Origin of the sequence: Acinetobacter sp. 10FS3-1, assembly GCF_013343215.1 — a bacterium.
GTDB lineage: Bacteria > Pseudomonadota > Gammaproteobacteria > Pseudomonadales > Moraxellaceae > Acinetobacter > Acinetobacter lwoffii_C.
Genome location: NZ_CP039143.1, coordinates 1,152,422 through 1,383,107 on the forward strand (window position 1 = coordinate 1,152,422; position 230,686 = coordinate 1,383,107).

General features: G+C 42.8%; 218 protein-coding genes, 1 other RNA gene and 3 pseudogenes (1 of these 222 only partly in view). 114 read left to right on the top strand and 108 right to left on the bottom strand.

Annotated features, from left to right (window positions below; genetic code table 11):
• Positions 1 to 530: 530 nt before the first annotated feature.
• On the top strand, positions 531 to 2,057 hold the full coding sequence (locus tag E5Y90_RS05405) for a TerC family protein (RefSeq protein ID WP_174659618.1): 1,527 nt from the start codon (positions 531 to 533) through the stop codon (positions 2,055 to 2,057).
• 281 nt (positions 2,058 to 2,338) lie between these two features.
• Here E5Y90_RS05405 and thiM read toward each other — a convergent pair whose 3' ends face one another.
• Positions 2,339 to 3,172 carry a hydroxyethylthiazole kinase gene (thiM, locus tag E5Y90_RS05410; protein ID WP_174659619.1) on the bottom strand — a complete coding sequence of 278 codons (834 nt, stop codon included), beginning with the start codon at positions 3,170 to 3,172 and terminating at the stop codon, positions 2,339 to 2,341.
• 41 nt (positions 3,173 to 3,213) lie between these two features.
• On the bottom strand, positions 3,214 to 4,374 hold the full coding sequence (locus E5Y90_RS05415; protein ID WP_174659620.1) for a hypothetical protein: 1,161 nt from the start codon (positions 4,372 to 4,374) through the stop codon (positions 3,214 to 3,216).
• Positions 4,375 to 4,802: 428 nt separating this feature from the next.
• Between E5Y90_RS05415 and pepN the strand changes: the two genes are divergently transcribed.
• Together pepN and E5Y90_RS05425 are read left to right on the top strand one after the other, a co-directional pair.
• Entirely contained in the window at positions 4,803 to 7,412 is a 2,610-nt protein-coding gene (pepN, locus tag E5Y90_RS05420) for an aminopeptidase N (RefSeq protein WP_174659621.1), read from the top strand.
• A gap of 204 nt (positions 7,413 to 7,616) precedes the next feature.
• Positions 7,617 to 7,826, top strand: a complete 210-nt coding sequence (locus E5Y90_RS05425; protein ID WP_174659622.1) for a hypothetical protein — start codon at positions 7,617 to 7,619, stop codon at positions 7,824 to 7,826.
• A 46-nt stretch (positions 7,827 to 7,872) separates the two neighbouring features.
• Here E5Y90_RS05425 and E5Y90_RS05430 read toward each other — a convergent pair whose 3' ends face one another.
• Complete coding sequence (locus E5Y90_RS05430) at positions 7,873 to 8,319, bottom strand: universal stress protein (RefSeq protein ID WP_151203263.1); 447 nt, start codon at positions 8,317 to 8,319, stop codon at positions 7,873 to 7,875.
• A 154-nt stretch (positions 8,320 to 8,473) separates the two neighbouring features.
• Positions 8,474 to 8,917, bottom strand: coding sequence for a universal stress protein (locus E5Y90_RS05435; protein ID WP_174659623.1), 444 nt, complete (start codon positions 8,915 to 8,917; stop codon positions 8,474 to 8,476).
• A 262-nt stretch (positions 8,918 to 9,179) separates the two neighbouring features.
• Here E5Y90_RS05435 and E5Y90_RS05440 point away from each other — a divergent pair, with 262 nt between their 5' ends.
• Complete coding sequence (locus E5Y90_RS05440; RefSeq protein ID WP_373688394.1) at positions 9,180 to 10,178, top strand: alpha/beta hydrolase; 999 nt, start codon at positions 9,180 to 9,182, stop codon at positions 10,176 to 10,178.
• A 90-nt stretch (positions 10,179 to 10,268) separates the two neighbouring features.
• Here the strand turns inward: E5Y90_RS05440 and E5Y90_RS05445 are convergent, their stop codons facing one another.
• The 4 genes from E5Y90_RS05445 to E5Y90_RS05460 all read right to left on the bottom strand — a co-directional run bounded on the left by E5Y90_RS05445 (position 10,269) and on the right by E5Y90_RS05460 (position 14,250).
• Positions 10,269 to 11,444, bottom strand: coding sequence for a benzoate/H(+) symporter BenE family transporter (locus E5Y90_RS05445; RefSeq protein WP_174659624.1), 1,176 nt, complete (start codon positions 11,442 to 11,444; stop codon positions 10,269 to 10,271).
• Between the two features lie 117 nt (positions 11,445 to 11,561).
• The gene (gene leuE, locus E5Y90_RS05450; protein ID WP_174659625.1) at positions 11,562 to 12,221 is read right to left on the bottom strand and encodes a leucine efflux protein LeuE; all 660 of its coding nucleotides are present in this window, start codon (positions 12,219 to 12,221) and stop codon (positions 11,562 to 11,564) included.
• 71 nt (positions 12,222 to 12,292) lie between these two features.
• Positions 12,293 to 13,270: a transaldolase gene (gene tal / locus E5Y90_RS05455; protein ID WP_174659626.1), complete on the bottom strand. Its 978-nt coding sequence runs from the start codon at positions 13,268 to 13,270 to the stop codon at positions 12,293 to 12,295.
• An 86-nt stretch (positions 13,271 to 13,356) separates the two neighbouring features.
• Positions 13,357 to 14,250, bottom strand: coding sequence for a LysR family transcriptional regulator (locus E5Y90_RS05460; protein WP_151203258.1), 894 nt, complete (start codon positions 14,248 to 14,250; stop codon positions 13,357 to 13,359).
• Positions 14,251 to 14,350: 100 nt separating this feature from the next.
• Here E5Y90_RS05460 and aceI point away from each other — a divergent pair, with 100 nt between their 5' ends.
• Together aceI and E5Y90_RS05470 are read left to right on the top strand one after the other, a co-directional pair.
• On the top strand, positions 14,351 to 14,776 hold the full coding sequence (aceI, locus tag E5Y90_RS05465; RefSeq protein WP_151203268.1) for a chlorhexidine efflux PACE transporter AceI: 426 nt from the start codon (positions 14,351 to 14,353) through the stop codon (positions 14,774 to 14,776).
• Between the two features lie 204 nt (positions 14,777 to 14,980).
• Positions 14,981 to 16,084 (top strand): OmpW/AlkL family protein, encoded by a 1,104-nt coding sequence (locus E5Y90_RS05470; RefSeq protein ID WP_174659627.1) that lies wholly within the window; start codon positions 14,981 to 14,983, stop codon positions 16,082 to 16,084.
• Positions 16,085 to 16,147: 63 nt separating this feature from the next.
• Here E5Y90_RS05470 and E5Y90_RS05475 read toward each other — a convergent pair whose 3' ends face one another.
• The gene (locus E5Y90_RS05475) at positions 16,148 to 17,665 is read right to left on the bottom strand and encodes an acetyl-CoA C-acetyltransferase (protein ID WP_174659628.1); all 1,518 of its coding nucleotides are present in this window, start codon (positions 17,663 to 17,665) and stop codon (positions 16,148 to 16,150) included.
• A gap of 242 nt (positions 17,666 to 17,907) precedes the next feature.
• On the opposite strand from E5Y90_RS05475, the gene E5Y90_RS05480 reads away from it, so the two are divergent.
• The 6 genes from E5Y90_RS05480 (at position 17,908) to tnpC (ending at position 24,167) form a co-directional block, all read left to right on the top strand.
• The gene (locus E5Y90_RS05480) at positions 17,908 to 19,299 is read left to right on the top strand and encodes a 3-oxoacyl-ACP reductase (RefSeq protein ID WP_174659629.1); all 1,392 of its coding nucleotides are present in this window, start codon (positions 17,908 to 17,910) and stop codon (positions 19,297 to 19,299) included.
• 154 nt (positions 19,300 to 19,453) lie between these two features.
• Positions 19,454 to 20,308 carry a MaoC family dehydratase gene (locus tag E5Y90_RS05485; protein ID WP_174659630.1) on the top strand — a complete coding sequence of 285 codons (855 nt, stop codon included), beginning with the start codon at positions 19,454 to 19,456 and terminating at the stop codon, positions 20,306 to 20,308.
• Between the two features lie 56 nt (positions 20,309 to 20,364).
• A complete protein-coding gene (locus tag E5Y90_RS05490; RefSeq protein ID WP_174659631.1) occupies positions 20,365 to 21,624 on the top strand; it encodes a serine hydrolase domain-containing protein in 1,260 nt (419 codons plus the stop codon).
• Between the two features lie 85 nt (positions 21,625 to 21,709).
• Complete coding sequence (locus E5Y90_RS05495) at positions 21,710 to 22,093, top strand: transposase (RefSeq protein ID WP_019836977.1); 384 nt, start codon at positions 21,710 to 21,712, stop codon at positions 22,091 to 22,093.
• Positions 22,090 to 22,425 (top strand): IS66 family insertion sequence element accessory protein TnpB, encoded by a 336-nt coding sequence (gene tnpB, locus E5Y90_RS05500; RefSeq protein ID WP_174659632.1) that lies wholly within the window; start codon positions 22,090 to 22,092, stop codon positions 22,423 to 22,425. Before E5Y90_RS05495 ends, tnpB begins: the two co-directional genes overlap by 4 nt.
• Before the next feature lie 74 nt (positions 22,426 to 22,499).
• A complete protein-coding gene (gene tnpC / locus E5Y90_RS05505; protein WP_174659633.1) occupies positions 22,500 to 24,167 on the top strand; it encodes an IS66 family transposase in 1,668 nt (555 codons plus the stop codon).
• A gap of 139 nt (positions 24,168 to 24,306) precedes the next feature.
• Here tnpC and arsH read toward each other — a convergent pair whose 3' ends face one another.
• The 3 genes from arsH to E5Y90_RS05520 are packed head-to-tail and all read right to left on the bottom strand — an operon-like array spanning position 24,307 to position 26,376.
• On the bottom strand, positions 24,307 to 25,011 hold the full coding sequence (gene arsH / locus E5Y90_RS05510) for an arsenical resistance protein ArsH (protein ID WP_174659634.1): 705 nt from the start codon (positions 25,009 to 25,011) through the stop codon (positions 24,307 to 24,309).
• 5 nt (positions 25,012 to 25,016) lie between these two features.
• Positions 25,017 to 26,057: an ACR3 family arsenite efflux transporter gene (gene arsB, locus E5Y90_RS05515; protein ID WP_151206833.1), complete on the bottom strand. Its 1,041-nt coding sequence runs from the start codon at positions 26,055 to 26,057 to the stop codon at positions 25,017 to 25,019.
• 4 nt (positions 26,058 to 26,061) lie between these two features.
• A complete protein-coding gene (locus E5Y90_RS05520; RefSeq protein ID WP_151206834.1) occupies positions 26,062 to 26,376 on the bottom strand; it encodes an ArsR/SmtB family transcription factor in 315 nt (104 codons plus the stop codon).
• Between the two features lie 82 nt (positions 26,377 to 26,458).
• On the opposite strand from E5Y90_RS05520, the gene arsC reads away from it, so the two are divergent.
• From arsC to E5Y90_RS05555, 7 genes are all read left to right on the top strand, one after another.
• On the top strand, positions 26,459 to 26,887 hold the full coding sequence (gene arsC / locus E5Y90_RS05525; RefSeq protein ID WP_151203250.1) for an arsenate reductase (glutaredoxin): 429 nt from the start codon (positions 26,459 to 26,461) through the stop codon (positions 26,885 to 26,887).
• Between the two features lie 168 nt (positions 26,888 to 27,055).
• Positions 27,056 to 27,964: a polysaccharide deacetylase family protein gene (locus tag E5Y90_RS05530; protein ID WP_174659635.1), complete on the top strand. Its 909-nt coding sequence runs from the start codon at positions 27,056 to 27,058 to the stop codon at positions 27,962 to 27,964.
• Between the two features lie 335 nt (positions 27,965 to 28,299).
• A complete protein-coding gene (locus tag E5Y90_RS05535) occupies positions 28,300 to 29,010 on the top strand; it encodes a phosphopantetheine-binding protein (RefSeq protein ID WP_174659636.1) in 711 nt (236 codons plus the stop codon).
• A 130-nt stretch (positions 29,011 to 29,140) separates the two neighbouring features.
• Positions 29,141 to 29,785, top strand: a complete 645-nt coding sequence (locus E5Y90_RS05540) for an RluA family pseudouridine synthase (RefSeq protein WP_151203247.1) — start codon at positions 29,141 to 29,143, stop codon at positions 29,783 to 29,785.
• Positions 29,786 to 29,928: 143 nt separating this feature from the next.
• Complete coding sequence (rapA, locus tag E5Y90_RS05545) at positions 29,929 to 32,766, top strand: RNA polymerase-associated protein RapA (RefSeq protein ID WP_151206839.1); 2,838 nt, start codon at positions 29,929 to 29,931, stop codon at positions 32,764 to 32,766.
• Between the two features lie 156 nt (positions 32,767 to 32,922).
• Complete coding sequence (locus E5Y90_RS05550; protein WP_151206840.1) at positions 32,923 to 33,189, top strand: PAAR domain-containing protein; 267 nt, start codon at positions 32,923 to 32,925, stop codon at positions 33,187 to 33,189.
• A gap of 137 nt (positions 33,190 to 33,326) precedes the next feature.
• The gene (locus tag E5Y90_RS05555; RefSeq protein ID WP_174659637.1) at positions 33,327 to 34,124 is read left to right on the top strand and encodes an alpha/beta fold hydrolase; all 798 of its coding nucleotides are present in this window, start codon (positions 33,327 to 33,329) and stop codon (positions 34,122 to 34,124) included.
• A 55-nt stretch (positions 34,125 to 34,179) separates the two neighbouring features.
• Here the strand turns inward: E5Y90_RS05555 and fabR are convergent, their stop codons facing one another.
• Positions 34,180 to 34,857, bottom strand: a complete 678-nt coding sequence (gene fabR / locus E5Y90_RS05560) for an HTH-type transcriptional repressor FabR (protein WP_174659638.1) — start codon at positions 34,855 to 34,857, stop codon at positions 34,180 to 34,182.
• 153 nt (positions 34,858 to 35,010) lie between these two features.
• Here fabR and E5Y90_RS05565 point away from each other — a divergent pair, with 153 nt between their 5' ends.
• From E5Y90_RS05565 to E5Y90_RS05600, 8 genes are all read left to right on the top strand, one after another.
• The gene (locus tag E5Y90_RS05565) at positions 35,011 to 36,075 is read left to right on the top strand and encodes a flavin reductase family protein (protein WP_174659639.1); all 1,065 of its coding nucleotides are present in this window, start codon (positions 35,011 to 35,013) and stop codon (positions 36,073 to 36,075) included.
• A 14-nt stretch (positions 36,076 to 36,089) separates the two neighbouring features.
• Positions 36,090 to 37,184: a fatty acid desaturase family protein gene (locus E5Y90_RS05570; protein ID WP_151203242.1), complete on the top strand. Its 1,095-nt coding sequence runs from the start codon at positions 36,090 to 36,092 to the stop codon at positions 37,182 to 37,184.
• Between the two features lie 221 nt (positions 37,185 to 37,405).
• Positions 37,406 to 37,852 (top strand): I78 family peptidase inhibitor, encoded by a 447-nt coding sequence (locus E5Y90_RS05575; RefSeq protein WP_151206844.1) that lies wholly within the window; start codon positions 37,406 to 37,408, stop codon positions 37,850 to 37,852.
• Positions 37,853 to 37,974: 122 nt separating this feature from the next.
• Entirely contained in the window at positions 37,975 to 38,334 is a 360-nt protein-coding gene (locus E5Y90_RS05580) for a hypothetical protein (protein WP_151203240.1), read from the top strand.
• Between the two features lie 200 nt (positions 38,335 to 38,534).
• Entirely contained in the window at positions 38,535 to 38,804 is a 270-nt protein-coding gene (locus E5Y90_RS05585) for a hypothetical protein (RefSeq protein WP_174659640.1), read from the top strand.
• A 296-nt stretch (positions 38,805 to 39,100) separates the two neighbouring features.
• Positions 39,101 to 41,740, top strand: coding sequence for a bifunctional aconitate hydratase 2/2-methylisocitrate dehydratase (locus tag E5Y90_RS05590; RefSeq protein ID WP_174659641.1), 2,640 nt, complete (start codon positions 39,101 to 39,103; stop codon positions 41,738 to 41,740).
• 80 nt (positions 41,741 to 41,820) lie between these two features.
• Positions 41,821 to 42,798: a restriction endonuclease gene (locus E5Y90_RS05595; protein WP_174659642.1), complete on the top strand. Its 978-nt coding sequence runs from the start codon at positions 41,821 to 41,823 to the stop codon at positions 42,796 to 42,798.
• 182 nt (positions 42,799 to 42,980) lie between these two features.
• Positions 42,981 to 43,202 (top strand): hypothetical protein, encoded by a 222-nt coding sequence (locus tag E5Y90_RS05600; protein ID WP_151207775.1) that lies wholly within the window; start codon positions 42,981 to 42,983, stop codon positions 43,200 to 43,202.
• Positions 43,203 to 43,410: 208 nt separating this feature from the next.
• On the opposite strand, the gene E5Y90_RS05605 is transcribed toward E5Y90_RS05600, so the two are convergent.
• A complete protein-coding gene (locus E5Y90_RS05605; RefSeq protein WP_174659643.1) occupies positions 43,411 to 43,896 on the bottom strand; it encodes an Lrp/AsnC family transcriptional regulator in 486 nt (161 codons plus the stop codon).
• 382 nt (positions 43,897 to 44,278) lie between these two features.
• Positions 44,279 to 45,145, bottom strand: a complete 867-nt coding sequence (locus E5Y90_RS05610) for an alpha/beta fold hydrolase (protein WP_174659644.1) — start codon at positions 45,143 to 45,145, stop codon at positions 44,279 to 44,281.
• 115 nt (positions 45,146 to 45,260) lie between these two features.
• On the opposite strand from E5Y90_RS05610, the gene E5Y90_RS05615 reads away from it, so the two are divergent.
• Positions 45,261 to 45,719: a hypothetical protein gene (locus E5Y90_RS05615; protein ID WP_174659645.1), complete on the top strand. Its 459-nt coding sequence runs from the start codon at positions 45,261 to 45,263 to the stop codon at positions 45,717 to 45,719.
• Between the two features lie 85 nt (positions 45,720 to 45,804).
• Here the strand turns inward: E5Y90_RS05615 and E5Y90_RS05620 are convergent, their stop codons facing one another.
• Together E5Y90_RS05620 and brnQ are read right to left on the bottom strand one after the other, a co-directional pair.
• Positions 45,805 to 46,020, bottom strand: a complete 216-nt coding sequence (locus tag E5Y90_RS05620; protein ID WP_151203232.1) for a hypothetical protein — start codon at positions 46,018 to 46,020, stop codon at positions 45,805 to 45,807.
• Positions 46,021 to 46,617: 597 nt separating this feature from the next.
• On the bottom strand, positions 46,618 to 47,904 hold the full coding sequence (gene brnQ, locus E5Y90_RS05625; protein ID WP_151207780.1) for a branched-chain amino acid transport system II carrier protein: 1,287 nt from the start codon (positions 47,902 to 47,904) through the stop codon (positions 46,618 to 46,620).
• Positions 47,905 to 48,250: 346 nt separating this feature from the next.
• Between brnQ and map the strand changes: the two genes are divergently transcribed.
• A complete protein-coding gene (gene map, locus E5Y90_RS05630; protein ID WP_174659646.1) occupies positions 48,251 to 49,045 on the top strand; it encodes a type I methionyl aminopeptidase in 795 nt (264 codons plus the stop codon).
• Positions 49,046 to 49,309: 264 nt separating this feature from the next.
• Here map and E5Y90_RS05635 read toward each other — a convergent pair whose 3' ends face one another.
• From E5Y90_RS05635 to E5Y90_RS05650, 4 genes are all read right to left on the bottom strand, one after another.
• Positions 49,310 to 50,206: a LysR substrate-binding domain-containing protein gene (locus tag E5Y90_RS05635; RefSeq protein WP_174660567.1), complete on the bottom strand. Its 897-nt coding sequence runs from the start codon at positions 50,204 to 50,206 to the stop codon at positions 49,310 to 49,312.
• 957 nt (positions 50,207 to 51,163) lie between these two features.
• A complete protein-coding gene (locus tag E5Y90_RS05640; RefSeq protein WP_174659647.1) occupies positions 51,164 to 51,862 on the bottom strand; it encodes an SIR2 family NAD-dependent protein deacylase in 699 nt (232 codons plus the stop codon).
• Between the two features lie 15 nt (positions 51,863 to 51,877).
• Complete coding sequence (locus E5Y90_RS05645; protein WP_174659648.1) at positions 51,878 to 52,828, bottom strand: alpha/beta fold hydrolase; 951 nt, start codon at positions 52,826 to 52,828, stop codon at positions 51,878 to 51,880.
• 35 nt (positions 52,829 to 52,863) lie between these two features.
• Positions 52,864 to 53,397: a PadR family transcriptional regulator gene (locus E5Y90_RS05650; protein ID WP_174659649.1), complete on the bottom strand. Its 534-nt coding sequence runs from the start codon at positions 53,395 to 53,397 to the stop codon at positions 52,864 to 52,866.
• 164 nt (positions 53,398 to 53,561) lie between these two features.
• Between E5Y90_RS05650 and E5Y90_RS05655 the strand changes: the two genes are divergently transcribed.
• The 3 genes from E5Y90_RS05655 (at position 53,562) to E5Y90_RS05665 (ending at position 57,387) form a co-directional block, all read left to right on the top strand.
• The gene (locus E5Y90_RS05655; protein WP_151207789.1) at positions 53,562 to 55,586 is read left to right on the top strand and encodes an NADPH-dependent 2,4-dienoyl-CoA reductase; all 2,025 of its coding nucleotides are present in this window, start codon (positions 53,562 to 53,564) and stop codon (positions 55,584 to 55,586) included.
• A gap of 220 nt (positions 55,587 to 55,806) precedes the next feature.
• Positions 55,807 to 56,217, top strand: a complete 411-nt coding sequence (locus E5Y90_RS05660) for a nuclear transport factor 2 family protein (RefSeq protein WP_174659650.1) — start codon at positions 55,807 to 55,809, stop codon at positions 56,215 to 56,217.
• Positions 56,218 to 56,286: 69 nt separating this feature from the next.
• Positions 56,287 to 57,387 (top strand): YheT family hydrolase, encoded by a 1,101-nt coding sequence (locus E5Y90_RS05665; RefSeq protein ID WP_174659651.1) that lies wholly within the window; start codon positions 56,287 to 56,289, stop codon positions 57,385 to 57,387.
• Positions 57,388 to 57,446: 59 nt separating this feature from the next.
• On the opposite strand, the gene E5Y90_RS05670 is transcribed toward E5Y90_RS05665, so the two are convergent.
• The gene (locus E5Y90_RS05670) at positions 57,447 to 57,884 is read right to left on the bottom strand and encodes a hypothetical protein (protein WP_201798535.1); all 438 of its coding nucleotides are present in this window, start codon (positions 57,882 to 57,884) and stop codon (positions 57,447 to 57,449) included.
• Positions 57,885 to 58,110: 226 nt separating this feature from the next.
• Here E5Y90_RS05670 and E5Y90_RS05675 point away from each other — a divergent pair, with 226 nt between their 5' ends.
• The 6 genes from E5Y90_RS05675 to rodA all read left to right on the top strand — a co-directional run bounded on the left by E5Y90_RS05675 (position 58,111) and on the right by rodA (position 64,330).
• Positions 58,111 to 59,751, top strand: coding sequence for a CTP synthase (locus E5Y90_RS05675; protein WP_151203222.1), 1,641 nt, complete (start codon positions 58,111 to 58,113; stop codon positions 59,749 to 59,751).
• 31 nt (positions 59,752 to 59,782) lie between these two features.
• Positions 59,783 to 60,640: a 3-deoxy-8-phosphooctulonate synthase gene (gene kdsA / locus E5Y90_RS05680; RefSeq protein ID WP_151203221.1), complete on the top strand. Its 858-nt coding sequence runs from the start codon at positions 59,783 to 59,785 to the stop codon at positions 60,638 to 60,640.
• A gap of 60 nt (positions 60,641 to 60,700) precedes the next feature.
• Positions 60,701 to 61,990, top strand: coding sequence for a phosphopyruvate hydratase (gene eno / locus E5Y90_RS05685; RefSeq protein WP_151203220.1), 1,290 nt, complete (start codon positions 60,701 to 60,703; stop codon positions 61,988 to 61,990).
• Between the two features lie 17 nt (positions 61,991 to 62,007).
• Positions 62,008 to 62,391, top strand: a complete 384-nt coding sequence (locus E5Y90_RS05690) for a septum formation initiator family protein (RefSeq protein WP_151203219.1) — start codon at positions 62,008 to 62,010, stop codon at positions 62,389 to 62,391.
• On the top strand, positions 62,363 to 63,073 hold the full coding sequence (gene ispD / locus E5Y90_RS05695) for a 2-C-methyl-D-erythritol 4-phosphate cytidylyltransferase (protein ID WP_174659652.1): 711 nt from the start codon (positions 62,363 to 62,365) through the stop codon (positions 63,071 to 63,073). Before E5Y90_RS05690 ends, ispD begins: the two co-directional genes overlap by 29 nt.
• Positions 63,074 to 63,190: 117 nt before the next feature.
• Positions 63,191 to 64,330, top strand: coding sequence for a rod shape-determining protein RodA (gene rodA, locus E5Y90_RS05700; RefSeq protein WP_151203217.1), 1,140 nt, complete (start codon positions 63,191 to 63,193; stop codon positions 64,328 to 64,330).
• A 100-nt stretch (positions 64,331 to 64,430) separates the two neighbouring features.
• On the opposite strand, the gene E5Y90_RS05705 is transcribed toward rodA, so the two are convergent.
• From E5Y90_RS05705 to E5Y90_RS05745, 9 genes are all read right to left on the bottom strand, one after another.
• Positions 64,431 to 64,730: a cyd operon YbgE family protein gene (locus E5Y90_RS05705; protein WP_174659653.1), complete on the bottom strand. Its 300-nt coding sequence runs from the start codon at positions 64,728 to 64,730 to the stop codon at positions 64,431 to 64,433.
• Positions 64,731 to 64,733: 3 nt separating this feature from the next.
• Positions 64,734 to 64,835, bottom strand: coding sequence for a cytochrome bd-I oxidase subunit CydX (cydX, locus tag E5Y90_RS05710; RefSeq protein WP_002120988.1), 102 nt, complete (start codon positions 64,833 to 64,835; stop codon positions 64,734 to 64,736).
• A gap of 25 nt (positions 64,836 to 64,860) precedes the next feature.
• Positions 64,861 to 66,006, bottom strand: a complete 1,146-nt coding sequence (gene cydB, locus E5Y90_RS05715) for a cytochrome d ubiquinol oxidase subunit II (RefSeq protein WP_151203215.1) — start codon at positions 66,004 to 66,006, stop codon at positions 64,861 to 64,863.
• The gene (locus tag E5Y90_RS05720; protein WP_174660568.1) at positions 66,003 to 67,589 is read right to left on the bottom strand and encodes a cytochrome ubiquinol oxidase subunit I; all 1,587 of its coding nucleotides are present in this window, start codon (positions 67,587 to 67,589) and stop codon (positions 66,003 to 66,005) included. The genes cydB and E5Y90_RS05720 overlap by 4 nt, the downstream gene beginning before the upstream one ends.
• Positions 67,589 to 67,780 (bottom strand): cytochrome oxidase putative small subunit CydP, encoded by a 192-nt coding sequence (gene cydP, locus E5Y90_RS05725; protein WP_151203213.1) that lies wholly within the window; start codon positions 67,778 to 67,780, stop codon positions 67,589 to 67,591. The genes E5Y90_RS05720 and cydP overlap by 1 nt, the downstream gene beginning before the upstream one ends.
• A gap of 490 nt (positions 67,781 to 68,270) precedes the next feature.
• Entirely contained in the window at positions 68,271 to 69,329 is a 1,059-nt protein-coding gene (locus E5Y90_RS05730; protein WP_151207805.1) for a porin, read from the bottom strand.
• A 691-nt stretch (positions 69,330 to 70,020) separates the two neighbouring features.
• The gene (locus E5Y90_RS05735; RefSeq protein ID WP_174659654.1) at positions 70,021 to 70,671 is read right to left on the bottom strand and encodes a 3-oxoacid CoA-transferase subunit B; all 651 of its coding nucleotides are present in this window, start codon (positions 70,669 to 70,671) and stop codon (positions 70,021 to 70,023) included.
• A 3-nt stretch (positions 70,672 to 70,674) separates the two neighbouring features.
• Positions 70,675 to 71,379 carry a CoA transferase subunit A gene (locus E5Y90_RS05740; protein ID WP_174659655.1) on the bottom strand — a complete coding sequence of 235 codons (705 nt, stop codon included), beginning with the start codon at positions 71,377 to 71,379 and terminating at the stop codon, positions 70,675 to 70,677.
• Positions 71,380 to 71,603: 224 nt separating this feature from the next.
• Positions 71,604 to 72,485, bottom strand: coding sequence for a LysR family transcriptional regulator (locus E5Y90_RS05745; RefSeq protein WP_174659656.1), 882 nt, complete (start codon positions 72,483 to 72,485; stop codon positions 71,604 to 71,606).
• A 294-nt stretch (positions 72,486 to 72,779) separates the two neighbouring features.
• Here E5Y90_RS05745 and E5Y90_RS05750 point away from each other — a divergent pair, with 294 nt between their 5' ends.
• Both E5Y90_RS05750 and E5Y90_RS05755 read left to right on the top strand, forming a co-directional pair.
• The gene (locus E5Y90_RS05750; RefSeq protein ID WP_174659657.1) at positions 72,780 to 73,766 is read left to right on the top strand and encodes a quinone oxidoreductase family protein; all 987 of its coding nucleotides are present in this window, start codon (positions 72,780 to 72,782) and stop codon (positions 73,764 to 73,766) included.
• 24 nt (positions 73,767 to 73,790) lie between these two features.
• Positions 73,791 to 74,408 (top strand): annotated as a pseudogene (locus E5Y90_RS05755) (TauD/TfdA dioxygenase family protein); the annotation flags it as partial.
• Between the two features lie 53 nt (positions 74,409 to 74,461).
• Here the strand turns inward: E5Y90_RS05755 and E5Y90_RS05760 are convergent.
• The gene (locus E5Y90_RS05760) at positions 74,462 to 75,394 is read right to left on the bottom strand and encodes an IS5 family transposase (protein ID WP_174659137.1); all 933 of its coding nucleotides are present in this window, start codon (positions 75,392 to 75,394) and stop codon (positions 74,462 to 74,464) included.
• Positions 75,395 to 75,435: 41 nt separating this feature from the next.
• Here E5Y90_RS05760 and E5Y90_RS05765 point away from each other — a divergent pair, with 41 nt between their 5' ends.
• Entirely contained in the window at positions 75,436 to 76,437 is a 1,002-nt protein-coding gene (locus E5Y90_RS05765; protein WP_228723977.1) for a biotin/lipoyl-containing protein, read from the top strand.
• Between the two features lie 184 nt (positions 76,438 to 76,621).
• Here the strand turns inward: E5Y90_RS05765 and E5Y90_RS05770 are convergent, their stop codons facing one another.
• From E5Y90_RS05770 to E5Y90_RS05845, 16 genes are all read right to left on the bottom strand, one after another.
• Positions 76,622 to 78,631: an esterase/lipase family protein gene (locus tag E5Y90_RS05770; RefSeq protein ID WP_174659658.1), complete on the bottom strand. Its 2,010-nt coding sequence runs from the start codon at positions 78,629 to 78,631 to the stop codon at positions 76,622 to 76,624.
• Between the two features lie 120 nt (positions 78,632 to 78,751).
• Positions 78,752 to 79,684: an ABUW_2363 family tetratricopeptide repeat lipoprotein gene (locus E5Y90_RS05775; protein ID WP_151205434.1), complete on the bottom strand. Its 933-nt coding sequence runs from the start codon at positions 79,682 to 79,684 to the stop codon at positions 78,752 to 78,754.
• 119 nt (positions 79,685 to 79,803) lie between these two features.
• A complete protein-coding gene (gene cysE, locus E5Y90_RS05780; RefSeq protein WP_151207941.1) occupies positions 79,804 to 80,610 on the bottom strand; it encodes a serine O-acetyltransferase in 807 nt (268 codons plus the stop codon).
• Positions 80,610 to 81,458, bottom strand: coding sequence for an RNA methyltransferase (locus E5Y90_RS05785; RefSeq protein ID WP_174659659.1), 849 nt, complete (start codon positions 81,456 to 81,458; stop codon positions 80,610 to 80,612). Before E5Y90_RS05785 ends, cysE begins: the two co-directional genes overlap by 1 nt.
• 33 nt (positions 81,459 to 81,491) lie before the next feature.
• Entirely contained in the window at positions 81,492 to 85,064 is a 3,573-nt protein-coding gene (gene dnaE, locus E5Y90_RS05790; protein ID WP_174659660.1) for a DNA polymerase III subunit alpha, read from the bottom strand.
• Between the two features lie 298 nt (positions 85,065 to 85,362).
• On the bottom strand, positions 85,363 to 86,058 hold the full coding sequence (locus E5Y90_RS05795; RefSeq protein WP_151205134.1) for a methionine ABC transporter permease: 696 nt from the start codon (positions 86,056 to 86,058) through the stop codon (positions 85,363 to 85,365).
• Positions 86,055 to 87,080 (bottom strand): methionine ABC transporter ATP-binding protein, encoded by a 1,026-nt coding sequence (locus tag E5Y90_RS05800; RefSeq protein ID WP_151205135.1) that lies wholly within the window; start codon positions 87,078 to 87,080, stop codon positions 86,055 to 86,057. Before E5Y90_RS05800 ends, E5Y90_RS05795 begins: the two co-directional genes overlap by 4 nt.
• A gap of 71 nt (positions 87,081 to 87,151) precedes the next feature.
• Complete coding sequence (locus E5Y90_RS05805; protein WP_174659661.1) at positions 87,152 to 88,027, bottom strand: MetQ/NlpA family ABC transporter substrate-binding protein; 876 nt, start codon at positions 88,025 to 88,027, stop codon at positions 87,152 to 87,154.
• A 760-nt stretch (positions 88,028 to 88,787) separates the two neighbouring features.
• Positions 88,788 to 90,071 carry a phosphoribosylamine--glycine ligase gene (purD, locus tag E5Y90_RS05810; protein WP_174659662.1) on the bottom strand — a complete coding sequence of 428 codons (1,284 nt, stop codon included), beginning with the start codon at positions 90,069 to 90,071 and terminating at the stop codon, positions 88,788 to 88,790.
• 127 nt (positions 90,072 to 90,198) lie between these two features.
• Entirely contained in the window at positions 90,199 to 91,773 is a 1,575-nt protein-coding gene (gene purH / locus E5Y90_RS05815) for a bifunctional phosphoribosylaminoimidazolecarboxamide formyltransferase/IMP cyclohydrolase (RefSeq protein ID WP_151205138.1), read from the bottom strand.
• A gap of 89 nt (positions 91,774 to 91,862) precedes the next feature.
• Positions 91,863 to 92,132 carry a DNA-binding transcriptional regulator Fis gene (gene fis, locus E5Y90_RS05820; protein WP_001086304.1) on the bottom strand — a complete coding sequence of 90 codons (270 nt, stop codon included), beginning with the start codon at positions 92,130 to 92,132 and terminating at the stop codon, positions 91,863 to 91,865.
• A 399-nt stretch (positions 92,133 to 92,531) separates the two neighbouring features.
• Entirely contained in the window at positions 92,532 to 93,407 is an 876-nt protein-coding gene (locus tag E5Y90_RS05825) for a DUF3426 domain-containing protein (protein ID WP_174659663.1), read from the bottom strand.
• Between the two features lie 18 nt (positions 93,408 to 93,425).
• Complete coding sequence (prmA, locus tag E5Y90_RS05830; protein WP_174659664.1) at positions 93,426 to 94,328, bottom strand: 50S ribosomal protein L11 methyltransferase; 903 nt, start codon at positions 94,326 to 94,328, stop codon at positions 93,426 to 93,428.
• A 174-nt stretch (positions 94,329 to 94,502) separates the two neighbouring features.
• A complete protein-coding gene (locus E5Y90_RS05835; RefSeq protein WP_174659665.1) occupies positions 94,503 to 95,390 on the bottom strand; it encodes a bile acid:sodium symporter family protein in 888 nt (295 codons plus the stop codon).
• A gap of 86 nt (positions 95,391 to 95,476) precedes the next feature.
• The gene (locus E5Y90_RS05840) at positions 95,477 to 96,364 is read right to left on the bottom strand and encodes a bile acid:sodium symporter family protein (protein ID WP_174659666.1); all 888 of its coding nucleotides are present in this window, start codon (positions 96,362 to 96,364) and stop codon (positions 95,477 to 95,479) included.
• Positions 96,365 to 96,510: 146 nt separating this feature from the next.
• Positions 96,511 to 96,912 carry a hypothetical protein gene (locus E5Y90_RS05845; RefSeq protein WP_174659667.1) on the bottom strand — a complete coding sequence of 134 codons (402 nt, stop codon included), beginning with the start codon at positions 96,910 to 96,912 and terminating at the stop codon, positions 96,511 to 96,513.
• A gap of 252 nt (positions 96,913 to 97,164) precedes the next feature.
• Here E5Y90_RS05845 and mnmG point away from each other — a divergent pair, with 252 nt between their 5' ends.
• From mnmG to E5Y90_RS05860, 3 genes are all read left to right on the top strand, one after another.
• Complete coding sequence (gene mnmG, locus E5Y90_RS05850) at positions 97,165 to 99,045, top strand: tRNA uridine-5-carboxymethylaminomethyl(34) synthesis enzyme MnmG (RefSeq protein WP_174659668.1); 1,881 nt, start codon at positions 97,165 to 97,167, stop codon at positions 99,043 to 99,045.
• A 310-nt stretch (positions 99,046 to 99,355) separates the two neighbouring features.
• The gene (mhpT, locus tag E5Y90_RS05855; protein WP_174660569.1) at positions 99,356 to 100,567 is read left to right on the top strand and encodes a 3-(3-hydroxy-phenyl)propionate transporter MhpT; all 1,212 of its coding nucleotides are present in this window, start codon (positions 99,356 to 99,358) and stop codon (positions 100,565 to 100,567) included.
• 205 nt (positions 100,568 to 100,772) lie between these two features.
• Positions 100,773 to 101,099, top strand: coding sequence for a hypothetical protein (locus tag E5Y90_RS05860; RefSeq protein ID WP_174659669.1), 327 nt, complete (start codon positions 100,773 to 100,775; stop codon positions 101,097 to 101,099).
• A 376-nt stretch (positions 101,100 to 101,475) separates the two neighbouring features.
• On the opposite strand, the gene glnG is transcribed toward E5Y90_RS05860, so the two are convergent.
• Positions 101,476 to 102,951 (bottom strand): nitrogen regulation protein NR(I), encoded by a 1,476-nt coding sequence (gene glnG / locus E5Y90_RS05865; RefSeq protein WP_174659670.1) that lies wholly within the window; start codon positions 102,949 to 102,951, stop codon positions 101,476 to 101,478.
• Positions 102,938 to 104,047, bottom strand: coding sequence for a nitrogen regulation protein NR(II) (gene glnL / locus E5Y90_RS05870; protein WP_174659671.1), 1,110 nt, complete (start codon positions 104,045 to 104,047; stop codon positions 102,938 to 102,940). The genes glnG and glnL overlap by 14 nt, the downstream gene beginning before the upstream one ends.
• Before the next feature lie 348 nt (positions 104,048 to 104,395).
• On the opposite strand from glnL, the gene rimO reads away from it, so the two are divergent.
• The 12 genes from rimO to lpxA all read left to right on the top strand — a co-directional run bounded on the left by rimO (position 104,396) and on the right by lpxA (position 116,843).
• A complete protein-coding gene (gene rimO, locus E5Y90_RS05875; protein WP_151203819.1) occupies positions 104,396 to 105,739 on the top strand; it encodes a 30S ribosomal protein S12 methylthiotransferase RimO in 1,344 nt (447 codons plus the stop codon).
• Positions 105,740 to 105,786: 47 nt separating this feature from the next.
• Positions 105,787 to 106,515 carry a UMP kinase gene (gene pyrH / locus E5Y90_RS05880; RefSeq protein ID WP_151203817.1) on the top strand — a complete coding sequence of 243 codons (729 nt, stop codon included), beginning with the start codon at positions 105,787 to 105,789 and terminating at the stop codon, positions 106,513 to 106,515.
• Between the two features lie 77 nt (positions 106,516 to 106,592).
• Positions 106,593 to 107,147, top strand: a complete 555-nt coding sequence (gene frr / locus E5Y90_RS05885; RefSeq protein ID WP_151203815.1) for a ribosome recycling factor — start codon at positions 106,593 to 106,595, stop codon at positions 107,145 to 107,147.
• 7 nt (positions 107,148 to 107,154) lie between these two features.
• On the top strand, positions 107,155 to 107,907 hold the full coding sequence (gene uppS / locus E5Y90_RS05890) for a polyprenyl diphosphate synthase (protein WP_151203813.1): 753 nt from the start codon (positions 107,155 to 107,157) through the stop codon (positions 107,905 to 107,907).
• A gap of 2 nt (positions 107,908 to 107,909) precedes the next feature.
• The gene (locus E5Y90_RS05895; protein ID WP_151203811.1) at positions 107,910 to 108,734 is read left to right on the top strand and encodes a phosphatidate cytidylyltransferase; all 825 of its coding nucleotides are present in this window, start codon (positions 107,910 to 107,912) and stop codon (positions 108,732 to 108,734) included.
• A complete protein-coding gene (ispC, locus tag E5Y90_RS05900; RefSeq protein WP_174659672.1) occupies positions 108,735 to 109,931 on the top strand; it encodes a 1-deoxy-D-xylulose-5-phosphate reductoisomerase in 1,197 nt (398 codons plus the stop codon).
• 3 nt (positions 109,932 to 109,934) lie between these two features.
• A complete protein-coding gene (gene rseP / locus E5Y90_RS05905; RefSeq protein WP_174659673.1) occupies positions 109,935 to 111,290 on the top strand; it encodes an RIP metalloprotease RseP in 1,356 nt (451 codons plus the stop codon).
• Positions 111,291 to 111,329: 39 nt separating this feature from the next.
• Entirely contained in the window at positions 111,330 to 113,915 is a 2,586-nt protein-coding gene (gene bamA / locus E5Y90_RS05910) for an outer membrane protein assembly factor BamA (protein ID WP_174659674.1), read from the top strand.
• Positions 113,916 to 113,994: 79 nt separating this feature from the next.
• A complete protein-coding gene (locus E5Y90_RS05915) occupies positions 113,995 to 114,492 on the top strand; it encodes an OmpH family outer membrane protein (protein ID WP_174659675.1) in 498 nt (165 codons plus the stop codon).
• 4 nt (positions 114,493 to 114,496) lie between these two features.
• Positions 114,497 to 115,567 carry a UDP-3-O-(3-hydroxymyristoyl)glucosamine N-acyltransferase gene (gene lpxD / locus E5Y90_RS05920; RefSeq protein ID WP_174659676.1) on the top strand — a complete coding sequence of 357 codons (1,071 nt, stop codon included), beginning with the start codon at positions 114,497 to 114,499 and terminating at the stop codon, positions 115,565 to 115,567.
• 5 nt (positions 115,568 to 115,572) lie between these two features.
• Entirely contained in the window at positions 115,573 to 116,058 is a 486-nt protein-coding gene (gene fabZ, locus E5Y90_RS05925; protein ID WP_373688392.1) for a 3-hydroxyacyl-ACP dehydratase FabZ, read from the top strand.
• The gene (lpxA, locus tag E5Y90_RS05930; protein WP_174659677.1) at positions 116,055 to 116,843 is read left to right on the top strand and encodes an acyl-ACP--UDP-N-acetylglucosamine O-acyltransferase; all 789 of its coding nucleotides are present in this window, start codon (positions 116,055 to 116,057) and stop codon (positions 116,841 to 116,843) included. Before fabZ ends, lpxA begins: the two co-directional genes overlap by 4 nt.
• Before the next feature lie 61 nt (positions 116,844 to 116,904).
• On the opposite strand, the gene E5Y90_RS05935 is transcribed toward lpxA, so the two are convergent.
• Complete coding sequence (locus tag E5Y90_RS05935) at positions 116,905 to 117,690, bottom strand: YbgF trimerization domain-containing protein (protein ID WP_174659678.1); 786 nt, start codon at positions 117,688 to 117,690, stop codon at positions 116,905 to 116,907.
• Positions 117,691 to 117,988: 298 nt separating this feature from the next.
• Here E5Y90_RS05935 and ffs point away from each other — a divergent pair.
• Positions 117,989 to 118,085: signal recognition particle sRNA small type (gene ffs / locus E5Y90_RS05940), an RNA gene on the top strand.
• A 239-nt stretch (positions 118,086 to 118,324) separates the two neighbouring features.
• Here ffs and E5Y90_RS05945 read toward each other — a convergent pair.
• The 4 genes from E5Y90_RS05945 to E5Y90_RS05960 form a co-directional block, all read right to left on the bottom strand.
• Entirely contained in the window at positions 118,325 to 118,939 is a 615-nt protein-coding gene (locus E5Y90_RS05945; RefSeq protein ID WP_174660570.1) for a regulatory protein RecX, read from the bottom strand.
• A gap of 90 nt (positions 118,940 to 119,029) precedes the next feature.
• Positions 119,030 to 120,070, bottom strand: a complete 1,041-nt coding sequence (gene recA, locus E5Y90_RS05950; protein WP_151203792.1) for a recombinase RecA — start codon at positions 120,068 to 120,070, stop codon at positions 119,030 to 119,032.
• Positions 120,071 to 120,215: 145 nt separating this feature from the next.
• A complete protein-coding gene (locus E5Y90_RS05955; protein ID WP_151203790.1) occupies positions 120,216 to 120,656 on the bottom strand; it encodes an RNA-binding S4 domain-containing protein in 441 nt (146 codons plus the stop codon).
• Positions 120,649 to 121,335, bottom strand: coding sequence for an HAD-IA family hydrolase (locus E5Y90_RS05960; RefSeq protein ID WP_174659679.1), 687 nt, complete (start codon positions 121,333 to 121,335; stop codon positions 120,649 to 120,651). Before E5Y90_RS05960 ends, E5Y90_RS05955 begins: the two co-directional genes overlap by 8 nt.
• A gap of 13 nt (positions 121,336 to 121,348) precedes the next feature.
• Here E5Y90_RS05960 and E5Y90_RS05965 point away from each other — a divergent pair, with 13 nt between their 5' ends.
• From E5Y90_RS05965 to E5Y90_RS05975, 3 genes are all read left to right on the top strand, one after another.
• A complete protein-coding gene (locus E5Y90_RS05965; protein WP_174659680.1) occupies positions 121,349 to 122,200 on the top strand; it encodes a 3'(2'),5'-bisphosphate nucleotidase CysQ family protein in 852 nt (283 codons plus the stop codon).
• Between the two features lie 60 nt (positions 122,201 to 122,260).
• The gene (locus E5Y90_RS05970) at positions 122,261 to 122,998 is read left to right on the top strand and encodes a histidine phosphatase family protein (RefSeq protein ID WP_174659681.1); all 738 of its coding nucleotides are present in this window, start codon (positions 122,261 to 122,263) and stop codon (positions 122,996 to 122,998) included.
• 373 nt (positions 122,999 to 123,371) lie between these two features.
• Positions 123,372 to 126,104: a M66 family metalloprotease gene (locus E5Y90_RS05975; RefSeq protein ID WP_174659682.1), complete on the top strand. Its 2,733-nt coding sequence runs from the start codon at positions 123,372 to 123,374 to the stop codon at positions 126,102 to 126,104.
• Positions 126,105 to 126,602: 498 nt separating this feature from the next.
• Here E5Y90_RS05975 and rpsT read toward each other — a convergent pair whose 3' ends face one another.
• The gene (gene rpsT / locus E5Y90_RS05980; RefSeq protein ID WP_151203782.1) at positions 126,603 to 126,872 is read right to left on the bottom strand and encodes a 30S ribosomal protein S20; all 270 of its coding nucleotides are present in this window, start codon (positions 126,870 to 126,872) and stop codon (positions 126,603 to 126,605) included.
• Positions 126,873 to 127,086: 214 nt separating this feature from the next.
• Here rpsT and E5Y90_RS05985 point away from each other — a divergent pair, with 214 nt between their 5' ends.
• The 3 genes from E5Y90_RS05985 (at position 127,087) to E5Y90_RS05995 (ending at position 129,175) form a co-directional block, all read left to right on the top strand.
• On the top strand, positions 127,087 to 127,758 hold the full coding sequence (locus E5Y90_RS05985) for a nucleoside-diphosphate sugar epimerase (protein WP_174659683.1): 672 nt from the start codon (positions 127,087 to 127,089) through the stop codon (positions 127,756 to 127,758).
• A gap of 5 nt (positions 127,759 to 127,763) precedes the next feature.
• A complete protein-coding gene (gene rraA, locus E5Y90_RS05990; RefSeq protein WP_151203778.1) occupies positions 127,764 to 128,273 on the top strand; it encodes a ribonuclease E activity regulator RraA in 510 nt (169 codons plus the stop codon).
• A gap of 116 nt (positions 128,274 to 128,389) precedes the next feature.
• Entirely contained in the window at positions 128,390 to 129,175 is a 786-nt protein-coding gene (locus tag E5Y90_RS05995; protein ID WP_174659684.1) for a glutathione S-transferase N-terminal domain-containing protein, read from the top strand.
• A gap of 328 nt (positions 129,176 to 129,503) precedes the next feature.
• On the opposite strand, the gene E5Y90_RS06000 is transcribed toward E5Y90_RS05995, so the two are convergent.
• The 4 genes from E5Y90_RS06000 to E5Y90_RS06015 all read right to left on the bottom strand — a co-directional run bounded on the left by E5Y90_RS06000 (position 129,504) and on the right by E5Y90_RS06015 (position 132,880).
• On the bottom strand, positions 129,504 to 130,673 hold the full coding sequence (locus tag E5Y90_RS06000; RefSeq protein ID WP_174659685.1) for a cupin domain-containing protein: 1,170 nt from the start codon (positions 130,671 to 130,673) through the stop codon (positions 129,504 to 129,506).
• A 298-nt stretch (positions 130,674 to 130,971) separates the two neighbouring features.
• On the bottom strand, positions 130,972 to 131,826 hold the full coding sequence (locus tag E5Y90_RS06005; protein WP_174659686.1) for an exodeoxyribonuclease VII large subunit: 855 nt from the start codon (positions 131,824 to 131,826) through the stop codon (positions 130,972 to 130,974).
• A 77-nt stretch (positions 131,827 to 131,903) separates the two neighbouring features.
• Positions 131,904 to 132,497, bottom strand: a complete 594-nt coding sequence (locus E5Y90_RS06010; RefSeq protein WP_151203771.1) for a Maf family protein — start codon at positions 132,495 to 132,497, stop codon at positions 131,904 to 131,906.
• Positions 132,497 to 132,880: a DUF2237 family protein gene (locus E5Y90_RS06015; RefSeq protein WP_151203769.1), complete on the bottom strand. Its 384-nt coding sequence runs from the start codon at positions 132,878 to 132,880 to the stop codon at positions 132,497 to 132,499. The genes E5Y90_RS06010 and E5Y90_RS06015 overlap by 1 nt, the downstream gene beginning before the upstream one ends.
• Positions 132,881 to 133,019: 139 nt before the next feature.
• Between E5Y90_RS06015 and E5Y90_RS06020 the strand changes: the two genes are divergently transcribed.
• From E5Y90_RS06020 to E5Y90_RS06035, 4 genes are all read left to right on the top strand, one after another.
• Positions 133,020 to 134,207, top strand: a complete 1,188-nt coding sequence (locus E5Y90_RS06020; RefSeq protein WP_174659687.1) for a phosphoglycerate kinase — start codon at positions 133,020 to 133,022, stop codon at positions 134,205 to 134,207.
• Between the two features lie 151 nt (positions 134,208 to 134,358).
• Positions 134,359 to 134,640: a hypothetical protein gene (locus E5Y90_RS06025; RefSeq protein ID WP_151207875.1), complete on the top strand. Its 282-nt coding sequence runs from the start codon at positions 134,359 to 134,361 to the stop codon at positions 134,638 to 134,640.
• A 120-nt stretch (positions 134,641 to 134,760) separates the two neighbouring features.
• Positions 134,761 to 135,798, top strand: coding sequence for a class II fructose-bisphosphate aldolase (gene fba, locus E5Y90_RS06030; protein WP_174659688.1), 1,038 nt, complete (start codon positions 134,761 to 134,763; stop codon positions 135,796 to 135,798).
• Positions 135,799 to 135,883: 85 nt separating this feature from the next.
• Positions 135,884 to 136,738, top strand: a complete 855-nt coding sequence (locus E5Y90_RS06035) for a DMT family transporter (protein WP_174659689.1) — start codon at positions 135,884 to 135,886, stop codon at positions 136,736 to 136,738.
• Here the strand turns inward: E5Y90_RS06035 and E5Y90_RS06040 are convergent.
• Both E5Y90_RS06040 and nfsB read right to left on the bottom strand, forming a co-directional pair.
• Positions 136,701 to 136,928: a hypothetical protein gene (locus E5Y90_RS06040; RefSeq protein ID WP_151203759.1), complete on the bottom strand. Its 228-nt coding sequence runs from the start codon at positions 136,926 to 136,928 to the stop codon at positions 136,701 to 136,703. The two genes, E5Y90_RS06035 and E5Y90_RS06040, sit on opposite strands and share 38 nt — an antisense overlap.
• Before the next feature lie 102 nt (positions 136,929 to 137,030).
• Positions 137,031 to 137,684 carry an oxygen-insensitive NAD(P)H nitroreductase gene (nfsB, locus tag E5Y90_RS06045; protein ID WP_174659690.1) on the bottom strand — a complete coding sequence of 218 codons (654 nt, stop codon included), beginning with the start codon at positions 137,682 to 137,684 and terminating at the stop codon, positions 137,031 to 137,033.
• Between the two features lie 666 nt (positions 137,685 to 138,350).
• On the opposite strand from nfsB, the gene E5Y90_RS06050 reads away from it, so the two are divergent.
• Complete coding sequence (locus E5Y90_RS06050) at positions 138,351 to 138,569, top strand: transposase (protein ID WP_151203936.1); 219 nt, start codon at positions 138,351 to 138,353, stop codon at positions 138,567 to 138,569.
• A 33-nt stretch (positions 138,570 to 138,602) separates the two neighbouring features.
• On the opposite strand, the gene E5Y90_RS06055 is transcribed toward E5Y90_RS06050, so the two are convergent.
• Both E5Y90_RS06055 and E5Y90_RS06060 read right to left on the bottom strand, forming a co-directional pair.
• A complete protein-coding gene (locus E5Y90_RS06055) occupies positions 138,603 to 139,322 on the bottom strand; it encodes a UDP-2,3-diacylglucosamine diphosphatase (protein WP_174659691.1) in 720 nt (239 codons plus the stop codon).
• A gap of 111 nt (positions 139,323 to 139,433) precedes the next feature.
• Complete coding sequence (locus E5Y90_RS06060; protein WP_151203938.1) at positions 139,434 to 139,943, bottom strand: peptidylprolyl isomerase; 510 nt, start codon at positions 139,941 to 139,943, stop codon at positions 139,434 to 139,436.
• Between the two features lie 433 nt (positions 139,944 to 140,376).
• Between E5Y90_RS06060 and E5Y90_RS06065 the strand changes: the two genes are divergently transcribed.
• Together E5Y90_RS06065 and E5Y90_RS06070 are read left to right on the top strand one after the other, a co-directional pair.
• The gene (locus E5Y90_RS06065) at positions 140,377 to 142,101 is read left to right on the top strand and encodes a glutamine--tRNA ligase/YqeY domain fusion protein (protein WP_174659692.1); all 1,725 of its coding nucleotides are present in this window, start codon (positions 140,377 to 140,379) and stop codon (positions 142,099 to 142,101) included.
• 66 nt (positions 142,102 to 142,167) lie between these two features.
• The gene (locus tag E5Y90_RS06070; RefSeq protein WP_174659693.1) at positions 142,168 to 143,079 is read left to right on the top strand and encodes a bestrophin family protein; all 912 of its coding nucleotides are present in this window, start codon (positions 142,168 to 142,170) and stop codon (positions 143,077 to 143,079) included.
• A 138-nt stretch (positions 143,080 to 143,217) separates the two neighbouring features.
• Here E5Y90_RS06070 and E5Y90_RS06075 read toward each other — a convergent pair whose 3' ends face one another.
• A complete protein-coding gene (locus E5Y90_RS06075; protein ID WP_151203941.1) occupies positions 143,218 to 143,778 on the bottom strand; it encodes a lecithin retinol acyltransferase family protein in 561 nt (186 codons plus the stop codon).
• Between the two features lie 160 nt (positions 143,779 to 143,938).
• On the opposite strand from E5Y90_RS06075, the gene E5Y90_RS06080 reads away from it, so the two are divergent.
• Positions 143,939 to 144,690, top strand: a protein-coding gene (locus E5Y90_RS06080; RefSeq protein ID WP_416377165.1) for an IS5 family transposase whose coding sequence is annotated in 2 segments (ribosomal slippage) — positions 143,939 to 144,173 and positions 144,173 to 144,690 — 753 coding nt in all. Because the reading frame shifts where the segments join, the coding sequence is not laid out codon by codon here.
• Between the two features lie 108 nt (positions 144,691 to 144,798).
• Here E5Y90_RS06080 and E5Y90_RS06085 read toward each other — a convergent pair.
• Together E5Y90_RS06085 and E5Y90_RS06090 are read right to left on the bottom strand one after the other, a co-directional pair.
• Positions 144,799 to 146,085, bottom strand: a complete 1,287-nt coding sequence (locus tag E5Y90_RS06085) for an ABC transporter ATP-binding protein (protein ID WP_174659694.1) — start codon at positions 146,083 to 146,085, stop codon at positions 144,799 to 144,801.
• Between the two features lie 96 nt (positions 146,086 to 146,181).
• Positions 146,182 to 147,257, bottom strand: a protein-coding gene (locus tag E5Y90_RS06090; RefSeq protein ID WP_101494812.1) for an IS3 family transposase whose coding sequence is annotated in 2 segments (ribosomal slippage) — positions 146,182 to 147,005 and positions 147,005 to 147,257 — 1,077 coding nt in all. Because the reading frame shifts where the segments join, the coding sequence is not laid out codon by codon here.
• Positions 147,258 to 148,083: 826 nt separating this feature from the next.
• Between E5Y90_RS06090 and dnaX the strand changes: the two genes are divergently transcribed.
• Positions 148,084 to 150,180 (top strand): DNA polymerase III subunit gamma/tau, encoded by a 2,097-nt coding sequence (gene dnaX, locus E5Y90_RS06095; RefSeq protein WP_174659695.1) that lies wholly within the window; start codon positions 148,084 to 148,086, stop codon positions 150,178 to 150,180.
• Positions 150,181 to 150,188: 8 nt separating this feature from the next.
• Here the strand turns inward: dnaX and E5Y90_RS06100 are convergent, their stop codons facing one another.
• Together E5Y90_RS06100 and E5Y90_RS06105 are read right to left on the bottom strand one after the other, a co-directional pair.
• A complete protein-coding gene (locus E5Y90_RS06100; protein WP_174659696.1) occupies positions 150,189 to 150,623 on the bottom strand; it encodes an acyl-CoA thioesterase in 435 nt (144 codons plus the stop codon).
• A 59-nt stretch (positions 150,624 to 150,682) separates the two neighbouring features.
• A complete protein-coding gene (locus tag E5Y90_RS06105; protein WP_174659697.1) occupies positions 150,683 to 151,840 on the bottom strand; it encodes an iron-containing alcohol dehydrogenase in 1,158 nt (385 codons plus the stop codon).
• A gap of 117 nt (positions 151,841 to 151,957) precedes the next feature.
• On the opposite strand from E5Y90_RS06105, the gene E5Y90_RS06110 reads away from it, so the two are divergent.
• From E5Y90_RS06110 to E5Y90_RS06125, 4 genes are read left to right on the top strand one after another with little or no spacing between them, the layout of a single operon-like run.
• Positions 151,958 to 152,467 (top strand): low molecular weight protein-tyrosine-phosphatase, encoded by a 510-nt coding sequence (locus E5Y90_RS06110; protein WP_174659698.1) that lies wholly within the window; start codon positions 151,958 to 151,960, stop codon positions 152,465 to 152,467.
• 3 nt (positions 152,468 to 152,470) lie between these two features.
• Positions 152,471 to 153,505 carry a UDP-N-acetylmuramate dehydrogenase gene (murB, locus tag E5Y90_RS06115; protein ID WP_174659699.1) on the top strand — a complete coding sequence of 345 codons (1,035 nt, stop codon included), beginning with the start codon at positions 152,471 to 152,473 and terminating at the stop codon, positions 153,503 to 153,505.
• 8 nt (positions 153,506 to 153,513) lie between these two features.
• On the top strand, positions 153,514 to 154,653 hold the full coding sequence (locus tag E5Y90_RS06120) for a YdcF family protein (RefSeq protein ID WP_174659700.1): 1,140 nt from the start codon (positions 153,514 to 153,516) through the stop codon (positions 154,651 to 154,653).
• The gene (locus E5Y90_RS06125; RefSeq protein WP_151204416.1) at positions 154,653 to 155,699 is read left to right on the top strand and encodes an alpha/beta hydrolase; all 1,047 of its coding nucleotides are present in this window, start codon (positions 154,653 to 154,655) and stop codon (positions 155,697 to 155,699) included. Before E5Y90_RS06120 ends, E5Y90_RS06125 begins: the two co-directional genes overlap by 1 nt.
• 72 nt (positions 155,700 to 155,771) lie before the next feature.
• On the opposite strand, the gene E5Y90_RS06130 is transcribed toward E5Y90_RS06125, so the two are convergent.
• Positions 155,772 to 157,442, bottom strand: a complete 1,671-nt coding sequence (locus E5Y90_RS06130) for an FMN-binding glutamate synthase family protein (RefSeq protein ID WP_151204415.1) — start codon at positions 157,440 to 157,442, stop codon at positions 155,772 to 155,774.
• A 670-nt stretch (positions 157,443 to 158,112) separates the two neighbouring features.
• Positions 158,113 to 159,123, bottom strand: coding sequence for a helix-turn-helix transcriptional regulator (locus E5Y90_RS06135; protein ID WP_174659701.1), 1,011 nt, complete (start codon positions 159,121 to 159,123; stop codon positions 158,113 to 158,115).
• A 1,227-nt stretch (positions 159,124 to 160,350) separates the two neighbouring features.
• On the opposite strand from E5Y90_RS06135, the gene E5Y90_RS06145 reads away from it, so the two are divergent.
• The gene (locus tag E5Y90_RS06145) at positions 160,351 to 160,953 is read left to right on the top strand and encodes an alpha-E domain-containing protein (protein ID WP_151208106.1); all 603 of its coding nucleotides are present in this window, start codon (positions 160,351 to 160,353) and stop codon (positions 160,951 to 160,953) included.
• Positions 160,954 to 161,282: 329 nt separating this feature from the next.
• Positions 161,283 to 162,017 carry a proteasome-type protease gene (locus E5Y90_RS06150; RefSeq protein WP_151204412.1) on the top strand — a complete coding sequence of 245 codons (735 nt, stop codon included), beginning with the start codon at positions 161,283 to 161,285 and terminating at the stop codon, positions 162,015 to 162,017.
• Between the two features lie 75 nt (positions 162,018 to 162,092).
• On the opposite strand, the gene alr is transcribed toward E5Y90_RS06150, so the two are convergent.
• The 12 genes from alr to ppsA all read right to left on the bottom strand — a co-directional run bounded on the left by alr (position 162,093) and on the right by ppsA (position 175,575).
• Positions 162,093 to 163,163: an alanine racemase gene (gene alr, locus E5Y90_RS06155; protein WP_174659702.1), complete on the bottom strand. Its 1,071-nt coding sequence runs from the start codon at positions 163,161 to 163,163 to the stop codon at positions 162,093 to 162,095.
• A gap of 41 nt (positions 163,164 to 163,204) precedes the next feature.
• The gene (gene dnaB / locus E5Y90_RS06160) at positions 163,205 to 164,647 is read right to left on the bottom strand and encodes a replicative DNA helicase (protein ID WP_151204410.1); all 1,443 of its coding nucleotides are present in this window, start codon (positions 164,645 to 164,647) and stop codon (positions 163,205 to 163,207) included.
• 221 nt (positions 164,648 to 164,868) lie between these two features.
• On the bottom strand, positions 164,869 to 165,315 hold the full coding sequence (gene rplI, locus E5Y90_RS06165) for a 50S ribosomal protein L9 (protein ID WP_151204409.1): 447 nt from the start codon (positions 165,313 to 165,315) through the stop codon (positions 164,869 to 164,871).
• 9 nt (positions 165,316 to 165,324) lie between these two features.
• A complete protein-coding gene (gene rpsR, locus E5Y90_RS06170) occupies positions 165,325 to 165,552 on the bottom strand; it encodes a 30S ribosomal protein S18 (RefSeq protein ID WP_004278792.1) in 228 nt (75 codons plus the stop codon).
• Between the two features lie 12 nt (positions 165,553 to 165,564).
• Entirely contained in the window at positions 165,565 to 165,951 is a 387-nt protein-coding gene (rpsF, locus tag E5Y90_RS06175) for a 30S ribosomal protein S6 (RefSeq protein WP_004696436.1), read from the bottom strand.
• 811 nt (positions 165,952 to 166,762) lie between these two features.
• Positions 166,763 to 167,641, bottom strand: coding sequence for a heme o synthase (gene cyoE / locus E5Y90_RS06180; protein WP_174659703.1), 879 nt, complete (start codon positions 167,639 to 167,641; stop codon positions 166,763 to 166,765).
• A gap of 10 nt (positions 167,642 to 167,651) precedes the next feature.
• On the bottom strand, positions 167,652 to 167,978 hold the full coding sequence (locus E5Y90_RS06185; protein WP_151204407.1) for a cytochrome o ubiquinol oxidase subunit IV: 327 nt from the start codon (positions 167,976 to 167,978) through the stop codon (positions 167,652 to 167,654).
• Positions 167,978 to 168,595 carry a cytochrome o ubiquinol oxidase subunit III gene (gene cyoC, locus E5Y90_RS06190; protein ID WP_151204406.1) on the bottom strand — a complete coding sequence of 206 codons (618 nt, stop codon included), beginning with the start codon at positions 168,593 to 168,595 and terminating at the stop codon, positions 167,978 to 167,980. The genes E5Y90_RS06185 and cyoC overlap by 1 nt, the downstream gene beginning before the upstream one ends.
• A gap of 4 nt (positions 168,596 to 168,599) precedes the next feature.
• Complete coding sequence (gene cyoB / locus E5Y90_RS06195; RefSeq protein WP_151204405.1) at positions 168,600 to 170,588, bottom strand: cytochrome o ubiquinol oxidase subunit I; 1,989 nt, start codon at positions 170,586 to 170,588, stop codon at positions 168,600 to 168,602.
• Positions 170,589 to 170,590: 2 nt separating this feature from the next.
• Positions 170,591 to 171,700 carry a ubiquinol oxidase subunit II gene (gene cyoA / locus E5Y90_RS06200; RefSeq protein ID WP_151204404.1) on the bottom strand — a complete coding sequence of 370 codons (1,110 nt, stop codon included), beginning with the start codon at positions 171,698 to 171,700 and terminating at the stop codon, positions 170,591 to 170,593.
• A 301-nt stretch (positions 171,701 to 172,001) separates the two neighbouring features.
• Positions 172,002 to 172,799 (bottom strand): RDD family protein, encoded by a 798-nt coding sequence (locus E5Y90_RS06205; protein ID WP_174659704.1) that lies wholly within the window; start codon positions 172,797 to 172,799, stop codon positions 172,002 to 172,004.
• 397 nt (positions 172,800 to 173,196) lie between these two features.
• Entirely contained in the window at positions 173,197 to 175,575 is a 2,379-nt protein-coding gene (gene ppsA / locus E5Y90_RS06210) for a phosphoenolpyruvate synthase (RefSeq protein ID WP_174659705.1), read from the bottom strand.
• A 154-nt stretch (positions 175,576 to 175,729) separates the two neighbouring features.
• Between ppsA and E5Y90_RS06215 the strand changes: the two genes are divergently transcribed.
• The gene (locus E5Y90_RS06215) at positions 175,730 to 176,566 is read left to right on the top strand and encodes a pyruvate, water dikinase regulatory protein (RefSeq protein ID WP_151204401.1); all 837 of its coding nucleotides are present in this window, start codon (positions 175,730 to 175,732) and stop codon (positions 176,564 to 176,566) included.
• 231 nt (positions 176,567 to 176,797) lie between these two features.
• On the opposite strand, the gene E5Y90_RS06220 is transcribed toward E5Y90_RS06215, so the two are convergent.
• The 4 genes from E5Y90_RS06220 to E5Y90_RS06235 form a co-directional block, all read right to left on the bottom strand.
• Positions 176,798 to 177,370, bottom strand: a complete 573-nt coding sequence (locus E5Y90_RS06220) for a flavoprotein (protein ID WP_151208113.1) — start codon at positions 177,368 to 177,370, stop codon at positions 176,798 to 176,800.
• 261 nt (positions 177,371 to 177,631) lie between these two features.
• Positions 177,632 to 178,636, bottom strand: a complete 1,005-nt coding sequence (locus tag E5Y90_RS06225; protein ID WP_174659706.1) for an LLM class flavin-dependent oxidoreductase — start codon at positions 178,634 to 178,636, stop codon at positions 177,632 to 177,634.
• Between the two features lie 141 nt (positions 178,637 to 178,777).
• Positions 178,778 to 179,272 (bottom strand): glycine zipper domain-containing protein, encoded by a 495-nt coding sequence (locus tag E5Y90_RS06230; RefSeq protein ID WP_151208115.1) that lies wholly within the window; start codon positions 179,270 to 179,272, stop codon positions 178,778 to 178,780.
• Between the two features lie 193 nt (positions 179,273 to 179,465).
• Entirely contained in the window at positions 179,466 to 179,900 is a 435-nt protein-coding gene (locus tag E5Y90_RS06235; RefSeq protein WP_151208116.1) for a glycine zipper domain-containing protein, read from the bottom strand.
• A gap of 341 nt (positions 179,901 to 180,241) precedes the next feature.
• On the opposite strand from E5Y90_RS06235, the gene prfA reads away from it, so the two are divergent.
• Positions 180,242 to 181,330 carry a peptide chain release factor 1 gene (prfA, locus tag E5Y90_RS06240; protein ID WP_151208117.1) on the top strand — a complete coding sequence of 363 codons (1,089 nt, stop codon included), beginning with the start codon at positions 180,242 to 180,244 and terminating at the stop codon, positions 181,328 to 181,330.
• Entirely contained in the window at positions 181,330 to 182,148 is an 819-nt protein-coding gene (gene prmC, locus E5Y90_RS06245; protein WP_174659707.1) for a peptide chain release factor N(5)-glutamine methyltransferase, read from the top strand. Before prfA ends, prmC begins: the two co-directional genes overlap by 1 nt.
• Before the next feature lie 321 nt (positions 182,149 to 182,469).
• Here prmC and E5Y90_RS06250 read toward each other — a convergent pair whose 3' ends face one another.
• Complete coding sequence (locus E5Y90_RS06250; protein WP_174659708.1) at positions 182,470 to 182,823, bottom strand: hypothetical protein; 354 nt, start codon at positions 182,821 to 182,823, stop codon at positions 182,470 to 182,472.
• A gap of 226 nt (positions 182,824 to 183,049) precedes the next feature.
• Complete coding sequence (locus E5Y90_RS06255) at positions 183,050 to 184,072, bottom strand: AraC family transcriptional regulator (protein ID WP_174659709.1); 1,023 nt, start codon at positions 184,070 to 184,072, stop codon at positions 183,050 to 183,052.
• A 137-nt stretch (positions 184,073 to 184,209) separates the two neighbouring features.
• On the opposite strand from E5Y90_RS06255, the gene E5Y90_RS06260 reads away from it, so the two are divergent.
• The 4 genes from E5Y90_RS06260 (at position 184,210) to E5Y90_RS06275 (ending at position 189,081) form a co-directional block, all read left to right on the top strand.
• Positions 184,210 to 184,980, top strand: a complete 771-nt coding sequence (locus E5Y90_RS06260) for a 3-hydroxyacyl-CoA dehydrogenase (RefSeq protein WP_151204123.1) — start codon at positions 184,210 to 184,212, stop codon at positions 184,978 to 184,980.
• Between the two features lie 98 nt (positions 184,981 to 185,078).
• The gene (locus E5Y90_RS06265; protein ID WP_151204124.1) at positions 185,079 to 186,215 is read left to right on the top strand and encodes an acyl-CoA dehydrogenase family protein; all 1,137 of its coding nucleotides are present in this window, start codon (positions 185,079 to 185,081) and stop codon (positions 186,213 to 186,215) included.
• Positions 186,216 to 186,468: 253 nt separating this feature from the next.
• A complete protein-coding gene (locus E5Y90_RS06270) occupies positions 186,469 to 188,115 on the top strand; it encodes an AMP-binding protein (protein ID WP_174659710.1) in 1,647 nt (548 codons plus the stop codon).
• 102 nt (positions 188,116 to 188,217) lie between these two features.
• Positions 188,218 to 189,081 carry an IS982 family transposase gene (locus E5Y90_RS06275; RefSeq protein ID WP_174659411.1) on the top strand — a complete coding sequence of 288 codons (864 nt, stop codon included), beginning with the start codon at positions 188,218 to 188,220 and terminating at the stop codon, positions 189,079 to 189,081.
• Between the two features lie 213 nt (positions 189,082 to 189,294).
• Here the strand turns inward: E5Y90_RS06275 and E5Y90_RS06280 are convergent, their stop codons facing one another.
• Complete coding sequence (locus tag E5Y90_RS06280) at positions 189,295 to 189,807, bottom strand: pyridoxamine 5'-phosphate oxidase family protein (protein ID WP_174659711.1); 513 nt, start codon at positions 189,805 to 189,807, stop codon at positions 189,295 to 189,297.
• Between the two features lie 418 nt (positions 189,808 to 190,225).
• Between E5Y90_RS06280 and E5Y90_RS06285 the strand changes: the two genes are divergently transcribed.
• From E5Y90_RS06285 to E5Y90_RS06300, 4 genes are all read left to right on the top strand, one after another.
• Positions 190,226 to 190,996 carry a HesA/MoeB/ThiF family protein gene (locus tag E5Y90_RS06285; protein WP_174660571.1) on the top strand — a complete coding sequence of 257 codons (771 nt, stop codon included), beginning with the start codon at positions 190,226 to 190,228 and terminating at the stop codon, positions 190,994 to 190,996.
• A 58-nt stretch (positions 190,997 to 191,054) separates the two neighbouring features.
• Positions 191,055 to 192,353: an ABC1 kinase family protein gene (locus E5Y90_RS06290; protein WP_151207713.1), complete on the top strand. Its 1,299-nt coding sequence runs from the start codon at positions 191,055 to 191,057 to the stop codon at positions 192,351 to 192,353.
• A gap of 120 nt (positions 192,354 to 192,473) precedes the next feature.
• Positions 192,474 to 192,854, top strand: coding sequence for a dihydroneopterin aldolase (gene folB, locus E5Y90_RS06295; protein WP_174659712.1), 381 nt, complete (start codon positions 192,474 to 192,476; stop codon positions 192,852 to 192,854).
• Entirely contained in the window at positions 192,811 to 193,242 is a 432-nt protein-coding gene (locus tag E5Y90_RS06300) for a 2-amino-4-hydroxy-6-hydroxymethyldihydropteridine diphosphokinase (protein WP_174659713.1), read from the top strand. The genes folB and E5Y90_RS06300 overlap by 44 nt, the downstream gene beginning before the upstream one ends.
• Positions 193,243 to 193,676: 434 nt before the next feature.
• Here E5Y90_RS06300 and coq7 read toward each other — a convergent pair whose 3' ends face one another.
• Both coq7 and E5Y90_RS06310 read right to left on the bottom strand, forming a co-directional pair.
• Positions 193,677 to 194,312 (bottom strand): 2-polyprenyl-3-methyl-6-methoxy-1,4-benzoquinone monooxygenase, encoded by a 636-nt coding sequence (gene coq7 / locus E5Y90_RS06305; RefSeq protein ID WP_151204130.1) that lies wholly within the window; start codon positions 194,310 to 194,312, stop codon positions 193,677 to 193,679.
• Between the two features lie 3 nt (positions 194,313 to 194,315).
• The gene (locus E5Y90_RS06310) at positions 194,316 to 195,632 is read right to left on the bottom strand and encodes an MFS transporter (protein WP_174659714.1); all 1,317 of its coding nucleotides are present in this window, start codon (positions 195,630 to 195,632) and stop codon (positions 194,316 to 194,318) included.
• Between the two features lie 173 nt (positions 195,633 to 195,805).
• On the opposite strand from E5Y90_RS06310, the gene E5Y90_RS06315 reads away from it, so the two are divergent.
• Complete coding sequence (locus tag E5Y90_RS06315; protein ID WP_174659715.1) at positions 195,806 to 198,559, top strand: autotransporter assembly complex protein TamA; 2,754 nt, start codon at positions 195,806 to 195,808, stop codon at positions 198,557 to 198,559.
• Positions 198,560 to 198,596: 37 nt separating this feature from the next.
• Positions 198,597 to 203,117, top strand: coding sequence for a translocation/assembly module TamB domain-containing protein (locus tag E5Y90_RS06320; protein ID WP_174659716.1), 4,521 nt, complete (start codon positions 198,597 to 198,599; stop codon positions 203,115 to 203,117).
• Positions 203,118 to 203,800: 683 nt separating this feature from the next.
• Here E5Y90_RS06320 and E5Y90_RS06325 read toward each other — a convergent pair.
• Positions 203,801 to 204,007: a hypothetical protein gene (locus tag E5Y90_RS06325; RefSeq protein WP_174659717.1), complete on the bottom strand. Its 207-nt coding sequence runs from the start codon at positions 204,005 to 204,007 to the stop codon at positions 203,801 to 203,803.
• A 439-nt stretch (positions 204,008 to 204,446) separates the two neighbouring features.
• Here E5Y90_RS06325 and E5Y90_RS06330 point away from each other — a divergent pair, with 439 nt between their 5' ends.
• On the top strand, positions 204,447 to 204,587 hold the full coding sequence (locus tag E5Y90_RS06330; RefSeq protein ID WP_162850572.1) for a hypothetical protein: 141 nt from the start codon (positions 204,447 to 204,449) through the stop codon (positions 204,585 to 204,587).
• A gap of 222 nt (positions 204,588 to 204,809) precedes the next feature.
• On the opposite strand, the gene xseB is transcribed toward E5Y90_RS06330, so the two are convergent.
• The 4 genes and pseudogenes from xseB to E5Y90_RS06350 all read right to left on the bottom strand — a co-directional run bounded on the left by xseB (position 204,810) and on the right by E5Y90_RS06350 (position 208,491).
• A complete protein-coding gene (xseB, locus tag E5Y90_RS06335; RefSeq protein ID WP_151207725.1) occupies positions 204,810 to 205,004 on the bottom strand; it encodes an exodeoxyribonuclease VII small subunit in 195 nt (64 codons plus the stop codon).
• A 10-nt stretch (positions 205,005 to 205,014) separates the two neighbouring features.
• Positions 205,015 to 206,265 (bottom strand): annotated as a pseudogene (gene xseA, locus E5Y90_RS06340) (exodeoxyribonuclease VII large subunit).
• A gap of 385 nt (positions 206,266 to 206,650) precedes the next feature.
• A complete protein-coding gene (locus E5Y90_RS06345) occupies positions 206,651 to 207,316 on the bottom strand; it encodes an HAD family hydrolase (RefSeq protein WP_174659718.1) in 666 nt (221 codons plus the stop codon).
• On the bottom strand, positions 207,283 to 208,491 hold the full coding sequence (locus E5Y90_RS06350) for a DUF1615 domain-containing protein (protein WP_174659719.1): 1,209 nt from the start codon (positions 208,489 to 208,491) through the stop codon (positions 207,283 to 207,285). Before E5Y90_RS06350 ends, E5Y90_RS06345 begins: the two co-directional genes overlap by 34 nt.
• Positions 208,492 to 208,571: 80 nt before the next feature.
• On the opposite strand from E5Y90_RS06350, the pseudogene E5Y90_RS17675 reads away from it, so the two are divergent.
• Positions 208,572 to 208,637, top strand: a pseudogene (locus E5Y90_RS17675) (hypothetical protein); the annotation flags it as partial.
• A gap of 87 nt (positions 208,638 to 208,724) precedes the next feature.
• Here E5Y90_RS17675 and E5Y90_RS06355 read toward each other — a convergent pair.
• From E5Y90_RS06355 to E5Y90_RS06385, 7 genes are all read right to left on the bottom strand, one after another.
• Positions 208,725 to 209,006: a pyocin activator PrtN family protein gene (locus E5Y90_RS06355; RefSeq protein ID WP_174659720.1), complete on the bottom strand. Its 282-nt coding sequence runs from the start codon at positions 209,004 to 209,006 to the stop codon at positions 208,725 to 208,727.
• A complete protein-coding gene (locus tag E5Y90_RS06360) occupies positions 209,007 to 209,210 on the bottom strand; it encodes a hypothetical protein (protein WP_174659721.1) in 204 nt (67 codons plus the stop codon). It abuts the gene before it with no gap.
• Complete coding sequence (locus tag E5Y90_RS06365; RefSeq protein ID WP_174659722.1) at positions 209,203 to 209,571, bottom strand: DUF551 domain-containing protein; 369 nt, start codon at positions 209,569 to 209,571, stop codon at positions 209,203 to 209,205. The genes E5Y90_RS06360 and E5Y90_RS06365 overlap by 8 nt, the downstream gene beginning before the upstream one ends.
• Before the next feature lie 139 nt (positions 209,572 to 209,710).
• Entirely contained in the window at positions 209,711 to 210,952 is a 1,242-nt protein-coding gene (locus E5Y90_RS17465; RefSeq protein ID WP_228723978.1) for a hypothetical protein, read from the bottom strand.
• Positions 210,949 to 212,070, bottom strand: a complete 1,122-nt coding sequence (locus E5Y90_RS06375) for an ATP-binding protein (RefSeq protein WP_174659723.1) — start codon at positions 212,068 to 212,070, stop codon at positions 210,949 to 210,951. The genes E5Y90_RS17465 and E5Y90_RS06375 overlap by 4 nt, the downstream gene beginning before the upstream one ends.
• A 1-nt stretch (position 212,071) precedes the next feature.
• A complete protein-coding gene (locus E5Y90_RS06380) occupies positions 212,072 to 212,608 on the bottom strand; it encodes a hypothetical protein (RefSeq protein ID WP_174659724.1) in 537 nt (178 codons plus the stop codon).
• Positions 212,609 to 212,610: 2 nt separating this feature from the next.
• The gene (locus E5Y90_RS06385; protein ID WP_174659725.1) at positions 212,611 to 213,033 is read right to left on the bottom strand and encodes a hypothetical protein; all 423 of its coding nucleotides are present in this window, start codon (positions 213,031 to 213,033) and stop codon (positions 212,611 to 212,613) included.
• Between the two features lie 279 nt (positions 213,034 to 213,312).
• Here E5Y90_RS06385 and E5Y90_RS06390 point away from each other — a divergent pair, with 279 nt between their 5' ends.
• On the top strand, positions 213,313 to 214,419 hold the full coding sequence (locus E5Y90_RS06390) for an exodeoxyribonuclease VII large subunit (protein WP_174659726.1): 1,107 nt from the start codon (positions 213,313 to 213,315) through the stop codon (positions 214,417 to 214,419).
• Between the two features lie 65 nt (positions 214,420 to 214,484).
• On the opposite strand, the gene E5Y90_RS06395 is transcribed toward E5Y90_RS06390, so the two are convergent.
• On the bottom strand, positions 214,485 to 214,811 hold the full coding sequence (locus E5Y90_RS06395; protein WP_174659727.1) for a hypothetical protein: 327 nt from the start codon (positions 214,809 to 214,811) through the stop codon (positions 214,485 to 214,487).
• Positions 214,812 to 214,961: 150 nt separating this feature from the next.
• Between E5Y90_RS06395 and E5Y90_RS06400 the strand changes: the two genes are divergently transcribed.
• Positions 214,962 to 216,002: a DNA cytosine methyltransferase gene (locus tag E5Y90_RS06400; protein ID WP_174660572.1), complete on the top strand. Its 1,041-nt coding sequence runs from the start codon at positions 214,962 to 214,964 to the stop codon at positions 216,000 to 216,002.
• Here the strand turns inward: E5Y90_RS06400 and E5Y90_RS06405 are convergent.
• The 3 genes from E5Y90_RS06405 to E5Y90_RS06415 all read right to left on the bottom strand — a co-directional run bounded on the left by E5Y90_RS06405 (position 215,987) and on the right by E5Y90_RS06415 (position 218,680).
• A complete protein-coding gene (locus tag E5Y90_RS06405; RefSeq protein WP_174659728.1) occupies positions 215,987 to 216,724 on the bottom strand; it encodes an MAE_28990/MAE_18760 family HEPN-like nuclease in 738 nt (245 codons plus the stop codon). The genes E5Y90_RS06400 and E5Y90_RS06405 overlap by 16 nt on opposite strands.
• A 2-nt stretch (positions 216,725 to 216,726) precedes the next feature.
• On the bottom strand, positions 216,727 to 217,779 hold the full coding sequence (locus E5Y90_RS06410; RefSeq protein ID WP_174659729.1) for a DUF262 domain-containing protein: 1,053 nt from the start codon (positions 217,777 to 217,779) through the stop codon (positions 216,727 to 216,729).
• Between the two features lie 202 nt (positions 217,780 to 217,981).
• Positions 217,982 to 218,680, bottom strand: coding sequence for a LexA family protein (locus E5Y90_RS06415; RefSeq protein WP_151206193.1), 699 nt, complete (start codon positions 218,678 to 218,680; stop codon positions 217,982 to 217,984).
• 116 nt (positions 218,681 to 218,796) lie between these two features.
• Between E5Y90_RS06415 and E5Y90_RS06420 the strand changes: the two genes are divergently transcribed.
• The 19 genes from E5Y90_RS06420 to E5Y90_RS06510 all read left to right on the top strand — a co-directional run.
• The gene (locus E5Y90_RS06420) at positions 218,797 to 219,051 is read left to right on the top strand and encodes a helix-turn-helix domain-containing protein (protein ID WP_151206194.1); all 255 of its coding nucleotides are present in this window, start codon (positions 218,797 to 218,799) and stop codon (positions 219,049 to 219,051) included.
• A 58-nt stretch (positions 219,052 to 219,109) separates the two neighbouring features.
• Positions 219,110 to 219,598 carry a phage regulatory CII family protein gene (locus tag E5Y90_RS06425; RefSeq protein WP_151206195.1) on the top strand — a complete coding sequence of 163 codons (489 nt, stop codon included), beginning with the start codon at positions 219,110 to 219,112 and terminating at the stop codon, positions 219,596 to 219,598.
• 50 nt (positions 219,599 to 219,648) lie between these two features.
• A complete protein-coding gene (locus E5Y90_RS06430) occupies positions 219,649 to 220,425 on the top strand; it encodes an HNH endonuclease (RefSeq protein WP_201798530.1) in 777 nt (258 codons plus the stop codon).
• Positions 220,418 to 221,269 (top strand): hypothetical protein, encoded by an 852-nt coding sequence (locus E5Y90_RS06435; RefSeq protein WP_151206196.1) that lies wholly within the window; start codon positions 220,418 to 220,420, stop codon positions 221,267 to 221,269. The genes E5Y90_RS06430 and E5Y90_RS06435 overlap by 8 nt, the downstream gene beginning before the upstream one ends.
• Entirely contained in the window at positions 221,262 to 221,969 is a 708-nt protein-coding gene (locus E5Y90_RS06440; protein ID WP_151206197.1) for a hypothetical protein, read from the top strand. The genes E5Y90_RS06435 and E5Y90_RS06440 overlap by 8 nt, the downstream gene beginning before the upstream one ends.
• Entirely contained in the window at positions 221,966 to 222,301 is a 336-nt protein-coding gene (locus E5Y90_RS06445) for a hypothetical protein (protein WP_174659730.1), read from the top strand. The genes E5Y90_RS06440 and E5Y90_RS06445 overlap by 4 nt, the downstream gene beginning before the upstream one ends.
• Positions 222,298 to 222,663, top strand: a complete 366-nt coding sequence (locus tag E5Y90_RS06450; protein WP_174659731.1) for a hypothetical protein — start codon at positions 222,298 to 222,300, stop codon at positions 222,661 to 222,663. Before E5Y90_RS06445 ends, E5Y90_RS06450 begins: the two co-directional genes overlap by 4 nt.
• On the top strand, positions 222,660 to 222,935 hold the full coding sequence (locus E5Y90_RS06455; RefSeq protein ID WP_174659732.1) for a hypothetical protein: 276 nt from the start codon (positions 222,660 to 222,662) through the stop codon (positions 222,933 to 222,935). Before E5Y90_RS06450 ends, E5Y90_RS06455 begins: the two co-directional genes overlap by 4 nt.
• Positions 222,932 to 223,342, top strand: coding sequence for a DUF559 domain-containing protein (locus tag E5Y90_RS06460; protein ID WP_174659733.1), 411 nt, complete (start codon positions 222,932 to 222,934; stop codon positions 223,340 to 223,342). The genes E5Y90_RS06455 and E5Y90_RS06460 overlap by 4 nt, the downstream gene beginning before the upstream one ends.
• Complete coding sequence (locus E5Y90_RS06465; protein WP_174659734.1) at positions 223,339 to 223,893, top strand: hypothetical protein; 555 nt, start codon at positions 223,339 to 223,341, stop codon at positions 223,891 to 223,893. Before E5Y90_RS06460 ends, E5Y90_RS06465 begins: the two co-directional genes overlap by 4 nt.
• A gap of 228 nt (positions 223,894 to 224,121) precedes the next feature.
• Complete coding sequence (locus E5Y90_RS06470; RefSeq protein ID WP_174659735.1) at positions 224,122 to 224,265, top strand: hypothetical protein; 144 nt, start codon at positions 224,122 to 224,124, stop codon at positions 224,263 to 224,265.
• A gap of 97 nt (positions 224,266 to 224,362) precedes the next feature.
• A complete protein-coding gene (locus E5Y90_RS06475; RefSeq protein ID WP_174659736.1) occupies positions 224,363 to 224,587 on the top strand; it encodes a hypothetical protein in 225 nt (74 codons plus the stop codon).
• Positions 224,588 to 225,654: 1,067 nt separating this feature from the next.
• Positions 225,655 to 226,092: a hypothetical protein gene (locus E5Y90_RS06480; RefSeq protein WP_174659737.1), complete on the top strand. Its 438-nt coding sequence runs from the start codon at positions 225,655 to 225,657 to the stop codon at positions 226,090 to 226,092.
• Entirely contained in the window at positions 226,052 to 226,693 is a 642-nt protein-coding gene (locus tag E5Y90_RS06485; RefSeq protein WP_174659738.1) for a putative metallopeptidase, read from the top strand. Before E5Y90_RS06480 ends, E5Y90_RS06485 begins: the two co-directional genes overlap by 41 nt.
• 67 nt (positions 226,694 to 226,760) lie before the next feature.
• Positions 226,761 to 226,970 (top strand): hypothetical protein, encoded by a 210-nt coding sequence (locus E5Y90_RS06490; RefSeq protein WP_174659739.1) that lies wholly within the window; start codon positions 226,761 to 226,763, stop codon positions 226,968 to 226,970.
• A gap of 70 nt (positions 226,971 to 227,040) precedes the next feature.
• On the top strand, positions 227,041 to 227,505 hold the full coding sequence (locus E5Y90_RS06495) for a DUF2280 domain-containing protein (RefSeq protein ID WP_174659740.1): 465 nt from the start codon (positions 227,041 to 227,043) through the stop codon (positions 227,503 to 227,505).
• Positions 227,506 to 229,041: a phage terminase large subunit gene (terL, locus tag E5Y90_RS06500; RefSeq protein WP_174659741.1), complete on the top strand. Its 1,536-nt coding sequence runs from the start codon at positions 227,506 to 227,508 to the stop codon at positions 229,039 to 229,041. It abuts the gene before it with no gap.
• A gap of 9 nt (positions 229,042 to 229,050) precedes the next feature.
• Entirely contained in the window at positions 229,051 to 230,535 is a 1,485-nt protein-coding gene (locus E5Y90_RS06505; protein WP_174659742.1) for a phage portal protein family protein, read from the top strand.
• A 3-nt stretch (positions 230,536 to 230,538) separates the two neighbouring features.
• Positions 230,539 to 230,686 carry the beginning of a phage minor head protein gene (locus E5Y90_RS06510; protein ID WP_174659743.1) on the top strand. 1,058 nt of this gene lie beyond the right edge of the window, so the window shows 148 of its 1,206 coding nt (coding positions 1–148); its start codon is at positions 230,539 to 230,541; its stop codon lies beyond the right edge, outside the window.

Consider the following 230,686-nt stretch of genomic DNA (forward strand, 5'->3'; position numbering starts at 1 on the left):
AATTAGACGTTATCTTAATCAATAATATGTGCAAATTTCAAGCTTTTTGATATAAGAAAAATATATTAAATCAGTATTCTAGCCTGTATATAAAGCCTCTATTCTTTAAAAAAAATAATGTTATTCATGTAAATAGGAATGGAAGTATGACTTCGTCGGAATTTTTTCTTTGCTGAAAAGATTGAACTGATGAGTCAGTAATTTTTTTACGAGCATAGAAAAATCCGTTCTTAATAAGATCTTTTATCGAACACACCCGATCAGTTTGGTACTTTATTCAATAGATAAAAGCTTTTAAAAAAAATTGTAATAAGTTATTTAGAAAATAAATTTGTCGGTTAAAAAGCAGCTTAAAGAGGGCTGGAGGAGAAAATTTCTGGTAAATCTTGTGTAAATTAATTGGTCATAGAATTCTGATTTTATGCATAATGTGGGAATCTAAGTTAAAAAGGTTAAAATTGAATGGATCCTTCGCCGTGTGCTCATCTTCCATCTTGTTCTCTGAATGACTCAAATGGGGTGGGTGTCTAATGGAGTTTTTATTAGATCCCGGAATTTGGGTAGGTTTAATAACACTTGTTATTCTTGAAATAGTTTTAGGTATTGATAACCTGGTCTTTGTTGCGATTCTGGCGGAAAAATTACCTCCTGAGCAGCGAGACAAGGCACGTGTGATAGGCCTGTCTCTGGCCTTGTTTATGCGTTTGGGGCTGTTATTTGCAATTTCATGGCTGGTCACCCTGACCCGGCCATTAATTCAAATATCTGATTTAACATTTTCTGGACGTGATCTGATTTTACTTTTCGGTGGTTTATTCCTGGTCTATAAAGCTGTGGGGGAACTGCATGAAAAAGTTGAAGGAAAGCCTGAGCTTAAAGTTACAACAAATGTAGCCTACGCAAGTTTTAGTGCTGTTGTGGTTCAGATTGTGATTCTCGATGCTGTATTCTCTCTGGACTCGGTGATTACTGCCATCGGCATGGTTGATAATATCTACATCATGATGGCCGCGATGGTGATTGCGATGGGCGTCATGCTATTTGCATCTAAGCCATTAACTACTTTCGTGAACCAGCATCCGACTGTGGTTATTCTGTGTCTCAGCTTCCTGCTATTAATTGGAATCAGCTTGATTGCCGAAGGTTTTGGCTTCCATATTCCGAAAGGTTATATCTATTCTGGTATTGGCGTGGCAATTGCTATTGAAGCATTCAATCAGTTTAGCCAGCGTAATGTTGCTAAACATGAAGCTAAAATTCCCTTACGTCACCGTACTGCAGACTCTATTCTCAAGTTGATGGGCGGGCGTATTGAAACTACGGGAACTGAAAAAAATGAGGCACAAGAAGCCTTTGCAGATGAAGAACGCTATATGATTGGAGGTGTTTTAACACTTGCCGAGCGTTCTGTGGCCTCAATTATGACACCGCGCAACCAGATTTCCTGGGTCAACCTAGATGACAGTCCTGAAGAAATCCGGGAAAAAATTCTGTCGGTGCCACATAGTCTCTTTCCGGTATGCCGTGGTGGGCTGGATAAAGTCCTGAGCGTAGTACGCGCCAAAGAGCTGTTAGATGTTCTGGATGAGCCGGAGGAGTTCAAAGCCTTAATCAAGCGTCATCGTCCGATCTATATTTTTGAACGCATGAAAGTGATTGATGCAATCAATACCTTACGTGCCTCGAAAGGCTCTCTGGTACTGGTCAGTGATGAATTTGGACATGTACAGGGGTTGATTTCACCGCTGGATGTCTTTGAGGCAATTGCTGGTGAATTCCCGGATGCTGATGAGCAGCTAGATCTGGTAAAAATTGATGAGAATCACTGGAAAGCTTCAGGCATGCTGGATCTTTATCAGCTTGAACTTGAGCTGGGCCTGATGGATCTGATTGAGGAAGATTCGGGCTATATCAGTGTTGCAGGTCTGATTCTGGACAAAACCCATACTGCGGTTGAAGTAGGGACGGAATTGAACTATCAGGGTATCCAGTTCAAGGTGACTGACGTCGAAAATAACCGGATTAAGACGGTGAGTATTCATTACCCGGTTGGATAGGCTGCTAAATAGCTACTATCAATAAGTCAAACCAGCCAGTTGTCGTCATGACAGCTGGTTTTTTTATATCCAGGTATTTAAAGAAGACCGTCCTATCAGGAAAGATAAACTGGAGTATGGGTTTAAAAGATAGATAATCCTTATTTCAGTATTTTACAGAATCCACTTAGAACTATTTGGCCTGAATTGGCCATTAAGTTTTAGGGATTGCTTGATAGGAAGTGACTTGCTATACAGCATGAACTTGCCTGAGAGCAGCCAACCTCCTGGCTAATCTGGTTTTAAGGATGCAAAATTTTAAAATTGGCCTGCTGGCTCATGCTATCGATATTAAGCTGATGAATTTCATTCAGAAAAGCGACATTGAAGTGTCCAAGCTGCCGGGATGTTTGAAAAGCCCGTTGACCTGCAATCGAAAAATGTACATGGGCAGCCAAGGCAGCAATCACCGGCGCCGCCACGGCGCTATATGCGGCAATCAAGGCACCCAGCGCACATCCTGTCGCCGTCACGCGGGGTTGCAAGTATGAGCCACCAAGTACCTGAAGCACCGGATAGTCTCTGGAAATAATATAATCTGACTCACCTGAAATCGCGATACATGGGGTTTGTTCAAGCAGACATTGGGCTTGTAAATAAACCTCGGCACTATCTACGGTGCTGCCTACGCCTTTGGATTCAGTCTTCTTGCCAGCCATGCTGCCAATTTCTGAAGCATTGCCGCGTAGAATCGTCGGCTGATCGTTGATAAGCTGATCCACGACTGCCGAACGCCAATGTAATACTGATCCATAACCGACCGGGTCCAGTACCCAGGGCTTGCCTAAGCTATGGGCTGTACGCGCAGCGATTTGCATGGCCTCGACCTGTTCGCTGGTCGGTGTCCCCAGATTCAGACTAAGTGCAGCTGCAATGTTGATAAAACTTTCAGCCTCATAGGGATTGTCAATCATGGCCGGTGAAGCATTTGCTGCGAGCAGGACGTTAGCCACATAATTACTGGCCACCACATTGGTCATAATATGAACCAGAGGCTGCTCTTGCTGAAGTTGATGCCAGGCTTCACAGATCTGCTCAAGAAGCATGTGCTCTAAGTGGGATGAAGACGTATTCATAATGATCAATTCTAAAAATAGAAAACTGTGGAGGAAGCCGGTCAGCGCGTAAAATAGTGATCCTGATGCTTGCAATTACGGCAGAACAAACTTACATAGTCGCTGGCATCATAGTCAACAGACAGTTCTTGTGAGCCACAGTGCATACAGCGTTTTTGCGAGTAAAATTTTAGCCGCGGTTCGATTTTATGCCATGAACGCCAGATCGGCTGAAAAAAGATATTTTCATCATAACCCAGCAGACGGTAAAACAGGATGCCGCTCATCTTGCTTAAAGGAAGCTGAGTGGGGCGTGGCAGGGTAAAGGTTTCCCATTTCTCATTGAGAGCGCGTTCGCGGTATTGCTGCAAGGTTTTCTTTAACAGATTGGTATTGATGAAATTTTCATTACATGGTTGTAGGGCTTTTTGCTTATAGAGATATTCCAGCGCATTCTGAACCAGATAATAAATCTGCCCAACGGCCAGTACATCCAGCAAGCGATAACAGAAGGCTTGAAAGCTTTTGTTTCCTGCAATCTGGATACCCCAAGTCCGACAATAGAACTGGGCAAACTGAATAATTTCCTGATACAGTAAGGTATACAGGGCATCTTTGACTTCATCTGAACTTTTAAAAGGTACGCCTTTGCTTAGGTTTTCATAAAACCAGGCGCGCAGTTGCTGGGCAATACTAAACAGGCTGGGTTCAGAATAACCGTCCAGACGGACATTGATATAATAGTGCTGATTTTCCGAAGCAATATCTTTAGGAATCAAAATCTGGTCTCTCAGCAGATTTTTGATCAGCCCTTGCTGGAACAAATAGTTAGGGCTAATCATGTGATATTTGATCTGTTGCCAGTCAATATATTCGTGATGATGAATATGTTCCTGAACCTGATCATCCAGAATAGCCAGCAAGAACAGTTTATGCAGGAAACTGAGCTGAGTCAGTTCATATTCACGTTGATCCTGTTTCTTGTGATGCTGATGACTTTCCTGTAGTCGGGTTTCTTTGAGCAGCCGTTTACGCTGTGCTAGACAATGCTCACAATAACAGTTGTGCTTTTGCTCAGGATAAAGCTGATGCTGGCAATGACTGCATTCATGAAAGTTAATATCCTGATCATATTGTTCTGCTTCAATCCAATACATCGACGCCCTGCAAAGCGGGCATTGTGTACTTTCATCAAGCTGTTTTTGCAGAACATTAAAGACCATAAGGCATATATAAACTCAAAAAGGAAAGATGATTATACACAGCTGGCAAGAGGATGACAGGGCCGATAAGTAGGCAGTCTGAACAGAACAGGAAGCGCTGGGACAAAAGAGCTCAATGGGAAAAGATAAAGTGCTAAGCTCTGATGAGCTTCAATGTCACCCTGATTCAGCTTTCAGCTTTCAGCTCAGCATTCACTTATCTTAATTTTCAAAGCATCGGCTTATAAAAAATATCAAATCTTCTCCTCATTTGGCAGGGAGACTTTTTCGTGGGATACAATTGCTCTCTGATTATACAAAATGCATTGAAAGTGCTGCACTAAGCGCCCATATTAGAGCTAGGAAAAGAAAAGCACCCACAGTGTTTATCATTTGACAGATGCTTTTGACATCGAATATGTCAGAACGATAAAAGATTAGGACAGGATATGAATATTGCGGCGAATCCGGTGATCGAAGCTGATCAAACCATTTATTTAAAAGACTATCAAAAACCTGTTTTCGTGGTTGATTCGATTGATCTGAATATTCAGGTTTATGAGGATCATACTCTGGTGAGTAGCAAACTGGTTATGCAACGTCGGACTGAGGGTCCTCTGGTTTTGCTGGGCCGTGACCTGGAGCTACAATCGATCAGGTTAAATGGTCAGCAGTTGACTGAAAAGGATTATCAGCTCGACAGTGAACAACTGGTAATTACTCAGGCGCCTGATCAGGCCGTGATTGAAACAGTTGTGAAAATTCATCCTGAAACCAATACCATGCTGGAAGGTCTGTATCAGGCCAGTTCGGATCTGTTTGTTACCCAAAATGAACCAGAAGGTTTTCGCAAGATCAGTTTCTATCCTGACCGTCCGGATGTATTGTCAGTATTTACGACGCGTGTCGAAGCAGATAAAAAATATCCTGTGCTATTGGCGAATGGTAACCTGCTGGAAACCGGTGAAGCCGGCGAGGGCCGGCATTATGCCATTTGGGAAGACCCCACCAAAAAGCCGAGCTATTTATTTGCCTGCGTGATTGGTGATCTGGCCGTTATGAAAGATTCCTATGTCACTTCGGAAGGCCGAAATGTGGCGCTGGAAATTTATGCTGAAGAAAAAGATATTCCAAAATGCAAGATTGCCATGGAAGCACTTAAACATTCTATGCGTTGGGATGAAGAGCATTATGGCCTGCCATATGACCTTGATAACTATATGATTGTGGCGACCAGTGCCTTTAATATGGGTGCTATGGAAAACAAAGGCCTGAATATCTTTAATACCTCATGTGTACTGGCCGATGAGGAATATACGACTGATGCCGCGATCATGCGGGTACAATCTGTAATTGCCCATGAATATTTCCATAACTGGACCGGCAACCGGATTACCTGTCGTGACTGGTTCCAGCTGTGTTTAAAAGAAGGTTTAACGGTGTTTCGTGACCAGTCTTTCTCGGAAGATTTGCAATCGGCCGCCGTACAGCGGATTGATGATGTGGCCGTTCTTAAAGCCCATCAGTTCCCGGAAGATTCAGGCCCTTTATCACATCCGCCACGCCCCGATCATTTTGTCGAAATCAATAACTTCTATACCGCAACTGTGTATGAAAAAGGCGCGGAAATTAACCGCATGATGGCAACCCTGCTGGGTAAGGAAAAATTCCGTCAGGGCACAGATGAGTATTTCCGCCGTCATGATGGTCAGGCCGTTACCGTAGAGGATTGGATTGCGGCTTTAACGGCAGGTTCTGGTGTTGATCTTTCTAACTTCCTGACTTGGTATAACCAGCCAGGTACACCAAAACTGGTCGCAGAAGGACACTATGATGCGGCATCGCAAACCTATCGCCTGAGCTTAAAACAAAGCCTGAAAGTGCATCCGAAATATCCGAATCTGAAAGCCGTGCCAATTCCAGTGGCTCTGGCCCTGTTTGATGCAGCAAGCGGCGAACAACTGGTCCTGAATTCTGAAGCCTTGTTTGAAAATTCGGTCAAAGACGGGGTATACCTGTTTGATCAGAATGAGGCAACGATCGAATTTAACGGTGTAAGCAGTAAACCCGTGGTGTCTTTACTGCGTAATTTCTCTGCACCGGTGGATCTGGAATTTAACTATTCAGATGAGGAGCTGGCGTTCTTGCTGCAATATGAAACCAATGGTTTTAACCAGTGGCAGGCGGCACAAACCCTGTTAGAACGTATTTTACTGGACAATCATCCTTCAGATATTTATATCGAAACCATGCTGAAGACACTGCCTGAGGTTATCCAGAAAGATCCATTACTGGCATCACGCCTGTTTGATGTGCTATCTGAAGGCTATTTAGGCAGCCGTATTGATCAGGATTATAGCCCGGCCACGATTCAGGAACAGCGTGATGCCTTATTGCATACTTTGGCACGTGCGTTTGGTGCGACAGCCAAAGATATCTATCTGAGCCTTGACCCTGATCTGCAAGCTGATTTCTCTCAAGCGATGGGTACACGTGCGCTGAAAAATATCCTGCTGATGATGATGGCACGTCAGGGAGATGAATCAGCGTTTGAACTGGCAGAGCAGCAATATCAAAATACCCGCAATATGTCTGAGCGCTTAGGGGCATTGCGTGTACTGGTCTGGAATGATGCACCGCAAGCAAAAGCACTGCTCGATGACTTTTATACCCGCTTTAAAGATGAGGCGCTGGCACTCGACCAATGGTTTATGCTGCAAGCAGCTCATCCGCAAGTAACAGCAGAAGAGATTCAGGCGCTAACTGCACATCCGGATTATGACCTGAAGACACCAAACCGTATCCGTGCGGTGAGTGGTGGCTTGAATGCCAACCCGGTCAATAGCTGGAGTTTTGGTGTAGAGCATTATATTGGTCTGGCGAAATATCTGGATGAGAAAAACCCGATTGTGGGTTCACGTTTACTGCAGGCATTATCTCGCTGGTATACGCTGATTGAACCACAGCGTAGCGAAGTCAAAGCCCAACTCGAAGCTTTAAAGCCGGTGGTGAAATCTAAAAACGTTTCAGAAACGTTGAATAGTATGCTGAACGTGTAAAAAGTATGATTAGAGAAGCCGGATCAGATGATCCGGCTTTGTCATTTCTGCTAAAAGGGGGGAAGGCGTATTTGAAAGCAGATTTTACCTAATTTATCACATACAGGTGTACAGATGGTTTGCAGCAGAGCGTCACTTGCTTGTTCTGCTAAGCATCGAAATTATGAAAATGTCTTTCAATTAAATGATGAGGGGGGATTCAAGATGTTAGTGAAAATCGAAGATGGTTTTTATCTAAACACTCAACATATTATTGCGCTGCAGGTTAGTAAAAAACCGGCCAATGATCTATTTGAAATTTCTATCCAATATACGCCTTATTCTGCTCATCAGGCGGCTGAACATAAAAAGGTGTTTGCCAGTCAACAGGATGCAGAAAGATTTCTGAATGAGCTAAACCAAAAAATGCGTTAAAAGAAAAGCCTGTCGAGTACAGGCTTTTTATTTTAATAGGAGAAATTTACTGCTTTACAATCAGGACCGGAATTTCAGATTGTGCTAGCACATTTTGTGCGACACTGCCGAGCATCAGCTTCTGCAAACCTTTGCGGCCATGCGAACCCATAATAATTAGGTCAGTCGGTGAATCTAGAGAAGCCTGCAAGATACCTTCCGAGGGCGCCATGCCATGAATAATTTTAGTAATCACCGGAACGCCGTCACGAATAAAACTTTCCTTTAGTTCAGTTAGACGATCTAAGGCATGTTGCTCTGCCTGCAGAAAATAATCAGTTACTGCCGGCGCGACTTTATAAAAATCGACGCCTTTAAATGGATCGACAGCAATAACACTTAATAAGGTAACTTTGCTATGAAAAACCTTTGCCATTTCCAAGGCATGCTCTGCCGCGGCATAGGAAATCGAGGATTCATCGAGTGCGACCAGAAGATTATCGTAATTTTGCATGGTGTTTCCTCATCATTGTTATAACAGTTATGGGCAGTACAAGAGGGACAAATCCAAATTTTATTTGAAGGAATAGAAACTTAGTTTTTAAGGGCAGTCTTTAAAGTTTTTTGCGCATTGTTCAGGTGCGCAAAAAACCAGAAGATTGTTCAGATTATTTTTTTACAACCATGACAGGTACTTGTGTTGCGCTGAGTACATCCTGTGCGAAACTGCCCAGAATCATTTTCTGGAATCCTTTACGGCCATGTGAACCCATGACAATTAAATCAGCTTGAACTTCTTGGGCTGTATTTACAATATGTTCCGCATTCACCAGACCCGTCACAATGCGCGTATCGGCCTCAATACCTTCTGCTTCTGCAAGAGCAGCCGCCTGTTTTAAAGAGTTTTTAGCATTGGCATGCGCCTGGGCAAAATATTCTTTCATAATTGTAGAGCTATAATAAAAATCTGCCTCAGTAAAAGGATCTTCTGCAATCAGGCTGATCAAGTAAAGTCGGCTGCCAAAAGCTTTGGCAATTTTTGCAGCATGCTGAACAGCAGAAAAAGAAATTTCTGAGCCATCTACTGGAACTAAAATATTTTGATAGGCCATCGTTTTTCTCCGGATGTCATGTGTTTTTTAGGCTTTGATTTATTGATAACACAGTGCTGTAACAGGTGCAATTGCAAAAAGCTGAAAGGGCATAAAAACTCATTTAATTACAAATATATTTCACATAAGTAGTATGAAATTTAAGCGAATAAAATTGAGGAAAATACTCGGATTTTAGTTTTTATTGCCTAAGCCTATCGCCTTCATCATTTAATTTTTATATGCTTCTGCTGGGACTGCTGTTGGTCAGGATTGAAATATTATGGGGGCTATTTTGAGGTATTCAGGAATCTGTCTGGCATTGCTTGGAGGATTGAGCCTGGCAGGCTGTCAAAGCGCGGTACAAAATAACCGGATTATTGCGAGCGCCTTTAATTTAACTACCGGCATGCAGCAAAAGTTGATGGACCGTTATGCGCCTGAAACGGTGCGGGTACACTCCAATATTGTCTATGCGACTGAGCAGAATTTAAATCTGGATTTATATCAACCACAAAATGTTCAGGAGCTTGGCCCTCGACCAACCGTTATCTGGATACATGGAGGTGGCTGGATTTCTGGCTCTAAAGAGCATGCGCGTGGTTATTTCAAACTGCTAGCAGCGCAAGGGTATAATGTGGTCGCTGTACAGTATCAGTTTGCACCCCAAGTGGTTTATCCTGCGCAATTACATCAGATTAATCAGGCGCTCGAATTTATTAAAACATATGCAGAGCGCTATCAGATTGATGCAAGACAGCTGTATCTGGCTGGAGATTCTGCGGGTGCCAATTTGGCGAGCCATTATGCTGCACTGTTAACTAATCCTGAATTTGCACGGCAGTCTGGTTTTCGTCCGAGTATTCAGCCGGAGCAGCTTAGAGGGCTGATTCTGCATTGTGGGATCTATGATCTGGAAAGCTTTATTCATCAGGCACCTGAACTCAAAATCATGGAGTGGGGTGTAGATAATCTGTTACAAGCCTATATCGGGGATCAAAAAGAGAATACACAATTTCTTCAGCAGATTTCCCCCATTCATCAGCTCTCGACTACGTATCCACCTGTTTTTATTAGTGGGGGAAATAAGGACTTTTTGACCGATACCCAGTCCATTCCGTTTGTACGCGCACTCGAAGCCAAAAATATTCCTGTGATGCCCGTCTTTTATCCAGAATCTAAGGCTTGGCTGATTCATGAATATCAGTTTTTTATGGCCAAGAAAGAAAGCCAGCAGACTTTTTTCAAGACCATTGAGTTTTTACATCAGTATTCTTTGTGAGTTTTGATTCATTTTTATTTGATTTTAGCCTCTTTTTGATTCAGGAAATTTACCTGAACGGGCTTAAGCCGAATGTGCTTAAGCCAATATTCAGGCTGTTTTAGGTTTGGATTTGAATAACAGATACACCAGGATACCCAGTAACAGTCCCCAGAATGCTGACCCAATACCTAAAAACTGGATATTTGAGGCACTGAATAAAAAAGTCATTAGGGCGGCCTCACGCTCATGACTGTCCTGAAAAGCCAGCGCAATGTTATGACCGATTGTACCAAACAGGGCAATGCCGGCTAGTACAGTGATCAGAATACTGGGAAAAGCCATCAACAAATTACTCAGGGTGGCTGCAAAAAGACCCATCAGCATATAACAAAGCCCGCCACTCATACCGGCAATATAGCGTTTTTGTGGATCTGGATGTGCTTGGGCATCTAGGCTAACGGCAGCACTAATAGCGGCCAGATTGATACTAAAGCAGCCAAAAGGTGCCAGAACTGCCTGGGTCATACCGGTCCAGCCGAGAATCGGATTCACTTTAGGCGGATAACCATAGCTTTTAATCACGGCCAGGCCAGGCAGGTATTGGGATGCCAGATTAATAACCAGCAAAGGTAAAGCCAAACCTAAAATAGCAGACAGGCTAAACTCAGGCGTGGTCCAGACCGGTTGAGCGATAGCCCAGTTCAAGTCAGGCGGGTGAAATTCAATAAAAAAAGGACATAGAAAGATCGCTGCAAATACTGTGATAACAATACTATAGCGTGTGCTGAGCTTTTTAGAGATAAGATAAATGGCCAGTACACTCAGTACAAATGTCCAGGATTGTTGCAGGCTGCCAAAAACTGAAATTCCGAATTTAAGCAAGACACCCGCTAGCATGGCAGACGTCAAGCTTTGTGGAATAAACTGGAAAATTCGCTCAAAAACTCCAAAAAATCCGAGACCCGCCACCAATAGCCCGCAGACCAAAAAGGCGCCTATCGCTTCGGCCAGACTATAATGTCCATTAGAGGCAATAATCAGGGCCAGTCCTGCCGTCGACCAGGCTGTTGAAATGGGGTATTTATACTTCCAGGACAGTAAAAATCCTGAAAGGCCTATCCCAATCCCAAGTGCCCATAACCAGGAGCTGATTTGTGCCGGACTTGCTCCCAGACTTTGAGCGGCTTCAATCACCAGTACTGCAGAGACACTGATGCCAATCATGCAGGTCATAAAACCCGCTATGACGGCCGGCAGGGAGAAATCTTGTAATAGTTTTGACATCGTCCATAATACAATTTTTTAATGCGCCTAAATCATACGCTTTTCATCTATAAACACAATCTATGAGGGAGTTTTTTATCTCATTTCAAACTTGAAAATGATTACATATAGGCAGTTTTAGAGGGTTGAAGTTGCCAGTTTAAAACCAAAGCCGCAGAATAATAATCCTACCAGCGCGACTGCAGTAGCCGTCAACTTATAGTTTTCATTGAAATAAGTAGCCAGTTTAATCCCGGAAAAAATCAGGATAGACAGATAGCTCATGCTGATAATTTGCAAAATGAGGGCCAGCAAGATAAAGGTGAGTGCAGGATAAGAATAGGCCGGATCTACGAATTGCACAAAAAATGACAGATAAAACAAAATCGCTTTGGGATTTAAAATACTGATGGTCAAGGCTGTTCTAAAAGGCCGAATTGTCTCCGGGCTTTTAGAGGCTGTTGAATCTATTGAATGGAGTTGAACCAATTTTCGTGGAAAAAAGGTCTTATAAGCCGAAATAATCAGTTTTATACCTAAATAGCTTAAATACAGTGCGCCAACAACCTTTAAGCCGATAAACAAAAGGGGAAAGGCATGTAAAAGTGAGGCAGCTCCCAAGGCTGTACACAGAATCAGGATCGTATCGCCGGTATAGACGCCGAGTGCTCCCATATAACCGGTTTTAATACCAAAACGGGAAGCAATTGACATGACATACAGGGAGTTCGGGCCGGGAAGTATCACAATTAAAATTGTTCCGATAATATAGGTCGTCAGATCTGTGATACCAAACACGAAGAGCTCGCAAAAGAAAAAGCCGATGCAGTATTATAACCCCATCGACTTAAAGAGATTTATAAAATTCCTTAGATTTCAGTCGGGCTTAGAAAGGTTTCACGTAATAAGGCAGCCAGTTGTTCACGTGCTTTAATAAAGCCCTGAATTCCGCCTTGCAGCAATTCACTGGTCATTTGATCTTGTTCTAGCTGCTCCTGGAATTCGGCATAGCTGATCGGCTGAAGATCGGCCTGTACAGGAATTGCGGCGGCTGAAAGCTGTGGCTGTACTTCACGGAAGTCATTTTCCAGCTCAGCCAGCAAATTAGGTGCAACTGTCAGTAAATCGCAGCCACTGAGTCCTAACACCTGATCAATACTGCGGAAACTGGCTCCCATGATTTCAGTTTGAATTCTATGGGCTTTATAAAATGTATAAATATTTTTAACCGATAATACGCCCGGATCTTTTTCAATCGGATAGGCATCCACCGCTTCAGCCTTTTTGTACCAGTCCAGAATACGCCCCACGAAAGGAGAAATGAGAGTGACTTTGGCATCTGCACAGGCATGGGCCTGATGCTGGCCGAATAGCAAGGTCAGGTTGGTGTGAATACCTTCTCGTTCCAGTACCTTGGCGGCCTGAATTCCTTCCCAGGTCGAAGCAATCTTGATCAGCAGGCGATCCGAAGAAATACCATATTGCGCATACAGTTCGAGCAATTCTTTGGCTTTTGCAATGGTCGCTTCAGTATCATAAGACAGGGCAGCATCGACTTCAGTCGAGACACGCCCTTCAATGAGCTTTAAAATTTCTACCCCAAACTTGACCGTTAAAATGTCAATACTTCGTTCAATCAATGCATCTTCTGAATAGCCTTCCTGCTGTGCCTGCTGAAAAGCAGCTTCGATTAAGCTTTTATTCTCCGCCTGATTGGCTGCAGCAGTAATAAGGGAAGGATTGGTTGTTGCATCTAATGGACGAAATTTTTCAATAGCAGTTAAATCACTGCTGTCAGCAACAATAGTAGTTAAGTTTTTTAATTGGTTTAACGCAGAGTGAGTCATTGATATCTAATTCTTGAAGTTATTACTTGTACAATTAGTTATATCACAAAGTCGTTTTAACCCAAGTGAAAATACAGCGGAACACGTCATGAAACTGATTTTTTACGCTGATTTCTGATGTGATTAATCAAAAAACGAGCAGCAGCGCCAAGTTGATTTTCGCGGCTCCAGACTAAATCTACAAAATATTCAAATTTTGGCGTGAAATCGAGCAGATCCAGTACTTTTAAATGTTTTTTAAGGATCGGATTTTCATTGAGCATTTCTAAAGGCAGCACACCCCAGCCAAAATTTTGCATGATCAATGCGCAAGCCGAGTGATGATTGTCGGTACGCCAGTATTGTTTTGAATATAATAATTCCGGCTTGATGCTCTTATCCCGACTGGCGACAACAATCTGGCGGCTTTGCAGGATTTGTTCAAAACTGACCTGTGGATATTGGGCTAAATCAAAGGCTTTGTTGGCGACCGGAACTAAAGTTTCTCGTTTTAATTCCACAAATTGTTCACGGTTTTCGAGCTGTTCACGTTCAAACATCAGCGCGAGTTGAGCAGTTTGATTCATCAACATTTTCAAGGCATCTTCTTGGGGGGCTGAGAATACATTAATTTGTAAGCTTGGAAACTCGGCTTCAAGTAAAGCAATATAATCGGTCCACCGGGTATGGAGAAGTTCGGACACTACCACAATATTTAAGGCTGATTCCAAGCCTGTGCTTAATGCATGCGCCTGCTGTTTCCATTGATTTATTTCAATCAGTAGCTGTTCGGTTTTTTCATAGAGTGTAAGTGCCTGGGCGGTAGGCAAAGGCTCGCGACCTTTGCGTAGAAAAAGTGTTAAATTGAGATCAATCTCTAAATTGGCAATAGACATGCTCACTGCCGAGGGTACTTTACCCAGTTTTCTTGCAGCAGCAGAAAACGACCCTGTTTCAATGACGGTTTTAAAAATGATCAATTGTTCTTGATTGATATTCATTGACTTCAACCTTTCAATAATATTGAAAGATTCTAACTCGATTAATCAATATTATGAAAATAGAATATCTGCTATTGTAAATTGGAAGAGTATTGAAAACATGTTGATTTCCAAAAGAAGGATTGTTCATGCGCTCAGTTATGAAATCATCCTGTTGGTGATCATTGCGATAGCATTAAGTTTTATTTTTGAAGTTCCGCTGGAAGTCACAGGTACTTTGGGTGTAGCCATGGCGGTGACTTCTGTGATTTGGAATATGATTTTCAATCATTTTTTTGAAAAATTTGAAGCCAAAAGAAAATTAAAAAGAACAGTCGGTGTACGGATCTTACATGCGATTGGTTTTGAAGGTGGTCTGCTGCTAGTGACTATTCCGATGGTGGCGTATGCCATGAATATGTCACTCTGGCAGGCGATTCTACTGGATTTTAGTATGACGATGTGTATTTTGGTCTATACCTTTATTTTCCAATGGTGCTTTGATCAGATAGAAGCCCGTTTAGGTTATCAGCCAGAATATCGTTAAACTTCAATGCGAAAGCTCAAAAAGGCCTGTAATGATAAATACAGGCCTTTTTTGCTGTCTAAAAAGGTTTTTTTAACAAAAAGTAAAATTTTAAAACATAAAACAAGTATAAAAAACAATACTTATTACATAAGTTTTAATATGAAAGCGATAATAATTTTTTCTTAAGGATGGAAAAGAACAAACAACACAAGGAGTTAGTTGATGAAATTAATTAAATTAATCACACCTGTAATTTTATTAGGGATGACACAAGTAGCGAGTGCTGAGCAAAAATTTAAACGTTTTTCGGTCTCTGCAGGTTGGCTACATGTGATGCCACAAGGAAAAGCTAACCCTTTTAATATTAATACTGCAGTGGCAAATGGAACGGTTGCTAAAGTAGGCACAATTACAGAAGAAGGCTTTTTAAAAGCCATTGATCCGAATGCAACAATTCAAGATGGCGCTAATACGGCAAATCTACAAGAGTATCTTGGGACTTTACTTGAAAATAGCTTGATTAATGGAATGATGACGGATGGCCAGGGCAATATTAAAGAGTCAATTGCCGGTAAGGCGACCTTAAACGGGTTGGAGAGCTGGTCGGCAGAAGGAACAGGGCTGGAAGCAGATGATGTCGACACTTTGGGTTTAATGGTCAATTATCATCTTAATGATCATGTTTCTTTACAGGTAATTGGAGGGATTCCCCCTAAAGTTGATATTAAAGGAAAAGGCATGATTACGGCTCCATTAACAGGTAATGCACAACCCGGGGGCTTAGCCGGCTTGTTATTTCCAGAAGGATTGCCTTTGGATTATGCGGTTCCGATTACGGACTTAGATAAATATAGTAAAGCTGCTACTGCAAGAGCTTGGACCCCGGCATTACAGGTACAGTACCAATTTGGAAAATCAGGGGTGAATAAGTTCAGACCCTATGTGGGAGCAGGTTTGATGTATGCTTATTTTAATGATATTGAATTAGATAAAGGCGTTAAGTCAGATCTGGTGGCGGCGGGCCACATGATTCAAAATATTAAGGATGATAAAGCGGGTGCAGCACTCGATGGCAAAGTATCTTCTGGAGAGATGCGTGTGGATGTCGATGCGGACGATGCTATTGCACCGATCGTAACCGCCGGTTTTACTTATGACTTTAGCCCTAACTGGTTTACGGCAGCTTCCGTTTCCTATGCGAAACTGAATAACAAAACCAAGATTAGCGTGATTAATCAAACCAGCGATGAGCAATTGATTCACGCAACCACAAAGATTGATATAGATCCCATTATTACCTATCTAGGGGTAGGTTATCGTTTTTAAGTGGAATCATCTGTAATAAAAAAACCGCTCTTTTGAGCGGTTTTTTATTAGGCCAGTACTGAATTATTTTTCAATAATCGCAGTTACACCCTGACCACCCGCAGCACAGATTGACACCAGGACACGACCTGAATCTTTCTGGTTCAGCAGTTTTGCAGCAGTGGCAATAATACGGCCACCAGTTGCAGCAAATGGATGGCCTGCAGCAAGTGAAGAGCCTTTTACATTCAGTTTTGCACGGTCAATTGCACCTAATGGCGCATCCAGACCTAAGCGCTCTTTACAGAAGGTAGGATCTTCCCAAGCTTTTAGGGTAGACAGAACTTGTGATGCAAATGCTTCATGAATTTCATAATAGTCGAAATCTTGAAGTTTCAAGCCTGCACGTTCCAGCATGCGTGGAACTGCGTAGGCAGGTGCCATCAGTAAGCCTTCTTTTTTCTCCACAAAATCAACTGCTGCTGTTTCTTGGAAAGTTAAGTAAGCCAGGACTTCATGACCATTGGCTTTCGCCCATTCTTCAGAGGCCAAAAGTACACAAGATGCACCATCAGTCAGTGGAGTCGAGTTACCTGCAGTCATGGTACGCGCATCACCCTTACCAAAAGCAGGCTTTAATTTTGCCAGTTTTTCGACAGATGAGTCAGGACGCAGGTTATTGTCACGCTCCAGACCTAGGAATGGCGTGATCAGGTCATCAAAGAAACCTTCTTCATAAGCTGCTGCCATTTTCTGGTGTGAGGAGGCAGCCAGTTCATCTTGTGCTTCGCGTGAAATGCCCCATTCCAGAGTAGTGATAGCCTGATGATCACCCATAGATAGGCCGGTACGTGGCTCACCATTTTTAGGGGCGTCCATCAGATCTTTGACATTAATTTTTGTTAGAGCCTTTAAGCGGTCTTTAGCTGTTTTGGCAATGTTCAGCTCAAGTAGGGCTTTGCGTAAGCCATCACCAAATGCAATTGGCGCATCAGAAGTGGTATCTACACCACCGGCAACACCGACTTCAATTTGACCCAGAGCAATTTTGTTTGCCACCAGAAAAGCGGCCTGTAAACCGGTACCACAAGCTTGCTGTATGTCATACGCCGGTGTTTCAGGAGCAAGTGCGGTATTCAGTACACACTCACGCGTCATATTGAAATCACGGCTATGTTTTAGCACTGCACCTGCAACGACCTCACCCAGACGTTGACCTTGCAGATTAAAACGTTCAACTAGTCCATTCAGTGCGGCAGTAAACATGTCTGTATTAGACGCGGTAAAATAAGCACCATTAGAACGTGCAAATGGAATACGGTTACCACCAATAATAGCGACGCGGCGAACTGTGTTTTGGCTCATATTATTATCCTGTTGAACAGAAGGCTGTGTTTTTGAAACGGAAGCGGTTTTAGTTGAAGTCGAGTTTTTAGTACGCGTAGACATCTGGCGTGTACGCGTGGTTTTAGTCGAATTTTTTTCTGTAGCAGAATTTGTGTGCGTACTTTTGCTGGCCGCTTTAGTACGAGTTGATGGTTTTGACACAACTTTTTCTACAGGACTCTCGACTGCTGGATTTTCTTGAGTTGTTTTGCTCATAAGGCTTTACCAGGCAAATTGATCATCTTTATGCTGCTTACATTAGCATAGATGAGCATAGGCTGTATTGACTGCAATGACATTACAGACTGCGCTCAGGTCAAGTCATCTATTGGGTATCTCAAGTATTATTGGGCAAAACCTGGTAGATCTATTGAAATAGATGTGTTTGGCATCATATTGATGTTAAAAGGATAACTTTAGACCGATCAAAAAACTAATTTTTATGAGAGATAATAAGCATGACTGATCAGTATCAAACTTTCGCAAAATCTCCTATTGGTAAATTTGTCATTAAAAATTTGGGGCTGCCATCCCCAACTTCTTTAGAGCGTTTTGAATCTGCAACCCCGGTAGTCAAAGGGGCGGTTTTATTTGGTGCGGCGCCTAAAAGTCCTTTAACCAGCTCAATTGCACAAGTTCTTGCCAATATTCATGCCAACAGTTATGCGGGTAATAATTCTGAACTTCAACATGCAGCGGCACAGTCAGGTTTGAATTTGAGTGCTTTTAATTCAGGCGATAAAGAATCTAAATTTAAAGTGGTAATTTTTGATGCCTCAGGAATTGAAAACTCCGAGCAATTAAAATCGCTTTATGAGTTTTTTAATCCGATTGCCCGTCAAATTCAAAGCTCTGGCCGAGTGCTGGTCATCGGTACTAGCCCTGAAACTGCAACCTCGGTGAGTCAGGCGATTGCTCAACGTGCACTGGAAGGTTTTGTCAAATCAGTCGCTAAAGAGTTTAAAAAAGGGATTGCGGCAAACCTGATCTATGTGGATACCGGTGCTGAAGATAATCTTGAATCAGCTGTACGTTTTACGATTTCTCCGCGCTCAGCTTATGTATCAGGTCAGGTGATTCGGGTATCCAAAGCTGAAAAGGTCGATGTGGACTGGGCGAAGCCGCTGGCAGGGAAAACTGCTGTGGTGACAGGTGCAAGTCGTGGTATCGGTGAAGCCATTGCACACATACTGGCACGTGATGGCGCACATGTCATTTGTCTGGATGTTCCGCAGCAGCAAGCTGATCTGGATCGTGTTGCAGGGGAAATTGGTGGTTCTACATTAGCACTTGACATTACCGCAGCTGATGCAGGCGAGAAAATCAAGGCAGCTGCCGCAGCACAGGGCGGTCTGGATATTATTGTGCATAATGCAGGCATTACGCGTGACAAGACACTAGCCAATATGAAGCCTGAACTTTGGGATCTGGTAATTAATATCAACTTGTCTGCAATTGAACGTGTGAATGACTATCTGCTTTCCAATGATGGCCTGAATGCAAATGGCCGCATTATCTGTGTATCTTCTATTTCAGGTATTGCAGGTAACCTGGGTCAAACCAACTATGCAGCGTCTAAAGCCGGCGTGATCGGGGTGGTAAAATTCACAGCACCGACATTAAAAAATGGTATAACTATTAATGCCGTGGCACCGGGTTTCATTGAAACGCAAATGACTGCTGCAATTCCATTTGCGATTCGTGAAGCGGGACGCCGTATGAACTCCATGAGTCAGGGTGGCCATCCAGTGGATGTGGCAGAAGCTATTGCTATGTTTGCATCGACCGCATCTTCTGGTTTAAATGGCAATGTGATTCGTGTATGTGGCCAGAGCCTGTTAGGGGCTTAAAGTATTCAAGTCCTCTCCTGCGCTTTAATTTAAAGATCAGGAGAGGATTTAGAAGAGGGAAAGTGAAAGGAAATATTCCTCATCAACCCTCTCTAAATCTCCCTAAAGGGAGAAAGCACTTTATAAATGAAAAAAAATATTTTGAAGGTTTAGTATGAATACGCGCCATTTTAGTCAACTTCCAAAACCTTATTTAGCTTATCCAAAAGTGATTCGAGGTTTGGTTTTCAAAAAGCCAAAAGCTGAAAAAGTTCTGCCGCAAGTTGAATATGTGGTGGATTCATTTAAGGTGGATCAGAAACATCTGAAAATCTATAATGAAGTTTGTGGCTTTAAAAATAATGGTTATATCCCAGCGATTTATTTGACTGTACTTTCTCAAAGCCTACAAATGCACATGATGACTTCGGAAGCATTTCCATTTCCGATTCTGGGTCTGGTGCATATTCGTAATCAGGTCAAGCAGTATCGTAAAATCGGGGTCAATGAATCTCTCATGCTATCCTGCAAATTTGGTGAATTGCAGCCGCATGACAAAGGTATGCAATTTGATTTCATTACTACGGTGAAAGCAGGTGATCAGGTTGTAGTTGAAGCGTTGACGACTTATTTATGCCGTCAAAAGAATAGTGTTAAAGCTGCCGCCAAAGTAGCAGAAAATAAGACACCCGCGTATCAGCTGAATGGCGAATGGGAGGTTTCTGAAAATACTGGCCGCCGTTATGCTATGACTTCAGGGGACTTTAACCTGATTCATATTCATGCGCTCACTGCAAAAGCATTTGGTTTTAAACAGGCGATTGCCCACGGAATGTGGAGTAAAGCCAAAGCTTTGGCTAATTTATCATTGCCTGATGCATATGAGGCAGATGTCTGGTTTAAGTTGCCAGTGTATTTGCCTTCCAAAGTGGAATTCCTGACTGCACAAGCCGTCAATGAAACCGACTTCCTGATTCGAAACAGTAAAAATCAGAAACCGCATGTGAGTGGTAGCGTAAAAGCAATTTAATTTAAAAAAAGCCTAAACTCGATTTAGGCTTTTTATTTTTATGAGATCAAGATTCTATGGACAGAATATTACAGCCTTTAAAAGACTATGTGCTTGCTGACAAAGAAAACTACCAGGGAGTGGTAGATGAACGTTTTAAAGCTCTGGCAGAGCAGTTTAGCCGCTTGCAGCATGCCCGTACTGAACAGGGTGGGGCTGCGCTGGTGATTTATTTTCAGGGACAAAAAGTCTTGGATATTTACACTGGTAAAAAGTCGGAAAACGAAGCTTGGCAAGAAGATACCATGTCACTGTGCTATTCCACTGGTAAGGGAGTGCTGGCGACATTGGCGCATATTCTGGCAAGTCAAGGCCTGATTGATTACGATCGACCAGTTGCTGACTATTGGCCTGAGTTTGCCCAGCAGGCTAAAGATAAAATTACATTAGCACATATGCTCAGTCATCAAAGTGGACTGTTTGATATTCGTAATATCATTGATGATGCAGCCGAAATGGCCAACTGGCCTCAAATGCTGGAACGAATAGCAGCAGCAAAACCGCGTTTTAAGGTGGCAGCGGATGCTGCTTATCAGCCTTTGACCTTTGGCTGGCAGGTGGGTGGCGCACTGGAAAAAGCCACCGGCCAGAGTCTGCAATCATTGATGCAGCAGTATCTGGTGCAGCCTTTGGAGCTCGATGGTGCCTATTTTGGTGTGCCAGCGCAAGAACTAACACGAGTTGCACGACCAATTTTTCCGACCCAGTCATCTTCACAAGTCAAAGTTAAAAAAACCGCAGCTCGAAAGCCTAATTTGATGGAGCGGGCATTGATATGGAGTGGTCAAAGTCCACAAGATTTTCAGGACGGAATGATTCCTAAAGGTATGAAGAATTTTAATTTCTTTAGTAATCAAGGTTTACAGGCGGTTATTCCTTCAGCCAATGGAGTATTTACTGCACGGAGTCTGGCAAAAATCTATGCCATGCTTGCCAATCATGGCCTTTGGCAGGGGGAAACCTATATTTCAACTGAAAATTTTCAGCGTCTGAGCCAAGTGCAATATACCTGCCGTGACCGGATTATGCCTTTGCCAATGCATTGGCGTTTAGGCTATCACCGGATATTAAGCTTAGGTAAAGCTTCTCAAGGATTTGGGCATATGGGGTTTAATGGGTCCGGAGCTTGGTGTGATCCGGAGCGTAATTTAAGTTTTGCGTATACACATAACTTTCCTACAGGTTCATTAACAGGAGATTACCGGTTATGGGGATTGACGCAGGAAGCTTTACGCTGTGCTGATGTAGTGCTTAGAGGTCGAAAAGGCTGGTGGTAAGTAAGCGTCCGCTGAACACACCTTCTGAATTCATCCTATAAGCCTTAATTTAGTTCCCACCTAAAAACAAGTGGGGACTTAATCCATGAACATGGATATATATTCAGCAACACCTCCTGTTGCTAAAAAACGCAGAACGTACAGCAAAGAATTCAAACTCAGTATTGTCAATGCCTGTAAAAATCCTAATACCTCGATCGCTTCGGTCGCACTGCAACATAGTATTAATGCCAACCTTGTCAGTCGTTGGATCAGGATCTTCAGCCATCATGATGGTGCCGTGCAGGATCCTACTCATGTGAATCCAGCATTTATTGCTTTGCCTTACACTGCTGCAATCAGCCAACCTATTGATGAGAGGATCACGTTGTGTATCACCGTGCCTCATACGAATAATGATATTCAGCTAAAATGGCAGACATCAGAAATACCTGCCTTGGCAGAATTACTCAAGGCACTGGCAACATGATCCGCATTGATGAAATCTGGCTCTCCACCCAACCTCTGGATATGCGAGCAGGGATGGATACGGTCATGGCGCAGATTATGAAAGCCTTTGGCTCAATCAAACCGCATTGCGCCTACCTGTTCTGTAATAAACGTGGCCATCGTATGAAAGTGCTGGTACATGATGGACTGGGCATCTGGCTGTGTGCCAGGCGTTTGGAACAGGGAAAATTCCACTGGGCTAAAGTTCACCAGGGTGAAAGCGTAGCTCTCAACCCGGAACAGTTACAGGCATTAATCCCGGGTTTGCCTTGGCAGCGCATTGGACGACAGCAGGTGGTCACGATGCTCTAAACCAAGCTCGGCTATTCTGCCATCCTCCAAACGTTCTATTTCATTCTTCTCATGACCTCAGGCATACTGCGGTCATGAATACGCTGCCAGATTTAAGCCAACTGACCCATGAACAACTGCTGGAATTCACCCGGCAGTTGGCGATGCAGCATCAACAACTCGCAGAAGATAAACAACAATTAGATGCTCAAGTTCAACATCTGGAAGTATCAAATCAACAATTAGATGCCAAAGTTCAACATCTTGAAGTCACCAATCAGCAATTAGATTCTAAAGTTCAGCATCTTTCTATTCTCAATCAAAAATACGAGCATGAACTGGCGCTGTTTAAACAGCATAAATTCGGCAGTAAAAACGAACATCTCACCGCAAAACAAATCCATCTGTGGGATGAGGCGGTCGAAGAAGATATCGCAGCCGTTGATCTGGAATTAGAACGATTAAATGCAGATAAAACCCATGCAGCGACACAGAAAGCCACAGTCAACAAACCTAAACGTCGACTGCTGCCAGATCATCTACACACCATCCGTATTGAGCATGAACCTGCATCAACCCAATGCAGTTGTGGCTGCCAGTTACGTCGTATCGGCGAAGATATCAGTGAAAAACTGCATTTCAGACCGGCACAGTTCTATAAGGAACAGCATGTACGTGGCAAATGGGTCTGTGATCAGTGCGACACCCTGACTCAGCAAGCGATGCCCGCCTATGTGATTGATAAAGGTATTGCCAGTCCTGAACTGCTCAGCCATGTGCTGGTATCGAAGTATGCCGATCATTTACCGCTGTACCGTCAACGTCTGATCTATCAGCGGGCTGGCATTGATCTGTCCAGATCCACTTTATCTGACTGGATTGGTCGCTGCGGTGTGGAACTGGAACCTCTGGCCAATGCCTTAAAACAGGTGGTGCTGCAACAGCGGGTGCTGCATGCCGATGAAACGCCGGTCACCATCATGCGGATGGGTGAGAATGATAAAAAACCGAAGAAAGGTTATGTCTGGGCCTATGCCACTACACAGTACAATCCAGTTCAAGCCGTGATCTATGACTTTCAGGATAGTCGTTCAGGTCAGCATGCTGAAGCGTTCCTGAAAGACTGGCAGGGCCATCTGGTCTGTGATGATTACAGCGGTTATAAAGCACGCTTTAAATCAGGCCAGGTCATTGAGGTGGGCTGCATGGCGCATGCGCGTCGTAAATTCCATGAACTGCATGTGACCAAAAAAAGTCAGGTCGCTGAACAGGCATTAGTGCTGATTCAGAAACTGTATGCCATAGAAGCAGAACTCAGGAAAAAGACCGATGGTACAGCGGAAGACCGCCGCGAATACCGACAACAGCATAGTCAACCAGTGATGCAACAACTATATGAATGGCTCAACCAACATCATCTGACAGTGCCATCGAGTTCACCTACCGCCAAGGCCATCAATTACACTCTGAAGCGTTGGCCAGCTTTAAGCCGCTATCTGGATGATGGCAATCTACCTATTTGCAATAATTGGGTCGAGAATCAGATGCGTCCCTGGGCGTTGGGGCGCAAGAACTGGCTGTTTGCAGGTTCGCTGCGCAGTGGTCAGCGAGCGGCAAACATCATGACGTTAATCCAGTCAGCAAAGCTGAATGGGCTGGATCCGTATGCCTATTTAAGTGATGTGCTGAAAAGGCTGCCGACGCATAAAGCGACCCAAATAGAAGAATTACTGCCACATCGCTGGAAATCCAACTCAAATTAAAAAATAGGCATGGGGTTCAGCGGACGCTTACGGTGGTAATTCTATTTTTGGGTTTGGTCAGGGAGCTGAAATAAAAATAGGAACTTTAAGTTCCTATTTTTCAGCTTGGCATAATGTGTATTATTTAATGTTGGAAAACTTAAATATTTTTTTGATTTACGCGTTGTGAAAGTTCTTCCGCACTTTCTACACGTTCAGAATAACGGTCAGTCAGATACGCAGACTGACCCCGGGTTAAAAGCGTAAATTTATAAAGTTCTTCCATCACATCTACGATCCTCCGGTAATAAGAAGAAGGTTTCATACGGCCATCTTCTTCAAACTCAAGAAATGCTTTAGGCACTGAGGACTGATTCGGGATGGTGATCATACGCATCCAGCGTCCTAAAATCCGCAATTGATTTACCGCATTAAAGGACTGTGAGCCACCACATACTTGCATTACCGCTAAAGTTTTACCTTGCGTTGCACGTATTGCACCTGCAGCTAATGGAATCCAGTCAATTTGCGCTTTTAAAATTGAGCTCATTGAACCATGACGCTCAGGAGAGCACCAAACCATGCCCTCTGACCATGCTAAAAGCTCATGCAATTCTTTTACCTTTGGATGTTGCATATCACCATCTTCAGGGAGGGGTAGCCCTTTTGGATGGAAGATTTTCACTTCTGCACCGAAGTATTCCAAAATTCGACCTGCTTCCTGAACTGCTAAACGGCTATATGATCTCTCACGATTTGAGCCATACAGGAGCAATATTCTTGGTGGATGATCAAGGTGCTGTGCCTGAACTTTTTCTAAAGTTGGTTTTTCTAAAAGACTAAGATCAATATTTGGTAAGTTCATTCGACTCATACCTCTTTAAACACTTTTTTTCTAAGCCATAGCGAAACTGTCACCAAGGCAATCAATACAGGAACTTCAACAAGTGGTCCGATCACGGTTGTGAAGGCTACAGGTGAGGCTAATCCAAAAGTGGCAATGGCTACAGCCAGTGCTAATTCAAAATTGTTGCCTGCCGCAGTAAAGGAAATAGCAGTGGTTTTAGGATAGTCGTTACCCATCCATTTACTCATAAAGAAGCTGATGAAGAACATCGCAACAAAGTAGATTGTCAAAGGAATAGCAATTCTAAGCACATCTAGAGGAAGGCTAACCACTTCACCACCTTTAAGGCTAAACATGGCTACAATCGTAAATAAAAGCGCAATAAGGCTGATAGGGCTAATCTTTGGGATAAATCTGGTTTGATACCAATCTAAGCCTTTCTGTTTGACTAAGATCAAGCGGGTTAAAAAGCCAAGTAAGAAGGGGATGCCCAGATAAACAAGAACAGCATGGGTAATCGTCCAAAAGCTCACATTAATGATTTGTGCCTCTACTCCAAAGAAGGGCGGTAAGAAGGTCAAGAATAACCAGGCATAAGTACTAAAGAACAAGATTTGGAAGATACTGTTAAATGCAACTAAGGCTGCAACATACTGATTATCGCCACATGCCAGGCCATTCCACACCAGGACCATAGCAATACATCGGGCTAAACCAATCAGAATGAGACCTGTCATGTATTCAGGATAGGCGTGCAAAAAAATGATTGCCAAACCAAACATTAAGCAAGGTGCTATGAGCCAGTTTTGAATGAGAGATAATGCAAGGGTACGCTTATCTTCAAAGACTTTAGGCAAGGTCGCATAGTCTACCTTGGCAAGTGGCGGATACATCATCAAAATAAGCCCTATTGCGATAGGGATATTTACTGAGTTAATGCTTAATTGATCGAGTACTACAGATGTTTGAGGGAAAAATACCCCAATACCTACGCCTAATGCCATGGCAATGAAAATCCATAGGGTGAGGTTTCGGTCTAAGAAGGAGAGCTTTGAGGCGGACATTGAATTACTCGCATTGCATAGAGATAGATAGATTGCTCGCAGCTGTATTCACTACTTCATTACTTAACACATTGAGAACTGCATTTACCCATTCTGGTAAATCGGGATTTAATCGGTAGTACACCCATTGTCCTTTGCGCTCATCTAGCAAAATTGAGAGGTTGCGAAGTAAAGCCAAGTGACGAGAAATCTTAGGTTGGCTCAGTTGTAATATCTCTGTGATTTCACACACACATACATTTTGTCTTTCTAAAATAATTTTTAAAATATCTAGACGTGTCGGGTCAGATAGGCACTTAAAGAAATCTGCTTGATCCATAATCGATACTCACATATATGCTATTGCGAATATACGTATATCCATATATAAATGCAATATTATGAATGCCTGAGTAAATCCAATGTCATCAAAAGTTAAGATCTATCATAACCCTGCTTGTGGAACATCCAGAAATACACTGGCGCTAATTCGAAATGCAGGCGTAGAACCTGAAATTATTGAGTATCTTCTTAACCCTCCAAGCAAGAACGAACTCATGAATCTAATTGAAAAATCAGGCCTTTCTGTACGTGAAGCTATTCGTAAAAATGTAGAACCTTTTGCAACTCTTCAATTAGATCAGCAACACTGGACAGATGAACAGCTCATTCATTTTATGCTTGAGTATCCAATTTTAATTAATCGTCCATTTGTGGTGACAGAGGTCGGTGTAAAACTTTGTAGACCCTCTGAACTCGTTTTAGATATTTTGTCTGCGCCTCAATTGGGAGCTTTTACCAAAGAGGATGGTGAAATGATTATTGATGAAAATGGTGAACGGATTAAGTAAATCCACTGCATTTAATATAGAGGTGGTTACCCGAACATTAAAAAGCCCCAATCTAAGATTGGGGCTGCGTCTAATCTGTATTATATTAATTTTAGGGAATTTTTACTATAAAATAAAATGTTAAGCTTGTATTTTACTATCAGTAATTTCAAATAATAGAGTCACTCGATGCTTAAAAAAATTATCCTAAGTCTTTGCTTGGGTTTATCTAATGTAGCTATCGCAAAAAGCGTAGCTTTGAGTTTTGATGATGGTTTAGACCCATCAATTAATGCAGATGCTCAACACATCAATGAAGATATTTTAAGTACATTAAAACAAAATAAAATCCAGGCAATCGTTTATCCGAGTATAAGTAAAATTGGAGGAACAAACGGATTAAATATAATTTCTAATTGGGGCAAACAAGGACATCGTATTGGTAATCATGGAAATTTACATCTAAATCTTAATAAAGATGAAGTAAATTTATCTACTTATTTACAAGATATGCAACAAGGTCATGAAATGTTTTCCTCATTAGCAGGATTTATACCACGTTACCGCTTTCCATTTCTTAAAGAGGGAAATACTCTAGAAAAAAGGGATAATGTGCGTAAATGGCTGAGTAGCCATAGCTATAAATCTGGCGCTGTTAGCATCGATGCGAGTGATTGGTATTACAATCAATTGTTTCTGAAATATCATCAAGAAAAAGATCAAACAAGCCTGGCTAAATTAAAACAAGCTTACATTGTCCATTTACTTGATCGAGCGAAATATTATGATGATTTAGCCATACAAACATTAGGACGATCTCCAAACCATGTACTTTTACTGAATATAAGAGCTATTAATGCCGCTTGGCTAGAAGACATAATTGCTTCCTTCAAGAGGGAAGGCTGGAAATTTATTGATAGTGATACCGCCTATCAAGACGCTATTTATAAAATTCAGCCAAATTTATTGCCTGCTGGTGAAAGTATCATCTGGAATATTGCGCAAATTTATGGTGTGAATAATTTACGTTATCCAGCAGAAGATGCTCCATATGAATATCTAAATTTGGCAAACCATGGTTTGGAAGTTGAAAAGTAAATCCTTCATTTAACATAAAAGCCATTGCTTTAAGCTATTCTTCATGTCAACTATCTTCTACATTTAAGAAAAAATAATTTTCCATCCTTTGATAGACTCAGACCCATCCCATGTTCCACTTGCCCACAATATTTACAACCAAGTAAATAAATGCCGACAACCCTGTCTATATAAACTACCTTATGATTTTTAATCACTTATTGAATCATAATAGCTTGTTTATCAGATTTTTTGATACCTATTTAACTTGCAGCTCTTATGGGCTTATTTCGATTTAAACCCAATTTAACTCATCTGCGCTAAAATATCCGGCAAATGTCGCTTTAGAGTTTCCCATGCTATATCCCATGCCTAAAAAAATCCAATTCACTCCATCGCCAGCTAAATGGCAACTTGCTGCCAATGAATCGGTTTTGGTCTTGGTGGGATTACATAACCTGCGCATGCAGACTGGAATCCAAGATATGGAACTCATGAAAAATCTTATTCAGATTAGCAATAAAGCCAAAGCACTGGATATTCCGATTGTTGATTTATATGGTGATGACCTGATGCAGGGCATGCAACAACTCGGTGAATATGCTTCAACCCATCCCCAACTGATTTTTGCAGGACAGGTGACGCCGATGCTGAAACAGATTTTACCGCATCTGCAAAGCGTGACAGAGCACATCTGTGTGGTGGATGATGCAGTTTTGCTGGCCAATCAGGAGCAGCATATCCAGTGGATTGAAAATATCTCGCAGCAGGGTTTACATCACATGAGCAGTTATAGCCTGACACGTTTATGGAGTTTAAGTGCGCCGTCAAACTATGTACTGTCGATCAAAGGCATTATGTTAGCTGTGGCTGAACAGCTGGATATGGATGCTCTGGAAATTGATCCTTATATCGACTTAAAACAGTATGGACTGGACTCTGTAGCAATGGTCAGCCTGGTGGGAGTATGGCGCGCACATGGTGCAGAGCTGCGTTATGAAGATGTGCTTGAACATGCTTCCTTGCATGAATTGGCAAGTTTTGTGCTGCAATCTGTACGCCGCTAGAGAGTGATTGAGTAATTTACTCCACATAATCGGAAATTTCTTCGGCATTTATATAAAAGCGCATTGTAATTATTCGCCAAGCTTTCTATTATGGCCGCCTTATTTTTCGCGATCAGCCTGGGATTGAACTTTGAGTAATTTTCTAACCGAACATCTGATACATCGTGATAAGGATTTTATGGTCATCCATAAAGCGGCTGGTTTGCTTACAGTTCCAGGGAAGACAGAAGATTTACAAGACTGTCTCATTAGCCGTCTCATGAAAATAGAGCCCAAAACCTTGCTCATCCATCGTCTGGATCGGGACACCTCCGGCATTTTAGTGTTTGCCTTGAGCCGGGAAGGGCAAAAATCTATTTCTCGCCAATTTCAGGAACGCCAGACGGATAAAACCTATCAGGCAATTGTGGCGGGAACTCTGGACGGCGAAGGAATGGTGGATGTTCCCGTGATTTATGATCCGGACCATCCGCCATTACATATTGCAGAACCAAATCATAATAAGCCTGCACTCACCCATTGGCAGGCCATTGAACATTTTGAAATTCAGGGACAAGCTGTCACTCGTGTAAAATTGACTCCGATTACGGGGCGCTCACATCAGCTGCGTGTGCATATGCAGTATCTTGGACATCCTATTATTGGAGATACCTTGTATGCTACACCTGAGCAGCAACAGCTGAGCGTACGCTTATGTTTGCATGCCGAACGTTTAAGTTTCTCTCATCCTCACACACAACAACCGGTTGAATTTTATTGTCCGGCGCCATTCTAGGGGTGAGTTTTTTAATCGGCGTGAATTATACTCACTTTTTAGTGGGCTTTATGTCAAAATACATTGCTTGAAGGTGTGAAGTTTTGCTCCAATGACATTTCGTGATGGAGCCTGATATTCATAATCTTGTACTTAAGATAAAGGTGGAAAAATTGCAGCAATTTGCTATTGGTCAACGTTGGTTATCAGATACTGAAACAGAACTCGGCTTAGGAGTTCTCATTGATGTTGATGAACGATCGGTCAGCATTTTATTCCCAAAAAGCGATGAAACGCGTGTCTATGCACGTAGCAATGCACCTTTGTCCCGCATCATTTTTAATGCCAATGACGAGCTGCAAGATCAGGAAGGTATTTACTGGACCGTGGAATCGGTCGAAGACCGTCATGGCGTGGTCCGTTACCACGTAGTACGCACGCTTGAAGATGGCAGCGAAGAGCGTAAAGCCCTCAATGAAACCCGTGTGGGTGCAAGTATTCAGCTATCCAAGCCGCTGGATCGTTTGCTGGCCAGCCAGATTGATTATAAAGAATGGTATGACCTGCGTATTGAAGCCTTGCTGATGCAAGCCAATATGCAAAGCAGCCCCTTACGCGGCCTGATTGGTTCACGTGTTGGTCTGATTCCCCATCAGCTGTATATTGCCCATGAAGTTGGTCAGCGTTTTGCGCCGCGTGTATTACTGGCCGATGAAGTTGGCTTGGGTAAAACCATTGAAGCCGGCCTGATCATGCACCAGCAACTTAAAACAGGACGTTCTGAACGTATCCTGATTCTGGTTCCAGATTCATTACAATATCAGTGGATGATTGAAATGCGCCGCCGTTTCAATCTGGAATTCTCCCTGTTTGATCTGACCCGTACCGCTTCGATCAAGGAACATGATCCGGATCTTAACCCGTTCCTGACCGAGCAGCGCATCATTGCATCTGTCGATTTGATGATTGACCATGAAGATTTACGTGAACAGGCTTTAGAAGCAGGTTTCGATTTGCTGGTGGTCGACGAAGCGCACCATTTAATGTGGAGCGAAGAAGAAGGCGGTAATGACCGTTATGACCTGGTTGAAGAGCTGGCAGAGCACACAGCAGGCGTTTTACTGCTTACCGCAACACCAGAACAGCTGGGCGTAGAAAGTCACTTTGCGCGTCTGCGCTTACTTGATCCGCAGCGTTTTAGCTCACTGGACCGTTTCCTGGATGAAGAAGAACAATATCAGCATACTGCTAAAATTGCTGAAGCCTTGATGTCAGATATGCCACTTGAAGCCGAACATCTGACTGCAATTGAAGACTTGTTAGGTCATGCGATTGAAGATACAGCAGAACAACGCTTCCGTGCGATTCATGAACTGCTGGACCGTCATGGTACAGGTCGTATTCTGTTTCGTAACACGCGTGAAGCCATTCAGGGCTTCCCGGGCCGTGACTGTCAGCCTGTACCACTGCCAGCACCAGAAAACTGGTCTAAAGATGGCAAGCTACGTGAACAGATGTGGCCGGAAGAAGCCCAGCTCGATGGCTCATGGATGGAGACTGATCCACGTGTCATGTGGCTGATGGAAAAATTGCGTACCGATCTGAAACACAAGAAGGTATTGCTGATTGCACGCAGCGGTCCGGTGGTAGAAGCGCTAGAAAATGTACTTCGCTTACATGCCGGTATCCGTACCGCGATGTTCCATGAGGGGATGAGCCTGCTGGAACGTGACCAGGCAGCGGCTTATTTTGCTGAAGACTCTTATGGTGCACAGATTCTGCTCTGTTCAGAAATTGGTTCTGAAGGGCGTAACTTCCAGTTTGCTTCTGATCTGATTCTGTTTGACTTGCCGGCGAATCCTGATGTGCTGGAACAGCGTATTGGCCGTCTGGACCGGATCGGCCAGGAAAACCGTATTCAGATTCATGTGCCTTATTTAGTGGGTACAGCGCAAGAGCGGATGTTCCGCTGGTATAACGAAGCCCTGAATATTTTTAGTAATATTTCTCCTACAGCGCAAACTTTGCAAGAAAACTTCATTGTGGCATTAAAAGATTGCCTGCTGGCGGACAAAGGCCAGGAATTTGAAGATCTGCTGGAAGAAGTCAGCGTACAACGTGAAGCACTGGAAGCCGAGTTGCAGGCTGGCCGTGACCGACTGCTTGAGTATAATTCTTGTCGTCCTGTTGTGGCGCAGGAAATTGTCAAGGCACTCGAAGACTATGATGACAACACAAATCTGCCTGTGTTTATGAAACGCTTTATGGCATCGACCAATATTGATTTTGATGAGCAAAGCAATGGAACCGTAATTATCAAGCCCACAGATCAGATGCAGGTACAAGGTTTGACGCTGGACGAAGATGGTATGACGGCGACGTTCTACCGTGATCAGGCGCAAATCAGGGAAGATGCACAGTACCTGACCCTTGAGCATCCATTTACCGAAAGTGTGATGGAAATGATCAATACTCAAGGCTTTGGCAGTACCAACGTTGCTGTGTTAAAGTCAGCCGCTTTACCGCAAGGTTCTGTATTGCTGGAAGTCTGGTTTAAAGTTGATGTTATTGCACCTAAAGCGCTGAACCTGCCATCTAGCTTGCCACAGCAATTGATTCGCGTCTTGCTGAGTGAAAAAGGTCAGGATCTGTCACAGAAGATTGCCCCAGAAATCCTGAAACCGTATTTACATCATCTAGATGGTAATAGCTGCCGTCAGGTGGTCAAAGCCCGTCGTGATATTATTGAGGCACGTTACCAGCAAGCTCTTGAACTGGCACGTGCGAATTTACCAAACTTCAAGCAGCAGGCCAAAGAAGTGTATGGTAATAAATGGCAATATGAAATTGACCGTTTGACTTATCTGAAGCAGTTCAACCCAAGTATCCGTGAAGATGAAATTGCCCGTTTACAGAAGTTGCAAAAAGAAGGCTTAAGCCTGCTGGATGGATTATCGGTGACGCCTGAAGGTATTCAGGTAATGGTGGTAGTAAAACCATAAACGCTCATTGAGCAAAAAGATATTTCTTAAAAGCAGTCTTCGGGCTGCTTTTATTTTTAAACTTTTAGCAAGCCAGACCTTTAATCGGGCCATTTTGTGTATGGGTCTATTTTTGGTTAAAATTTTGACTTCCTTAAAATTATAAAGAAAAATAATATGTCTAAAGCCTTAATTACCATCGGAGCCAAAACTTCACATGGTGGGGTGGTCGTTGAAGAAGAAGCTTCTTTTCTGGTCAATGGCGTTGCAGTTCATTTACATGCAATGAAACATTATTGTCCAAAATGCCAGCTTGTCGTCATGGCGATTGCTGCTGATCCGTCGTTTCAGGTTCATGGCCGGGCAGTGGTCCTGGCTGGAGATAAAACCACCTGTGGAGCAATTTTTCTACCGATGCAAAGTCTGGTGGTTGCACAAAAATAATGCTGAGTCCAGTTATAAAGTGCCTGTTATCAAAGGCCTGTGACTTTAAAGTCATAGATTGATGATTTCTGCCCTATAGCATTCAAGTTTGAATGATTAAGCTGAGGCAATATCTCAGAAGATAAGCAAAGATAAAAATGAAACCCGTATTATATTTTACCCATGCGAATGGTATTCCCTCTGCGAGTTATCGAAAGTTTTTAGATCATTTTCAGGATGAATATACGGTCAAATCCATTCCGTTGATTGGAATGAATCCACACTACCCGATCACCAAAGACTGGCGTTATCTGGTGGATGAAGTCATTGATGATATTCAGCAGCAGGCGCCGTGCCAGAAAGTGGTGGGGTTAGGGCACTCTTTTGGCGGCTTAATTACGCTCATGGCGGCATATCGCCGGCCAGAACTTTTTTCCAGACTGGTGATTATGGACCCGCCGTTTGTTATTGGAAAAAAAAGTGCGCTTTTTGAGCTGGTAAAAAAACTGAATCTGAAAAGTATTGACCGTTTTACCCCGGCAGGTATTACCTTAAAGCGTAAAGATTACTGGCCATCGCGCCAGGCCGCGGCTGAAGCGCTCAGGATGAATCGCCTGTTTAAGCATTTTGATGAGCAGTGTTTTGATGATTATATTGCAAGTGGAATAGTGGCCAATCCACAGGGTGGAGTCACGTTGCGTATCCCGAAACAGATTGAAGCTGAAATTTTTCGGACAGTGCCGGCCTGGTGGTGGAGAACGCCACGTAAACCACCGCAAGTCCCCGTACATCTGATTACTGCTGAACATAGCCAGTTTTATCAGCAAGGACTACCACAAGGAATACAGAAGTTTTACCAGATAGAATATTCGGTGGTGCAGGGCGGTCATATGTTTCCGCTTGAACATCCTGAAGCAACAGCAAATCACGTCAATGCCCAGCTGCAGTTGCTTTAAACCATAAAGCAAGAGGCTTGATCTGAGTCTCTTGTTGTATTGACTTAACTTTCAGTTAATTCAGTTGGGATTGTTCCAGATGACGGGAACCTTCCAGAATCATTCGAATCATAATCATCGTTTGTTCTGCGATTTCCTGACGTTCTGCAGCTGGCATATCAATTACATTGGCCCCCATATTAAATACCAATTGGGTAATCGCCTTAGACACAATATCCGGATGAAATAATTTTTTATTATTCAGACGCTCGAAGCGGATCAAATCTTCCTGCAACTCCTGCTGGAAATAATTCAGTTGACGCTCTACGGCCTCCTTATAAGACTTGGAACCGGTATAGCCTTCACGTAATAACAGGCTCAGATTGCCTTCATCTGCATCGAGCTGGGCAATAAATACTTCTACTGAGCTGCGAATGATGCTGCTCTGGCGTGATGCCTGCAGGCGTGCTTCATGCAAAATCTGACGCAATACAATCCCGGCGCGATCAATCAGCTCGATTGCCAGTTCATCAATATCCTTAAAATGGCGATAAAAGCTGTTTGGTGCAATGCCAGCTTCACGTGCAACTTCACGCAAACTTAAGGACGAGATACTCTTTTCTGGCCCAATCAGGTTTAAGGCTGCCTGAAAAAGTTCTTCTTTGGTAATAGTCGCTTTACGGCCCACACTACGTACCACAATTGGCTCATCAATGTTGTTTGATTGTAAGGAGGCGTCACTACTCATTTTCATTGAAAGCTCTTTCAGGAGAAGGGGTTAATTAAAGCATTATTACATTATAACCAAGGGGAATCGGCTTGTGAAATAATTAGAAACAATACATCTGTATATACAAATATATATACATATGTATAATAATTGAAAATCCACGGTGGTGTCTTTACGATGCAGGTACTCGAAAAACTTAAAATGCCTTTAACTACGCTCGGCGAGAGTGTAATCGACCAGCATGCGATCAACTTCTGGGCGCAAAAACTGAATCCTTTATGGTCATTCAATCAGGCTTTAGGCAAAATTGTGCATATAGAAACTGCTGCACGGGATATGCTGAGTTTCAAAATTCGGGTCAATCGTTTATTCAAATTTGGTGAAGCCGGCCAGCATCACCCTGTATTTGTAGTGATCAAAGGAATTCGCTATGAACGCAGCTATAGCCTGACACGTGTAGATCAGCAGCATGTTTTACTTACCGTAAAGCAAGTCAATGCCGGCAAGGTGAGTAGCTGGTTGGCTGAACAGGCCAAAGTCGGCGACATTATTGAGTTTGGTCAGCCTTTTGGTGATATGACCTTGCCTGAACAAGCGCATCCGATGATTCTGCTGGCCGCAGGAAGTGGTATTACACCGATGCTCAGCATACTGGAAGCCTTGGATCAGAAAACTGAGTTTTCCGTGCCTGTGACTCTATGGTATTGGGTCAAGCACAATCAGGAGGCTGCTTTTATTACACGCTTTGAAGCATTGGCACGTAAATATCCTAACTTCAGTTATCAGGTATTTGCCACTCAGGAACAGCAGGCTGCGCCACGTTTAGATGCAAGTTATCTGACACAGTTACAAAACCTTGAGCAAAGCGTGGTATATGCCTGTGGGCCTTCCGGCTTTGTATCGACCGCAGAACCGCTGTTTAGTTCGGTCAAACTGTTCAAAAGCGAAGCCTTTAGTATGAGTTTGGGCGATATGTCTGATACTGGTTTTGTGAATGTCACGCTGACCCGGTCAAAAAAGACCGTCAGTATTCCTAAAGGCCATTCAATTCTGGTAAGTCTGGAACATCAAAATATTAAACCTGCACATGGCTGCCGTATGGGGATTTGCAATAAATGTGTCTGTAATAAAGTTGAAGGTGCAACCAAAAATCTGGTCAATGGCGCACAAAGTACCGAACCCGGTAATGCCTTGAAAATTTGTGTTAACTCGGCACAGACCGATCTAGTCATTGACCTATAAGCGAGTCTTATCTTATGAATATGCCAGTCAAAGTAGAATATTTTAAAAATCCTAAAAACCGTGAATTGAGCCAGTTTGAGCTGGATGAGCTCGCAGCTGAGCTGGATGCAATCAAGCAGGAAGTGCTGAATGATCTGGGCGAAAAAGATGCCAAGTATATCCACAAGGTGTATTCTGCAATTCGATATTCCTCAATTGCAGGTCGTGCCTTGTTGTTTGCAGGCTGGTTTCCGCCAGCCTGGGTTTTGGGGACAGGTCTATTAAGCTTTGCCAAAATCATGGAAAATATGGAATTGGGTCATAATGTTATGCATGGCCAGTATGACTGGATGAATGATCCTAAGCTGAAGGGTCAAACTTATGAGTGGGATATTGTCGGTACTTCTGATAACTGGCGTCAGACGCATAACTTTAAACACCATACTTATACCAATATCAAAGGGATGGATGATGATATCGGTTATGGCCTGCTGCGCCTGTTCCCTGAGCAGCGCTGGAAGCCGGGCTTTTTATTACAACCGATTTATGCCGTGCCATTCTGTTTGCTGTTCCAGTGGGGCGTCGCAATTCAAAATCTTGAGCTGGGTAAATACTTGAAAGGCCGCAAAACCAAGCAGAAAATGCAAGAAGAGTGGGCCCCGATGCAGCGCAAAATTGGCAAGCAGTTGTTTAAGGATTATGTTTTCTTTCCGGTCATTGCTGGTCCGGCGGCGCTGCCGGTATTTACGGGGAATCTGGTGGCCAATGGCATTCGTAATATCTGGACTTTTAGTGTGATTTTCTGTGGTCACTTTACTAAAGATGTAGAAGTATTCCCGAAATCCGTCATGCAAAATGAAAGTCGTGGTCACTGGTACATGCGTCAGATACGTGGATCTTCTAATCTGACAGGTTCAGAAGCCTTTCATATCCTGACTGGACATTTAAGCCATCAGATTGAGCATCACTTATATCCGGATATCCCTGCACGCCGTTATCGTCAGATGGCGCCAAAAGTGGAAGCGGTATGTAAAAAATATGGCTTGCACTACAACAATGCCAGTCTGGTGAAACAATATGGCAGTGTACTCAAACGTATTGTGAAATATGCTTTTCCGTTTAAAAAGTAAATTGTCTTGAAAAAAAACCGCTTTTAAATCAAGCGGTTTTTTAATGCTGATCTAAGAATTAAAACATTTAGTAGAAGACCTATTTAAAAATCAGAAAAGTTATTTAATAAAGATAAAACTACAACTTGTACATAAATATAAGGAGCAGACTCAGCACATCGCTGGAGCTGTGAAGTGAATATGCTAAATTAAGCGTCAATAATTTCAGAAGAAGGCTGAATATGCAAAAAATAATCTTATCTGGTTTATCTGGCATGTTGGCCACCCTTTTGCTCGCCGGCTGTACCAGCGTTACGCAGAATCATGACTACCAGCCCGTATTAGGCATGGTCAATCCGGCAAGTCAATATTGTGTCAGCCAAGGTGGAAAACTGGAATTACGTACCGAAGCGCAGGGGCAAGTTGGTTACTGTCATCTAAAGAATCAACAGGTCATTGAAGAATGGGAATATTACAATATGAGTCAGCCCAAATGTGTACCTGAACAGGCCATGGCCTTGGTTGGACAGGCAGATTTGACCGAAGCACAGATCAAGCAGAAAACTCAAGCCCAGCTGGTAAGGGTCATTCATCCGGGGGATGTCGTTACCATGGATTATAATGACGCACGTATCACTGTAACTGTAGATGCAACCAGCAAAAAAGTTTTACAGGCGACTTGCGGTTAATTTCTTCCGAAGCTTCGCCTGTTAAAGACCGGATTAGACTCTTCTACTTAAGGCACAGGATTTGCATTTTAAATGACAAATCCTGCCTGATCTTTTATATTGCCTTGTGGAAGGAGAAGTTCATGAAAAAATTATTGGTCTTATCGTTTATGGTGGCGCTGGTGGGTTGTGCCGAGAAGAAACCTTTAACCCCGGAAGAGCAATGGCAAGGTTACTGCCGTAGTGTGGGGAATGCCGCGCGTACCATTATGCTGGACCGTCAGAACGCGATTGAAAAAGACAAGGCAATTGAACATGCTAACAAGATTGATGATGATACAACTCGGACATTTATCCTGGGCATCATTGATGAAATTTATGCACTTCCAAAAGAAGAAATTAATCAGGATGTAGCTGCGGCACGTGAAAAAGTGCGGGCTGAGTTTACGCAAAAGTGTATTGCTACACCGCATGATGAAATGCCAGATTATAAACCGTTCTAAGAAACGGTTTTTTTATTCCTGATGAAGTCAGTTTGCTCTCATAAAATTGTAAAACCTTAATTCAGCCACCTGTTTTTAATGGCTATTAAATAGCCTAAGTAAATATATAATTTGTGACAATTGCTAAATCTAAAATATAGAAAAGCTTATCTGAATATTGAATAATAAATTTAACTCCAGAACTTCAGGAGCAACATAAGATGAAAGTCGTTAAGTATTTGCATCACTGTGATTTGCTGTTAGAAGATGAACATGGTTTTGCAATAATTAGTGGTGGTCACTATGTATTGAGTGTGGGTGACCGGGTGGTTTTTAAAAGAATTATAGAACAGGATAAGCAGTTGTATCAGGTGGACATTTCCTTTGCCAGCAGCAACCATAGCACTACCTATGAAGATCAATGGTTTCTTAAGTTTGAAGGCTGTCGAGATTCATTCCAGCAATATTTAAATTCAACCACAGTCCACTAAGGTGGAGTATCTTTTTTTATATAAATCAGGCAACATCAGTGTTGCCTTTTTTATGCATCAAATTCAGTTAAAAGGGTTCATAACCGTCGTTAATTTATGCAAGCAGATGGCTCTTGATTATTGAATGATCATTATGGGCATCATTTATTTATAAAATAACGAGCATCACAAAGAAACACTTTACTTGCATTAACTTTTAACTGGAAGTTTAGTAAAATTTTGGAGTCCATATTATTTATGAAGCTTTATATAAGCAGGAAATCATAAATAATTTTTTAAAAAAGAGGAATAACACCGTGCTAGAAGCTTACCGCCAACACGTTGCAGAACGTGCCGCACTCGGAGTCCCACCGAAGCCACTTGATGATACTCAAACTGCTGCATTAGTTGAATTATTCAAAAATCCACCAGCTGGCGAAGAAGCATTCTTAGTTGATTTGCTTGAAAACCGTGTTCCAGCGGGTGTTGACCAAGCTGCTTATGTTAAAGCTGCATTTTTAGCTGCTGTGGCTAAAGGCGAAGCAACTTCTCCACTGGTTTCTAAAGAACGTGCGGTTTACTTACTGGGCACTATGCTTGGTGGTTATAACGTTGCTCCTTTAGTTGAACTTTTAGATGAAGCTGCTCTAGGTGAACTTGCTGCTGAAGCGCTGAAAAAAACGCTGCTAGTATTTGATGCGTTCCATGACGTTGCTGACAAAGCAAAAGCGGGCAATGCAAACGCGAAAGCAGTTCTTCAATCTTGGGCTGACGCTGAATGGTTCACTAGCCGTAAAGACGTTCCTGAAGAAATTAAACTAACCGTTTTCAAAGTAACTGGCGAAACCAACACGGATGACCTGTCTCCAGCTCAAGATGCTTGGAGCCGTCCAGACATTCCATTGCACGCAAATGCAATGCTGAAAAACGAACGTGATGGCATCAACCCTGAAAAACCTGGTGAAGTTGGTCCATTAAGTCAAATTAAAGAACTTATCGCGAAAGGCAACCAAGTTGCTTACGTGGGTGACGTTGTTGGTACAGGTTCATCTCGTAAATCTGCAACGAACTCGGTTCTTTGGTTCTTCGGTGACGAGATTGCTCATATCCCGAACAAAAAAGACGGTGGTTACTGCTTAGGTGGTAAAATTGCTCCGATTTTCTTCAACACGATGGAAGATGCGGGTGCATTACCAGTTGAGATCGATGTTTCTAACATGAACATGGGTGATGAAATCACTCTGAAAATTGATCATGCTGCTGCAAAAGTAACAGCGTTCAAAGATGGCGCACAAATCGCTGAAGCTGAACTGAAAACTCCAGTACTTCTAGATGAAGTACGTGCTGGTGGTCGTATTAACCTGATTATTGGTCGTGGTTTAACGACTAAAGCACGTGAAGAGTTAGGTCTTGCTCCATCTACTTTATTCCGTACTCCAGTTCAGCCTGAGAATACAGGTAAAGGCTTCACTCAAGCTCAAAAAATGGTAGGTCGCGCTTGTGGTCTTCCTGAAGGTCAGGGTGTTCGTCCAGGTACTTACTGTGAACCACGTATGACAACTGTTGGTTCGCAAGATACTACAGGTCCGATGACTCGTGATGAATTGAAAGACTTGGCTTGCTTAGGTTTCTCTGCTGACCTGGTAATGCAATCTTTCTGTCACACAGCTGCATATCCGAAACCAGTTGACGTTCAAATGCAACACACGCTTCCTGATTTCATCATGAATCGTGGTGGTGTATCTTTACGTCCAGGCGATGGTATTATCCACTCGTGGTTAAACCGTATGCTTCTTCCAGATACAGTAGGTACTGGTGGTGACTCGCATACTCGTTTCCCAATCGGTATTTCATTCCCGGCAGGTTCTGGTCTTGTAGCGTTTGCTGCTGCAACTGGTGTTATGCCACTAGATATGCCTGAATCTGTACTGGTGAAATTCAAAGGTAAAATGCAACCTGGTATCACGCTACGTGACCTGGTACATGCAATTCCTTACTATGCAATTAAAGAAGGTGACCTGACTGTAGAGAAGAAAGGTAAGAAGAACATCTTCTCTGGCCGTATCCTTGAGATCGACCTAACAGAAATGGAAACTGACCTGACTGTTGAGCAGGCATTCGAACTTTCTGATGCTTCTGCTGAACGTTCAGCAGCGGGCTGTTCTATCACTCTTTCTGAAGAGAAAGTTGCTGAATACCTGCGCTCAAACATCACTATGCTGAAGTGGATGATTTCTCAAGGTTATGGCGATGCGCGTACTATGGCTCGTCGTGTTGAGAACATGGAAAAATGGTTGGCGAACCCATCACTTCTTAAAGCTGACGCTGATGCTGAATACACGAAAGTGTATGAAATCGACCTTGCTGACATCAAAGAACCTATCCTTTGCTGCCCGAACGATCCAGATGATGCAAAACTTCTTTCTGACGTTCAAGGCGACAAAATTGATGAAGTATTCATCGGTTCTTGTATGACAAACATCGGTCACTTCCGTGCAGCTGGTAAACTTCTAGAAAAAGTACCAGGTGGTTCTTTGTCTACTCGTCTATGGTTAGCTCCTCCAACTCGTATGGATGAACACCAGTTGATGGAAGAAGGTTTCTATAACACTTATGGTAAAGCTGGCGCTCGTACAGAAATGCCAGGTTGTTCACTGTGTATGGGTAACCAGGCACGTGTAGCGCCGAACACCACTTGTGTATCGACTTCTACCCGTAACTTCCCGAACCGTTTAGGTCAAGGTGCGAACGTTTACCTGGCTTCTGCTGAACTTGCTGCTGTTGCTGCTGTACTTGGTAAATTACCAACTCCAGAAGAATATCAACAGTATGCAGCTCAAATTGACAGCATGTCTGCTGACATCTATCAATACTTGAACTTCGACAAGATGAGCGAGTATACAGATGCTGCGAAAAACGTGGACACTAAGAAAATTGCTGCTGCTCAATTGGCTTAATTTTTTGAAAATTAAAGTATTTTGAGTTAAAAATAAGGGCTGAGTAATCAGCCCTTATTTTTGTGTAGAAAAAATATTTAATGGTAAGATGCCCAGAATCCTTAATAAAGGATAATAAAATTGGCTATGGTTGGAAACAAATAAATTTTGCAAGCCATGACAATATAAATTCTTTAATAAAAGAAATAATTGATAAAAATGGTTCTGTTGGACGAATGACTAATCAAGTTAAAAATTACTTCAATTTAAGAAAAGACGATATTGTTATTGTTCCTTTGGGGAGAAGTATTGCTATAGCCAAGGTAATAGGTGAAAAACTTTTTGAGCCTTCATTTACTGGAGGGCATGGAGCCAATCAGGTGCGCGTAGAGTTTTTTAGAAAAGATAATAAAATTATTCGTATTCCACGTTCAGCTTTAAAACAAAATTTAGAAAGTAGATTAAAACTTCGAACTACGATTGGAGATTTATCTCGATTCTCTGAAGAAATAGAGCATTTAATACAAAATCTGAATAACTATGGAAGTTTTGAAATAAATAATAGTTTTCTGGAAAAAGCAGATTTTTATGAACAGGAATTTAAAAAGGACTTATTAAATGCAATATGTAAAGGTAATACAAGATTAAAAGCTGGGGGGAGAGGTTTAGAGGATTTCGTCAAAGAACTATTAGAAATTGAAGGATATTCTCAAGTAGATATTTTAGATAAGAAAAATGGCGAAGGTATAGCTGATGTGGATATTCAAGCAACATCTGAAAATAACCCTTTCTTAAAAGATATTTTAATTCAGGTGAAGCACCATAACGGTGAAACCGGTAAACATGCTATTAATCAGTTGATTGCCTATGAGGCTGAAGCAATTTCTAATGCATATAAGTGGGTAATAACGACTGGTCATATTTCAGATGAATCTAAGCTTCATGCTGAAGAAAATCAAATTAATATTATGGAGGGCGAGCAGTTTGTAGATTGGATATATACAAATTTAAATAAGCTCTCTAGAGAAACGAAAGCAAACTTAGGAATTGTCGAGGTTCCAAAATTAAGTTGGTCTTAAACATAAAGCGATTTTATTTTTTAAAATTAATTCATTAGTATTGCCAATGATTTTAATCTTTCAGATCAAGGTTCACTTGATCTGATCACTAGTTGATGTATATCGTGCGCTATACTTTACAGCTTACTGAATAAATCGTTTAATCATCGCATATTTGAGTGATGTATAAGTTGATCCAAAAAATGCCCAAACAATCCCGATTCCTTTGTATTGGCGGTTTCCTCAACGGAACGCAAGTCAAAGACCAAGGTGACAGCTTTATCTGCGTCGAAAAAGGCAAAAATGTCACCTATACTAAAAAGGAAATATTCCATCCTGATTCATGGGATCACGATTACTACGTTTGTGAAACGACCACAGACAAACAGGCACGAAATTGGGTCTATGACATTGAGTCAAAATAATATTTAATTCGATAAAGAAAAAACATGGGTTGGCGTTATCGTCAGCCCATTTTTATATATGTTTTAAAATATTCAGACAATAAAAAGCCCCATGGTTAGGGGCTAGTCGTATAACTCACGTTATACTCATATAAGGCTCATCTCATACTGAGCGTATTAAAACATAAATAGATCCGCTTGTGTGAGATAACTGATCCTTCTTTTCAGATTATTCAATCATCAACAAATCCGTATTATTGGCCAGCTTTAAAGGACGCAGGGCAAAAATCGAACGGGTGTGACGAATTCCCTTCATGGAATATAGGTTTTTACGCAAAAAACGTTCGTAGTGTTCAGAGTTTTTCACTGCGACTTTGACCAGATAATCATAATCACCCGTGACCAGATGAGCTTCCACCACTTCAGGCATATTGGCCAAGGCTTCACTGAACTCATTTAAAATTTCATCATCATGACGTTCAAGCGTGATTTCAATAAAGAACAGCTCATTAATCCCTAAGGCTTTGGCATTAATATTGGCAGTATAACCCTCAATAATATTATTATTTTCCAGGCGTTTTAAACGCGTCCAGCAAGGAGATGTGGACAGGCTTACTTTCTCCGCCAGTTCGGTCACACTTAGGCGACCATCCTTGCGAAGTTCTCGGAGAATTTTGCGATCAATGCGATCCAATATGTAGTCATTATCAGTCATGTTGAAAGAAAGCAAATTAAAACATAGAAATAAGTTATACCATTGATAACCAGGAAGTGAACATACATTGTGTATATCAGTGTGCGCTTGCACTAAAAGTAGTCAAGCTTAAAAAAGATCATACCAAAAAATTGAAAAATACCACTTTGCATTGAGGTTTAGTGACAGCAATGGTAAATGCAGCTTTTATCTTATTTAACAAATCGGATGTCATGGTTAATCTTGAAGTGATTCTCTCAAGCAGTGCTTGCCTAAAATAGCAGGATATAAAAAAGAGGGTCTACTTTAAAGTTTTGGCTTTGTAGTAGACCATTCGAACAGTTTAAAGTCGAGCTTCTATTAAAGGGCCGAGGCTTACTTGAATTGTTGAGCTAAAAATAGCCTAAGCTGCAATTTCTTTTTCAATAATAGGCCATAAGTTTTCATGTGAAGATTTGAACATTGACATATGCCCAATCGCCTTGTGTCCTAGAGTGGAAGGATTCAACTCAATGGCTTTTGTTGCAGCATTTGGATACAGGCGTAACAGGTCTTTTACATTGGCTTCGGTAGCAATTTCATCATCTGTAGACCAGATGGCCGTAATAGAACACTGAATCTGTGCATGATAATCCTGCTGTCGGGTCACGGTTTTACCAATGGCATTGATTACATAACCTGGCTTGCTGCAAAATTGTGCCCATTCACGTGCTACATCTTTGGGCAGGTTTTCTCCCATCCCAATGGCACGGGTGGGTCCATAGCCAAGAGTGAAGCGTGATAAGGGAAAAATCACATCAAACATGAGAGGTGCCAGTAATTTGGTTCGCCCTTTTAAGCCTTTGATATGGCCTGTGGAGCCAGAAATGGCAATTACCTTAGCCACTTTTGCATGGTTTGGCACAAGGCCGAGTAGCTGTCCACCTGCACTATGACCCAGCAAGATGAGCCGTTCAGCCTTAGTTTTATCTAAAAGAGCATCAATTGCCGCAGGAATATCCTGCTGTCCCCATTGCACGATGCTGGCTGTCGACTGTTTTAAAGGTCCATATAAAGATTGACCAATTCCCCGAAAGTCAAAGACCAAGACGGCATAGCCTTGTGCCTGTAGCCAGCAGCTAAAACGATGATAAAACTGTTTGGTAATTCCCGTCGCTGGACAGATTAAAATGGGATAGGGTTGTTGTTTGGATGCAGATGCTTCATAAAAACATGCGCTTAATTGGTAGCCATCTTGGCAGTTTAGGGTCAATGTTTCAAATTTAGACATAAGCTACACTATATTTTTAAATCAGAATGATTAATTTAATGTACACCAGTTCTAAAAAGAAACTCGTTCAAATAATGACTAAAAAGTCAGTAGGATGACGACAGGGAATAAAACTATGGAAGTAGCAGCACTTGATCTGGCAGTCAAAATTGCCATCATTTTTAGTGGAATTTTCTTATGGGTGGGCATGCTGACCGGCGTGTGGAAATATTGGCAGATCCGGAACTCTGCACAATCTCGGGCGCATTATTATGTCGATATTGCACATCGCAGTAGTTTGCTCTATGCACCTGCATCCTTGATTTTGGCGGTACTCGCTCATGTATCGGCATTTTCCGCAGCGCTTAACTTGATCTGTGTCATCGTGAATATAGTCTTTTTCAGCTTTTCAATCGGGGCTTATATTCTGCACGGCTATTTGAGAGATACCACGAATCAGTTTAAGACACCACATCAATTGGGCAGGTGGAATTTCCCTGGTATTTTGATGACAGTCGCGATGCTAGGATTAATTATTGCAGAAGTGGGAGGGACAGGAGTTTTGCTGTATGGTGCAGTTTTAGGGTTATTTTAGGTTCTGTCTTGTATTATTTTTTTCTGTCCAGATGGATGAGGGGGCAGCTCATCCATCTGGGGCAATCTAAAAATTGAGGAAGTGATTAGCGGTATTTCTGGTCAACGAGGGCCCAGAGGAAAAAGACCATCGAGACAATCATCGCATAACCGAAATATTCAAGTTTTAAATTGCCTTGAATTAAACAATGAACAAATAAAGTCAGCATGAGCGCGATGCTAGTGCTTAAAAAGGTCACCAAGTCGGTATTGGTTTTAAGAGCATCAATGAAGACTTGCTTGTTGAAATGTACTGATAACATCTCCATTTCTCCTATAGTTATTGGTCTTATTAAATGACTAAAATAGAGTAACTTAGTCAGAATTGAATATACAGTTGTACTGTTTAATTTCAGCTTTTGCAACTGTTCCAGAAAGCTTTCACAGTGAAAAAGCTTGACTTTAGTCAAGTATCTTTATAAACAATTGATTTAAAATGAATTATAGTTGCATGCCAAAGGCCAGAACGGTCAATTGCAAAAGTTTGCAACTTTTTAGATTCATCTTAGGTGAAAGAGAAAAATTTTACGCTTAAATGATGGAGAAATAATCAATTTTGTGTAAGTGTTTGTATAAGTAGGAGGTGATTTTGGTTTAAGTCAAAAACCTTAAGTATTTAAAACGCATAAATATATTTTTATTTGAGCCAGATTATAAATCTTATTGTGCCAAGCTATCCAGTAAAAAAAATCGTTTTTTGCTATTTTTATATCAATTTTTGACTTATTTGCGCTAACAGGGCTTTGCAGGGTGTAAACAATAAATGTCCGTTTGGGTAAAACCTGACAATTATTGATCACGCTAAAAAACGGATTTTGGGTAAAAATTCGCTTTTTTATGACCTCAACATGCTAGAAAGATTAGTTTCTAATACGGTCAATCACAGCTGCAATCAGTAGAACAATCATGGAGGGGATAAACCAGGCCATATTTTGTTCAGAAAGTGGCAAGCTCTCTAAGCTAGCAGGTAAACTGAAACCGGCAACTTTTAAGCCATCAAAGATACCAAAGATCAAGGCAACCAAGGTCACTGGAGCAATGACATGCGATGGTTTCTTAAAGAAGCCTGTCAAGAAGCTCAGCATAATAACTGTAATGGCGGGTGGATAGATCGCACTTAATACCGGGACTGAAACTGCAATCAGTTTGGTTAAACCGAGGTTAGATATCAGCAGCGAAAAACCAATCAGGATCAGGACAAGAACTTTATACGGAATTTTGGTCAGGCTGGAGAAGTACTCTGCACAGGCACAGGTCAGGCCGATTGCAGTCACCATACAGGCAATAAAAATCATGCCGGACAGGAAGTACGCGCCCATGTCACCAAAGGCATATTGCACATATGCATGCAGAATAACCGCCCCATTGGCCGCATTTGGAGCAACTTCATGACTACCCAGACCCAGTTTAAACAGGCTCAGATAAACCAGGGTTAAACCGATCCCCGAAATAATCGCAGCATTCACTGCATATTTGGTAATCAGCTTCTTGTCCGTTACGCCACGCGATGTAATTGCTTTTACAATCACAATACCGAAAACCAGAGCACCCAAGGTGTCCATGGTCAGATAACCATTCACAATCCCTTCAGAAACCGGGCTGTCAATATAGCTGTTGATCGGTGCAGGTGGTGCCTGGGCCGGAATCATGACAGCGGCCACTCCTAAGATAATCAGGGAGATAATCTTAAGCGGAGAGAGAAAATAGCCGACAGTATCCAGAATCTTGTTCGGATACAGAGAAACGAGCATCACGACAGCAAAATAAATACTGCTATAAATTAGCAGGCTACTGGATTCATTGCCGAAATAGGAAGAAAATCCGATTTCATAAGAAACGGTGGCGGTACGCGGAGTTGCAAATAAAGGACCGACGGCCAGATAACAGATCACAGTCAGCAAAATACTGGCCGCTTTGCCCAAAGGCGAGCTTAAAATCTGGATAGAACCTTCAACACGAGATAATGCAACAATGGTGATAACTGGTAAGCCGACAGCAGTAATCAGAAAACCGAAAGCAGCTAACCATACGTGTTCACCGGCCTGTTGCGCCACAATCGGTGGAAAGATAATGTTACCTGCACCAATAAATAGTGCAAAGGTCATAAAACCCAAGGCAACAATATCCCGAGTACGGAGACTTGTCATAAAGGGAGAGTAGTAAAAGGAAAAATAGATTTTAGAATATCTGTACGGGTTTTTGGAGTTTATTTTAGCTGGAAAGGCGCTGATTGTATTGCTCTTGCTCATTAAATTAACAAATATTCTAAATTTGGTGGAAATATATTATTGATATTTTTAAAGAAAAATAAAATCTATATTTTTCTGACAAATTATTCAGAATTTACAATAAATTGAAAACTTTATTGTTTGTATAAATAGTCAGCATTAAAAAATTGTTTTGCCTAGCGTTAAATACCTGTCTAGCCCAAGAACCTCGGCATTCTCAGCTAAAAAGGACTATAATTGAGTGATTCAGATTGAGGATAAATTGATGCGAGCGCCAGCCATTAGTCTTAAAACCGAGCAGGATATTGAAAAACTGCGCATATCCGGGCGCTTGGCCGCGCAGGTTCTGGCGATGATTGGAGCGCACGTGAAAGCAGGGGTGACCACTGAATATCTGGATGATCTGTGCCATGATTTTATTGTCAATACTTTGAAAGTGACACCTGCCAATATTGGCTATTATGGCTATACCAAAACCACCTGTATTTCTCCCAATGAAGTGGTGTGTCATGGTATTCCTTCTGCCAAAACCATCTTGCAAGACGGCGATATTATTAATATTGATGTCGCTATTATTAAAGATGGTTATTTTGGTGATACCAGCCGTATGTATTATGTCGGTACGCCATCAGCTGAAGCGAAGCGTCTGGTTAATACGACTTATGAGGCGATGGTGGCCGGTATTCATGCCGTGAAACCGGGGGCAACACTGGGCGATATTGGCTATGCCATTCAGACTGTGGCAACACGGGAGGGGTATAGCATCGTCAGAGAATATTGTGGTCATGGAATTGGCAAGGTGTATCATGAACAGCCGAATATTCTCCATTATGGACAACCGGGGCAGGGCATTAAGCTGGTGCCGGGTATGGTCTTTACGATTGAGCCGATGGTGAATATGGGCAAAGCACGAGTCAAAGAACTTAAAGATGGCTGGACGGTAGTCACCGCAGACAAATCCTGGTCTGCGCAATGGGAACATATGGTTGCTGTGACTGAAACAGGCTTTGAACTGTTATCGCCATGGCCTGAAGGCACTGGGGAATATCCGGAAATTTAAATTCTGCTATAGCCAATGAAAATACAGTAACCCATTACACCGGCTCACATAACTTACATTAGCCGGTATTCTGTGGACGAAAGCCTACAAAAGACTACAGCAAGAAGTGGTTTCGAGCTTTGACAGAGCTTATATTCATCTTGTTTAGCCTAGATGTTTCCTCTTTTCACTCAAGTGCTGTCCTGTAGTTTCCAGCTCATTTTCTAATGAAAATGAGCTTTTTTTATGTGAGCGAAAATTCTTTCAAAGTCTTTTATCTCAACTTTAATCCTGTTGTAGCTGCTCTACCAGATAGTCAATAAATACCCGCACCGCAGGCAACAGGCCGCGACGTGATGGATAAACAACATGGGAAATCCCATGGGCTGCTTTCCATTCAGGTAAGATCTGTACCAACTCACCGCGTTGTAGATGGTGTTCGACGACGTGATCCGGCAATAAGGCCACGCCACATCCCGAGGCGGCCAGCTGGGTCAACATGTTTAGGTCTGAACCGCATACGGTTGGGCTAACCTGGATTTTCTTTTGCTGCTGTCCATTTTGCAAGACCAGAAATTGCTCACTATGTTCTTCAACCATACTGAGAATTTTGTGGTCGGCCAGTTGCTCAGGGCTTTTAAGATCACCGAATTGATTTAGATAGCCCTGACTTGCAAACAGATGCTGCTCCAGTTTGGCAAGCTGGCGAATCACCAGGTTTGGATCATCATTCAGACTGGATCGAACCCTTAAGGCCAGATCAAATCCTTCATTGATAATATCGACACGACGATTGGTCACCAGCATCTGAATCTTGATTTCTGGATATTTTTTGAGAAAGTCTGGAAGGATTTTGGCCATTTCATTTTGAGCCATTGAAACTGGCAGACTGACTTTAATTACGCCACGTGGTTCGGTACTTAAATGATCCACCAGATCATGTGCAGCCTGTGCGGCATTTAGCATGACCTGGGCATGCCGGTAGATATTCATGCCGATGTCGGTCACGGCAAAATGGCGTGAACTGCGTTGAATCAGACGGACGCCCAAACGTTCTTCCAGATTATAAACGCGTCGACTTAGTTTGGACTTGGGAATATTCGTAGCACGTTCAGCAGCACTGAAGCCGCCATATTCGACCACTTGGGCAAAGCAATAAAAGTCATCCAGATCCGTCAGCATTTTCTTTGATTCCATATATGCAACAATATGCTGATTAAAGTCTGATTGTTGCATAGTGTCAATTGCAGCTGATTAAAAAAATTTGGACAAGGCAATTATTCAACATGACGCGATTCATCGTTGCTCATAGGAAAAGCCCATTCGGTATGAATAGGTTTTTTGAAAATATTAATCCTCTTGTTCTTAAAGGGCTTTTATAGAGAGTATTGGGTTCATTTTAGAAACTATTAAATTAGCTTAATCAAAATAAACTGCTAGCCCACTCCAACTGGGTCACTCTAAGGAGGCCAAGTCTAGTTGTATTGCAGGTGACCAATTACCCTTTGGATGAAGACAGAATGCCCATCTTTTCTTAATTACTGGCATTTCTTTTAATCATCCAGGTGGAATCCATATGAATGAGCTATCTCTAACTTTTTAGGAACTGGAGAACCACAGCCTGTAAAAAAGCAAGAAGTAAAACCTGAGTCTTGTCTAAATATTCCAATAGAATCTATACCAGAAACCCAATCAAATAATCTTTCATTCAGCAAAGTAGATGAGTCTGCTCCTGTACCACTTTATTGACGACATCAGCTGCAATGACAGAGATACCTTGTATAACTGTCTTCATTGATGAAGAATTTAACCGTTCCGTATAAGCAGCTACCACTAATTTTTCATTTATCACTCTTAGATAAGTCACATGTATCATAAAAACGGGATGATACATTTATCCTTATTGATGCTTATAAATGTAGTTGGGTGTAGCAAACTATAACTAAAATTTTTTAAATAATTAATTGTTTAACATATTGTTTGCTGCATAAAAAGAGCTTGTTATCGATCCTGCATCTAAAAAATATTTATCCAAAAATGCCATAAGTTGGGTCGCAACATGGGCTAATGAGGGTAGGTTAAAAACTAAGAGACTGTTTTGATGATTATATCAATAACCAACTATGTACCGTTTGATGTTCAGGACTGCAACTGCTTCACTAAAATCGACAGGCCTTCGGTTGCTGTCTTGGCAATTTTCTGAAACTGGGCAGGAAGATGCTGTTGCTCTGCTTTGGGGTCAATATAGTAGGCGGTGCAACTGGCAGGAATGTCATGAATTAACCCGGCCACTGGGTAGACCTGTAAGCTGGTACCAATCACGATAAAAATATCTGCATCTGCGACACACAGCTGGGCATCTGTATAAGCCGGCACCGCTTCGCCAAACCAGACCACATGGGGGCGTAATGGATAACCTTGCCTGCAAAAATGCTTGTTCAGATTCAGCTCGGCGCCTTCCACGGAATAGAATTCCCGGGTATTTTCTGCGTCCGGACCAGAGCTTTTGGCCAGTCGGATGTTGCCATGTAAATGGATGACTTTGGAGCTGCCCGCACGTTCATGTAAGTCATCAATATTCTGGGTGATGACGTAGACATCATAATTTTTTTCTAAGCGGGCAATGTGCTGATGGGCAATATTGGGCTGTGCCTCCAGAATATTTTTACGCCGTGCATTATAAAAACGTTGTACCAACTCTGGATTTTTAGCCCAGGCCTCAGGGGTGGCGACCTCTTCAATGCGATATTGTTCCCAAAGCCCATCACTGTCACGAAAAGTATTAATTCCGCTTTCGGCGCTTATGCCTGCACCGGAAAAGACCACCAGTTTTTTCATCGCCATTCTCCTGGGTTAAATTGCTGTTCCGAACGAGTTTACTGTCGAGGGTGCTAGGTGATGTTCTTTCAGAAATCTGGACAGTTCTTTGGCAAATTTGACCGGTTCAGTCAATAAAGGAGTATGACCAGATTTGTTAAATAGTACCTGTTTGGCCTGTGGCAGGCTTTCTGCAATCAAACGTTGACCTTCAAAGGGATAGAGTCTGGACTGAACGCCGCTAAAGAAGGTCACCGGACAAGAGAGTTGGCTAAGAGCTGTGCGGTAGTCTTCTCGGTGATATAGATAGTTGTTGATATACCACAGCATATAGTCTAGGCGCTGAGAGGGAAGCAGTAGACCCTGCAAACGCGGCTGACTCAGAATGAATTCACAGGATTTTAAGCTGAGCTTATGTCTATTTTGCAGTTGTATAAAGCGCAGCCATAGAGCAGCCAGCGCTGCACGTACTGAGCTTTCCAGCTTCTGGATGGAGCCAAGATGGACATGCTGAGCCAGAAGCAGGGAAATCTCTTGCAAAATCCCGATAAATTCTTGATGGCGCGAACCAAAAAGTCCAAATGCCCAAGCATCGTCTACCGATATTTTAGGGGATTGATCAATATGTAAATAGGCGGAAATATGTTGGGCAAAGTGATCATAATGCAGGCCATGCATCGCCGTCGTGGCACCCATGGAATAAGCAATTACCATGAGTTTGTCCAGATTTAACTGGGCTAGAACCGAACGTACATCTTGCCAGTGACTGGAAATGGCATCCAGATCGGACGGGATTTTGCAGTTGCCGGATGCGCCAAAGCCACGCCATTCAGGAATAATAAAACGGAAATTTTTTCGATGCGGATAGAGAAAAGCAGCCCATTGCCAGCTCAGCATGCCCAGACCGGATAATACCAGCACCGGTTGTCCCTGACCGTATTCGCGGACAAACAGTTGTTCAGCATCGGGCATGGTATAAAAAGGCATGGCTATACTCCAGGGTGTATTTTATTGTAATTACCTTAAAATTGTTTAAGACGCGGAATGAGCTGTTCTAACCAGTGAATCCAGCCCGTTTCCTGATCAATACCCAGTTGCAGAATCATTTTGTGAATATACAAGGTACGGTCATTTTCATCGGCTTGGGCAAAATCCTTGGCAAAAATCTGCTGATAGGTCTTTAATTTTTCTTTATGCAGTTTCAGGTGGCGTTCCAGTTCAGGCAAGGTGCTATTGCCTCCAAGCTGCGCTTCGGCCCGTAAACGTACCATTAATTCTTCACGCAATTGTGCTGGCGGACTTTGCTCAAGCATCCAGCTGGTCAGCTCTTCACGGCCCAGACGTTCGACCTGATAGGTTTTTTTACGTGACTGGGCATTTTCTTCTTTCAGGGTGGAAATCCAGCCTTTGCCTAACATGGCATTTAATTCACGATAAATTTGCTGATGGGTGGCATTCCAGAAAAATCCCATGGAACGGTCAAAACGGCGTGCCAGTTCAATACCGGTACTGGGTTTTTCAATCAGGCTGGTCAGCAGAACGTGGGCTAAAGACATAGACGTCTCAAAAAATGACTCAGGATTATTATGCAACATGTTGCATAAAAATCAATTCTGACATATAAAATAGTGCAACAAGTTGCATTAAAGCTGATGGTTGAGGGAGAAAATGGTCAGCTTGTAAAACAATAGCCAGCATAAACGCACGCTCAGGAGTAGAAATGTCTAAATATCCCAACTTACTTGCCCCACTGGATTTGGGCTTTACCACTTTAAAAAACCGGGTATTGATGGGGTCAATGCACGTAGGTCTTGAAGAAGTACCAGGTGGCTATGAGCGGATGGCAGCCTTTTATGCGGAGCGTGCCAAAGGTGGTGTGGCTTTAATCGTTACAGGCGGGATTTCCCCCAATGATCATGGTGTGACCTTTCAAGGTGGCTCCAAGCTCGACACAATTGAAGAAGCAGAAAAGCATAAAGTGATTACCCGGGCCGTCCATGAGGCGGGAGGTAAGATTGCCATGCAGATTCTGCATACCGGGCGTTATTCCTACCAGGCTGAAAATGTGGCACCGTCACCTATTCAGGCCCCTATTAATCCGGTAAAACCGCATGCTTTAACTTCTGCAGAAGTGCAGCAAACCATTGATGATTTTACTAACTGCGCCGGACTGGCTCAGTATGCCGGTTATGATGGCGTAGAAATCATGGGTTCAGAAGGCTATCTGATCAATGAGTTTATTGCCGCACGTACCAATCACCGTGATGATGAGTGGGGGGGGAGCTATGAAAACCGCATTCGTTTCCCGATCGAGATTGTTCGCCGTACCCGTGAAAAAGTCGGTGAGAACTTTATTATTATTTATCGTCTTTCTATGCTGGACTTGGTCGAGGGTGGCTCAACGCTGGAAGAAGTGGTTCAGCTGGCAAAAGAAATTGAAAAAGCTGGTGCAACGATTATCAATACCGGAATTGGCTGGCATGAAGCACGTATCCCTACGATTGCCACCAAAGTGCCACGAGCAGCCTTTACTTGGGTAACACGCAAGCTGAAAGGTCTGGTTAATATTCCGCTGATCACCTCTAACCGGATCAATACGCCTGAAATGGCCGAATATGTACTGGCCTCGGGTGATGCCGACATGATTTCCATGGCACGTCCGATGCTGGCTGACTCTGAATTTGTCCTCAAGGCAGAGCAGGGGCGCAGTGATGAAATTAATACCTGTATCGGCTGTAATCAGGCTTGTCTGGACCATATTTTCTCGATGAAAGTTGCCACCTGTCTGGTCAATCCGCGAGCTTGCTATGAAACTGAATTAATTTTTAAAGAAGTTAATGACGCAAAAAATATTGCCGTAATTGGCGCTGGCCCGGCCGGTCTGAGTTTCGCAGTCTATGCTGCCAATCGTGGGCATAACGTGACCATATTTGAGGCAGCGGCGCAGATTGGTGGACAGTTTAATATAGCCAAAACCATTCCGGGCAAGGAAGAGTTTTATGAAACCTTACGTTATTTCAAACGACAGATTGAACTTCAGCCGCGTATTAAATTAAAGCTGAATCATAGCGCCAGTTTTGAAGAACTTGTCAGCTCAAGTTTTGATGACATTGTAGTGGCAACTGGAGTAACACCACGCCAGTTGTCGATTCCGGGTATTGACCATCCTAAAGTACTGTCTTATCTGGACGTGCTGAAAGAGCGTAAGCCGGTAGGTCAGCGGGTCGCGATTATCGGTGCCGGAGGAATTGGCTTCGATACCGCAGAATACTTGAGTCACGAAGGTGAAAGCGGCAGTGTTAACCCGCAAAAATTCTATGATGAATGGGGGATTGATACCGAATATAACCAGGTAGGCGGCCTGAAAGCGCCAGAACTGGAAAAATCAAATCGTGATATTTATTTATTACAGCGTAAAGCCGTTTCAGTTGGTGCAGGTCTGGGTAAAACTACCGGCTGGATTCACCGCACCGGCTTAAAACATCGTGATGTAAAAATGATCGCGGGCGCCAGTTATAACCAGATTGATGATCAGGGACTGCATATCACGGTGAATGACAAACCTATGCTGCTGGAAGTGGATCATGTGGTGATTTGTGCAGGTCAGGAGTCATATACCGCTATGTTTGATGAACTGAAGGCTGCAGGCAAAAATGTGCATCTGATTGGAGGAGCCAAAGAGGCGGGTGAACTGGATGCCAAGCGTGCTATTCGTCAGGGTGCTGAACTGGCTGCGGCGATTTAATCGCCTTCCAGCCCTCTTTTAAAGGGCAAGAAATCCCCCCCCTTTACCAATAAGCAGTTGGGAGGGGGCCTTAGCTAATATTCAGGGATGGGGGCTGGAAACAATTCTCTCCCTGAGTCCTCTCTTGAAAGGAAAGAGGCACTGGATAGAAGGAAGTATGAGTTCTTTTTCCTTCAGCTAGAGGAAGCCTAATTTTTCAATAACAAAAAAGGAAGCCAAAATGGGCACCGGACATATAAAAAAATCTATTACGCGTTGGCATGAAATGTTAGAAAGCCGCGATATGTCAATCTTGAATGAACTGCTTGTAGAGGAGGTGGTATTTCGCTCACCTGTGGCATTTACACCTTATTCCGGCAAGCAGGTGGTGTTTTTTATTTTGACCAACGTCATACAGGTCTTTGAAAACTTTCGCTATCATCGAGAGTTTCTCAGTGAGGATGGTAACAATGTTGTACTTGAGTTTTCAGCCAATGTCGGCGATAAAAAACTTAAAGGAATCGACATGATTCAGTTCAATGATGAAGGGAAGATTATTGATTTTGAAGTGATGATCCGACCAAAATCTGGACTTGAAGCTTTAGCCTTAGATATGGGCCAGCGGATTCTGGCTTTTCAGGCTAATACTTAATTTCTGGCATTGACTCAAGTCGACATAAAGTTTGTAGCAACTGATAGTAAAACTAGAAGGGGAAGACAGATGAAAATGTTGCTTAAAAAACTGGGCCAGCTTTCAAGTGAATATTTGGATCGTTTTAGCGGCGCAGATCTTCCTACCTTGTATTACAACCCCAATGGGGTGTTCTCGGGTGTTGTTGAACGCTTACCCTTATTGAAACAAAAATACCGTCCGACACCCTGGTTATCCAATGCACATGCGCATATTTTATATTTAGACCTAATTAAAAAACGAACTATCAAGCTGCAATATGATGTGCTTGAGCAATTGACCATGTCAGATGGTGGCATTACGGGCATTGCCTGGTATGGACTCAAATTGCCGCCAACAACGCCCACTATTGTTCTGCTCCACACCATTACAGGCTCTCCTGAGTCCATGCGGGAGCTGGTACGTGACTTGCATCAATATACCGGCTGGCGCGTGGCGCTGTGTTTACGTCGCGGGCATGCGGACTTGCCGATGCCAGTGCCTAAAATGAACCTGTTTGGTTCTACTCAGGATTTACGTGAACAGTTGCTTTATATTCAGGATAAATTTCCGAAATCTGAGCTGTATGGCGTCGGTTCTTCGGCAGGTACCGGTTTGTTGGTGCGTTACCTGGGAGAAGAAGGAGAGCAAACACCACTCAAAGCCGCGTTTGCTTTGTGCCCGGGCTATAACACTGAAACCGGATTTGCGTATGTACATCCGTTTTATAGTAAGGTGATGGCGAAAAAACTGATTAAGCGCTTTATTCAACCTTATCAGGAAGTCTGGCAGGTATATCCGACCTGGAAGCAACTGCTTGAGGTAAAAGACCTGTCTGAATTTGAAAAAATGTATTATTGTCTGGCTGGATTTGAGGATTATGAAAGTTATAGCAAAGCCACAAATCCAATTTATGTTTTTGAAAATATTAAAATTCCCTTAATGATTTTGAATGCTGAAGATGATCCGGTCTGTCATATCCAGAATCTGGAACCTTATAAAGAAGTCATTCAGTCAATGCCAAATATTGTGGTGGTCACCACACGTAAAGGCAGTCATTGCGGGTTTTATCAAGGCTTAATGCAGACCGACTCTTGGGCGACCCGTTTAATGGCGGATTATCTGCTGCAATTATCTAAAGCACCCGCCTGATGCTTAAACCATAAAAAACCCAGTTTTCACTGGGTTTTTTTAAAATCAGTCAATCCCGATTAATTTTCAAGTGCTGGCATTGCCGCAGCAATCGCATCTGCTACAGCATCATCTTCAGACTTGCTGGTCTCTGAGCCAGACTTTGGTGTTGCTACAGGAGCGCGCTCTGGAGCTGGAGCCGGTTCTACTTGTTTCTCTGCAGGTGCAGCGGGAGCAGGTTCAACAGGCGCAGGCTGTTTGATCTCACGACGGATTTCGGTAGTTGTATTTTCAGTCTCCTCACGGTGAACTTCAACAGCTGGTGGAATTTCTTCAACTGCCGGTTCTTCTACCACAGGCTCAAGTGGTTCAAACTGAGCCGGCTCAGAGGTTGTAACTTCTGATGCTGGAGTAACTTCAACTTGTTCTTCTTCTTTCGGAGCTTCTTTTTTTACACAGGCGGTCAATGTAAGACCTGTCAGGATTGCGGTACAGATTAAAAGTTTCTTCATCATCATTACATCAAACAGAAAAGGGTGGAGAGAATTGCACTATTATAGCAGCAAAATACCAGATAAAAATCATATGAACTTACGGTAATTTTTTATTTGAATTGCTGTTAAAATAATCAATTGTTTATTGTTCTATGAATTGATGCGGATTGACTTTGCTTTATTGGTACAGAGTAAAGTAAAATTGCGCAACATTGCAGGCCGATTTAGGCTCGATTGTACGAGAAACCCAATGACCCATTTTATTTTCGTGACTGGTGGTGTTGTATCATCACTAGGTAAAGGTATTTCAGCTGCTTCTGTTGCTGCACTTTTAGAAGCTCGTGGTTTAAAAGTGACCATGGTAAAAATGGATCCATACATTAATGTCGATCCAGGGACAATGAGCCCATTCCAGCATGGTGAAGTTTTTGTTACAGAAGATGGTGCTGAAACAGATTTAGACTTGGGTTACTACGAACGTTTCTTGCGTCGTGCGAAAATGACCAAACTGAATAACTTCACCTCAGGCCGTGTTTACCAGGATGTTCTGAATAAAGAACGCCGTGGTGATTACCTGGGCGGTACAGTACAAGTTATTCCACACATTACTGACAATATTAAAGAACGTGTCCTTCGCGCAGGCGAGGGTTATGATGTTGCGATCGTAGAGATCGGCGGTACAGTCGGTGACATTGAATCTCTCCCATTCATGGAATCCGTACGTCAGTTAATGGTTGAACTTGGTCACAAGCGTACGATGCTGATGCACTTAACGTTACTCCCATACATTAAGTCTGCAGCTGAACTAAAAACTAAACCAACCCAGCACTCAGTTAAAGAACTTCTGTCCATCGGTATTCAGCCGGATATCCTTATTTGCCGTACAGAACATGATGTCGATGCAGATACCAAACGCAAAATCGCCTTGTTCACCAATGTGGAAGCACGTGCAGTTGTGGTGTGTAAAGACGCCCGTACGATTTATGAAATTCCGCGTACTTTTTATGAACAAGACGTTGATGATTTGATCTGTGAACGTTTTGGCTACACCGATCTTCCAGAAGCAGATCTCACTGACTGGGACAATGTGGTAGAAACTTTACTGAACCCTGAATACGTTGTCCGTGTTGCGATGGTCGGTAAATATGTTGAACTTCCAGATGCTTATAAGTCTGTGAACGAAGCACTGTTACATGCTGGCATTCAAAATCGTGTAAAAGTTCAGATTGACTATGTCAACGCTGAAGAACTGGAAAGTCAGGACGTCAATGTCGTATTGAAAGATACAGATGCAGTTCTGGTTCCAGGTGGTTTTGGTGAGCGCGGTACAGAAGGGAAAATGCAAGCGATTCAGTTCGCACGTGAAAATGGCATTCCATTCTTGGGTATTTGTTTGGGTATGCAACTGGCTGTAATTGAATACGCGCGGAATGTTGCGGGTATTAAAGATGCCACGTCTACGGAATTTAACCGCTCGACTAAATCTCCATTGATTGGCTTGATCACTGAATGGTTGGATGAGCGCGGTGAAGTTCAGCAGCGTAATGCCGATTCTGATCTGGGTGGTACGATGCGACTTGGTGCTCAAAAGTCTGAACTGGTTGCGGGCACAAAGACATGTGAAGTGTATGGTTCGGAAGAAATTATCGAACGTCATCGTCACCGTTATGAAATGAATAACCGTTATATCCCGGTGCTTGAAGAAAAAGGCCTGAAGGTTTCAGGTTATTCTCCGATACAGCGCTTGGTGGAAACTGTTGAAATTCCTGCACATCCTTGGTTTATTGCAGTACAATTCCACCCGGAATTTACAAGTTCACCACGTGATGGTCACCCATTATTTGCTAGCTTTATTGATGCTGCGAAAAAACAGCACCAAAAAAGCCAATAATAATTGCAGGACAGGGCACTAGGAAGTTTAAATGTCATCATTAAAACCACAAGAAATTGTACGTTTAGGCGATATACAAATGGCAAACCATTTGCCATTTGTATTATTCGGCGGAATGAACGTACTTGAGTCAAAAGATTTGGCTTTTGAAATTGCAGAGACTTATGTCGATATCTGTAAACGTCTGGATATTCCTTACGTATTTAAAGCCAGCTTTGATAAAGCCAACCGTTCTAGCTTGAACTCTTTTCGTGGTCCAGGTCTGGAAAAAGGTATCGAGTGGTTAGCGGACATTAAAAAACATTTCAATGTGCCCATTATTACCGACGTACATGAGCCGTATCAGGCTGAGCCAGTGGCGGAAGTTGCTGACATTATCCAGTTGCCTGCATTCTTAAGTCGTCAGACCGATCTGGTTGAAGCGATGGCAAAAACAGATGCCATTATTAATATCAAAAAAGCACAATTCCTGGCACCTCATGAAATGCGTCATATTCTGCATAAGTGTCTGGAGGCCGGGAATGACAAGCTGATTCTGTGTGAGCGTGGTTCAGCATTTGGCTATAACAACCTGGTTGTAGATATGCTGGGCTTTGACATCATGAAGGAAATGAATGTTCCGGTATTCTTCGATGTCACTCATGCGTTGCAAACTCCGGGTGGTCGTGCAGACTCTGCTGGTGGCCGTCGTGCTCAAATTAGTACCTTGGCGCGTGCGGGTATGGCCACTGGCTTGGCGGGCTTATTTCTGGAAGCACATCCAGATCCGGAAAAAGCCAAGTGTGATGGTCCGTGCGCATTGCGTATGTCTCAACTTGAGCCGTTCCTGGCGCAGCTGAAAGAACTGGATACCTTGGTCAAAGGCTTCCAAAAACTAGATACACATTAAATTATAGACTTATTGATGCCATCTAAAGCATCTCGTTATTAATCAACTGAGGAATTGTTCATGAGTCAAATCGTTGACATCCGTGCACGTGAAATTTTGGACTCTCGTGGTAATCCAACCATCGAAGCAGACGTAATCTTAGCATCTGGCGTAGTTGGCCGTGCATGTGCACCTTCTGGTGCTTCAACTGGTTCTCGTGAAGCTTTAGAACTTCGTGATGGCGACAAAGCACGTTATTTGGGCAAAGGTGTTAAAACTGCGGTTAATAATGTCAACACCGTAATCCGTGATGCTTTGGTTGGTAAATCAGTATTCGAGCAAAAAGATATCGATAACACGATGATTGCGCTTGATGGTACTGAAAACAAAGAAAAATTAGGTGCTAACGCGACACTTGCCGTTTCTCTTGCTGCTGCGCGTGCTGCTGCCGATGAAAAGAAAATTCCTCTTTTCCAATATATCGCGGATTTACGTGGTCAAACCACTTTAACTATGCCTGTACCAATGATGAACATCATCAATGGTGGTTCTCATGCGGATAATAACGTTGATATTCAGGAATTTATGATTGAGCCTGTAGGCTTCACTTCATTCTCTGAAGCATTACGTGCAGGTGCTGAAATCTTCCATTCCCTCAAATCAGTATTAAACAAAAAAGGTTTAAACACTGCTGTAGGTGATGAGGGTGGTTTTGCGCCGAACTTACGTTCTAACGAAGAAGCAATCACTGTGATTCTTGAAGCAATTGGTCAAACTGGCTATAAAGCAGGTTCTGACATTATGCTTGCGCTAGACTGTGCATCTTCAGAATTCTACAAAAATGGTCAGTACATTCTTGCAGGTGAAGGCAATAAGGCATTTACCAGCAATCAATTCTCTGACTATTTGGCAGGTCTTGTCAACCAATACCCAATCATCTCAATTGAAGATGGTCTGGATGAATCGGACTGGGAAGGCTGGTCTTACCTGACTTCTATTCTGGGTGACAAAATTCAATTGGTCGGTGATGACTTGTTTGTGACCAACCCTAAAATCTTGCAACGTGGTATCAATGAAAAAGTGGGTAACTCAATTCTGATTAAATATAACCAGATTGGCACCTTGACTGAAACTCTAGATGCGATCTATCTTGCAAAAGAAAATGGTTACACAACGGTAATTTCACACCGTTCAGGTGAAACTGAAGACTCAACCATTGCGGATCTTGCGGTGGGTACAGCAGCAGGTCAAATCAAGACCGGTTCACTTTGCCGCTCTGACCGTGTAGCGAAGTATAACCAATTGCTTCGTATTGAAGAATTGACAAATGCTGCGTACCGCGGTAAAGCTGAGTTCAAAGGTTTGAACTAAGCGATTGAATGCTATTTATGTTAAATGTATTCGACTCTACGATGAGTAAAATATTATTGGGCCTTGCGATCATTTTGATCGCAGGGTTTCAGTATTTATACTGGTTTGGTGAGGGTGGTTATAAAGATCACCAGCAGCTTACTCAAAAAATCCAGCAACAAATGGAATTGAATGAAGACCTGAAAGAACGTAATCGTGTTCTTGCAGCAGAAGTGTATGATTTGAAGAATGGTATTGAAGCCATCGAGGAACATGCACGACTAGATTTGGGCTTGATCAAGCCGCATGAAACATTTATACAAATGAGTACGATCAGTACTCAATATCAACCGATTTATTTACATCCAAATACTAAGGTAGACCTGAAAACCAATGAGTCAGCTGATACAGTCACACCATAAATTGTGGGTTATTCTTCCAGCTGCAGGTTCAGGTAGCCGTTTTTCCAAAACAGAACTGAAACAATATCAAATGATTCACGGGCAGACGGTGCTTGAGCATACGGTCGCGCGTCTGAACCATTTACCATTGGCTGGCTATGTACTGGCGATTGGCGCCAATGATCATGTGGCCAAAACGTTACCACTGGCCCATCGGGACAGAGCCCACTTTTGTCTGGGGGGTGCCGAGCGGGTGCATTCGGTGCTTAATGCACTGGATTATTTATCTGCTATTGCCTCTGAGCATGATTGGGTCTTGGTGCATGATGCAGCACGTCCATGTGTCAGCCTGGGGTCTTTGGAAATGCTGGTTCATACCGCTATAGAAAAAGATCAGGCGGCCATTTTGGCCATTCCAGTAAGAGATACTCTAAAACGTGTGGCCAAAGATCAGGCGATTGAACATACCGTTGACCGTTTGATGCTGTGGCAGGCACAGACCCCGCAAATGGCCAGACTGGGCAGCTTAAAGCGAGCCATTCAGCAGACTTTGAAAGATGGTGCTGCTATTACAGATGAAGCCAGTGCGCTGGAGCATGTAGGTGAGCCAGTATGTGTGGTGCAAGGGCGCTCAGATAATCTCAAAATTACCTATCCGGATGATCTGGAGCTGGCTAAACTGATTTTGGCGGCACAAAGCTAAAATACTCTGTCATTAAAATATATTCTCAGAAAAGCTGAATAATTCCGGTTATGAGGCTTTATTCTGGGCTGCTTTAACTTATAATTTTGCCATCCTTTATTTTCTGTTTTTAGGCCAATGATACCTTCCCAGCAGTATCGGTTTTTGCGTCATGCTTTACGCGATGGACGCAGCATAAATAAGCATAATTCCTCTCGATGGGCAAAATTGCATCTTGATCCCTGGTTGCTGAGCTTCCTAGTCTTAAATGCCATTTTGGGTTTGATGGTGGTGTATAGCGCGACCGCCCAAGATTCAGGAATGGTGGTACGTCAGGCGATCAGTTTCGGGATTGGTTTTGTGCTGCTCTTTATTTGTGCGCAGATTCCTCCAAAAGTCTATCAGGCGGCCAGTCCCTATTTTTATGTCTTTGGGATTTTTATGCTATTGCTGGTTTTGGTGATTGGTGAAAAACGTTTAGGGGCAACACGTTGGATTAGCTTACCTGGTGTTGGCAGTATGCAGCCCAGTGAGCTGATGAAATTTGCCATGCCTTTGATGATGGCCTGGTACTTCTCTTTGCGGCCGTTCCCACCGAAACTGGTACATATCATCGGTGCCTTGATTTTGCTGATGATTCCGTTTGTGCTGGTTGCATTGCAGCCAGATTTAAACATCGGGCTGATTATTCCGGGCATTTTTGTGCTGTTTTTAAGTGGGATATCCTGGCGCTTGATTTTTGCGGCATTCGCTGCATTAGCGGTCGTAGCGCCATTACTGTGGATGTTCTTTTTACAGGAATATCAAAAGAAACGTGTGCTGACTTTATTTGATCCAGAATCTGATGCACTGGGCGCAGGCTGGAATATTATCCAGTCCAAAATTGCCATCGGGTCTGGAGGGATGACCGGCAAGGGTTATTCTGAAGGCACACAGTCGCACTTAGGGTATCTGCCGGAACATCACACCGATTTCATCATGTCGACTTATGCCGAGGAATTTGGTTTTATTGGGGTATTTTTATTATTTAGTCTCTTTAGCGCTATTATTATTCGCTGTTTGATGATCGGTCTGCAAAGTTTTCATAATTTTGGCCGACTTTATGCGGGTGCAACAGGGCTGACTTTTTTCTTTTTTGTATTTTTAAACTCGGGCATGGTCAGCGGAATTTTACCTGTAACGGGTGACCCTCTACCGCTCATGAGTTATGGCGGAACCGCTGTAATTTCTTTGCTGGCCGGGATGGGTATTGTCATGTCAATTCATACGCATCGTTAACTGTTAAAATTAGACAGCAAGCAGCTTTAAGCGCATAGGATATAGAACTCTAAAAATAGAAAAGCCCTCAATTGAGGGCTTTGTTTTTGCAGTTAAACATTTAACTCAGGAACCAGGTGTAATAACCCCAGATCATTAAAGGCCAGGCCAGAAACGGGCTAAATAGCCATTTCCAGAACCAGTGGCGGGGCATAAAACCCACACCATGAACAAAGCCGCCTGAAATGCCAATCATGATGTACATCATGGCACTGTGGCTATATTCACCATTGGCATCCAGCATTGCTGCAGGATGCACCAGTAGGACCGCTGCGAGAGGAAAGGCCAATAGGCAGGAAATCATCATCGCAAACTTGTTCGGTTTCTTGTCTGCCTGATTTTCTATCGCAGTTTGAGTCATGTTTTATTCCTCATCCAGATCTTGATGATGTTCGATATAAAGTGCACTGAGTACACCAGCGAAACATGCCATCAAAATACCGAGAATCCATGCAAAGTACCACATAATTTCGTCTCCTTAAGACACAGCCTTAGTACAGGCTGTGTGAATTCTCTTGAATATGTTTGCTGGTTACCACGCCCCACATCTTGTAATAACACCAGGTGGTGTAAAGCAGGATCAATGGAACGAAGATACAGGCTGCCACAGTCATGACAGTTAAGGTATTTTGACTGGAAACAGCATCCCACATGGTCAGGCTGACCATCGGATTAATGCTTGAAGGCATCAGGAATGGGAATAAGGCAAAACCGGCAGTCAAGATCGCACCTATTACGGCCAGACTTGAGCCGAGGAAGCTTAAACCTGCTTTATTTTTACCTGCTGCAAGCACGATGATCAGACCACCCAGAATGCCGGCAATTGGAGCAGCCATGGTGATTGGATAGGTTGAGTAGTTGTTCATCCAGCCAGGGTTGGCATTGGTAAGAACTTCTTTGGCAAGTGGGTTAGCAACACCGTTGGTATCAAATGGTTCAACCAGTGTATAGCCCTGAATGTCGCCGAAGTATAACCACGCACCTGCACCCAGGAAGCATATTAAGAATACGACCCCCATAATTTGAGTGGCTTTGGCAGAGCGAGTACGCAAATCGCCATCGGTACGTAGCATTAACCAGGCACCCCCATGCGCACATAACATGGATAAGCTGACCAGACCACACACCAGCGCAAATGGGTTCAACAGGGCAAAGAAACTGCCAGTGTAGGTTGAACGTACAGTTTCATCCAAGGTGAATGGTACACCTAGGAACATGTTGCCGAAAGCCACACCAAATACCAATGCTGGTACTGCGCCGCCGATGGCCAGACCCCAGTCCCAAGAAGTACGCCATTTGGTATTCTCTAGTTTGGAACGATAGTCAAAACCGACAGGACGCAGGAACAGGGCAAACAGCACCAGAAGGAGCGCCCAGTACATGCCTGAGAAGGCAGTGGCATAGACCATTGGCCAAGCTGCAAATAGTGCACCACCTGCGGTGATGAACCAGACCTGGTTACCGTCCCAGTGCGGAGCAATCGTATTAATGGCCGCACGGCGTTCATCATCGTTTTTACCCACGAATGGCATGATCGCCATCGAACCCATATCGAAACCATCCGTCAGGGCGAAGCCGATCAATAACACACCGACTAGAACCCACCAGATAATTTTCAGTAATTCATATTCGATCATGCTTGAGTCTCCTCATTTGACTTTTTTGCTGCTTCAAGTTTCTCGAAATGATATTTACCTGTATGTAAAGAACTTGGACCAAGACGGGAGAATTTGATCATCAGGTACATTTCAATAATCAGCAGTACAGTGTAGAACGCAGCCAGAGCTAGGATAGAACCCCATACATCGCCTGTGCTTAAGCTGGAGGTTGACAGGTGGGTAGGGAGAACTTCACCAATCGTCCAAGGCTGACGACCAACTTCTGCCACGTACCAGCCAGTTTGGGCGGCAATCCATGGGAGTGGTAGCGCAAATAAAGCGAACTTTAATAACCAAGGTTTATTTTCAGCATTACGTTTTGCTACAGCAAAAGTGGCCAGTGCAAACAGAATCAGCATGAGGAAGCCAGAACCGACCATGGCACGGAATGCCCAGAACAGGCTTGGTACATGTGGAATCGTATCTTTGGCAGCAGCCTTGATTTGCTCATCAGAAGCATCTACGACATTCGGGGTATATTTCTTCAGAAGCAGACCATAACCCAAGTCTTTTTGAGACTCGGCAAATGCAGCTTTTAATTCTGGAGACTGGTCACCCGCACGTAATTTTTCAAGCTGTGAATAAGCTACCATACCATTACGGATACGCTCTTCATGCTGTACCAGCAGGTCTTTAATACCGGTCACCTGTTCAGTGGTTGAGCGTGTCGCAATCAGGCCCATGACATACGGGATTTTTACCGCATAATCGGTAGTCATGGTTTCTTTGTTTGGAATACCAAACAGAGTAAATGCGGCAGGCGCAGGGTGGGTATCCCATTCTGCTTCAATCGCTGCAAGTTTGGTTTTTTGCACATCACCCAGTTCATAACCCGATTCATCCCCCAGTAAGATTACTGAAAGCGTAGAGGCCAGGCCGAAAATGGCTGCAATGGCAAAAGAACGGCGTGCAAATGGCAGGTCGCGTTTTTTCAGCATGTAATAACTTGAAATCGCGAGGACAAAGATTGCACCGGTTACATAACCTGCGGAAACAGTATGGACAAATTTAACCTGAGCTACCGGGTTAAAAATCAGTGCGCTAAAATCAATCAGCTCCATACGCATGGTTTCGTAATTGAATGTAGAACCGACCGGGTTTTGCATCCATCCATTGGCCACCAGAATCCACAAGGCTGACATATTCGAGCCGAGGGCAACCAGCCAGGTAACGCATAAGTGCTGGATTTTGGAAAGTCGATCCCAGCCAAAGAAGAATAAACCGATAAAGGTTGATTCGAGGAAGAATGCCATTAGTCCTTCAATGGCCAGTGGAGCACCAAAAATATCACCTACATAGTGCGAATAGTAAGCCCAGTTGGTCCCGAACTGGAACTCCATTGTCAGACCGGTGGTTACCCCTAGGGCAAAGTTAATACCAAACAGTTTTCCCCAAAATTTAGTCATGTCCTTATAGATTTCTTTGCCAGAAATCACATATGTGGTTTCCATGATGGCAAGAAGAAAAGCCAAGCCTAAGGTAAGTGGAACAAAAATAAAGTGATACATCGCGGTCATAGCGAACTGGAACCGCGAAAGATCGACCACGCTTTCAGATATCATCAACGTGTCTCCTTGATTTGGGAAGGATTGCCGGCAATACGCTCGGCGACTTGATTGTCAAAATCTTTGGGAATAGTAGGTGCATCAAACCAGATGTTTTTAATTATCATTAATAAAATAATTTTGATAATTAAAATAAAAGAAAGCTCTCTTACTGTTTTCTGGTTGAGATTTTTAGGAACTAAGCTCATGCGCACAAGCCCGTTATAAAACTTAAGGTATATTATTAATACATTGTAAGTGAAAAATAAATAGTCTAAACAGTTTTAATAAATATATATTTTACAAGCTACTGTTTTTTAATGTAATATAAAAATAGTAGATTGCATGTTATTCTAAATTTTTTTTGATTATTTTGTGTAATTTAAGCTATTTTTTAAACCCGACTAAAATGCTTATATTTATTTTTTTAAAGTATATTATTTTGCTTGGTTTAGAGTTTCTTAAATAATGAGTTAAAGCAGATTAAAATGCTCGGTTTTGTATTTATAAAATAATACGCACTTTTGCAGAATTTTATGAATTTTCAGTATATTCATTGGTTTAGCTGATAAAAAACCTTTTATTGCGCTATTGGCATCAGTCGGGTGCAGTCTTGAGTGATGAGAGCTTTAAAGCGCATTTCCACAAATAAAAAAAACACGCCTAAGCGTGTTTTTTTGAATAACTTTATAGAAGGACTTAGAAGTCGTAACGGAAGCCCAAAGATAAGCCAGTTGCATCTTTACCTTTTACACCGCCAATGTTATTGGTGCGAGCTTGAGACCAAGGCGTCAGACTTGAGTTATCATCATTTAGTACTGTTGCCAGGTTGGCATAAACACGTACCGTTTTGTCCAGGCGGTGTTCAACACCCAATGCTAATAAAGTGGCATTTGCATCATCAGCATCTACATCACGGTGGAACACTTGACCGCGTACAGAAGTTTTTGGCGCAATTTTATAGTCTGCTGCTACACCCAGTACTTGTGCATCTGCATATTTATCCGCGGTACCTTCTAGATCATGGGTGAGGTATTGATAAAGTGCGCCCAAGTTAAATTCAGGTGTAATTTTATAAGCAGCAGCTACACGGAAGCCATCACGTTCGCCTTTGCTAGCATCTTCTTCATAATGCTCATAAGCAGCAGCGAAATCTACCGGACCTTCTTTATAAGTCAAAGCCAGATCATAAGCTTTGTCTTTATTCTTGCCATCTTTTTCGGTATCTGGGCTGTTCGCTTCATGCAGGGAAAGTGCGCCCAGTACATTGAAACCACCACCAAGTTTTGGGGATTTATATTCAATGGTATTGGCATTACGCTCATCGAAACGAAGTTCACCAGCGCGTGTTAAGTTACGGATGTCACCAACCATGTCACCAAAGAAGTTAACTGGACCACGAGCGACTTTAAATGGACTGTCAAAACGACCTGCACGTACCTGACCAAAATCACCTTTTAAACCGACAAAAGTATCACGTGTAGCAAACTCAACATCGTCGTTAGCTGCACCGCTTGCGAAGTTGATTTCCTGTTCAATTTGACCGAAAACAGTCATGCCATTTTCTAGTTTTTGTTCAGCTTTAAAGCCTAAGCGAGAAGAGTTAGAAGAGAGCCCCACTTCATTATAATCTTTGCCGTCATCTAGATAGTCTAAAGAAACATGTGCACGGCCATACACCTTAACATCAGCAGCGGCTGCCATGATAGGAGTAAAAATAGTTGCCCCAATTGCTAATGCGCAAAGTGTTTTTTTCATATATAGCTCCAATAAGACTTTTTGGTGTCTTAACAAGGTGGTTGTAGTAGCTTTGTTAATTTTTGCTACCGTCCTGTATTGGTGCTAAGTATTCATTACAAATAAGTCAGTATGATTAAGGAAATATTGCAGAAATATGAAAGCCAATCAGCCACTTATTTTTATTGACATATCTTGGAAAAACAGTCTCTTTGTTTATTTTAATCTATTAAAAATGAATTGTTTATAAGCAGGTTTTTTGGATGAGACAGGGGTTTTTATTAAAAGTCGTCAAAAGAAACAAAAAACCTGGTTATGAGATACATTAGTTTGAACTATAGAATTTCATTGAAAGATACATCCTCGATTATTGAGAAACTGTCTTTAATAACGGTTTTTATTCGGCTAGGCATTTATTTTAGAACAAGAAGCTTACATAGTGTCTGATCGGCTGTAACTTTTAAAAAGGGCAAGGTGGTTAAAGCATTCAAACCTGAGCATTAATCGAATGATCAATACAAATGGAAAAAAGTAAGAAAGTTGCCATTCTTTGCCTGCAGATTCAGAACGGTGCTATTTCAATACTGGCAGCCATGATCAACTTTTTATTATCTTTATGTGCAAAAGGCAGAGCTTCAAATTGCTCATGAACTCCTGTGTGAACAGAAAACAATAAGTCGACCGCAGCTGCTTGATGAGAAAAATTAGCGTGCTATCCAGACACATTCAGGTGATTTGTAATGAGGGTTACTCCGGTCGCAGCCTTTATCTGTTCCAGGGAAACATCTTTTGCCAGCTCAATTAATTTAATTCCATCTGCTGTAATATCCAGCACCCCTAAATCTGAAATAATTCGGTTGACTACCGCTTTGCCTGTTAGCGGAAGAGAGCAGTGTTTTAAAATTTTAGGGCTGCCATCTTTTGCGGTATGTTCCATCAAGACAACAATTTTTTGCACGCCGGCAACCAGATCCATTGCGCCGCCCATGCCCTTAACTTTCTTGCCGGGAATCATCCAGTTAGCTAAATCACCGCTTTCAGAAACTTCCATTGCCCCTAAAATTGCAATATTAACATGACCGCCACGAATCATTGCAAAAGATTCTGAGCTGGAAAAGAAAGAAGCACCAGAGCGTGCTGTGACTGTCTGTTTTCCGGCATTAATTAAATCGGCATCTAGCGTTTCTTCAGTCGGAAACTCGCCAATACCCAACAGGCCATTTTCCGATTGTAGCCATACATTCATATTTTGAGGGATGTAGTTGGCTACAAGGGTTGGCAGGCCAATCCCTAAATTGACATAAAAACCATCTTCAAGTTCCAGTGCAGCGCGCTGCGCCATTTCATTGCGTGTCCAAGCCATGGTTTAAGCCTCCGCTGCTTTCAGGGTCATTTGTTCTATGTGCTTTTCCGGGGCCGGATTTAAGACAATTCGATTGACATAAATCCCCGGCAGATGAATCTCGTCAGGATCAAGTTCACCAATTTCGATAAGCTGTTCCACTTCTGCAATGGTGATTTTGCCTGCCATCGCGCATTCAGGATTAAAATTTCTGGCTGTTTTACGGAAAACTAAATTTCCTGCTTTATCTGCCTTATAGGCTTTGACGAGGGCAATATCTGTGGTGATGGTTGGCTCTAAAATATAATCCTTGCCATTAAAGTTACGGACTTCTTTGCCTTCAGCAATCAGGGTTCCGACCCCGGTTTGAGTATAAAAAGCGGGAATGCCGGCTCCGCCAGAACGTAGCTTTTCGGCTAAAGTGCCTTGTGGTGTCAGTTCAACCTCAAGCTCACCATTGAGAAATTGACGTTCAAACTCTTTGTTTTCACCGACATAGGATGAAATCATTTTTTTAATCTGCTTGCTGAGCAACAGCTTGCCTAAACCAATGCCATCTGTACCTGCATTATTTGAAATACAGGTGAGTCCTGTGGCGCCTGTATCTTTTAAGGCATCAATCAGCATTTCAGGAATACCGCATACACCAAAACCGCCTACAGCGATGCTCTGATTGTTTTTAATAATATCCGCTAATGCATGCTGTGCATTGGCAAAAACTTTATTCATCCGATGAATCCTTTTTTCCTAGATAGATGTATTACTAGCATTTGGCTGCCCGTTTGAGAAATTGATTATTTTGAATGTGTAATGAAAAAAATTAAATAATGGCGAGCAGTCAAAATGAACTGCCCAAAAATCAAAAAGTGGGTTTAGACGAGGCGACGGATGTCAAAAAAATTTATAATTTTAAAAGATGATGTTTAGGAATTAAGTTATTTGTAAATAAAAATCTAAAATTGATGTGCCATGACGATTTCGATAAATTGGGCAGAAATATTTGAAAGTTCGAGATCTTTTTTATACAAAATACCCAATTCCAATTGAATATTGACATCAGAAATTTCAACTAAAGTGCTGTGCTCTGTATCAATAAACTTGCCAAATTGGCGTGGAATGGCGCTCACCCCTAAACCATAAGCAACAAAATGAGCCAAGGAACTTACCTGATGGCATTCGAGTTTTAAATTCAGCTGCAGATTATTTTCGATACACTTTTTTTCTATAATATGCCGCACGATTGAGGGGTTTTGTAAGCCAATAAATGGAAAAGACAGCAGCTCTTTCCAGCTGACACGGGACTGATGTGCTAAAGCGTGGTCTTTGGGCAAGACGGCTAAAAAGTCCTCATGAGAGAGGGGATGAAAGCTCATCTGTCCGCATGTTTCAGGTTTGAAGCAAATCCCAATTTCAAATATACCGTCTTGAATTTTTTCAATAATTTTTTCATTCGGAACATCATGAATCGAAAAGTTGATATTGGGATGAAGTTTGGAAAAATGATGCAGGAGTTCCGGTAAAACTGCATGCGTTGCATAGGGCATGGAAGCGATATTTAATGTGCCGCGCTTTAATTGAAAGCGCTGTTTTAGGTCTTTTTCCATATCTTCCCAGTTGGCTAACAGCTTTTTGGCATAAGGAATTAGGGATTGACCTTCGGGGGTGATATTAACACGGCGGGTATTACGTCTGAACAGCTTGCCGCCTAACTCCTCTTCCAGGGTTTTGATGCTGATACTGAGCGCGGATTGACTCAGGCAAAGTTCATCGGCTGCGCTGGCATAGTTTAGTGTCCGCGCCAAGACTAAAAATGCTTTTAATTGTTTTAAGGTCATTGCGTAGCCTCATCATCTTTTATTGTGCGATTACACAAAAAAATTGAAATGAAAAAGTGGAGAGAGCGCCATTAAAAGGTGTTTTTAACAAAATGATTATACTGATAAAGCATTTAATTTTAATAAGGAAATTCTGGGTATTTATTGCATTTCAACGGACCAACTCAACTTTAAAAGCCTGCTGTCGCAAAATGACAACTCTGTGTCGTGATATGTAAAGTGCTCATTTGCGCGAGTGTTGTAGCTTTGCTAAAGGAATTGTTGACACTGAATAATTATCAGCAGGGAAAGGAAATGAGTTTAAATCAAGCAGTCAAGTTCGATGAAACAGGTGCTCCAGATGTCATGTATCTGGAAGATATTCATGTAGGAGAACCTGAAGCAGGTCAAGTTCGTGTTCGACACGTTGCTGTTGGTCTAAATTATGCCGATACCTACTTTCGCGATGGCACCTATAAGATTCCGCTACCAAACGGGATGGGAGTTGAAGCAGCTGGTGTAGTAGAGGCTGTTGGTGAAGGCGTTAGCAATGTTCAGGTAGGCGATAAAGTTACTTATACCGGTTTTATTAATACACTGGGCGCATACAGTACTGCAAGACTGGTCGATGCGAATGTATTAATCAAGCTACCTGAAGGCATTTCTTGCGAAACCGCAGCGGCAATGACCATGCGTGGACTGACTTCTGCCTATTTGATGCGCCGTATTTATGACTTTAAAAAAGGCGATACCATTTTACTGCATGCTGCAGCGGGCGGTGTGGGTCTGATTGTTGCGCAATGGGCAAAACTGCTGGGCTTGACTGTGATCGGTACCACATCTTCAGAAGAAAAAGCAGCAATTGCTCGCGCACACGGCTGTGATCATGTCATTAACTATAGTCATGAAAATGTTGCTGAACGTGTACATGAACTGACTGATGGGGTCGGTGTAAACGTTGTATTTGACAGTGTAGGCAAGGATACGTTTATGGCTTCCCTTGACTCACTGAAACGCCGTGGTCTGTTGGTTTGCGTAGGTACTGCATCTGGCCCAATTCCAGACTTCAATCCGGTTTTACTGGCAATGAAAGGTTCATTGTTTATTACTCGTCCGGCATTGGCAGATTACATTGCCGATCCGGTTGAAAAACAGGAACTGGCAGATGAGTTATTCGATCATGTGGCCAGTGGCCGTATCAAAATTGAAATCAATCAGCGTTATGAACTCAAGGATGCTGTTCAGGCACACCGTGATCTTGAAGCACGTAAAACCACAGGTTCATCTATTTTCGTAATTTAAGAATTTTGCTGGAAAGGATTTCTTATGCAAATTGAAAAATTAAGCTGCCATATCGGGGCAGAAATCAGCGGCATCAATGTGGCCGATGCGATTCATGATGATGACTTGTTTTCAGAGATTCGCAGTAATTTATTGCAGCACCGTGTTTTATTTTTAAGAGATCAAGATATTACACGTGCAGAGCATGTGGCCTTTGCTGAGCGTTTTGGTCAACTGGAAGATCACCCGGCTTTGGGGAGTCACCCTGAACATCCGGGTCTGGTGCAAATTTATAAAAACCCGGACAGTCCAATCGACCGTTATGAAAATTCCTGGCATAGCGATGCCAGCTGGCGAAAAATTCCGCCGATGGGCTGTGTGCTGCGCTGTATTGAATGCCCACCGGTCGGTGGTGACACTATGTGGACCAACATGGTGCTGGCTTATGAAAATCTGCCAGAAAATATTAAAGAAAAAATAGCCGATTTACGGGCTTATCATAGTATTGAGGCGAGTTTCGGTGCTGCTATGCCGATCGAAAAGCGGCTGGCATTAAAAGCCCAGTATCCAGATGCAGAGCATCCTGTAGTACGCACCCATCCGGAAACCAGTGAAAAAATTTTATATGTAAATGCATTCACGACACATTTAAGTAATTTTCATAGGCTTTGTTGCATAAAGGTTTGAAAGGCTGAGTTCCCTTAAGCTACTCAAATTTAAGAGACAACTTGGGTATGAGGGCGACCTAATTCTGTGAATTTATTCAAGACTGCTATGCGTGCATGGATCTCATTCACCTGACTTGGAAAACTCCGCGCTGTTAATTTATCGCCTAATAATTTGATGCAATGCATCTTGGTTTCAACCAAACTTCGACGGTGATAACCAGACCACTTTTTCCAAAGCGATCTGCCTAGCCGTTTGACTGTCTTTAATAATTCGTTCCGCTCTATAGACCTCGCTTGCTGATCCTTCCAAGGCTTTGCATTCTTTCTAGGTGGAATGATCGCATGTGCATCTCGATCTAAAATGACTTGTCGGCAGTGCTTTGTGTCATAAGCACCATCTGTATAAACAGAATCAATTGGTTCATCCAAGGGAATTTGAGCAAGTAAATCTTCGAGTACTTGAGAATCACTGACATTATTTGTGGTGAGTTGTACTGCACGTATTTGCAGGGTTTTAGCATCTATAGCAATGTGAAGCTTACGCCATTGGCGACGATATTCAGCCCCATGTTTCTTGCGTTTCCATTCACCTTCACCAAGAAACTTCAAACCAGTAGAGTCTACGAGTAGATGCAGTCCATCACTACTTTTTTGATAGCTAATCGCAATATCAATATGCTTTTGTCTACGACAAAGGGTGGAATAATCCGGAGCTGTCCAATCTAATCCAGAGAGTTTAATCAGACTTTGAACAAAACCTGTGACCATACGTAAAGAGAGTCGGAATAGTAATTTGATCATTAAGCAGCATTGAATCGCTGTATCGGAGTAGGTTTGATTTCGACCTTGCTTGCCTTGTGATTGTGCATACCACTGAGTCTTTGGATCAAACCAAATGGAAATATTACCTCGGTTAATTAAGGCTCGGTTATAGGATGACCAATTGGTTGTACGGTAGATTTTAGAGGCAGGCTTATTCATTTTGAAATTATATTGCTGAATAAGCTTTTGATGCTAGGTTTGTGCAACAAAGCCCACCCTTTGAAGCAGATATGCGAGCCGGTACAGCCGATGTCTATCATCATGAAATGCCGGGTGGTCAGTATACCAATCTGCGTGAACAGGCGCGTTCGCTGGGCATTGAAGAACGCTGGTCGGAAGTCTCGGATGCCTATGCACAAGTTAACTTGCTGTTTGGTGACATTATTAAAGTTACCCCAACTTCTAAAGTGGTCGGGGATATGGCTTTGTATATGGTGTCCAACAATCTCAAGCCTGAAGACATTCATAATCCGGAGCTTGAGATTAATTTCCCTGAATCCGTAGTTTCACTGTTTAAAGGGGAACTAGGGACACCGGCATCCGGTTTTCCGCAAGCATTACAGCATAAGGTCTTAAAAGGTACAGCGCCTTTAAGTGATCGTCCGGGTGCTGTTATGCCCTCTGTTCAGCTGGAGAGTGAAAAAGTCAGGCTTGAAAATCTCTTTGGTCAGGTGATCACCGAACAGGAACTGGCATCCTATCTCATGTATCCGAAAGTCTTTAGCGACTTTATGCAGCACAAACAGAAATATGGGACGACTTCAAGCATTCCCTCTTCAGCCTTCTTTTATGGCTTGAAAGAGCAGACTCCGGTTGAAATAGAAATTGAACATGGTAAAACACTTGAAATTAAACTGTTGGGACGGTCGGAAGCGAAAGAGGGAATCATTGATCTGTTTGTGGAGCTGAACGGACAATTGCGTCTGATTCAGGTGAGACAGGCGAATCAGAAAGAAACCAGCGCTCATCCACAAGCAGACCAGTTGAACCCGAAACATATCGGTGCTTCGATGTCGGGGATGATCAGTACGGTTCCTGTAAAGTCCGGTCAGTCTGTGAAAAAAGGCGATACATTATTTACCATTGAAGCTATGAAAATGGAGCTTGCGATTAAGGCTGAACAAGATTGTCAGATTGAGCAAGTTTTAATGAACCCTGGTAAACAGGTGAGAAATATGGATTTAGTCCTGGTGGTCCATTAAAAAGCCAAAAGTATAGGGGAATCAGCTATCCCCCTATACTCCCTCTCTTTCATACATCGTTTTGCCCAAGTTCACATGATCAACTTTATAGTTTGGTTGAAGCTCAAACCAGATTTATCATTCTATTAGGTGAATATTAACCCAAAAAAGAGCCGCCTATAGGCAGCTCTTTTAATTCAACCGATCATTGATCAGGATGGTACAGACCTAAATCGACCAGATGTAATCTGAGCAGTCGGCGTAGCTCAAGCACTGCTTCCGGAGTCTCCTGAATCGAATGGCCGCCCTTGATCGTTTTACTGGAAGCCGCCCCTTCAAGATAGGCACTTTGATAAGACACAATACCATCAGACATGTGATTCACATCCTCACTGTCCGTTGTATTACCGATGATGGAGTGAAATTTAAAACCCGGAGGAGGTTGAATGCCTTTGGTCAGAGTCATAAATCTTGAATTTTCACTCAAATCGCTAGGCCCATTCTGAATCAGCTCATGGCCCATTTCATGGACAAAATCACTTAAACCAACTTCACCTTGGACTGTATCAGCAAAAGCCCCTAGAAAAGCACTTGGAATCCGGATAATCTTACGGGCCAGCTTGGTATGCCAACGGTCTGCATATTCGGTTCCTTCATGCGGGGTCGCCAAGAAAATGGCACGACTGAAATTTGGAATAGGCCGCATTTCTAAACGTGCTTTAAATAGAGGATTATTGCGGAACTTGATCAGCTGAGTGTTTTTCACAGTGTTAAATGTAGACTGACTGATATCTGCCTGGCTGACCAATAAGCGGGAAATAACACCGCCCATACTATGTCCGACCAGCACCGCTTCCTTCTTGGCGGGTGCATGATTGTTGAGACGGGAAAAACTTTGCTGGAGCAGGGCATAAATCTGATAACGGCTTTCCAGAATTGGCATATTTGTGGAGTAAAACACCTGCCAGACCTGAAAATTTTCTCTTAAAACCGGATCACCCATAATGTCGTTAGTCAGACGAATCCAGGCTTCCGGACTGCTGGCCAAGCCATGAATTAAGACCAGGACTTTCTTGTTGGGATTATAAGGCTCCAGCATATACAGATGCGGCATCATCAGATTGTCATCACGATCAATCAGCGTCAGATAGGCCATACGCCCGAGATTGTTTTCCGCCAGCCAGAGACCATAAGGAGCAGAAAAATTTGCAGCTAAGGCATATTCTTTGTTTGCGACCTTAATTTTTTCATATTTATAAGGATCATAAAGATTCAAGTTAAAATGAGAGCTATTTAAAATCTGCTCAACAGAGTGGGCGAATTGCGGAATAGCAGTAATGGTTGTCGCCAGATAGCGTGCCGAATGAATGTTCGGGTTAAAACCATTGCGGTATTGATGTTTTAGCGGATCAGCCAGATACTTTTTGTCTTCTTGCGAGGTTTTTTCTTCCGGCAAGACTGCGAGAAATTCGGAACCAAAACCATCACGGCGGGTAATCGAACGTAAGCCGGAAAAGTTCATGTTATAGGTGGACATCAACTTTTCAATCGACTGATTTTTCAGCTGTGGGAAATTGTCCAGATTAAGGGTATAGATACTCTTGCCCACTTGCAGGCGCTGGCCGGCTTCTTTACTTTCATGCCGCTCGGCATAAATATGAATCAGATGTGCGATTGCGAGGTTATAAAAATCCCGGATCTGGACCTGCCGGTTATCAAAAATCCGTTCCTGTGGTGCACGCTCGGTCTGAAATAGGTAGGCATAGCTGTAGCGAATGCTTTTATCCAGCATCAACAATTGCTGTTCCTGACATTGTTGCTGGTTCTGCTTATGGAGTTGCTGTTTTTCTTCAGAACGGGTTTTCGCCAGGGCGCTGGTGGTACATTCTGCCGATTTGCCAAGTTGCAAAGATTTAGCCAGATACAATTCACTCGAAGTAGAAAGTAATTGCTCATCCAGAATCTGCGGGATTTTTTTCAGCTCTGCCACACATTCATCAGGTTGATCCATACAGACTTGTGCCTCTCGTCCGGTCATGGACAAAACATTCAGACTGGCTTCACTGAGTTTATCTCGGGTCAGAATGCTGTCACGCTCATTGCTAATCGAGACATTAATTGCCTGCTCCTTAACACTGACGACCTGACAGCCACTGAGTAGGCTACTCATGACCAGGGTGCACAGCAGAAGCTTTTTAGTTATTTTTTTATGCATACCGTTTGCAGACTCATTCAAATTCTTGAAACCATAATATTCTGTATTCTACTGATTTTTCCATAAAAATAGACTGCCGTAGCAGTCTATTTTTATGAGAGGTTTAAAAGAACAAGCCAATCATTGCGTCTTGGCAGCTGGTGCAGGCGTTGCAGTTTGCATCACTTGCCAAACGTTCCAGCGGCCGTTTTTCTCCACCTCCATGATCAGGCGGTCTGCAACTTCAGCTTCTTGCGGATATTTGATTTTGTAATTTTTCAACGTTTGGATCGCGTTTTTCTTCTGCTCCAGAGCAATATAATTATTTGCTGCCGACAGATAGGCTTCCTGCACACCAGCCTTCATGGCCTTGTCCAGATATGGAATTGCTTCACGGTGACCACCCCCTTCAGACAAGCCAAAGCCAAACCAGAAATTCACTTCAGGATCATCCTGATTGAGGCGAAGAATACGCTGTGCATAGGTCAGCGATTTCGTGGTATAGACAGAACCCAGATCCAGGTTACGCGCCATCACACTGGCTTTAAAGGCACGCATCAATACATCGAAAGAGGCATTTTCACGTGCGGCGAGCGTATCCAGGTGTTGGGAAACTTCGCGTAATTTTGCTTCAAAACCACGACGTTCCTGACGGTCCGTAAAGCGAGGCGGATAATGGCGAGCCTTGCCTTCGACCATTTGCAGAAAATCATCCACCTCTGTAATGTCGATCTCATTGTCTTGTGCAAGAGTGGCATAATGCAGGGAAGAGGCCTTGCTGTCGACTAATGGAATGATCAGCTTATTGACATCTAACGTGATCTTTTTAGAGGGATCATTCGGGTCGCTCACAACCATTTTGGTCACAGGTTGGGCTGCAGCTTTTTGCAGATGGACTTCAAATGGAGGTGGCTCGTTATAGTTGAAAGGATTTAAAGCATAAAATGGTGGTGTAAGTGCTGGTTCTACAAATACAATTGCATCTGTCGCTTTCTGTGCTGGTTTCTGTGACATGGTTGAACATGCAGTTAAAGTCAGGGTTAAGCAAGCAAGCGCCAAGGGCTTAAGAGTCATAATATCCGTCCATTTGTGTTATTTTTTAAAATAGCTGGTTTAAAAATCACATGATCGCCAGTCTATGAAAACTGTTAGAATCATGCAAGTCATTGCATGTTACAAAGTTAAGCGTATGGTCAGGCTTTGGACTGACTGCTTTGTGCTTCACATTCCCGTCGTGCTTCTTCCAGAATTGCAAGCTCTTCCTTGCTCAAAGGTGATTCATCAAGTGGCTTTTTAAATGATGGATCAAGCAGAGACAGGCGGTTGCATAAGTTATTCATGCGTTTTTCATTTTGCTGAATTCGATCCAGCAGTACACGCATTCCTTCCAGAATCGGATCAGACTGCTCTTCAGTGGCTGCATAAGGCAGAAAGCCAATACTCTCTGCATAGTCACGTCGGCGACTTTCGCTATCATTTTTTGGTTTGTCTTTGGTAATGAAACGTGCCGGGTTACCGACTGCCGTGGTATTGGCTGGTACCGGCTTGGTCACTACGGCATTAGAACCGACCTTGGCATTTTTACCGACAGTGAAAGGGCCCAGAATTTTTGCTCCGGCCCCCACCACCACACCATCTTCCAGGGTAGGGTGACGTTTTCCTTTATTCCAGGTCGTACCCCCCAGTGTTACCCCATGATAAAGCGTGACATCATCACCAATTTCTGCAGTTTCCCCAATGACCACGCCCATGCCATGATCAATAAAAAAGCGGCGGCCAATTTTTGCCCCCGGATGAATTTCAATTCCGGTGACAAAGCGGCTAAATGAAGACAGGGCACGCGCCGTTCCTTTACAGTCTTTGTTCCACAGTTCATGTGCCATGCGATGCATGATCAGGGCATGAATACCAGGGTAGGTGGTTAAGACTTCGAGTGTATTGCGTGCTGCAGGATCGCGCGCAAAGACAGCTTTTATATCTTCTTTGAGCTGTTTTAGCATTAGTTTTGATCCTCATTCTGTTGTAATGTCTTTGAAGATTTTTTCCAAGTCCCGTTATTTAGAGCCTGAACACGACTAAAAATACCACGAAGTAAATGATATTCCATACGATCTAATTGTATACGTCCAAAAAGGCGACGCAAGCGTAAAGGCAATAATCTCGGATTTTTTGGATCCATAAATTCAATTTCTGCCAACATTTTTTCCAAATGCGGATAGAACTGCTCCATGTGCTGATGTGTCACCAGCGGCTCGTCCCATTGCATTTCAATACCATCAATCACTTGCATGGTGGCTTTAGGATCTTGTGGATGTTCAACCTGTTCCATGGCTGCCATACGAAGTTCATAGCAAATAATTTGAATCGCCTGAGCGACGTTCAAAACACCATAATCCTTATTCACAGGAATGGTTAAGTGATAATTGGCCATCGCCAATTCTTCATTGGTCAGCCCCCGATCTTCACGACCGAAGATAATCGCAACCTCATTCTGCTCTTGTGTAACCGCAGTGAGGGCTTTGCTTGCAGCGGGCCGGACATCCAGTAAGGGCCAGGGAATGGTGCGGCTGCGTGCGCTGGTACCGAATACAATCTGGCAGTCTTTAATGGCATCTTCAAGGGTTTCTACAATCTCGATCTGCTCGATCAGGTCAGTTGCACCCGCAGCCAGCGCGGCAATATCCGGATGCGGATAGGTTTTCGGTGCCACCAGAACCAGCTTGGACAGGCCCATGGTTTTCATGGCGCGTAAGGCACTGCCAATGTTGGCAGGTAAGGTGGTATTGACCATGACAATACGCACATGGGAGAGATGTGCTGAAACGGTAGCATTGTCAATTTGACTCATGAACTTTCCAATTGTGAATGTTTTTAAATGAAATTACGAATATTGGGCCTGATTTTCCGCCTGATACAGGTCCATAGCATCCTCGATGCTCATATCGGCAGGTGGTGGCGGCACTTCGACAGGCTTGGCTTCTTCATAAGAGACGGCTCTGGCCGCTTTGGACTTAACTTGATATTCAATATGAATGGCCGATTTACCAAAGTAATCACGCAGCTTTATGAGCAGTTCATCCAGCGGCGCAACTTTCCAGTTGAGGCCCAAATGCAGTTCAGTACTGGCATAGTCATAATCCAGATATAAAATCACCGGAATATGCGTGCTCATATCTACATCCGTATAAAGCTGTAAGATCTGCTGTAAGTCACGTGCCAGTGTTTTGCTCTGGTGCTCGGCAGTCAGGGTGATTTTAATACTGTTAGCACGTTTTTGACGGATTTCATTTAAGCTAAAAGCCTTGGTCAAGCGGCCCAGTGGGCGGTCAAAACCTTCACGCTCATAAATTTCACCTTCAATGACTACCACTTTGTCGACCTGGACAATCTCTTTAAAGCGCTGGAAACGTTCATGGTTGGTAGAAATTTCAATACGTGACGTACCATCATCCAGCGTAACCATCATCCGGTTCGGGAAGTTCGCCACATCTACCACCAGCCCGGCAAACACCGTGGTTACGCCACGGCGTGTGGGGGTTAATTCATTAATTTGTGCAGGCACAAAGGCTTTCAGTTCATTGCGGTAGACATCAATCGGATGACCGGTCAGATACAGGCCGAGCGTGTCTTTTTCACCTTTAAGACGGACTTCATCTGACCAGGGTCTGACCGGTTTAGATGGCTTGCGCTGAACTTCTTCAACTTCACCAAACAGGTCCATAATGCCGGTTTCACGGTTTGAACGTGCCTGTTCTGCCGCCTGAACGGCCTGAGGCAGTTGGACCATCAAATCTGCACGTTCAATTCCCAGACAGTCCAGTGCGCCCGCACGGATCAAGGCTTCCAGAGTACGCTTATTGATTTTCTTCAAGTCGATCCGGTGACAGAAATCAAACAGGTCTTTATAAGGGCCTTGCTCGTTACGTGAGTTGATCACCGATTGCATTGCCGCTTCGCCCACGCCTTTAATCGCACCTAGACCATACACAATAGTTTTTTCATCAATGGCGTGGAACTGGTAAATCGACATATTGACTGAAGGTGGTAACACTTCCAGATTGTTTTTACGGCAGTCGTCAATCAGGAAGACCACGTTATCGGTGTTCTGCATTTCCGAGGACATGACTGCTGCCAGAAACTCAGCCGGATAATGGGCTTTTAACCAGGCAGTCTGATAGGCCACCAAAGCATAGGCAGCCGCATGTGATTTGTTAAAACCATAGCCGGCAAACTTTTCCATATAGTCAAAGATATGGTTGGCGGTGGCTTCATCAATATCTTTTTTTGCAGCGCCTTCAATGAAGATTTTACGCTGTTTGACCATTTCTTCAGGCTTTTTCTTACCCATGGCCCGGCGCAGCAAGTCCGCACCGCCCAAGGTATAACCGGCACAGTACTGCGCAGCCTGCATCACCTGTTCCTGATACACCATAATTCCGTAGGTCGGTTCCAAGACACCTTCCAACAGGGGATGCAGATATTCAAAATCGCCACCATGCATCCGGTGAATAAAGTCAGGAATCAGGTCCATCGGACCGGGACGGTATAAAGATACAAAGGCAATAATTTCTTCGAACTTACTAGGACGCGCCTCTTTCAGCATCTTTTTCATGCCCACAGATTCAAACTGGAAGACGGCGGTGGTGTTGGCATTAGCAAATACGAGGTAGGCGTCTTTGTCATCTAGCGGGATATAGGCAATATCCAGCGGTTTTTCACTCTGAATGCGTTTATTGATGTTCTTGACCGCATCTTCAATCACGGTCAGGTTACGCAAGCCTAAGAAGTCAAACTTCACCAGACCGGCAGACTCAACATCGTCCTTATCGAACTGTGCCACGCGTCCGGTACCATCAGCATCACACATGACCGCAGAGAAATCGGTAATCTTGGTCGGTGAAATGACCACACCACCAGCGTGTTTACCGGTATTTCGGGTAATGCCTTCAAGTTTGAGAGCCATTTCCCAGATCTCAGAAGCATCATCATAGTCGGGATTCGAGGGATTGGTCACCACATCCTTGAGTTGCGGTTCGGCTTCCAGCGACTCTTCCAATGTTAGACCCAACGGTTTGGTTGGAATCAGTTTAGAGATCCGATCTGCCAGACCATAAGATTTGCCTAGTACCCGTGCGACGTCACGAATTGCCCCTTTGGCAGCCATGGTACCGAAGGTTGCAATCTGGGACACCGCGTCACGGCCATAAGTGCGTGCAACATAGTCAATCACCCGGTCACGACCAGTAATACAGAAGTCTACGTCAAAATCGGGCATTGACACACGTTCCGGATTCAGGAAGCGTTCAAACAGCAGTTCATAGCGTAACGGATCCAGGTCGGTAATTTTTAAACTATAGGCCACCAGTGAACCCGCACCTGAACCACGACCCGGGCCTACCGGTACGCCGTTGCTCTTGGACCATTGAATAAAGTCCATGACGATCAGGAAGTAGCCAGGGAAACCCATCGAGTTAATGATGTTGATTTCATATTCAATCCGCTCATCATAAGGCTTACGGATTTCTGCCCAGTGCTCGTCACGCTCTGCAGGCGGATAAAGGAAGTCCAGACGCTCTTCGAGACCTTCTTTAGATAAATGCGCAAAGTAAGTATCAATGGTATGACCTTCAGGGATCGGATAATCCGGCAGAAAGTATTTACCCAGTTGCAAGGTTACATTACAGCGCTTGGCAATATGGTAGGTGTTTTCAATTGCTGCAGGAATATCCGAGAAAAGCTCGGTCATTTCCTCGGCAGATTTAAAGTACTGTTCAGGTGAATAAGTTTTGGGACGGCGGTTATCGCCCAGAACATAGCCATCTGCAATACATACACGCGCTTCATGTGCTTCAAAGTCATTGCGGGTCATAAAATGCACATCATTATGTGCCACGACCCCAATATTGTACTTTTTGGCCAGCTTAACCGCCTCAAGAATGAAGTTATCTTCATCTGGACGATTGGTACGGCTAAGTGCTAAATAGACACGATTCCCAAATTTTTCAATCCATTCTTCTAATAGTGGTTCAGCTTTTTGTGGATTGGAAGTAATAAGCATTTTTCCAACATCGGACTGTATGCCAAGCAGGGCAATCATGTCGTCGGACTGCTCCAGAATCCATTCTTTTTGTATGCAAGGAACGTCCAGTTGCTGTCCGCGAATAAAGCCTTCGGAGACCAGCTCAGTCAGGTTACGCCAACCTTTATTGGTCATGGCCAGTAAGGTCATACGATGTTCGGCATCATTCAGGCGAATTTCTGAACCTAAAATCGGTTTAATGCCTTTGCCTAGGCATTTTCCATAAAATTTTACTGCGGCATGCAGGTTGGACAAGTCGGTGAGAGCAAGGGCAGGCATTTGCTCTTTCTCAGCAGCTTTGACTAAATCAGGTATACGTACGATGGATTCAGTAATCGAAAATTCTGTATGAATACCAAGATGAACAAAGTGCATAAATGAGTCCCTGCAAAAACCGCTCGATAGTTTAACATGGGATTTATTGTTGCAGTTTGAAATTGATGGGAAATGCTGAACTTTTAATTTAATTGAGCGGCTTATTTTTCTTTAGTCTTGAAAAACGAGCAGCACTGCTGGGTGCACTCATAAAAAACTTTTCTTAGTTTGCTGAAATATTGTTAGATTACCCGCCAACGAGCCATGATCCATATATGAACTGTTAACCGAGCTGAATATGTCCTGCATCGTTATAGAGGAAAAATAAAACCCTCCGAAGAGGGCTGAACTATAATTTTTATCTTAACCGCGACAGCCAGTCACCGATACTTTGAACAATCTGGACCAGAATCAATAAGACAATCACTGTCATGATCACCACAGACGTGTCAAAACGCTGATAACCATAAGAAATAGCTAAATCACCAATACCACCAGCACCAACGGCCCCGGCCATCGCTGTCGCACCAATCAGGCTAATGGTTGCAGTGGTCAGATTGAGAATCAGGGAGCTACGGGCTTCGGGCAGGACAAATTTGAAAATAATCTGCATTGGAGTTGCACCCATCGCCTGTGCAGACTCAATAATGCCTGCATTTACTTCCAGCAACGAGGTTTCAATCAGGCGGCCAATATAAGGCCCGACATAAATGGTTAGCGGTACAATCGCCGCCCAAGTACCAATAGATGTTCCTACAATCCACTTGGTCAGCGGGATGACTGCAATCAGCAGAATAATAAACGGCAAGGAGCGAAGCGCATTCACAATTGGATTTAAACCGTGATAAATCACGCGATTTGGCAGAATGCCGTCCGGACGGGTTAGCAGTAAAATAATGGCTTGAACAAAGCCCCAGATACAGCCAAACAGCATGGCGAAAAATACCATGTGAAAGGTTTCCTGCAAGGCTGTGACGAACTGGTCCATGGACAGGGAGCTTTTCCAGAAAGGTGCAGTCAGCGTCGTCAACCACTGTACAATGAAATCTCTCATGCTTGTATTCCTGCTTGTGATACCTGCACACCTTGATCTTCCAGATATTGCAGGGCAGCGTTAATTTCAGTGCCATCGCCGGAGAGTTGAATAAACATCTGTCCAATCACGGAGCCATTAATTTCGGTCATGTTGGCAAACAGAATATTCAGGTTAATATTGAACTGTCTGATCACCGCTTGAATCACGGTTTCCTGCGCTGAACTGCCGAGAAATTTTAAACAATAAATACTCTGCTGATTCTGATTTTCCAGATTGTTTAAAATATTCACAGGCAAATGCTGCTGTAAAACGGTCTGGATAAAACTTCGGGTGGTTGGATGCTGCGGTTGACTGAAGATCTGCAAGGTAGAGCCGGTTTCAATCACATCACCTTTTTCCATTACGGCCACATAATCACAGATTGATTCAATCACATCCATTTCATGCGTTACCATCACAATCGTGATGCCTTGCTCTTCATTGATTTTTTTCAGGAGTTGTAATACGGATTTGGTGGTTTGTGGATCAAGTGCGGAAGTCGCTTCATCACAGAGTAAAATTTTAGGATGATTGGCAAGGGCGCGTGCAATACCGACACGCTGTTTTTGACCCCCGGAAAGCTCATCAGGATAGGTATTACGCTTATGTTTTAGATCAATAAAATCCAGTAATTCTTCCAGACGTTTTTCACGCTCAGCCTTGTTCCAGCCCAGAAGTTTCATCGGCATTTCAATATTGGCCGCCACGGTTTGGGTTTGCAGTAAATTAAAATGCTGGAAAATCATCCCGATACCTGCACGTTCTTGACGCAATGCTTTCGCATCCAAGGCCGTAAAATCTGTACCATTGATAATAACTTGTCCCGAGCTTGGACGTTCTAGCAGGTTAATCAGGCGAATTAATGTACTCTTGCCTGCGCCACTATATCCAATAATGCCAAAAATACTGCCTGTCGGGATCTGCAGATTGATCTGATTCAGGGCATGCAAGGTTTGACCTTTCAGCTCATACTGTTTGGAAATATTTTTAAATTCAATCATAGTGTCAAAAACTGCATTACCAGCAAAAAACAGGCAAGAAAAGCTTGCCTGTTTTTATATTGGGTAAAATATTACTGAGCTTCGGTCAAATAAGTAACGGGTTTGTTGACCGCGACTTTTGTGCCACCAAAGTGTTCATCAACATAGGCTTTCACAGCAGGAGTATGATACAGTGCGCCCACTTTTTGAAGTGCCGGGTCGTTCTGACGGTCTGCTGCCACCGCTAAAACATTCACATTCATTTTAGTGCTTTGGTCAATTGGCTCATAGTAAATCGCATCTTTTAAGACGTTTAAACCGCCTTCCATCGCCAGAGTATTACCTAAAACAATCGCATCTACTTCGTCTTTTACGCGAACTGCAGTCGCCATTTGAATCGGCTTGATGATAATTTGTTTGGCATTTTCAGTCACATCGGCCGTGGTGCCTTTGACATAGTCAAATTCAGGTTTAAGTTTCACCAGACCGGCAGACTGTAATAGCAAGAGGGCGCGTGACTCATTTGCACCATCATTTGGAATGGCAATGGTGGCACCGGTTTTAAACTCATCCAAGGATTTTACCTTGCTGGAGTAAATCCCCATAGGCTCTAAATAAGTGGTCGCGAGCGGGGCGATTTTTTGTGTATTGGCATCATTATACGCCACCATATAGGCATAGGACTGGAATGCGTTTAGGTCAATTTCTTTATTGGCGACCGCAGTATTCATGGCAACATAGTCGGTAAAATTTTTTACATCCAGCTTGAGACCTGCTTGCTTGGTTTCCGGCAATGTTGCAATGTAGCGCCAGATGTCGGCATCTGAACCGGTAGATGCCAGCGTTACTGTTTGCAGTTCACCGGAGTTTTTAGCTTGAGCAGCATCACTGTCAGGAGCTTGCTGTTTGCTACACGCAGTTAAAGTGAATACAGATGCACTCAATAAGACACCCAGTAACTTTTTCATAAAAAATATCCTAATTTTTTGTTGCCTAAAGTATAAGCACTTTTAAGTCGTATTAAAGCAGCGTTTTATCGCGATCCTGCTTGAAAGTAAATCAGAATACGCACGGTATTTGCCTAAAGCATACATCTAAAGTTTCCAGTATCTACCCGATGAGCATCAAGCAATCGTGTACCTTCTTTTGTATTAAAACTGGAGAGAGCCGCCTTTCAATGGTCGCCATCATAACAATAAAGCTATATTCAGAATAGTGAAGTGAAAATGCGATCTTATCTATTTAGTAGAATAAGGATTAGAGGTTTCAACTAAAAAATCAATAAATACAAAGTATTATTTTTATCAAAAATCGGCAGGCGAAGTGATGGTTTAATTTATGATCTTTATAAGATTTTATCCAATCTAAATCATAAAAACGGATATAAGAGGCTTGGAACCACCTGTTTTTATTGTTTTTATCTGCAAAATATATTTTATGTTTATGACGCTGTAGGAAGCATGCTGCTAATAAAGCAATTCTATAGGTGGTGTGAAAATATATTTAAGAAATGCTGGAGGCGTAAACGTCGACAGTGATCAAATTTTTTAACTGTATAGACTAGACGCCAGTTTTTGTCATCAACGCTTTGGATCAAAGGTGGAAGAGGGAGGACTGATAAAATTTATAGTGATAAAAATATAAAAAATAATGCACAAAATCCAAATCTGGAACGATAAAAAGCCCTATATAAAATAGGGCTTTTACAATTAACGATTCTGGAAAATATTAAGTATTTTCACGCGCAATCGCACGGTAGCCAATATCCTTACGGTATTGAACACCGTCAAAAGTGACTTTTTCACACAGTTCCAAAGCTTTGGCTTGTGCTTCACCGATGGTATTGCCCAGTGCAGTTACACAAAGTACACGGCCACCAGCTGTCACAATTTCACCTTTCTCATTGGCTTTAGTACCTGCATGGAAGACTTTGGCATCGGCCATTTCAGTGTCTAGGCCTGAAATCACATCACCATTGCTTGAAGTTTCCGGGTAGCCACGTGACGCAAGTACGATACCGACAGTTTTACGCTCATCCCAGTCAGCTTCTGCTGGCAGCTTGCCTGCAAGACCTGCTTCCACCAGTTCCACCAAAGAAGATTTTAAGCGCATCATGATTGGCTGGGTTTCAGGGTCACCAAAACGGCAGTTGAATTCAATCACTTTAGGTTGGCCTTGCTCGTCAATCATCAGACCCGCATACAGGAAGCCTGTGTACGCATGTCCATCCGCTTTCATACCATCAACGGTTGGGCGCATGACTTCTTTCATGGTTTTTTCGAAAACGTCAGCTGTCACCACTGGCGCAGGAGAGTAAGCGCCCATACCGCCCGTGTTGGGACCCTGGTCACCTTCAAAAATGCGTTTGTGATCTTGTGAGGTTGCCATTGGCAGGATGTTGTCACCATCAATCATACAAATGAAAGAGGCTTCTTCACCCGCAAGGAATTCTTCAATAACTACACGTGAACCGGCATCGCCAAACTTGTTGCCCGACAGCATGTCATCAATTGCAGCATATGCTTCTTGATTGGTCATCGCCACGATTACGCCTTTACCGGCTGCCAAGCCATCTGCCTTGATCACAATTGGCGCACCATTTTTTTCAACAAAGGCTTTGGCAGCATCGACTTCTGTAAATACGTCATAGAAAGCAGTTGGAATGTTGTGGCGTTTTAAGAAGTGCTTCGCAAATGCTTTAGAGCCTTCCAGCTGTGCTGCAAATTGCGTTGGACCCCAAATTTTAAGATCAGCAGCGCGGCACGCATCTACGACACCATTCACAAGTGGTGCTTCTGGACCCACGATAATCAGATCAACCGCATTATTTTTAGCAAAGTCGATAATTGCAGCATTGTCTAAAATGTTTAACACAACATTTTCGCATTTTGATTCGGTTGCAGTCCCGGCATTACCTGGCGCAACAAAAACTTTAGCAACTTTTTTATCTTGTGCGATTTTCCATGCTAAAGCATGTTCACGACCGCCGTTACCCAAAACTAAAATATTCATCGGTTCATACTCCATGAATCGAAAATGACATAAAGCCCTCAACTTAAAAAGGAGAGGACTTTATGCAAGATTAAAAATCTAGATTGTTCAGCATGTAAGACATTGTCATTACATTGGCACTACATAATTAGTGGCGGAAGTGACGCATGCCAGTGAAGACCATGGCAATACCAGCTTCGTCAGCTGCTGCAATGGTTTCTTCATCACGCATAGAACCACCCGGTTGGATAATGCATTTGATGCCAGCTTTTGCAGCGTTATCAATACCATCACGGAATGGGAAGAATGCGTCAGATGCCATTACTGCACCTTCAACTACGAGACCTGCATGTTCAGCTTTAATTGCAGCAATACGCGCAGAGTTGACACGGCTCATTTGACCTGCACCTACACCAATCGTTTGACGATTTTTCGCATACACAATCGCATTTGATTTTACATATTTCGCAACTTTCCAGGCGAAGATCATGTCATCAATTTCCTGTTCAGTTGGCGCACGTTTAGTCACAACTTTAAGGTCATCTTTAGTGATCATGCCCAAGTCCTGGTCTTGAACCAGTAAACCACCGTTGACACGCTTGTAGTCGAGTTGAGATTGACGCGCATCGATTGCTGGAAGTTCGCCACATACCAGAACGCGTACGTTTTTCTTCGCGCCTGTTACTTCAAGAACGCCTTCAGCAACGCTAGGTGCAATGATCACTTCAACGAATTGACGATCCACAATTGCTTGTGCAGTTGCGACATCTAGTTCACGGTTGAATGCAATGATGCCACCGAATGCAGATTCAGGGTCAGTTGCATATGCCAGGTCATAAGCCGCCTGGATGCCATCTAAAGACACCGCAACGCCACATGGATTGGCATGTTTTACAATCACACACGCAGGTTTAGCGAATGATTTCACACATTCAAGTGCTGCATCTGTATCTGCGATATTGTTATAAGAGAGCTCTTTACCTTGTAACTGTTTAGCTGTTGAAACAGACGCTTCAGTCGCTGTGTCTTCTACATAGAAGGCAGCAGATTGATGCGGGTTTTCACCATAACGAAGGTCTTGAACTTTATTTAATTGCGTATTGAAAGTACGTGCAAATTTGTCTGCCTGACCTTCTTCTTTACCTACGCGAGCACCCAGATAAGAAGCGATCATGCCATCGTATTGCGCTGTATGTTCAAACGCTTTAACCGCTAGGTCAAAACGAGTAGCATAAGACAAAGCACCTTCTGCTTTTAACTCAGCAATAACGGTTGAGTAGTCAGAAGCGTTTACTACAATACCGACAGAAGCATGGTTTTTTGCAGCAGCACGAACCATAGTTGGGCCACCGATGTCGATGTTTTCAATCGCATCTGCAAGTGAACAGTTTGGTTTTGCTACAGTGGCTGCAAATGGATATAAGTTCACAACAACAAGGTCGATGGCATCGATGCTGTGTTCTGCCATTACAGCTTCATCCAGTCCGCGACGTGCCAAGATACCGCCATGAATTTTTGGATGCAAAGTTTTTACACGGCCGTCCATCATCTCTGGGAAACCAGTGTGCTCTGAAACTTCAACTACGGCAATATTATTGTCTTTCAATAATTTGTATGTACCACCAGTAGATAAAATTTCTACCCCAAGAGCAGCAAGGTTTTGGGCAAACTCAACAATACCAGTCTTGTCGGAAACAGAGATTAAAGCGCGTTTAATAGTCATGATCTTCGTCACAGTTTTCAAGAATTAAAACAAATTAGCTAAATACAGGTCGAAAAAAATGCCTGCGGAAGCCGCAAGCATTTTATCATTTATTCACTCATTAAACCGTGAGCTTTTAACTTTTTACGTAAAGTACCGCGGTTAAGTCCGAGAATCTCAGCAGCACGTGTCTGGTTGCCACGTGTGTACTCTAGAACTACAGATAAAAGAGGCTTCTCCATTTCTGCTAGCACCATGTCATACACCTGAGAAGGTTGCTCGCCCTGCAGTTGTGCAAAGTAGTGGCGAACTGCGCGATCTACATGAATACGTAGAGCGACATCAGATTGTGCAGTAAAAATAGGAGACTTGCTATTCATGCGAATTAATCCGAAAAATAAATATCACTTGGGTAAAGTGATATATAAAAGTGGTCTAGAAATTTAAATGAACTCCAATTTTAGATCCTAAAACTAGAGTTCTAAAACTTGGTCATTACATTGAGCTTGTAGCTTGACATATCTCTGCGATTTGGTCGAAAAATAAGCGTAACAATAATTAAAGTTTTGTTACTGACCAAAATCCAAACAAAAAATCTGCTCAATACGCAATAAATTTTATAGCGCATTAGTTAAGACTGTATTTGTTGTGGAAAAGTAGCGAGGAGTTTGCAGCACATAGCTTTTGTGGCGCGTATAATACCATTTTCTAGGAAAAAGTGAGCAAGAAAACTGCATTTTTTTAAACTTTTTTCGATTTTTTAATAGTTTTTACCCATATTAAGGCCGAATTATTTCTAAACTATAATTATCGAAGTCTTTGCGGTCTACCGGAAGGCTAAATTTAAACTTGAAGGGACTGTTCTGAGGAATTCGCTCTACCTTTACCAGACTTTCAATCAGATACTCCTGTGAAGTCAGGTTGTAGGTCACGGTCTGCTTGCCATGTTTTTTCAGGTTTATTCTTAAAATAGGCAGGCTGAGACTGCGGTCATGGAGATTGACCAGTTCACCACTAAATTGTGTCTCGTTTTTAGCTACAGATCTGATCTTGACTTTATTAATATGAATTAGGTTGTAATGCTCATTAATATGCGAACAGTTAAACATTTCGCAGATCTGGGTGAATGCCATACTCATGACATGGCTATTTTGCAGATATTTCGGATTAAACCAGAAAAACTGGAATAACAGCAGTCCAAGTAGGGACAGGTTTAACAGACTCCAGCCGGCATAATAAAGTAAGCTTTTTTCCTGTTCCTTGTCCGACTCATCCCAGTTCATGCTGGGTAAGACACTGATCGGGGTGGTGCTAAAATAGTTCAGGTTGTTTAGGTAAGTATGCAAGTCGATGTTCGAGTTTTCGACTTTCTCATCAAAAATATTCAGAAAACTGTGCCGAGGCCGCTGAACTTGGTTGTTATGCTGCCCAGATGTGTCGGTCTGAGTAGGATAACGACTGTTATGATTGATAGTATCAAAAGCAGAGTCAGAAGCAGTGACCGAGTTCTGGTTCTCAGTCACCAGATGTGATAAAGCATTAAAAGTCGTGGTGCATTTGGGACAGCAAACCATACCTTGCGCTATGGTTAATTGTGCAACGCTAACCTTATAAGTTGTAGAACATGTAGGGCAATGGGTTTGCTTGTCACTCATATAGACTTTATATACTCTTTAATTTTTATGGCGTTTCCCCGAAATTCGGCACCAGTTTTCATCACGTTTTTCGACTTCTAATATATCAAAATGTTTTGAGTAAATGCTAGTAACTTCAGTCACTTGCTCTTCAATTACACCTGCAAGTGCGAACTCTGCCTCAGGTTTGACTAAATTTGCAAACTCAGGCTCAAGCATCATTAGTGGCCCCGCCAGAATGTTGGCTACAAACACATCTGCTTTCTGCTCGCCCAGCTCTGTATTGAACTCTTCCGGCAGGCCTACATAGAGTTTATCGAGTACGCCATTCAGTTCTGCATTTTGTTGGGTTGCCAGAACAGCTTGTGGATCGATATCAGTGGCATATGCTTTTTTCGCACCTAGTAATAGGGCGGCGACTGCTAAAATTCCTGAACCGCAACCATAGTCAATGACGATCTTGTCTTTAACATCAGTTTTTCCGAGCCATTGCAAGCAAAGGAAAGTCGAGGCATGGTTTCCGGTACCAAAGGCCAGACCTGGGTCAAGTTTGATATTGACAGCATCAGCTTCGGGGGCTTGCATCCATTCCGGTACAATCCAGAATTTTTCTGCAATCTGAATCGGTGCATAGGCATCCATCCAGGTTCTTTCCCAGGCTTGGTCTTCTAAGAACTCATGCCGCATTGGAACATCTGGGATTTGCAGGCGAATAAATGTTTCAAGAGCGCTGACATCAATTTCTTCATCATCTTCCTGTGCATAGATGCCAGTTACAATGACTTTATTCCAAAGTGGGGTTTCACCTGGAAGTGGTTCCAGTAAATCTTGGTTTTCGGCATCATCCAGTGTCACACTGACTGCACCCAAAGAGCTGAGTAAGGTTTCAGTAAAATCAACTTGAGCCTGATCAACCGTAATATGAATTTGTAACCACTTCACAGAAATTAACCTTTTCTACATGTTTTAAAAAGCTATTGTAACGGAACTTGGGAATGAGCGCTGCTATCTTGTGAGGCTATCACTAAAATAAAAGAGCGCCATAGCTAGGACTGCATCCCAAAAACTTGACAGCTTAAGCCGGGTTTAAAGGATGCATTTTTAAAACGTGGAGTGCTATTGTGCGCTAGACAAGGCCGGTCGAGGGCTAATCGGTGCAAAGCGATTAAGCAAGAAACCAAAGATGGCAGCAAAAATATACATAAAGATCGAGTACACGGCAGCTGGCATGGCGACTGCCGTACTGGACATGACTGTCAACGCAATGGTCATGGCTAAAGTACTATTATGAATGCCAATCTCAAATGCACTGGCCCGAGCCTGAGCTGTATTGATATTCATCAGACGCGGAACAAAATAGCCAATGCTCAGGCTGAAAATGCAGAACAGTACGGCGGCAAGACCTACTTGAGCCAAGTATTCAGCAATATTGCTACGTTCACTATAAATGGCACCTGCGATAATCAGGATCAGGAAAATGACTGCAAAAATACGCAGGGGTTTATTCAGTTTCTCGGTCAGTTTTGGAGAGTAGCGGCGAATCAGCATGCCAATTCCCACGGGAAGCAGAATAATGCCAAAGACCTGCAGGATTTTTGCAAACTGTAAGCTGATTTGCTGGCTGTCCTGCATGAAGTGCATAATTGAAAAGTTAACAATCAATGGTAAGGTCAGCGCCGCAATCACTGAGTTAATGGCGGTCAAAGTAATATTTAGGGCCAGGTCTCCCTTAAACAGATAGCTAAACAGGTTGGCGGTACTCCCACCGGGAGAAGCAGCCAGGAGCATTAGGCCAACAGCAAGTAGAGGTGGAAGCGCCAGTACCTTACACAGTACAAAGGCAATACCAACCAGCAGTACGAGCTGACAGAACAGGGCGACCAGCACGGCTTTGGGGTGCTGGGTCACGCGTGCAAAATCTTTGAGCGTCAGCTCCAGCCCCAAACCCACCATAATAATCGCCAGAGCGAGGGGTAAAAATATAGTAATAATGCCAGAATCCATCTGCATACTCCTTGGTAAAATTATTCTAATCGTTTTGATTTACTTTGGAAAAAGCATACAGCTTAAATCTGGTCATGCCAAGAAAATTACAAATTGGGTAAGTGACGGTTAGGTCTATAATTTACTTTTTGACGGCTGATCATCCAGCCAAAAAACGTGGCAAAAACATACATTACAATACTGTAAATTCCAGCCGGGATAGCAATCGTGACATTGTCTAAAACCGAAATAGCAATGGTCATGGCAATGGCCGTGTTATGAATGCCGATTTCAAAAGTGCAGGCCCGCACCATTCTTTCCGGAATCTTCATCATTAAGGGAAGGCAATAACCGATAAACAGGCTGGAAAAACAGAGTAATACTGTCGCGGTACCGACGCTGGCAAAATATTCAACCAGATTGAAACGTTCCCTAAAAATGGCAAAGGTAAATAAAATGCATAAAAAACTCACAGAGAGCAGGCGCATCGTGTGGTGCGCACTGATCGACAGTTGAGGGAGCTTGGCCCGTACCAGCATGCCGATCATGACCGGAATAATTGTAATCAGAAAAACCTGCATAATTTTTTCAGGCGGTAAGTTGACGCTGCTTTGATCAGCAAGAAAATAATGCAATGACAGATTAATAATAAAGGGTAAGGTAAAGAGGGAAATAACAGTATTGAAAGCAGTTAAAGTGATATTAAGTGCAACATCCCCCTTATATAAATAACTGAACAAATTCGCTGTAGGGCCGCCAGGGGACGCTGACAGGAGCATCAACCCGACTGCCAGCAGAGGAGGCAAGTTTAAAACCAGACAAATCAGAAATGCCAGGCTGGTCAAAATCACCAGTTGAGAAAACAAGGCAATAAAAATTACTTTTGGATAGCGAAGTACCTTGAGAAAGTCTTTGAAGGTCAGTTCCAGTCCCAGCCCCATCATCATAATTGCCAGAGTGATTGGCAAAAATAAACTAAAAAACCCCGAGTCCATGAAGTTTCCTTCTTATTATTCATTTTTTAAGTGTTTTGAAGTTTATCTTAGCTATACAAATAAGCAACAAAAAAATAAAAAACGGACAAAACCTAGTCAGTTTGCCCGTTTGAGTTGAATTTAAATTAAGCTGTTACTCGGGCAGCTTACATCCCTCTCTGAGTGGTTGCAGGCATCGTTTGATTTTGTTGCATCATATTGTTCTGAGGATGAGGAACGGTAAAACCTAAGGCACATTTGCCACGCATTTCAGTACCGTTAATGGTGACTGAGGTTACATTGCCTGTACTACAAGCATTATATAGTTCCGGTTCATCGCCTCTTAAAGAACTGGTGCCTGAAGATGGGAAAAATTGTGGCTCACAGGTACCATTCCAGATAATACCGCGGTAAGCAAAGCTGACTGGTGCACCTTGTGATTTGCCTTTACAAACCTGTTGGTATTTTTGTGCATTATAAACTTTCTCGACCTTATCATTTGCTGAAGTCACAAACGGGGTGAGACATAGACTACAGAGGGCAGCGGATAGAAACAAATTCTTATTCATCTTTTATACCTTTGGTTGTAATGTCAACATAAATAGATTAAAAAATACTCAAAATTAAGCAATGTTAATCAAGTAATTTTTTAAGCTTAAATGTTTAATTTATATATAAAGTCTGCAAGTTAAGATTACATTGCAATACTCAGCAGGACTGAAAAAGTATGGTGTGGAGATAAATTACAGGGGTTCTGTCAAATTTAGGCTGAATTTTGCTATAATACTCAGCTATCCTTTTTTATCTCTCAATATACCACTATGCATTATCCTAAAGTTTACGATGTCATTGTTATCGGTGGCGGTCACGCAGGTACGGAAGCGGCCCTGGCTGCGGCGCGTATGGGGCGACAGACTTTACTCTTGACTCATAATATTGAGACTTTAGGGCAGATGAGCTGTAATCCGGCAATCGGTGGTATTGGTAAGTCGCATCTGGTGCGTGAAGTTGATGCCTTGGGCGGAGCAATGGCGCTGGCTGCTGATAAGGGTGGTATTCAATTTCGTATTTTAAACTCACGTAAAGGTGCAGCAGTACGTGCCACACGTGCGCAAGCGGATCGTGTACGCTACAAGGCTGCAATTCGTGAGACTTTGGAAAACCAGGCGAATTTGGATATTTTCCAGCAAGCTGCAGATGACCTGATTGTTGAAGGCGATACTGTCAAAGGCGTCGTGACTCAAATGGGCATTCGCTTTGATGCCAAAACTGTGGTGCTGACTGCGGGTACATTCCTGGGTGGCATCATCCATGTCGGTCTGGAAAAGTCGAGTGGTGGCCGTGCGGGTGATCCGCCTTCTATTTCTCTTGCACATCGTTTACGTGAGCTGCAACTTCCTGTAGGGCGCTTAAAGACCGGAACCCCACCACGTATTGATGCGCGCTCAGTTGACTTCTCAGTCATGACAGCACAGCCGGGCGATTTCCCGTCACCGACCATGTCGTTCATGGGAGATGCTTCAATGCATCCTGAACAGGTAAATTGCTGGATTACGCATACAAATGAAAGAACCCATGAGATTATCCGTGGTGGTTTAGACCGCTCTCCGATGTATACCGGTGTGATCGAGGGAGTTGGTCCACGTTACTGTCCTTCTATTGAAGATAAGATTCACCGCTTTGCGGACAAAGATTCGCATCAGGTGTTTCTGGAACCAGAAGGACTAGATACACACGAGCTTTATCCAAACGGTATTTCAACGTCATTGCCATTTGATGTTCAGTTTGAGTTGGTGCGTTCAATCCGTGGTATGGAGAATGCGCATATTCTTCGTCCAGGTTATGCAATTGAATATGATTATTTTAATCCGCAAGCCTTGAAGTTTACGCTTGAAACCAAAGCGATCAATAACCTGTATTTTGCTGGTCAAATTAACGGTACTACCGGTTATGAAGAAGCGGGGGCCCAAGGTCTGCTTGCAGGCTTGAACGCTGCACGTCGTGCCTGGGACCAGGAGCAGTGGACCCCGAAACGTGATGAAGCGTATATGGGAGTCCTGGTGGATGATCTGATTACTTTGGGAACCAAAGAACCGTATCGTATGTTCACTTCACGTGCAGAGTACCGTTTGATGCTGCGCGAAGACAATGCGGATCAGCGCTTAACGCCAATTGGCCGTGAACTTGGTCTGGTAGATGATGAGCGCTGGGCAGCGTATTGTGAAAAAATGGAAGCTGTCGAGAGTGAAACAGGGCGTTTGCAAGATCTATGGGCAGCCCCAAATAACCCGATGGGTAAAAAATTCGTAGAGATGACAGGTGCAGATCTTTCCAAAGAATGTTCTGCGATTGATCTGCTGAAACGTCCGAATATTACTTTTGCACAAATCGCAGAACTTACTGGCTCTGAAGTATCACAGCAGGTTGGTGATCAGATCGAGATTGCGGTGAAATACGCAGGTTATATCAACCGTCAGCATCAAGATGTGGCACAAATGAAGCGTCTTGAGGAAACCAGAATTCCTGCAGACTTTGATTATGATGCCGTCTCGGGCCTTTCCCATGAAATTACTCTGAAACTGAAGGATGTGGGTCCTGAAACGTTGGGTCAGGCGAGCCGTATTCCGGGAGTGACACCTGCAGCAGTGCAGTTGGTGATGATTACGATTCGTAAGAATGCCCAAACCAAGAAGTCTGCTTAATCGTTTGAATTAAAAAGGCCCGCTAAATGCGGGCTTTTTTATTGAATCGGGAAGATGATCATTTAAAATGATGATTCTATAGTTATAAGTTACTAATTTTATAAATTATTGATAAGTATAAATTTAATATTTTTGCTTATTTGGTGTTTCTCCTGTTGTTATTGATTTTAGATCTTATTCTTCTTAAATAAGCTCAGGACTCGAGCATAAATCCTACTATTGTAGTGGTGTTTATTTAGCTCGATTCGCTGAACAATTCAATAGTAGGCTAAATATAGACAGAGCCTTTTATTGAAGGAGATCAATCATGATGTTGGCGCCAAAGGAGAAAACACAAAAACTCCTGGTGATTTTTTTGTGTTTTTGGGTCGCATTTTTTGAAGGCTTTGACTTGCAGGCACCTGGAATTGCTGCAAAAGGAATTGCAGAAACATTTGTATTGGGTCAGGTGCAAATGGGCTATGTGTTCAGTCTGGGTGTTTTCGGCATGCTCTTCGGGGCTTTTTTTGGTGGCCGTATTGCCGACTATCTGGGACAAAAACGTGTCTTGATGTTATCTGTGGCAATTTTTGGAATATTCTTTGCACTTACCGCGATTGCGCCGAGTGTTGAGATTTTATATGTAGCACGGTTCCTAACCGGACTGGGTTTAGGTGCGGCGATGCCCACCATGATTTCGGTAGTGGGAGATGAAGCGACAGAAGCCAACCGTGGCAAGTTAAATAGTCTAATGTACTGCGGTTTGCCTGTAGGAGCGATTTTTGTAGCGGGTCTGGCTATCTGCTTTCAGGACATCAGCTGGCAAACCCTGTTTCTGATTGGCGGCTTGACACCTTTGCTCCTGCTTCCATTTATGGCTTTTATTCTGAAGGATAAACCACGTACGGTTCAGTTCGAGCAAGCCAGGCCGCAGGATGTTGCTGTACCGGCTATGACAGATGTACTTTTTAAAGAGCAGCGCTATAAACGTACCGTACCGCTATGGTTTGGCTTTTTCTTTACCTTGATGATTAACTATATTCTGATTAGCTGGTTACCGAACTTGTTGATGGAACAAGGTTTATCCAAGCAGGAAGCTTTTAGTATCATGCTGATCTTTCAGGTGGGAGCGGTGATTGGTACCTTGGGTCTGGGTTATTTGCTAGATCGCTTAAAGCTGTGGCAAGTCGCGATGATCATTTATGTTGGTCTGGCGATTGCATTGGTCCTGCTCTTTAGCAGTCAGGTGATTCCATTGCTGATCTTGGCAGGACTGATGGGTGGGATTTTCTCAACCGGTGGACAATCAATTCTGTATGGTATTTCCCCGATATTTTATACCGGTTCAGGTAAGGTCACAGGGGTGGGTACTGCAATCTCGCTTGGACGTTTGGGTGCGATGACTGGGCCATTGCTGTCCGGCAAGATCTTGGCTTTAGGTTTAGGGGCAACCGGTATTTTGTGGGCAAGTTTGCCAGCAGTCGTGATTTCTGCTGTGGCTGTAACCGCGCTGTCTCGCTATAAGATACAAGATAAATCCTGATTTAAGACGGTTTTTTCTGAAAAAAGAAGGCTAATCATCTCATGCCAGTCATTGAAGCACTGACTGGCATTTTTTATGTTTGGAGTTTGAGTGCCATTTACTGATCGCCATTAGACTAGGACTGCTTTGATGGAAATAGTATCGGGTTGTTATTCGGCTACTATTTTTTGCTAAGATAGGCTCAGATAAGATTTGAATATGAAAGATGAGCTATCAATTAATTCAGCTGGATATTGCAGCGACTGATAATATTGCCTGTCCACATTGTCAGCAAAAAATTATTAACTGGCAAGAAGAGCAGTATATCCAGCCTTGCGAACATACCTTATTTATCGCCATGGATATTGGTTTTGAATATATTACCGATGAATTTGAACAGACCATGCTGCGTTCGGTGGATGATCTGCACGCCAATGATGATCTGGTCAATATGTTTGCCGAGATTAGTGTAAGTCGTTATCCAGACTATCTGATTTTAAAATCAGATTTGGGGATACAGGGATATTCCCGCTATATCGGTATTGCTCCCTGATCCTTTAAAAATCAGATTAATAAAAAAGCGCCCAATTAGTTGGCGCTTTTTTAGGACTGAGTCTAGGGTCTATTGATATTTCGTCTATGCTTGCGACACTAGAGATCTATCTCGCAAGATTTTTTTAGTTCATATAACGCAGGAGACAAGAAGTTTAGTCATTCTAAATGAATGACTCATAACGAGATAACAAAAAACATATTCGTCTTCTTGCACAGTGAACACAGCGATGCTTTGTTCTTGCTTATAGAGCTAACATTCTCTTGGATTTCGTTATAAAACTTGACAAGAATCTCGCTATTTCCTTTCTTTTATGCCTCATCTGCCCAGTTTTAACTTGCAGCGCAATCCATTGATGAAATACACACCTGAATAACTAGGTTTCAGCTTCTTCTTCAACATCGTCATCGGCACTGTCCATTCCAAGTTCTTTAAGTTTGCGGGTGAGAGTGTTGCGTCCCCAGCCTAGCAGTTCTGCGGCATGACGTTTACGGCCACGGGTTTGTTGCAGGGCTGCATTAATCAGAGTGCGTTCAAACATCGGGGTGGCAACATCGAGTAATTTCATTTCGCCATTTTTGAGTTTTTGAATAGCCCACTGACCGAGTAATTCATCCCATTGAGGAGCTGCAATCTGACTTGGATTCGGAATTAGAGCGCTTGCATCCTGCTGCTGGATGGGAATCTGTTTTAACTCTGGTGGCAGGTCTTGAGGATAGATCTCACGACCGGTAATCATGACGGTGAGCCAGCGACAGGTGTTTTCCAGTTGACGCACGTTCCCTTGCCAGGGTAGCTTTTGCATATATTCCTGAGTCTCTGGGCGCAAGATTTTAGGGTTAACGCCTAACTCTTTGCCGGCAAGTGCCAAAAAGTGCTGTGCCAGCATTGGAATATCTTCACTGCGATGAGCCAGTTTCGGAATATGAATTCGAATGACATTCAGGCGATGATATAAGTCTTCGCGGAAACGTCCATCCTGTACCAGTTTTTCCAGATCCTGATGGGTGGCTGCGACAATACGCACATCGACTTTAACCGGAATATGACCACCGACACGGTAAAACTCGCCATCGGCCAGAACACGCAGTAGACGGGTCTGAGTCTCAAAAGGCATATCGCCAATTTCATCTAAAAATAAGGTACCCCCATTGGCCTGTTCAAAACGGCCTTGACGTTGTGTATTTGCCCCGGTAAAAGCTCCCTTTTCGTGACCAAACAATTCGGTTTCAATCAAGTCTTTGGGAATCGCGGCCATATTCAGGGCAATGAAGGGTTTGTTACTGCGCGGCGAATGACGATGCAGGGCATGAGCGACCAGTTCTTTACCGGTACCGGATTCACCATTAATTAATACCGTAATATGCGACTGGGATAAACGGCCAATGGCACGGAAGACCTCCTGCATCGCCGGTGATTCGCCAATAATTTCTGTAGATTGAATAGCTGGTGCTGTTCTGGCAGATTCCTGCTGCTGTAATTTACTTAGATGTAAAATTGCACGATTGACCAAAGCTAGTGCTTCATCAATATCAAACGGTTTTGGCAGATATTCAAAAGCGCCAGTCTGATAACTGGATACTGCCGATTCCAGATCCGAGTGCGCCGTCATAATAATGACAGGCAGGTCAGGATACTTATGTTTGACTTTGCTTAAAAAAGTCAGGCCATCAATACCGGGCATGCGGATATCGGTTAAAATTACGTCGGGCGCATTACTATTTAACTGGTCGAGAGCCGATTGTGCCTCTTCAAAGCTGGTGACATCAAAACCTTCTTCCTTGAAGGTTTTTTCCAGCACCCAGCGCATGGTCCGATCATCATCAATGATCCATATTTTATTGTGTGGCATGGTCTGACTCCCAAGGTAAATATAAGCTAAATATGGTTTTTCCGGGTGTGGAATGACAGGCAATGATGCCGTTGTGCTGATGGATAATATTTTGAGCAATACTGAGGCCAAGTCCGGTGCCTTTGGCACGGCTGGTAACGAGCGGATAAAAGATCGATTCCAGAATATCTTCTGGAACACCAGGGCCATTATCTTCAATATCAATACGGATCACCGAACGGTGTAGCGTACCGTTAATCGTGATCAGGCGCTGAATCCGGGTTCTTAAAATCAGCTCAGGCTGATGCTCGATAAAAAAATCTTTATTTTCCGTTATGGCTTGAATGGCGTTGGCACAGATATTCAGCATGACCTGAATCAATTGATCACGGTCTGCCAGAACTTCAGGCAAAGAAAGGTCATAATCACGAATGATCTTAATTTTTTTCTTGGTCTGGTTTACGATCAGCGCGCGGACGCGTTCAAGTGGTTCATGTACATTCACCATTTGATAACTCGGCAACTGGCGTGAACCGAGCATGGTATCGGCCAGATTTCTAAGCCGATCCACCTCACTGATAATAATGTCAGTAAATTCTTTATATTGCGGATCATTCAGGCTGCGTGCCAAGAGCTGGGTCGCACCACGAATCCCTCCCAGCGGATTTTTGATTTCATGGGCGACTCCACGAATGAGCAGGCGGGCAACCTGATGCTGCTGACTAAAGTTTTCTTCACGGGAGATTTTCAGCATACGGTCACGCTGATTTAGCTCAATCAGCAGAAGTGGGTGATAGTCCTTGCCAGCATTTAAGAGTGACACCATATAGTCCACATGAATGTCTTTAAAGTTGACATTTAGCGTGGCTTCACGGCGTGTATAAGGTTGAGCTGTTCTCAAGGTATTGAGCAGTGCTTCTTCAGTATTAAACTCATCGGTGGGTACATGCAGGATATTCATGACTGGTGTGCCGTATGCGCGTAATAAACTGATATCAAATAAGGCTTCGCAGGCCGAGTTGAGATAAAAGATATTTAGATCACGGTCTACCAGCAAAATAGCGGTGGTCATATTGTCCACCAAAACACGATAGTCAATCGAATTAGGCTGATCCATTAGCAGTCGTTTCCCTGTTTTAAAATGGCGCAATGGCATCTTCATAAAGCCCAATAAAAAATTTAAAAGTTCAAGAGTTAGGCGGATTAAGCAAGATGTACGCCAACTTTACAACTCTATAAAATCCGGCTGAAAATGCACGAAATACGCGATAAGCACATCAATAAATCCAGGTATAACGGATTAAATTCAGCCTGTAAACTAAAAATGATTCATTTTGGTGCATTGTTATTTGTGTTGGTTATTTTATAGCGTTATTTTGGTGCGTGATGCAAAGAGTCAGCTTTTCAACTATTTTTATGATTAGAAAAGTCATACAATACGCGCATTCTAGTGGAGCGCAGATTCATGAAATCCCCCAAAGTCGGTTTTGTTTCTTTAGGTTGTCCTAAGGCATTGGTAGATTCCGAACGAATTTTAACTCAGTTAAAGACTGAAGGTTATGATGTCGCATCGGATTATGACGGTGCTGATTTAGTTGTTGTAAATACTTGTGGTTTTATTGAATCTGCAGTACAAGAGTCTTTAGATGCAATCGGTGAGGCGATGAACGCGAATGGTCGTGTCATCGTAACAGGTTGTCTGGGTAAAGACGAAGACAAAATTCGTCAAATGCATCCGAATGTCCTGAAAGTGACAGGTGCAGCAGCCTATGAAGAAGTAATGGATGCGGTTCATCAATATGTGCCTGAACCACCAAAACACAATCCATTTATTGATCTGGTGCCTGAGCAGGGTATCCGCTTAACTCCTAAACATTATGCATATTTAAAAATATCGGAAGGGTGTAACCATCGTTGTACCTTCTGTATTATTCCGAGCATGCGTGGTGATCTGGTCTCCCGTCCTGTCGGTTCCGTACTTGAAGAAGCAGCAGCACTCAAACGTGCCGGTGTTAAAGAAGTACTCGTGATTTCTCAAGATACTTCGGCTTATGGCGTCGATACCAAATATAAGCTGGATTTCTGGAACGGTCAGCCGGTTAAAACCAAATTCTATGACATGTGCGAAGCTTTAGGTCAGCTTGGCATCTGGGTGCGTCTGCACTATGTCTATCCTTATCCGCACGTCGATGCAGTCATTGATCTGATGGCTCAAGGTAAAATTCTGCCTTATCTGGATATTCCATTCCAGCATGCCAGCCCGCGTATCTTAAAGCTGATGAAACGTCCGGCGCACAGTGAAAACACACTGGAGCGCTTAAAACTCTGGCGTGAAAAATGTCCGGAGCTGGTGATTCGTTCTACCTTTGTGGTCGGTTTCCCGGGTGAAACTGAAGAAGACTTCCAGATATTACTGGAATGGCTCAAGGAAGCGCAGCTGGACCGTGTAGGCTGCTTTACCTATTCACCGGTTGAAGGTGCAACGGCCAATGATTTGCCGGATCATGTGCCGGAAGAAATCAAGCAGGAGCGTTATGAACGTTTCATGCAGGTACAGCAGGAAATTTCCGCGGCAAAACTACAAAAGCGTATTGGTCAGACCATGACTGTGCTGGTTGATGACCTGGAAGATGAATTCCCGGTTGCCGTTGCACGCTCTTATGCCGACGCCCCTGAAATTGATGGCAATGTCTTTGTAGAAGATATTGATAAAAACAGGATTAAGGCGGGTGATGTGCTCGAGGTTGAAATTACTGATGCAGACGAATATGACCTGTTTGCCAAGCTGATTTCGATCAAGTCTGCTTAAGATTTTGAATTAAAAATATTTTGAATTGAATACTTTGGAGTTGGAAGATGTTGGATTCTAAAAAACCTCGATTTGGTCGTATCCTGTTAAAGCTTTCTGGTGAAGCACTGGCAGGGAATAAAGACATGGGGATTGATGCCCAGATCCTGGATCAGATGTCTTTATCGATTGCCCATTTGGTTGGTTTGGGTGTTCAAGTCGGTATCGTGGTCGGTGGTGGTAACCTGTATCGTGGTAGCCAGCTACAAAAAGACGGTCTAGTCGGTCGGGTAACAGGCGATCAAATGGGAATGCTGGCAACTGTAATGAACGGTCTGGCCCTGCGTGATGCCTTGGTGCGCCGTAATATCAAAACACGCTTACTGTCAGCTTTACCAATTGGGACAGTGGTAGAATCTTATTCTAGCCGTGATGCTATCCGTCACCTGACACGCGGTGAAGTGTGTGTATTTGTTGCCGGTACAGGAAACCCATTCTTTACTACGGATACAGCAGCTTGCTTACGCGGTATTGAAATTGAAGCGAATCTGATTCTTAAAGCCACTAAAGTTGATGGTGTTTATAATAAAGATCCAAGCAAGTATGAAGATGCAGTAAAATACAATACATTGACCTTCGATCAGGTACTGGATGAAAAGCTGGGTGTGATGGATTTGACCGCCATTTGTCTATGCCGTGATCACAATGTGCCGCTACAAGTCTTCGATATGAACAAGTCTGGTGCTTTATTGTCCGTTGTGATGGGTGAAAATGAGGGCACTCACGTCACGAATTAATGACGTGAGTCCTGAAGCCATTTATACTAGCCGCTAATTTAGCATTTATCTCTTTAGAATTAAGTAAGGAAGATCATATGATTAACGATCTTAAAAAAGACGCAGAAGAGCGTATGAACAAGTCACTTGACTCATTGGAAAATGGTTTTGCAAAAGTTCGTACAGGTCGTGCACATCCATCTATTTTAAACGGTGTTATGGTTCCTTACTATGGCTCTGATGTGCCATTAAATCAGGTTGCTAACGTAGGTGTTGAAGACTCGCGTACTTTACTGGTTCAGCCATTTGAGCGTTCAATGGTATCTGCAATTGATAAAGCGATTCGTGAATCAGACCTGGGTCTGAACCCGATTACGGCAGATGCAATCCGTGTACCTATGGCCGCTTTAACCGAAGAAACACGTCGCGACATGCAAAAAGTGGCACGTAACGAAGCTGAAAATGCCAAAGTTGCAATCCGCAACATCCGCCGTGATGTATTGGGTGATATTAAAGCCTTATTAAAAGAGAAAGAGATTTCTGAAGATGATGAGCGCCGTGCATCTGACGACATCCAGAAAATTACAGATAAATTTGTTGCTGAAGTAGATAAACGCTTGGCTGCGAAAGAAGCTGAATTGATGAAGGTTTAATTCATCAATGACCACTGCTGAAGAAAACCCCCATCTTCCAAAACATGTTGCCATCATTATGGATGGCAACAATCGTTTTGCCAAAAAAAATCAGATGCAGAAAGGTGATGGACACCGTGAAGGAAAAACGGTTCTGGATCCGATTGTAGAACATTGTAAAAAAAGAAATATTCAGGCGCTGACTGTCTTTGCATTTTCCAGCGAAAACTGGAATCGTCCTCAATATGAAGTTGAATTGCTGATGAATCTGCTGCTAGATACGATTCATGAGCAATTGCCTCGCATGGAAAAGTTCAATATTGCACTGCGTTTTATAGGAGATCGCTCGCGTTTATCTCCTGAACTGCAATCACTAATGTTGCATGCTGAACAAAGGACTGCTAATTTCAACAGTATGACACTTACCATTGCCATCAGTTATGGCGGTATGTGGGATATGGCACACGCTGCGAAGCAGATTGCTGCAGATGTTTTAACAAATAAATTAAATCTTGATGCAATTGATGCTGATGTCTTTGGTCAATATGTCTGTTTAGGTGATTTGCCTGCTGTGGATTTGCTGATTCGTACAGGTGGAGATTTCCGTCTGTCTAATTTCCTGCTCTGGCAGGCGGCTTATGCAGAGCTATATTTTACTGAAACTTTATGGCCTGAGTTTACTGTAGAAGAATTTGATGATGCGCTGGCTGTATTTGGTGGGCGTGAGCGTCGTTTCGGCAAAACATCAGAACAGATTTGTCAGGAAAAACTTGAGAACTAAACATGTTTGAGCGGATTATAACCGCATTGGTGTTGGTAGCCGTAGTGATCAGCTGCATGTTTGCTACCAAATCACATTATCCAATGTTTGCCTTAATGGTTGTGGCTGCTGGGGTTGCAGGCTATGAATGGTTTAAGCTCATGCCGCGAAAATCTAAAAATGTAATCAAGCCGGTGGGATGGGGTTATGGTCTGATGACCGCAGCCTTATCTGCACTGGCCTTATATTACTGGGATGTTGCCTTATTATTATGGGCTGCTTCGATCATGACCTGGCTGCTCAGCATCTACTGGGTGAAATCCTATCCTGATTACGACGGCTGGTACAATGTCAGTCTGCAAGGTCTTGGTATTATTTTAATTTCAGCAGCTGTAACGGCAATCTTCTCGGTTTGGCAAAATTCACCTTGGTGGTTGATGTACCTATTCCTGCTGGTGTGGGGTGCAGATAGCGGGGCGTATTTTGTAGGGCGTAAATTTGGCAAGAAAAAGCTTGCGCCGAATGTCAGCCCGAACAAGTCTGTCGAAGGGCTATATGGCGGTATTGTGACTTCAATGCTGATCGTAATCGCCGTGGCTTCCTTATATCTGGAAATGACTTGGGCCGAACTCAGCCTATTTCTGATTTTATCTATCGTAACCGTCTTTAGTTCGGTCTTGGGTGATCTGTTTGAATCCATGATCAAGCGTCGTGCCGGAATCAAGGATTCTGGTCGTATTCTGCCCGGTCATGGCGGTGTGCTGGACCGGATTGATTCTTTGCTGGCTGCAGCTCCAATTTTTGCAACTGGTATCTATATCTTAAAACTTATTGGCGTAAATTTATAAATGTCACAAGCTGTTTGTATACTGGGTGCTACAGGTTCCATTGGTCAAAGTACTTTAAAGATTCTGCAGCAGCACTCTGAAGCTTACTCGGTTTTCGCTGTGACAGCGCAAAGTCGTATGATTGAACTGGCTGAAATCTGCCAGCAGTATCACCCCAAAGTTGCTGTGGTGCCTTCTGAAAAGGTAGATGAGCTTGTCCATCTGCTTGAGCAGCAGGGATTGTCTGATATCGAGATTTTGCAGGATGAGGCCGGTTTAATTGCAGTTGCCGAACATCCTGAGGTGGATATCGTGATGGCGGCAATTGTTGGTGCAGCAGGTTTGTTGCCGACATTGGCAGCAGTAAAAGCAGCTAAACGCGTTCTACTGGCCAATAAAGAAGCCTTGGTGATGTCCGGTGATATCATGATGCAGGCTGCGCGTCAGCATGGTGCCTTATTGCTGCCTGTAGACTCTGAGCATAATGCCATTTTCCAGTGTCTGCCGCAAAACTACTTTGAGGCAGAGCGCAATGGCCAGCCGAAACTCGGCGTACAGCAGATTCTACTGACCGCCTCAGGCGGCCCATTTTTAAATCATAGTCTGGAAGAGCTTGAGCAGGTGACACCTGTGCAGGCCTGTAAACATCCTAACTGGTCCATGGGGCAAAAAATTTCGGTAGATTCAGCGACTTTAATGAATAAAGGGCTGGAATTGATCGAAGCCTGCCATTTATTTGCAGTTGAAGAACAATTTGTTACAGTCGTTGTGCATCCACAGAGTATTATTCATTCCATGGTGCAATATGTAGATGGATCGACTTTGGCACAAATGGGCAATCCGGATATGGGAACGCCAATTGCACATGCTTTGGCATGGCCTGAGCGAATCAGTACCCATATCGCACCATTAGATCTATTTATACATTCACAGCTGAATTTTCAGGAGCCGGATGTGGAACGTTTTCCTGCATTAAAGCTGGCCCGCCAAGCTATGCAGAGCGGCGGAATTGCACCGACGATTTTAAATGCAGCCAATGAGATTGCTGTGGCTGCCTTCTTGAATCAAGAGATTAGATTTACCCAAATTCCTCAGGTGGTTGAAAGTGTCCTGAACCAGATGGATAATCAGCCTGCATATGATCTGGAAACTATTTTGCAGGCAGATCAGACCGCACGAGGTTTGTCACAGCAATTTGTGGTGAATAAAGGAAGTTAAGAGATGAACGCCTTGTTTATTATTGCCGCTGCAATCCTGTTACTCGGTCCCTTAATTGCGATTCACGAGTTTGGTCACTACATTGTGGCACGTAAACTGGGCGTTAAAGTGTTGGTTTACTCGATTGGTTTTGGCCCGACTCTGATCAAATGGACCTCCAAAAAATCAGGTATCCAGTATCAGCTCTCTGCTTTGCCTTTAGGTGGGTATGTGAAGATGCTGGATGAACGTGAATGCAATGTCGCGGAAGAAGACTTACCCAAAGCCTTTAACCGTCAGCATCCCTGGAAGCGTATCGCGATTGTGGCTGCTGGTCCTTTAATCAATCTGGTGCTGGCTGTGGTTCTCTTCTGGATATTGTTTTTACCTGCTCAGGAACAGCTAAATACCCGGGTCGGCAAGATTATTCCCGATACGCCTGCCGCTACTGTACATATGCAGCAAGGGGATAAAATTGTTGCGATAGACGGAACGAAGGTCGAAACCTGGGAAAAGCTCAGCTATGCGCTGGTCGATCGTGTCGGTGAAACTGGCAATATCAGTATTCAGGCTGAGCGGTCAGGTGAGACTAAAACCTTTCAGCTCCCTATTCAGAATTTTCTCAAAGATCAGTCTCAATCTCCCTTAGAAGAGCTAGGCTTCTTGCCTTATCGCCCGCAAGTTCCAGCAGTGGTCTCCAAGCTGACCGCCGATGGTGCAGCCATCCGTCAAGGGATGCAGGAGGGTGACCGTATCTTGGCCATTAATGGCACCTCGATGAAAGACTGGTACGATGTGGTGCAAGTGGTTCAGGCCTCTCCGGAAAAACTGCTCAAGATAGAAGTATTGCGGGATAAACAGGTGATACAGCTTGAAGTTATGCCGCAAGGAAAGCGTGACAATATGGGCAATGTCACTGGTATGCTTGGCGTACAGGGTGATCCGGGTAAAATTACCATTCCCGCAGAATATAAACAGACCATTCATTATAACCCGGCCGAAGCACTGGTCATGGCTTTTGATAAAACCGCGCAGCTTTCCTCCATGATCGTAAACTCGATTGTGAAGATGATCCGTGGAATGATCGGTTTGGATAACCTCTCTGGCCCAATTACCATTGCCAAGGTAGCCGGACAAAGTGCAGAAATGGGTTGGGAAACTTTTATTTCCTTTATGGCGCTAATGAGTGTAAGTTTAGGAATATTAAACTTATTGCCCATTCCAATGCTTGATGGAGGACATCTGGTTTACTATTTTATTGAATTAATTCGTGGTAAACCTGTTTCTGAACAAATACAATTGGTTGGATTTAAAATTGGTATGGTACTGCTCGGCAGTATGATGCTTCTGGCATTATTTAATGACTTTATGCGTTTATAAGAACGTAAATGAAATAAATTAACAGCGGAAAAGACTGGCATGCAGCACACACATTTATTTATGCCTTTGGCACTCGTTAGTGCAATGGCAGCAGCACAACAAGTATATGCAGTAGATGAATTCATTGTACAAGATATAAAATTTGATGGATTAGTACGTTTAACTCCTGAAAATCTGTATAGCTTGGTGCCGGTCAACAGTGGTGACCGTGTGAATGATCCTGTGATTGCCAATGCAATTCGTAGCCTGTTTGCATCAGGGTTATTTGATGATATCAAAGCCGTTCAGCAGGGAAATACTCTGGTTTTCCAGGTGGTAGAGCGTCCGGTTATTTCAAAGATTGAGCTCAAAGGCAACAAGTTGATTCCAAAAGAAGCACTTGAAGAAGGCCTGAAAAAAATGGGCTTGGCTGAAGGCGAGGTGCTGAGAAAATCTGCGCTGCAAACAGTGGAGTCCGAGCTTGAACAGCAATATATGCAGCAAGGCCGTTATGATGCCGATATTAAGGTAACCACCACTGCGCGACCAAATAACCGGGTTGAATTACTGATTGACTTTGTAGAAGGCAAAGCCGCTAAAGTTTTTGATATTAATATCATCGGGAATACGGTATTTAAAGAATCCGAGATTAAGCAGGCTTTTGCCGTCAAGGAAAGTGGTTGGAGTTCAGTGGTCTCGCGTAATGACCGCTATGCACGTGAAAAGATGGCTGCGAGTCTGGAAGCCTTGCGTGCGATGTATCTGAACCGTGGTTACATTAACTTTAATATCGCCAACTCCAGCCTGAACCTGAGTGAAGATAAAAAAAATGTGTTCATTGAGGTTTCAGTCGATGAAGGTGAGCAGTTTAAATTTGGTCAAACCAAGTTCTTGGGTGATGCGCTTTATCAGCCTGAAGAGTTAAAAGCTTTACAGCTGTATAAAGAAAGTGAAGTGTATTCACAGGAAAAAGTGAATGCAGTCAAGCAGTTGTTGCTACGTAAATATGGCAATGCTGGCTATTACTATGCTGAAGTGAATGTGGTTCCTCAGATTAATGAAGAAACCAAGCAAGTTGATTTGAACTATTATATTAATCCGGGTCAACAGATTACCGTACGACGTATCAACTTTACAGGTAACTCCAAGACCGCAGACGAAGTATTGCGTCGTGAAATGCGCCAAATGGAAGGGGCACTGGCCAGTAACGAAAAGATTGATCTGTCAAAGGTTCGTCTGGAACGCACCGGTTTCTTTAAGAGTGTAGATGTTAAACCTGTACGTATTCCGGGTTCACCTGATCAGGTTGACCTGAATATTGCAGTAGAAGAACAACATTCGGGAACCAGTACACTGGCAGTTGGTTTCTCGCAAAGTGGTGGTGTGACCTTCCAGGCTGGCTTAAGTCAAACCAACTTCTTGGGTACAGGGAATAGCGTCTCTATAGACCTGTCCCGTTCTGAAACTCAAGATTATTATAACTTGAGCGTGATGGACCCGTATTTTACCATTGATGGCGTACGTCGTGGCTATAATCTTTACTATCGTAAAACCAAACTAGATGATGATTATAACGTCAATAACTATGTGACTGACAGTTTTGGTGGTGGGATCAATTTTGGTTATCCAATTGATGAAAACCAAAGTGTAAGTTTGGGCCTGAATATTGACCAGACTGAAGTGACGACTGGTCCCTATGTCTCGACCTATGTTCGGGATTATTTGTTAGCCAATGGTGGTAAAGCTAAAGGCGAAGGTAAGTATTGTTCGAGCGATAACCTAAAATCACAATGGGAGATTGATTTAGCAGCTGATCCTGATCTGGAAAAACCTTCTAATCCACCAGAAGGTTATTTTGATCGTCTTTGCCGAGATGGTAATAATCAAGATATTGGTTTTACCTCATTTGATGATGAGTTTGGTGGAGAATTCCTGACTTATAATTTAAATCTAGGTTGGTCATATAACACTTTAAACCGTCCAGTCTTCCCAACTACGGGAATGTCACATCGAGTCAATGCAGAAATTGCATTACCGGGCAGTGATGTGGAATATCAAAAAGTATCTTATGATGCACAAGCACTCTTCCCATTGGGTAAGGACTTTGTGCTGCGCGGTTACGGTAAGCTAGGCTATGGTAATGATCTGCCATTCTATAAGAACTTCTATGCTGGTGGTTATGGCTCAGTGCGTGGTTATGAAAACAGTACGCTTGGACCTAAATACCCTGGTGTAACTTATAACGAATCACGCAAACGAGATTATGATCCAGAAGAAGTGGGTGGTAATGCGCTAATTCAGTTTGGTGCTGAGTTGGTATTGCCTGTGCCGTTTAAAGGGGATTGGGCACGTCAGGTGCGTCCAGTACTGTTTGCTGAAGGTGCTCAAGTATTTGATACTCAGTGTGATGTACCATCAGGTAAGCTGTATTTGACTGGTAAAATGGATGATCCTGGTGTAGATGCAAAACAATACTGTAAAGACAACTTCGGCTTTGATAGTGGCAATATGCGCTATAGCGTTGGTGCAGGCTTTACCTGGATTACCATGATTGGCCCATTATCACTCAGCTATGCTTATCCACTTAACGATAAGCCGGGTGATGATACCCAGAATGTACAATTTGAAATCGGACGTACATTCTAAATTACTTATCCATGAAGAATATAAAATTTGCTCATGAGGTTGTGGCCTTGTGAGCAAATTTTTTGAAAGAGTGAAAATTATGAACAAAATAATGATGACAATGAGCCTGGTTTTAGCAACATTCGCACCTTTGGCTCAAGCAGCCGGGATTGGTGTAATTGATCTGGAGCGTGTGGTTGAAAATAGTACTTATTTAAAGCAGCAAAATACTGCATTCCAGCAAAAAATTCAGCCTCAAACCACCAAGATTGACCAGTTAAGTAAAGAGCTTGAGGCTTTACAGCAGCGAGCGCAGGCAAATAGCAAAATCAGTGATGCTGAAAAGCAGAAAATGTCAGCTCAATATCAGGCTAAACTTCAGGAATTGGCACAGCTTCAGCAAACCGTACAAGGCAGTGTACAAAGCTCCATTCAGCAAATCCGGACAGTTTTTGATGGACGTGTGAAACAGATTGCAGAGCAATTGCGTAAAGAAAACAACCTGGATGTGGTTTTAAATAAAAATTCCACGCTTACTTATGACGCCAAGTATGATTTAACTGATAAAATGATTCAAAAGGTTAATGCAATTAAGTAAATCAATGAATCATCAACAGCTTCAGTTAGCTGATCTCGCTCGCCTGGTTCAAGGCGAGTGTGTAGGTCAGGCAGATTTGCATTTGAGAGGTTTGGCCAGTCTTCAACATGCAACGTCACAAGATCTGGCATTCGTTAATGCAGACAAATATCTAGAGCAGGCCAATCAAAGTCAGGCGGGTGCGCTCATTGTCACTGCTGAACTGAAACAGCAATGCACTTCACAGCAAAACTTTATTGTGGTGGCTAATCCTTATCTGGCTTTTGCAATCCTGACGCATGTTTTTGAAAAAAAACAGAGCCAGCGTGGAATTGAAAGTACGGCACAAATTCATCCTTCAGCAATAATTGCCGACGATGCCTATATTGGTCACTATGCAGTGATTGGTGAGGATTGTGTGGTGGGTGCAAATACGATTATTCAAGCACATACATATCTTGATGATGCTGTCGAAATCGGTCAGGACTGTTTTATTGATGCACATGTGACCCTGACCGGCGAAGCCAAAATTGGTAACCGTGTCCGTATTCATGCCAATACCGTGATTGGTAGTGAAGGTTTTGGTTTTGCGCCTTACCAAGGGAAATGGCACAGGATCGCCCAGTTAGGTTCTGTTCGCATCGCTGATGACGTCCGGATTGGGTCGAACTGTAGTATAGATCGTGGTGCGTTGGATGATACGATTTTGGAACAAGGTGTTATTATTGATAACCTTGTGCAAATCGCGCATAACGTTAAAATAGGTGCCAATACCGCTATTGCTGCGAAAACTGCTGTTGCAGGAAGTGTTTCAATTGGCAAAAACTGTATCATTGGTGGTGGTACCGCAATTTCTGGGCACTTAAATATTGCTGATAATGTGACTTTGACTGGAATGTCAATGGTGACAAATAATATTTCTGAAGATGGAAAATATTCTTCGGGGATTGGATTGTTTGAAAATCAGAAATGGAAACGCACAGTGGTTCGCCTCAGACAATTAGCAGATGTGCCATTGACCCAGTTGGCTAAACGATTGGATCATATGCAATCTCAAATTGAGTCCATTGAATCAACATTAAAGTTGCGTAAATAATTATGATGACAGAGTCGAATTTGCCTACATTGACGAAGCCTGAATTACCAATGAATATTCAAAAAATTCGTGAATATTTGCCCCATCGTTATCCATTTTTACTGGTTGATCGTGTAGTCGATATTACTGAAAATGGTATTGTTGGTTATAAGAACGTCTCGATTAATGAAGAGTTTTTGCAAGGTCATTTTCCGAATTATCCCATCATGCCGGGCGTGCTGATTGTTGAAGCATTGGCTCAGATTTCTGGAATTTTGGGTTTTGTCATGAATAACGAAGTTCCAAGTGAAGGTTCTTTGTTCCTGTTTGCTGGCGCTGAGAAGGTCAGATTTAAAAAACAAGTGGTTGCTGGTGATCAATTGGTTTTAAAAGCTGAATTAGTGATGCAAAAACGAGGCATTTACAAATATAATTGTATTGCCACTGTAGATGGCGTCGTCGCAACAACCGCGGAAATTATGGTTTCGCATCAAAAAGTCGAGCAGGCATGAGCAATAATCCCCTTATTCACCCAACTGCCATTATTGACTCATCAGCAGTAATTGCTGCTGATGTGCAAATTGGTCCATATTGTATTATTGGACCGAATGTCACTATTGGCGCGGGTAGCAAACTTCATTCACATGTTGTGGTGGGTGGCTATACGCGTATGGGTGAATATAATGAAATTTTTCAGTTCGCCAGTGTGGGCGAAGTTTGTCAGGATCTCAAATATGCAGGTGAAGAAACCTGGCTAGAAATTGGTGATCACAACAAGATTCGTGAACATTGTAGTTTGCATCGTGGTACGGTTCAGGATCAGGGCATTACTAAAGTGGGTAGTCATAACCTGCTGATGGTGAATACGCATATTGCCCATGACTGTAGGGTGGGCGATCATAATATCTTTGCAAATAATGTCGGTGTAGCTGGCCATGTGCATGTAGGTGATTATGTTGTGGTTGGAGGTAACTCCGGAATTCATCAATTCTGCAAAATTGATTCATATAGCATGATTGGCGGTGCTTCACTTATTCTCAAAGATGTGCCAGCGTATGTAATGGTGTCTGGAAATCCTGCACATGCATTTGCCATGAATGTGGAAGGGATGCGTCGTAAGGGTTGGTCCAAGAATGTGGTCAATCGCTTACGTGAAGCTTTCAAGCTCATTTATAAATCGGGTCTGACCACTCAGGAAGCGCTTGAAAAAATTCGTAGTGAGATTTTACCAGAAGTGCCTGAAGCGCAGCGTTTAATTGACTCTCTGGAGCAATCAAAACGCGGAATCATACGCTAAAGCATTTTTTATAAAAAAGACACCTTGAGAGTGTCTTTTTTATTTTCTAAACAGCCTTTATTTAATATTTAAAATACTGCGCTTCTTCTGATTGTGGATGCTGACTTAATAGCTGGTTTTTATATTGCATCGCTACATCAGGCTTGTGTTCTACATCCTTGCTGATGCTATAAAGCTGATACAAGGCACGTGGTGCACGCGATGATTTGGGAAAGTGTTCTGTAACCACCGTATAATTACGCTTGGCTTCTGCAAAATTGGGTGGATCAATGGCCAGATTAAACTCAGCCAGCCAGAAGTGCGCATTGCTGATATACACGCTATTGGGATTGTTTTTGATAAAATTCTGCATTGGTGCGATTGCTTTAGCAGCACCGCCATTTTTATAAGCATCCAGTGCAATGGTATAAGCGGCTTTTTCCTGCTCATTAGCTTGTGTGCTGCTGGTGTTTGCTGCGGGTGTTGAACTCAAACTGGGAGAAGTATCCTGTTGATTATCCTCCGTTGGTGCATCCTCGGTCGGTTCTATTTTTTGCTGTAATAATTCCAGACGCTGATCTAAGTCGGCATAACGGTTGGTCAGCTCGCTTTTAAGACGTTCAATCTCGTTTTCCTGCTCTTCCATTTTTCCGCGCAAGCTACGCAAATCATTTTCAAGCTGCTGGTTTTTTTGCATGATTTGCCAGCTGGTATTGGTCTGTACAGGCGTATCTGAGCTGGTAGAAATAGCGGCTTGTGCTGCAGGATTGTTGGATTGGCTTAATCCGCGTGATTCTATTGGAATGGCGGCAAGCAGGGGCGTTGTAAAGAGTGCAGTCAAAGCACACAATGCCGTTTTCTTAAACATTCTATAATTTCCATAATTCTTGGCGAGACCTAGGTCTCGCTACACAGTTATATCAACAAGAAGATCTGCTCTCTATTATCCACATTAAAAACGGCATTTTTAGAAATTGCAACAAGGTTTTACAAAGATTCAGTTAATTTTGCTGTTCATGAACTGAATATGAAGATCAATCAAAAAGCGCTAAAATATCCAGACTGTTTCTAAAGTAATCAAACGGATAGCTTGTGAGCTAATTTTAAATACAAGTACTTGCAACTTCCTTAAAAATCTTTATACTCTGTTCCTGCAATGGTAGCCCTGCCGGTTACTTCGCAATTGCACTCTATGAACCCCGCCAGGACCGGAAGGTAGCAACGGTAATAGAACTGTGATGTGCCGAAGCTTTGCTGGTAGGGTTGCCACCATATATTTAATTATAAAAATTATACATCTTTCGCAATCTCATTTATCCGATTAGATTTAAGCTCTTCTATTTAAAACCTACCTATCGCATTTTTTATTTAATTTTATTGCTCTATCAACACCTCAGTGTTTCGTCTGACAGATGTATCATCATTGAATGAGTAGAAATCGGTAGGACTAAAGTTAAGAACTGGAAAACTGAGTAAATGAATATATTGAAGAAAGAATAGGGTTAGTCTTCAGGCTTGCGGCTAATGGCTTTTATGATCGCATCCATTTCAAAACCACGATACATCAGAAAGCGGATCTGTTTAGCTTTAAGTTTGGGGTCTTTGCTGACTTCTGGGCCGTATTTTTTAAGTTTAAGCTCATAGGCCTGTTGTACCCAGTCAGTTTCCTTGAGCTCTTCTGAAATTAAAGCAGTATCAATTTTCTTGCTTTTAAGCTTCATTTTAATTTGATTGGGGCCTTTGCCTTTGCGCTTTTGACTCGATAGCATGATTTCAGCGACACGCTGGTCGCTCTGGTAATTTTCTTTTGCAAGCTCATCGACCAAAGCGATGACCTCATTACGATCTTCTGCATAAAGCGCCAGTTTTTCGATCAGCTCAGCTTTGGAATATTCCTTGCGGGTTAAGACGGCAAAGGCATAAGAACGCAGACGAGAGCCGCTAAGGCCTGGTTTTTTCTCTTGCTTATTCGGCTGTCCAAATAAACTGTCTTCCGGATCAAATTCTGGCAAAACTTGAGACGGAACAGTAGAGGTGTGTGCTGAATCTTCAGTATCACCAAACTGCTGCTTAATCGCTTCATAGTCCAAGAGCTTACTGAATTTTGTGTCCGACATGCTGATCTCGAATAAAGTAAACCAGTCCATCATAACAAAACGCCCCGTAGGGCGCTCTGGATGGTGTTTAAAGACTAAACAAATAATAGATTAGGCATCTAAAAGATCTGCTTCTTCTTTATCATCTTCTTCAGTGATTACGGCTTTGGTAAGCAGTTGCTCCCGAATCAGCTTTTCAATGGTTTTAGCCATTTCTTTATGTTCTTCCAGGTAGCGAATCGTGTTGTTCTTACCTTGGCCAATCTTGTCGCCTTGATATGAATACCATGCACCGGCTTTTTGTACGATTTCTTGCTGTACGGCAAGGTCGATCAGTTCACCTAGATGGTTTACGCCTTTACCATACAGAATCTGGAACAGGGCTTCTTTGAATGGAGGCGCCATTTTGTTTTTCACAACTTTGACTTTGGTTTCAGAACCAATAATCTCGTCACCTTCTTTAACCTGACCGATACGACGAATATCCAGACGTACAGAAGCGTAGAACTTCAGTGCGTTACCACCAGTCGTGGTTTCCGGGCTACCAAACATTACACCAATTTTCATACGGATCTGGTTAATGAAAATCACCATACAGTTTGAACGTTTGGCATTGCCGGTAATTTTACGCAGTGCCTGGCTCATCAAACGTGCTTGCAGGCCCATATGTGAGTCGCCCATTTCGCCTTCAATTTCGGCGCGAGGGGTTAGGGCAGCCACGGAGTCGACAACGATCATGTCAATTGCACCAGAGCGTACCAGCATGTCTGCAATCTCAAGTGCCTGTTCACCATGATCGGGTTGAGAGACCAATAGGTTATCAATATCTACACCAAGTTTACGGGCGTATTGAGGATCAAGCGCGTGCTCGGCATCGATAAATGCACATGTGCCGCCTGCTTTTTGACATTCAGCAATCGCTTGCAGGGTCATCGTGGTCTTACCTGAAGATTCAGGACCATAAATTTCGATAATACGGCCTTTCGGTAAACCACCAATACCGAGTGCAATATCAAGCGTTAATGAGCCTGTAGATACAGCTTCAACTGCCTGCACGGTATTGTCACCAAGACGCATCACTGTGTTTTTACCAAACTGTTTTTCAATTTGGCTTAAGGCAGCATTAAGCGCCTTATTTTTATTCTCATCCATCTTATAACCTCAATACGATGTCACAAACTTAGTACTCAAGTGGATGTCTTAAATTAGAGCTTCGTTCCACAAGTGTATGGTGACAGAAAATGCCTTGCTATTCTATCAATGTCAGGTGTGTTGCGACACATTCTGACGCTTATATTCAATCATCATTATATGACCACTGCTGGTCAAAGTTCTGACTATTTTCATTTCTGAATTTACTGATGTCCCGGCGGTCTTTTTTGCTCGGCCGATGATCGGGACGGGCTAGATTATGCAACTTTCTTTGTGATGCAATCAATTCCCGGCGTGCAATACTGACTTCAGTTTCTTCATAAAGTTTCTGTGCGACTGGCGCAGGACCGCGTACATCGGAAAGTTCTTTCACGACTACTGTTTTCTTGTCGATGCCTTGCTGAATCGTCAACTCCATTCCGACACGGACTTCGCGTGATACTTTAACCCGTTCGCCATTATGGTGGACTTTGCCTCCCTCAATAGCATTTTTGGCAATTGAACGGGTTTTAAAAAAACGTGCCGCCCACAGCCATTTGTCTATACGCATGCCTACCGCATCTTCAGGTAAAGACGATTTACGCATATTGCTTGCTTACCTCAGTTTGATTTAAATGGGTGATCAGTTCTGTTAATTGGTGCAGCATTGGATAATTGCAAGTCTCGCGTGCAACTTTGCCAGACGAGGGTTGCTGGATGCTAAACAGGTTCTGAATCCCGTAAGCACGGGCACCATTCAGGACTTTTTCGGTATCATCAATAAAATAAACCTGCTCTGGATTAAAAGGATGCAGGGCATTTAAACCTTGCCAGAATTCTACAAACTCTTTGGCATGTCCTATGCTTTCCGAGCTGACAATCACATCAAAATAATCTTTTAAATTCATCTGTTCGAGTTTAAACGCCAAGCTGGCACAGTCGGCATTCGTGGTTAGCCAGATCGGATAATCATTGCTTTTCAGATAGTCGAGCAATTCAAGGCAATAAGGACGCAAAGCCACTTTATGTTTATGTTCTATTTGCATGGCCAGGACGTCGACTCCAACTTTAGCCGTCCAGAAGCTTGAAGAGTACCAGTTTAGGGTATGATTGTGTTGTTGATAGAAGGTATACAGGGTGGCGCGGCTTTGTTCCAGGCTACAGCCATGTGTTTCAGCATAACGTACTGGCAATAATTCGTTCCAGATGAAATCATCATAGGCAAGATCAAGCAAGGTTCCGTCCATATCAAAAAAAACGGCCGGTTTTTCTGAGCAATTCGACATATTAAGGTTTTCTATGTTTAAAACGACAATAACACCACAAGATCCCATGATTTTGCAGCTTGTGCCCATCTTGACACAGGCTTGTGAAATTTTGCGAGAAGAATATCAGCTTTATTGCTCGGGTGCTGCATTTGATATTGTCAAGAAAAGTGATGATTCTCCGGTGACACAAGCAGATTTTCGGGTGAATAAATATCTGACTCAAGCCTTGGCAGATATATCGGAGTTACCGTTATTGTCGGAAGAAGGTCATCAGGACCAGCGTCATGAATGGTCAGAATTCTGGTTGCTTGATCCTTTAGATGGAACCAAAGAGTTTTTGCACCAGCGGCCTGAATTTACCATTAACTTGAGTCTGGTGAGGGGGAGCTTGACCACCTTCGCCATATTGGCTGTTCCGGCTCAGCAGCTGATTTATTTCTGCCCCGAGCACGACATGCCGTTGAAATATGATATTCACCATAATGTATGGTTCAGCTATGAAGCGGCGACGGATCATCAGGCTGTATATGTTGGTCTGAGTCAGAGTAGCCAGCAGAAGCCGAAATATGTTGAATATCTGCAAAGCTTGGCTAAATTCACTTCATATAGCGAGTTTAAGGCAGGCAGTGCTTACAAGTTCTGTATGATGCTGGAAGATCAGGTGGATATTTATCCCCGATTTCACCCAACTGCTGAATGGGATACCAGTGCTGGCCAGTGCATGATCGAACGAATCGGTGGTGGCCTGATCGACCTGGAAGGGCGGCCATTCATTTATAATCAGCGTGACACCTTGCTGAATGGCGGATTTATTGCTTATAAGAATCACAAGATGAAAATGCTTGCCTTGAAGGCATTGGGCGATATGCAGTCCAAGCATTGAGCAAAATCCTGAGCATGTTATAGTGAAGGATAATCCTTCACGAATGGAACTGGTCAAGACGTGTCCCTAAAGCTGCTTCCACCCAGCATGTTAAGTGCTATAGATTTATTACCTGATGGACAGACCCCGGTCACCTTGTTCACACGTCACTCGATCCGTGAAAATGTCCAGGGCCAAGGGCTGGCAGGCTATGATCTACAGTTGACTGAGCAAGGAAGAGAACTGGCGCAGGAATGGGGGGCTTATCTGGCCGATCGCACAGATCGTATTATCCAGCATTGTATTTCCAGTCCGATCCAGCGCTGTATTGATACTGCCGCCTTAATGATTGAAGGCGCGGATGGAGTTACAGCTGAGCCGAATACTCATCGGATTGAAATTATTGAGCAAGGGCTGCTGGTCGAGCCGGGAAGCTTTGTGCTGGATATTCAGCAAGCCGGCCCTTATTTTGCTAAACAGGGAGCGCTGGGTTTTATTAACAGCTTCGTCAATAATGCTTTGCCGGGAATGAAACACCCGATTCGTGGCGTAGTGGATGTATTGGAGTTAATTTATAACACTCATCCACAAAACAAGTACGGTGTGAGCCTTGCTGTGAGCCACGATACTATTCTGGCAGCCATGATTGCGGTGATGTCCGGTCGGCAGGAAGTAAGTCGCGAGGACTGGCCGGAAATGATGGAAGGGCTGTTTGTGTGGTTTGAGGGAGATGTGTTTTTGGAGTCTAAGCTAAAATGGATCTGGCGTGGTAAGGTTTCAGAATTAAATATTCAGGATTTTAAAAACTTAAATCTCTAACTTTTTATTCTTTCTACATTTTTCGTATTTTAAAAAGCTTGATACATGAAGTTATTGGGCTTTTTTTATTTTGCTGTCTGGATTCCAGGCGATCAAAATTCTCATTATTTAAAAAAATCTGGTTCGGTAACAGCGTAACTTAAAAACGCAATACTTTTAATCCGCTCACTGTCTGATAATAAAAAATGTTCCATGACACATTTTACTCATTTGGCTCTATCAATTTTTATTCATATTTTTTGTTTATCAGACAATAACCGATTGCAAATGAAGCTGCGTATAAATATGATTGTATCTTATATAAGTTGTTGATTTTATTTATTAAAATAAGTCTACCTTTTGGGGTTTTTTGTGCTTTTAGTGGGGGTTTAATATGAAAAATGTGATCAGGTGTTCACATAGTTATTTAAGTGTATGTGTATTATCGCTCATGTTGGTCGCATGTGGGGGCGGGGAAAATGATCAGAATGCAGATCAGGGAGGAAACCAGAATCCGAATGAACTTTATCCAGAACCGACTGTAGATGCGAGCTATGCCAATACATTGGGTTTTTATGATTATGATGCGGAATCCAAAACTCGAACGATACGTCATGATCTAAAGGGTGAGTTTCAAGCGATGGTGCAGTTTGGTCAGCAGCATGTTGTTGATCCGAATGGGAATGAAGCCAAACAGATGCCAAGATTAACCAGTGAAAAAGAAGCTTTGCTACTGGTTACGCCTGTGGCTGAAATGCAGGATATTACTTCACTTCAAGTTGATATTTATCAAGGTAATCAGCTGGTGCGTACTGTAAATCTGGCAGATCCGACCAGAATTCCTGCATCAGATCAGAAAGGACAAGGTACCCGTCCATCTTTACAATATAGTAAGCGTGCCTGGTCAGTCCGATTAAACTGGAATGAAGTTAAGCCTGGTCTGAAATTACGTTTCAGTGACTCGAAAAACCGTAGCGGTGAACTCGCCGAAGAAGCGATTGATTTTGCAGCGCCAGGAGAACTGGTACTCAACAATATCCGTATCGGAATGTTAACCGATGCACCTGTTTCTGGTGGTCATAAAATGCTGCTAGAGCCGGAAAAATCGGGTACGGATTATTTTCAGACGATTCCTGCGGCACACCTGACAGTGGCCAAATATGATGATATTAGTCTGGATAAAGTCATGATTGCGACAGGTGTCATTTATGATAAGAATACGGGCAGTGCAGGAAGTGGGGATGTTTATAGTGGGGATATGCGTGAGAATGTCGGGAAATCTACATTTAGTGTAGGAATTAATCTGGCTAACTGGGGCATTACCAGTGCTTCAATGGCCAGTCAGGCACAGCCTCAGTTGACGCAAAGTGTCGTGGCCCATCACTCGCGGGGTAAATATACCAATGGTGAAAGTAGCCATGGCCTGAGTGGTGGGAATGGCATGCTGACTTTATATGATTCTATAGGAAATGAATTCAGTCATGAGATTGGACATCACTATGGTTTGGGGCATTATCCTGGGCGTGTGCAAATTGATCAGGATACGGTTAATGACTTTTTAACTGCCCATCATGCAGATAGTGGATGGGGATATATAAGCTATCGTAACAAGATGCGTGGTAATTTGAGCTGGAGCTCGACAAGTTTGCGTGATGGTTCCAATGGTATTCCAAACTTTTTAAATCTGTTCCGCTATGGTACAGACTCTATGGCGGGAGGCTATCCGGACAGCACCATATCCAACTATACCCATTATACGGGCTATAGCACCTATTTAAGAATTCAGCCACATTTTGACCGTGCAGTCTGGGATGAAACATCACCGACAGGTTATAAGACCTGGAATAAACAAACCAGGACAATGGAGGCTTATCAACCTCAGATTCCTGCCAAGATGAACGCCGTCTGGTTTAATCGTCCAGATGGTTATTACTTAAAGCCACGTTTGTTCGGTGTGCCGGTATTTACGATTTTAGGGGGGTATGACCCGGTAAATCAGGTGGGCTTGCTTTACCCGGAAGCACGCGGGAACTGGGGAAATGTTTTTAATCTTCCAGAAGCAGATCTATCATCTGAAAATGCAGCCTGCTGGTTAAAGGTCCACTATCTATCGCATACAAAAACTGTAGCGCTGGCACCTTCTCGTTTAGGTTCCAATGCAAATAAATTGCATGTGAATCTGGCCATCTCTGATCAGCCGAAAACGGTAGATTTATATTGCAAAAATGCGGGTGAAGAAGCCAAGCAGCTGTCACACCTTGAGATTAAAACTTATCCTGACGCGATTAAGCCAGCCGTTAAGATTGGTCGTCAGGCCGGCTATAGTGCGCTGCGTGCGATAGAACTGCCTGCCCTAGAGGAAGTCTTGGAAGCTCAGGCAGCCAGTACGGTTATCAATTTAAATGCACAGCAGCAGCTGATTGCTGACTCCTATACCGATCATATGGATAAACTGAGTCCTCTGGCTCGACAGCAGTTGATGCGTTATCAGCACCAGCAGAATATTGTTCCGCGCTTTGATCGCTGGATTGCAGCTTATCAGCAAGACTTCTCTGCTGGAAAAGCACAGGCCATAACTTCATTTGAAAAACTCATGGTTAGGTTGGGGCTGAACAATGACAATATTCTTGCTGGGGCAATGCCAATTAAAAATAATGGCAAGAACTGTCTGAAAACTGAAACACTGACGGATGGTTCGCTTAATCTTTATATTAGTGGACCGAGTGCCTGTACGGGAGATTTAACAGAGCAATGGATGTTTGATGTATCGGGCCGAATTCACTCTGCGAAAGATCCGGGTCAGTGCGTCACTAGTACTGGCAGTTATGCAAAAGTGATTATGGCGGTATGCGATGCTAATAATAGCAATCAAATCTGGACCATGAAACCAGAGAACTCTACGATTATTCAAGCAGGGCAGTGTTTCGATCTTGGAAATGGTTATTTAACCAATAACCGGACTAACCTGTTACGCTATGCTTGTAATAATACCGCTGCCCAGGTATGGAATACGCTAAGACCAAGTTCCAGTTTGATTTTGGCGACAGCCAAGCCATTTAGCCTGGATTTATATGCAAAATATTTGCAGAATAAAGCCGCCTCTTTAGAGCCGCCAGTAACCCACTAAGTTTTCGGTAGATTAAGAAAAAACAAGCTCTTTAAGGGCTTGTTTTTTTCGATAACTTTTATTTAGGGAATATAGTTACCAGTTAGAAACCAACAGCGGGGTTGAAGCTGATTTATTTTGATTTCTGGCTCTTAAGTCTTAAATGATTGAATGAGTCATTTTTTGATTTTGTAAGAGTTGAGAGGAACAATCAATATTAATCTACATCATCACTTCAAGAGTGAAGATACTGAATACAGTCAGTCGGATCATATCCAATTCACCTTGCTGCTTATGTATAAGAAAATAGAAAAATGCGACACTACAGGGCAGCAAAAATATTTTCATAAAATTTAACAGTACTTTTATTTTGAATGAAGAAATAAGTGCTCAGCGATGTAAAATTAAACTATTCCAGGTTAAAAACTCGTTTTATTATTGTGTTTTTTTAAGAGCTAATTGAGCTTAATTGAATTTTAGATACAAAAAAAGCCCTAATGGGCTTTTTTCATATCGCGATTAGTTAGCAGCCAAAGCTTTAACTTGCGCATTTAAACGGCTCTTATGACGAGCTGCTTTATTTTTATGGATGATACCTTTATCAGCCATACGGTCGATTACTGGAACAGCTTTTTTGTAAGCTTCAGAAGCAACCGCATAGTCGCCAGCAGCAATAGCAGCTACTGTGCGTTTAAGATAGGTACGAACCATAGAACGCAAGCTTGCGTTGTGTTTGCGTGCTTTAACGTTTTGACGAGCACGTTTTTTAGCTTGAGCAGAGTTTGCCACTCGTGCACTCCTTGAAATAGATTGGTCTGGGCGGGCTGAAACTCAACTGAAAACCAACATCAGAAGAACTATCACCAGCCCGTAAACAAGTGCCATATTTTGATTAAACTAAGCACCGAAGTCAAGTCTTGACATGCTTTGGCAACATTTTAGATGCAGAAAAACTCTAAAGAAAACGTTAGATTAGTATTCCACTGAGGAGATCGTATAAAAAATGACTAAATCAATAACTCATCCTATGGTGATTGGCGCCAGTGGACTGGTCGGAAAACAACTCATACGGGACTTGCAAGTTGAGCCAAGTTGCGAGCAGATTACTGCTGTAGTCAGGTATTATCAGACAGACTGGGACAGCTTCAATAAAGTGCGCCAGTTGGTACTTGAAGACTTTCTGATGCTAAATGATCAGGATGTAAGCGGGCATACTCACGGCTTTAGTTGTCTGGGTACGACCATAAAAAAAGCCGGTTCCAGACAGAGTTTTTACGATATTGATTACACGATTAATGCCCATTTTGCAGAATTGCTTCAGCAGACCGAGGCTCATTATTTGTTGCTGAGTGCGATGGGTGCAAATCCGCAATCGTTATTTTATTACAATCAGGTCAAGGGTGAGCTGGAAGAATATGTTCAGAGTCTGTCTCTGGACAGAATTAGCCTGATTCGCCCCTCACTTTTACTTGGCGAGCGCGAAGAGCCGCGTTTACTGGAAGATACAGCGCAACAGATCTATCATAAGATCTCGAATTTTATCCCCGATACTTTTCAATATAAGCCGGTGACAGCCGCCCAAGTGGCTCATACTATGGTCGAGGCAGCACGAACTCAAACGGTAAAGTTTGAAATTTATGATAATTTATATATTCAAAAAATGAAAAGAGGCTAAATATCGTGTCTACAGTACCATTTGTCACCTGTGATTTATTAGATGATCATCCGGATCTGGAGTTACAAGTCCTAACACCGTGTCTGGATGGAAAGTTCTTCAAAAGCTATGGTGCTCGCAAGACCTTCGGTGGGCAGGTCGTTACAGTAAAATGCTTTGAAGATAACTCACGGGTCAAAGAACTCCTGGCAACGGATGGTACTGGCAAAGTGTTGGTGGTGGATGGTGGTGCCTCCATGCGCTGTGCATTAATGGGAGACCTGATTGCCGATTCAGCAGTTAAGAATCACTGGAATGGTGTCATTATTTATGGTTGCATCCGTGATGTAGATGCAATTGCTGAGCTGAACCTGGGGGTACAGGCATTGGCATCAATTCCACAAAAAAGTAACCGTAAAGGCCTTGGAGAGGTAGATGTACCGCTGTATTTTGGCGGGGTAACTTTTACTCCAGGCGAATATGTTTATGCTGACAATAATGGTATTGTGCTGTCCAAAAGCTCTTTAGTGGCTTAAAAATAGCCTAGACAGACTGTAAAAGAATTACAAAACCAAGCTATAAGGTAAAGATACAAGACAGAATCATGAGAGTCTGTCTTGTAGGATGATTAAAACAAAAACAGGAGAGAAATATGCTGGGTCATCAAATCAAGGTTGTTCAAGCATTGGCATCGGCCTTTACCCAAGGCGGACGAGGTACTACAGGTACACCTTTTCCAAATCAGCCAGACCAGCCTTTAAAACTATATGAATATGAAGGGTCGCCGTTTTGTCGACGTGTACGTGAAGTGATGACTCTGCTGAATCTGGATTATGAGGTTTATCCTTGTCCACGCGGTGGTACCCATTTCCGGCCTGTCGTACAAGCACTCGGAGGAAAGCTCCAGTTTCCTTTTTTAGTCGATGAAAATACCGGCGACAAGTTGTATGAATCTCAAGACATTATTCATCATTTGTTTAAAAACTATGGCAAAACTGGAAAAACCCCAAAGAAATATGCGTATTATCCAAAAATTCCTGTAGCTGCTATTGCTGGCACAGTCATAAATGGATTAAGAGGGGGCATGGCCAATCCAAAGGCCAAAGGCCGGCCTGCGCCTGAGCAGTTGTTGGAGTTATGGGGATTTGAAGCCAGTCCCTATACCCGAATTGTACGTGGCGTTTTGAGCGAACTGGAAATCCCTTTTATTTTTCATAATGTTGCTAAAGAGCGCTGGCAGGATCAGGGGCTTGCCAAGCTGCGCTTAAAACCGGGGAAATATGAACCTTTGGCGGGTGGTAAGCGCGAACAAGTGCTGAAAGTTATGGGCGATAATATTCAGGTGCCTTATCTGGTTGACCCAAATACTGGAGTTAGCCTGTTTGAATCAGCGGATATTGTGAAATATTTAAAACAGCAATATGGCGCTGCCGCTTAGCATTGCCTTAGAGATGCTTTGAAAATTCCACTTTATACAGGTGTATGCCACTCAAGTAGAGGAGTGGCATTTTACCTTCGATAAAGCTTTACAATTACGGATAGCCAATAAGGACACTTTGAAAATGCTGGTTTGGATGATATAAATCACTTAAAAATAAATAAGCCTCAAGTGCTTATCTTAAAAATAGCCTAAGCATAAATAAACCTTAACTCGACGAATGGCCGTCTTTAAAGTATAAAAATCTGCCTAGAATTTGAGATTAATCATATTTTAGCAATAAAAAAAGAGGATCAATTGATCCTCTTTAGAAGGGAAAGCAATAAAACTATATTTCGTCAGCCGGCGGAACCAGCATTAAAATAGACTCATTCAATAAATCTGCCAAATCCTCCAGCATGTCCTCATCGGCAAAATCTAGATCTAATGCTACAGATTCGCCATTTGCCAGCTGTTTAAGCTTTTCGGTAAAAGCCTCAGAAATGCAGATTCCTTCACCATTGGCCCAGAAGAGAACTTCACTATCTTCCTCGGTATATAGCAGACGTGAAGCGGGCTCCAGTAGAATGCTATAACCCTGGTCGAGCGCCTCTTCCAGATCTCCAGTACCAATTTCTTCAGCTTCTGGAATGTTCTCTTCATACTTTGGTTCGGACATCAGGCTCATGATGGCATCTTCCAGCACATTTGAATTGTGCAGTTGCTCCATGATCTTGTCTTTTAAGTATTCCAGCTCAAGGGGGGTAACTTCACCGGCAGCACTGATCTGGTCACGGACAATATCTACTAATGGATTACGCAAAACCTCATTTTCCGCAAACTTGTCACCGACACGATCCATCATGTCACTGACATTTGGCATACGAAAACCGAAGGAAAATGTTAAGCAGTCATCTTCTGCAACGCCGTAATGCGCAAGCCCGGGCGGAACATACAATAAATCACCCGGTGCCAAAACCTCATCAAAGTTGACCTCAATCTCAGGGAGCAATTTAAGTGGCTGGCCGGGAACCATCTCTGTTTCAGCATCACACATTTGGCCCAGTTGCCAGCGACGGTGGCCATAACCCTGTACCAGGAAAACATCATAAAAATCGAAATGTTTACCTACAGAACCGCCTTGGGGAGCATACGACACCATAATGTCATCACGGCGCCATTGCGGAATAAAGGAGAATTTCTTCCACAGTCCAGAAAGGTCAAAAGAATAATGATCAACTGCTTGAATTAAAAGTGTCCAGAGCTTAGGCATCTTCTGGAAGTCTGCTTTTAGAAGTGGCGAAGATTTAACCGACCACTGGTTTGGATCACGGTCTTTTTGCTTGATAAGGCGGGCAGTGATATTTTCTTCTAAAGCCAGTTCCATCACATCGCTGGGTTCGAGTAAACCTGCGATTTCAGGCATCGCATTACGGACCAGAAGGGGTTTTTTCTGCCAGTATTCGGCAAGGAATTGTTCAGCGGTGATACCGCCTAACACATCTAAGGAGTGGGACATAAAAAGCCTGAAGAAATTAATTTTTTAAATCATAGCATTTAGACGGGATAATTCTTTCATCTAAAGCCGCATTATTTTCACAAATAGTTATTTTGTAAAAACAGCAGCACGAGAATGAGTAGGGTAGAGAATAAAGTACACTGAATAATGAGCCTTTTTGGGGAGGGATTATCGGGTTGGGCTACCTGCTCCAGACGCCGATCAATTTGAGTAAGGGTGCTTTGTAGATGATCAAGTTTCGTGGTCAGGTCTTAAGCTTGCTCTTTTTCTGTTTGCAGTTGCTGCTGTAGAGAGAGGATTAATTCTTCATTTTCTTTTTCTTTTTTATGTTGGATAAATTTTTGATACAGCATTTTTTTAAATAACTACCTGCATCGGTAGGGGTAATTGCGGTGTAGTCTGCAAAAAGATTAATTAAATTTCGATCTGAAGAATGTCCAATTCCTGTAATACGAAAAGTAGCACTTGAGGCAAGAGCACGAATAACATCAGGGTGATCAAAACTCTCTAATGCTTTAGTATCACCCCCTCCGCGAATAATCACCAAAATATCTGCTTTTGCCTCAGAAATGGTTTGGCTCAGTTCAGCTACATTGCTAAAGCTGATTTTCTTTTCTATTAACTCAATATAATTAATCTGATAGTTAAGGCCATGTAAGAAATCCTGATGGACTTGAGCGGAACTAGAGTTGGAGTAGATCAGACAAACTTTAGGATAGTTTTTTTTAGGAAAGGGTTGATGTACATAGGTTAAACTTTTAAGCAAAATGCTCGTCTGATCTACATATAGTCCTTCTTCTGGGCTTGCAGGTTCAATTTTTACAATATTTGCTTCTGTAACCAGACAGTCATGCATATTCAGAACGGGCTGACACTGGCAAATTGCACGTACTACAGTACCATCACCAATATTATCTGGAATAACTTTGATACTTGCACGCGCTTTAAGTTGATGCGGTCCATCTTGTAATAAAAGTTGATACAGTACATTCTGCTTTTTTTCTTTAGCTCGCTGGCGTGAATCATTGAGTTGATTGATTTGGGCGACAATGACAAAGGACTCTAGTGCCTGACTACTTATAAACGCTTCTAAAGCTTGAAGTTTTCCCTGACTAAAGTTATGAAACTCTTTAACAGTTAATTTTTGATGCATAAGACTATAACAATCGGTTATTTTGACTTGTTGCGATATGAAGAAAGTTATTCATATCGCAAATCGCGAGCTTTGATTTAAGGCACTAAAATATTAAGTTCACGCAAGATTTTGCAGAGTTGGATCATTGGCATACCCATTAAGGTGGTATGATCCTGACCGATCATTTCTTCAAACAGGCTAATGCCTAAACTTTCGCATTTAAAGCTACCAGCACAATGCAATGGTTGTTCAATTTCAATGTAGCGCTCAATTTCAGTTTGTGAAAGTTTACGGAATTTGACTTTATGATGTTCAATTAAGGTGTGTTCAAAACCGGTAGATTGTTGTTGTACACTCAGTGCGGTACTAAAATACACAATCTTGTCCGAGTTGGCTTGCAGCTGATGAATGGCTTTTTTAGGAGTGAGCGGTTTGCCGATAAAAATATCCGGTGCACCTTCGCGCCATGCGACCTGATCTGAGCCAATGACAATCGCTTCAGGGTGCTGTTCGGAAATATGTCTGGCTTTTTCATAGGCTAGGCGTTTGGCCAGATCATCTGCATGATTTTCACCGCGAGGTGTTTCATCAATGTCCGGTACCATGGCGATATAGTCAATATGTAAACGATCCATCAACTCTTTACGGGTTTGGCTGGAAGAGGCCAGGATAATCGGTGCAGCATTCATTAGACAGCATATTCCTCAAGGATATTTAAAGGTACATAGGCAAGTACGGCTTTGTGACAGGCTTGCAGTTTTACCGGGGGAGCTTTGCCTGCTTCATAGGCTTCTACCCAGCGTGTGACGCAGATACACCAGAAATCACCTGGCTGTAGGCCGGGGAAATCCACTTCAGGTAAAGGAGTAATCAGATCATTACCAATTTTTTGGGAAAAATTTAAAAATTCTGAGGTCATTTGCGCGCAGACAGTGTGCTGCCCGAGATCGGTAGTGGCGGTATGGCAAAAACCATTACGGAAATAACCGGTAATCGGAGCATAACAACAACTGGCCAAAGGCTCGCCCAAGACATTTAAACGATTAAGATTAGGATCAGGATGTATCGACATAACTGCTGAATCTGCAAAAAGCTTTTTTCTATCATAACAAAACTTTGGTATTTATAATGTTTTCTGCAAAAGATGCTAACCTTTTTCTACATAATCATTTAAAATCGCCGGGTTTGAATATCTATAAAGTGAGCTCTACATGAACTTTCAGCGTATGACTGACCTGGATTTAGCGGGTAAGCGTGTTTTAATCCGTGAAGATTTAAACGTTCCTGTTAAAAATGGTGTGATCACCAGCGATGCGCGTCTTCGTGCGGCATTGCCAACAATTAAAGCAGCTGTTGAAAAGGGCGCTGCCGTAATGGTCTATTCTCACCTTGGTCGTCCAGTTGAAGGTGAGCCTAAAGCTGAACAGTCTCTCGCGCCTGTAGCTGCTTATCTGACAGATGCTTTGGGTCAGGAAGTCAAACTGTATAAGGATTATTTGGATGGTGTTGACGTTGCGCCAGGCCAAGTGGTTCTGCTGGAAAACTGCCGTTTTAATGTGGGTGAAAAGAAAAACAGTCCTGAGCTTGCAGCACAATATGCCGCGCTTTGTGATGTATTTGTAATGGATGCGTTTGGTACTGCTCACCGTGCAGAAGCTTCGACTGAAGGTGTAGCGCGTCTAGCTAAAGTCGCGGCTGCCGGTCCTTTATTGGCAGCTGAACTGGATGCTTTAGGCCGTGCTCTAAAAACGCCTGAAAAACCAATGGTGGCTATTGTTGCAGGTTCTAAAGTTTCAACCAAACTTGATGTGCTGACATCCTTGTCTGACATTTGTGATCAACTGATTGTTGGCGGTGGTATTGCCAATACTTTCCTTGCAGCAGCAGGCTATAACGTAGGTAAATCATTGTGTGAAAATGACCTGATCGATACTGCAAAAGCCATTGCAGCAAAAGTTTCAGTTCCGCTTCCAACCGATGTAGTGGTTGCAGATGCCGCTGAAATCAATTTTGAGGATTTCCTGGGTTCATTGGCTGCGGCTAAAGCTACTGTGAAAAAGGTTGAAGATGTTGCAGATAACGACATGATTCTAGATGTAGGTCCAGAAACAGCCAAAGCCTTTGCAGACATCCTGAAAACCTCTAAAACAATACTTTGGAATGGCCCAGTAGGTGTATTTGAAGTAGACCAGTTCGGCGAAGGAACCAAAACCCTGTCTTTAGCAATTGCTGAATCTGAAGGTTTCTCAATTGCAGGTGGTGGTGATACTTTAGCTGCTATCGACAAGTACGAAGTTGCCGATAAAATTGGTTATATTTCTACAGGTGGCGGGGCTTTCCTGGAGTTTGTAGAAGGTAAAACCTTGCCTGCAGTTGCAGTACTGCTAGAACGTGCCTAAGTGCATTTGATAGTGTGAAAAAGCTGGCTATCTGCCAGCTTTTTTTATGTCAACTTTTTGACAGACTGGATCGCTATTCATACCGTAGTCATCAAAATGAAATAAATCTGTCATAAAATTTAGCCATTGGATAATAAATTGAGAGTAAAGAATGAAATCACAACTCACTTTGGCAGTATTCCTGGCAGCATCTTTAGGACTGACTGCCTGTGCAAAAAAGGAAAGTGCGCCTGTAGCTGAAGCTGAAAGTTCGGCAGCCGCTACCACAGAAGAGCAGGTCAGCGCGGAACAACAGGCCGCTATTGATGCCATTGACAAGCCAGTTCTGGATGAAAAAAATACCGATATTCCAGCCGATGTTGCCAATGCACCAGCAGATGAAGCAACCGCAGATGAGTCGGTAGCAGCAAGTTCTGAAGCAGTTGCTCCATAAGCTCAGCCCTGATTCGAAAAATCCCTGCAAAAGCAGGGATTTTTTATAAAATAATGTATTTTGTGGCTGTATTGAAATACTTGAACATGTAGAATATGGGGCATTACCTGGGAGGATATTATGGCTCTTATTTCGATGCGCCAGCTCTTGGATCACGCCGGAGAACATGCTTACGGCGTACCAGCATTTAACGTAAATAACTTGGAACAAATGCGCGCAATCATGCTCGCAGCAGATGCAACGAACTCACCAGTGATCGTACAGGCATCTGCAGGTGCCCGTAAATATGCAGGTGCTCCATTCTTGCGTCACCTGATTTTGGCTGCGATTGAAGAATGGCCACATATTCCAGTTGTTATGCATCAGGATCACGGTACAAGTCCTGACATCTGTCAACGTTCTATCCAGTTAGGTTTTACCTCGGTAATGATGGACGGTTCACTGGGCGAAGACGGTAAAACACCAACCTCGTATGAATACAACGTTGATGTGACTCGCCGTACTGTACAGATGGCCCATGCATGTGGCGTTTCAGTAGAGGGTGAAATCGGTTGTTTGGGTAGCCTTGAAACAGGTATGGCTGGTGAAGAAGATGGAGTAGGTGCTGAAGGCGTACTTGACCACTCTCAGCTTCTGACTTCTGTAGAAGAAGCGCGTAGCTTCGTTGCTGATACCAATGTCGATGCACTGGCAATCGCAGTGGGTACTTCACACGGTGCATACAAGTTTACCCGTCCACCTACAGGTGACATCCTAGCAATTGACCGTATTAAAGAAATTCATGCTGCATTACCAAATACACATCTTGTGATGCACGGTTCAAGCTCTGTGCCACAAGAATGGCTGGCTGTAATTAACCAGTATGGTGGTGATATCAAGGAAACTTATGGTGTTCCTGTTGAGCAGCTGGTTGAAGCGATCAAGCACGGTGTTCGTAAAATTAACATCGACACGGATCTGCGTTTAGCATCAACTGGTGCGATGCGCCGTATGATGGCTGAAAAACCAAGCGAATTCGATCCGCGTAAATTCTTCAGTGCAACTGTGGATGCGATGACGCAAATCTGTATCGACCGTTACGAAGCTTTTGGTACTGCGGGTAATGCAGATAAAATTCGTCCAATCTCTTTAGAGAAAATGGTTGAGCGTTATAAATAATTCCGAGTGGATCATTTATAAAAAAAGGCCCACAGCATATGTGGGCTTTTTTGTATTCTAATTAAAACTATCCGAAGAGTCGCAGATGGAATTGATTTTTATTGCAGCTCTATGCAGCGTTGCAGTCTCTATATTATTGAAATTGGCCAAGCGCCGGCAGCTCAGTCCGATACATATGATTAGCTGGAATTATGTTACAGCCAGCTTATTATGTTTTTTCTGGTTTAAACCGGATATTCAGCATATATCTATCCGTCAGACACCGTGGTGGCTTATTCTGGCGCTGGGTATTTTATTGCCGAGCGTCTTTTTGTTTTTGGCCAAATCCTTACGGACCGCCGGTATTTTAAAAACAGAAATCGCCCAGCGTCTATCTGTGGTTTTATCGCTTGCCGCCGCTTATTTTATTTTTCAGGAGCAGTTTAACCAGCTAAAAATACTGGGAATTATATTAGGCATAGTTTCAGTGCTGTGTATTTTGTTGTCCCATGGTCAAGGGGCAGGAAGCTCAAGGCAGGGAGTACTCTATCTGGCTTTGGTCTGGTTTGGTTATGCCCTGATTGATGTACTGCTGAAATATACCACCAGCCTGGGTTTGCAGTTTGCCGTAGCCTTAAACCTGATGTTTATCTGCGCTCTGGTGGTGTCGATGGCTTATCTGATGGTGAAATATCGGAGTTTAGGCTCAGCTCAGGAAATCGGAGTAGGCTTATTTCTTGGACTGCTCAACTTTGCCAATATTGCCTTTTATGTCCAGGCTCATATATTGCTCAAGGATACGCCGGCTATTGTCTTTGCTGGCATGAATATTCTGGTGGTTGTTTTTGGTGTACTTGCAGGCTTGGTGTTCTTTAAAGAACGTTTAAAACCTGCGAGCACAATTGGTCTAATATTGGGTGTGATTAGTGTGATTTGCCTGGCTTATGCAATGTCTGCTTAATATATGAAGTGACAAACTCAACCGGATGCCGCAGCAGATCTTCGGCTTCTATGCTGCCCAGTAGTGAACCGGCCTGTTTACAGCTTGGACAGTGCGGATATTGGCGCTGTTTCGGCTTGTAATAATGAAGATAAACCTTATTGCAAGGCTGGCATTTAAATTTCAGTGGCTTGGATTGAAGGAGCGACATGCAGGGCCTCTATTCTTATTCTAGATTCTGGTGAGTGATCATTAAAATAGGCCCGGATTGATATAAAAAGGGGCACTAGACCCCTTTTATACCATAAAATGCTTACAGTTTGGTGAAAATGTAGTCAGCTGGCAGGCGTGATTTCGGTAATTTGGCATTGAAGTCATTTTCACTGCGATAGCCTAAAGTCAACAGTACGGAAGGAATCAGGCCTTGTTCAGCCAGTTGCAATTCGTCACTAATGATATTCTCATCAAAGCCACCGATTGGGGTAGCATCAATGCCTTCAATTCCTGCAGCCAGTAATATTTGACCCAGTGCAATAAAAGTCTGGTTTTCTGCCCAGCGCTGAATATCGCCTTTTTCATTACGATAATAATCTACATAACCGCTACGGGTATTTTTCTGACCTTCTTTGGCATGTTCATCTTTAAAACGACCATTGAGATCATCCCGTTTTAACAGGTTTTTTAGATGTAGCTCGTCAATATCAGCTTTGGTACAGAATAAAATGGTATGGGAAGAGTCCAGTACTTTTGGGGCATTGTAGGCATACGTACCCACCAGAGCCTTGGCAATACGTTGCTTGGCCGCTGGATCATCCGCAATAAAGAAATGCCAGGGCTGAATGTTAATAGAAGATGGGGTCAGGCGTAATACCTCTAAAAGGCGCTCAAACTGCTCGGCAGGAACCTTTTTGTTCGGATCATAGGCTTTGGTGGTATAACGGGTTTGCGCAATTTTAAGTAAATCCATGAATGGACTCCAATTTCTTGAGACCTGGAAAATAGAATAAAAGCTTCTATCTTTTTCTGATTACAGGATTATTACAACAAAACAGCCAGAGGCAAAGTTTTTAACACCTTAATTTTGCATAAAAATTAACGTGAAACTTAGTAAGAGAAAAAAAGCAAATAGTTTATTGATCTAATCCACAGGGATTTAATATGATTGGCAGCTTTGCGACAAGGGCAATGCATGAGACATGGATACTATAGTTTAATCCATGCCTTGCTGAGTGGTTGCTAAATTCAAGTCTGATAGATGGATGGTTTCATCCATGGCTAGATCTTAATTTGGCTCTATATAAGCAGATTGTTATAAAAATTTGGTTTCAGGTTAAGTGTGCGAATGCGATTTCAAAGATTTTCTCTTTTTCTAGAATAACATGAAATATATATGATATGCATTTGTCATTACAATGTAATTTTACTTTTGGTTGAAAATAGTTTATAGTAGTTTCACTTCAGGCAAGTAATATTCTTGCTTTTATTATTATTTTTAGCCGATTGTGATTCACTTTTTAGTTCAAGTATTTGAACTAAAATAAGATCTATTAACCATAGAATATAGACTAGGTTGTTACTACTCTCTCGATAAAGTATAAAGTCACAAAAAGCTCATCTGATGTGAGTAAAAATTTTGAAAAAGATCAATGAATGGCATATTGCCACTGCCGCTGATGGCAATGAAATTAACGTAAAGCTAATCCCTTTAAAGCGTAAGCAAAATACGATGGAAGGGTTTATCTGGGTAGAAGTGGGTCAGATGATCCAGTTGCCAAACGGTGAGGAAATCCAGTTTAATCAGGATGGTCGAAGTTTCTATACCGGTGTGAACCAGCTTTACCGTTTAAGTTGAATTGAGGCAGTGCAGAAATAGAAAAGTGGCTGATTAATATCGCCACTTTTTTAGTTTCAGACTTTCAATATTTTGTTCAGGCTGGATTTCCAGAATTTCAGCATGGTCCAGCTTCCAGTCTCCCAGAACAATCCGTTTTTTATGCCCCAGCCGATGAATAGCCGCACGGTGCGTATGGCCATGAATCAGCACCTCTACTTCTTGGAGCGCAGAGTCTACTGCAGATGCGTTCACATCCATAACTTCATAGGTTTTGAACTGCTGAGATTCTTGGCTTTTCTTGCGAAAGCCATGGGCCAGTTTCATTCTAAAGCTGAGCGGAGTTTTCCTGAGTAAAGCTAAGAGCAGCGGATTGCGGATGACTTTACGAAAACGCTGATAGCCAATATCATCGGTACACAGGGCATCGCCATGTTCAATCCGATAGTGGATGCTACCAATCTCAAGGTTGTGAACATCGGCCAAGAGCTGTCCGGAAAACTGATCCAGGAAGTTCTGGCCTAATACAAAATCACGATTTCCAGCCAGAAAAAAGATCTGATTACCTGCGGCTGTAAATTGTTTTAATCGGTCGACTATTTCATCTAGCCATGGTGCAGTATAGTCATCGCCGATCCAGGCATTGAACCAGTCTCCCAGAATATAGAGTTGAGTCTGTTGGTTCTGATAGGCCGTCAATAAATCTAAAAACCCCCGAACAAGTCGAGGGTGATCAGGTGACAAATGTAAATCCGAGATAAACAGATAGGTCACGAATCTTTTCCTTTTAATCCTCTCTAAATTCTTCATCATTTTGAGAAACTTTCTCTTATACCGTTTTAAAGCGATGCTTTAAAACTTATAAAGAACGGAGAGGACTGTTTTTTATTCGGAAATGATTTTTGCAGATTCGATTACAACATTTTCTAAAGGAACGTCAGCGTGGTAGCCGCGGTTACCCGTGCGAACGCCTTTAATATCGTTCACAACATCCATGCCTTCAACAACTTTACCGAATACGGCATACCCCCAACCCTGAGCAGTCTTGCCAGTGTGGTTCAGGAAAGAGTTGTTTTTCACGTTAATGAAAAACTGAGCTGAAGCAGAGTGAGGTGCTTGAGTACGAGCCATTGCAATCGTACCTTCCTCATTGCTCAAACCGTTATCCGCTTCATTTTCAATTGCATCACGTGTTGCTTTTTCTTTGAAGTTTTCATCCATGCCACCGCCCTGGATCATGAAACCATCAATAACACGGTGGAAAATTACGCCATCATAAAAACCGTCACGTACATATTGCAAGAAGTTTGCCACTGTTTTAGGTGCTTTTTCAGCGTTTAATTCAAGAACAATACGACCTTTATTGGTGTTTAATTCGACTTGAGGAAAACTCATTGGGTAATCTCCTAATCATGGACAGATGCCATGTTTTATTTCAATGTGAGAAGCATAAGCAAACTCTAAACGACAAGGCAAGCAAAAACCTTATTTTCTTTGTTAAAACATCTAAATCGTATTTTATTTAGGCTTTGCTTTGTCAAGTCATTCTGTTGAAGTGATCAAGGCCAGTTTTGCTTACAATCACAGGTTTGGCATAAATAATATTCAGAAGGGCATATAAAAAACCATACGCCCTAAGTATTAACTTGGCTAAACTCCGCTTTAACTTTGAAAATGCCCGCTTTGAAATCAAATACAAGAGTTAACAGTTGAGAGATTACCCACCTCTAGTTAAACTAAGGAATACTTATCTAATGAATACAGGCAGACTGAGTGTGCTACTGGATTTCATTAATCCTTTTTTAATTTTAGAAGTGAATGATTGATCATGAAGCCAAATGATGTTGTTGCATCTCTGCCCGAGAACCCGACCCAAAACAAGAATGCAGTCGATTCAGCGCAGCAGGAACAACAGCCGGGCTTGGATTTTGTGCGCCAGATTATCACAGATGACCTGGAAGCCGGCCGTACCCAACAGGTAGTGACACGTTTTCCACCTGAGCCAAATGGCTATCTGCATATTGGTCATGTGAAAGCGATTTGCTTGAACTTCGGTATTGCACAAGAATTTAATGGTGTATGTAATCTGCGTTTTGATGACACCAACCCGGATGCAGAAGAGCAGGAATATGTAGACGGGATTGCCAATGACGTAAAATGGCTGGGTTTCCAGTGGGAGGGTGAGCCTCGCTATGCATCGAGCTATTTTGAGCAGCTTTATACCTGGGCCATTCAGTTAATTGAACAGGGTGATGCATATGTGGATCTGCAAACGCCTGAAGAGATCCGCTTAAACCGCGGTAATTTTGTTGAGCTTGGCAAAAACTCGCCATACCGTGACGCCAGTGTGGCAGAAAACCTGGAACGTTTTGAAAAAATGCGCAATGGTGAATATGCAGAAGGTCAGGCAGTACTGCGTGCCAAAATTGATATGGCCTCTCCAAACGTGCATATGCGTGATCCAATCCTGTATCGTATTTTACATTCAGCGCATCATCAGACAGGCGATAAATGGAAAATTTATCCAATGTATGATTATGCGCATCCATTATCAGATGCGATTGAAGGCATTACCCATTCACTGTGTACTCTGGAGTTCCAGGATCACCGTCCGTTCTATGACTGGGTAGTAGAGAAAGTCAAATCTCTATCTGTACCGCATCAGTACGAATCCAGCCGTTTGAATGTCGACTATACGATTACGTCTAAGCGTAAGCTGCGTAAGCTGGTTGAGGGCGGTCATGTGAATGGCTGGGATGACCCTCGTATGCCAACGGTGGTGGGTATGCGCCGTCGAGGTTTCACACCTGAAGGCCTGCGTGATTTCTGTAAGCGTGTGGGTGTATCTAAGATTGATGGCAGTATTGTCGATGTGGCAATGCTTGAGTACTGCATCCGCCAGTCTTTGGAGAATACGGCTGCGCGTGGTATGGCAGTACTGAATCCACTAAAAGTGACTTTAACCAATCTGCCAGCAGATATGGATTTAACTCATTCCCGTCATCCGAACGTGGATATGGGTGAGCGTGTCATTCCTTTGACTGCAGAAATCTACATTGACCGTAAGGACTTTGAAGAAGAGCCGCCAAAAGGCTTTAAACGCCTGATCCCGGGTGGTGAAGTGCGTTTACGTCATGCCTATGTGATCAAGTGTGATGAAGTCATTAAAGATGAAAGCGGTAAAGTGGTCGAGCTGAAATGTTCAATTGACCCGGAAACTCTAGGTAAAAATCCTGAGGGCCGTAAGGTGAAAGGGGTGATTCACTGGGTATCGGCGACTAAAGGTGTTCCTGCCGAAGTACGTATTTATGACCGTCTGTTTAGTGTCGCTGATCCAGATGTCGGTGATGACTTCCTGGAAAATTTAAATCCTGATTCATTAAAAGTAGTTCAGGCTGTGATTGAACCAGCACTGGCACAGGCAAAGCCGGAAGATCGCTTCCAGTTTGAACGTGAAGGCTATTTTGTAGCAGATCAATATGATCACTCAAGCGAAAAACCGGTATTTAACCGTATTCTGGACTTGAGAGACAGCTTTAAGCTTGGCAAATAATTTGCTCTGAATTTTTTAAAAAGCCCAACTCCGGTTGGGCTTTTTCGATGCAGCAGGAAAGACTCAATGATTGTTCGTGATAAAAGTAATAGCTTTGGTTTGTTATTTGCATGGCATGGCACGATTTTGCCTAAAGTTCTGCCGGCTTTGGTTCTGGTGGTTTTTCTATCAGGTACATTGGTCTATCTGCGTCAGGCACACTTTCTCACCTTACCGGCAGTCCCGGCTATTGGCTTTACTATTTTCGGAGTCATTCTGTCGATATTTTTAAGCTTTAGAAATAATGCCAGTTACGACCGCTGGTGGGAAGGGCGCAAGTTATGGGGCGCCTTAATTTCCACAACCCGCCATTTATGCCGTGATAGTTATGTCCTGGATGATCAGACACGTGAAGTTTTATTATATCGGATGATGTTATTTACTCATCTTCTGCGTGACCGCTTAAGGCAGCAGCAGCAAAGTATTCAGCATTATCAGTCCAGTACACAGTTTGAGTCTAATTCATTTGAACAGTTACCAACCCATATGAATGCTTCGCAATGGGTTCTGGAGCAGATCCAGAAAGATTTAGTTCAGCAATATCGGCAGGGTAAGATCACGGATATTATTTATAATAGTCTGAATCAGCATACAGTGGCCTTAGGCAATGTTCAGGCAGGATGTGATCGTATTCTGTCGACACCGCTGCCATTTTCCTATTCGGTGTTGTTGCACCGGGCTGTCTATTCTTTCTGCTTCATCTTGCCATTTAGCCTGGAAGCCAGTCTGGGCCTGTGGACGCCAATTCTAGTCGCGTTGATTGCTTATCTGTTCTTGGGGCTGGATGAGCTGAGTTCTGAACTGGAAGAGCCTTTCGGGCTTCAGGATAATGACCTGCCTTTGGATTCGATTGTCAGGCTGGTTGAGCGCGAAACATTAAGCTCATTAGGACAGGCCCTACCTGAGGCGATTCAGTCTAAGAAAGTCTATTTAACCTAAGAAAATGCGGGCCTGATTCAAGTGATTCTTTTGGATTGAGTGATCGGTCAGAGGTAAATGCCTTGCTGTCATTTACTCAGGATGGTATTGAGCCAGCTTGATGCGGAAAATATTCACTGTATGTTTTAATGCCAAGCTTTAGCGATGTTTCAGATTGCCCAGATCCGGGCGTTTGCTCTTGATCTGCTCCTGTAAGTCACGATATTGCTGCACACGCATTTTGGCCTTGTCATGGAGTTTCTTTTTAATATAGAGCGCAAGCGCGAAGCTGGTGGTGGTAAGGGTCAGGAACATGCTGTTCATAAAGCTCACCATGGAGCTGATATAACCGATGGTGGTTAGACGGTTCATCATGCGAATAACCTGTGGGCTGCTTTCCACGCCAGTAATGGCCCAGGTACATAAGTGTTCGCAATTATTGATAATCAGGTGGTAGTTGTTTTCATGCATTCTGGAACGCATGCGACGGACTGCTTTACGGCCTGTATATTTAGCTGATTTATAATACTGGATTTGAATCGGCTTGCCGTGGCTGAATTTTTCAATAGACGTTATTTCAATGGGATGTTTCTTAAATAAATGCGCAAATCCGGAATAGTGGATTACACGACCACGCCCGGCATAAATCCCGTGATGAGTATAACCGAAATGTTTCACCATAAGATGCGCTCCTATGGGAAACCGTTTAGTCTGCTGCATGTAAAGATTAAACCATTTAATAACAAGTGTATTTTAAAGCTTAAGTGTACTGTTTTTTTGTGAATTAATCGACATTTTAGCTAGGGCGTGTCCTCATTTGAAGAATTGGTTTTAAATACTTAAAATCCTCCTTTGAGTTATTTTTATTTCTACATTTTCAATGGCGCGCACTCTTCTTACCGATGATATCCGGCAGAAAATTCAAGATACTATGCGATTACATGGTTGCTACTGTTCAAAGAATCGTAGAAATATCATGGAAGCGATCTTATGGAAACTGCGTACAGGCGCCACATGGCGGGATATTCCCCAAGAATTTTGTCCTTGGCAAACTGCTTACAATCGCTTTAATCGTTGGGCAAGCAAGGGATTGTGGGATAAATTTTTTTTAGATTACGAGGCGTCCTGGATCAAGAATGGGTATTCATTGACGGAAGCTACATACGCGTGCATCAACATGCAAGTGGAGCTCGGCATGGTTTCAAAAGAGCAATTGGACAATCACGTGGTGGACGAACAACAAAAATACATCTTGCAACCGACGCGAATGGATTACCGATTGATTTTAAAATCATTGGGGGTGACGTCCACGACAGTCAAGTTGCAAAACAACTGATTGATACTGTAGACGAGGCAACTTATCTTATTGCTGATAAGGGGTATGATGCTGGGCAGATTAGAATATATGCCCAGAATAAGGATATGATTCTCATTATTCCAATGAGATCAAATAGTAAGAGGTTGAATAAGGAGTTTGATAAATATCTATATCAATTAAGACATTTAGTTGAAAATGCATTTGCGAAATTAAAACATTTCCGTGCTATTGCTACCCGATTTGATAAGCTTGCACGAAATTATCAGTCTATGATCTACATTGCTTGCATGTTTATTTGGTGCAAAGCCAAATGAGGACAAGCCCTAGCAATTACATAAAAGAAGCTTAAAAGTATGCAGCTCTGATTTTATATCAGGGCTGCATAGTATGTTGATTTTAAATAAATTGAAATCTAGCACAATCTATAGTTGTATGACTATATCTTCCTTATGAATAAGTTCAGGATTGTGAGTAATAGCTATGATCGTCACGCTATCTTTTAGGCTACGCATATGAGACATAATTTCATGCTCTGTTTCTATATCTAAATTTGAACTGGCCTCATCCAAGAGCAGAAATTCGGGATCAGCATATAGTGCTCTCGCTATAGAGATCCTTTGTTTTTCTCCGCCAGAAAGAGTCATGCCTCTTTCCCCAACTTTGGTATCGAAACCATCGGGCATCATGATAATACGATCTAAAATTTGTGCTTTTTGAGCTGCCTGATAAATTTTATGGTCATCATAAGGCCGCCCTAAACAAATATTATTTTTAATCGAATCATTCAGTAACATTACTTCTTGTGGAACTACACCTACTTGTGAAAACCATGTATTACGGTCAATACTGTTTAAAGAAATATTGTGCACTACAATATCTCCTTGATCAGGTTCAATTTGTTTTAAAATCAACTTGAAAATAGTTGATTTACCTGCCCCACTATCACCTGTTAGAAAAGTGATTTTTCCACGTTTTGCAGTAAAGTTAATATTCTGAATTCTACGTCCATTTGAATAAGTGAAAGATACATCCTGAAATTTTAAGACACCAGAAAGATGTTTACTCTCTGGACAGTTTGCTGTTAATTGTTTTGAGTTGTCTGCTAATTCTGGTTCGTTCCACATTCTGGCAAAAGGTTTGAATTCTATATAAGATTGATTAAATTCAAGTATACATCTCCCGATCATTTCAAAAGGTGTATTAAGTTGAAGCAATAGAGTATTAAATAAAACCAGATCGCCCACACTCATACGACCTGCCTGAACATCAGGAATAAGAATATAAAAAGTAATAATAAACTGAATGCTAAGAGCCAAACCAAAAATAACAGCATAGTAAGTACGCTTTAAAGAATATGAGGTCAGGCTTTTCAATATTTGTTTAGAACCTTCCTGAAACCGATGCTCTATCCAGGCAGCTGCATTAAAAAATCTTAAGATATCCATCATAGACATGGCATTGCCCACCAACTGGGTGTTTTTTTGTCTTTCACTGGTTGCTACTTTTAAATATTCTTCTATGCGTTTACTTGAAAAATATGATAATCCAATAAAAAATGACCCGTATAAAAGAACAATTGTCACCACCTTAGGATCTAGCTTCAGGCCGAGAATAAAGCATGAAAAAACAATTTGTAAGGCACTTGGGATAAAGGAAATCAGACTTAATTGCATCACTTTATTCAATGCAAATGCTCCCTGATTTTGCATTGCCTGAATTTCAGCAGGATTATGGTCAATAAAAAAGTGAGATTCTTTTAGAATGATGGTAATCCTCCCATAAATAACCGAAGTTAAAAGTAGAGGTTAAGCAGCCATTAGAGGTGGCTTTCCTTTGTTAGCTTGATGTGGTCTTTCATGGTTGTAATGCCACAACCAGTTTGTTGCATAATCTTGTACTTCATCCAAAGTATCAAATAAATGCTTGCTCAGCCAACTATAACGTATGGTCCGATTATAGCGTTCAATATACGCATTCTGCTGTGGCTTACCCGGTTGAATATATTCAATACGAATACCGTGCTCAGTAGCCCAGCGCACAAATTCGTGACTGATAAATTCGGGACCATTATCGCATCGGATCACTAACGGTTTTTCTCTCCACTCCAGCAATTGATTCAACGTACGAATAACCCTGATTGTGGGCAATGAAAACCCTGCTTCAATGGCTAGGCCTTCGCGGCGGTAATCATCAATCACATTCAATAATCGAAACTTGCGACCATCGGAAAGCTGATCATGCATAAAATCTAATGACCAAACCTGATTTTCTCGGATTGGTTCCTTCAATGGTTCAGGCGCATGCCGTTTTAGTCTTCTTCTCGGTTTAATACGCAGATTCAGTGCCAACTCACAGTAAATGCGGTAAACCCGCTTGTGATTCCAGCAGCAACTCTCAACATGCCGTAAATACGAGAAGCACAAACCAAAGCCCCAATCGGAATTTTCCTCAGTGAGTTCAATGAGCTGTTCAGCAATGAGTGCATTGTCATCGCTGAGTTTGGCTTGATAGCGGTAGCAGGTTTCACTAATGCCAAATGCTTTACAAGCCAAACGAATACTAATGGCATGCTGGGCAACTGCCTGTTGTGCCATCTTACGCCGGCAAGATGGCTTTACCACTTTTTTGCCATCGCTTCCTGGATGATTTCGGCCTTTAATCGCTCTTCCGCATACATCTTTTTAAGTCTGGTATTTTCGGCTTCTAGCTCTTTCAGTCGAGCCATTAATGATGTATCCATACCACCATATTTGGCACGCCATTTATAAAAGGTAGCATTACTCATGCCGTGTTCACGGCAAAGGGTCGCTACAGGTGTGCCAGATTCTGCCTGTTTCAAGATGGACATGATCTGACTGTCAGTAAATTTAGATGTTTTCATGCAGAATCTCCTGCTCGTATCTTAAGAGAAAATTCTACTTTTAGATCCTATTATTTTTAGGGGGGATTACCTGATTTTCTTAAAAAAGTTTGTAGAGCTAATATAATTCAAGGTTTCTGCAAGAATGACAGATAGGTAAATTACAGCTTCTTTAAAAATTAAAGACAGCCCAAGTAACACTGCATAAAAAAAGAAGCCTAAACCTATTATAGTCTCTACAGAATTACTTAAGGTAACTTTGTCAATCATTGACGCAAAGGTATAAGGAGCCAAAACTGCAAGTATTGTTGACAACAAAATAGAACAGCATAATAAAAAGATATAAATCTTTGATTGTTTAATAAATAATTTGCTGTTTTCAAATAATGTATGTTTAACGTTCTGTAGATCATTCTGAGGGGAAGTGTGCAAATTTCTCTCCACCTTTATCTCAAATAATTTTAGTTCACTTTATCAATTATTTCTTAAATTCCCTATCTCATTTAATATGGTGGCACTTGGATGAACTTCTATTGGTATTGGTTTGATTTCAGATAGGTTTTTCATCAGCAAACTTTGTTGAGGAGAGCTGACGTTTATTAAGCTACTAAATTCTGCCTACTATAATAATCGAAGAGCGGGAAAAATTAAGTAAGCCTGATCATTAATTAAAACTCTGTAAAACTTATACTGTCGTCATTCAAATCCATAAAAATGAAAATAATACTTTTAAGATGAAAGAATTAAATCAAATTGATAGTATCTCTAGGGAAAGAGCCATAATTCATTAACTCATTCACTATTTTGTAAAAAGACAGTATGCTTAGGCCTGTAACAAGGAGCATACATGTATCAAGTACTTGCGCGAAAATATCGTCCTCGTAATTTTAATGAGTTGGTGGGTCAAAACCATGTTTCACGTGCCTTAACCAGTGCACTTGAGCGTGGCCGTTTGCATCATGCCTATTTATTTACAGGAACGCGTGGAGTGGGGAAAACCACCATTGCCCGTATTTTGGCGAAGTGCTTGAACTGTGAAACGGGTGTGACTGCAACACCGTGTGAAGTTTGCCCGACCTGTACGGCGGTTAATGAAGGACGTTTTATCGATCTGATCGAGATTGATGCCGCATCCCGTACTAAAGTGGAAGATACCCGTGAGCTGTTGGATAACGTACCTTATGCGCCAACCCAAGGTCGCTTTAAGGTTTATCTGATTGACGAAGTGCATATGCTGTCTACGCATTCTTTTAATGCCTTGCTCAAGACTTTAGAAGAACCCCCAGAACACGTTAAATTCCTGTTTGCCACCACAGATCCCCAGAAGCTCCCGATTACGGTGATTTCCCGTTGTCTGCAATTTACCTTGCGTCCTTTGGCGATAGATGAAATTACCGAACATTTAGGCAATATTTTAAGCAAAGAAAGCATTCAGGCCGATCAGGATGCGATCTGGCAAATCGCGGAATCTGCCCAAGGGTCTTTACGTGATGCTTTGTCTTTAACTGATCAGGCGATTGCCTATGGTCAAGGAGCCATTCAGCATCAAGATGTCAAAGACATGCTGGGTCTGATTGACCGTACCATTATTTATGACCTGATTCTGGCAGTTCATCAGAATCAAAAAGCACGGGTTAGCGAACTCTTGCTTCAGTTCCGTCAGCAGGCACTGGATGTATCCCTAGTTCTGGATCAGCTGATTTCGACCTTGCATGAACTGGCATTACTCCAGTATCTGCCAGATTTAAGCCTGAAATATAGTGCTGAAATCAATAAAAAAATCATGCAGCTATCTGCGCTGATTTCTCCACAGGACCTACAGCTTTACTATCAGATTGCCTGTAAAGGACGAGCCGATTTACAGCTGGCCGTCACTCAGGAGCAGGGCTTTGAAATGACAGTATTGCGTTTACTGGCTTTCCGTCCAATCCAGCCTCATGAAATTCCGGTCACTCAGGCTACGCCAGCTCCAGCAGAGGAGACGCCCTCGACCCGTTTGCAACCGCCCCTAAAAAACAGTCAGACGGAAGCTGTAGAGGCAGCCCCTGCCTTTGATGGGTTTTCATTAGAAGATACAGATAAGGCTGAAACGCTATCATCATCTGAACCATCTTCGGATGATTTTCTGGAAGATGAAGTAGCAGAGACTGAATCTGGTACTCCTGCATTCAGTCAAACTCCAGATGCAACCGTTCTGCCTGTCAGTGAGGTCGTTAGGGCCGATACTGAATCTGCCTCTATACTATTTGATCCGGAAAGTGGCGATGCGCTGTTTGGATTTGAAGACATTGTCGCGACAGAGACCGTTGAAGAAAGTACCGACAGTAGTGATGATTTTCTTTTGGCGGAATATTTGCCGGCTGAGGCAGCTTCCATTCATCATGAAAAGACCGGGCAAAACCTTGTACTTGAAGCAGCATGCGAAGAGGTGGTGGCCGAGCAGCAGCTGAATGAAACAGCTATTACATTAGAATCTCAGCCAAGGGCACAGCTTGCAAAAACTGAGCAGAATAATTCTGCAGATTTAATGCCTCAGGATATTCTAAAAACACCTGAACAGGTGCTGGAAGGTGAGTGGACGGTGGAGAAATGGGAATACTGGTTTAGAAATAGCCAGCTTTCTCCAGCGGTACAGGAGTTGGCACAATACGGTATTATGAGTGGCCAGATTAATGCAGCATCGGTATTTCATCTGCCTGAACAATATCAGCAGTTGTTTAGCCAGTTGCAGCACATTCTGGAAGAAGCGCTGAAGGAGAAATGGCCACAGACTTTCTTTACGGTCAAATTTGAAGATGTCGAGCAACTTACGCCATATGTCATGCAACATGAACGTAAAGCACGAGCTTTTAAACGTGCTAAAGAGCTACTCTATGCCGAGCCGGCAGTGCGTGACCTGATTCGGCAGTTTGATGGCGAACTGCAAAATATTCAGCTGAAATAGAACATATCTTAAGGCGAAGCATATTCTGCTAAAGCATCCCGCATTTCTTTAGAAATCGGGATGCTTTTTCGTGTCTGACGGTCTACAAATACATGAATAAAACTGCCCTGAGCTGCTGCGCTGTCTGAACCTTGCTTAAAAATTGCCAGATCATAACATAGGGAAGATTGTCCTATTTTTTCAATTGCCACAGCCACCTCAATGATCTCGGGATAAGACAATTCTTGATTAAACTGACAGTTGGAGCTAACCACCAGTCCGATAAAAGCAGAAGATTTCGGGTCGAAACCTGTTTTTTGAATGAGCAGTGTATTCGCTGCCGTGTCAAAATAGCTGTAATAGGTGACATTATTGACATGTCCATACAAGTCATTATCGGCCCAGCGGGTCTGAATAGGCAGAAAAAAAGAATATTGCGCGCGCTGTTTAATAGTTAATTTCATAAAGTTTAAGATTCAAGCGATTAGGTCGGAAAATATGGTCTATTTTTTTTAGATAAAAACTAATAAATTGCCTGATAAATCTGGTAAGCATCCTCTACGCTCAGCTCTCGTGGATTGTTCTGCAACAGACGTCCTTGTTTCATGGCATCCTCTGCCATAACTATCAGCATATGCTCAGGAATATCCAGTTGTCTGAGTTTTAAAGTGAGTCCGCTTTTGGTTAAGTGATTATTAAAATGGTCAATAAACAGATCCGCCAGCCCATCATGACAGCCCTTGCTTTGTGGTTCCAGCCAAGTCATAAGCTCGGCATAGCGCTGTTTGGCAGCCGGTATATTGAATTTCAGAACTTCAGTCAGTACCAACGCATTACTATGCCCATGAGAAATATGGAAATGTCCACCTAAAGGGTAGGCCAGCGCATGTACGGCACCGACAGGTGCATTGGCAAAAGCCTGCCCGGCCAGCATTGAACCGACCAGCATATTCTGTCGTGCTTCCAGATTACTGCCATCTTTGAGTACCAGAGGCAGATTCTGGTTCAAAAGTGTCAGGGCATGCTTGGCCAGTATATCTGTATAAAAATTTTTCTTGAGCTTTGAGGTATAAGCTTCAATTGCATGCACCATGGCATCAATGCCGGTCGCTGCTGTGATATGTGCCGGCAGGCTCTGGGTAAAACTGGCATCTAAAATTGCCGTATCAGCATAGAGAATAGGGGCCACAATCCCACTTTTAGTGGTTTCTCCGGTTGTTACAATGGAAATAGGCGTGACTTCAGAGCCAGTCCCTGCCGTAGTAGGCACCAGAATAAGCGGCAGACGTGGGCCAGTGGCCTGATCAACCCCATACAGGTCGGACAGGCTTTGATGCTGCGTCGGGTGACTCAAGATCGCAATCAGTTTGGCGACATCCATGGAGCTGCCGCCACCAAAACCGAGCACCACATCAATATTTTCCTGCTTGGAAAAAGCGGCTGCCTCAAGAATTAGAGTATCGGCCGGATCAGCCTGAACCTGAGCATAAATGGCATAGTCCAGTCCAGCATCTTCAACAATATCTAGAATAGGAAGATGGAGTTTATGTTGAAACATGCCGGGATCAGTGACCAGCAACAGCCGTTCATAACGGCCTTTTTTAAGAATCTGGGACAATTCCTGAATCGCGCCAAGTCCGGCAATAATATTGGGTACGGTTTGAAACTGAAAACGATCCATGGGCTTATCCTTTCTTTTTATGCTAAATACGAGATTATTCTAGGGGGGTGATATAGGATTCATGCAGTAAATAACTTAACATAAGAATCCAGGAATTGATTAACTTTGAGGTTGTTTATGTCATCCAGAACGCCATATAAGGTGTTATGTGTCTGTTTGGGAAATATTTGTCGCTCTCCCACGGCAGAAGTGGTACTCAGACATTATTGTGATGCAAGGAAACTCAACATTGTGGTCGATTCAGCTGGCACCAGTAATTATCATCCGGGCAAGGCACCCGATTTGCGCAGTCAGCAACATGCTTTAAAGCGTGGCTATGACTTATCTAGCTTACGGGCACGTCAGCTGACTATTCAGGACTTTCTTGAGCATGACCTGATTCTGGCTATGGATTTGGAAAACCTGTCTAATATTCAAGACTTGCAAGCCAAGGCGGAAGCCCAATTCGGTGCTTTACGTGCCCGTACTGCCTTGATGAGCGAGCATGATCAGGACTATCCACAGCAGGCCTTACCCGATCCTTATTATGGAGGTGCTGAGGGCTTTGAGCGTGTGCTGGATCAATGTGAGTCCAGCAGCAAAGCTTGGGTCGAGATTTTTCAACAGCATCAAAGCAGCCAGGTTTAAGTTATGCAGATTCAAACTGAAGTTCAGCTTAAATCCTTCAATACCCTGAATCTTGACGCGGTGGCTTCTTATTATACGGAAATTCAGTCGACGGATGATCTGACTGTTGCACTGGATTTTGCAGCACAGCAGCAGCTGAATAGTTTAATTCTGTCAGGCGGCAGTAATATGCTCTTACCTGAACGCATCCATGCGCTGGTATTGCATATGAATATCCGCGGAATTGAACTGCTGCATGCAGATGAGCACCATCAATTTCTACAAGTTGGCGCAGGTGAAGTGTGGCATGATTTTGTGCTCTGGACCACTGCACAGCAGCTGTATGGGTTACAGAATCTGGCGCTGATTCCCGGACGTGTCGGTGCCTCTCCGGTACAGAATATTGGCGCTTATGGGGTTGAGGTCGGCGAGTTTATCGACTCGGTACAGGTATATGATCGCCAGACCAAGCAGTTTGGGTCAATTGCTGCGGCAGATTGCCAGTTTGCCTATCGGCATAGTATTTTCAAAGATGACCCGACTCGTTATGTCATTACGCACGTCACGTTTAAATTACTCAAACATGAAGATCTGAAACTGAATTATGGAGATCTGAAGACTGCGGTAGGTGATCATCTCACTGCAGAAAATCTGCAACAGCAGGTGATTGCCATCCGCCAAAGCAAATTGCCTGATCCTAAAGACTATCCTAATGTGGGAAGTTTCTTTAAAAATCCGGTGGTGGATCAGACAGATTTTGACCAAATTGCAGCAAATTTCCCGCATTTACCCCATTATCCGCAGCCTAATGATCGGGTTAAAATAGCGGCAGGCTGGCTGATTGATCAGGCGGGCTGGAAAGGTAAACAGCTGGGGCCGGTAGGGATGTTTCATAAACAGGCACTGGTACTGGTGAATTATGGTCAGGCATCGCTGAAAGATGTGCAATATACATATCATGCGGTACAACAGGCAGTCTGGGCACAATTTAGGATCATGCTAGAGCCGGAGCCGGTATTATTTGATATAAATGGCTTAATCCGTTCTCATCAAGGATGAATAATTAAATGAAAAACACCTTTTGGATGGTCCGTCTGGTACAGCTAATCACGGGATTGTTTGTGCTGTTCGGCTGTTTGCTGGTGTTATTCTATTCGCCTTTTTATTCGCATCTGGTGGTTAAGGGACTCAATCAGTTTGTATCTCTGGAAGTGAATGAAGTTGCGGCACAAAGCCAAAAAATGGCTGCTCTGAGTGAGCATGAAACACTGGAGCCAGGCTCTGATTTATGGATTGCCCGTCAGGCTTATTTACAGGTAATCGAGCAGGATATTCAGCAAAATAACTCAGCTAACCTAGTGCTGATTCAGGCCCGTTATAAAGCGTTGCAGCAGCTAATCGAAGACTACCAACGTCAACAGCAGGAAGAAAAAGCTGAGCAAACTCCTCCGCCGCAAGTGCCGTTATTGCCCACTCAGGCCGTCGCTGTGGAAATTAGTGATCCCACCGAAAATGTCCGCCAGTTACTGGAATGGGACAGCAATGAAAATAAAGAGCGTATAGAGCAGTATATCGAGTTTTTGACTACTCATTCTTTGGAGCAGGAAGAAGCCAGCGCAGCAGAACTGGTGGACGAGAAAGCCATCCAGCAGGAGCTGGCATTGTTACAAGATCAGCAACAAAAGCCACTTAATAACGCCAAACCTTATGCAATTGTAGTGGTGGGTGGTGGTTTGACGCTGGACGAAAATGGCAAAGATATAGTGGTTAATAATTATACTCGACTGCGTTTGGAAACAACCCTAGAAGTTGAAAAACGCTTTCAGTTGCCGATTGTATTAAGTGGCGTTGAAGCACCTTATATGCAACGCTGGCTACAACAATATGATGTCGATGCCAAACTGCTTGAAGATCGCAGTATGAATACTTGTGAGAACAGTCGCTTTAGCTCGTTATTATTACAAAAAAAAGGTGGAGCACCGACAGTGATACTGATTACAGACCGTTATCATATGCCGCGTACCCGCCGTTTATTTGCATTAAACGGAATTCAGACCATTCCGGTAGAAGCACCAATGCCGACGTCATTAACCAGATGGCGTCCAAGTACACAAAACTATGATCATAGTCGCCGGGCCAATTATGAACTGTTGGCCACCATACGCGATGTGTGGTTCGGATCCAGTGACTGTCGGGAGGTACCATAATGTCTGATATTCCATTTTTAAATCCTGCAATCCTAAAACAGCTTGACCTGCCTGTACCGAGCCGGGACATTACGCCGCAATTATTAGAATCGCTGAATTTAAACCGGCTAGACGAGCAGGTATCACCTGATTTGCAGTCCTATCGCAAGTTATATGGCTTTGATTCACTGGATTGTAAACACTGGCAGGGCTATATCGAAATGCCACTGTTCAGGCTGCATGTTCAGGTCTTTGAGCCTCATCTGGAAAATACCCGTTTTGACAAGATACAGGGTACGGCTTTTTTATTACATGGCTATTTGGAACATAGCGGAATCTATCAGCCGATTGTACGGGAACTGCTGGAACAGGGGTTTAGCGTACTGACCTATGATTTGCCGGGGCATGGGCTGAGCGATGGTTCACCGGCCAGCATTCAGAATTTTGACCATTATCAGCAGGTCTTGCATGCCGTGTATCATTATGTCAAACATGCAACGCAATTACCGAAGCCTTGGGTTGGTATTGGACAAAGTACCGGTGGCGCGATCTGGATGCATCACTTATTGGAATTTGCAGAACGCCGCGAGAATCCTTTTGTGGATCGTGTGCTGCTGCTCTCTCCACTGATTCGTCCAGCCAAGACAGCCTGGTGGCATAATCCGCTTGGACTGGGAATTATTAGTCGGATTAAGCGTGAAGTGCCACGGCATTTTAGACGGAATAATCATAATCCGGAATTCCTGCGTTTTATCCGTTTAAAAGATCCTTTGCAGCCCCGTATGATGGGGATGGACTGGATTCTGGCCATGTCGCGCTGGATGCTGGAAATGGAAGAGCGTCCAGCTTGCCGTATTCCGGTCTGGCTAGCGCAGGGTGCGCAGGATCAGACAGTGGACTGGCGTTATAATATCGAGTTTATCCGGCGTAAGTTCCGTTTGCAGACTCTATTGATGCTAGAAGAAGGTTCGCATCAGCTGATTAATGAGCGTGCGGATATACGGGCAGCCTTAACAGGTCTTATTCCGGCTTTCCTGCATGCGCATGGCAGCAAAACTTATTATTAAGCAGCATCCAAAATCTAAAAGAGGCGTTGAATAACGCCTCTTTAATTGAGTAGGAATCTGAGACCTGTAAAATCAAAAGCGTTCCAGTTCAGCCATATTCCACATCCGGAAGTAAAAATTCTCCTCATCCTTGTTTTCACAAGACAGTAATTCGCCTTCTTTTAACCAGAAATGAATCTGCGCAAAATTCTTGATTTCATGATTGCTAATCCGCTGTGCCAGATGATGCGGCTTAATGGCTGAAGGATGTTCTAAACCTGCAGAGGCAATCAGTTCTGCCAGAGCATGCAGGGTGTTTTTATGAAAATGAAATGCCCGTTCAGCTTTGGTCGGGACATGCAAAGCCTTCTGGCGGTTGTGATCCTGAGTGGTTACGCCGACTGGACATTGGTTGGTATGACAGCTTTGTGCCTGAATACAGCCTACGGCGAACATGAAGCCTCGCGCTGAATTGACCCAGTCAGCACCCATTGCCAGAGTACTGGCGATGTCAAAGGCACTAATAATTTTACCACTGGCACCAATCTTGATTTTATCCCGGATCCCTGCACCTACCAGCGTATTGTGTACAAAAAGCAAACCTTCACGTAGAGGAGCGCCTACGTAGTCCACTAGTTCAATGGGGGCCGCGCCAGTCCCGCCTTCAGAGCCATCTACCACAATAAAATCCGGGTAAATCTGGGTATGCAGCATGGCTTTGACCATACTCATAAACTGCCAGGGTTGTCCCAGACAAAGCTTGAGGCCGACAGGCTTGCCTTTAGAAAGTTCACGTAATTGCCGAATGAAATGCATCATTTCAATAGGGGTGGAAAAGGCCGGGTGGTTAGAAGGGGAAATACAGTCATGCTCACGACTGATGCCACGAATTTGGGCAATTTCTTCGGAAATCTTGCTCTTTGGCAGAATACCGCCATGGCCCGGCTTGGCACCTTGTGAGAGCTTGATTTCAATCATTTTTACTTGAGGTAGTTGAGCTTGGGCTGCAAAGCGTTCAGGATCAAACTGACCACTTAGCGTACGGCAGCCAAAATAGCCGCTACCGAGTTCCCAGACCAGGTCCCCACCATGTTCCAGATGATAGGGACTAATGCTGCCCTCACCAGTATCATGATAAAAGTCACCTTTTTTAGCACCCAGGTTAAGAGCGCGAACAGCATTGGCACTCAGGCTGCCGAAACTCATGGCCGAGATATTAAAAATAGAAGCAGAGTAGGGCTGACTACATTGTTCATTCCCAATCAGGATACGGAAGGTTTGTGGATCTGCAATCTGGCATGGGGTCATAGAATGGGTCACAAACCTGTAATTATCTTCATACACATTCAGGATTGAGCCAAAAGGCTTGTCAGCATTTTCATTTTTAGCTCGCTGATAGACCAGACTGCGCTGCATACGTGAAAAAGGCAACGCATCACGGTCTGCTTCAATAAAATACTGACGAATTTCGGGGCGGAATTCCTCAAAAATAAAGCGGAAATGCCCCATGATTGGGTAGTTTTTAAGAATGGAATGTTTGGTTTGCAGGACATCATATAGCCCAAGTAAACTCAGTAGAATAGTCACAATCCATAAGGTATTCACGAGGGTTTGTGGCATAAAATAATTAATATAATGCGGCTCATAACCAATATGAAACGTGGTAAAAATCACGGCAATAATAATGCACGCAAACCAGATCGAGTGGCGTGAAAAAAAAGTATTCAATAGTTTGTGGCGTATTAATTGAGCGGGGTTAGCCATTGTGATTTTATTTCCCTGAGTCTACATAGGCTTTATCATGTACAAACCAAGGGCTGAGATACAAGCAGAGAATTGTTGTTTAATTTTATAGGCTTATTGTAATAGCCCTGAATCAAGGAAAAGCTGGATAGATAATAGCGAGAAATTTTGCAGAAATTATTCTAAGGGAAAAACTCTATAAAATTTATGTATTTTTGATATTACTCTCAAAGAATGAACTATGGTTATACATAGTACATGGCAATATTAAAGATGAAAATGACACCTCAAAAATCCATTCATTTGAATGATGCAGAACTGACCTGTCTATAAGTCATGCTAGGTGTTTAGTGCCGGCATTTCCTGCAATGGAACAAATTCAAAACTTCAGGTTCATCTGTCCGTGGTTTGCAGAGGGACCCGTAGGGACTCAGCTGCTTGGATTGTTTTTGAGTCTGCGGCCAAAGTTGTATACAGGCATAAACTCAGCAAGGTGAATGCATAATTGAGTACGATCGTCATACTGGAACCGTTTGACGGCAGCTTCCTCTCTTCTCATGGATTATTGATAAAGCAGACAAAGACAATAGATGGGTTTGCTGGCCGATTGATCAAACCCAGATAATCAAAAAATATAGTCCCCAATAGGGGACTTTTTATACTATGGGATTTTTAAAGTTGAGTGGATATTCTATTGAGAATCCTGACTATCAAGCTGATAAACTGCATTCGCTACAGTGGTAGGCTCTATCTGTTTGATTTTTTTTCCAAAGCTGCGTAACCACCAGGTCAGTTGCGAAGTAAAGGGGACAGTCGCACTGATCAGGAACATGCCATTTTCCAGCTTTTCAATTTTTTGGTCTTTGCTGAGCTGGCTTTCTTCAAAATAGTGGGCATCTACCTCATCCATGGTCAATTTCAGGGTGACATTTTCAGTTGGATGGTTGAAGTCGACGCGAAAGCCCAGTGCCCCTGATTCAATATAATCATCAATATCAAAATTTACAGGATGCAAAGCACGGGAATTTAGCACAATTGCGGATTTAAAGCGGTGCAGGGCAAAGGTTTGAATATCGGACTTATCATGACGGGTACAGACCAGATAAATAATTGAACCTTTTTGTACCAAAGCCAGTGGATTCAGAATATAGGTTTTTTCCTCACTTTGAAGACCACGGCCCTGATAGATACATTCCAGTTGCTTGTCCTGTAATAAAGCTTCATAAATGGCTTGCTGGGCGACCTTATCGACAAAAGGCGGAATCAGTGGTTGGGTGGCCGGTACAATCCGGACCCGGTTGATCCATTGCCGGACATTATTTTGCGAAGAAAGACTACGTCGCGCCAGATCAAACCAGGGATTCATTTCATCAATCAGGCTGGGCGGTAGCAAATGCTTCAGGTGTTCTTCTACCATCATAAAGGTTACAGCCTGCGAGCTGGTCATATGAGGCAAGCTTTGAATAGGAGCATCTGAACGCCAGCGCCAGCCTTGGGGTGTCGTTTTACTGCTTTCAATCGGAAAGCGCTGGGCAATCTGGTTTAAATCACGCTGAATGGTCCGCAAGCTGATTTCAATGCCTTCACGGTTCAGGATTTCCTGTAATTCACGTGTTCCCATCCATTTACCGGTAGAAAGACGCGACAAGATTTGCCATTGGCGATAAAGGCTATTCGAGGTTTCTTTTTCTTGTGCTGACATAATATATTTTACTGGCTATCAATAGGACAAGTGTAGATCAAGAGAGTAACACAATATGAAATCCGCATTTTTTTCGCAAGTCATTCTGCGCAACAAAGGTTCTATAATACAAAAACTCAGGTTAGAGACGAAATTAATTCAGACCCTGTAATTATCAAAGTAATTAAGCTCCGCCCTTCGCAACTTTTATACCAGCAGTTGCCTTTAAAAAGTTATCCATAAAATATAGCCAGATTCGCAGGATTAATGTGATCTGTGATTCCACGGCCGAATGAGTCATGCTCGAAGATAATTTAAGAACATCTTTCGAAGTTGTCGAAATGATAAAATACCTGAAGATAAGTCAAAAATTAAAGCCTAAATTATTTGAACAGTTTCATGTTTTTAGCACGGAAATAATCAAAATTATTAAAAGGGATTCTGATTGAAAGAGCTGATACTGACCGGTCTTTGGTGGTGGTCTTAATATCGGTTACTATAACAGCGCATATTATGAACTGTTTTTCTGGCAAGAGTAATAGATAGGCTCTTGGTAACATCGCGTAACCTTTTTGTGGGAAGCATGAAGGTTTATGTAAAAACCATAGGTGGCTATCATCTAGTTAATGTTATTTATAAATGTATCGATGGTGTATCTTGATTTTTTACTTTAAAGCAGAGAGGAACTAAGGTACTCCCAATTTAATGGTAATCTGTTTATAGCATCATATTGTAATTGCCCATGCATCAAGAGCAGGGGCAGTAAATGATAAATCAACCTTCCCTATATCGATAGCATAATCGGATCTTATTTGGATGAGACAGTACTTGTCAAAATGTTCTGAGCTACCAAAGTCCTCAGGCAAAATATGTGAAATATATTTCGTCTTGTGGAGCTTAGTGGATCGTGAGAGCAGCTTAAGGTTTGGGTCACTGAATACTGGTCGGGCGACTGGCTTCTAAGCAGTCAATTGAAATATTTAAAATATTTGGAATAAGAATCTTGGTTAGCCTGTATCTTTATAGTGTGCAGCCTACTTTGAAATTAGTTCTAAATAAAATAATTCAATATCAATATTTTAGAGCACCTTATTGATTTACATTTTTTAAGTTCAGTTTAGTGCGCTGAAATAGTATCGAGCAGTTTAACGCGATAAGCGATCTCTGGTGGTAGTTTATCCTAAGGGTAAGGAAAAAAATATGGGAGTAGTTGACAATCTGCATTCACAGCCAACGAAGGAAAACGTCATGGTCTTGTTGAATACCAATGCGCAGCATATTTTTTGGTTAGGTCGATATTTATCTCGAACCCAGTTTTTATGTTCGCATTTTCCATTTCTGGATGATGAGGCGGCACTTAATTATGCTCATGCCTTTTGCCTACCGGCTTTTGATGCCAGTTCGTTAAATGAGTTAATCCTGGATGCGAAGCAACCCGCTTCTTTCAGGTACTATTTTAAGCAAGCTCAGGAGAAGATTCAGAAGTTACGGGGAGTTTTATCAGCCAGCGCCTATTCAGAACTGAGCAGGCTGATTAAAACTACTCATGAAAATGCTGCTTATATCTGTGATGTTGTTCATGATTGCGAAGATGTCTTGGAGGCAGAATCCCCGGATATCTTTTTATTTTTCAGCTTGGGCCAGTCTTTAGATCAACTGGATCAACAGCTACGTTTAGCCATAGACACTCAAAAGACCTTAACTAAAATTGATTATCTTGTTGAAACTTTAGTTGAGATGGGATGGGAAGATTTGGAAGAATACTGGCAGCAATTACGCCGTACACCGAGTTCCATCCAGTTTTATCAGTTCAGTGATCATATTCATCAGTTATTCGAGGCTGATCTCTAATTGAAGGTGAACCGACTTATTACAGGCGATATGCTATTGGTTTTGAAGCTACCATTTCTGCATGTATCTTGTTTAAGTCGAAATAGGTGTGCTATGCGATATTTTTGAGGCCCATCATTTGGTAAGTCATGCTTGGGCAGAAGTATAAATTAAGAAAAAGTAGTATTGTTTTGATATTAGTCATCAGCTGTGTAGGGCAAGTACCGAGGTGTATATTGCCGCTGGTTGGGATGATCGGGATGTAACCCGCACGCAGGGTAAGGGAAAAGGAGGAGAGGAATCTATGTATTCTATCTTCCAGATATTAGGCTGTTAACAGGAGTCAAATAATGACCTATTGTTGTGCGCTACGTTTAGAACAGGGAATGGTTTTTATTAGTGACACTCGAACCAATGCGGGTGTGGATCATATTTCAGTATTTCGTAAACTATATACTTTCGGGGTGGATGGAGAGCGTCTGATTGTGGTTCAAGCCTCGGGAAACCTGGCGACAAGCCAGGCGGTGATTGGTCACATTAAAAACCATCTGGAGCTGAAACAGGAGCCGAATATACTCAGTTTGCATACCATGTTTGATGTGGCAGAGCTGATTGGCAGTATACTGAAAAAAGTCATCGCCAATGTTACTGAGGATGTGCAGGAGCAAAGTACCTATTATTGTAATTTGCTGGTGGGCGGACAGATTAAAGATCAGGAAATGCAGCTTTACCATATTTATCCGCAAGGTAATTTTATTTGCTCGACAACGGATACGCCATATTTCCAGATTGGAGAAAGTAAATACGGTAAACCGATTCTGGACCGCGCTTTGACCTATGATATGCCATTAGATGAGGCGCTGCGTTGTTCTCTCATCTCCTTTGCCTCAACTTTACGTTCTAATGTATCTGTGGGAATGCCACTGGATGTGCTGGTGTATAAAAAAAATAGTCTGATGATGCCGAAGGGTAAGCGGATTGCAGAAGATGATAAGTATTTTACTGATATTAGCCGTCAATGGTCGGAAACTTTAAAAAAGGGTCTGGCAGAATTACCGACGCCTTCAAGTGAGTATTTTCTTTAATAAGTAATAGAATGATCTCGGACAATACAAAGCCCAACTCAAGGTCGGGCTTTGTATTGCTGATAAAATTTATGTTTACAGCACTTTACGTCGTGGGCGGTTGGTCAGACGGCAAAGCAGCTCATAACCAATGGTGCCATTGGCTTCAGCCACATCATCCACCAAACGGGTTTGCCCCCAAAGCTCAACCTCGGTGCCTAAGTCTACATTTAAGCCCGTGACCTCAATTGCAATCATATCCATAGCTACGCGACCAATCACACGGGTAGTCTGGCCATTAATCGCAACATAGTTTTGTTGAGGGAAAGCACGTGGATAGCCGTCCCCATAGCCAATTGAAACAATGGCTAAATCCATATCTTGATCAGCGGTAAGGGTTGAACCATATCCCACAGACTCTCCTGCTTTAATTGAATTCAGCGCGATAATTTCTGCGGTAAATGTCATGACAGGTTTTAAGTCCAGATCATGGATTGTTTTATCTGCAAAGGGGGAGGCGCCGTAAAGCATAATCCCGGGACGAACAAAATCAAAATGTAATTCAGGATACTTATAAATTGCTGCCGAGTTACAGCAGGAGCCCATGAGCGGCGCACAGTCATTTTTGACTTCAAGGAACTGGCGAATCTGTTCATCATTTAAAGGATGATCAGCATCGGCATTGGCAAAATGCATCGCCAGGACGCAATTAAAGCCTTCGGCTTTGAGCTGATGAATAACATCTTTAATGTGCTCAAGTTTAAAACCAAGACGGTTCATGCCACTATTCAGTTTAACCCAGACTTTCAGTTTTTTAGCGTTATAGGCCTCTTTATAGGCCAGTAGCCAGTCTAGCTGTTGCGGGTGATGCACAACAATTTCAATATTTTGTTCAATGACCACTGGCATTTCATCAACTGAAAAAACCCCTTCAATCAGGGTGATGGGCTGCTGATATCCGAGTTGGCGGATTTCCAGAGCTTCTTGCAGACAGGCGACCCCGAAGGCATCACTCTCTTTTAAGGCTGCTAAGCAGTCTTTAACTCCATGTCCATAAGCATTGGCTTTGACCATGCTGACGATTTTAGCGTTTGGGGCAAGTTGTTTGACACGGTTTAAATTATATTGCAGGGCAGAACTGTCAATATAAACTGTAGCTTGACGCACCCTAAATTACTCCTTAAGGGACGGTGGAAATGTGAGAATGATTACTCATCATCCTCATACTGAGCATAAAACTCAGGAGACAGATTACTAAAACGGGTATATTGACCTTCAAAGGCCAGACGAACGGTGCCAATTGGACCATTACGCTGTTTACCAATAATAATTTCGGCAGTCCCGGCTTCTTTGGATTCCTTGTTATAAACCTCATCACGGTAAATAAACATAATCAAGTCGGCATCCTGCTCGATCGCACCAGATTCACGCAGATCCGACATCACCGGACGTTTATTTGGCCGGTTCTCCAGAGAACGGTTGAGCTGGGACAAGGCAATGACCGGACACTGCATTTCTTTGGCCAGTGCCTTCAGGCTGCGAGAAATTTCTGAAATCTCACCGACACGGTTATCCCCCATACCCGGAACTTTCATCAGCTGTAAATAGTCGACCATGATGCAGCCCAGTTTACCGCCATGCATTTTGGCAATACGGCGCGCACGCGCACGAACTTCTGTCGGTGGCAGGGCAGATGAATCATCAATATAGAGATGCTTTTCCTGTAAATGTACAATCGTACTGGTTACTTTGGACCATTCATCACTATCCATTTTACCGGCACGTAAATGTCCCTGATGCACACGGCCAAAAGAAGAAATCATACGCATGGCAATGGAGTCAGCGGGCATCTCCATTGAATACACCAGAGCTGGCAAATTATTATTAAACAGGACGCTTTCGACCAGATTCATGGCAAAAGTGGTTTTACCCATAGATGGACGCGCTGCAACAATAATTAAATCACCGGCCTGCATCCCGGAAGTTTTATTATCCAGTTCTACAAAGCCTGTAGTCAGACCAGTAATACTGCCTTCCATTTGTGACAGTTCGTTCAGCTTGTCAAATACATCGGCAACGACGGTGTTAATGGCTTTTGGGCCTTGCGCCTTGGCATTATTATTATGCTGTTCGGCAATCGAGAAAATATTGGTTTCGGCCAGATCCAGAATTTCACTGACTGGACGACCTTTGGTGTCATAGGCGTTCTGCAAAATTTCAGAACTGACCTTGATCATGCTACGAAGGGTAGAGAACTCCTTAATTTTACCTGCATAAGTTTCCAGGTTATAGAAACTTGAAGGAGAATCTGCCATCAATTGCATCAGATATTCTTCACCGCCAACCGCTTCCAGTAAGTTTTGCTTGATCAGCCAGTCATGTACCAGCACAGCATCATAAGGTGAGTTTTCTTTGGACAGCTGTTCAATTGCACGGAAAATATATTTGTGGCGTGTTGCATAGAAATCATTTTCGGTCAGTACGTCGCCAACCTGTTCAAAAGATTCAGCCACAGTCATCAGGGCAGCAAGTACAGCTTGTTCAATCGCTAAATTGTGAGGTGGAGTGCGAAACTCCTTGAGACTGCTATTTTCAGTAACAATTTCTGGTTTAGCGCTAGTTGCCTTGATGCTGGCATTCGCCTGTGACATATAAATCCCTGATTTTAAAAACAATGGTCAAATATTATCGGAGATGAATAGCTTTCATTCACTACGATATGAAATGATACGCGCTCTGGCATCAAATGCGAAGCCTAATTTTTTATCAACACGAATAATAAAATGAATTTTAAACAGTCGAGTGGGAGGACTGACATTTTTTAGAGATAAAAAAAGAGCATGCTCACGCATGCCCTTTTTATGGTGAGAAATTACTCAGCTACGATTGTAACTAGAACTTCTGCAACAACATCATGGTGCAATTGAATTGCGATGTTGAATTCACCAGTGTTGCGAAGTGCGCCATTTGGAAGACGAACTTCAGCACGGTCAACTTCAAGACCAGCATTTGTCAACGCGTCAGCGATGTCACGAGTACCGATTGAACCGAATAGTTTACCTTCGTCACCTGACTTAGCAGTAATAACGATGTTCACTTCGTTCAATTGGTCAGCACGTGCTTGAGCAGCAGCTAAAATATCAGCTTCTTGCTTCTCAAGTTCAGCACGACGAGCTTCAAAAGCAGCAGTATTTGCTTCAGTAGCAGCAACTGCTTTACCTTGAGGGATAAGGAAGTTACGGCCGTAACCAGCTTTAACTGAAACTTTATCGCCTAATTTACCAAGGTTTTTAATGCGTTGTAATAAGATAATATCCACAGCTCAACCTCACTTATGATTGTCAGTGTAAGGGATCAAAGACAAGTAGCGAGCTTGTTTGATAGCAAGCGCTAATTGACGTTGATAACGAGCTTTAGTACCTGTAATACGGCTAGGAACAATCTTGCCATTTTCAGTGATGTACTGTTTTAAAGTGTCGATATCTTTGTAGTCGATATATGTAACGTTCTCAGCTGTAAAGCGGCAGAACTTGCGACGACGGTAGAAACGTGCCATGTTATGTTCTCCTTATGCTTCAGCAGAGTCTTGAGCTTGTTGTGCTTCTTCACGTTGAGCTTTACGCGCACGTTTTTCTTCAGCACTTTTAGCCAGTAAAGACTCTTCAGTGATAGCGTTTTCACGACGGATGATAAGGCTACGAATGATTGCGTCATTATAACGGAATAATTCTTCAAGCTCATCAAGAGTAGTTTGACCACACTCAACATTCATTAGAATGTAGTGAGCTTTGTGGATCTTGTTGATTGGGTAAGCCAATTGACGACGGCCCCAGTCTTCAAGACGGTGGATTTGACCTTCAGCTTCTTTGATGTGGGTTAGGTAACGTTCTACCATACCCACAACTTGATCGCTTTGGTCTGGATGTACCAATAGTACGATTTCGTAGTGACGCATTGTCAGCTCCTTACGGTTTACACAGCCCCAATTTAGATAAATTGAAGCAAGGAGTCACAACCTGGGTTGTGTCGCAGTGTTTGCGAAGCGTGGATTTTAGTGGGTTTTGGTAAAAAATACAATAGGATTGGTATAAATTGCATGATCAAAATCTTGGTTTTGTTCTGAGCAGCAAGAGGATATGGCCTTTCAATAGGGGAGACTGCTGATAATTTAAGTGAGGGTTGAGTCTTCCGTGTTGTACCAAGCCCACCTTAAAAGCCAAGCCCAATTAGCGAGTGTATTGCAAAGAAGTTTCATAATCTACAGCGGTGCGTATCCCTGTTTGAATAGAAATTTCATCATTATTGACCAACTTTGGGGCACCCCGAAAATTGCTCCAGTCCAACAAATTGGTAATACTGAGCTGATATTGACGAGGCAATTTCTGACGCAGCTGGTGTAAAATAAAGCACACTCATATAGATTTGGGATTTTATTATCGAAATCAATCTGTAAGCCTTATACCTGATTTTCTCGCTGCTACCACTGACTGAGTAAACTCGGCACCTGTTGATAGTCTTGTGTACTCCAGCTTAGATGATAACAGCAGATGACTAGCCGGATTTTTTGCTCTTATGGTCGTGGTGCAATACCTTGCCGAATAACTGACAGAATGAAGACTAGAAAATAATAATAAAGCGGCTAAATACAGTATGGAGCTTTTTATAATTGCTATATGAAATGAACATTTTTATTTATTTTGAATATTCTGTTTTAGCAAAAATTCCATAAAGAGAAATAAAAAAAGATAGAGACTAACTCTATCTTTTTAAAAAAATACGATTGGATTGGCAGGTAGAGTAGAGGTAAAACTGAATGAAATACTGATAATGGTAATCAGCAGGACAGAAAACAGAAAATAACGTTTTGCCCAGAGCTGGTCATTTTCAGCCTTAAATCCAATTACTCCTAAATACAGCCAATAAATACAAAGCGCATTGAGAATAATGACATAAATCCAGTTTGCATAGCCGTAGATAAATAGTGCATTCATTGTCAGTGTAAATAATACGACATAAATAAATGACTCAATCTTGGTTCGATAAATCGAACGAGCTACAGGCAAAATTGGAATATTGGCATTTTTGTAGTCATCAAAGCGGTAAATAGCAATTGCCCAAGAGTGGGGCATTTGCCAGAAGGCATAACCCAAAAAGATGAGTAATGCACCCATGTCAAACTGACCGACTACAGCCGTATAGCCAATGACAGGTGGAGATGCGCCGGAAATACTGCCGACAATAGTTTGATGAATAGTCGTTCGTTTTGTCCATAAGCTGTAAAAACCAACGTATACGACAAAACCAATGACCGCGAATAGGAAAGCGTATGCATTTACCCAAAACCATAAAATACCAAAACCAATCACACCTAGCACCAGGGCAAAAGCCAAGGCTACAGGAACAGAAATAGTTTTTTGCACCAGAGCACGGTTTTGCGTGCGCTGCATTTTCTGGTCGATGTCCTGATCAATAACGTTATTGACCACACATCCTGAGGCAACTACAAGCGTAGTACCCAGAAGAGTAAGGAGCAAGAGAAGGAAATCTACAGAACCTTGAGTGGCTACAAAGTAGCCACCCAAAGTGGTAACGAAGTTACCAAAGAGAATCCCTGGCTTCGTCAGGAATAAATACTTTTTCAGCATGACAACCAGTTTAGATCATCATGTTGTAGTGTAGGTAATTCATGATCCATACAGAACCCACTAAAAGAATAGAGATGGTTAAGATGGTATACACGAATGCAATCACGTTCCAGCGCTGCTCTGAAGAAGAGTTCATGTGCAAGAAGTAGATTAGCTGTATAAGAATCTGGGCAACTGCAGTAATCGCAATGACTGTGATCAAGATACCGCGACCAAAACCGCCTGCCATGACCATACCAAATGGAATGATAGTCAGAATAACAGACAGGATAAAGCCGATTGTATATTGCTTAGTGTTACCGTGTGCTGCACCAGCTGAGTTATGATCGTGACTCATTACAGAACTCCCATCAAGTAAACTACGCTGAATACACAGATCCAAACGATGTCAAGGAAGTGCCAGAACAAGCTTAGGCAAGCAAGACGACGTGTGTTTGCCAGAGTCAAACCATATTTCTTGATTTGAACCATTAACACGATCATCCACACCAGACCAGAAGTTACGTGAATACCATGCGTACCAACTAGAGTAAAGAACGCAGATAAGAACGCACTTGCGCTTGGACCGTGACCTGCATGAACTAAATGATTGAACTCATATAGCTCCATGCCGATGAAAATTGCACCGAATACCCAGGTAATTGCTAACCAAGTTAATACTTTTGCAACATCTTTTTTGTATGCAGCAAGAACCGCAAAACCAAAAGTTACAGAAGAGATCAAGAGAGCAAAGGTTTCAGTTAATACAAAACCTAAAGAATCGCCAAAAAGATCTTTTGCACTTGGCGTACCCACTGGAATGTGGCTACTTAAAACAGCGAACGCAATGAAGAGTGTACCAAACAGGATAAGGTCACTCATCAAGTAAGTCCAGAAACCAAAGACTGTGATGTCAGTATCATCGTGATGATGCTCATCGTGTCCGTGGTTCTGATGATGAAGTACTTCAGCCATTGTCTTAGTCCTTCTTCAAGTGTTTATCAAGGATCGCATAGCGTTCGTTTTCAATACGCTCTACTTCAGCAGCCGGAACATAGTAATCCACTTTCTTGGTGAAAGAAGAAACGATGAAGCTGATAATTGAAGCAATGAAAGTAACGAATACTAACCACCAGATGTGCCAGATTAACGCAAAGCCCATTACGGTGATAAACATAGCGATAACGAAACCAGCAGCACGGTTAGTCGGCATGTGGATGTCTTCATACTTCGTTGGTTTTGCATAAGCAACACCATTTTCTTTGTCAGTCCAGAAAGTATCAATACCATTGATCTTCGGAAGATAGGCAAAGTTGTAGAACGGAGCAGGGGAAGAAGTAGACCACTCAAGCGTACGACCATCCCATGGATCGCCAGTCAAATCTAGACGTTGGTCACGCTGTAGGAAGCCAACTACGATTTGCATAATGAAACATACGATACCAAATGCAACTAGGACAGAACCGAACATTGCAATGTTTACATACGGATCCCAGTCTGGGTTGTCAAATGTATTCAGACGACGAGTCATACCCATGAAACCAAGGATATAAAGCGGCATGAATGCAAAGTAGAAACCGAAGAACCAGAACCAGAACGCCAGTTTGCCCCAAGTTTCATTCAGTCTCCAGCCAAACATTTTTGGCCAGTAGAAAATGATACCTGCGAACATTGCAAATACTACACCACCAATAATTACGTTATGGAAGTGAGCGATCAGGAACAAAGAGTTATGTACCAGGAAGTCCGCTGGTGGAACTGCCATCAATACACCAGTCATACCACCAATACCGAAAGTCACCAGGAAGCCCAGTGTCCATAGCATTGGCGTAGTGTAGACAATACGACCCTTATACATGGTGAATAACCAAGAGAAGATTTTCACACCTGTAGGAATCGCAATAATCATGGTCATGATACCGAAGAACGCGTTAACGTTGGCACCTGCACCCATGGTAAAGAAGTGGTGAACCCATACAACGAATGACAATACGGTGATTGCTACTGTTGCATACACCATCGATTTATAACCAAATAGCGTTTTGCGGCAGAATGTTGCTACAACTTCTGAGTAAATACCAAAAGCAGGTAAAATCAGAATATATACTTCCGGATGACCCCATGTCCAAATCAGGTTTACGTACAACATCGGGCTGCCGCCTAGGTCGTTCGTAAAGAAATGGAAACCGAAGTAACGGTCAAGCGTTAGCATTGCAATTGTTGCAGTTAACACCGGGAATGCGGCAATGATCAGTACAGACGTACATAGTGCAGTCCAGGTAAAGATCGGCATTTCCATCAGCTTCATGCCAGGTGCACGCATTTTAATGATGGTAACAAAGAAGTTAACACCCGTTAGAAGCGTACCTAGACCAGAAATCTGCAGTGCCCAGATATAGTAATCCATACCGACGCCAGGTGAATATTCAATACCTGACAGTGGTGGATACGCCATCCAACCTGTTGCTGCGAATTCACCTAGAGCAAGTGAAACCATCATCAGACCCGCAGCACCAGCGAATAGCCAGAAGCTTAAAGAGTTCAATAATGGGAATGCAACGTCACGTGCACCGATTTGAAGCGGTACAGAGATGTTCATTAAACCAACAACAAGACCCATCGCTACGAAGAAGATCATGATTACACCGTGTGCGGTGAAGATCTGGTCATAGTGTTCAGGGTGTAAGTAGCCTTCGCCGCCACCTTTTGCAAGGAACTGCTGAAGACGCATCATGATCGCATCGGCGAAACCACGCACCAGCATGATCACTGATACGAGGATATACATGATACCAATTTTTTTATGGTCTACCGATGTGAACCATTCGTTCCACAAGTAGCCCCATTTCTTGAAGTAGGTAATACCAGCAACAACTGCGATACCACCCAAGATCATCATTGCAACTGTGACCAATACGATTGGATCGTAAGGAATTGCATCTGGACCTAACTTACCTAAGAAGCTCATTCTTATTCTCCTTGAGAAGCAGTCGCATGTTCAACAGCTACATGAGCTTCAGAAGCCGCAGCTTCATCATGAGCAACAGCGTCAGTCGCTGTAGCCTCTACAGCCGGAGCTGAATGGTCAGCACCATGGTAGTTACTCATATAGTTATTAATCACAGATTCAAACAAGCCCGGCTCTACAGAAGAATAATAAGTCACAGGATGTGGCTGAGTCTTATATGGACCTTCTGCCTGAGCAGTTGCAGCGAGTTTTTTCTCTAGATCTGTTCTTGCATTACGAACCATTGCATCAATTTGTTTTTGTGAACGGTTGCCATCACGTAAGGCTGCAAATTCAGCTTGATCTAGAACAGTCTTTTGAACTGCTTTTGAATTGACTGAAGTACCATTACCTGACTGAACAGCAGAAACCCATTCAGCAAACTGAGCATCTGTCACAGAGTGAGCACGGAAATGCATTTGTGAGAAGCCGTAACCTGAGTAGTTGGAAGAGAAACCGCGGTAGCCTTCAGCCGGGCTAGTTTCATCAGCCAAGATATTCAAGTGGGTTTGCATACCTGCCATTGCATAGATCTGACCACTTAACGCCGGGATGAAGAACGAGTTCATCGTGAAGTTAGAGGTTAAACGAAGGCTTACCGGAGTTTTCTCAGGGAAACGCAATTCGTTAACAGTTGCAATATTTTGCTCAGGATAGATGAAAATCCATTTGAATTGTTCTGCAATTACTTGAACAGTTAGTGGTGCTTTATCCGCCTCAATTGGACGGTATGGGTCATACTTGTGGGAACCCCACCAAGTTAACCAGGCTAAAACACCAATAATAATGACAGGAATACCCCATACTACAATTTCAATCGCAGTAGAGTGTGCCCATGTAGGTTTATAGTCTGCGTCTTTATTCGATGCGCGATATTTCCAACCGAACCATAATGCCATAATGATAGATGGAATAACCACCAACAGCATTAAGTAGATCGCAGTCATCATCAGGTTACTTTGACCTTCAGCAACTGGACCTTTAGAGTTCAGAAGTACTAAATCACCACCACACCCAGTTAAGAGTGCAGCCATCGCAGATAAAGACAATACAGCTAAAATTGTTTGTCTCATTTTACAACCTCGGTGAAGAGTCCCATTCCCTAATTTAATATGGGATAGCGATTAAAGTGTGGCATGACTAAAAAGGCTGATTTTTTATAAAAACATCCTTCTGGTCACAACACACCGCTACGTTGTGGGGCATTATGCCTGATATTGATAAACTAAGCTATATATAAAGGTGCTTTAAATCCCTGTAAAAGAAACTGATTTTGCTGGTCGGGATTTAAGAATAATTGTTGGAATTTTATTTTAATTTCAACGTAATGAGGGAAAATGGGATGCACTCCATCCCATTTAAAAGAATGATAAGTTATTGTTTTACGACTTGTGTTTTAGCAAGTTTATCATGCAGGGTCTGTCGTTTTTCCCCCAGACCAAAAGCCCAGTCAATGATTGTGCTGATTGGCATAAGCATGATATTCAAGAAAATAAAGCATACACTACGAATTGTAAAAGCACGTAGCAGACTGGTTTTCTCCCCAGTTTCAGCATCTACAATCTTAATTTTGGTTAGTTTTTTCCCGATACTCTGTCCTGATTTCGCAATCAGAAAAGCCTGTATTGCCAGCATGATAATGAGGTAAAGCGCGGTGGCGATCCAGGCCTGCTGTGAGAACATTTCGAACATTTGGGTTTGTAATTGTTGTGCCAGAGCAGGGTCAGCATTGCTGTCCAGCATGACATTTATAAACTCCTGATTCAGGGTTGCAAACTGAGTTTCCTGTGCCGGTGTAAAGAAAGCTGTCAAAATGAACGTCGCAGGAAGCCATAATAACAGATCAACAATCTTGGCAAGAATACGACTCGGGATGCTGGCCAGCTCATTTTTATTGGTTGTATGTTGAGCGTGGGTCTGAGTAGAAGAGGCTGGGGTTGAGGTGGTGTGCTGATAGGCAGTTGATGCAGGTGCAGGCGCGGGGGGGATATAGCCCTCAGGCATATATACTGATTTTCCTTGCGTCAGTTCACCTAAAGCCTTCCACTCTGTCATACCCTGATGCCAAGCCAGATCAGTCAGTAACACTTGCTGGTCAGCAAGCATCTGATTGAGTTGTTCCAAGGTATAAGGACCAGCTTGTTGATTATTTCGTGCCAAGTAAATCTGCATATAAACTGAATCTCAAAATGTAAATTTGAAAAAAGAACTGAAATCAGACTCTCTTGCGTTTTATGTTAAAACAAATAGAAGCGCCTGTGTTTAGATATAGAGATAAATTCAGTATTTTCAAGAATATTGATAACTGAAATTCTCTCTGGGTGAAACTAGTGTAGCAAGGATTCGTGATTTTAGTACTCGAATATGGATTTCAGTGCTAATTAATTATGGCAATTTATAGGGTAATTAAATGTTGGTATTTGTTTGTGCTTGAATTAAGAATGTGTACAGAGTGACCTATATTAAAATAATTAAAAATCAATAGACTAGGCTTTTCTGGAAACTGATTTACCACTATCTTTAAGCCATAAAAAAGACCCTGAAACGGGTCTTTTTTATCAGCATTTAGTTATGCTTTTTGAGCTTTTTCTTCAGCCAGGAAGAACCAGGTATCTAGTACAGAGTCCGGGTTTAGAGACACAGATTCAATGCCTTGTTCCATGAGCCATTGTGCAAGATCTGGATGGTCTGAAGGACCTTGACCACAGATACCTACATATTTGCCTGCTTTACGGCAAGCATGGATAGCCATCGAAAGTAGCGCTTTAACGGCTGGATCACGTTCATCAAACAGGTGAGAGACGATACCAGAATCACGGTCCAGACCAAGTGTAAGCTGAGTCAAGTCATTTGAACCGATTGAGAAGCCATCGAAGTGCTCCAGGAATTGTTCAGCTAATAATGCGTTCGTTGGCAATTCACACATCATAATAACTTTCAGGCCATTTTCGCCACGTTTCAAACCGTTTAAGGCAAGAAGTTCGATTACACGTTTTGCTTCAGCAACTGTACGTACGAATGGAATCATAATCTGTACGTTGGTTAAGCCCATTTCGTCACGTACTTTCTTCAGTGCGCGGCATTCAAGTTCGAAGCAGTCACGGAAGTTGTCAGACACATAACGGCTGGCACCACGGAAGCCCAACATAGGGTTTTCTTCTTCTGGTTCGTATAACTTACCACCGATCAAGTTGGCATATTCGTTTGACTTGAAGTCAGACATACGCACAATTACTGGCTTGTCAGCAAATGCAGCAGCAAGGGTAGAAATACCTTCGACCAGTTTTTCTACATAGAACTCGATCGGAGACGCATAGCCCGCAGTACGTGCCATAACTGCCGCACGAGTTTCACGTGGCAGGCTGTCAATATTTAATAGCGCTTTAGGATGCACACCAATCATACGGTTGATGATGAACTCCAGACGAGCTAAGCCAATCCCTTCGTTTGGAATTTGTGCAAAGTCAAATGCCCGATCCGGGTTACCGACGTTCATCATGATTTTGAACGGCAGTTTTGGCATTGATTCGATAGAGTTGGTTTGAATTTCGAAATCAAGTGCGCCTTCATAAATGAAACCAGTATCACCTTCTGCACATGATACCGTCACTTCCTGACCATCTGTCAGAACTTCGGTAGCATTACCACAGCCGACAATCGCTGGAACGCCAAGTTCACGAGCAATAATAGCCGCATGACAGGTACGCCCACCACGATTCGTCACAATAGCAGCAGCACGCTTCATAACTGGTTCCCAGTCCGGGTCAGTCATGTCAGATACAAGTACGTCACCATCTTGTACTTTGTCCATCTCTTTAATAGAGGTCACGATACGGACTTTACCAGAACCGATGCGTTGACCGATTGAACGGCCTTCACAAATCACGGTGCCGCGTTGCTTTAACAGGTAGCGCTCCATTGTACCAACGTTTTCACGGCTCTTTACAGTCTCAGGGCGTGCTTGAACAATGTAAATTTTACCGTCATCACCGTCTTTCGCCCATTCAATATCCATTGGTGAGCCATAGTGATTTTCAATGATGATTGCTTGTTTAGCAAGTTCTTGAAGTTCTTGATCATTCAGTGCGAACTGTTGACGATCTGCTTTTTCTACATCCACAACAACTACAGACTTACCTGCAGCGCCTTCTTCACCGTAGATCATTTTTTGGTGTTTAGAACCTAGGTTGCGGCGTAAAATCGCGTGTCGACCAGCATTGAGAAGAGGCTTGGAGATATAGAATTCATCCGGGTTAACCGCACCCTGTACTACCATTTCACCCAAGCCATAAGATGCAGTGATAAATACCGCATCACGGAAACCAGATTCTGTATCCAGCGTAAACATTACACCGGCAGCACCTGTTTCAGAGCGAACCATGCGTTGTACACCTGCAGAGAGGGCAACCACGTCATGGGCAAAATTTTGGTGTACACGATAAGAAATTGCGCGGTCGTTGTACAAAGAGGCGAACACTTCTTTAATTGCGATCAGCACGTTGTCAATGCCGCGAATGTTCAAGAAGGTTTCTTGCTGGCCTGCAAAAGATGCATCGGGTAAATCTTCTGCGGTCGCAGATGAACGAACGGCAACCGCGATGTCAGGGTTGCCGTTTGAAAGCTCTGCAAAAGCTGTACGAATTTCTTTTTCTAATTCCGCTGTAAGTGGAGTATCCACAATCCATTGGCGAATTTTTGCGCCAGTTTCAGCCAGAGCATTTACATCATCTACATTCAGTGCTGCAAGCTCTGCATTAATTTTAGCGTTTAGGCCACTCTGCTCGAGGAACTCACGATAGGCATTTGCAGTTGTTGCAAAACCACCTGGCACTGATACACCAGCCTTTGATAAATGGCTGATCATTTCACCTAGTGATGAGTTTTTCCCACCAACAAGCTCAACGTCGTGCTTCCCTAATTTTTCAAGACCAATTACGCGCGCTTCCAAAGTTGTTACTCCACTTTTGCAGTATTAATCACTATCTTGGCATGAGAGTATAGCAAATCGTCTAGGTTTTTGATTTTACTAAGCGACAGTCATGTAAGATCGGTTTACTATAAAGATTATATAGCACTAAGACAAATGTTTGAGGAGAATTTTAATGTCAGAAGGTAAACAAATTCAGCGTAGTGTTTTCTTTATTTCAGATGGTACTGCCATCACCGCTGAAACGCTTGGCCACTCGCTGTTAGCGCAGTTTCCCCATGTAAAATTTGACATTCATATTATCCCTTACATTAGCTCTGAAGAAGCCGCTACAAGTGTGGTGGCAGAGATCAATGCAAGAGCTCAAATAGACGGTGAAAAACCTCTGGTATTTGATACTTTGGTTGATCCTTATGTGCGCGATATTATTAATACAGCAAATGCGGTAAATCTTGATGTATTTGAAGGGCTTATTAGTAAATTGGCTGATGAGTTAGGCACGATTCCTACGACTTTAGTCGGTCAGACTCATGCGGTTACAGATTCTGAATCTTATAAGGCTCGTATTGATGCAGTTCATTTTGCACTCGATAATGATGATGGCGCACGTACCCGCCATTATGATAAAGCTGATTTGATCCTGATTGGTGTGTCACGTTCGGGTAAGACACCCACCTCCATTTATCTGTCTTTACAGTTTGGAATTCGTGTGGCCAACTATCCATTGACTGAGGAAGACCTGGATGACAATCGCCTGCCAGCAGTACTCAGACCGCATAAGAACAAGCTTTTCGGCCTGATGATTGATGCAGACCGTCTGGTGGCAATCCGTACCGAACGTAAAGCCAATAGCCGTTATGCAAGTTTTAGTCAGTGCCAGATGGAGCTGCGTGCGATTGAAGGGATCTATATTTCAGAAGGCATTAAATACCTGAATGTCTCGGAAATGTCGATTGAAGAGATTTCCACCCGTGTGCTACAGATGACAGGTCTCAAGCGTCGTATCGGTTGAAAAGTATCCAGGACCAAGCCTTAGCTTGGTCTTGATTTATAGATAAAAATAAACAAATCTCCCAAATTTATAGAAATAAAATATGAGAATTATAATTACAGAAAATGTTTACAATCACATTGAGAAATAAAAGAGCTGAATCATTATTAATTCTGGTTACTTAAGCAGCTTAATTCTCATTGCTGAGGTGGCTTAGAGGGTCTTAAAAGTCATCGAAGCTTATGTAAATGACTATTGTGCATCATGTTCTGGTAAATAAGTATGCACAATAACTTCGACTTGATGCTGATCTCCATTAATACAATAGAGAACATTGCCTGTAATTTTCAGGATTGGCCAAGTAATGAGCTGGCAGTTTTCACGCTGTAGCGCGACATAATAATCATCGGACTTTAAGTACACTTTGGGCGGCGTTGCCAGATTAGGCATTAACTGACGTCTTAACCAGACATTGGCGACTTGATTTTCCAGATAGCGCAGTGAAAGTATGCTTTTAACCCGGTTATTGAACAGGCGTCTATTTTTGCTGATTAAAGGATGGTGAAACATGCGCTGCAAGCTACGGGTAGAGCAAGGCAAGATAAATTGCGGACTAATCTGGAAAACTTTAACGGATTGAGCTTGCTGAGTGAGCCGGTCAAGCTGACTGACCGTAAACTGATCGGTTCCGATAATCGCAATGTGTTTTCCTGCACAATCAAATTCAGCCAGTTTGGAAGAAGCAAGTTGAACTCCCGTAAATTGCTGAAAACACTCAGCCCGATTTTCAAAAATACCGATGTGTGTATCCTGCTTGCTGGACATTTGTGTTCCTTGAAATTATTTATTAATTGGTTTTATTTTGAATAGATATAAACAAAATTGTGGAACAATAAAAGCAGAAAATTTAACTTAGGCAGTCATCTAATTTATAGAAACAGAGATTTGATTTCTACTAAAGCATAGAAAGAGAGATCGCGTAAAAAGCTATTTTAAAAAGAAAAAACTTGCATCGGTGATATGCAAGCAGTTCTTCTGCTCACGCGTGAGGATGAGCAGAATATTTCAACTTCTAATTGAGGAGTTTTATTGCCCATTCTTGATATGCATGAGCAAATCAAAGTTATGCAGGCGTTTGTCTGTATCATAAATATCACAAGTAAAAATAAACTCATCAACCTCATATTTTTCCAAGAGTAATTCTAGGCCCTGTTTTACCGTAGCTTTAGAACCTACTTGCGCCATACCAAAGAAATTATCTACGGACATTTTTTCAGGGGCTGACCACAGGCCTTCCATCGAATTAACAGGGGCTTTTAGTTTCAGGCTTTGACCACGAATCAGCGCCAATACTCGCTGATAAGCACTGGTGACCAGATAATGAGCTTCTTCATCTGTATCAGCTACACAGGTGGGCACACCCATCGACACATAAGGGCGGTCCAGATATTCAGAGGGTTCAAAGTTGTCACGATATAATTGAATGGCCTGGCCCAGCATACGTGGGGCAAAGTGCGAAGCAAAAGAATAGGGTAGACCGAGTTTTGCTGCCAGTTGTGCACTAAACAGGCTCGAACCTAATAACCACACAGGTACGTGTGTGCTTTGGCCTGGAGTTGCCACAATGCGTTGGCCTGGAATCGGATCTTTAAAGTATTGCAGAATTTCTAAAACATCCTGCGGGAACTGATCTTCAGTTTCCTGACGGCCACGACGCAAAGCACGCATGGTCATTTGATCTGTTCCGGGTGCGCGGCCCAGCCCCAGCTCAATGCGCCCCGGATATAAGGTAGCCAGAGTACCGAATTGTTCAGCTACTATAAGTGGTGCATGGTTGGGCAGCATAATTCCGCCTGAACCCAACTTGAGAGTCTGGGTGTTTGCCAGTAAATAGCCTAAGAGAACAGCCGTGGCCGAACTGGCGATGCCGTCCATATTATGATGCTCTGCCAGCCACATCCGGTGATAACCCAGTTTTTCAGCGGTCTGTGCTAACTCTAAAGCATGTTGCAAGGAAAATTGAATGCTTTTGTCGTCTCGAACCGGCACCAGTTCAAGAATAGAAAATTGAATATCTGCGAGTGTGCGCATGATCAATCCAAATAAAAAATAATTGTAGACAGCATACGATTTTAGGCCGGTTTTGTATATCGATAAAAAACGATATAAATACAAAAGCATAAAAAAAGCATCCGAAGATGCTTGAAGGGTAAAACAGAAAAGAAGAGTAAATTAACGGCGTTTGCCATTTTTATAATGACCTAAATGGCGGCCATTATCGTGACGATTGTTATAGCGATAATCATTGTAGCGATAGCCATTTGAATTATAACGGCGATCATTACGGTCATCATAGCGGCGGTCCTCACTCACTTTCTTGCCCAGTACTGAACCACCAGCAGAGCCTAAAGCTGCACCAATCAAGCCGCCATTGCTGCCTCCCATGTTATTGCCTACCGCATAACCGGCACCACCACCCAGTGCTCCACCAATAATTGCACCATTACGATCACGTTTATTGGCTGAAACTGCTGCGCCTGCACCACCGCCAATGGCTGAACCAATGGTTGCGCCAGTTTGGCCGCCTAGCTGTTTGCCTACGGCAGCACCGGCCACTCCACCCAGAGCAGAAGCAAGAGCAGTATTGGTTGAATTGCCGGCATTGGCTGCTGTCATACCCATGGCTGAGGTTGCAATAACAGCAATTATTAAATTCTTATAGTTCATGAGTACACCTATAAAATATCTGGATCTAATTTGCATAACTTATAAGTTAAGGCAGTAAATTTGAGTGAACATGAAGTCAATGTTATAAAACTGTATGGGTTTTATCCTTTATTTATTCATAATCTTAGAAGGTATTAAAAGGTATATTAAAAAAGCACCCGAAGGTGCTTGTTAAATGTCGTGGGTTTAAAACTTAGTGATGGCGATGACGCTTTTTCCAGTGTTTAGAGCGTTTTTCCGCAGCACGATCAGCAGCTTTGTCCTTAGAAATTTTGTTACCCAATGCTGCACCACCAGCAGCACCTAATGCTGAACCGATATAACCGCCATTTGTGCCGCCCATGTTTTTACCTACGGTATAGCCTGCGCCACCACCCAATGCACCACCGATTGCAGATTCGGTGCGGTTACGCTTGTTGCTCGCGACTGCAGCGCCACCTGCACCGCCCAGTACAGCACCAATGGTTGCACCTGTATTACCACCCATATTTTTACCCACTGCCGTACCCGCAACGCTGCCTAAAGCACTGGCTGCTGCAACACGTGCAGTACTGTCGGCATGTGCATTAACAGTCATCATTGAGCCGGCAGCAAGTGCTGCACTCATTAAAATTGCATTGAGTTTCATATCCAACTCCATGTCCCTACAGGACTATAATTAATTTCGATGCGCAAAATGTAACAAATCATGCATAAAAAAATGTGAAGATCAATCTCCATATTTGCTGGCTTTGTTGGGCAAATTGTAAAATGAGCGAAGAATAAGAATGTAATCGCTTATAAAAAAACCAAGCACGAGTATCTTGATCATATTGGTTAACAAATCTCAGGATCGTACAAATCTGCTAGGCGGACTTACTCAATAATGATGTTCATTAACCCAGAGAATCGTTAAACTAGGCGCAATTTTTTGATTTCGCTGTGCTAAATGAGTTTTAGTTGCAGCCTATGTTTGAGATTTTTTAGAAAATGAAAGAATCGTTACGTTTACGATTAGACCAACTCTCTGACCGCCACGAAGAACTGACTGCATTATTGGCTGATGCAGAAGTCATTTCAGATAACAAACGCTTCCGTCAATTGTCTCGCGAGCATAATGACTTGACCGAGATTAGTGAAGTCTGGAGCAGATACAAACAGGCAGAAGAAGATATTGAAACTGCGCAAGCAATGTTATCCGATCCTGACTTTAAGGAAATGGCACAGGAAGAGATCAAGGAAAATAAAGCCCTGACTGAGCAGTTGGAAGCTGACTTGAATATCCTGATGATTCCGAAAGATCCGAATGATGCAAACTCGGCTTATCTGGAGATTCGTGCCGGAACGGGTGGGGATGAAGCGGCGATTTTCTCGGGCGATTTGTTCCGTATGTATAGTCGATTCGCAGAAACGCAGGGCTGGCGTATCGAGATACTTTCTGAAAACGAAGGCGAGCATGGCGGTTATAAAGAAGTCATTTGTCTTGTAAAAGGTGAAGGTGTCTTTGGTCGCTTGAAATTTGAAAGTGGCGCACACCGGGTACAGCGTGTACCCGCGACCGAGTCTCAGGGCCGTGTGCATACTTCCGCCTGTACGGTGGCAATTCTGCCAGAAATTGATGTAGATACGACTGTGGATATTAATCCGGCAGATTTACGTATTGATACTTACCGTGCTTCGGGTGCCGGTGGTCAGCACGTGAACAAAACGGATTCTGCGGTACGTATTACCCACCTTCCAACGGGAACTGTGGTGGAATGTCAGGAAGAACGTTCACAGCATAAGAACAAAGCTAAGGCAATGGCGCTGCTGGCATCACGTCTGGAAAATGCCAAACGTGCTGCTGCTGATGCAGCGACTTCGGAAATGCGCCGTGACCTGGTGGGTTCGGGTGACCGTTCTGAGCGTATCCGTACTTATAACTATCCGCAAGGCCGTATGACAGATCACCGCATTAACCTGACTTTATATAAATTGGATGCCGTGATGGAAGGTGATCTGACCGAGCTGCTCGATAGCTTGCAGCGCGAATATCAGGCTGATCAGCTTGCAATGCTGGCACAGCAGAATGGTGGCTAATGAATATTTTAGAAGCACTGGCCTTACGCGGCGAAGCTGAAAGTTATGAGCGTCAGGAAAATGCCTGGCTGCTAGAGCACATTACCAAGATTGATTCTTTTGATTTGATAATGAAGAAAGAGCAGCAGCTGACAGCAGAACAGGAACTGGCTTATATTGAAGGTTTGGCACGTATTGCAGCGGGTGAGCCTTTGGCCTATGTCACCGGTTCACAGCCTTTCTGGACACTGGATCTGAAAGTAACTCCAGATACTCTAGTGCCGCGTCCAGATACAGAAGTGCTGGTCGAAACTGTCCTGAAACTGGAGCTGCCAGAAGATACACGTCTGGTCGATTTAGGTACAGGAACAGGGGCGATTGCCTTATCTCTTGCATCTGAACGTCCTCAGTGGGCAGTGACGGCTACAGATATTTATGAACCCACACTGGAAGTCGCCAAATATAATGCTGAAAAGCATGATTTAAATCATGTGCAGTTTGTACTGGGCTCATGGCTAAAACCATTAGGCCGCCAGTTTTTTGATGTGATCGTATCTAACCCGCCGTACATTGATGCCGATGATGAGCATATGCCAGATCTGGCGACTGAGCCAGAACGTGCGCTGGTTGCGGACAAACAGGGTCTGGCTGATATTGAAATGATTATTCTGCAAGCTAAAAAGCATCTTGCGGTGAATGGCTGGGTGGTACTGGAACATGGCTATGATCAGGGGGAGGCGGTACGTCAGCTGTTTACTCAGGCTGGTTATAAGCAGGTACGTACCCTGAAGGATTATGGTGGAAATGACCGCGTAACACTGGGGCAGTGGCCACATTAATCCTTCATCCATGCGGGTTCTTATTGATGAAAAAGCGGCTGCACTGAGTCGCTTTTTTATTGGAATATGAGTTTTAGAGGCATTTCTATCAAGACAGGAAGCGGCTTGAAAACTTGATTTTGCAAATATGGAATTTCCTTGTCAAAGCTTGGTAGCTGGCCAATATCTTAGCTGGCCGCCCTTCGTTTTATGGCCCTGAATCATTACTCCGGCAGGATGGACACTAACAATCCTATCTTCATAAGTGATTTGCTATTGGTTTTATTATTCAAACCAAAAAGCGATGCCAAGGCACCGCTTCTGAATAATCCTTTAGACGAATTACATCGGATAATCTTCTAGACAGTCATAAATTTCGACTTGATCGAGGCTGCCGGTTTCCATTGCCAAGCATAATGCGACAACTTTTATCGTATCTGTCAAAAATTTTTCATCTTTTAAGTCAATGCCTTGCTGTAATTCCTGCATACGCTCTGCCGGAATTTCAAGTGCATGCGCTGTTTCCGTTGCGTCCACCTGGTTAAAGAAGTGCGAAATTGCGTCTTTCAGTTCTGCATCCGATGCATTCAAAATTCCTTGATTCAACTGCTCTGTCAGCAGATCAGTTGAAGAAGATAAAGCTTGAGAGAATTTTTGAGCAAGGTTTTGACCCAGCACATCAGTCATCTTTAACATGGAGATACCTTCAACAATAAAGGAGAAAAGGGAGAACATAACCCAAAGGGATGTTTTAAGTTGGTTGAAAATTAACCTATATTGAGTGAAAATGCAAAGCTTTGTAGATGACTGAGCAGTAGGATAATTTAAGAGAATAAGCCTTGAAATATATAACTATCAGATAAATATGAGCTTAAATGGGTTTTAGAGCCAAATTTGATTTTTTGGAGCTATATTGAAGGAATTATTTAGTAATATTTTGCCGATACGCCCCTGGACTTACACCTGTCCATTTTTTAAAAGCTCGATGAAATGCGCTGACTTCCTGAAAGTTCAATTGTTCACTGATGTCCTGCAAACTTTGGTCGGTACGGGTTAACAGCTCAATTGCGGTATCACGTCGAATCTCATTTTTAAGCTGCTGATAACTAAACCCTTCATTTTTTAGGCGCCGTTGCATCGTGGCTTCGGACATATTCATTTTTAGGGCCAGTTCATGGAATTCCAGCCATTCGGCGGGTGGAACCGTTAAAAGCCGTTTGCGAATCTGGGTGCTTAGCGCATAGGGATTTTTAAACCGGACCAACAGGTTGTCGGGCGTTCGCTGGATAAATTGATACCAGGAGTTTTGATCCTGCTTCACCGGCAGATGTAAATAGGCTGCATCAAACTGGATATAATTTTCGCTGGCCTGATATTCAATCTGTTCACAAAAACGGACTTTATAATCAAAATCCTCCAGCGGTGCAGCACACTTGAGTTGAATCTGATTCAGCAAAATTCGCTGTCCACTTAACCAGCATAAGAGAGAATGAATTAGCATTAGATAGGTTGCATAGCTAAACATGCGCTTGGTCTGCTTCTGGTCATAAATCAGAATATAAGCAAAATTTTCCTGAACCATGAGGGTGCTGTGCAGGTCGTCCAGAACCAGATTAAAAAATTGCAGGATTTGTTGCAGGGCTTTTTCCAGCGTGTCGGCCTGTAACAGCATTCTAGATAAGAGCTTAAAACTGCCACGGCGCATCGGATGGCTATCCATCCCTAAAAACTCATCATTCATGCTGTCGGCAAGCACAGTCCACAAGGCGGCATATTGCGCGACAGAAACTCGGGCTTTGGCTGAGTGAAGAATTTCTAGCGGAATACCGGCTTTATTTAGAATTACAGAAATATCATAGTGCTGCGCTTTGGCATTTAACAGCGCTTCATGAACCAGATCAATCGAAATCGTTCCCTTACTATATTTCAAGGCAGGTAAATGCATGGCCAGTCCAATTTTCCTTTTTTATTGTCCAAATCCATCAATCAAGATGCGATATTTGGAAATTGTACAGAATTAAATCTCTGTTTACTCTGCCTATTAAGTCTTAACTTGCCAAATTATCTTAATAGGACATTAAAATGAAGATTCAGGGAAAAGTCATTGTGGTTACAGGTGGTGCATCCGGTCTGGGTGCCGCCACCGCCACGCATCTGGTAGAGCAGGGTGCACAAGTGATTCTGGTCGATATGAACCAGGAACTAGGCATTGCCTTAGCGCAGCAGTTGGGCGAACAGGCTGAATTTGTGCAACTGGATGTCACTGATGAGCAGGCGGTAGAAACCTTTTTTGCTCAGGTGGAAAATAAATATGGTCAGCTCAATGGTCTTGTGAACTGCGCCGGAATCGCACCTTCAGCGAAGGTGCTGGGCAAGAAGGGTATTCACGAGCTTGCTATGTTCCAGAAAGTATTAAATATCAATGTGGCTGGCACCTTTAATATGTTGCGTCATGCAGCGGCATTAATTGCAAAATATCAACTGCAATCAGACGAAGAAGAACGCGGTGTAATTGTGAATACGGCTTCAGTTGCCGCCTTTGAGGGGCAGATCGGTCAAAGTGCTTATGCTGCTTCTAAAGGTGCTGTGGTTGCCATGACTTTGCCTTTGGCACGTGAGTTGGCGCGTGAAGCGATTCGTGTAATGACCATTGCACCGGGCATTATGGAAACACCCATGTTGAAAGGCATGCCACAGAATGTACAGGATGCCTTGGGGCAGATGGTTCCTTTTCCACCACGTCTGGCCAAACCTCAGGAATTTGCTCAATTGGTCGGTCACATCTTTGAAAACAGTTATTTAAATGGTGAAGTGATTCGTCTGGATGGGGCGATTCGTATGGCAGAAAAATAAAGATTTGAGCTTAAAGGGCATAAAAAGACCGGGTAAGACACTTTTTAGGTATTTACCCTGTATTAAAAAATAAGAAAGATCAGTAAAGGAAATACGCTGTGCTTTTAAATGATGAACAAAAAATGATTCAGGAGACGATGCGTAACTATTCGCAGCAGAAACTGAAACCTACCGCGGCCTTGCGCGATAAAACGGCCCAATTTCCAGCTCAGGAACTCAAAGAACTGGGTGAGCTGGGAGCGCTGGGAATGACCGTTGCTGAACAGTGGGGCGGTGCAGGTCTGGACTATGTTTCTCTGGTATTGGCACTGGAAGAAATTGCCGCCGGAGACGGAGCTATCTCGACTATTGTCAGTGTACAAAACTCCCTGCCTTGTGGCATTACCCAGCGTTATGGCACAGAAAAACAAAAGCAGACCTATTTAACCAAGCTGGCTTCGGGTGAATGGCTGGGTTGTTTCTGTCTGACTGAACCACAGGCTGGCTCAGATGCCAGTGCTTTGCAATGTAAAGCAGAACGTGATGGAGATGAGTGGGTACTCAATGGCACCAAGCAGTTTATTACCACTGGCAAACATGCCCAGATTGCCCTGGTGTTTGCAGTCACCGATAACTCTGCTGGCAAGAAAGGTATTTCATGCTTTCTGGTACCGACAGATACGCCGGGTTATCTGATTTCAGGTCTGGAAGAGAAAATGGGCCAGCATTGTTCTGATACGGCCACGATTATCTTTGATCAATGCCGGATTCCAGCTCAAAACCTGTTAGGACAGGAAGGTGAGGGCTACAAAATTGCCTTGTCTAATCTAGAATCTGGCCGGATCGGGATTGCAGCACAGTCTGTCGGCATGGCACGAGCTGCGCTGGATGCCGCAGTGGAATATGCCAATGAACGCAAATCTTTTGGGGTGGAACTGGTTCAGCATCAGGCAGTAGCCTTTCGGCTTGCTGATATGGCGACCCAGATTGAAGCAGCGCGACAACTGACTTTGCATGCAGCTACTTTGAAAGATGCTGGTTTAGCATGCTTGAAAGAAGCCTCTATGGCCAAACTGTTTGCTTCGACGATTGCAGAGCGGGTCTGCTCGGATGCCATTCAGATTCATGGCGGATATGGCTATGTGTCGGATTTCCCCGTAGAACGTATTTATCGGGATGTACGCGTCAGCCAGATTTATGAAGGGGCTTCAGATATTCAGCGTCTGGTGATCGCCCGGGAGGTCAGCAAAATCTAAGGCGCAGGATGAAGAGGACTGTTCAAATCCTGCAGGCCTATTGAGGGATATAGAAATTGTAGAAGGTGATAAAGCATGGTGAATTATTGATTCAATCGAAAAGCCACTCGCTACAAGGACAGCAACACATGCTCTGAAGCTAAAGCAGCTTTTAACCTGCCTGTAATGGACTACGCAGGCAGTAGAGAGAACAACAATTACAGCGGACACAGACACATCGTCTGGACATACAACAGAAATAGAGGTTGTCGGGATGAAGACACTAGAACAAGCATATCGCGAATTTGATTTTGACATGATGGTTCAACAACAGCTGGCAGGAACGCCGGAGGCTCTCAATGCTTATACAGAATGCTGCGGACGCTATCTGGGCCAGAACCGGACTGCGCTGATCTGGGAAGGTAAAAATGGCACAACACAGCATTGGAGCTTTGAACAGCTGGCAGATGCTTCAGCACAGCTTGCACACTATATGACAGCACTCGGTTTGCAGGCAGGTGACTGTATTGCTGGTCTGCTTCCGCGTACTCCTGAATTACTGATCACTATTCTTGCCACCTGGCGTATTGGTGCTATTTATCAGCCTTTATTTACGGCTTTTGAGAGTAAGGCGATTGAACATCGGATTAATACGGCTCACACTCGACTGATTGTTGCTGACCAGGAACAGCGTTCAAAACTGAACGGGCTAGATATTCCTCATATTTTAACGGTGCAACCAAGTTCAGAAAATGCGGCTCAAGATGCTGATTTCTGGGCTGAGCTTAAAAAGTATCCTACCGAGTTTGACACGGTTCAGGGTGGTTTAAGTGATATTTTTCTGATGATGTTTACCTCAGGTGCGACTGGTCTGGCGAAATCCGTACCTGTGCCTTTAAAAGCTCTGCTGGCCTTTAAAGGTTATATGTTGCACGCTGTAGATTTGCGTGAAGAAGACTCATTCTGGAATCTGGCCGATCCCGGTTGGGCTTATGGTTTGTACTATGGCATTGCCGGTCCATTGAGTCTGGGGCATAGCATTATTATGGATGAACGCGCTTTTAGTGTAGACCATGCAGTTGAGATTATTAAAAAATATCAGGTCAATAATTTAACCGGCTCACCAACGGCATTCCGGATGTTCTTTGGTTTTAAAGAAAAATTTGATGCTGAAATCAGTTCATATTTACGTGTGGTCAGTAGTGCAGGTGAACCTTTAACTCCAGAAGTCATTCAATGGTTTAACCATGAACTGGGAGTAAATATCCACGACCAGTATGGACAGACTGAGCTAGGAATGGTGATCGCCAATCATCATGCACTGAATCATCACAAGAAAATTGGTTCAGCCGGTTTTGCGATTCCGGGGCATCGTTTTGCAGTGCTTAATAATGACCTTCAGGAGGTAGGAAAAGGTGGTATTGGTACTTTGGCGATGGATTGTGCTGCTTCACCGCTGATGTGGTTTGAAGGCTATGGCGGTCATAACCGGAAGGCTTTTGCCGGCCAGTATTATTTAACTGGTGATACGGTTAGGCTGAATGAGTATGGCGGGGTTGATTTTATCGGACGTGCTGACGATGTCATTACAACTTCAGGGTATCGGGTGGGGCCTTTTGATGTGGAAAGCACCTTGCTTGAATGTGAAGGAGTGCTGGAATCTGCTGTGATTGGCAAGCCAGATCCGGAGCGTACCGAAATTGTGAAAGCCTTTGTGGTATTAAAGCCACAGTGCTTGGCCAGTGAAGAGCTGAGGCTTAAACTTCAGCACTATGTACGTTCACGACTGTCCAAGCATGCTTATCCCAAAGAAATAGAGTTTGTGAAGGATTTACCAAAAACCTCAAGCGGTAAAATTCAGCGCAACCTGCTCAAGCAACAAGAAATTGCAAAAACTCAGGACATTCAACAGGTCAGTTAATAATTTCAACCTGAGTTCGATATAAAAAAGAGTATAAAAAAAAGCCTTGTATTTGTAACATATTGGTTATCAAGACAAAATGTTATAAAACAAGGCTTTTCAATGGATCATATTACCGAATTATTTTGTATTTTGGATGATTTCTGCAAAAAATTTAATAAATCTTTAGAGAAAGCTTTAATTTCTGATCAAAAATCCAGGCTAAAAAAGTCAGCTTTAAGCTTGTCTGAAGCAATGACCATTGTCATTTTATTTCATCAATCCGGGTTTAGATTCTTCAAATATTTTTATTGCCAAATGATCGTTCCATTCTGGAAATCTGCTTTTCCTAAACTGCTTAGCTACAACCGATTTATTGAAATTATGCCCCGTTGTTTGCAGGCTCTGAGTAGTTTCTTCCATCAAGTAAAAGGAAAAGATACGGGAATCAGTATCATTGACTCCACTAAATTGGTAGTTTGCCATAATCTTCGGATTAAAAGGCATCGTGTATTTAAAGGTTTGGCAGGTCGTGGAAAAAGTAGTACGGGGTGGTTTTATGGTTTTAAATTACATTTGGTTATCAATAATTTAGGTGAAATAATTAACCTCAAACTGACATCAGGAAATGTTCATGATGTTGCTATATTAGATTCTTTAACTCAAGAATTAAAAGGGATCCTACTCGGAGACAAAGGCTATTTGAGCAAAGCAAAAGCCGAAGTTTTAGCAGCAAGAGGACTGAAAATATTGACCCCATCACGTCGGAATATGAAAAACAAACCTATCCAAACAGAAGAAGAAAAACAATTGCTTTGCAGAAGAGGATTAATAGAGACAGTGAATGATCAATTAAAAAATTTACATCAACTTGAACATTCACGTCATCGTTCGGTAAATAACTTCATGGTGAATATCATGGCTGCTGTAGTGGCTTATTGTTTGAATCCCAATAAGCCAACTTTCCAAAATATGTTAAAAGGCTAAGTGGATTTCATCGAACTCAGGTTAATTTCACTTATCTTAAGGTCGCGGTTGCGGCCTTTTTTTATCGGATTTGATTTGGTGAGGTCTAAAACTGATTAAACTCAATAACCGCTCTTTGTGATTACAATGTCATTTTGTTTTTCTGGGGAATTTAAGTTTATCAAAAAATTAGCCCCTTTTAAAAAGAGGCTAAAAGGAGAGAAAGGTTTAAAATTATAAGTTTATTTTCGCATGTTCTGCATCTGGCTTTTCCGGTTTTCCAGTAACATTGCCTTTGAGTACTTTAAGTAAATGCGTCACTTTATTGTCGGTAATATTCCAGTATTCTGCACTGAAGGCTTTGGCCACTAGAACACGAATACTAGGATCATCCTTGCCGTCAAACCAGTTCTCCGCCCACGGATTCCATAATTTTTCAATGAGTGCACGATCGGTACTGATTTCACCATGCGCACTGATAGACACATAAGTATCATCCGAAGGCTTGGCGAATGACAGGCCTAAATGATGGCGTCCTGTAGTGATGGCCTGCACAATATCATTGGTATCTTTCATAATGAAATATAAGTTCTGGTTTTCATTCATTCCCTCAAAATTCAGCATTGTCATGGGCTGAGAGTGGACTTCCTGAGTCTCGGTCTGATGGCTGATCATGGTAAAACGAACACCTTTAATCAATTCCCATAATTTTTCACGATCATTATGTTCTGAATAAGATTCGGTCATACAAATTCTTCCTTCTGTTTTAGATGGGGTTTTCTGGGTGACTACTAAACAGCTTAATCTGATTTATAGGAGCAGGCAGAAGGTCTCACTGAACTTATACATTTTCAAACTGAAATACAGAGTGTGAATACAGAAGCACTCAAAAGAGTGCTATCTATTAAAGTTCGTTCAACAGAATAGGCAAAATAAGCGCCATGAATAAAGGCAGCATTCAAATGATTTCTACTTGATGCTGCGGGTTAAGCTGATATGCTATTTGACGCCCAGTTGCATTCTCCTTTATTAAATCGCTATTGAAGCGCTGTGACATTGATCACATTCTTATTGGTATGACATTTCCATATTTCTATAAAGGTAATTTTTGGGTAAGCGCTTTTTAAACATTTTGGAACAAGGAAAGACGTTGTCTACATTCACGATGGATGCTATCTCCCCGGAACTTGAATTGACAGATGCCGAATTGCACCTGTATAGCCGTCAGATTTTATTAGAGGGCTGGGATATTGAAGCACAGGAACGACTGAAACTGTCAAATGTCTGTATTGTGGGGTGTGGCGGGATCGGTTGTGTGCTGGCAGAACTGTTGGCGCGGGCTGGTGTGGGTAAAATCACCCTGATTGACCCAGATACGATTGAGATGAGTAATCTGCAACGTCAGCTGGCTTTTACCCCTGAAGATCTGGGTTTCTATAAAGCAGAAATCCTGGCTAAAAGGTTGAGACAGATTAATCCGCATGTACGGGTTGAATCTATTAATCAGGCTTTAACGACTGAAAATGCGACTGCTCTCATCCAGCATCAGGACTTGGTGCTGGATGGTTGTGATCAGTTTGCAATACGTTATCTGGTGAATCAAAGCTGTGTAAAATTAAATGTGCCTTTATTGAGTGCCTCTGCCATTGGATTTCAGGGCCAATTATTTATGCTTGAAGGAGATTCCGCCTGTTATGCCTGTCTGTTTCCTCCAGAAAATCAGGCGGATGAAAGCCTGCGCTGTGCGGATTCAGGTGTGTTGGCCACCACACCCAATGTCATGGCCAGTTTGCAGGCCCACCATGCTTTGCTCTACCTCGGTTTAGGAAAAATGCCATTGAGACAGAACTTTCTGCTGTGGGATGGGCTCAATTTCAAACAGCGAATTTTAAGTTTCCAAAAAGATACAGATTGCCCGGTTTGTCAGGCAAGATAAGCCTGCAAAATTTATTTTTTTTGCTACACTGCGTGTAATTAATTTTTCCTAAGACATTATGAAAAACAATATCTGGTTAGATGGACTTCGTTCAGTGGCCCGTATGGGAGAAACTGCGGTCGTTGCAGCAAAGGCGGGCATTAAATATGCCACTGAAAAGCCGAGCAATGCCAAACTCATGCGTGAAACTTTTGAATCTTTAGGTTCGACTTATATCAAGCTCGGGCAGTTTATTGCCAGCACACCTTCGCTGTTTCCGCGCGAATATGTAGAGGAGTTTCAGGGCTGTCTGGATCAAACACCGACTTTGCCCTTTAGTTATATCCAGCAAGTCTTAGCCTCTGAGTTTGCTGATCGTAATCTGGATGAAATTTTCGCTTCAATTGATGAAACGCCGCTAGCGTCTGCTTCTATTGCGCAAGTTCATGCTGCCAAGCTGGTGTCTGGCGAAAATGTCGTGATTAAAGTGCAAAAGCCGGGTGTGGAAACCATTCTTTACACTGACCTGAATGTGCTGCACTGGGCCACCAAGCTGCTGGAAAAAGCTGTACCTAAAGTTAAATTTGCGTCTCTGGCCGATATTGTGGAAGAAATTAAAACCCGCATGGTACGTGAAGTTGATTTTATCGAGGAAGCGCAAAACCTGGATGATTTTGTCAACTATCTCAACGTGACCAATAATCAGGCAGCAACAGCACCTAAGGTTTATCATCAATATTCTACCCGTCGGGTCTTAACCATGGAGCGTCTCTATGGGGTGTCATTGACGGACTTTGAAGTGGTCAAGAAAATTTCTAAAGATCCATCACAGGTGTTAATTACTGCAATGAACACCTGGTTTGGCAGCTTGATGATGTGTAATAGCTTCCATGCGGACTTGCATGCCGGTAACCTGATGTTGTTGGAAGATGGCCGGATCGGTTTTATTGATTTTGGTATTGTGGGGCAATTGAAGCCAGAAGTCTGGACTGCATGTATGGCCTTTATGGAGGCTTTGCAACACACCAATTATGAATTGATGGCAGAGAACATGCTAAAAATGGGCATGACTGCAGTCGAGATTGACACCAAAGTTCTGTCAGCCGATCTTGAGCGTTTATTTAGCGGTGTACTGATGTCTGATCCTCAGGAGCTATTGAGTTCAAATCCTGCTGATCTGAATGATATCATGATGGATATGGTGGCCGTCGGTGAACGTCATGGTATTCGTTTCCCACGTGATTTTGCCCTGTTATTCAAGCAAATGCTGTATTTTGATCGCTTTATGCGAATTCTTGCACCGTATACCGATATTTATGCCGACCAGCGTCTGCAAATGGTGCAGGATATGGATCCTAATCTGCTGTTAAAGCATTAATTAAATCCCGCTCATCCTTCCTTTCATTCAAGTAAGGGAAGGATTCCCCCCAAAAGTTTTTTTTATTCAAGGAGGGTTTTGGGGAGTTGACTTATCAATATCCTATTCTCGAGTGATCAAATGGACGCAATTATTATTGAAGGCTTAAAAGTCGATACGGTGGTCGGCTGCTTTAATTGGGAGCGTCAAATCATTCAGCCCTTATTGCTGGATTTGATCATCCATGCCAGTCTGGAACAGGCATCACAATCAGATAGGCTGGACGATACGCTAAACTATGCCGAAATTTGTGAGATTTCAGCACGTGTCATTCAGGACGCACAGCCAGAATTGATCGAACATGCAGCAAAATTGGTGCTGGATGCGCTTTTTACTACCTTTGAAAGTATAGAATCGATTATGATTACGATCCGTAAGCCTGCCATCATCGCGCAAGCCAATTCTGTAGGGATACGTCTTGAACGCCACCGAAACGATATTCGCCTTAGCACTGGCGAGTAATTGTCATCCACAGCAACATTTTCAGACTGCACAGCAATGTATTTCACAATGGGGAGAGGTAAAATTCTCGCCTATATATGCAATTCCATGTCGTGATGCGATTGGTTCAGATTACTGGAATGGCGCCTGTCTGCTATCCAGCCATATTTCTGTTGAGGAATTAATCAATTTTCTTAAGCAGCTGGAAGCAGACTCGGGACGGGTACGTCCATCCCATCAGATCACGCTGGACGTCGATTTAATTGCATGGGGGCCTGATCTGGCCCATATGCAGCTGAATGAGAAAAAACTGCCGCTGGCATTGGATGTCAAAATTCCTATGTGGGATGTATGGAAAAATGATCTTTTTCAACATCAGGCACACGCTTTTCCTGTTATCCAGCCTTAAGACCTGAATATTAATTGCTTCATTAGACGATATAGTCTTCAAGCTAAATGGATGACTTGTTTCTTATTGATTTTTGATCAATTTGGATAAATCGTCTTCAAATAGTCTGTTTTATTATTTTTGGTGCTGATGAACAAATAAAAATAATTATAAGTATAAAAAAAGCTTGTTTTAATGGGAAGGAAATAATTTTTTCGATTTTAAATTGGCATTATTTTTATCTAAATTAAGTTTAAAACAGAATACAACGTGGATTTAAGTCCGCGTTATATTCATTCTGATGTTCAGAATAGCGATATTGTTATGAACTAACAGGTACTAAATCTTCTTTGATCATCACATGGTGGATTTCTTCGTCCAGCGCAGCGATCATCCTCTTATGTTAGGGCGAAAAAAAGCTCACCTTACGATGAGCTGTTGGGCTTGGTTAGCAATCAGATATAATAACTGGTTTGGGTCATTAATTTTGAAATTGCAGTCATGGTCATCCGTACGGGAGCAGGCAAATCTACGCCACCTGCGGCCAGCGCTGTATCGCGGTGATGCAGCTCATCTTCATTCATTTGCTGCAAAATGCGTCGGGAGCGCTCGTCTTGCGCGGGAAGCTGACGAATATGATGCTGCAAATGTATGCTGACCTGACGCTCAGTTTCTGCCACAAAACCCAGACTATATTTGTCACCCGCAATTCCGGCAATGGCGCCCATACCAAAAGACAGACCGTACCAGACCGGGTTCAGCAAACTGGTATGACTGTCCAATTCTTTAAGCCGGTCTTCACACCATGCCAGATGATCCTGCTCTTCAATAGCTGCCTGTTGCATTTCCCGACGAACATTGGGAAGCTTTGCTGTCAAAGCCTGCCCGTGATAGAGTGCCTGGGCACAGACTTCACCACTGTGATTAACTCGCATCAGGCCAGCGACATGGCGGGCATCGCTCACCGTTAACTGGGTCTCTACCAATTGGGCTGGATTTTCACGTTGTGCAGAAGTACTCCCCGGAACAAGACTGCGTAGTGCCTGGTCAAAGGAATGAATAAGTTTATCGACACCTGTATATTGACGCATGAATTAATCCTCCAAGGGGGCGTTTGCGGTTTTGAGCATGGATTTGAGCCGGTAGAGTAGCCAGACAGTGAAGATGCCACTCAAGACTGCGGTAATACAAAAAAGTATTTTAAGATCAAACTCTAGAACGCTTAAAATAATAATTGAAAATATAGCAGAAGATACCATGAAAACAGCATTCAGGATGTTATTTGCAGCAACCACACGCGCACGATGTGAGCGAGGAGAATGAGCCTGCATCATGGCATATAACGGGACAATATAAAAACCGCCACTGATGCCCAGCAAGGTTACTGCCAGCATGACATGATAATAGCTCCAGCCTTGCTGAAATACCTCAGCCAGGCCGAGCAAAGCACCGCTACGTTCAGGAATGGCAGCCAGACTTGCTGCCAGATAGAGGGCAAAAGTAACCAACCCAACTGCACCAATCGGAACCATTTTAATATTGACTTCGGTGCCGCCCAATCTGCGGCATAAATAAGAACCAAGGCCAATCCCGACTGAGAAAAAAGTCAGCAGCAGGCTGGCTACATTTTCCGAGGCATGCAGGTTTTGTAGGGTCAGTTGTGGAATCTGGGTCAGATAGGTGGCCCCATAGAACCAGTACCAGGAGTTACCCAGTAAAATTAAAAAAATCAGCGGCAAGCTTTTTGCATATTTTAACGTCTGAAAACTGGTGCGAAAAAAATTCCAGTCAATCTGAATGTCGGGGGCTGGAATACTCTGTTTTAGTATAGAGCGACTAGACCAATACCCCAGCATGGCAATTGTCAAAATAGTCAGACTAATCCAGAGCAGATGACCATTTGAGGCTGCAATAACAGCACCGCCCAGAATCATACCAAACAGGATGGCCAGTGATGTGCCAGACTGAAACAGGGCATTTCCAGACATCAGCTCATCTGGCTTCAGGACTTCAGGTAAAATGGCGTATTTAATCGGGCCAAAGAACGTGGACTGGGTGCCCATCAAAAACAGGGCAAAGAGCAAAATCCATAAATTCCCCAGTAAAAAACCGATGGTTCCCAAAAGCATAATGACGATTTCTAGAATCTTTAAATAACGAATCAGTTGGGCACGTTCATATTTGTCAGCAATCTGTCCAGCAGTGGCTGAAAAAATGAAATAAGGCAGGATAAACAGCAAGGCAGCCAGGTTGTTCAGCGTGCTGATATGGGTACTCTGTTGAATCCAGCCATAGGTAATGACCAGTAATAAAGCCTGTTTGAAAACATTATCATTTAAAGCGCCAAAAAACTGGGTCAAAAACATCGGTAAAAAACGACGGGAGCCCAGCAGATGTTCGTTATTATTCATAGACACGTGCTACATTAAGTTTTATGAAGAAATGTGAGAGATGCGTAAACATTCGGAAAAATCATGTAAGATACTTTCGGCTATGTGAAGGTAAAAACCAGTAATTTAAGTTCTTTAGCTTATATTTTTTGGTCAAATAATCAATTAAAGAATGTATTTGTTTAGAGTTTGCTATGCTTGCAAAAAGAAATTTTAAAAAAACGATGCTGAATCTTAGTATGGGGAACCTCATACCACATCATGGCCGGACATGGCTGTGTATGAGCATATTTTTTATGATGTGGTCACATCAGGGCATAGCACAGACTGAACAGGCAGCAGACACTCCAGTCGCAGTGTCCCGAACGGAAAAGGTTGAAGAGCTGTCTCAGGAAGCCCTCCGCCAAGGTCTGGTTAATTCCGAAAGTGAAGCGGTCGAAACCATACAACAGGCACTGGTGCCGCAAATATCCGTTGATAGTATGCAGATGCTGCAGGAGCAGCAAAATGCCGGTGGTATTCTGGAAGAGTTTAGTCCGATTGAATTTGAAGATCTGGAAAACCTGCCGATGCAGAGTATTGACCAGAGCATGGCCAATGAAATTTACCGTGTCGCTGAAGAAGCCAAACGTGAAGCACAGGATTATCGCAATACCCAGCAGACTGAAACGGTGGTAGATATCAGTCAGCAGGAATTGCTTGAAATAAATCAGGCGCCGGTAAATGTTGATCAGCTGATGCAGTCTATTCGGGCAGATAGCAACATTAGCGTACAGAGTAATGAGGCGGCTCGGACTTTAAGAGATATTCCAGGGCCGACCGAGCCGGAAGATGCCAAAAAGCCCAATATCGTAAAACGACTCTGGTATAAGCTGCGCCCACCACGTCAGATCATGATCGCCAGCACACCCCGGATCAGTGCTGAAGTCATTATTATGAATGGGAATGGTACTGCCGAGAGTAATGGTGTACTGAATCGTAGATATGAGTCTGAAGCTTATAATAATTTAAGCAATAATATCCGTGCCAAACTGTCCAGTTTTACGCAGGAATCCTTTGAGGATTTTTCTTCGGCATTGCCCCAATTACGCAACCTGTCCAAGCAGGCAGCGCAGGCAGTGGGCTATTATAATGCCGAGTTTAAGTTTGAACGAGTGTCGGATAGTCGCGTAAGAGTCCGGGTAACACCCAATGAGCCCGTACTGATTAGCAGTCATCAAGTGGAATTTACCGGACCCGGGGCAGAGCAGCCACAATTCCAGGTTATTGGTCTTTTACCGGAACAGGAAGAAGGTGATATTTTCAATCATGGTGCCTATGAAACCACCAAAGGCAGGATTGTTGAGGCAGCCAGTCATAATGGCTATTTCGATTCCTTCTGGCGCCTGCATGATGTATTGATCAAACAGCCGCAAAATACAGCGGATGTCAATCTGCGCTTTGAAACCGGTGAACGCTATAAGCTGGGACAAGTTGAATTCAGAATGAGTGATCCTGAAAAAGAATTTCCGTTGGATCCAGATATTTTGGAAAGTCTGGTGACTTGGAAAGATGGGGCTGACTATGCCTTCTGGCGTGTCAATAGCCTGGCCAACAACCTGACCAACTCGCGTTATTTTAACTATACACTGGTTGATGCGATACGTCCTGATCCGGTGGACAGAGAGCTAGAACTGGCTCCTGATATTCAGAACCTGATTGAACAGCAGAAACTGGAAGAGGATGGTTCTACTGCGAATGTTCCTCAAAAACCGGCTAATTCTACTGAAGTCACGCAAAATGTCGTGGATGAAAGTCAATTTGCTGGTATACAGGATCAGGAAAATCCGAGTCTTATGAGCTTGCGTGTGGAGCAGAAAAGCAAGGAAAATGAGCAGGACCGTTTAAAAGCACAGGCACGTGAAGAGAAGAAAGTTCCGGTCATTGTGACTTTAAATGCAGACCGCCTGAATAGTGCTGAAGTCGGTATCGGTTATGGTACAGATACTAATGTACGCTTACGTGGGCAGTATCGCCGTGCCATTGTCAATAAACGTGGTCATTCATTTGACGCCAACCTTGAGCTTTCCGGGATCCGCCAGTCAGTTGATGGTCGCTATAACATTCCATATCATCATCCTCTCAATGACTATGTCAGCATTGTGGGCGGGTATGAACGTGAAGAGCGGGAAGATGTCGCTCAAGATACAGGCCTGCTAATTGAGTCGGCTGTACTAGGCGCAGACCGGCTTATTAAAAATCCACTGGGGAATTGGCAGCAGGCCTTTGGTGTACGTTATCGTCTGGACCGGCTGACACAGGACGGTTCGGTTGACTTTAACCAGGTTCCAGAAGCTTTTAGATTTAATTCCGCTGCTGAGCAGCAGTCTCTTCTGTTTGGTTATGAAGTGTCACGCACGGAGAGTGACCGCCGGATTAATCCGACCAAAGGCTTTAAGCAGATTTATAAGGTCGAACTTGGGAGTGAGGCTTTATTGTCTGATGCCGATATGGCCATCCTTAATGCGGGTTGGCGTTTTATCTATTCATTGGGAGAAAATGCTGACCATCAATTTGTTGGCCGTGCCGATCTGGGCTATATTTTCACAGAAGATTTTGCCAAAGTACCTTATAACCTGCGTTATTTCAGTGGAGGCGATCAAACCATTCGAGGTTTTGATTATAAGAGTCTTTCGCCTGAAATCGAGGGCTTTAAAGTTGGGGGGCAGGCTTTGGGTGTAGCCTCACTTGAATATAATTACCAGTTCAGGGAAGGCTGGCGAGCTGCAGTCTTTGCAGATGCCGGCAATGCCTATAATGAAGATTTTAGCAATCCGACTGAATATGGTGCGGGGTTGGGAATTCGCTGGGCCTCACCGATTGGCCCGATTCGGGTTGATGTTGCAACCGGATTATCAGATGACAGTCATCCAATCCGACTGCATTTCTTTATTGGTTCACCGTTATAAAACATTCATTTTTTAAAAAGATTTATTTGGGTACGTTATGGTCGAAAACCAACCACAGCCGGAACAAGAACAACCAAAGAGAGTGCCAAAGCAGCGCCGTATATTGAGAAGTATCCTATTGTCGGTACTTTTCTCTATCATTTTTTTGCTCTCTGTTCTGGCAGTTCTGTTTTCGACTAATCAGGGCAGCAAGTTTTTGCTGGAACAGGTCATGCAACGCCAGCAGATTATTCATTATGAATATGAAGGCGGGAATTTATGGCGTGGGATCATTTTAAAAAATATCTTGGTCAGTCTGGAGGCTGTAGATGTCAAAATTGACCGGGCTGATGTCACCTTGGGCTGGCGTGCGATACTCAAAAAGGAAATCCATCTCAATAACGCAGATGTGACGCATTTGCAGGTGATTAATAAAGGTCCTTCCAGTAATGAGCCTTTCAAGTTTAATGCAATCCGTCTGCCTTTTGAGTTGCGTGTCGATCATCTGCTGCTTGACCATCTGCTAATTAAAACCCAGACCACTGCGGTGGATATATTTAATATTGAATTAAATGATGCCTTATGGTCAGGAACTGAACTGAATTTTGAAGATTCCCGTATGGATATGGGGTATCTGTCGGTACGCGAAGCGAGCGGAAAAATGCAGTTTGAAGGCAAGTATCCACTTGATGCTCAAGGTATTGTAAATCTGCCTGCGTTAAGAGAAAGCCTGAATGTGCATGATATTCATCTACGGGCAAGGGGTACGCTGGATACAATTCAGGCTGGCGTTGCCACGAATACCCCTGATCTACTGACCGGATGGGTAATCCTGCACCCGATGCGCCCTCATGTACCGATGAAAGGTGAGTTGAAGTTTAAAGAATATCACTGGCCAATTCTGCCTGAACAGAAGCTGTTTACTCAGGATGGTATTGCTGAGTTTAATGGCAATATTGAACGCCTGAATTTAAATGTGCGCACTGACCTGGGCGGAGAAAATATTCCGCAAGGTGAATATAATGCGGTGATGCATACCGATCTGGTCAATCAGCTTAATATTAGCGACCTGAATGGACAGCTCATGAAGGGTTCAGTCAGTTTGGCAGGAACTGTGGGCTGGTCAGACCGGGTGGAGTGGGATCTAAGCGGTCGTATGAATGGGATTGATCCCAAGCATGAACGTATTCCACAAGTGCTTCAGGATTTTTTGCCGCCTAGTCTGGATGGCAAGATAGCCTCTGCAGGTCATCTGGAAAAGGGTATGCATCTGACCGCTCTGGTCGATTTTGACCGCTATGAAAGCTGGAAGTTCAAGCTGGATCAAGCCCCACAAAAAGCTAACAAGCCGGAACCGATGCTACTGGATGTTGCCTGGAATAATATTGATCGTGCTGTCCCTTATATTGGCTGGCTGAGCAGTGACTCAGGGGATGTCAAACTGGCATTGCTAGAAGGTCAGCAAAACATTCATGTGGCGACCAAGGTGAGCAGACATGAGGACGGCGTGCTGCCGCCAGGAATGTATCGGGCGCAGCTTGATCTCAAAGATAATATTCTGCGAGTGCCAGACTTTAATTATGGTGCTGATGCACAGGCCGGCAGCTTAAGCGGTAATGCGGTCATTGAGTTGCCGGACGAAAAACGTCAGCTGAAATGGAGCGCCGTATTAAATGCCAAGGAGCTGAATACACAAACGATTGCTGCGGCTTCACCCATTGACCGTTTAAATGGTCAAATCAAGGCGAATGGCTATGCGCAACCAAATCAGCAGATTATTAAAGTAACGGGTGTGGACTTAAGCGGCAGACTGGCTGATCAAAATGAAACCGTACATTTACAAGGAACCAGTGGAATTGCCCTGTTATTCCATAATGAAAAAGCCGGCGGCGGATTTAAGGGCTATGCGGTGAATTATAATGGTTCATTAAGCAGTAGCCAGTTAAAAGCCAGCAAAGGGATGCTTAAAGTACGCCTATCTGGAACGCCGGATATGCTGCGTATCGCAGAGCTACGACATGATGGGATCGCCGGGAAAATCAATGCCAATGGTCGCGTTCATCTGGCCAAAGGAATTGGCTGGGATATTAACGCCTCACTCATACGTTTTAAGCCACAATATTTTAATGCCAAGCTGAAAGGCGAGATTTCAGGCAACATCCATACCCGTGGGCTGTGGTCAGATCAGCTGAAACGTATCCAGATTCAGCGTTTGAACCTGGCAGGGATATTAAACGACAAACCGGTTCGGGGCACAGGTAATCTGGCGGTCATTATTAATTCAAATCAGCGTGGCTTTGTACCGGAGCAGTTTGAAGCCAATAATCTGTTTCTGTCTTATGCCAGCAACCAGATTCAAGCGACCGGCAATGCGCAGAACTTGCAGTTAAAAGTGAATGCACCCGCCTTGTATGAGTTATACCCAGGCTTGAAAGGCCGGGTACAAGGTTATATTAATATGCAGTCCCAGCCGCGTTTGCAGGCCTCAACCAATCTTGCGATTGATAATTTAGCCTTTAAGCGACTGTTCAGTGTGCAGCAGGTTCGGGTGCGCGGTCAGCTACCGACTTCACAAAACACACCGACTTTATTAACTGCAACCATGGAGCGCTTACGTAGCGGATCACGGGAAATTGCTCATGGAGAGGTTTCTCTGGCGGGTACCCGTTCTGCACATATTTTAAAGGTTCGGGCAGAAAACCGCCTGTCAAAATTCTTTATCCAGCTGGCGGGTGGTTTTAATGCGCAAAATAACTGGTTGGGCCAGATTCAAAATGGTGACTTTGACTCCTTAAGAACTCATCTGGTGCAACGTCAAAATGTAGCGGTGATTTATAATACTGCTCAATCTGATCTTTTCATTGGTGCCCATTGCTGGATGAGTCAGCAAAGCCAGTTGTGCTTTGATCAGCCTGTTCGGGTGAATCCAGCGCGAGGCAATGTCTCTTTTGTGACCAAAAACCTCGACCTGAATGACTTTAGTGCCTTCTTGCCTGAAGGCTTGGCTCTGACCGGTAAAATTAACGGTTATGCCAAAGCTTCATGGGCTAAAAATGCCAAGCCAAAAATTGATGCCCGTCTGGTCACCCGCAGTGGTGTGGTCGGACTGTCTTCTGAAGATCCGGAATATCTGGGTTCGACCCTTCAGTATGATGAAGTGGGGCTGATCGCCAAGAGTGTTGCCGAGGGTTTACAGATTCGTCTAGATGTGAAAACGCCGGATATTGGTACGGGTTATGCCAATGTCATTATTGATCCGTATCAGGACAGTAAGCCAATGCGTGGTGAGATTGCCTTTAATCAGGTGCAGCTCAAAGTGTTTAAGCCATTTGTTCAGGATATCCGAAATCTGGAAGGGATTTTATCCTATGCCGGTAAGGTGGGCGGCACACTAAGAGATCCATTACTTGAAGGCGAAGTCCGGGTGAAAGATGCTGCCATCAGTATGATTTCCTTGCCGGTGAATCTGACCAATGTCCAGCTTTATTCATCCATTCGCCAGAATAGCGCCACTATTAATGGTGCATTTAATAGTGGTCGTGGAGCAGGGACACTGACGGGTTCGGTTGATTGGAAAGGCGATCCGCGTGTTCAGTTAAAGCTGCAAGGGGAAAATCTGCTGATCCGTCAGGCACCGCTGATTGCTGCAGTGGTTACTCCTGATTTGTCCTTGGACATGTATCCATTAAATAAAAAGCTCAGCCTGCGTGGGAAAGTAGAGGTGCCACGTGCGCTAATTTCCATGCCAGAAGCCTCTGAGCCGGTGGTGGGGCTGTCTTCTGATGTGCGCGTTGTGCATGAGGGAGATGATCAATTGGCCATTTTAAATGCGGCACGTCCATGGGATATTCGAGCAGATGTTGCAGTGTCTTTAGGTGATCGGGTCATTTTCCAAGGCTTTAATAGCCGGATTCCACTGGCAGGTCGGGTTAATTTATCTCAGCGTGGTCTGGAAACAGCAATGCGGGCCAATGGTGCAATTGGGGTATCACAACGGGTGAAGATTGAGGCTTATGGTCAAAGTCTGGACCTGACCCGTGCTATTGCCCGTTTTAATGGTGAGTTGACAGATCCGACTCTGGATATTGATGCCAATAAAACTGTACAGGGCAGCACCGTGGGGGTGCGTGTAACCGGTACGGCATCGAGTCCAAATATTCAGATTTATAACGATGCGGGCCTGTCTGAACAGGAAGCTCTCAATGCCTTGATTACCGGGCGGATTAATGAAGGTGCCTCTAGTCTAAGTCAGGCGGAAGGCTTTAGGTCTGATGTTAACAATACTATTGCTGCGGCAGGGATCAGCCTGGGCTTAGGTGGTACCCGTGCATTAACCAACCAGATTGGCCGGAGTTTTGGTCTAAGCGGTCTGGCACTGGATGCGGAGGGTACAGGTGATGATACGCAAGTATCGCTAACAGGTTATATTACGCCAGATCTTTATATCCGTTATGGGGTCGGGGTATTTACACCAGTCAACAAATTGACTTTACGTTATCAGGTAAACCAGCGTTTATATCTGGAAGCGAGTCAGTCTCTCGAACGGGCCATTGACTTGTTCTATAACTGGCGTTTCTGATTTAGAGACAATATATGTTAATATAAGTTACTGTTATTTAATTTGTTATTCATTCAGTCTACACAGGAGATAACTGTGTAGACTATTGAGTAGTTTCAGGCTTAAAATGCAAGTGTCAAATTAGTAACTTAGGCCTGAAATGCAACTCAACAAGACGAATGTTGATGCTATTGCATTGACTGAAAAAGGATAAACTATCTGTCTTGTCTGGGATCTGATTGGTTTTTTAGTTTAAGCCACTCTCAGATTTACCGATTATATCTGGCCTATCAACAACCTGCGTGACCGAAGTATGCGTCGGGTTGTTATCTTGCTGTGTATCCTGCGCACAGCTCCTTCAGCTTTGACATAGCGAGTAGTATTGCCAAGCCTCATTATTTTAAAATAACTTTTAGCAAGGAGAAGGCTATAAAATGCCGTGAAGCTTTGATCTCTAGTAAGTTGGTAATCCTCCCGATCAAAGACTGGACTGCAAATGCTTTTCTGGCGTCAGCTGCGAAGCAAGTGTATGAATCTAAGAGTTAAAAAAGCCCTCAGGTTGAGGACTTTTTTTAATAATCAAGGCTTAATCGCGAGATTACTTTTGACTTTTCAGCTTCTTTTTCAATTTAGCCAACTTGTCTTTGTGTTTAGATATTTTCTTAAGGCGAGCTTTAATTTTTTGCTTCAGGGATTTTACTTGCTTAGCCACAATGTTGCTCCTCTGTTGGTATATCCGCTGACTGATTTTTTTTAATAAAACTACGGATGAATTTTCTTAACTCTCTAGCTGCGCTTGTATCCAAGCTATCACATAAGTGAATGAACTCATCACGCTCAGCTGTATTGATGCGAATTAAGAGCTGACCATCTTTTTTATTAAGCTTGGTTTTTTTGGGTAACTCAGTCATATCATGTTTCCCCACCAAAGCTAATAAATAAAATGTATATACAAAGTATATGCTGAACAGCATTTAGTCAATCACCTCTTATAAAACTCCAACAGTCAATATCCTATCCTGACTAAAAAATTCTGGGTCAAGCTACCATAACTCTTTGAAAAGAAATGATTATGTAGTTTGTATGGCCTGATAGTAAGTTTTTGTTGCTTAACTTCCATTGAATATCCTCCAAGCTGCGGCAGTTTTTCATTCTGTATAAAATATAATTAAATAAAGCCAACAAGTTAAAAACCTATATGCTCAGAGCAGATGCATTTCACGATAGGAACACAATCTTTTTAATGAGGGCTTTGTTTTTAAAAACTTAATACGCAACGCCAATATTCTTGAGCCTGAACACCCACTATCATGTTTATTCCCCTCAACCATAAATCACAAAGGAATAGCTATGACTAATCAGACAGACCAAAAATCTAGTCCGCAAAAAGAATCTAATGATGATAAAGGAAAGCAGGAGTCTTATAAAAATACAGAGCCCAAGAAAAAACCGAATGCAGAACCGGAGAATCCACTGAAAGAGCAAAAATAGCTGATTCAACTTTAAAAGCCCTCTGAGTGAGGGCTGATGATAAAAGTTAGATATGTGAGGAGTATGGATCATGAGGCTTAGATCAGCTTACAGAAAACTTAAGCTCAAGCTATCTAAACAGTTTTACAAAGCTATTGCTCATGGTCTGAAGTTTAAATGAATGAAAAATAGCCTAAGTCATATGGAAAGATCTGAGTGAATGCTATTTCTCATTCTTTGGAATTACTCCTTAAAAGTATCGTTCAACGCCGTTTGTACGGCTTCAACACGTGCCTTGCATGCTTTATAAGCGCTCATCGATTCTTCTACAATTTTCATCAGGTTGTCGATATCTGGTTCTTGCTGAGATTCAAGCAATTCAGCATTTTTTTTCAGGATGTTATAGCCTTCCTGAAAGCTTAAAGTGTCATGACTCATGAAAATTTACCTATGTAAGTTGTACGGAGAAAATACCATCGTGTAATTCCACTTGAACGGGTTGTTGCACATCTAGTTGACGGACTGAGCGAACCACCTGATCTTGCTGGCGTACAATGGCATAGCCTTTAGCGAGAACATGACGCGGATTTTGTAATAAAGTTTCCCGCATCAGGGCATCCAGCTGTTGGCTGATGAGTTGAGTATGTTGTTGAGCTAGATGCGAGGTATCAGCTTTAAGTTGTTCCACCATCTGCACGGCATAACTGAGTTGATGGCTGGCCAGATTTTGTATCAGCTTGAGATATTGATCATTCTGGTTTTGATAGGCCTGAATCTGTTGCTGGGAAAGACGCTGAATCTTTTGTAGGTTTTGCATAAGCGCCTGGATGAGCTCCACGATATGATTACGGATACCTGCAATAACTTTACTGGGTGTATCAAAGGAACGATGCGCGATTTCATCCAGAATTGTCCGGTCTTTTTCATGTCCAATGCCTACCCAAATCGGGACTGAGCGTTTACACAGCAGGGCAGCCAGCTCATAGTCATTTAAATAAGCCAGATCATTCACTGAACCACCCCCTCGAATGATAACGATCAGATCGGGTGCTTGGCTAAAAGTTTGTGCCCATTGTCTAAGTGCTTGGGCCAGACTTTGCATAATACTTTGCGGAGCCGTATTTCCCTGAAAAGTGGCGCTGTGATAAATAAACTGACAAACCTATGCACGCTGCAATGCATCTGCATCTTTCTTGAAGTCACCCAAACCAGCAGCATTTTCAGGGGCGATTACCAGAATCCGGTTCAGATCAAAAGGGGCCGGCAGTTTTTTATTACGATCAATCAGTTTCTCAACAGTGAGCTTTTCTACGATCTGTTGATAACGTCGGGCAATGTCACCTAAAGTATAGCTAGGGTCAATCCCTACAATATTTAAAGAAAAGCCGTATTGTGGGTCAAAACTGGCCTTGACCTTGAGCAGAACTTTTAAATCACAGCTGAGCTCAATTCCGCTGTGCCGCTCAAATTGGGTGACAATTTTTTGGGCACTAAATTTCCAGATTGTGGCACGACAGCTGGCAATGACCCGATCTGTTTCAGCTTCTTTTTCTGCCAGTTCCAGATAGTAATGACCCGCTTTTATATTCAAGTTACGAATCTCGGCGGTCACCCACACCGGCTGATCGAAAGTGAGTTTAACCACTTCCTGTACCGTAGACAGATATTCTTTCAGGGAGAGTTGAGCGTCGTTTTGCATGCCGGTATAAAGTGTATTATTCAATCGAATATTAAAGCAATATGGCAAACTTCACAAATCTCGAAGCTGATGAATGGGGCAAGTATTCCAGGATTTTAAAGCTTTTAAGCTCAATAAAATTGAGCATTTTATAAAATATGTAATGACATTATAATGTCTTTGTACTGTAAATTTCCATGGGTTTGATCAGTCATTATTCCGGAAATCAACACAGGAAGTCTAAATAGCTTTATATTCTTCAACTGATTTAAGCAATCATGTAGATCAATTAACAGATCACCACAAAATAGAATCCCCTTTTAGGAAAGAGACTCGGATTGAAAAATCCTGAGACAGGTAGGATTAAAAGAATGAGGGGTTGTGCTTTTAATACTCAGCTAAGCGCTTAATAATTCAAACGAAGGATAGATTCAGGATTATGCGGCTGTAGTACCGGAAGATTTTGATCTTGTCCTTCCATATAAGCATAATCTGCCAAACTTAGCATTTCTTCATCTTCTTCACTATTTCCATAAGCATAAATTTCAGTAAAGTTTTCAAGGGGATATTTTTTCATTACCCTGATTTTCTTTTGTTCTTTACTACAGTCCGCAGTACGGTACATGCCTGTTAAATAGTCATTTTGAATGTCAGTTTCGCTACAAATCAGGTCGATTTTCAGATAGTCACAAATCGGCTTCAAGTATAGATCTATGGAGGCTGACACCAGAACCACCTGATGGCCGAGCCGTTGATGCATTCTCAATTGCTCGAACAACTTGGGATTTAATTTAAAAACTAGCTGTTCGGCATAATCCTGAGCCAATTGCTGAATATCGGTAGCATTACTATTTTTGAACATGCTGGCATAAATTTTAGGGCGCATCGCATGAGCAGGATAGAGCTTGAGATAATAGGCCTGAATCCACGGCAAAATACGAATACCGCGTTTCAGAATATGCCTTTTCGACAATGCATGGAAGATGAACCCGGTAAAACTGTCATCAGGATACAGGGTGCCATCAAAATCGAATAAGGCTAGAGTTTGAGATTTTTGACTTTGCGTATGCATGTTTGATATCGACCATCGACACGAGTGGCAAACCAGTTGGTATTATAATCCCGGCTGAGCTTCGGACCAGAAATTACCACTTCCGGCATTATGGCATAAAATGGGGTTTTACCTGTTTTCTCTTGGTAAAGTTTACTGACGCCTCGATAGGTCATGGTGTTTTCAAAGCTTTCTTCTTTTTCTTTCTTTAAGTCGGCCCGAATCTGGCGTTCAGTAATAACAAAATTATTTTTTGCGAAAACATGGATGAGCTCACGTTCTGACTGGCTCTTCTGTGCACGTATGCCACCATCTTTATTATAAAGTAATAAATCCCCATCTAGGCTGAGCTTAGTCTCGGTCAGGCTATTGAGCATCTTCTGGAAGGCTGCATTTCGACTAGAATATTTACCTGAATTATAATCTGCAAAACGGTAAATCGGTTTGTCATAGTTTGTCGGATACATCATCAGCCGATGAATACCATAATATAAGCCGCCGTATTGGGTGTATAAGTCGCTGCGCAACGCTGCAATATTTCCTCCCTGACGCTTATATTCTTTGGCATAACTAATATGAACCTGCATGGAACCCAAGGTGGTGATCGGATTCAACTTCTCACCAATATTTTGACCGAACAGTTTGGCGGCACCCGTCAAGGCACTGACACGATAATGCTTGGCCATGTAGTCAAAAATTTCACGATACAGTTCATCAAGTTCACGTTCGGTTTTCACCCGGCGCATCTGACTTAGATAATTATCTTTTGGATCCGGATGGTTTCTTAGTACATCCTGAAAATAACCCGCCACTGTTCCACCAATCGATTCGCCCAGTTTATCCTTGAATTTTTCTTCTAGGCGATCCTGCACTTCCTTCACGGCTTTTTCACCCAAACCTGGAACCACAGGATCGGCAACAAAGTTAGATTCCTGATCCACCACAGCTACAATAGTACAGATATTCTCTTTGGTTTGAGGAATGCCGAGCTGCTCGGTAATGTCATAAATATCCTTGGCCCAAGACTCGCGGTCATTGACCCGGGCTGGAATGGCTTTACGAATATGTTCAACCTCAAGGGTGGGTTCATGATCTTTAGACCACCAGGAACCATTACCGCAGCCCAGCAAACCTAGAGATAGTGTAAGCAAAGACAGGGACTTGATAGAAAAAGAAAGAGCAGGTTTTTTGTTCATGGTGCCGTAAATCAATTGAAAAGATGAGTGAACAAAGCAGATGCAGTATACTATGCTCATCAAAAAAGTGATGATTTTATATGTATATTGGTCCATATCAACTGTCAAATAATTTGATTGTTGCCCCGATGGCGGGTGGGTTAGATTAATAATTATAATTAATATAAAACAATGACTTAATGATTTTTGTGTGGCGTAAGGCGTAAAAATGGAGTAAAAAAGTAGAGGTGAAATTAATTCACCTCACTCCAGTTTCTTTGTGATTCCTTTTGGAGGGAATCTAGCCAAACTGCGATATCGGTTAAGTTTACAAAGTATTCAGACTTATTGCCATCCACCTTAAATGCTGGAAATGGCAACTTACATTTAGCAGCTCGTTGTTTTGCTGCTCCTATATCCAGGTGAGGCATATAGTCTTCAATAATATCTTTTAACGCTACAACGGGTTTTTTATAGCGCAATATTAACATCATTGATGTATCGATCTGATCCGTCCTACTCATCGCTGCTCCCATTTAAGGCACCCCCTTTAAGCTTTGCTCTACTGATTCTGGTAAAGACTCACACGCTTGAGTGATTGCTTTATCAAAGCCGCGATTAGCAATAAAGGCATCCATTGGGTTATTGAGATCCAATATATGTGCATCTCTTTTACAAACCGGGCAGTTGCGGATTTCAATCTTAAGGCCGCAGTTATGACACTGAAAATTATTAATCATGGCTTTGCTCCTGTGTTTTTGGGGCTTCCGGCAAGTGCATCCAATACGTTACATCAGCTTCTTCAAATTCATCTAAAGCCATCACGTTGTAGATATTGAATAAATTGCTGCGAGTTTGCGACATGCCAAGCACTAATATATTTGCGGGTGGTAGCTTATCGTTAACGTTAATCCACTCCGGCACCGCTTGGACTTTGGCTGCCAACCAAGTTTCCCACTGGTTTTGAATACTAATATCGCAATAGATTACATTTCCATGTCCATCATTCACCGTGAAAAACATAACCTTTGGTGATCGATGTGGATGGGCTACGGTTTGAATATATTTTTCAAACGCTTCTCTTTCTTTCTGAATATCCATCACTTTCTCCAGATTGCTTCTTTAAACTTTGCATCAGTGAGCAACGCCTCTAATTCACCGATCCCAACATTGTTAAATACATGTGTCATCTTGGCCCCGAACACTGTCAGTGTCCGGGTTATCGAGGAGTAGGAATAACTCATGATGCCTCACCAGTACTAAGGAGGCGATCCAGTTGAATCCGACGCTGCTCGACAAGTTCCATTAATCTAGGCTGAATAACTTCATCACATGCTGATACATCGATTTCTAAGGCATCCAGTTCAGTAAGGTCTTCCGCTTTTTGAATACGTACTGCCAAAGAAGGTTGTTCAGTTGTCTTGTTGAGCTCAACCAAGCGTTTATGGGTTGCATCAATTAATGGTTTGCGCTGTTCTTCGGTCCATGCCTTTGTATAGCCCACCAAAGCATTTGCTTCAGCAGGGGTTGCTGCTTTACTTGCGCGGTTCAGCAGATCAGTAAGAAGAGTTTGGTATTCTTCGCCTGCATCTTGAGCTTTGCCCTGTATTAGCTTTTCAGCCTCTTTCTGTAGTCTTTTTGGCTCAGCAACACTTAGGTTTTCAGATGATTGTTCTTGCTCAACTGGTGCATTTAATATCTTTGAAACTGAGTCTGTAGCAGGGAAAAAGCTAATACGTTTATCTTTAATACGCTGCTTGAGCTCATCAAATTCCGTTGTATGCAGTTTTTCCTTATTACCATCCAGATTACGGTCAATACCTTGCAAAGCATACTCAGAATCACATTTATCAATTGCTTCAATAAACTTCTGAATCGCCGGATCTGTTTCATCTAACACCTCTTCAGCAGGAATAGATGGTGCTACTGATTCAGTTTTAATGGTCTCAGCGACTTCTGACTCAGGCTGCTTCTCAATATTTGGTACGGCAGTACCTGGACCAGTTGAAATGCCAGACTGTTCAGCATCTTCCTTGGCTTTTCGACTACGACGTTTCTTTTCAGGCTTGTAATGACTTTCTATCGTCAAAGGATAAGCAATGGTTCGTCCAAGGAGTCTACCAATTGCTTGCAGCTGTAATTCAGCATTTTCTTGATCCATTTGGGCAAAACCATTTTTTACACATTCAACATACTTGCCAGACAGTGAAGTGAATTGAGTATGTGCAATGTGGTCAGGGTAAACCAGGAAGATTTCCTGATCTTCCACGACATCATCAAGAGTTAAAGGCTTTGTAAACGTAATACCAGCCAGCTCCATGGTTTCAATCTTGATGCAGAACTCATAGCCTGGCATAGCAAAAATTGTGGCAGGGAACTGAGACAGATCATCAAAATCCACTAGCTCACCAACAGCGCGGCACATAATATTTCTGCCGGCCATCATCGCGTCAAAAGCTTCTTTGCTATTTAAAATTTTCATGCGTTCACCATTTCTTTTGCTATTTGTTCAATTTCTTGTTTAACCGCTACCAGCTTGCTGGCTTCTATTTGATTGAGAGCATCAAGCCCCAAGTGCTCACACACTGTTTTTGTATCAAGACCACAGGTATCGATGAATTCCTGTAGAGCGGCAAGCTGCTCGTCAGATATCCCGTTGAACTCTGGTGGATCCACCCAGGCATTGCGCTGTTTATCGAATGTACATTTCATTTCTAAAGCACGGCGAACCAGTTCAGCCCGCATGTTTTTGTAATACAGGTGAGTGTCGTTAAGTGATTCTGTAAGATGATTTAAATCACTGGCATACTGGGCTTCAGCACAGCTTTGTACCCAGTTTTCTAAATCTTCCTGAGCCTTGATTGCGGCCAGCTGGTCAGGTGTTAGGGTATTGATATGATCTTTAGCCTGCTTAATGAGATCAGCTAAAAACGTAGGATTAGTCTTTAGATCTGGTACCCAAACTTCGCCAGTTTCACCACCTAAACCACCTGCATTTTTGGCATGGTGAGTAGGGCAAGGCCTAAAGCTGATAACCCGCTCATGTTTACCTTCACCTGTTTGTACAGTGGTTAGGTAGCCCATTACGTCTGCAATGCGGTAAAGCTCATTACGGTTCTTACCACCCAGATCCGGTCGGTAAATTACCTGGTCACCATTTTGATCTTCTGAAGCATGGGCAATGAAAACTACGTCTTTACCTGAAGCAATCAGCGTATTCACATACTGTTTAAAGATATTGTTGGCCAAGCCTTGGGCTTTGAGTTTCAAAGAGCCATCTTTCTGTTTATTGGTCGCATTCAGCATCAGATGAGTCTTGATGCTTTCAAGCATTGCGCCCACGGTATCAATCACAATGGTCTTGAATGGTTCTAGATCCTGCATAGTCAGGTTGGCCACATCGGCCCATTGATTGACCTGAACCACAGCACCGCGACGCAATTCACCAGTACGGTGAGAGCCTTTGTCGAAGTCGAATGAAATAGCTTTTTCACCAGTGAAACCAATAGAAGTTTTACCCAAGCCTGGATCTGCATACAGATAAACAATGATGGCTTGGACAAGTAGCGGCTGATCCGCTGGAATAATATTAATCGCCATCTCAACGTACTCCTGCAGAACGGTTTTTACGCTTAAAGCTCTTATAGTCTTCCGATGCAAAGAAGCCGGTACTTTCTAAAACCTGATGACGTCTGTTTTTACGCATAGCAACACGCGCATTTTCCAGCCCATCCAAAATCCATTGCGGAGTAACTGATTTATCCATTTTTTTCAGCGAGCCATCAGGCTGTATGCAGTAGATAATCGTGTTACACAGATAGTCGGCAATAGTCCCGGAGCTTTTGACACGTAGGGCAAAATAGCTCGCACGAGTTTTGCCTACACGATAGATTTCAAGGCCCTCAAACGTCTTGATGTATTCAGAGAAATAACGATGAGTTGAGCTAAACTTTATCGGCATTGGGATGACAGGTAACTCATCTGCTTTGAATTGCAAGAAACCGGTATAAAGGTCTGCAAAATTAACTTGTGCTTGATCATTAAGAGGTGACCAGTCATCAGAGCCATATTCACACCAGTAAACTAACTGGCCATTCAACAGAGCTTCAAAAATTTGATCAGTGGACTTAAGAATCATGATTACGCCTCCACCAGGTTATTTTTTTCAATAAAAGTGGAGAGCAATAAGTTGATATTGCGATGGTCGTTTTGATCAGTGAAGTCAGGAAAAGTATTGCCGTATTTGTCGGTAATGTGGTCAATAGATAATTGGGTGATTTCAACAGCATAGAATTCACTACCTGGTACGCCGTAGCTGTCTTCAACTGTTTCAAAGTCAAAGCTCACGTCGAGTGTGAAGTCATCCAGGCGAATAACAGCAGTACCTGTGTTTTCACCAGATAGATCTATAGCAGCTACTGCCGAGAACTCGGGAATAGAGTTATGTAGAGCAGGAGTGCTGGCCGCCTCAGGCTTATAAGCGAATGTTAAAGCACCGATTGTCACGGCACCGGCAACAAGTGTTACCTTGAGGCTATTGAAAGGTGTTAAGGTTTTGTTCATAATCAATCTCGCTGTAAGTAAAGCACTCAAGACTTCGAACCCTTTGAGTGCTTTTTTAATGTCTACGAGATGTAATTTAGTATTTACTAAATATTAAGTCAATAGTATTTACTAATTTTTATTTAGTATTGGCTAAATAATGTGTTGTGATAGACAAAAGAAGACTTAATTTTTGGGAGTGAATTAGCATAGTCTTTAGTATGAGATGTTTAACTTCACCCTAAAGTTATGATTTTGTTATGTTATTATTTTTTATTTTATGAATATGTGTTTGATAATATGATGGAAAATAACGTACCAATATTTAAAGTTGGTCAAGTAAATGACATGCTAGGCAATACTTTTAGTGAGTTAGAAAGTCAAATTAATCAATACCTTGGTCAGAATATATCTATAAAAGGGAAGTTACTTAATGTTGAAGAGCAATTAAATAAATCTAGATATGCTTCAGTTTATCAGTTAAAGGTAGAAGATGAGACTGGCATCATTGAGGTTGAAATTTTTAAAAAATATATTGCTGATTTTAAGGATGGAGATTATGTCGAGTTAGTGGGGCAGCCAAAATTCAATCTATACAATGATATTCTTACAAAAAGATTCAGAGCCTTTTCAATAAGAGCAGCTGAAGCTGATAAGGATATTGAGCGACTACGGTCTGACTTAGATAGCTTTGATAAGTTAAAAAAATTTCCACCTAGATCTATTCCATTTCCGGATAAGCAGATCTTAAAAATATCCGTTATTTATAGCTCCGCGACTAATGTAAAAATCGCAGAAGATTTTTATAAACATTTGAGTGGATATCAAAATCATTGTAATTTTAATGAAATTACAGTTAGTTTGAGTGATGACTTAGCACTATCACAAGCTATTGATAAAGCTCAAGGAAGTGACATTGTTGTTTTAATTAGAGGTGGTGGTAGCCCAGAGCATTTTAAAATTTTTAACTCTGATCGTGTATTGGATTCATTTTCGAAGCTAGATGCCTATCGAGTAGTTGGGCTGGGACACAATACAGATGTTACATTACTTGACTATATTGCAGATCATTCTGCTTATACGCCGTTGGACGCAGGTATCCACTTAAGAGATCAAATTGAAAGGGTTTTATCTCGTGATAAAGAAGCTATTGAAACAGTTTCAAAGTTACAGAGATATCAGAGTGAAAATCGATATAAAGATACGGAGATTCAAAAGCTAAAGTATGAGAATCAAAAGTTGCCGAGCTTACAAGAGGTAACAAAACTTCGCGATGAAAAAGCACATCTAAGTGCGGAGTTAAATATGATTCGCAACAGACCTCCCGAAACTGATAATAAGATGATAGCTATCATTGCAGTAATAGCAGCAATTGTTGGCGTGGTTTTAGGTAAGTTTATGCTTTAGATATTTTTGAACAGGTATGAACTATAAGCAATGCCATAGTTCATACTTTTTAAATAGAAATGAGACTAGCAACTGACTTGGTCTTTTGCTTTATAGAAATCCAAAATTCTATCTAAATCACTTAAAAGTACTGCTTCAGTATATTTGGAACTAAGTTTAAGCATATTGGGGGCATAATTGGTTTTGTATTCATGAGGATAGTCTTTGCAGATGATCTGGGTCCGTATATCTTCAGGCGTGAATTCCGACTCTAATTTTTCAATATAACCACCAAGGGCACGGTCTGACTTCTCCAGTGCTATAGTTACTGTGTTGATATCAGTATCCTGCTGTTGCTGGCAGCCGGTGATAGCTAGAGAGAAGAGTAGGGTGGCGAAAGTTATTGTTTTCATGGTTTTGTTTTGTTGTTATTAATGGAGTCATTATAATAGAAGAAAAACCTATTGATAGGGAGGTAAAGGGAATTAAATATTTTTTGCAGCCCCTCGATGTCAGGCTTAAAAAGATATATCATATGCATTGAAATGAGGTTTATTTTAAATATGCAAATTGAAGCAGTAGATTTGTTCTGTGGTGCAGGTGGTTTAACTGCAGGACTGATTAAATCGGGAATTAGAGTAAAGGCTGGATATGACATTGCTAAGGAGTGTGAATTTGCCTATGAGTATAATAATAAGGCAACTTTTGTCCATAAAGATGTTGCAGAAGTAACAGCTTCCGAAATTTCGTCATGGTATTCAGAGGGTAGCGTGCGTCTACTCGCAGGGTGTGCTCCATGCCAACCTTTTTCTACCTATAACAAAGGAAGAGACACCACAAAAGATGAAAAATGGCCTCTATTGTATCATTTCTCTCGTTTAATTAAAGAAGTTAAGCCCGATCTGGTAACTATGGAAAATGTACCAGACGTGACTAAACATAAGGTTTATCATGATTTTATTGATGAGTTAAAAAAACTCGGGTATAAGATTACCGCACAAGAGGTTGCTTGTATTGATTACGGAGTGCCACAAACTAGACGCCGTCACGTGGTTTTGGCATCAAAACTTAACGACATCAAATTAATAGAGCCTACTCACACTCAACCAATCACAGTAAAAGAAACAATTTTTGACCTCGAGCCTTTACAGGCAGGCCAAAAATCAAAAAATGACCCACTACATGCATGCTCTAAACTTAGCGAGACTAATTTGAAGCGTATTAGAGCATCTAAGCCTGGTGGCACTTGGAGGGATTGGCCTGAGGTGTTACGTGCAGAATGCCATAAAAAGGAATCTGGTAAATTCTATTCTGCTGTATATGGCCGCATGCATTGGGATCAACCAGCCCCAACAATTACAACCTTGTGCTTTGGCTTTGGAAATGGTCGCTTTGGGCATCCAGAGCAAGATCGCGCAATTAGCTTAAGGGAGGCTGCTTTATTTCAAACATTCCCTTTAAATTATCAATTTACACCTATCGATAAACCTGTAATTTTTAATATGATTGGGCGAATGATTGGCAATGCTGTGCCTGTGAGATTAGGGGAAGTAGTAGGGTTGAGTATTACATCATCTTTAAAAAATATTTATACTGCTGTTTGAGCAGATGTCTTATAGCCTTGCTGACTAAGGTAAGCATCATACTGATCAATGATATATTTTAAATAATCTTTAACTATATCAATAAGCTTTCTGAAATCACTTGCTACGTGATTACTCCCGCACTCCGCAAATGAAATAGAGCCATGAGCTAACTTATTTCTTATCTCTTTAATTAAGCGAATCGGATTTTTATCATCTCTAAATGGGCGCATTACTTTTTGCTTTAATGGTGGAGATAAGCTGACATTAACACCAATGCTTTTACTTAATTTTTCTATTTCTGTAACATCCCAGTTTCCGCCACCGCCTGGCGGAATCCTAATATTAATAGGTTTTAAGTTAAGAACTTGCTCAAATAATAAGAGGGCTTTTTCAAGCCTTTTTTCGTTGGTTAGTAGTTCGTAAGGTGCTGCCACTGAAGTAACATACAATTTGCGCATGTTTTCGGTTAATAAATCTAATTTACCATTAATACCTAATGTTGCGTGCCTCTCAACTGCATCAATTAAAGTCGAGATTGTGGATTCTATCAAATTGTATAAATGCAGGTAGATACTAGAGTACATGATTTTCTGTTGCTCAGGTTTTACAGTATAGCTATTGCCATTGAAGTGCAACACAGCCCCTCCCAAACTAATCGCTACTTCAATGTTATTTACTAACTCAAAGTAGCTTTCAATATCATCAACTCTGTCATCAAATACTGAGCGTACCAACTCCAAGATCAAGCCTCCTCTAATAATGCATCACGCATATAATCAATTCTTCCGGTCAGTTTACGTCGCGCATTTGCACCATCAGAACTAACCTCTTTCTTAAATTGGTCACGCCCTAATATTGAGTTTGTGGTTTGAATATCCACACTTAAGTCAGGTTTTTCTTCTAGAGCAAAATGGGAGCCTAAAGCAATTGATTCATACCTAGCTCTAGGTGTTGTTTTAGCACCAGAGGTTTTTCTAAATCCTAACTCAAAGGACCTATCCACAAATTCAATCATTCTTTGGAAGCGTTTTTCATATTCCACTTCTAATTCAGGGTTTTCTTCAAATACATTGTTCATTTTTTTTATATATCTGAAGATAAATGGAGAAACATCATCTTTATAGCCATCTAATCCATCTGAATATGCGAAAAACCTGGCAACTAGCTCTTCAGCTTCTCTTTCCTTCTTCTGCTTAGAAGAAATAGGGGCTAATTTTACAAACAACTCATTCATTGCTAAGCGATTAACAAAGTCCATAAACTTACCACGAAGAGCACCACGTCTGACTTCCGCTGGGTTAGCCACCTTGCTACCTGTGTTAATCCTTTCGAATAAATCGACTCGAGCCTCCATGTCTGTATTTTCTGAAAGGATAATTCCCCTGATAGAAATATTTAAGATCTTCCTGCGTCTTGATAAAGGCAGGTCATTAAAAGTAGTGCCATTTAATAAGTCTAAACGCTCAAGACTCTCTAAAGTTAATCGTCCCCCTAAATACTCCTCAATAGTCCGTAGCCGTTGAGAACCATCTACGATTTCAAGCTTACCAGTCTCTCCATTCATCCAAAAAAATACAAATGGAATTGGCAAGCCAATTAAAATAGATTCAATAAATTTACTTTTTCTTGGAGTATCCCATGTAAACTCACGTTGGTAATCAGGAACTGTATATTCATTTTCAGCAACTTTTTTGGCTAAAATTTCAATTGTATACTCAGAAGTATAAAAATCTATTTTTTTTGAATAACTTTGAAGCTGTAACTCAGCCTCTTTAAGCCTATCTTCATTATCCATAATTTTTTCCAATTAGTTAAATAAAACAAACCTGCAAATTTTAGATATTTGCCAAAAAACACCTAGTGGGATTTAAATTTAATATCTAGTACCAATAAATGTTGTCTCATTAATCATATAAATTTATCTAGAGCGCAGCACTTAAACTCAATTAAGCGTGCTTACACCCCCAAACCACCAAGCCGCATAAGCGGCTTTTTATTTAATTCTTTCTCACTCTTGGTCTAGCGCGATAAACATAACGAACGCAGTCAACCACCTGGCCTACAAAAAGGCATTGATCATCTAACTCAATAATATTGGGCTTAAATTCAGGATTTAGAGCTTGAAGGTATCTTTTACCATTTGTTTCAATAACCAGTTTTTTGAAAGTAGCATCGTCACCGCGACGGACTACAATTATGTCACCAGACTGCATATCCCCATAATAGGCATCTGGATCTACAACGATGTAGTCGCCTTCCATGAAATCAGGGAAATTACTTAATCCCTGAACTTTAAGAAAAAAGCAGTTTGAACATTCATCTTCTGGCAAGGGCAACCATTCAGTTACTTCACTCATATCAACTGCTGCGACATTAGTAAAGCTACCAGCTTGAACCCAAGATAGAACAGGGGCCATACGTGCTTTAACTCTTGGGACGTTCGCCAAGCTTTCGCCCCCAAATAAATTTTTGGCAGGTTGTTGATCTAAGGTTCCAATTTCCCACCCAACCTTTCTCTCTAAGTTTCGAGCTGCGCGTTCACCAAAACTCCCATGACCTTTCACAAGTTGAGATATATGACTTGGATTAAGGTCGTAATGCTCACAAAACGCAGCATCCGAAGAAAATCCCTCAGATTTTAATTTGGCATCAATAGCCTGGCGCAGATTGGCGCGTCTTAAAGAAATTATGTCCATAGTGATATTTCATATAGTTTTTAGTAAAAAGTAAATTCGCAAACACTAAATCTTGATTGACTTATTAAGTAATAAAAATTAGTATTTACTAAATATTAGTAATTAGGAGATTTAAGATGTCTTCTGCTCATACAGCTGAACTAAAGAGCTTTCTTAATCGATTAGCCCCAACCGAAAGAAAAGCATTTGCAAAACGATGCCAAACCTCAATCGGGTACTTGCATCAAATCATGTACGGCAATAGCAAGTGCAGTGCTTTATTAGCAATAAGAATCGATAAGGAAAGTAATGGTGCTGTTAAGTGCGACTTACTGTGCCCAGAGGCGGATTTTAACTACATCAGGAATCAAGCCTTATCACTAACTGCTTAAACCAATTATCAATCAGTAATTATTTTTAATAAACGTGAATAAACAAAGGGATTCACACATGGAATTCAGTAAAGAAGCACAAAGCGCAATGTACAAGATGATCCACCAAACGCCGGGCATCGATCCTAAACAAATTGCTGATGTTTTGGGTGATTCACATAAGACTGTTTTGAACTATGCGAATCCAAATATGGATTATCTGCCAAGCCTGAAGAAATTCGAAATGATGCTTTCCTTCACTGGTAATCCAGTTGTTTTGCGTGCATGGGCGCATCAGCTGGGATTGGCTCTAATTCCTACTGGTTGCGATGGCAGTAAACATCATGAGTTATCAGTGATTGAAGCGATGATGCAGGGAAATATTTGCAATGGGCAGGCGAATCAGAAGGTATATGAGGCTTATGAAGATGGCGTAATCACACCGCAAGAATATGAAGAAATTCACAGCATCTTCCAGCGGATTATTGAGTTTGCCACAGCTGCAGATCAGGCAGCATTCAAACAAATGAAGCGCTACACATCAAATGCACAAAAAGAAAAAGCCTGATTTCGTGGATCAGGCTTTTGTATTCAAAATACTTAGAGAGAATTTTAAATATGAAATCAAATTTAGCACAAAAAACTGAAAAACCAAAGCGTAAAGCTATGGGCGACAAATTACGTTTTGAAGTTTTTAAGCGAGATCAATTTAAATGCCAATACTGCGGCAAGGCTGCTCCAGAAGTAGTTCTTCATGTTGATCACATTAATCCGGTAAGCAAAGGCGGCGATAACGATATTTTAAATTTAGTTACGTCATGTGTTGATTGTAATTCAGGTAAAAGCAACCGCCTTCTAACTGATAACACGATTATTAAAAAGCAGAGAAAAATGCTTGAAGAGCTAGATGAGCGAAGAAAACAATTAAAGATGATGCTTGACTGGCGAGAAGAGCTAAAGGGCTTTGATGATGAGGTTGTTCAGTCGGTCGCTCAATATATTGAAGAGAAAATATATCCAGCAAAAGTTAATGAAATAGGCATGAAGGAAATTTCCACATGGTTTAAACGCTTTGAACTATCTGAATTGCTACAAGCAATTGATGATCTAAAGATTGTGACCACTAAAGATGGCGCTCAAGATGCAAGCGCGATGTTCAACAATATCCCCAAAGTAGCCAACTTTAACAGAAAAGATGAGGCTGAAAAATCAGCTTGTTATATCCGTGGAATTCTTAAAAACAGGATCAGCTATGTTGATTATCAGAAATCATTAGCTTGGCTGACTACAGCTATTGAGCAAGGATTTGACGTTGAGGAGCTGAAAGATTTAGCCAAGGAAGTTAAAAACTGGACTCAATTCCGTGAAGCAATGGAGGAGATCCTAAATGGCTAGAGCAAGAAACATCAAACCAGCATTCTTCACCAATGATGAGCTTTCTGAATTGCCACCACTGGCACGCTTATTATTCATTGGTCTGTGGACTATTGCTGACTACAAAGGTTGTTTTGAGTACAAGCCTAAGCGCCTTAAGGTTCAACTCCTGCCTTATGACGATTGTGATATCGAGCAGCTCATGAGTGCTCTAGATAAATCGCGATTTATCTCGATATATTCGGTACAAGGTCAAACCTATGGAAAAGTGCTCAATTTCAATAAGCACCAAAATCCACACAAGAATGAAAAAGAGAAAGGCTCCGATATTCCTGATATTGAATTACGCGATGATGTTGATGGTATTAATTCAATTCAAAACAATGGTTTAGAAAATATCGAGAATAATCGCGATAAAAACGGAACTGCTCACGATCAAAACGAAACCGATCCTGCTGATTCCCTTAACCTGATTCCTGATTCCCTTAACTCTGATTCCTTAAACCTGAATACAGAAAACCGAGATCCTCGTTTCGATCTCTCTCTTTCTGATGTGAACACTCGTTTATCAATGGCAGGTTTAAAGAATATCTCTCAACACGATTTGAATGTTTTGCTGATTCAACTTCAGGATGCTTATTCACATAAACAACAAATGGTGAAAAACCAGATTCTTGGTAAAGCATTTGAGTGGATTAAGCGCCAACAAGAAACACCACTGAAACCACCAAGCCAATCTATCACCAAAACCACAGCCCAGATTCTCGCTGAACAACGTATGCAGTTGGATCAACAGCAAGGACAGGTGATTGATGTTGGTGAACCAAAAAAGCCATTACTGATTGAGGAGATGGGTCGTGCATAACGGGATCGCCTTAGACAAGGCACGCGAATACTACGACATCATGCAAGTGATGTATGGACACAAGTTCATTAGCCAATTTAACGGCATGACTGACCTGAATCGCATTCTGAATATCATCAACGGTGCTTTAGCAATGTTGAGTGATGAACAATTTCAAAAGGGCATGGCGCAGCTGAATGCGAAAGCTGGATCAGGTGATTTCTGCCCAACACTTTCTGATTTCAAAACTTGGTGCATGTCTGGCAGCTGGTGGACAGCAACAGAGGCATGGCAGCGTGCTTGTGATTACTCAAACATGAGTTCTCATCGCGTTGCTGAACTATCTCGCATGAAGCTGGAAGAGTTTCTGATGCAGAAAGACAAGATTACTACTCTGACCAAAAAAGCATGGGATTCGGTTTATTGGTTGGTTGAGCAGGGAAGCATGAAAGAGGCTTTCAAGCAGTTTAAATCGATCTATGAAACCTATCTGGCTAAAGCACAGATGCAAGGTCGTCAGCAAGAGTGGTATGTGCCGCCAAAAATGATTGCTACATCCAAGGCAGCACCTAAGCCTAAATCAATACTACCTGAGCAATCACCTGAGCAAAAAGCTTGGCTGGAGGGGAAAATCAAAGAGCTTCAGTCAAGTGGGATGACGTTTCCAATGGCTATGTATAGCGCAATGAAAGAGATGCAAAGCGCAGGGGGTGGGGTGTGAAGGAACGTCAGATTAAAAAGAATAATCGAACAGCAATGCGCCTTTTGATGCAGTTAGACCCAGGACATTATGAAGGGCGATTCTTTGGGTATGAAGATGGGGTTTGGGAATTCTGGTGGCAATGTGGCGGTTTAGAACCTGAATGGGATTGCAAGCCAGCATTTGATGAATTGCATAGTTATATTTTTGATGTGTATGCAGATGGTGATGCTGAATTTGTAGATGGTAGTTACTCATGGGTGTGGAGAAACAAACCAGACTTAAGCACGGCAAAGAAAGTATTTGACCTTGCAAAACAGTTGATTGAACAAAGCGCAGGGGGTGGGGTGTGAGTAAGGGCGGTTTAACTAATATTGATTTTAAAGTTGGCCAACTTGTTTATCTAACCAAAGATATTTTTGATGGTGGTGGTGATTTTTCCCTACCTGGATATGTTGGGAGAAAGGGTGACTTGATGAAAGTTACTGGAATCCCGTCGTACAGCAAAAACACTCTTCATATCGCTCACTTCGATTACACGGGTGAAGGCGGGATATGCGCTTACCTTTATGAGATATCAACTAGGAGTCCATTAATAACAATCAATGAGCGCAGGGAATACGCTAAAAAGTACGGGGTGGAGCGCGGTGGGTTTAAACCAGAGGACTTGCGTGTCATTAAGCTTACTGGTGATATTTATGGGGGTGCAGCGTGAACGAAAGAACGTATCAGCACAACAAAGCGGCCTCATTAAATCGTGGTATTGATGTTTTGCTTGTTATTAAAAACACACCAATCGCCACAACCAAGGAGATCCAAGATCAAGCGTTGCCATACATGACAATCAGATCGGTGCAGCGCTATTTAAAAACTTTGGTGCAAATTGGCCTTATTGGGTTTGTTGGTGGTGGTAATGATGAATATCGTTATTTTCTTACACCTAAGGCAAAACAGCTATTTGGAGTGCAGGGTATGGGGGATACATGACCAGCTACTCAATTTCTGAATACAAAAAAATGGTGAAAGCCACTAGGTCGAAAGGGCGCTCCACACGCCCTAAGGTGAAAGGGGCAAAAATACCAAATGAGTTTGAAGCGAAGCTGGCCAGAGAGTTAAAGACTTTAAAAATTGATTTTGAGCAGGAATTCGAGTTTCACCCAAAGCGAAAGTGGAGAGCTGATTTTCACTTGGTGGGTAAAAAAATATTGGTTGAGGTTGAAGGTGGGATCTGGAGTGGTGGCAGGCATACAAGGGGTAAGGGCTACATTGGCGACATGGAAAAGTATAACGCAGCGACGATGATGGGTTTTCAGGTAATACGGTTTAGTACGGATCAAGTGAAGTCAGGTCACGCGATCCAGCAGATAGAGAAGATGGTAGGGGATTTAGGATGAATGTAGCGGCTGAAAAAGCGGAAAAATTATCTAATATTGAATGGTTGGGGCAGCAGCTGCGCGCCAAGACTGCTAATTATGAAGCAGGGATTCCAGGAACAGGTGAAACGCCAGTAAATTGGGAAGATCGTTGTGGGGCTATTGCTGGACTTCCAAATAAAGAATCCAAGGCTTATGCATCAATTTTGGTATGGGGTGATCTTCGTGATAATACTCAGCAATACAAGGACTTAATAGATTACATTGCTGGGTACTTATGGCGAATGGTTCAGGATGAAATAGAGAAACAACGTGAAACTTTTAATATGGCAGTATTCTGTCAGCATGTAGCTCGAATGGAATTATTTTATGGTCTGCGTCCGATGTTGCGTGAATACCATACTTTGAAGGGCCGATTAGTGTTTTCAGGGATTGATTACATTGAGCCAAATACATACTCAAAACGATATGCTTGGTTGGGTAACGCCGTAGAGCTTTTATTGAAAGAACTGCAAGATGAAATTGAAGTCCATGTGGGTGATTACCGATCAAAATTAAAGAAGGCTGGCTAATTGACATCCTAAATGGATGTAAGGTATAGTTTTTCTATACTGGTCGTATTACGGTTCAACCGAGACCAAGTATTTAAAAGCTCATCTTTATTGGTGGGCTTTTCGTTATCCAGTTGGGGTGCTCTACCGGAAGTCAACTGGCTTTAAAAAACGAATCAGAGCACAGTCTGGGCTGCTATCTCCCAACTCTACAAGAGCTGGATAGCAAGTTTATGGGAGAAGTAGCTTATGGCGAACCTTACACAAACAAGTTCAGCGGGTTCTTTGAGGGATTTTGCCTGGTTATTTGTTGCCTTAGCAGCATTTTTTAATCCAGTAACAGCCTTTATTTTAGCCATGGTTGTTCTTGTGGCTCTATGTATCCTTGGTTAGGACGAAGAATCGACAGAGGCTCGCCAAATGGCGGGCTTTTTTTGCTCTCGTATATTTGTTAACTTAATTATTTTAAAAATAATGAGATGATCTAGTTATGAGCAAGGTGCGAGTTAAATATCAAGATGGGGTTGAAGAGGATCTGATTGAGGTGCATGAAGAGGGGGCAGGTGTCCTAAATATTTTTCATAAGAATCGAGATGGAGAGTTTTTAACCCAACATCTACCGCCATACGCAAGAATGCAAGTCCACAACTTGCAATATGGTTCCTATCTGCTAGGTAGTAAATTAGTAGAAGTAATACGATATGATTACCCATAAATAGAGAAATGGGTTATTACTATATTTATAGGGTACTATTAGCTCATCTAAAGGTGGGCTTTTTTAATGTTTAGGATTTATTGGTTGATAATAAAAGCAACTTAATCTCAACATTTGAAAACAGTTTCTTAGTATTTTCCATACTTTTTTATCGAAACCCTGATGTTATATTTTCTTTGCAATAAGAAGAAGACGTAATACAAAGAAAATGACTAAAACACTGGCCCACTTATTTTGACGAATAAGTGGGCTTTTTATTAACAGGAGAAAAGTATGCTCTAATTCATATTCTGTTTATTTAGTCTGCATGGTGTAACTGAGATTTAGCATACAGTTGGTGATAAAAATTTGAAATGCATCAAGAATTGTTGAAAAGTAAAGTAATTCATAGTAAATTACTCAACATTAAGTAATTCTCCACATTTTTACTTAATTTGAGTTTATGGCCTGCATTTTCCCCAAAGTGCAGGTTTTTTTTATTTCTTAAATTCGCCGGACGTATTACGGCACATAGAGCCCCGCTAAATATGCATTATTGGCGGGGTTTCTCTTTTCTTATTGGTGGTGAATATGGGTTAATTGGCAATTTAAAAATTGTGAGCCTTTGATAAAATTGAAACTAAATGGATTGCCAGAAAATTATTATGTTAAGTTTAATTTCAATGACTTTCGGTGGGCTGAGAAGGGATTATTTTTTTAGAAACCTGTTTATTGGCTCGGTTTTTGGGGTTCTCACATGGTTGATCATTGATATGCTGGAGGCAAAAGCTAGTGTAGCAAAGCCACTTCACGAAATAGTGATAATGAAAGGTTATGTGATATTCAACTCGCTTTTATATCCGTACGCGAAATTTCTTTATGATTATTTTTGGGAGTTACTTTTGGGGGACAGGGTTTATGCCTACTCAATTAATATATTCACAGTATGGTTTATCTTGGTTGCTAGATTGATGTGCTGGTTTTTCGCCTGGGCTCTAACACCATTTGGCTTAATTATTTTGTATTTTAAGAATAGATAATAATGATAGACACAAACCTCCTTCGGGAGGTTTTTTAATGGGTGAAGTATGGAACTTAAAGCCTACAAAGTTTTAACCAATAAGATCCCTCCCAAGAAAAAACCACGTACCAGGCCGCTCCCTAAGGCTGGTGAGAAATACTTAGAGGCATTTGATCGGCTCAAAGAAATCCTTGACCGGATGGAAATCAAGTACGAAGAATACTTTCATTTTAAAAGCACCAAGCATTGGCGGTTTGACTTTCATTTGATTGAGTATCGAATGCTGATTGAAATCGCTGGTGGCCCTTGGTCAGGTGGAAGAAAAGGCAAACTTGCTACAAAAGCCTGGAGCATAGATCGTTATGACCATGCTGAAGAAATGGGATATCGCTATCACCGGTTTGAAACTGCTGATATCAACATGGGCCGTGCTACTAAGTGGCTAAGAGATTTAAAGGCATCTTATGGAACAGTTCAGACCATTCCCACCGACGGAGCTGATTGATCAGGCCGAGGAAGAAGAAGCCATTCGCTTGGCACCAGCTGTTGAGTTGAAAGAATGGGTCGTTAAAAATTGGCTCACTCTCGGCGGTGAATTACATAACCCAGATCATGATCATATTGCTGAACTACTCCATGACAATGAAGAGTTCCTTGCATTCGCCTGGGCTTCATCTGCCGCCGTAGCCAAGAAGCGCATGGTATTAGGTCAATGTGAAAAGGTCATGTTTAACCAGGGCGGCTGGAAGAAAGCACGCCAAGAACAACAGATGCGGGATTGGTTTGGCTTTGTGCCTGTATATCTCATTACAGTTGATGCCACGTTTTGCGAACAAGCTTCAGATCGTGACTTCTGCCGTTTGATTGAACATGAGCTATATCATATCGGTGTAGAACGAGATGAAGATGGTGAAATCATTTATAGCGATATGACTGGACTGCCTAAGCATTACCTGGCTGGCCACGATGTCGAAGTGTTCTTTGGTGAGACTAAACGATGGGGTGCAGACGAGTCTGTAAAACGGCTTATTGAAATTGCGAAGAATGCGCCGTTTGTATCTGAGGCAAGCATGGCAGCATGTTGTGGGAACTGTGTGATTAATTAAAATGGGATCAGATTTTAGCTTTACTTTATTTCATTTTTTTGTAGATTTGATCTAAAGGAGGGCACGTATGGCTACATATAAACAAATTCAAGAATTCCTTACTGAAAAACATGGGCGTACTTTTAAAAGTTGCTGGATAGCAGATATTAAAAATCAGCATGGTTTAATTAAAAGGCAAGCACCTAATAGGTATGATCCAGATAACCGTGTTCATCCTTGTCCTGAAGAGCATAAGGGTAAGGTTGAAGAAGCATTGAGGCATTTTGAAATGATTTAAAAAAGCTCCCCGATTAAAGGGGATTTTTTTTGCCTACTTTGCATGACGTAGCATGACAAAAGGGGAATTTATGGCAGCACTTAAAGAGCCTGTAAAAATATTTATCGTTCAAGCTCTTGCATGCCGTGATACCCCTCAAGAAGTTGCGGAGTTGGTCAAGCAAGAGTTCAATATTGAAATTGATCGCCGTCAGTGTGAAAACTATGACCCGACTAAATATGCAGGTCGCAATCTCGGGAAAAAGCTTGTAGATCTATTCAACCAGACTCGTAAGAAATTTGATGAAGGTTTGATAGATATTCCAATTGCCAGTAAGTATTACCGGCTTAAGCAATATCAGAAGCAACTTGAAAAAACCAAGAATGCAAAATTAGCACTTAAGATTCTTGAGCAGGCTGCAAAAGATGTAGGCGGTCAATTCACTAACCGGCAAGAGATTACTGGTAAAGACGGTGAAGCATTACAGACAACAGTTGTTCATGCCACTCCAGAACAAGTTGAAGCTGCAGTGAAGAAGGCCCAAGAGGAATATTAAATGGATCTGCAAACACAGGTTGAAAAGAAGCTGTGTGAAGATGAGCATTTATATTTCACTCGGCGATTCTTTAAGCCAAGAATGGGCTTTAAATTCACGGTGAACTGGCACCATGTTTACATCTCATGGATTATTGATCAGGTGGTAGCTGGTCAGATTGCCAACGTGGTTATCAATGTCCCACCAGGTGCCGGTAAGACCGAACTTACAACTAATCTGATCCCACGCGGCTTAGCCCTAAATGCCCGGTCACGGTTTCTGTATTTGTCATTCTCCCAATCATTGGTTGAGGGAGTATCAGATACGGCGCGTGACATCGTGAAGTCCAAAGACTACCGCCTGATGTGGGACTTAACCGTATCAAATAGCACCGACTCTAAGAAAGAGTGGAAGATTACGGTTGAAGACTATGACGTTGGCCATGTCTATGTGGCTTCCATGGGTGGGCAGGTAACAGGACGGCGAGCAGGGACGCTGGCAGATGATGGCTTTACTGGTTGTATCATTATTGATGACCCGTTAAAGCCCGAAGATGCTTTTAGTAAGATTAAGCGAGATGCTGCAAATCGTAAGTTACTCAATACGGTGAACTCACGTAAAGCCAAGTCTGATACGCCGATCATCATGATCATGCAGCGGCTTCACACGGAAGATCCGACTAACTTTGTCATGACGGGAAATCTACCCGGTGAATGGACTCAGATATCTATTCCTGCACTGATTGATGATAAGTACATTGCAACCTTGCCAGACCACATACAAAAGTTGGTACCGCGAGATGCTGAGCGTGATGAGCAGGGTCGGCAAAGCTACTGGCCAAAGAAAGAATCACTTCAATCTCTATTGCAACTAGAGAAGGGTGGTAAGGATAAAGAAGGTGCCACGGTATCCCGTTATACATTCTCCAGTCAGTACATGCAGCAGCCTAAGAAATTAGGCGGTGACCTGATCAAGTCTGAATGGTTTGGATTCTATAAAGAGCATCCAGAGCTACAGTGGCGCGCCGTCCTTGTTGATACGGCGCAGAAAACCAAAGAGCACAATGATTACTCTGTATTTCTGCTTGTTGGTATGGGTATAGACGGCAAGTTGTACTTACTGGATCTCTTACGTGGTAAGTGGGAAGCCCCTGAATTAAACCGTCAGGCGAAAGCCTTTCTGGATAAGCATAAAGAATACACCTGGCACACCAAGCCTATTCGCTACATGAAAGTAGAGGATAAAGCGTCAGGTACCCAGTTGATCCAGACACTAGGAACTTACTCCGGTGTCGCTGTCATTCCGGTCCAACGTAATACAGACAAGCTATCCCGTTTTATGGATGTGCAGGTCCATCTTGAAGCGAATTATAAGGATAAGCCTGAGGATCGTTTCGTAATGGTACCTAAGGATGCTCATTGGGTCGGTGAATTCTTTGAAGAATGTGAGGCATTCAATGCTGCATTTACCCATGATCATGATGACCAGGTGGATACGCTCATTGATGCAATTGAAGACGCAGTGATTGCAATTAATTACAGCCCTCCGGCTGCATAAGGTTAAGTTATGTCTAAGAAAAGGAAAAAACCTGAGAATGCAAAACCTGAAGCTGGTGCACTGTATTCTCATGAAGCTGAACAGGCTTTAATCAGTTATCTGACCAAAATGCCAGACGGCGATGAAGTACTTCGAAAAGCCGGGGTCACACGTCCACGATTGAAAGTCATGATGTATGACGATGAGATTTATCAGGCCATTGAGAAACGCCAGGATAAACTTGAGAGTGCATCATGGCGTGTAGAGCCGATGGACCGACCGGAATCTAAAATCATTATGGAGCATTTACGTGAGTGGTGGTCTGAGATTCTCTTGGGTGCGCAGAATGCTCGCTGGTACGGATATTCTGTATTAGAGGCAATCTATACCAAGCCTGAGGAACCGAGCCTACATATTGACGGCGATACTATTACACCGTTTATTGGTTTTAAGTGGATTGGTGAAAAGCCAATGCAATGGTATGAGCCTAAGAATGATGGTCGCCTTATTTTATTGGAAAACTACAATACGACTAGGAAAGATCAAGAGGTTGATCAGCGGTTTAAGCATTTCCTAACGCGCTGTAAACCTACTTTTGAAAATCCATTGGGTGAGGCTTTATTAAGTCGACTGTACTGGGTGTGGTTCTTTAAAACATCTGGCTTTAAGTTCTGGGCCAAGTTTGTAGAAAAGTTTGGTTTGCCAATGCTGGTAGGTAAAACTGCCGGCAAGACGACAGATATGCGGGATGCACTGCTTAGAGCACATGCCAGTTCGGTTATTGCATTGAGTGGTACAGATTCGGTTGAAATCCAGACTGCCAATACTAATGGTAATGCATCCCAGACATTTGAAGTCTTTGATAAGAACCTTGAACGCCGTATTCAGAAAGTCATCCTTGGCCAAACTCTTACATCTGGTACCGATGGCTCTGGATCTCGTGCTTTAGGTGATGTGCATTTAGAAGTACAGAACTCGAAGTATAAAGCTGACGTACGAATGATCATGCCAACGATCCAAGCCGTTATTAATGCGTTATGCGATCTAAATGGCTGGGAACGTCATCGAGTCATCATTGGTGAAGAGAAATCACTCGAAGAGCCTAAAGCAGATCGTGATGTGAAGTTAAAGAATGCAGGTGCAGTCTTAACGCCACAATACTTCAAGCGTGAGTATGGGCTTGAGGATGGCGATGTGATTGAGCAGGTTCAAACAGGTTTCAATCAATTCACAGCATTACCGCGTCAGGCATTCAATTTCAAGGCAACAGCAAACAAGCTCTCACCAGAGCAGCAAGAAGTTGAAGAGTTGACTGATGCACAGGATGAATTGCAGCTATTAAAGCCGGATCAGGTCAAGGAATTGGTATTCAAGTCTGATAGCCCTGAAAGTCTGGCTTATAACTTGATGCAATTGATACCTGATGCAACTCAGACGCAGTTCACGGCTAATCTGGATCAAGCTTTGTATGCTGCAGATGTGTTGGGGTATGTGACGGCGCAAGATGGGAAGTAAGTTATGCAACCAGTCACATTTCTTGAGGCGCTTCGGTACGCTCACAGTAAAAAGATTGCATTACCTGATGAATTCTATTCAATGGATCTTAAAACTCGGCAGATGGCAACTACGGTTAGCTTTCTATCGAGCCTTGAGCAGGTTGAAACAG

Bases quoted from the DNA above. Each gene is read 5' to 3' on its own strand.
- E5Y90_RS05405 (WP_174659618.1), top strand. From the start codon at position 531: ATGGAGTTTTTATTAGATCCCGGAATTTGGGTAGGTTTAATAACACTT.
- thiM (WP_174659619.1), bottom strand. From the start codon at position 3,172: ATGAATACGTCTTCATCCCACTTAGAGCACATGCTTCTTGAGCAGATC.
- E5Y90_RS05415 (WP_174659620.1), bottom strand. From the start codon at position 4,374: ATGGTCTTTAATGTTCTGCAAAAACAGCTTGATGAAAGTACACAATGC.
- pepN (WP_174659621.1), top strand. From the start codon at position 4,803: ATGAATATTGCGGCGAATCCGGTGATCGAAGCTGATCAAACCATTTAT.
- E5Y90_RS05425 (WP_174659622.1), top strand. From the start codon at position 7,617: ATGTTAGTGAAAATCGAAGATGGTTTTTATCTAAACACTCAACATATT.
- E5Y90_RS05430 (WP_151203263.1), bottom strand. From the start codon at position 8,319: ATGCAAAATTACGATAATCTTCTGGTCGCACTCGATGAATCCTCGATT.
- E5Y90_RS05435 (WP_174659623.1), bottom strand. From the start codon at position 8,917: ATGGCCTATCAAAATATTTTAGTTCCAGTAGATGGCTCAGAAATTTCT.
- E5Y90_RS05440 (WP_373688394.1), top strand. From the start codon at position 9,180: ATGGGGGCTATTTTGAGGTATTCAGGAATCTGTCTGGCATTGCTTGGA.
- E5Y90_RS05445 (WP_174659624.1), bottom strand. From the start codon at position 11,444: ATGTCAAAACTATTACAAGATTTCTCCCTGCCGGCCGTCATAGCGGGT.
- tal (WP_174659626.1), bottom strand. From the start codon at position 13,270: ATGACTCACTCTGCGTTAAACCAATTAAAAAACTTAACTACTATTGTT.
- E5Y90_RS05460 (WP_151203258.1), bottom strand. From the start codon at position 14,250: ATGAATATCAATCAAGAACAATTGATCATTTTTAAAACCGTCATTGAA.
- aceI (WP_151203268.1), top strand. From the start codon at position 14,351: ATGTTGATTTCCAAAAGAAGGATTGTTCATGCGCTCAGTTATGAAATC.
- E5Y90_RS05470 (WP_174659627.1), top strand. From the start codon at position 14,981: ATGAAATTAATTAAATTAATCACACCTGTAATTTTATTAGGGATGACA.
- E5Y90_RS05475 (WP_174659628.1), bottom strand. From the start codon at position 17,665: ATGAGCAAAACAACTCAAGAAAATCCAGCAGTCGAGAGTCCTGTAGAA.
- E5Y90_RS05480 (WP_174659629.1), top strand. From the start codon at position 17,908: ATGACTGATCAGTATCAAACTTTCGCAAAATCTCCTATTGGTAAATTT.
- E5Y90_RS05485 (WP_174659630.1), top strand. From the start codon at position 19,454: ATGAATACGCGCCATTTTAGTCAACTTCCAAAACCTTATTTAGCTTAT.
- E5Y90_RS05490 (WP_174659631.1), top strand. From the start codon at position 20,365: ATGGACAGAATATTACAGCCTTTAAAAGACTATGTGCTTGCTGACAAA.
- E5Y90_RS05495 (WP_019836977.1), top strand. From the start codon at position 21,710: ATGAACATGGATATATATTCAGCAACACCTCCTGTTGCTAAAAAACGC.
- tnpB (WP_174659632.1), top strand. From the start codon at position 22,090: ATGATCCGCATTGATGAAATCTGGCTCTCCACCCAACCTCTGGATATG.
- tnpC (WP_174659633.1), top strand. From the start codon at position 22,500: ATGAATACGCTGCCAGATTTAAGCCAACTGACCCATGAACAACTGCTG.
- arsH (WP_174659634.1), bottom strand. From the start codon at position 25,011: ATGAACTTACCAAATATTGATCTTAGTCTTTTAGAAAAACCAACTTTA.
- arsB (WP_151206833.1), bottom strand. From the start codon at position 26,057: ATGTCCGCCTCAAAGCTCTCCTTCTTAGACCGAAACCTCACCCTATGG.
- E5Y90_RS05520 (WP_151206834.1), bottom strand. From the start codon at position 26,376: ATGGATCAAGCAGATTTCTTTAAGTGCCTATCTGACCCGACACGTCTA.
- arsC (WP_151203250.1), top strand. From the start codon at position 26,459: ATGTCATCAAAAGTTAAGATCTATCATAACCCTGCTTGTGGAACATCC.
- E5Y90_RS05530 (WP_174659635.1), top strand. From the start codon at position 27,056: ATGCTTAAAAAAATTATCCTAAGTCTTTGCTTGGGTTTATCTAATGTA.
- E5Y90_RS05535 (WP_174659636.1), top strand. From the start codon at position 28,300: ATGCTATATCCCATGCCTAAAAAAATCCAATTCACTCCATCGCCAGCT.
- E5Y90_RS05550 (WP_151206840.1), top strand. From the start codon at position 32,923: ATGTCTAAAGCCTTAATTACCATCGGAGCCAAAACTTCACATGGTGGG.
- E5Y90_RS05555 (WP_174659637.1), top strand. From the start codon at position 33,327: ATGAAACCCGTATTATATTTTACCCATGCGAATGGTATTCCCTCTGCG.
- fabR (WP_174659638.1), bottom strand. From the start codon at position 34,857: ATGAAAATGAGTAGTGACGCCTCCTTACAATCAAACAACATTGATGAG.
- E5Y90_RS05565 (WP_174659639.1), top strand. From the start codon at position 35,011: ATGCAGGTACTCGAAAAACTTAAAATGCCTTTAACTACGCTCGGCGAG.
- E5Y90_RS05570 (WP_151203242.1), top strand. From the start codon at position 36,090: ATGAATATGCCAGTCAAAGTAGAATATTTTAAAAATCCTAAAAACCGT.
- E5Y90_RS05575 (WP_151206844.1), top strand. From the start codon at position 37,406: ATGCAAAAAATAATCTTATCTGGTTTATCTGGCATGTTGGCCACCCTT.
- E5Y90_RS05580 (WP_151203240.1), top strand. From the start codon at position 37,975: ATGAAAAAATTATTGGTCTTATCGTTTATGGTGGCGCTGGTGGGTTGT.
- E5Y90_RS05585 (WP_174659640.1), top strand. From the start codon at position 38,535: ATGAAAGTCGTTAAGTATTTGCATCACTGTGATTTGCTGTTAGAAGAT.
- E5Y90_RS05595 (WP_174659642.1), top strand. From the start codon at position 41,821: ATGGTAAGATGCCCAGAATCCTTAATAAAGGATAATAAAATTGGCTAT.
- E5Y90_RS05600 (WP_151207775.1), top strand. From the start codon at position 42,981: ATGCCCAAACAATCCCGATTCCTTTGTATTGGCGGTTTCCTCAACGGA.
- E5Y90_RS05605 (WP_174659643.1), bottom strand. From the start codon at position 43,896: ATGACTGATAATGACTACATATTGGATCGCATTGATCGCAAAATTCTC.
- E5Y90_RS05610 (WP_174659644.1), bottom strand. From the start codon at position 45,145: ATGTCTAAATTTGAAACATTGACCCTAAACTGCCAAGATGGCTACCAA.
- E5Y90_RS05615 (WP_174659645.1), top strand. From the start codon at position 45,261: ATGGAAGTAGCAGCACTTGATCTGGCAGTCAAAATTGCCATCATTTTT.
- E5Y90_RS05620 (WP_151203232.1), bottom strand. From the start codon at position 46,020: ATGTTATCAGTACATTTCAACAAGCAAGTCTTCATTGATGCTCTTAAA.
- brnQ (WP_151207780.1), bottom strand. From the start codon at position 47,904: ATGACAAGTCTCCGTACTCGGGATATTGTTGCCTTGGGTTTTATGACC.
- map (WP_174659646.1), top strand. From the start codon at position 48,251: ATGCGAGCGCCAGCCATTAGTCTTAAAACCGAGCAGGATATTGAAAAA.
- E5Y90_RS05635 (WP_174660567.1), bottom strand. From the start codon at position 50,206: ATGCTGACGGATCTGGATGACTTTTATTGCTTTGCCCAAGTGGTCGAA.
- E5Y90_RS05640 (WP_174659647.1), bottom strand. From the start codon at position 51,862: ATGAAAAAACTGGTGGTCTTTTCCGGTGCAGGCATAAGCGCCGAAAGC.
- E5Y90_RS05645 (WP_174659648.1), bottom strand. From the start codon at position 52,828: ATGCCTTTTTATACCATGCCCGATGCTGAACAACTGTTTGTCCGCGAA.
- E5Y90_RS05650 (WP_174659649.1), bottom strand. From the start codon at position 53,397: ATGTCTTTAGCCCACGTTCTGCTGACCAGCCTGATTGAAAAACCCAGT.
- E5Y90_RS05655 (WP_151207789.1), top strand. From the start codon at position 53,562: ATGTCTAAATATCCCAACTTACTTGCCCCACTGGATTTGGGCTTTACC.
- E5Y90_RS05660 (WP_174659650.1), top strand. From the start codon at position 55,807: ATGGGCACCGGACATATAAAAAAATCTATTACGCGTTGGCATGAAATG.
- E5Y90_RS05665 (WP_174659651.1), top strand. From the start codon at position 56,287: ATGAAAATGTTGCTTAAAAAACTGGGCCAGCTTTCAAGTGAATATTTG.
- E5Y90_RS05670 (WP_201798535.1), bottom strand. From the start codon at position 57,884: ATGATGATGAAGAAACTTTTAATCTGTACCGCAATCCTGACAGGTCTT.
- E5Y90_RS05675 (WP_151203222.1), top strand. From the start codon at position 58,111: ATGACCCATTTTATTTTCGTGACTGGTGGTGTTGTATCATCACTAGGT.
- kdsA (WP_151203221.1), top strand. From the start codon at position 59,783: ATGTCATCATTAAAACCACAAGAAATTGTACGTTTAGGCGATATACAA.
- eno (WP_151203220.1), top strand. From the start codon at position 60,701: ATGAGTCAAATCGTTGACATCCGTGCACGTGAAATTTTGGACTCTCGT.
- E5Y90_RS05690 (WP_151203219.1), top strand. From the start codon at position 62,008: ATGTTAAATGTATTCGACTCTACGATGAGTAAAATATTATTGGGCCTT.
- ispD (WP_174659652.1), top strand. From the start codon at position 62,363: ATGAGTCAGCTGATACAGTCACACCATAAATTGTGGGTTATTCTTCCA.
- rodA (WP_151203217.1), top strand. From the start codon at position 63,191: ATGATACCTTCCCAGCAGTATCGGTTTTTGCGTCATGCTTTACGCGAT.
- E5Y90_RS05705 (WP_174659653.1), bottom strand. From the start codon at position 64,730: ATGACTCAAACTGCGATAGAAAATCAGGCAGACAAGAAACCGAACAAG.
- cydX (WP_002120988.1), bottom strand. From the start codon at position 64,835: ATGTGGTACTTTGCATGGATTCTCGGTATTTTGATGGCATGTTTCGCT.
- cydB (WP_151203215.1), bottom strand. From the start codon at position 66,006: ATGATCGAATATGAATTACTGAAAATTATCTGGTGGGTTCTAGTCGGT.
- E5Y90_RS05720 (WP_174660568.1), bottom strand. From the start codon at position 67,589: ATGATATCTGAAAGCGTGGTCGATCTTTCGCGGTTCCAGTTCGCTATG.
- cydP (WP_151203213.1), bottom strand. From the start codon at position 67,780: ATGAGCTTAGTTCCTAAAAATCTCAACCAGAAAACAGTAAGAGAGCTT.
- E5Y90_RS05730 (WP_151207805.1), bottom strand. From the start codon at position 69,329: ATGAAAAAAACACTTTGCGCATTAGCAATTGGGGCAACTATTTTTACT.
- E5Y90_RS05735 (WP_174659654.1), bottom strand. From the start codon at position 70,671: ATGGCTTGGACACGCAATGAAATGGCGCAGCGCGCTGCACTGGAACTT.
- E5Y90_RS05740 (WP_174659655.1), bottom strand. From the start codon at position 71,379: ATGAATAAAGTTTTTGCCAATGCACAGCATGCATTAGCGGATATTATT.
- E5Y90_RS05745 (WP_174659656.1), bottom strand. From the start codon at position 72,485: ATGACCTTAAAACAATTAAAAGCATTTTTAGTCTTGGCGCGGACACTA.
- E5Y90_RS05750 (WP_174659657.1), top strand. From the start codon at position 72,780: ATGAGTTTAAATCAAGCAGTCAAGTTCGATGAAACAGGTGCTCCAGAT.
- E5Y90_RS05760 (WP_174659137.1), bottom strand. From the start codon at position 75,394: ATGAATAAGCCTGCCTCTAAAATCTACCGTACAACCAATTGGTCATCC.
- E5Y90_RS05770 (WP_174659658.1), bottom strand. From the start codon at position 78,631: ATGCATAAAAAAATAACTAAAAAGCTTCTGCTGTGCACCCTGGTCATG.
- E5Y90_RS05775 (WP_151205434.1), bottom strand. From the start codon at position 79,684: ATGACTCTTAAGCCCTTGGCGCTTGCTTGCTTAACCCTGACTTTAACT.
- cysE (WP_151207941.1), bottom strand. From the start codon at position 80,610: ATGCTAAAACAGCTCAAAGAAGATATAAAAGCTGTCTTTGCGCGCGAT.
- E5Y90_RS05785 (WP_174659659.1), bottom strand. From the start codon at position 81,458: ATGAGTCAAATTGACAATGCTACCGTTTCAGCACATCTCTCCCATGTG.
- dnaE (WP_174659660.1), bottom strand. From the start codon at position 85,064: ATGCACTTTGTTCATCTTGGTATTCATACAGAATTTTCGATTACTGAA.
- E5Y90_RS05795 (WP_151205134.1), bottom strand. From the start codon at position 86,058: ATGAGAGATTTCATTGTACAGTGGTTGACGACGCTGACTGCACCTTTC.
- E5Y90_RS05800 (WP_151205135.1), bottom strand. From the start codon at position 87,080: ATGATTGAATTTAAAAATATTTCCAAACAGTATGAGCTGAAAGGTCAA.
- E5Y90_RS05805 (WP_174659661.1), bottom strand. From the start codon at position 88,027: ATGAAAAAGTTACTGGGTGTCTTATTGAGTGCATCTGTATTCACTTTA.
- purD (WP_174659662.1), bottom strand. From the start codon at position 90,071: ATGAATATTTTAGTTTTGGGTAACGGCGGTCGTGAACATGCTTTAGCA.
- purH (WP_151205138.1), bottom strand. From the start codon at position 91,773: ATGACTATTAAACGCGCTTTAATCTCTGTTTCCGACAAGACTGGTATT.
- fis (WP_001086304.1), bottom strand. From the start codon at position 92,132: ATGAATAGCAAGTCTCCTATTTTTACTGCACAATCTGATGTCGCTCTA.
- E5Y90_RS05825 (WP_174659663.1), bottom strand. From the start codon at position 93,407: ATGAGTGACAAGCAAACCCATTGCCCTACATGTTCTACAACTTATAAG.
- E5Y90_RS05835 (WP_174659665.1), bottom strand. From the start codon at position 95,390: ATGGATTCTGGCATTATTACTATATTTTTACCCCTCGCTCTGGCGATT.
- E5Y90_RS05840 (WP_174659666.1), bottom strand. From the start codon at position 96,364: ATGGACTCGGGGTTTTTTAGTTTATTTTTGCCAATCACTCTGGCAATT.
- E5Y90_RS05845 (WP_174659667.1), bottom strand. From the start codon at position 96,912: ATGAATAAGAATTTGTTTCTATCCGCTGCCCTCTGTAGTCTATGTCTC.
- mnmG (WP_174659668.1), top strand. From the start codon at position 97,165: ATGCATTATCCTAAAGTTTACGATGTCATTGTTATCGGTGGCGGTCAC.
- mhpT (WP_174660569.1), top strand. From the start codon at position 99,356: ATGTTGGCGCCAAAGGAGAAAACACAAAAACTCCTGGTGATTTTTTTG.
- E5Y90_RS05860 (WP_174659669.1), top strand. From the start codon at position 100,773: ATGAGCTATCAATTAATTCAGCTGGATATTGCAGCGACTGATAATATT.
- glnG (WP_174659670.1), bottom strand. From the start codon at position 102,951: ATGCCACACAATAAAATATGGATCATTGATGATGATCGGACCATGCGC.
- glnL (WP_174659671.1), bottom strand. From the start codon at position 104,047: ATGGATCAGCCTAATTCGATTGACTATCGTGTTTTGGTGGACAATATG.
- rimO (WP_151203819.1), top strand. From the start codon at position 104,396: ATGAAATCCCCCAAAGTCGGTTTTGTTTCTTTAGGTTGTCCTAAGGCA.
- pyrH (WP_151203817.1), top strand. From the start codon at position 105,787: ATGTTGGATTCTAAAAAACCTCGATTTGGTCGTATCCTGTTAAAGCTT.
- frr (WP_151203815.1), top strand. From the start codon at position 106,593: ATGATTAACGATCTTAAAAAAGACGCAGAAGAGCGTATGAACAAGTCA.
- uppS (WP_151203813.1), top strand. From the start codon at position 107,155: ATGACCACTGCTGAAGAAAACCCCCATCTTCCAAAACATGTTGCCATC.
- E5Y90_RS05895 (WP_151203811.1), top strand. From the start codon at position 107,910: ATGTTTGAGCGGATTATAACCGCATTGGTGTTGGTAGCCGTAGTGATC.
- ispC (WP_174659672.1), top strand. From the start codon at position 108,735: ATGTCACAAGCTGTTTGTATACTGGGTGCTACAGGTTCCATTGGTCAA.
- rseP (WP_174659673.1), top strand. From the start codon at position 109,935: ATGAACGCCTTGTTTATTATTGCCGCTGCAATCCTGTTACTCGGTCCC.
- bamA (WP_174659674.1), top strand. From the start codon at position 111,330: ATGCAGCACACACATTTATTTATGCCTTTGGCACTCGTTAGTGCAATG.
- E5Y90_RS05915 (WP_174659675.1), top strand. From the start codon at position 113,995: ATGAACAAAATAATGATGACAATGAGCCTGGTTTTAGCAACATTCGCA.
- lpxD (WP_174659676.1), top strand. From the start codon at position 114,497: ATGAATCATCAACAGCTTCAGTTAGCTGATCTCGCTCGCCTGGTTCAA.
- fabZ (WP_373688392.1), top strand. From the start codon at position 115,573: ATGACAGAGTCGAATTTGCCTACATTGACGAAGCCTGAATTACCAATG.
- lpxA (WP_174659677.1), top strand. From the start codon at position 116,055: ATGAGCAATAATCCCCTTATTCACCCAACTGCCATTATTGACTCATCA.
- E5Y90_RS05935 (WP_174659678.1), bottom strand. From the start codon at position 117,690: ATGTTTAAGAAAACGGCATTGTGTGCTTTGACTGCACTCTTTACAACG.
- E5Y90_RS05945 (WP_174660570.1), bottom strand. From the start codon at position 118,939: ATGTCGGACACAAAATTCAGTAAGCTCTTGGACTATGAAGCGATTAAG.
- recA (WP_151203792.1), bottom strand. From the start codon at position 120,070: ATGGATGAGAATAAAAATAAGGCGCTTAATGCTGCCTTAAGCCAAATT.
- E5Y90_RS05955 (WP_151203790.1), bottom strand. From the start codon at position 120,656: ATGCGTAAATCGTCTTTACCTGAAGATGCGGTAGGCATGCGTATAGAC.
- E5Y90_RS05960 (WP_174659679.1), bottom strand. From the start codon at position 121,335: ATGTCGAATTGCTCAGAAAAACCGGCCGTTTTTTTTGATATGGACGGA.
- E5Y90_RS05965 (WP_174659680.1), top strand. From the start codon at position 121,349: ATGTTTAAAACGACAATAACACCACAAGATCCCATGATTTTGCAGCTT.
- E5Y90_RS05975 (WP_174659682.1), top strand. From the start codon at position 123,372: ATGAAAAATGTGATCAGGTGTTCACATAGTTATTTAAGTGTATGTGTA.
- E5Y90_RS05985 (WP_174659683.1), top strand. From the start codon at position 127,087: ATGACTAAATCAATAACTCATCCTATGGTGATTGGCGCCAGTGGACTG.
- E5Y90_RS05995 (WP_174659684.1), top strand. From the start codon at position 128,390: ATGCTGGGTCATCAAATCAAGGTTGTTCAAGCATTGGCATCGGCCTTT.
- E5Y90_RS06000 (WP_174659685.1), bottom strand. From the start codon at position 130,673: ATGTCCCACTCCTTAGATGTGTTAGGCGGTATCACCGCTGAACAATTC.
- E5Y90_RS06005 (WP_174659686.1), bottom strand. From the start codon at position 131,826: ATGCATCAAAAATTAACTGTTAAAGAGTTTCATAACTTTAGTCAGGGA.
- E5Y90_RS06010 (WP_151203771.1), bottom strand. From the start codon at position 132,497: ATGAATGCTGCACCGATTATCCTGGCCTCTTCCAGCCAAACCCGTAAA.
- E5Y90_RS06015 (WP_151203769.1), bottom strand. From the start codon at position 132,880: ATGTCGATACATCCTGATCCTAATCTTAATCGTTTAAATGTCTTGGGC.
- E5Y90_RS06020 (WP_174659687.1), top strand. From the start codon at position 133,020: ATGAACTTTCAGCGTATGACTGACCTGGATTTAGCGGGTAAGCGTGTT.
- E5Y90_RS06025 (WP_151207875.1), top strand. From the start codon at position 134,359: ATGAAATCACAACTCACTTTGGCAGTATTCCTGGCAGCATCTTTAGGA.
- fba (WP_174659688.1), top strand. From the start codon at position 134,761: ATGGCTCTTATTTCGATGCGCCAGCTCTTGGATCACGCCGGAGAACAT.
- E5Y90_RS06035 (WP_174659689.1), top strand. From the start codon at position 135,884: ATGGAATTGATTTTTATTGCAGCTCTATGCAGCGTTGCAGTCTCTATA.
- E5Y90_RS06040 (WP_151203759.1), bottom strand. From the start codon at position 136,928: ATGTCGCTCCTTCAATCCAAGCCACTGAAATTTAAATGCCAGCCTTGC.
- nfsB (WP_174659690.1), bottom strand. From the start codon at position 137,684: ATGGATTTACTTAAAATTGCGCAAACCCGTTATACCACCAAAGCCTAT.
- E5Y90_RS06060 (WP_151203938.1), bottom strand. From the start codon at position 139,943: ATGAGTTTTCCTCAAGTCGAATTAAACACCAATAAAGGTCGTATTGTT.
- E5Y90_RS06065 (WP_174659692.1), top strand. From the start codon at position 140,377: ATGAAGCCAAATGATGTTGTTGCATCTCTGCCCGAGAACCCGACCCAA.
- E5Y90_RS06070 (WP_174659693.1), top strand. From the start codon at position 142,168: ATGATTGTTCGTGATAAAAGTAATAGCTTTGGTTTGTTATTTGCATGG.
- E5Y90_RS06075 (WP_151203941.1), bottom strand. From the start codon at position 143,778: ATGCAGCAGACTAAACGGTTTCCCATAGGAGCGCATCTTATGGTGAAA.
- E5Y90_RS06085 (WP_174659694.1), bottom strand. From the start codon at position 146,085: ATGCAAAATCAGGGAGCATTTGCATTGAATAAAGTGATGCAATTAAGT.
- dnaX (WP_174659695.1), top strand. From the start codon at position 148,084: ATGTATCAAGTACTTGCGCGAAAATATCGTCCTCGTAATTTTAATGAG.
- E5Y90_RS06100 (WP_174659696.1), bottom strand. From the start codon at position 150,623: ATGAAATTAACTATTAAACAGCGCGCGCAATATTCTTTTTTTCTGCCT.
- E5Y90_RS06105 (WP_174659697.1), bottom strand. From the start codon at position 151,840: ATGGATCGTTTTCAGTTTCAAACCGTACCCAATATTATTGCCGGACTT.
- E5Y90_RS06110 (WP_174659698.1), top strand. From the start codon at position 151,958: ATGTCATCCAGAACGCCATATAAGGTGTTATGTGTCTGTTTGGGAAAT.
- murB (WP_174659699.1), top strand. From the start codon at position 152,471: ATGCAGATTCAAACTGAAGTTCAGCTTAAATCCTTCAATACCCTGAAT.
- E5Y90_RS06120 (WP_174659700.1), top strand. From the start codon at position 153,514: ATGAAAAACACCTTTTGGATGGTCCGTCTGGTACAGCTAATCACGGGA.
- E5Y90_RS06125 (WP_151204416.1), top strand. From the start codon at position 154,653: ATGTCTGATATTCCATTTTTAAATCCTGCAATCCTAAAACAGCTTGAC.
- E5Y90_RS06130 (WP_151204415.1), bottom strand. From the start codon at position 157,442: ATGGCTAACCCCGCTCAATTAATACGCCACAAACTATTGAATACTTTT.
- E5Y90_RS06135 (WP_174659701.1), bottom strand. From the start codon at position 159,123: ATGTCAGCACAAGAAAAAGAAACCTCGAATAGCCTTTATCGCCAATGG.
- E5Y90_RS06145 (WP_151208106.1), top strand. From the start codon at position 160,351: ATGGTCTTGTTGAATACCAATGCGCAGCATATTTTTTGGTTAGGTCGA.
- E5Y90_RS06150 (WP_151204412.1), top strand. From the start codon at position 161,283: ATGACCTATTGTTGTGCGCTACGTTTAGAACAGGGAATGGTTTTTATT.
- dnaB (WP_151204410.1), bottom strand. From the start codon at position 164,647: ATGTCACAGGCGAATGCCAGCATCAAGGCAACTAGCGCTAAACCAGAA.
- rpsR (WP_004278792.1), bottom strand. From the start codon at position 165,552: ATGGCACGTTTCTACCGTCGTCGCAAGTTCTGCCGCTTTACAGCTGAG.
- rpsF (WP_004696436.1), bottom strand. From the start codon at position 165,951: ATGCGTCACTACGAAATCGTACTATTGGTACATCCAGACCAAAGCGAT.
- cyoE (WP_174659703.1), bottom strand. From the start codon at position 167,641: ATGCTGAAAAAGTATTTATTCCTGACGAAGCCAGGGATTCTCTTTGGT.
- E5Y90_RS06185 (WP_151204407.1), bottom strand. From the start codon at position 167,978: ATGAGTCACGATCATAACTCAGCTGGTGCAGCACACGGTAACACTAAG.
- cyoC (WP_151204406.1), bottom strand. From the start codon at position 168,595: ATGGCTGAAGTACTTCATCATCAGAACCACGGACACGATGAGCATCAT.
- cyoB (WP_151204405.1), bottom strand. From the start codon at position 170,588: ATGAGCTTCTTAGGTAAGTTAGGTCCAGATGCAATTCCTTACGATCCA.
- cyoA (WP_151204404.1), bottom strand. From the start codon at position 171,700: ATGAGACAAACAATTTTAGCTGTATTGTCTTTATCTGCGATGGCTGCA.
- E5Y90_RS06205 (WP_174659704.1), bottom strand. From the start codon at position 172,799: ATGCAGATTTACTTGGCACGAAATAATCAACAAGCTGGTCCTTATACC.
- E5Y90_RS06215 (WP_151204401.1), top strand. From the start codon at position 175,730: ATGTCAGAAGGTAAACAAATTCAGCGTAGTGTTTTCTTTATTTCAGAT.
- E5Y90_RS06220 (WP_151208113.1), bottom strand. From the start codon at position 177,370: ATGTCCAGCAAGCAGGATACACACATCGGTATTTTTGAAAATCGGGCT.
- E5Y90_RS06225 (WP_174659706.1), bottom strand. From the start codon at position 178,636: ATGCGCACACTCGCAGATATTCAATTTTCTATTCTTGAACTGGTGCCG.
- E5Y90_RS06230 (WP_151208115.1), bottom strand. From the start codon at position 179,272: ATGAACTATAAGAATTTAATAATTGCTGTTATTGCAACCTCAGCCATG.
- E5Y90_RS06235 (WP_151208116.1), bottom strand. From the start codon at position 179,900: ATGAAACTCAATGCAATTTTAATGAGTGCAGCACTTGCTGCCGGCTCA.
- prfA (WP_151208117.1), top strand. From the start codon at position 180,242: ATGAAAGAATCGTTACGTTTACGATTAGACCAACTCTCTGACCGCCAC.
- prmC (WP_174659707.1), top strand. From the start codon at position 181,330: ATGAATATTTTAGAAGCACTGGCCTTACGCGGCGAAGCTGAAAGTTAT.
- E5Y90_RS06250 (WP_174659708.1), bottom strand. From the start codon at position 182,823: ATGTTAAAGATGACTGATGTGCTGGGTCAAAACCTTGCTCAAAAATTC.
- E5Y90_RS06255 (WP_174659709.1), bottom strand. From the start codon at position 184,072: ATGCATTTACCTGCCTTGAAATATAGTAAGGGAACGATTTCGATTGAT.
- E5Y90_RS06260 (WP_151204123.1), top strand. From the start codon at position 184,210: ATGAAGATTCAGGGAAAAGTCATTGTGGTTACAGGTGGTGCATCCGGT.
- E5Y90_RS06270 (WP_174659710.1), top strand. From the start codon at position 186,469: ATGAAGACACTAGAACAAGCATATCGCGAATTTGATTTTGACATGATG.
- E5Y90_RS06275 (WP_174659411.1), top strand. From the start codon at position 188,218: ATGGATCATATTACCGAATTATTTTGTATTTTGGATGATTTCTGCAAA.
- E5Y90_RS06280 (WP_174659711.1), bottom strand. From the start codon at position 189,807: ATGACCGAATCTTATTCAGAACATAATGATCGTGAAAAATTATGGGAA.
- E5Y90_RS06285 (WP_174660571.1), top strand. From the start codon at position 190,226: ATGGATGCTATCTCCCCGGAACTTGAATTGACAGATGCCGAATTGCAC.
- E5Y90_RS06290 (WP_151207713.1), top strand. From the start codon at position 191,055: ATGAAAAACAATATCTGGTTAGATGGACTTCGTTCAGTGGCCCGTATG.
- folB (WP_174659712.1), top strand. From the start codon at position 192,474: ATGGACGCAATTATTATTGAAGGCTTAAAAGTCGATACGGTGGTCGGC.
- coq7 (WP_151204130.1), bottom strand. From the start codon at position 194,312: ATGCGTCAATATACAGGTGTCGATAAACTTATTCATTCCTTTGACCAG.
- E5Y90_RS06310 (WP_174659714.1), bottom strand. From the start codon at position 195,632: ATGAATAATAACGAACATCTGCTGGGCTCCCGTCGTTTTTTACCGATG.
- E5Y90_RS06315 (WP_174659715.1), top strand. From the start codon at position 195,806: ATGCTTGCAAAAAGAAATTTTAAAAAAACGATGCTGAATCTTAGTATG.
- E5Y90_RS06320 (WP_174659716.1), top strand. From the start codon at position 198,597: ATGGTCGAAAACCAACCACAGCCGGAACAAGAACAACCAAAGAGAGTG.
- E5Y90_RS06325 (WP_174659717.1), bottom strand. From the start codon at position 204,007: ATGACTGAGTTACCCAAAAAAACCAAGCTTAATAAAAAAGATGGTCAG.
- E5Y90_RS06330 (WP_162850572.1), top strand. From the start codon at position 204,447: ATGACTAATCAGACAGACCAAAAATCTAGTCCGCAAAAAGAATCTAAT.
- xseB (WP_151207725.1), bottom strand. From the start codon at position 205,004: ATGAGTCATGACACTTTAAGCTTTCAGGAAGGCTATAACATCCTGAAA.
- E5Y90_RS06345 (WP_174659718.1), bottom strand. From the start codon at position 207,316: ATGCATACGCAAAGTCAAAAATCTCAAACTCTAGCCTTATTCGATTTT.
- E5Y90_RS06350 (WP_174659719.1), bottom strand. From the start codon at position 208,491: ATGAACAAAAAACCTGCTCTTTCTTTTTCTATCAAGTCCCTGTCTTTG.
- E5Y90_RS06355 (WP_174659720.1), bottom strand. From the start codon at position 209,006: ATGGGAGCAGCGATGAGTAGGACGGATCAGATCGATACATCAATGATG.
- E5Y90_RS06360 (WP_174659721.1), bottom strand. From the start codon at position 209,210: ATGATTAATAATTTTCAGTGTCATAACTGCGGCCTTAAGATTGAAATC.
- E5Y90_RS06365 (WP_174659722.1), bottom strand. From the start codon at position 209,571: ATGGATATTCAGAAAGAAAGAGAAGCGTTTGAAAAATATATTCAAACC.
- E5Y90_RS17465 (WP_228723978.1), bottom strand. From the start codon at position 210,952: ATGAAAATTTTAAATAGCAAAGAAGCTTTTGACGCGATGATGGCCGGC.
- E5Y90_RS06375 (WP_174659723.1), bottom strand. From the start codon at position 212,070: ATGGCGATTAATATTATTCCAGCGGATCAGCCGCTACTTGTCCAAGCC.
- E5Y90_RS06380 (WP_174659724.1), bottom strand. From the start codon at position 212,608: ATGATTCTTAAGTCCACTGATCAAATTTTTGAAGCTCTGTTGAATGGC.
- E5Y90_RS06385 (WP_174659725.1), bottom strand. From the start codon at position 213,033: ATGAACAAAACCTTAACACCTTTCAATAGCCTCAAGGTAACACTTGTT.
- E5Y90_RS06390 (WP_174659726.1), top strand. From the start codon at position 213,313: ATGATGGAAAATAACGTACCAATATTTAAAGTTGGTCAAGTAAATGAC.
- E5Y90_RS06395 (WP_174659727.1), bottom strand. From the start codon at position 214,811: ATGAAAACAATAACTTTCGCCACCCTACTCTTCTCTCTAGCTATCACC.
- E5Y90_RS06400 (WP_174660572.1), top strand. From the start codon at position 214,962: ATGCAAATTGAAGCAGTAGATTTGTTCTGTGGTGCAGGTGGTTTAACT.
- E5Y90_RS06410 (WP_174659729.1), bottom strand. From the start codon at position 217,779: ATGGATAATGAAGATAGGCTTAAAGAGGCTGAGTTACAGCTTCAAAGT.
- E5Y90_RS06415 (WP_151206193.1), bottom strand. From the start codon at position 218,680: ATGGACATAATTTCTTTAAGACGCGCCAATCTGCGCCAGGCTATTGAT.
- E5Y90_RS06420 (WP_151206194.1), top strand. From the start codon at position 218,797: ATGTCTTCTGCTCATACAGCTGAACTAAAGAGCTTTCTTAATCGATTA.
- E5Y90_RS06425 (WP_151206195.1), top strand. From the start codon at position 219,110: ATGGAATTCAGTAAAGAAGCACAAAGCGCAATGTACAAGATGATCCAC.
- E5Y90_RS06430 (WP_201798530.1), top strand. From the start codon at position 219,649: ATGAAATCAAATTTAGCACAAAAAACTGAAAAACCAAAGCGTAAAGCT.
- E5Y90_RS06435 (WP_151206196.1), top strand. From the start codon at position 220,418: ATGGCTAGAGCAAGAAACATCAAACCAGCATTCTTCACCAATGATGAG.
- E5Y90_RS06460 (WP_174659733.1), top strand. From the start codon at position 222,932: ATGACCAGCTACTCAATTTCTGAATACAAAAAAATGGTGAAAGCCACT.
- E5Y90_RS06465 (WP_174659734.1), top strand. From the start codon at position 223,339: ATGAATGTAGCGGCTGAAAAAGCGGAAAAATTATCTAATATTGAATGG.
- E5Y90_RS06470 (WP_174659735.1), top strand. From the start codon at position 224,122: ATGGCGAACCTTACACAAACAAGTTCAGCGGGTTCTTTGAGGGATTTT.
- E5Y90_RS06475 (WP_174659736.1), top strand. From the start codon at position 224,363: ATGAGCAAGGTGCGAGTTAAATATCAAGATGGGGTTGAAGAGGATCTG.
- E5Y90_RS06480 (WP_174659737.1), top strand. From the start codon at position 225,655: ATGGAACTTAAAGCCTACAAAGTTTTAACCAATAAGATCCCTCCCAAG.
- E5Y90_RS06485 (WP_174659738.1), top strand. From the start codon at position 226,052: ATGGAACAGTTCAGACCATTCCCACCGACGGAGCTGATTGATCAGGCC.
- E5Y90_RS06490 (WP_174659739.1), top strand. From the start codon at position 226,761: ATGGCTACATATAAACAAATTCAAGAATTCCTTACTGAAAAACATGGG.
- E5Y90_RS06495 (WP_174659740.1), top strand. From the start codon at position 227,041: ATGGCAGCACTTAAAGAGCCTGTAAAAATATTTATCGTTCAAGCTCTT.
- terL (WP_174659741.1), top strand. From the start codon at position 227,506: ATGGATCTGCAAACACAGGTTGAAAAGAAGCTGTGTGAAGATGAGCAT.
- E5Y90_RS06505 (WP_174659742.1), top strand. From the start codon at position 229,051: ATGTCTAAGAAAAGGAAAAAACCTGAGAATGCAAAACCTGAAGCTGGT.